We start from the raw sequence: 228007 nt of genomic DNA, 5'->3' as shown, positions 1-228007 counted from the left end.
GAAAGCCGATCAGCAGCACACCCGCCAGCACCAGCGGCACGAAGGCCAGGATGGACAGTAGTGTTTGACTCATTTGTTGGGTCCCTGCGTTTTTTGTTGTGAACCACTTCTATTGTGTCCGGGCGTGCCCGGTGCTTCGCATGAAGCGCAGCCAGGCGGTGCGCTTCCCGACGGCCCGGCCGAAACAGTGCCGCTCATGCTCGAAAGCCCCGGGCGCCGTTGGACGCCTGGGGCTCCTGTCCTCACCGCGGGGGCCGAACCTCCGGCCGCACGCGGTTCCCCCTGTTCATCAGCCCTGGGCGGCCTTGAAGCGCTGGCGCCACTGGTGCAGCAGCGGCTCGGTATAACCGGACGGCTGCTCGCGGCCCTTGAACACCAGATCGGACGCCGCCTGGAAGGCGATCGACTGAGTGTAGTCGCTGGACATGGCGCGATAGAGCGGATCGCCGGCATTCTGCTGGTCGACCACCTTGGCCATGCGCTCCAGGGTTTCCTGCACCTGCTCGCGGCTGACCACGCCGTGGTGCAGCCAGTTGGCGATGTGCTGGCTGGAGATGCGCAGGGTGGCGCGGTCTTCCATCAGGCCGACGTTGTGGATGTCCGGCACCTTGGAACAACCGACGCCCTGCTCGACCCAGCGCACCACGTAGCCGAGGATGCCCTGGCAGTTGTTGTCCAACTCCTGCTGCTTCTCCTCCGCGCTCCACTTGTCTTCGGCGACCACCGGGATGGTCAGCAGATCGTTGAGCAGCTGCTCGCGCTCGGCGGCCAGGTCGACCTTTTCCAGCTCGCTCTGCACGGCCTGCACGTTCACCTGGTGGTAATGCAGCGCATGCAGGGTGGCGCCGGTGGGCGACGGCACCCAGGCGGTGTTGGCGCCGGACTTCGGATGGCCAATCTTCTGCTCGAGCATGGCCGCCATCAGGTCCGGCATGGCCCACATGCCCTTGCCGATCTGCGCCTTGCCGCGCAGGCCGCAGGCCAGGCCGACCAGTACGTTGTTGCGCTCGTAGGACTGTATCCACGGCGTGGTTTTCATGTCGCCCTTGCGCAGCACCGGTCCGGCTTCCATGCAGGTGTGCATCTCGTCGCCGGTACGGTCGAGGAAGCCCGTGTTGATGAAGGCCACGCGGTGCTTGGCCGCGGCGATGCAGGCCTTGAGGTTGGCGCTGGTACGGCGCTCCTCGTCCATGATGCCCATCTTCAGGGTGTAGCGCGGCACACCGATGAGGTCCTCGACGCGACCGAACAATTCGTCGGCGAAGGCGACTTCCTTCGGCCCGTGCATCTTCGGCTTGACGATGTAGACGCTGCCGGTGCGCGAGTTGCCCTTGCGCTTGAGGTCATGCTTGGCGATCAGGCTGGTGAACACGCCGTCCATGATGCCTTCCGGGATCTCGCGGCCGTCTTCCAGCAGAATCGCCGGGTTGGTCATCAGGTGCCCGACATTGCGGATGAACAGCAGCGAGCGGCCGTGCAGCTTCAGCTCGCCGCCGTTGGGCGCGCTGTATTCGCGGTCCGGATTCAGGCGGCGGACGAAGCTCGAGCTGCCCTTGGCCACTTCCTCGCTGAGGGTGCCCTGCACGATGCCCAGCCAGTTGCGGTAGGCCAGCACCTTGTCGTCGGCATCCACCGCGGCGACCGAATCTTCGCAGTCGAGAATGGTGGAAACCGCGGACTCGATCAGCAGGTCCTTCACGCCGGCGGCATCGGTCTGGCCGATCGGGCTGTTCGGGTCGATCTGGATCTCGATGTGCAGGCCGTTGTTCTTCAGCAGCACGGCCTTCGGCTCGACCGCTTCGCCCTGGAAGCCGACGAACTTCTCTGGCTGCTTGAGGCCGGTGACACTGCCGTTCTCCAGGGTGACCTTCAGCTGGCCGTCCTGCACGCGGTAGGCGGTGGCGTCTGCGTGACTGCCTTCGGCCAGCGGCGCGGCCTGATCGAGGAAGGTGCGTGCATAGGCGATGACCTTGGCGCCACGGACTTCGTTGTAGCCCGGGCCCTTCTGCGCACCGCCCTCTTCGGAGATTGCGTCGGTGCCGTAGAGCGCATCGTACAGCGAGCCCCAGCGTGCGTTGGCGGCGTTCAGCGCATAGCGCGCGTTCATGATCGGCACCACCAGCTGCGGGCCGGCCTGGGTGGCGATCTCGCTATCGACGTTGGCCGTCTCGATCTTCACCTCACCCGGCACTGGCAGCAGGTAGCCGATGGACTCGAGGAAGGCGCGGTAGGCGGCCATGTCCTTGATCGGGCCCGGGTTGGCCTTGTGCCAGCTGTCCAGTTCGACCTGCATGCGGTCGCGCTCGGCAAGCAGCTCACGGTTCTTCGGCGCCAGGTCGTGGACCAGGGTGTCCAGCCCCTGCCAGAAGGCGGCGGCTTCGATACCGGTGCCCGGCAGGACTTCGTCTTCGATGAATCGCTGCAGATTGGCCGCGACCTGCAGGCGGCCTAGGGTTACACGCTCGGTCATCTGTCGTTCTCCTTGTCTGTTCAGTTAGCCAGGGCGGCAACGCCGGCCTTAGCGATCTGGGCGTCCTGCGCGGCAGTCACACCGGAGACGCCGACCGAACCGATGACGTGGCCGTCGACCACCACCGGCACGCCACCTTCCAGGGAGCAGACCACCGGCGCGGAGAGGAAGGCAGTGCGGCCGTTGTTGACCATGTCTTCATAGCCCTTGGTTTCGCGGCGACCGAGGGCCGAGCTGCGGGCCTTCTCGGTGGCGATGTAGGAGGCGATCGGCGCGCAGCCGTCCAGACGCTCCAGCGCCAGCGGATGGCCGCCGTCGTCGGCGACGACGATGGTCACGGCCCAGCCGTTGGCCTGCGCTTCGGCACGGGCGGCGGCGAGGATGGTGGCGACTTCGGTCTGGCTCAGTACGGCTTTGCTTTTCATCTCGATTCTCCTGTCTTCGTATTTCGGTTGTTCGTTGGCCGCCCTGTCTGGACGGCCGAACCATGAGGCATTGCTACTGCATCGATTCCTCGACCACTTCGATCCAGTGCTTGACCGGCGTGCGGCCGGCGCCATCGAGGTGGGTCTGGCAACCGATGTTGGCGGTGACGATCACTTCCGGCTTGCCGCTCTCCAGCGCGTTGAGCTTGTTGTCGCGCAGCTGGTGGGAAATCTCCGGCTGGGTGATCGAATAGCTGCCGGCCGAGCCGCAGCACAGGTGCGCATCCGGCACCGCAGTGAGCTGGTAGCCCAGACGGGTGAGCACGTCTTCGACCGCGCCGCCGAGCTTCTGTGCGTGCTGCAAGGTGCACGGGCAGTGGAAGGCCATGCGCTTGTCGGCACGCACGTCGAGTTTTTCCAGTTCGGCGCTGCGCAGCACTTCGACCAAGTCCTTGGCCAGCTCGCTGACACGGGCGGCCTTGGCCGCGTAGGCCGGGTCGTCCTTGAGCAGATGGCCGTACTCCTTGACGAAGGCGCCGCAGCCGCTGGCCGTCTGCACGATGGCTTCGGCACCGGCCTCGATGGCCGGCCACCAGGCGTCGATATTGCGCCGCGCGCGGTCCAGACCGGCCTCCTGGGCGTTGAGGTGGTAGTCCACCGCACCGCAACAGCCGGCCTCACGCGCCGGGCTGACGCTGATGCCCAGGCGGTCGAGCACCCGTGCAGCGGCGGCGTTGGTGTTCGGCGACAGGCTCGGCTGCACGCAGCCTTCGAGCATCAGCACGCGACGCTGGTGCATGACCTGCGGGCGCGGTTTGGCCGGCCGGATCTCGCGCGGCAGGTGATCCTTCAGCGAGGCCGGCATCAACGGCTTCAGCGCATTGCCGGCACCCAGCAGTGCCTTGAACAGGCCCGGTCGCGGGATCACCGTGCGCAGGCCGCCGCGCACGACGCGCTCGCCCAACGGGCGCTGCACCTGCTGCTCGATGAAGTCGCGGCCGATGTCCAGCAGGTTGTGGTACTTCACCCCGGACGGGCAGGTGGTCTCGCAGTTCCGGCAGGTCAGGCAGCGGTCCAGGTGCAGCTGGGTGCTCTCGGTCACCTCACCGCCCTCGAGCATCTGCTTCATCAGGTAGATCCGCCCGCGCGGGCCGTCCAACTCGTCGCCCAGCAGCTGGTAGGTCGGGCAGGTGGCGTTGCAGAAGCCACAGTGCACGCAGGAGCGCAGGATGCTTTCCGCTTCCTCGGCGCGCGGCAGTTTTTTCGCGGCTTCGCTCAGATTCGTTTGCATACGTCGTCAGACCTCGGAATACATGCGGCCGGGGTTGAAGATCCCCTGCGGATCCAGCGCGGCCTTGAGCTGGCGGTGATAGCGCAACAGCGGCGCCGACAGCGGCTGGAACGGATTGCTCGTCGCGCCTGCGGTAAAGCAGGTGGCGTGGCCGCCGACCTCAATGGCGATGCCGCGGATGGTCACCGCATCGGCATCGGACTTCAGCCAGCGCTGGGCACCGGCCCAGTCCACCAGCTGGTCGCCCGGCAACGCCACGGCTGGCGTGTTGTTCGGCAGCGACAGGCGCCATAGCGGGCGCGGGTCGGCGAAGAACGCCAGGCGCTGCTCGCGCAGCTCGTTCCAGTAGCCAGGGTCGAGATCCTCGCCGCCGATGCGTTCGCGCGCGGCATTGACCGACCCTTCGCCACCTTCCAGGCGCAGGTAAAGGGCCTTGCCGTCATGGCTGGCGGCGCTGATCGGTACCGGCTGCTGGCCCCATTCGGCGAGCTTGAGCAGCGCACGTTCGAGATCGATTTCCAGACGCAGGCTGGTGCACAGGCGTGGCTTGGGCAGTACCTTGAGCGAAACTTCGGTGAGCACGCCGAGGCAGCCGAAGCTGCCGGCCATCAGGCGCGACAGGTCGTAACCGGCGACGTTCTTCATCACCTCGCCGCCGAAACGCAGGTGCTTGCCCTGGCCGGTGATGACCCGCGAGCCGAGCACGAAATCGCGCACCGAACCGCTCCACGGCCGACGCGGCCCGGACAGTCCGGCCGCGATCATGCCGCCGACGGTGGCGCCTTCGCCAAAGTGCGGCGGCTCGCAAGGCAACATTTGCCCGGCCTCGTCCAGCGTGGCCTCGAGTTCGGCGAGCGGCGTACCGGCACGCGCTGTCACCACCAGCTCGGTGGGGTCGTAGCTGACGATGCCGCGGTGCTCGCGCACGTCGAGCAGCTGGCCCTCGGCCGCGCGGCCGAGGAAGGCCTTGCTGCCGCTGCCCTGGATGCGCAGCGGGGTCTTGGCGGCGAGCGCCTGGTTGACCTGGTCCAGCAACAGCGCGCTGGCGTCGTTGGCGATTACGGACATCAGAAACGCTCCAGTTCGGGGAAAGGCAGCTGGCCGTTGTGGATGTGCATGCGGCCGAATTCGGCGCAGCGATGCAGGGTCGGAATGTTCTTGCCCGGGTTGAGCAGGCCGCTCGGGTCGAAGGCCGCCTTGACCGCATGGAACAGCGTCAGCTCGTCGGCGTTGAACTGCGAACACATCTGATTGATCTTCTCGCGGCCGACGCCGTGTTCGCCGGTAATGCTGCCGCCCACCTTCACGCAGAGTTCGAGGATCTTGCCGCCCAGGTCTTCGGCGCGTTCCAGCTCACCGGGCTGGTTGGCATCGAACAGGATCAGCGGGTGCATGTTGCCGTCGCCGGCGTGGAACACGTTGGCCACGCGCAGGCCGAACTGCTCGGACAGGTCGGAAATCCCCTTGAGCACGCCCGGCAGCTCGCGGCGCGGAATGGTGCCGTCCATGCAGTAGTAGTCCGGCGAAATACGGCCGACCGCCGGGAAGGCGTTCTTGCGTCCCGCCCAGAAGCGCACGCGCTCGGCTTCGTCCTTGGCCAGGCGCACTTCGGTGGCGCCGGCCAGCTTGAGCACTTCGCTGACGCGCGCGCAGTCGTCGTGCACGTCGGCTTCCACGCCATCCAGCTCGCAGAGCAGGATCGCCTCGGCATCCACCGGGTAGCCAGCGTGGATGAAGTCCTCGGCGGCGCGGATCGACAGGTTGTCCATCATTTCCAGGCCACCGGGGATGATGCCGGCGGCGATGATGTCGCCCACCGCACGACCGGCCTTTTCCACCGAGTCGAAGGCGGCCAGCAGCACCTTGGCCACCTGCGGCTTGGGTAGCAGTTTGACCGTGACTTCGGTGACGATGCCGAGCATGCCTTCGGAGCCGGTGAACAGCGCCAGCAGGTCGAAGCCCGGCGAGTCCAGGGCGTCGGAGCCGAGCGTCATGCGCTCGCCTTCGACGGTGAGGATGTCCACTTTGAGCAGGTTATGCACGGTCAGCCCGTATTTCAGGCAGTGCACGCCACCGGCGTTCTCGGCGACGTTGCCGCCGATGGAACAGGCGATCTGCGACGAGGGGTCCGGTGCGTAATACAGATCGAAGGGAGCCGCGGCGTGGGAGATCGCCAGGTTGCGTACACCGGGCTGGACGCGGGCGAAACGACCGGCCGGGTCCACTTCGAGAATCTTGTTGAAGCGCGCCATCACCAGCAGGATGCCCTGCTCCAGCGGCAGCGCACCGCCGGACAGCCCGGTACCGGCGCCGCGAGCGACTACCGGAACGCCGCGCTGATGGCAGAGCTTGAGCAGCGTCTCGACCTGCTCGATGCGCTCGGGCAGCACCACCAGCAGCGGCGTGGTGCGATAGGCGGACAGCCCATCGCACTCGTAGGGCTTGAGGTCCTCGCTGCGGTGGAGGATGTCCAGATCGGGCAACTGCGCCTGCAGCTCGGCCAGCAGGGCGGCCTTGTCGACCTTGGGCAACGCACCATCGACGCGTTCGTCGTAGAGAATGTTCATGGCAGGTTCCGCTTTCGTGAGTCACCGCCAGCGCGGGCAGCTGCGGTGGAATGACGCATCTTTAGCGCCGATGGCCGCGAGCCGTCCATGCCCGCACCAACTGGTCCTACCAGTTTTTTGTAGTCATCCCGTTCAAAGCACTACCTGAAGCCCTTCCAGGCCGCGCCGCTAGGTGCTTTTCAGCATTCGAGGTAAACTGCCCGTCAACTGGTCCTACCAGCTGGAGAATTGGCATGTCGAACGAACCCAACAATGACCGCCGTCAAGTCGCCGACGTGGTGGCCGAGCGCATCGAACGGCTGATCGTCGACGGCGTGCTCAAGGTCGGCCAGGCGCTGCCCTCCGAGCGCCGCCTGTGCGAGAAGCTCGGCATCTCCCGCTCGGCACTGCGCGAAGGCCTGCGCGTTTTGCGCGGGCGCGGCATCATCGAGACCTCCCAGGGCCGAGGCTCCTTCGTCGCCGAGCTGTCCGGCAACCACGACGCCAGCCCATTGATGCACCTGTTCAACTCGCAGCCGCGCACCCTCTACGACCTGCTGGAAGTGCGCGCGCTGCTGGAAAGCGAATCGGCACGGCTCGCCGCACTGCGCGGCACCGACGCGGATTTCGTCCTGCTGCGTCGGCGCTACGAGGAGATGCTCGCCGCCCACGCCAGCGAGCAGGGTGCCGACCCGCGTGAACACGCGCGCCTGGACCATGCCTTCCACCTGGCCATCTGCGAGGCCTCGCACAACCCGGTACTGGTGCATACGCTGCAGTCGCTGACCGACCTGATGCTCAGCACCGTGTTCGCCTCGGTGAACAACCTCTATCACCGGCCGGCGCAGAAACGACAGATCGACCGCCAGCACTCGCGGCTCTACCACGCGGTGATCGAACGCCTGCCCGAGCAGGCCCAGCGTGCCGCGCGCGACCATATCCACGGCATTCGCGACAATCTCAAGGAGATCGAGCAGGAAGAACAGCGCCTGGTGCGCGCCACCATGCGCCTCGAAGGCTGGACCTGACCCCCTGTAGCGTCCCGCCCGCGCCGCTACAGGCCGCGCGCCGGCACAGGGACGCATGCAGCCGCCCGGCAGCCAGGCGCATGCTAGACTCGCCGCTCTTTCCGTCATGCCCGAATCGCCGTGTCCCCGAATCCAGACTGGCTGAGCCCCGACCGCCTGCCCTTCCCGCTCGACCCCGCCCTGCACGACTGGCTTTACGTCGACAAGGGCTCACTGACCCGCCGCCTGACCGAGCTGGCCGATGGCGCCTTCAGTGTGATTCCCCTGCACCAGGCCTGGCAGCCCCTGCGCGCCGACGAGTGCGCCGCGCTCGGCGTGGCCGAGGCGAGCGAGGGATGGGTGCGCGAGGTCTACCTGTGCGGGCATGAACAACCCTGGGTGTTCGCCCGCAGCGTCGCTGCGCGCGCCCAGTTGGACGCCGCCGGGCTGGACCTGCAAAGCCTGGGCAATCGCTCCCTGGGCGAACTGCTGTTCAGCGACCCGGCCTTCGCCCGCGGGCAGCTCGAAGCCTGTCACTACCCGGCGCAATGGCTGCCGCAAGCACAGCGTGTCGACGGCCTCTGGGCGCGGCGCTCGTGCTTCCGCCAGAATCGACTCGGCGTGCTGGTCGCCGAGGTGTTCCTGCCCGCGCTGTGGCAGGCCGCTGCCGTCACACCCTGAGCGAACCGCTGCATGTCCCCCTTCGCCAAGGAGAGCCGCTGATGTATTTGAAGTTGCTGCAATCGTGCAATCGCCTGCACCCGCGCGCCTGGGATTTCATCCAGCTGATGCGCCTGGACAAGCCCATCGGCACCTATCTGCTGCTGTGGCCGACGCTGTGGGCACTGTGGATCGCCGCCGAAGGCGTGCCCAGCGCGAAGAACCTGTTCATCTTCATCACCGGGGTGATCCTGATGCGCGCCGCCGGCTGCGTGGTCAACGATTTCGCCGATCGCAACTTCGATGGCCACGTGCAGCGCACCCAGGCGCGCCCCATGGCCGCCGGCCGGGTCAGTTCGCGGGAGGCCTGGACGCTGTTCGCCATCCTGGTGGGACTGAGCTTCGTGCTGGTGCTGCTGACCAACGCAACCACTGTCTATCTGTCCTTCGGCGCGCTGGCGCTGGCCGCCTGCTACCCGTTCATGAAGCGCTACACCTTTTACCCTCAGGTGGTGCTCGGCGCGGCATTCTCGTGGGGCATACCCATGGCATTCACCGCCGAGAGCGGCAGCCTGCCGCCGGAAGCCTGGCTGCTGTTCATCGCCAACCTGCTGTGGACCGTGGCCTACGACACCTACTACGCCATGGCCGATCGCGAAGACGACCTGAAGATCGGCATCAAGTCCACCGCCATCCTCTTCGGTGAAGCGGACCGCATCATCATCGTCACCCTGCAGGGGCTGGCGCTGTTCTGCCTGATCCTCGCCGGAGTGCGTTTCGAGCTGGGCCAGTGGTTCCACCTGGGGCTGGTGGTCGCAGCCGGCTGCTTCGCCTGGGAATACTGGAAGACCGCCTCGCGCAAGCCACAGGTCTGCTTCAAGGCGTTCCTGCACAATCACTGGGCGGGCCTGGCGATTCTCGCCGGCATCGTGCTGGATTACGCGACGAAGGCCTGAGCAAAACGCCACTATCGAAGACAATCTTTCTTGCTCCGGCTTGCCGTCTGCCTGTCACATGGCTGCAATATTTCCGTTATCTAATGCCGAGCGACAAGAACGGACCCGAGGCGTGACCATGAATGGCAAGAGCATACTGATCGTCGATGACGAGGCGCCGATTCGGGAGATGATCGTCGTCGCCCTGGAAATGGCCGGCTATGACTGTCTCGAAGCGGAAAACACCCAACAGGCCCACGCGCTGATCATCGACCGCAAACCGGACCTGATCCTGCTCGACTGGATGCTGCCCGGCACATCGGGCATCGAACTGGCGCGACGGCTCAAGCGCGACGAGCTGACCGCCGACACGCCGATCATCATGCTCACCGCCAAAGGCGAAGAGGACAACAAGATCCAGGGCCTGGAGGTCGGCGCCGACGACTACATCACCAAGCCCTTTTCGCCACGCGAACTGGTGGCCCGGCTGAAGGCCGTGCTGCGCCGCGCGACGCCGGTGGACAGCGAGGCGCCCATCGAGATCGGCGGCCTGCTGCTCGACCCGGTCAGCCACCGCGTCACCATCGACGGCAAACCAGCCGAGATGGGCCCGACCGAATACCGCCTGCTGCAGTTCTTCATGACCCACCAGGAACGCGCCTACACCCGCAGCCAGCTGCTCGATCAGGTCTGGGGCGGCAATGTCTACGTCGAGGAGCGCACCGTGGACGTACACATCCGCCGGCTGCGCAAGGCCCTCGGCGAGGCCTACGAGAACCTGGTGCAGACCGTACGCGGCACCGGCTATCGTTTCTCCAGCAAGAGCTGAGCGCGCCGCCTTAGCATGCGTTCCCAACCGCGCACCGTCGCGTTCTCTTCGGAGTACATCGCTTGAATCAGGACTGGCAAGGAGCCCTCGTTCGCCGCCTGCTGCTGTTGCTGGGCGGCTGCCTGCTGCTCGGTCTGATCAGTGGCGAATATGCCTGGGCACTGGTGCTCGGTCTGAGCGGTTACCTCATCTGGACCCTGCGCCAGCTGCTGCGCCTGCAGCGCTGGCTGCACCGCAGCGATCCGGACGAGCCGCCACCCGACTCGGCCGGCATCTGGGGCGATGTGTTCGACAACCTCTACCAGCTGCAGCGCCGCGACCTGCGCCTGCGAGGCGAGCTGCAGGGCATCATCGATCGCGCCCAGGGGTCCACCGCAGCGCTCAAGGATGCGGTGATCATGCTCGACAGCGATGGCAACCTGGAGTGGTGGAACCCAGCCGCCAACCGCCTGCTCGGGCTGAAGAAGCCCCAGGATGCCGGCCATCCGATCGGCAATCTGGTGCGTCACCCGGCGTTCAAGGAGTACTTCGACAGCGGCAACTACGACCAGCCGCTGGAGCTGGCCTCGCCGGTGGACGATCGCATCCGCCTGCAGTTCAACATCACCCGCTACGGCAATCGCGAGCACCTGCTGCTGGTCCGCGATGTCACCCGGCTGCATCAGCTGGAGCAGATGCGCAAGGATTTCGTTGCCAACGTCTCCCATGAGCTGCGCACGCCGCTCACCGTCATCGCGGGTTATCTGGAAACCCTGCTGGAGCATGCCGAGGGGGTGAACCCGCGCTGGCTCCGCGCGCTACAGCAGATGAACCAGCAGGCCGGGCGCATGCAGCACCTGCTCAACGACCTGCTGTTGCTGGCGCGACTGGAGACCAGCAGCCGCCCGACCGACAACCAGCCAGTGGCGGTCGGATTGCTGCTGCAGTCGATCATCAGCGATGCCCGCGCGCTCTCCGGAGCCCGCGCCCACCTGATCAGTCTGGATGCCGATCCGCAGCTGCAGCTCAAGGGCAGCGAGACGGAACTGCGCAGCGCTTTCTCCAACCTGGTCTTCAACGCGGTGAAATACACCCCCGACGGCGGCACCATCCATGTGCGCTGGTGGGGCGACGAGGCCGGTGCGCACCTGAGCGTCGAGGACAGCGGCATCGGCATCGAACAGAAGCACCTGCCGCGCCTGACCGAGCGCTTCTACCGCGTCGACTCGAGCCGCGCCAGCAGCACCGGCGGCACGGGCCTTGGCCTGGCCATCGTCAAGCACGTGCTGCTGCGCCATCAGGGCCGTCTGGACATCACCAGCGCGCCGGGCCGGGGCAGCTGCTTTTCCTGCCACTTCCCCACCGCCCAGGTGCCCGGACGCTGACCGACCAGCCGACGGCGAGGCGGGAATTTCCCGCTTCGTCGCTTGAAAAGCCGCTGCGCCGCCGCCATCCTGTCGCGATCATTGGCCACCCGCCCCCTTCATGGACCCTTCCCCTAGTTACGCCGCCTCCTCCTACTTCGCCGATTTCGGTCTGATTCTATTTGCCCTGTTCCTCGTGCTGCTCAACGGCTTCTTCGTCGCCGCCGAGTTCGCCATGGTCAAGCTGCGCGCCACCAAGGTGGAAGCCATTGCCAGCCGTCACGGCTGGCGCGGACACATCCTGCGCACCGTGCACCAGCAACTGGACGCCTATCTCTCGGCCTGCCAGCTGGGCATCACCCTGGCCTCGCTGGGGCTTGGCTGGGTCGGCGAGCCGGCCTTCGCCCACCTGCTCGAACCCGTGCTGGCCAGCTTCGGCATCCAGTCGCCGGCACTGGTGCACGGCATCGCCTTCTTCACGGCGTTCTTCATCATTTCCTACCTGCACATCGTCATCGGCGAGCTGGCGCCCAAGTCCTGGGCGATCCGCAAGCCCGAGCTGCTGTCGCTATGGACGGCCGTGCCGCTGTACCTGTTCTACTGGCTGATGTACCCGGCGATCTACCTGCTCAACGCCAGCGCCAATGCCATCCTGCGCATCGCCGGCCAGGGCGAGCCAGGCGCACACCACGACCATCACTACAGCCGCGAGGAGCTCAAGCTGATCCTGCACTCCAACCGCGCCCGCGACCCGAGCAACCCGCAGATCCAGGTGCTGGCCTCGGCGGTAGAGATGAGTGAACTGGAGGTCGTCGACTGGGCCAACTCCCGAGAGGACCTGCTGCAGCTGGAGCACGACGCTCCGCTGAGCGAGATTCTGGAAGTCATCCGCCGCCACAAGTACAGCCGCTACCCGGTCTATGACGGCATCAAGGGCGAGTACGTCGGCCTGCTGCACATCAAGGACCTGCTGCTGGCGTTGGCGGCCGACGATCGCCTGGCCGAGCATTTCTGCCTGGACGAGCTGCTGCGTCCGCTGGAGCGGGTGTCCAAGCACATGCCGCTGGCCAGCCTGCTGGAGCAGTTCCGCCAGGGCGGCGCGCATTTCGTGCTGGTGGAAGAAGGCGACCACAAGGTGATCGGCTTCCTGACCATGGAGGATGTGCTGGAAGTGCTGGTCGGCGACATCCAGGACGAGCACCGCAAGACCGAACGCGGGGTTCTCGCCTACCAGCCCGGCAAGCTGCTGGTGCGTGGCGACACGCCGCTGTTCAAGCTGGAGCGCCTGCTGGACATCGACCTCGATCATGTGGAGGCCGAGACCCTGGCCGGACTCGTCTACGAAACGCTCAAGCGCGTTCCCGACGAAGATGAAGTGTTGCAGGTCGAAGGCCTGCAGATCGTCATCAAGAAGATGCGCGGCCCCAAGATCGTACTGGCCAAGGTGCTGAAATATCAGGGCTAGCGTCGCTGGCCCGATATTTACATTCTGCTTTACATGCCGCTCGCTAATACTTGATTTACAAGAATTTACGACCGCTCATCGTGATCTCGAGAATTTTGCCGCCTCGCCCTGCTCCACGGCATAGGCGCCTCGCCCGGGGCGCCATGGCTTTCAAGTGACGATGGAGCAATCTCATGCGCATCAACGGTTTGACCACCACGGCGGCGCTAGCCCTGTGCCTGGCCGGCACGTCCCACGCCTTCGCCCAGTCTGCTACCGGCCCGATCTCCAACATCGGCGTCATCGGCTCGCACAATCAGTACAAGCTGACCATCGATGACGAGAGTGACAAGGAGCGCCTGAACCAGGGCGGCCTGTACTACAACTTCGGCAACAAGCTCACTGGCCTGGAAGGTTTCATCTACCAGGCCGGCATCGAGGGGCAGTACCGCGACAAGGATGATGTCAAGTTCCTCTCCGCTCGCGCCGATCTCGACCTGGGCCTGCGCGCAGCGTTGAGCACCAACAACTACGTGGATGTGATCGTCGGCGGTGGCTACGACTGGGGCCGCATCGAGCAGGACGACGTTCGGGTCGGTCCGTTCGAGGAAGACGTCAAGCTGACCACGCGCTCACCTTTCGCCAAGGCCGGCCTCGGCTACAACTACCTGACGCCCAACTACACCGTGCGCCTGGAGGTCGGAGCCCGCTATTCCATCGAGGCCGACAGCAAGCTCAAGGTCGGCGGTGAAAGCGATACCGTCGACCTGAAGGACAAGGTCAACCCCTACGGCGAGCTGACCGTGCTGTGGAACAAGGGCATCAACAACATGCCGATCAGCACCAGCCTGTACTACACCCAGACCCGCTACGAACTCGACAGCAACAGCGAGCTCGCCGAGAACAGCAAGCTCAAGCAGGAGCAGGTCGGCCTGAAGGTTGGTCTGGCGTTCTAAGCCTCTAGGCGATACCAGCCTGCCGGATCATGCTTTGGGGGGTAGCCAGCGGCTACTCCCCACCCACGGCGAAGTTCGGCAGGCTGTTGACCGGCTGCGAAAAGTCGAAGGGAATCGACTCGATGGCCAGGCCCACGTTGCGCTGCACCACGAAGTGCAGGTGCGGGCCGGTGCTGTTGCCGGTGTTGCCGGAACGCGCGATGCGGGTGCCAGTCTCGACCCGCTGGCCTTCGCGCACGGCCACCGACCCTTTCATCAGGTGCAGATAGACGCCCATGGTGCCGTCGTCGTGCAGGATGCGCACGAAGTTGCCGGCAGGGTTGTTGCCGCGGCCGCTCTGCTCGTTCTCGATCTTCACCACCATGCCACCGCGCGCGGCGACGATCGGCGTGCCCTCGGGCATGGCGATATCCACGGCATAGCGGCCCTTGGGTGTGAAGTGGCTGTACTGGCCGTTGGCGCCCTGGGTCAGGCGGAACGGGCCACCGCGCCAGGGCAGCGGGTACTTGTAGGGCTTGGGTATCAGCCGCGGATCGCCCAGCGCATGACGCAGCTTGGGCGTGTACTTGAGCGGCTTGCTGGCGTCACGCGGCGCCAGGGTCGCCAGGCGGATCTGGCTGCGTGGCGGCAGCACCCAGCGGATCGGCTTGGTCGGTGCGCCCACGGCGTTCTCGACGTTCTCCAGCTTCAGCTCGATATCCACCGGCGCGAACAGGTCGTTGCGCACCAGCAGCGTTTCGCCCGCATCGTGCTTGCGGGTTTCCAGCTTCACCTGAGTGTCGAGCTTTTCCACCATGCGGTCGCGGAAGACGAACACCTGCGCACCAGGCGCGGCCTGGTCGCTATAGGTCACGACTCCATTGGCGTCGGTGTATTTGTAGATGGTCAGGGCCAAGGCCGGCGAGGCCAGCAGCGGCAGCCCGAGCAACAGAAGAATGCGCCCCAGCATAACGGCAGATTTTCTAGTGATTATGGTGTTGGAGCGCAAAGACTAGCAGTGGCGGTTGGCCTGCGCGAGCCACCGACCGTCGGGGTGTGAAGCTTGTCAGCTTGTCGCGTGGACCAGGCGCCGAACGGTCGCCTGGCCCGCATTCAGGCGCCGGGCGTGAAGTGGCGTTGAGCGGTGCCGCGGGCGATCAGGCGCGACAGGTAGTCGAGCTTCTGCGGATCGCGATCGACGAAGCGGAACGAGAGCTGCAGCCAGTCGCTGTCGGGCTTCGGCTCGAACGCCGCGACGGCATGCAGATAGCCGTTGAGCCGCGCGATCTCGCCGCCCTCGCCCTGCTCCAGGTCGAGCACGGCACTTTCCAGCACCTGCGGCAGCGGCTCGCCGCGCTTGACCACCAGCAGCGCCTCCTTGAGGCTCAGCGCCTTGATCACACAGGCAACGCTGCCATGGGCCAGCCGCAGCTGGCCCTGGCCGCGCCCGGACGAGGCGGCACCCGGGGCGGCGGCAGGGGCTGCCGATGAGGGCTGGATCAGTGGCGCAGCCTTCGCTTCCGGAGCAGGAGCGGCAGCGGGACGGACGACCTCCGCCTTGCCGCCGGTCAGTGCGGCCAGCGAGTCATTGGCCACGCCGGTGGACAGGACCCGTGTCGGTGCGCTGGCAGCCAACGCATCCAGCTTGCCGGCACGGCCGAGGGCCTTGCGCACCTTGCTGGTCAGTTGTTCGTTGGAAAAGGGCTTGCCGATGAAGTCGGATACGCCGGCCTGGATGGCCTGTACCACGTTCTCCTTGTCGCCACGACTGGTCACCATGATGAACGGCACGGCCTTCAGCGCGTCCTGAGTGCGGCACCAGGTCAGCAGCTCCAGGCCGGACATCTCCGGCATCTCCCAGTCGCAGAGGATCAGGTCGAAGCGCTCACGGGCGAGCATCTGCTGGGCCTTGCGTCCATTCACTGCATCCTCGGTGCGAATCCCGGGAAATTGGCTGCGCAGCGCCTTCTTTACCAGGTCGCGGATAAAGGGCGCGTCATCCACTACCAGCACACTGACCTTGCTCATCCTTCACTCCTGCTCGAATGCCGGCAAGCATAGCCGCAGGAGCGTATCGACAAAAGCGCGCAAGGGCATGGATGCGCAAGTTGTTGCGCCGGATCAGCCAGAAACCGCCGCGACGCCCCCTCCGCTGCTGGCATGCAGCAGGACAGCCTTGCCGCGGCGCGGCATACTCGCCTCTTCTCCAGCTTCGCGAGGCCAGTCATGTTCCAGCACATTCTCGTCGCTCACGATCTCAGCCCGGACGCCGATCTGGCCCTGCAGCGTGCCGTCCAGCTGGCGCGACAGACAGGCGCACGGCTCAGCCTGCTGCACGTGCTCGACGAGCGCGATCCGTCAGCCGACGAGCACGCGGCACGCGCCTGGCTGCAGAAGCGTCTGCGCGAGCAGCAGCTGGACCAGCTCGAGCCCTGGATTCGCCGCGGCCCGGCGGTGGAGGAAATCCTCACCCAGGCCGAAGGGCTGGAAGCCGACCTGCTGGTCCTGGGCCGCCACCACCGTGGCTCCAGTCAGGGCTTCGCCGGCACCACGCTGGAACGCATCATGCTCGAGAGCACCGCGCCGCTGCTGCTGGTGGTCGCGCCGGCCGAGGCGCCGTACCGTCGCGCGATGGCCGCGCTGGACTTCTCCCGCTGCGCCACCCGCGCCATGCAGTGCGCCTGGCAGCTGCTGGATGGCGACGCCGAGCTGCATGCCCTGCACGTGCATGAGATGGCCGAGGTGCACGGCCCGGACCCCGAGGGTCTGGTGCTGCAGCAGGAGCTGTTCGATCAGCTGGTGGAGGATATCCAGCAGCAACTGCCGCAAACCGGTGCGTTGCTGAGCTACAGCCTGCATCAGGGCGAGCGCAGCAACTGCCTGGACGCCGCCCTGCGCGACTGGCAACCGCAGCTGCTCGCCCTGGGCAGCCACAGCCGTGGCGAGATGAGCAGTGCGCTACTCGGCAGCCTGGCGCGGCAGTTTCTCGACCAGCCGCCCTGCGACATCCTGATCGCCCGCTGATCCCCCGCCCGCCTGCGCCCGTGGCCCCGCTACGGGCGTGAATCTGCGCCGCAGCGCCATCATCGCAGCGGCATCGAGTTGCGTCCCGTCGAAGCCCTGCTACGGTTAGAGCCAGAACAACAATAAGAAGAAGACGCCCATGTGCCCTGCTTCGACTGACTCTTGCCCTACCCTTTCGCTATCCAGCCATTCGACTTCGCAGCATGACGCGACGGCGGCAGCCTGCCTGATGCGCGGATTGCCACGCACCGCCGTCCGCCGGTGCACCACGGCGGCCCTCGCGCGGAGCGAGCCCGGCGTTGCGTTGTTACCCGCCTCCCCAGCTTTCCCCTAACCCGTCCGTACGGCTCGCCTCGCATCGGCGCGCGCCCGTATGCCGAGCAACCCGTGCAAGGAGATACGCATGAAGCTTTCAGCAATCGCAGCGGCAACCCTGACGGCCGCGGTCGCCGTTCCCGCCTCGGCCGAGATTTCCGACGGCAAGGTGAAGATCGGCATCCTCAACGACCAGTCCGGCGTGTACGCGGACTTCGGCGGCAAGTGGTCGTTCGAAGCGGCGAAGATGGCGGCCGAAGACTTCGGCGGCAAGGTACTGGACGCGCCCATCGAGATCGTCACCGCCGATCACCAGAACAAGCCGGACATCGCCTCCAATATCGCGCGGCAGTGGTACGACCGCGAGCAGGTCGACTCGATCATGGAGCTGACCACCTCCTCGGTGGCGCTGGCGGTACAGGGCATTTCCAAGAGCAAGAAGAAGATCAACCTGGTCACCGGCGCTGCCACCACCGAGCTGACCGGCAAGCAGTGCTCGCCCTACGGCTTTCACTGGGCCTACGACACCCATGCGCTGGCGGTCGGCACCGGCGGTGCGCTGGTGTCCCAGGGCGGCGACAGCTGGTATTTCCTGACCGCCGACTACGCCTTCGGCTACTCGCTGGAGGAACAGACCTCCAAGTTCGTCAAGTCCAAGGGCGGCGAGGTCAAGGGCGCGGTGCGCCATCCGCTGGCGAGCACCGATTACTCCTCGTTCCTCCTGCAGGCGCAATCCTCCGGGGCCAAGGTCATCGGCCTCGCCAACGCGGGCCTGGACACAGCCAACAGCATCAAGCAGGCCGCCGAGTTCGGCATCGTCGCCGGCGGTCAGCGCCTCGCCGCGCTGCTCTTCACCCTGGCCGAAGTGCACGGCCTGGGCCTGGACGCCGCCCAGGGCCTGACTCTGACCGAGAGCTTCTACTGGGACGGCGACGACAAGTCCCGCGAGTTCGGCGAGCGCTTCTTCAAGCGCACCGGGCGCATGCCGAACATGGTCCACGCCGGTACCTACTCCGGCGTCATGCAGTACCTCAAGGCGATCGAGAAGGCCGGTACCGACGCCACCGAGCCGGTGGCCAAGGCGATGCACGAGCTGCCGGTGGACGACGTCTTCGCGCGCAACGCCAAGGTCGGCGCCAACGGCCGGCTGATCAGCGACGTCTACCTGATGGAAGTGAAGAAACCCGAGGAAAGCTCGCGGCCTTGGGACTACTACAAGGTGCTGGCCACCGTGCCGGGCGATGAGGCCTACATCAAACCGGCCGACAGCGGCTGCGAGCTGGTCGGGCAATGAGCATGGCCGCCGTTCAGCCCAGCGCGGCTGGCGACGCCGGACGGGATACGCCCGTGATGCTCTCGGCGCGCGGCCTGCGCAAGGAGTTCGGCGGCTTCGTCGCGGTCAACAACGTCGATCTGGACGTGCGCCATGCCCGCGTGCACGCCCTGATCGGGCCCAACGGCGCGGGCAAGACCACGGTGTTCAACCTGCTGACCAAGTTCCTGCAACCCAGCGCCGGGAGCATCCGCCTGCTCGACCAGGACATCACCCGCACCGACCCGGCCAAGGTGGCGCGCATGGGGTTGGTGCGCTCGTTCCAGATCTCCGCGGTGTTCCCGCACCTCTCGGTGCTGGACAACGTGCGCGTCGCCCTGCAGCGCCCGAGCGGGCTGGCCACCCAGTTCTGGCTGCCGATGCGTTCGCTGAACCGGCTGAACGAACGTGCCCTGCAGCTGATCGAGTCCGTCGGCCTGGCCGACAAGCGCCACGAACCGGCCGCCGATCTCTCGTACGGGCGCAAGCGCGTGCTGGAAATCGCCACCACCCTGGCCTTGGAGCCCAAGGTGCTGCTGCTCGACGAACCCATGGCCGGCATCGGCCATGAAGACGTGCACGTGGTGGCCGAGATCATTCGCGAAGTGGCTACCCAGCGTGCCGTGCTGATGGTCGAGCACAACCTCAAGGTGGTCGCCGACCTCTGCCATCAGGTGACCGTGTTGCAGCGCGGCGAAATCCTTACCTCCGGCGACTACCGCACGGTCAGCCAGGACGAGCGCGTACGCGTGGCCTACATGGGGACCGACGATGACTGAACCGCTGCTCAGCGTGCGCGAGCTGAATGCCTGGTATGGCGAAAGCCATGCCCTGCACGGCATCGACCTGGACGTCCATGCGGGCGAGACGGTGACCCTGCTCGGCCGCAACGGGGTGGGCAAGACCACCGCGCTGCGCGCCATCGTCGGCATCATCCGCAAGCGCAGCGGGACGATCCGCTTCGACGGCAAGGACATGCTGCGGGTGCCATTGCACCGCACTGCCCGCCACGGCATCGGCTACGTGCCGGAGGAGCGCGGCATCTTCTCCACGCTTACCGTCGAGGAGAACCTCACCCTGCCGCCGGTGATCGCCAAGGGCGGCATGAGCCTGGCGGAGATCTACCAGCTGTTTCCCAACCTCGAGGAACGCCGCAAGAGCCCGGGCACCAAGCTCTCCGGCGGCGAACAGCAGATGCTCGCCATGGCGCGCATCCTGCGCACCGGCGCCCGGCTGCTACTCCTCGACGAGCCCACCGAAGGCCTGGCGCCGGTGATCATCCAGCGTATCGGCGAGGTGCTGCAGACGCTCAAGCAGCGCGGCATGACCATCCTGCTGGTGGAGCAGAACTTCCGCTTCGCCAGCAAGGTGGCCGACCGCTTCTACGTGGTGGACCACGGCCAGGTCATCGACACCTTCGACGTTGCCGATCTGCCTGGCCGCATGAGCATGCTCAACGAAGCCCTGGGGGTCTGATGACGACGATTTTCGATGTGCCGATCCAGGCGTTTCTCGGCCAGCTTCTGATCGGCCTGATCAATGGCTCGTTCTACGCCATGCTCAGCCTGGGCCTGGCAATCATCTTCGGCATGCTGAAGATCATCAACTTCGCCCACGGTGCGCAGTACATGATCGGCGCCTTCGCCGGCTACCTGCTGCTGGCCACCCTGGGCATCGGCTACTGGCCGGCGCTGATCCTTGCGCCGATCATCGTCGGCCTGTGCAGCGCGGTGATCGAGCGCCTGGCGCTGTCGCGGCTGTACAACCTCGACCATCTCTACAGCCTGCTCTTCACCTTCGGCCTGGCGCTCGCCCTGGAGGGCGCCTTCCGCTACTTCTACGGCTCCTCCGGGCAACCCTATGCGGTGCCCAAGGAGCTGGCCGGCGGCTACAACCTGGGCTTCATGTTCCTGCCCAAGTACCGCGCCTGGGTGGTGCTGGCCTCGCTGGTGATCTGCATCGCCAGCTGGCTGCTGATCGAGAAGACCAAGCTCGGCGCCTACCTGCGTGCCGCCACCGAGAACCCGACGCTGGTGCGCACCTTCGGCATCAACGTGCCGCTGCTGCTGACCTTCACCTACGGCATGGGCGCGGCACTGGCCGGCCTGGCCGGCATGCTTGCCGCGCCGATCTACCAGGTCAGCCCGCTGATGGGCTCGAACCTGATCATCGTGGTGTTCGCCGTGGTGGTGGTCGGCGGCATGGGCTCGATTCTCGGCGCAATCATCACCGGCTACATGCTCGGCATTCTCGAGGGCCTGACCAAGGTGTTCTATCCGGAGGCTTCCAACATCGTGATCTTCGTGATCATGGCGATCGTGCTGCTGGTGCGTCCCGCCGGTCTGATGGGGAGGGACGCCTGATGAACAGCCAGCTGAGCGTCACGCCGACCACCAAACGTCCGCTGCTGCGCCTGGAGACCGTGCTGATCCTGATCGGCGTGGTCGCCCTGGCACTGGCACCGTTCTACTTCTACCCGATCTTCCTGATGAAGGTGCTGTGCTTCGCCCTCTTCGCCTGCGCCTTCAACCTGCTGCTCGGCTATACCGGCATCCTCTCCTTCGGCCACGCGGCGTTCTTCGGCGGCGCGGCGTATTTCACCGCCCACGCGGTCAAGGAATGGGGATTGCCGCCCGAGCTGGGCATTCTCGTCGGCGTTGCCGGCGCGGCGTTTCTTGGGCTGATCATCGGCTTCCTGGCGATCCGCCGGCAGGGCATTTACTCGACGATGATCACCTTGGCGCTGTCGCAGATGTTCTTTTTCTTCTGCCTGCAGGCGCCCTTCACCCATGGCGAAGACGGCATTCAGAACATTCCACGCGGGCACCTGTTCGGCTTCATCGATCTGCAGGAGCCGCTGTATATGTACTTCTTCGTGCTGTCGGTGTTCCTCGCCGGGATGCTGCTGATCTGGCGTGTGATCAACTCGCCGTACGGCATGATCCTGCGCTCGATCCGCGAGAACGAGAACCGCGCCATTTCCCTGGGCTATTCGGTGTCGCGCTACAAGCTCGGCGCCTTCGTCATGTCCGCCGCCTTGGCCGGGCTGGCTGGCGGTCTGAAGGCGCTGGTGTTCCAGTTCGCCACGCTCACCGACGTCAGCTGGCAGATGTCCGGCGAGGTGGTGTTGATGACCCTGCTCGGCGGCATCGGTACGCTGGTCGGGCCGATCTTCGGCGCCGCACTGGTGACCAGCCTGGGCAACTACTTCGCCACCTCGGAGCTGCCGGTAACGCTGGTCACCGGGATCATCTTCATGGTCTGCGTACTGGTGTTCCGCCGCGGGATGATCGGCGAGCTCTATGCCTCGCGGCTGGGCAAGAAGCTGGAGCGGCGCGCCGACGACTAGGGGCCGCCAGGCGCAGCCGGAGACGACTCAGCCGTTCGCTTCAAGCAGGTCATGCAGTTCGACGAACTGCAGGCTCAGCTTGTGCCGAGGATCCAGATAGACCAGCGGCATGCAGGCCTGGTGCGACTCGCGCATCTTTACCGAACTCATCAGGTTGACCGGCAGCACCGGCAGTCCTTCGCTCAGCAGCTCGTCGATCATCTGCTGCGGCAGCGCGGCCCGCGGCTGGAACTGATTGACCACGATGCCCTCGACCTCAAGCGTTTCGTTATGGTCGTCCTTCATGTCTTCGATCTCGTCCAGCAGGCTGTACAGCGCCTGACGGGAAAAGCTGTCGCAGTCGAAGGGGATCAGGCAGCGGTCGGCAGCGATCAGTGCCGACACGGTGTAGAAGTTCAGCGCCGGCGGTGTGTCGAGGTAGATGCGGTCGTAATCCTCGGCAAGGCCGTCGAGCAATTTTCGCAGTTTGTTGATCTTGTGCTTGGCCTCCAGCTTGGGCTGCAGGTCGGCCAGCTCGGCCGTGGCGCTGATCAGGTGCAGGTTGTCGAAGGCCGTTTCGAGGATCGGCGGACGCGCCTTCTTGCCAGCCGTACCGCCAGCGAGGATCTGCTTGAAGAAGTCGGCGATGCCCGTGGGAATGTCATCGCCGGTCAGCCCAGTCAGGTAGTGCGTGGAGTTGGCCTGGGCGTCCAGGTCCACCAGCAGTGTGCGGTAGCCCTGCGATGCGCTGACCGCGGCCAGATTGCAGGCGATGCTCGACTTGCCGACACCACCCTTCTGATTGAACACGACCCTGCGCATGACTCGCCTCCCAAGAACCCTGAGCGGTCGAGTCTATACGGCAAATATGACAGCCGCGTTACCCACGACGGCAAACCCGACCAAAGTCAGACCGCGACGGGCGCCTTGATGTGCGGGTGCGCCTCGTAGCCGACCAGCTCGAAGTCCTCGAAGCGGAAGGCGAACAGGTCCTTCACCTCCGGATTGAGCTTCATGGTCGGCAGCGGCAGCGGCTCACGGGTCAGCTGCAGGTCGGCCTGATCCAGATGATTGGCGTACAGATGGCAGTCGCCGCCACTCCAGATGAACTCGCCCGGCTCAAGGTCGCAGACCTGCGCCACCATCAGCGTCAACAGCGCGTAGCTGGCGATGTTGAACGGCACGCCGAGGAAGATGTCGGCCGAGCGCTGGTACAGCTGGCAGCTGAGCTTGCCGTCGGCGACGTAGAACTGGAACAGGGCGTGGCACGGCGGCAGCGCCATCTGCTCGACCAGCGCCGGGTTCCAGGCCGAGACGATCAGCCGGCGCGAATCCGGATTCTTCTTGATCATCGCCAGCAGGTTGGCAATCTGGTCGATGGACTCGCCGTTCGGCGCCGGCCAGGAGCGCCACTGGTAGCCGTAGACCGGGCCCAGCTCGCCGTCCTCGTCGGCCCACTCGTCCCAGATGCGCACGCCGTTTTCCTTCAGGTACTTGATGTTGGTATCGCCCTGAAGGAACCACAGCAGCTCGTGGATGATGGATTTGAGGTGACACTTCTTGGTGGTCACCAGCGGGAAGCCTTCGGCCAGGTCGAAGCGCATCTGGTAGCCGAACACGCTATAGGTGCCGGTGCCGGTACGGTCGCTCTTGAAGGTGCCGTGTTCGCGCACGTGGCGCATCAGGTCGAGATACTGTTTCATCGATTGACTCGAAGCAGGCGCCAAAGCGCGGTGAAAAAAGGCTGCGCGAATAGTAAAAGGCGACGCCCGGCTTGTCGCGTGTGCGGCGACAAGCCGGGATCAGATTCAGGCCGGTGCCCGGCCGGCTTCGCGCCGGTAACCCCAGGCGATCATCCCGGCGCCCAGCAACACCATGGGAATGCACAGCACCTGGCCCATGGTCAGCCAGCCGAACGCCAGGTAGCCCAGCTGCGCATCCGGCACGCGGACGAACTCGACGATGAAGCGGAAGACGCCGTAGCACACCGCGAACAGTCCGGACACCGCCATGGTCGGCCGCGGCTTGCGCGAGTACAGCCAGAGGATGACGAACAGCGCGACGCCTTCCAGGGCGAACTGATAGAGCTGCGACGGGTGCCGCGCCAGCTGCTGCGGATCGGTCGGGAAGACCATCGCCCAGGGCACATCGGTGGCCTTGCCCCACAGCTCGGCATTGATGAAGTTGCCGATGCGTCCGGCGCCAAGACCAATCGGCACGAACGGCGCGATGAAATCCATAAGTTCGAAGAAGCTCTTGCCGTTGCGCCGGGCGAATATCCAGCTGCACAGCAGCACGCCGATCAGGCCGCCGTGGAACGACATGCCGCCCTTCCACACCTGCAGAATCAGACTCGGCTGATTGATGTAGGCGGCCAGGTCGTAGAACAGCACGTAACCCAGGCGCCCGCCGACGATCACCCCCATGGCCACCCAGAACACCAGGTCGGACAGCTTGTCCTTCGGCCATTCCGGCGCGAAGCGCTGCACCCGCAGCGAGGCCAGCCACCAGGCGCCGCCGATGCCGATCAGGTACATCAGGCCGTACCAGTGAATCTGCAAGGGGCCGATGGCGATGGCCACCGGATCGATCTGCGGATAGGGCAGCATCCGTTACTCCTCAAACCAGAAAGTTGATGCCGACGCTCAGCAGCAGCAGAGCGAACAGCCGTTTCAGAACCTTGGCCGACAGGCGATGCGCCAGCCGCGCGCCGAGCCGTGCGAAGAACATGCTGGTGGCGGCAATGCCCAGCAGGGCTGGCAGGTAGACGAAACCCAGGCTCCACTGTGGCAGGTGCGCCTCGTGCCAGCCTACCGCCATGAAACTCAACGCCCCGGCGACGGCGATCGGCAGCCCGCAGGCTGCCGAGGTCGCCACCGCCTGCTGCATCGGCACGCTGCGCCAGGTCAGGTACGGGACCGATAACGAGCCGCCGCCAATGCCGAAGATCGCGGACGCCCAGCCGATCACCACGCCCACCAGCGACAGTTCGGGTCGTCCCGGTACACGACCGGTGGCCTTTGGACGCAGGTCGAAGCCCATCTGTACCGCCATCGCCAGGGCGAACACGCCGATGATCTTCTGCAGCATCGGCCCCTGGATCGCCGCCGCGGTCAGGCTGCCCAGCGCCGCGCCGAGCAGGATGCCGAAGGTCATCCACAGCACCGTCGGCCAGCGCACCGCACCCAGGCGATGGTGGGTGAGAATCGAGTTGACCGACGTGAAAACGATGGTCGCCAGCGAGGTTCCAACCGCCAGGTGGGTGAGAATGTCCTGGGAAAAGCCCTGCGCGCTGAAGCTGAACACCAGCACCGGCACGATGATCAGCCCGCCACCCACGCCGAACAGACCGGCCAGCACTCCGGCGAAGCCGCCCAGCAGCAGATAAAGCAGAAACTCCATGCGCCCCGTCCCGGCGAAACAAACCGGCATGGTAGCGAAAATGCCCGACTGGCGCTTGCACGCCGACGCGCTGCCGCCGGCAGGCCATGCCCTTTCCGCCGCCGCGCCTGTACCCTTGCAGGTCTGCAACTGCGAAGGTGTCCCATGTGCCTGATCGTTTTCGCCTGGCGCCCCGACCACGCCCAGCCGCTGGTGGTGGCCGCCAACCGCGACGAATTCCACGCCCGCCCCAGCCTGCCACTGGGCTGCTGGGAAGACGCACCCTGGATCATCGGCGGACGTGACCTGCAAGCCGGCGGCACCTGGATGGGCGTCACCGCCCGCGGCCGCTTCGCCGCGCTGACCAATATCCGCGCGCCCGGCCAGGCGATCGGCCCACGTTCGCGCGGCGAGCTGCCGGAACAGTACCTGCGCGGAAACTTGCCGCCAGCCGACTACCTGGCCGAACTGGCCGAGCGCCGCGGCGACTACGCCGGATTCAACCTGCTGGTCGGCGATCGGCAGACGCTGTGGCATCTGAATTCCCATGACGGCGAGCCCAAGGAGTTGCAGCACGGCGTCTACGGCCTGTCCAACGCCGGGCTGGATACGCCCTGGCCCAAGCTGAGAAGAGCGCGCGCAGCACTCACCGCCATCCTGCAGCAACCGGAGCCGGAACGCCTGCTGGCATTGCTCGCCGATGCCGAGCCGGCCGCCGAGCATGAGCTCCCACAGACTGGGGTGCCACTGGAGTGGGAGCGGCGGCTGTCGAGCATCTTCATCGCCAGTCCTGAGTACGGCACTCGCGCCAGTACGGCGCTGATCCGCCATGCAGACGGTTCGCTGGACATCATCGAACGCAGCTTCGGCCCGGCCGGTCCGTTGGGCGAGGTGCGCTACCGCCACCCACCCGCCAGCTGATAGCGCGCGACCGCGGCGGGCTCAGACCGCGGCGGAGGGGTTGATCAGCTTGTTAAGGCCGAGGTTGCGCAACGTCAGCTGCACCGTGCTGTGGATAACCTGCGGGCTGTCCAGCAGCATGACGCGGGCGAGCAGCTGCTGGGCGGTGTCCATGCTGATCTGACGCAGCAGCCATTTCACCTTGGGCAGGTTGGTGGCGTTCATCGACAGGCTGTCGAAGCCCATCGCCAGCAGCAGCATGGCCGCCGCCGGATCGCCAGCCATCTCGCCGCAGATGCTCACCGGCTTGCCCTCGCCGTGGGCCTCCTTGACCACCCGCTGCAGCGCCTCGAGCACGGCCGGATGCAGATAGTCATAGAGATCGGCGACCCGTGGATTGTTGCGGTCCACCGCCAGCAGGTACTGGGTCAGGTCGTTGGAGCCGACCGAGATGAAGTCCACCATGCGCGCCAGCTCGCGGGTCAGGTAGACCGCCGCCGGCACCTCGATCATCACGCCGACCGGCGGCATGATCACGTCCAGCCCCTCGTCGCGCACCTCGCACCAGGCGCGATGGATCAGGTGCAGCGCCTCTTCCAGCTCGCGAATGCCGGAAATCATCGGCAACAGGATGCGCAGGTTGTTCAGCCCGGCGCTGGCCTTGAGCATGGCGCGGGTCTGCAGCAGGAAGATCTCGGGATGATCGAGGGTGACGCGAATGCCGCGCCAGCCGAGGAACGGGTTCTCTTCCTTGATCGGGAAGTACGGCAGGCACTTGTCACCGCCGATATCGAGGCTGCGCATGGTCACCGGCAGCGGATGGAAGGCTTCCAGCTGCTCGCGGTAGATGGCCATCTGCTCCTTCTCGCTGGGGAAGCGCTCCTTGATCATGAAGGGCACTTCGGTGCGATACAGCCCCACGCCTTCGGCGCCACGCTCCTGGGCGCGCACCACATCGGCCAGCAATCCGGTATTGACCCACAGCGGAATGCGGTAGCCATCGGTGGTTTCGCAGGGCAGCTCGCGCAGTACGTCGAGGCCTTCGGAGAGCTGCCGCTCCTGCTCGGCGAGCACCTCGTACTGCTCGCGCAGCACCTTGCCGGGGTTGGTGATGATCTCGCCGCGGTAACCGTCGACGATCAGCTCGATGCCGTCGACCTTCGAGTAGGGCAGGTCGACCGCGCCCATCACCGTCGGAATGCCCATGGCACGGGCCAGGATGGCGACGTGGGAGTTGCTCGAGCCCAGCACCGAGACCATCCCCACCAGCTTGCCTTCGGGTACCTCGCCGAGCATGGCCGGCGACAGTTCCTCGCTGACCAGGATGGTCTTGTCCGGATACACCAAGGCCTGCTGGCGTGCCTCCTGCAGATAGGAGAGCAGGCGCCGGCCGATGTCCTTGACGTCCGAGGCGCGCTCGCGCAGGTAGGCATCGTCCATCATTTCGAAGCGCCGAACGTGCTCGGTGACCACTTGGCGCAGCGCGCCCTGGGCCCACTGGCCGGTGCGGATGACCTTGGTCACCTCGCCACCGAGGGCCGAGTCATCGAGCATCATCAGGTACACATCGAACAGCGCGCGCTCTTCCTTGCGCATCTGCGTGGCGAGCTTTTCCGACAGGTTGCGCATGTCCGCGCGCACCGCCTCCAGCGCCGCCTCGAACAACGTCAGCTCGGCCTCGATATTATCGATGTGCTTGTCCGGCACTACGTCCAGATCGGCCGGCGGCAGCACCACCAGCGCGGTCCCCACCGCGGCGCCCGGGGCGCCGGGAATGCCGATGAAGCGGGTTTCCTGAATGCCCTTGCCCTGGCGGCCGAGGCCGCGGATCGAACCGGTCGCCTCGGCATGGGCGATAACCCCAGCGAGCTGCGCGCTCATGGTCACCAGGAAGGCTTCCTCGCCTTCATCGAACTGACGGCGTTCCTTCTGCTGGATGACCAGTACGCCCATCACCCGACGGTGGTGGATGATCGGTGCACCGAGAAAGGAGGCGTAGCGCTCCTCGCCGGTCTCGGCGAAGTAGCGGTAGCGCGGATGTTCGGAGGCGTGTTCGAGGTTGAGCGGCTCCTCACGGGTGCCCACCAGGCCCACCAGACCCTCGTTGGGCGCCATGCTGACCTTGCCGATGGCGCGCTTGTTGAGACCTTCGGTGGCCATCAGGACGAAGCGTTCGGTTTCCGGATCGAGCAGATAGACCGAGCAGACCTGGCTGCCCATGGCCTCCCTGACTCTCAGCACGATGATGCCCAACGCCGCCTTGAGGTCCTTGGCGGCATTCACTTCCTGGACAATCTTGCGCAGCGTGCCGAGCATGCTCAGAGGCTTTCTCCCCGATTTTTCAGTCCCGCACCGGCAGACGCGGCGCAAGTTCTTTGAGTGCGCGACGATAGACCTCGCGCTTGAAGGTGACCACCTGCCCCAGCGGATACCAGTAACTGACCCAGCGCCAGCCATCGAACTCGGGCTTGCCGGTCAGATCCATGCGTACACGGTCCTCGGCGCCGGTCAGGCGCAGCAGGAACCACTTCTGTTTCTGGCCGATGCACAGCGGCTGGCTGTGGGTTCGCACCAGGCGTTGCGGCAGACGATAACGCAACCAGCCACGGGTGCAGGCGAGGATCTTCACATCCTGCTCTTCCAGGCCCACTTCTTCGTTGAGTTCGCGAAACAACGCCTCTTCCGGCGTTTCACGGGCGTTGATACCGCCCTGGGGGAATTGCCAGGCATCCTGATTGATCCGCCGAGCCCACAGCACCTGACCGACATCATTGGTCAGGATGATGCCGACATTGGGGCGAAAACCATCGGAATCGATCACGGCATACCACCTCGCAGACGCATGTCGCGGCATTGTTCCACAAAACCGCAACAAGCCGAAAGCGCAGCAAGCCGCCGTTCGGCCCGCGCTCCTGACCCGCGCTGCACCGCCTGGCAGATGGGCCGAGACTGCACCGCGGACGATCTAACCGCTATGCTTGGCGCTGCCCTGACCATCCCCGAGGAAATCTTCCGTGCGCCTGGCTCTATTCGATCTCGACAACACCCTGCTGGCCGGTGACAGCGACCATGCCTGGGGCGAATACCTCTGCCAGCGCGGCATCGTCGATGCGAGCCACTACCGGGCCCGTAACGATGCCTTCTATCAGGACTACCTGGCCGGCAACCTCGACGTGCACGCCTACCAGAACTTCTGCCAGGAAATCTTGGGGCGCAGCGAAATGACGCAGCTTCAGGCCTGGCACGAGGAGTTCATGCTCGAGCACATCGAGCCCATCGTGCTGAGCAAGGGCGAAGCGCTGTTGCGCCAGCACCTGGAAGCCGGTGACAAGGTGGCGATCGTCACCGCCACCAACCGTTTCATCACCGGACCGATCGCCGCACGCCTGGGCGTCGACACCCTGCTGGCCACCGAATGCGAGATGCGCGACGGCCGTTACACCGGTCGCCTGACCGACATCCCCTGCTTCCAGGAAGGCAAGGTCCAGCGTATCGAGCGCTGGCTGGCGGAAACCGAGCAAAGCCTGGAAGGCAGCTATTTCTACAGCGACTCGCGCAACGACCTGCCGCTGCTCGAGCGGGTCACTCATCCGGTGGCGGTCGATCCCGACCCGGTGCTGCGGGCGGTCGCCGAGGAGCGCGGCTGGCAGGTCATCTCGCTGCGCCCGTGATCCGACGAATGACGCGCCGTGCTGCGGCGCGGCGCTAATGCGACACCCCAAAGGAACCCGACACCGCGGTCAGCCTTCCCGGGACACCGCTCGCACGCTCACAAGAGGAGCAGCATGCCCGCGTCCCTCGAACAACGCAGTTCCCGACCGATCGTGGTGGTCGCCCTGGCCACCGCACTGTGCCTGACCGGCGATTCCATGCTGTACATCGCCCTGCCGATCTACTGGCACGAAGTCGGCCTCGAGGCGCTCTGGCAGATGGGCGTACTGCTCTCGGTCAACCGCCTGATCCGCCTGCCGTTCAACCCGCTGATCGGCTGGCTGTACCAGCGCATCAGTCTGCGCGCCGGCCTGCTGCTGGCCACCACGCTCGGCACCCTGACCACCCTGGGCTACGGCATCGCCAAGGGGTTCATCGCCTGGCTGCTGTTGCGCGCGCTGTGGGGCATCGGCTGGTCGTTCTTCCGCATCGGCGGCCTATCGGCGGTGGTCTACTGTGCCGCCGGCCAGTCGCGCGGCCAGGCGATGGGCCTGTACAACGGTCTCTATCGACTCGGCAGCCTCGTCGGCATGCTGCTCGGCGGCCTGCTGGTGCCGGTCTACGGCCTGCCGGCACTGGCCCTGAGCTTCGCCGCCATGGCCCTGCTGGGCCTGCCATTGCTGCTGCGCCACTTCCAGCCCCCGGCGGCGCTCGACGAGCGCCAATTGCCGGCGGCGCCCGCCGCCGACACCCCGCGACGGTCCGCACGGCTGAACGGCAAATACCGGGTGATCGTCAGCGGCTTCTGCACCGCCATGCTGATCCAGGGCGTTCTGGCGGCGACCCTGAGCGCACTGATCGAACGCTTCTACGGCAACCGGCTCGACCTGTTCGGCCTGCTGCTCAGCGCGACCGCGCTGTCTGGCATCCTGCAGGCGCTGCGCTGGTCATGGGAGCCTTGGCTGGGTCGGCGCTTCGGTGCCTGGTCCGACGGCCCGCGCGGCCGCTCGCGGCTCTATGGCGGAACGCTGCTGGTGGCGGCGCTGAGTTTCGGCCTGATGGCCAGCGGCCTGCCGCTGCTGCCCTGGCTCGCCGTGACCCTGCTGGTGATGCTGCTGGCGACGGCGCTGACCACCCTTACCGATGCGCTGGCCAGCGACGTCGCCAGCGCCGGCAACGTCGTCGCCTTCATGACGCGCTATTCGATCGCCCAGGACCTGGGCGCCGCCCTCGGGCCGCTGCTCGCCTACCTGCTGATCGGGCTGGCCGACGGCTTCGCCTGGCTGTACTGGGGCGGCTCGGCGATCTACCTGCTGCTGGCCCTGGCCTGGCTGCGCCGCAGGGGCCGTGCGGGCGATTGATCAGACCGGCTTGGCGCCCATCAGCGCCGTGATTGCGATCAGCACCAGCAGTACCAGCACGCCGTAGATGCCGGCATTGCGTGCGGCGGTGGCGTTGCCCGGTGCCTGCCAGGCGGCGAGGCGGCCGGCCAGCAGCGGCACCAGCGCTACCAGCACGACGAACAGCACGGAGCTGGCCAGCAGCCATAGCTGCCCCAGCGGCCATCCGGCCAGATGTGTCATCCACCATCCGGTCAGCGGCAATGACAGGCCGATCACCGCCAACAGCGGCAGGGACAGCCGGCGGGTGCGTTGCAACTTGCGCTGCAGCACGGCCTGGTCGCCGCCGCGGGCCGCCTTCCACAGCATCAGCAGGTGCACGATCACGCCCAGCAGCAAGAGCACTGCGGTGGCGCCATGCACGATGCGGAGGGTCAGGTAGTGTTCCATTGGCTTTCCTTTATCTGCGCTCAGCCGAGAAACAGCTTGTAGGCGGGGTTGTCGCTTTCATCCCAGTAGCGGTAGCCGATCTTGTCCAGCGCCGCGGGTACCAGGTGGCGCTCCTCGGCCGGCACCTGCAGGCCGGCGACCACCCGGCCATCAGCCGCGCCGTGGTTGCGGTAGTGGAACATCGAGATGTTCCAGCGCCCGCCCAGCTTGTTGAGGAAGTTGAACAGCGCGCCGGGCCGTTCCGGGAATTCGAAGCGCAGCACCATCTCGTCGCTGACCCCGGCCGCGTGCCCACCGACCATGTGTCGGGTGTGCAGCTTGGCCAGTTCGTTGTCGGTCAGATCGAGCACCGGGAAGCCCTTGTCACGCAGGCCCTGCACCAGCGCCGCGCGCGGGTCGTTTTCCGGATGGGTCTGCACGCCGACGAAAATGTGCGCCTCGCGGTCGGTGTGGTAGCGGTAATTGAATTCGGTGATCTGGCGCTTGCCGATCGCCTCGCAAAAGGCCTTGAAGCTGCCGGGCTGCTCGGGAATGGTGACGGCGATGATCGCCTCGCGCTTCTCGCCCAGTTCGGCGCGCTCGGCGACATGGCGCAGGCGGTCGAAATTGACGTTGGCGCCCGAGTCGATGCCCACCAGCACCTGACCGCTGACGCCGTCGCGCTCGACGTACTTCTTGATCCCTGCCACGGCCAGGGCACCGGCCGGCTCGGTGATCGAGCGGGTGTCGTCGTAGATGTCCTTGATCGCCGCGCAGATCTCGTCGGTGCTGACGGTGATCACCTCATCGACGTAGTGCTTGCAGACATCGAAGGTGTGCTGGCCGATCTGCGCCACGGCCACGCCGTCGGCGAACAGCCCGACCTGCTCGAGCACCACCCGCTCACCGGCCGCCATGGCTGCCTGCAGGCAGTTGGAGTCGTCCGGCTCGACGCCGATCACGCGGGTCTGCGGATAGAGGTATTTCACGTAGGCGGCGATTCCCGCCACCAGCCCGCCACCGCCCACCGGAACGAAGATCGCATCGATCGGCCCCTGATGCTGACGGAGGATTTCCATCGCCACGGTGCCCTGCCCGGCGATCACGTCGGGATCGTCATAGGGATGGATATAGACGTAGCCCTTCTCCTCCACCAGCTTCAGTGAATAGGCCAGAGCCTCGGGGAAAGCATCGCCATGCAGGACCACCTTGCCGCCACGGGCACGCACGCCCTGGACCTTCAGCTCCGGGGTGGTGCGCGGCATGACGATGGTGGCCTTGATCCCCAGTTGCTTGGCCGCCAGCGCCACACCCTGGGCGTGATTGCCGGCCGATGCGGTAACCACGCCCCGTGCCAGCTCCTCGGGCGAAAGCTGCGCCAGCTTGTTGTAGGCACCGCGAACCTTGAAGGAAAACACCGGCTGCAGATCCTCGCGTTTGAGCAGAATCTGGTTGCCGATTCGCTCGGACAGCTGGCGGGCGGGTTGCAGCGGGGTTTCGATGGCGACGTCGTAGACGCGCGAAGTGAGGATCTTCTTGACGTAATGTTCGAGCATTCTGGCTATCTTGGCGGGCATTGCGGGGAACGCCGAGTCTACCCCCGCGAGCGCCCCGGCTACCACCGGCAATCCGCGAAGGCCTCGGCATTGCCGCAGCACACGAGACCGGTCGCCGGCGCGGGGCTATAATCCGTGCTTCGTCTTTCCCGCCCGGATTCCCCCATGACCCAGGACCAGCTCAAGCAGGCCGTCGCGCAGGCCGCTGTCGACCATATCCTTCCCAAGCTCAACGATCGCAGCATCGTCGGCGTCGGCACCGGCTCCACCGCCAACTTCTTCATCGACCTGCTGGCCAAGCACAAGGGCTTCTTCGACGGTGCCGTGGCCAGCTCCGAAGCCACCGCCGAACGTCTCAAGCAGCACGGCATTCCGGTCTACGACCTGAACTCGGTAAGCGAGCTGGAGTTCTACGTGGATGGCGCCGACGAGGCGAACAAGCACCTGGAGCTGATCAAGGGCGGCGGCGCGGCACTCACCCGCGAAAAGATCGTCGCGGCGGTGGCCAAGACCTTCATCTGCATCGCCGATGGCAGCAAGCTGGTCGAGCAGCTGGGCGCCTTTCCGCTGCCGGTGGAAGTCATCCCGATGGCGCGCAGCCATGTGGCGCGCGAGCTGGTCAAGCTCGGCGGCGACCCGGTCTACCGCGACGGCGTGGTCACCGACAACGGCAACGTCATCCTCGACGTGCACAACCTGATGATCGGCTTCGCCCCCGAGCTGGAAGGCAAGATCAACAACATCGTCGGCGTGGTCACCAATGGCCTGTTCGCCATGCGCCCGGCCGACCTGCTGCTGCTCGGCACCCAGGACGGCGTGCAGACTCTCAAGCGCTGAGCCTCCCGGCGAAGCGTAACGGCGACTACGCTTTGAAGTGCCGCGCCGAACCCGGCGCGGCCCATCACAGGAGGTGTCGCCATGTCCGGCAAATTCCAGCTGAAGCGCGCCAGTAATGGCCAGTTCCACTTCAACCTGCTGGCCAGCAACGGCCAGGTCGTCTTGTCCAGCGAACAGTACAAGGCCCATGCTTCGGCGCTCAATGGCATCGATTCGGTTCGCAAGAACGCGGTGCGCGAGGGCGCGTTCGAGGTGAAGGAATCGAGCACCGGAAAGTTCTACTTCGTGCTCAAAGCGAGCAATGGTCAGATCGTCGGCCAGAGCCAGATGTACGCCAGCCTGCACAGCGCCGAACAGGGCTGCGACTCGGTTCGACGCCATGCACCGAACGCTGCGCTGCAGGACGAAAGCGCTTCGGCGGTCGGCTGACCTGCCGCTGGACCAGGTGGCCGGCGAGACCTAGTCACCTGGTCTTGCGAAACAGGTAGAACAGGTTCGGCTCGCTGACCAGATAGAGCGTGCCGTCCGGCCCCATGGCAATGCCCTCGGCCTGCGGCACGTCCCGCTCCAACCCGTGCCGGCCCGCGCTCAGCGACAGGCTGCTGAGCGGCTGGCCATCGGCGTCCAGCTCGACCACCAGCCGCGACTCGTCGGAAAGCGCCAGCAAGTGGCCGGTCTGCTCGTCGAACTGCAGGCTGGAAAGGTCGCGCACGAACAGTCGCGCCTGGTGCTCACTGATATGCACCGAGGGCGTCGGTTCGGCAAACGGAAAGCCGGATATCTCGTAGATGCGCACCGGGTTGCGCTCCTTGGCGACGTACAGGCGCTGGCCCGCCGTATCGTAGGCGAGCCCCTCGAAGCCCTTGTTGCCGTTGAGGTCGATCCCCAGCGACAGCTGTTGCGCCTGCTCGGCATCGATGACGCTCGTCTGCTCATTGACCTCGACGCGCAGCAACCGCTGCAGGCGTTCATCGCTGATCACGTAGACGCCTTCGGAGATGTACTCGATGGCCTCCGGATCGCCGAAGCCGACCAGCGGAATGGCGCGCAGCAGATCGCCTTCCAGGCTGAGTTCCAGCCAGTGCGGATCGCCGTTGGTGACGGCGATCAGGCTGTTGCGATCCGGATCGAAGGTCAGCGCAGACAGGTCATCGTCGATACCGGCGACGACCTTGCCCTGGATCGCGACCCGGTAGTCCGGCAGCCACAACGAGGCGCTGCCGCTCTGCTCGCCCTGCTGCCACTGGGTGAAGTGGAACCAGCCGCGCTCGAACAGACGGTAGTGAACGCCGGCCGCCACGGCCAGTAACAGGGCAACGCCGAGCAGCGCAGCCAGAAGGATCTTCAACGCACGCATGACACCCACTTTCTTCTAATTCTGAAATCGCGATTGTGTCGGGCCTGGCTTACACCAGGCTTAACGGGCGCAACGTCTCAGCGCTTGCGGCTGAACACGTAGAAGCGGTTCGGCTCGCCTACCACATAGATGTTGCCTTCGCCGTCCATGGCGACGCCCTCCGCCTGCTCGATGCCCTGCACCAGGCCATTCAGACCACCGAACAAGGCGATGAAGCTGCGTGGCTTGCCTTGCAGGTCCAGCTCCACCAGCAGCCGGGACTCGTCCGAGAGCAGCAGCGTATGACCGCTGCGCGGATCAATCGTCACCGATGACAGGTCGCGCACCAGCAGCGGCTGGCTGGGCAATGCCTTCAGCGCGCCGACGGCACCGTCCTCGCCGGGGAATGGCAGCTCGAACAGCCCCTGCGGGTCGCGTTCCTTGGCCAGCAGCAGGCGTTGCGTATGCGGATTCCACGCCAGCCCCTCGAAGCCCTTGTTGCCGGCCTCGGCGAACCCGAGGTCATAGCTGGCGAGGTCGTCCAGCTCCAGGCTTTCCACGCCCGGCTCCAGGCGGAATACCGCGACCAGCCGGCGGCGCTCGTCGACGATCGCCAGGCGGCCATCATCCAGCGCCTCCACCGCTTCCGGATCGGAGAAGCCGGTCAGTGCGATGCGCCGCAATACGACACCGGCCGGGGTGAACTCGATCAGCTGCGGATGTTTGCCGGTAACGGTGAACAGCGTGCCGGTCAGCGGGTTCCAGGTCAGCCCGGAGGTTTCGTCGTCCTCGAGCCCGGCCAGCGTGGTCTCCAGCGCCAGCTCATAGTCTGGCAGCCAGATGCCGGCGGCACGCTGTTCGGCAGTGACCGAGCGCTCGCTCCAGTACAGCCGCAGCTGGTCATCCCAATGCAGCAGCCGACCGGCGATGAGCAGCGCAACGAACAGCAGCAACAGGACGACAGCGACGAGCAGGCGCCAACGGGAATAACGAACGGGCATGAAAAGCGTTCCAGCGGAGGGTGCCGGATTACAACACGAGAACGGTTCGCAAAGAAGCGGCAAACGCGGCGGGTGAATCCCGCCGCGTCGATGGATCAGAGCACGCGGCTCTCGAAGCGGGACAGGCCGACCAGCACCAGCACCAGCTCATCGCCTTGGTTGAGCGGGCCGACACCGGCCGGCGTGCCGGTCAGTACCACGTCACCCGGCTGCAGGCTGAAATGCCCGGCGATGTGCTGCAGCAGCGGCAGGATGGCATTGAGCATCTGGCTGCTGTTGCCGTCCTGGCGGACTTCGCCGTTGATGCTCAGGCGGATGCCGATGTCGCCCAGATCCTCCACCGCGTCGCCCGGCACGAACGGTGCCAGCACGCAGGCGCCGTCGAAGCTCTTGGCGATTTCCCACGGGTGACCCTTTTCCTTGAGCCTGGCCTGCACGTCGCGCAGGGTCAGATCCAGCGCCGGGGCGAAGCCGGAGATGGCATCGCGCACCTCTTCCTCGTTGGGCTTGCGCGACAGCGGCTTGCCGATCAGCACGGCGATTTCCGCTTCGTAATGCACCGCACCACGATCGCTCGGGATGCTGAAGCCGCCTTCCAGCGGCACGGTGCAGCTGCCGGCCTTGATGAACAGCAGCGGCTCGGTGGGCACCGGGTTGTTCAGTTCCTTGGCGTGCTCGGCGTAGTTGCGGCCGATGCAGACCACCTTGCCCAGCGGGTAATGGATCGGCGTGCCGTCGGTGTAGTGGTGCTGGTAGCTCATCGATGACTCCTTGGGTCGGTGGGCGACTCAGGCCGCGAAGATCTTGCCGGGGTTCATGATGCCGTTCGGATCGAACACCGCCTTGACCGCTTTCATGTATTCGATTTCCGCCGGCGAGCGGCTGTACTCGAGGTAGTCACGTTTGGTCATGCCGACGCCGTGTTCGGCAGAGATCGAGCCGTTGTACTTTTGCACGGTCTCGAACACCCATTTGTTCACCGTCGCGCACTTGCCGAAGAACTCGTCCTTGTCCATGGCGTCGGGCTTGAGGATGTTCAGGTGCAGGTTGCCGTCGCCGATATGGCCGAACCAGACGATCTCGAAATCCGGGTAGTGTTCGCCAACGATCGCATCGATTTCCTTGAGGAAGGCCGGCACCTTGCCGACGGTGACCGAGATGTCGTTCTTGTACGGTGTCCAATGACTGATGGTCTCGGAGATGTACTCGCGCAGCTTCCACAGGTTCTGCAGCTGCTGCTCGCTCTGGCTCATCACGCCGTCGAGCACCCAGCCCTGCTCGACGCAATGTTCGAAGGTCGCCAGCGCCTGCTCGGCACGCTCCTCGGTGGTGGCCTCGAATTCCAGCAGCGCGTAGAACGGGCAGTCGGTCTCGAACGGCGCCGGCACGTCACCGCGGCCGAGCACCTTGGCCAGCGCCTTGTCGGAGAAGAATTCGAAGGCGGTCAGGTCCAGCTTGTCCTGGAAGGCGTGCAGCACCGGCATGATCGAATCGAAATCGGGGGTGCCCAGCACCAGCGCGGTGAGGTTGGTCGGCTGACGCTCCAGGCGCATGGTGGCCTCGACAACGAAGCCCAGCGTGCCCTCGGCGCCGATGAACAGCTGGCGCAGGTCGTAGCCGGTGGCGTTCTTGATCAGGTCCTTGTTCAGCTCCAGCAGGTCGCCCTTGCCGGTTACCACCTTCATGCCGGCGACCCAGTTGCGGGTCATGCCGTAGCGGATCACCTTGATGCCACCGGCATTGGTGCCGATGTTGCCGCCGATCTGGCTGGAGCCGGCGGAGGCGAAGTCCACCGGGTAGTACAGGCCCTTGTCCTCGGCGAACTGCTGCAGCTGCGCGGTGACCACGCCGGGCTGGCAGACGGCGGTGCGATCCATCTCGTTGAATTCGATAATCTGGTTCATGTAGTCGAAAGACACCACCACCTCGCCATTGGCCGCTACGGCGGCGGCCGAGAGTCCGGTGCGACCGCCCGACGGCACCAGCGCGACCTTGTGGGCGTTGGCCCAGCGCACGATGGCCTGCACCTGCTCGATGCTCTTGGGGAAGACGATGGCCGACGGCGCGGGAGCGAAATGCTTGGTCCAGTCCTTGCCGTAGGCGTTTAGCGAATCGGCGTCGGTCAGCACTTTGCCGGGCTCGACCAGGGTTTTCAGCTCATCGATCAGGGCGGGGTCGGTCATCACGGGAACTCTCATACGATTCATGGTCACCCTGAGCACGCTTCAGCACAGGGGTGGGGGTGTTTCGAGGGGCTCGTATGCTAGCATACGCACCCCTTTGAAACGTGCCTCGGCAGACTCCCGGCACCGGCATTGCCGGGTCGGCCAGCCTTCGCTGGACACTTCAGTCCTATCCTTCGGCCTTAAGGTTTTAATGCAGATGAGCCAGACCTCTCTCGACAAGAGCAAGATCAAGTTCCTTCTTCTCGAAGGCGTGCACCAGAACGCTGTCGATACCCTGAAGGCGGCCGGCTACACCAACATCGAGTACCTCAAGACCGCGCTGTCCGGCGATGAGCTGAAGGAAAAGATCGCCGACGCCCATTTCATCGGCATCCGCTCGCGTACCCAGCTCACCGAGGAAGTCTTCGACTGCGCCAAGAAGCTGATCGCCGTCGGCTGCTTCTGCATCGGCACCAACCAGGTCGACCTCAATGCCGCCCGCGAGCGCGGCATCGCGGTGTTCAACGCGCCCTATTCCAACACCCGTTCCGTGGCCGAACTGGTGCTGGCCGAAGCCATCCTGCTCCTGCGCGGCATCCCCGAGAAGAACGCTTCCTGCCATCGCGGCGGCTGGATCAAGTCGGCAGCCAACTCCTTCGAGATCCGCGGCAAGAAGCTCGGCATCATCGGCTACGGCTCCATCGGCACGCAGCTGTCGGTACTGGCCGAAGCGCTTGGCATGCAGGTCTTCTTCTATGACGTGGTGACCAAGCTGCCACTGGGCAATGCCACCCAGATCGGCTCGCTGTACGAGCTGCTGGGCATGTGCGACATCGTCTCGCTGCACGTTCCGGAGCTGCCGTCCACCCAGTGGATGATCGGCGAGAAGGAAATCCGCGCCATGAAGAAAGGCGCCATCCTGATCAACGCTGCCCGCGGCACCGTGGTCGAGCTGGATCACCTGGCCGCCGCGATCAAGGACGAGCACCTGATCGGCGCCGCCATCGACGTGTTCCCGGTCGAGCCGAAGTCCAACGACGAGGAATTCGAAAGCCCGCTGCGTGGCCTGGATCGCGTGATCCTGACCCCGCACATCGGTGGTTCCACCGCCGAAGCGCAGGCCAACATCGGCCTGGAAGTCGCCGAGAAGCTGGTCAAGTACAGCGACAACGGCACCTCGGTGTCTTCGGTCAACTTCCCGGAAGTCGCCCTGCCGTCGCACCCGGGCAAGCATCGCCTGCTGCACATCCACCAGAACATTCCGGGCGTGATGAGCGAGATCAACAAGGTCTTCGCCGACAACGGCATCAATATCTGCGGCCAGTTCCTGCAGACCAACGAGAAGGTCGGTTACGTCGTCATCGACGTGGACAAGGAATACTCCGACCTGGCACTGGAAAAGCTGCAGCACGTCAACGGCACCATCCGCAGCCGCGTGCTGTTCTGACGCTGCGAAGCGGTCGAGTGAAAGGGAGGCTTCGGCCTCCCTTTTTCATTCCCGCAGCCTTCGCCAGGCACGCAGCGGCGCGCTAGCTGCGCAGCACGCGCGGGCCGGCCGCGTCCACATCGCTACCGGGCTGCTCGTCCACCGGATCGAGCTGAGGCGGAACATCGGTTTCGATCGGTGACTGGCGCGGTTGCAGCGTCGGCGGCTGATCGAGCTGCTGTTGCTGCCTCGGCTGCTCGGCCGGTTCGTCACGGGGCTCGCTGTTGTCCAGCGGGTGCTGGCGCGCCTTGTCGGGCTGGGTGGGGCCGGTGCCTTCTGCCATCACGCCCGAGGCGAACGCCAGCGAAAGCAGCAGGATGCCGTAGCGCACAAAATTCATCGTCGCACCTCCGATCGTCTCTTGCGCTTTCGGCACATCCGCGCCGCCAAGGTTTCGCCGGCGCCACGGTCTTCGGCCGAGCGGTCACCGGCAGGACGCGAAACGGCCCGGAAGCCAGAGGCTTGCCGGGCCGTCGTGCTGTTCGCGGAATCAGTAAGCGCCGCGCTCGCCGCCCTCGCCGCCGGTACCAGTGGTACCCGGCGCACCGGTGGCGCCATCCGCGCCGGTATCGGCACCGGTGCCCTGGTCACTGCCGGTAGTGGTGGCCGGACGATCTGCCGAACCCGGCATATCGGTCGTGCCTGTGCCTGTGCCCGTACCGGTTCCGCTGTCCATGCCGCCGGTGCCGGTACCGGTACCGGTGCCAGTGCCAGTGCCAGTGCCAGTGCCAGTGCCAGTGCCAGTGCCACCCATGGTGCCCTGCTCATGGGTCCCGTGATCCATGGAGTCGTGAGTGCCGGTGCCGGTGTTGTCCGCCGCGAACGCCGCGCCAGAAAGCAGACCCGCCAGGGTGAATGCCGCGATCTTGTGCATGTTCATGATGCGTCTCCTGCCATTTTTTCAGGGGGTACACAGGTTCCGGCAGCAGGGCTGGCCAGGGGTTTCCTCGCCAGCCTTTACAAAACATGACGTGCCCGCCAGGCGGCGGCACAGAGCGGCCGCTACGACGAACCGTCGGTCACCTGCTCGCGATCACCGAGCAGATCCTCCACGTACAGCATGCGCACCAGCACCATGCCGAGCGCCGCCAGCGGTGTGGCCAGCAGCAGACCGAGGGTGCCGGCGAGCAAGCCGAACAGCAGCTGAACGCCGATGGTCAGCGCCGGAGGGATCGAAACGATGCGTTGCTGCATGAACGGCGTGAAGACGTAGCTCTCCAGCGCCTGGACGAACAGGTAGAGCCCGGCGACATAGAGCACCGTGCGCCCACCCTCCAGCGAAGCCAGCAACAGCGCGGGAATCACGGCCAGTACGGGGCCGATGTTGGGGATGAACGACAGCAATCCGGCGATCAGCCCGAGCACCAGCGCGAGCTCGATGCCCAGCAGCCAGAGGCCGAGGGTGGTCAGCACGCCGATCAGCAGCATCTCCAGCAGCTTGGCCAGCAACCAGGCGCGCAGCGTCGCGCCACTCTCGTCGAGCACCTCGGCGGCACGCGGGCGATAGCCCTGCGGCACCAGCTTGAGCAACCCGCTGCGGTAGATCCGCGGGTCGATCGCCAGGCAGATGCCAATGGCGAAGGCGATGACGAAACTGCTCAGCGCGCCCGCCACCGAGCCCATCACCTTGGTCACCACGCTGAAGGTGCTGGAACCCTCCGGCAACGAATCCGCCAGCCGATCGCTCTGCTGCAGCAGCTCGTTGGCCCAGGGCAGTTGCTCGGCACGCTCACGCAGCCGCTCGACCGCCTCCGGCAGCGAATCGGACAGCGCGTCGGCCTGCTCGGCGATGCTCGGCGCCACCAGCCAGCCCCCGCCGCCCAGGCCCAGCAGCAGGACCACGAAGAATGCGGCCATCGAAGCCTTGTAGGGCAACGGGCTGTGCCTGCTCAGCCAGCAGCTCACGCCGTGGATCAACACGCCGAACAGGATGGACGCGAACAGCAGCAAGAGAAAGTCGAAGGCCAGCCAGGCGACGATGCACAGCAGCACCACAGCGGCCAGGACGGCCGCCTGCACCATGGCGCGGTTGGCGACCTGCTTGTTGTCGTCCGGCGATGTTGGCTTGGTCATGCCTCTCCCCCAGATGAGTACAAGGGGTACGACCGACCACGCGGCGCTTTAATTCAGGCGTTTCGCTAAATCAGCGCAGCAATTGCCAGAGCGATGCACCGACGCCCGCCATGCTTTCGCCGGCCACCAGCCCCGCGGCGGCGACGATCACGAAACGCTCGCCGAGACTGCGCCAGCGCGAGGTGAAGGCCCAGGCGAGCACGGCGCCGAAGGTCATCAGCAGCGAGATCGAAGCGGGAATGATGAACGCCAGGCCGAGCGCTGCCGAACTTGGCAGCCAGCGCAACTGCGCCCCCGGCAACAGACCTTCCAGCGCACCCAGCAGGACCCCGCAGAGCGCGCCGACCAGCATCGCCCAGCGCACATCGACCGCCAGCGCACCCAACCCGCCGGTCAGCGCTTCGGCCACCGCTTTCCAGGTCGCCACCGCCGGCGCCGGCCACTCGGGGGTGATCAGCATCGCCTGCGGGTCCGGGATCAGCAGCTGATAGGCCAGCACACCCACCACACTGCCGAGCAGGATACCGGCGCATTGCGCCACCGCCTGGCGCGCCGGCGTGGCACCGATGGCGTGCCCGACCTTGAAATCATTGAGCAGGTCGGTGCACTGCCCGGCCGCGCCGCCGGCGGTGTTGGCGCTCATCAGGTTGACCGGCACCTGCCCGGGTGCGAACACGCCGAAGCCAAGCTGCGACAGCTGCCCGATTGCGCCAATCGGTGGAATCCCGGTAGCGCCGACCACTCGCGCGGCGACCATCGCCAGCAGCAGCGCCAGCGGGATCGAAAGCAAGGCCAGCGCCGGGGCGATGCCGAACAGGCTGATCTGCAGCGCCACCACCAGCGTGATCGCCAGCGCCAGGCCTGCTGCCGGCCAGCCCTGTGGACGCCACCGGCGTGACCCGCGCCGTGTCGCCGTGCGCGAACGCAGCAGGCGCAGCCCCAGCGAGGTCAGCGTGGCGCAGACCATCAGGCTGCCCCCGGGCCACAGCAGCCACTCGATCAGCGTGGCGAACTGCGGCCCCGTGGCAGCGGCTGGCAGGCGCACCAGACCCTCGGCGAGCAGCCAGGGCGCCAGCCCCCCCCACGCCAGCAGTGCGCCGAGCAGCAACGACAAGCCGACGCGCAGGCCGACGATGCCACCGAAGCCCACCAGCAGCAGCGACGGCTCGAAGGTGAAGGTCAGTCGCTCGAGCTGCGCCGAGGGTGCCCAGCGCGGCAGGCTCCAGAAGAAGGTATCGATCAGTTTGGTGCCGGCGGCGAGCAGCGCAGCACTGCCGAGCACCCACAACCGGCGCCCGGCTTCGGCACCCTGGCTGTAGATCTGCTGCAGGGTGGCCAGCGTCGCCATGCCTTCGGGAAAGCGCAGCCCGGAGCCGGCGATCAGCCCCGGGCGCAGATACCAGGCCACCCAGATGCCGAGAAAGCTCACCGAGAACACCCAGGCCATCAGCGCCAGGCTGTCCAGCTGCTGACCGGTGAGCAGCGTGTAGGCGGGAATCGGCGCCACCAGCCCGCCGGAGATGATCGAGGCACAGGACGAGGCGGTTGTCTGGTTGATGTTGCTCTCCAGCAACGACCAGCGCGGGCGCCCGAATGCCCTGGCGACTCCCTGCCAGAAGGCGAAGCCGACCAGCAGCGCAATGATCGACATATTGAACGACCAGCCGATCTTGAGGCCCGAGTAGACATTCGACGGCGCCAGCAGCGCACCCAGCAACAACCCGGTCGCCAGAGCGCGTGCGCTGAGTTCGCGAGGTGAAACGGCAGCAGAGGTTTGGCTCATGCAGCTACCTTAGCAGCCGTTCCGTGCAAAAACGCGCGGCCTTACCGGCGGCTCGCCCGTCTCTGGGCCAGGTTGCGCACCTGCTGGCCGGATAGTGCCCGTTCGCCATCTCTGGGCTGAACTTCGCTGCAAGGTGCTGGTCGTTTAGTAGCTTTTTAAACGATTACGCCCGACTGACTAGGTACCGAACATGGACGCGGATCTTACGCGGGGCAACACATCCCCAACCGTCACGCTATTAACCGGCAACGAACTGCTTGGCTTGTTCTTCCGCCACTTCCTCGGCGAGCAGGCCCAGGTCGAAGTCTCCCTCGCCGGCCTGGAACCGCCGGCGCAGCATGATGCCGACCTGTTTCTGGTGGACGCCGGCCACAGCGAGGCCGAACAGATTTCCAGCCTGATCGACCAACTGGACGACCACACCCCGGTGGCACTGGTGAACATCGTCCCGGAACAGGCCGAACAGCTGGTGGAGAAACACCCGGTCATCCGCGGGGTGTTCTACAGCCACGCCACCCGCGAACACCTGCTCGAAGGCATTCGCGTCTTGCTCAAGGGCGGCGATTGGCTGCCGCGGGTGCTCACCGAGCGACTACTGGGCCAGTGGCGGCGCATGCGCCAGCTGGCGGAAAGCAAGACCAGCCTGACGCTGCGCGAGCGGGAAATCCTCAGCCTTGCCGGCAAGGGCCTGTCCAACGCCGAGATCGCCGAGCAGCTGTGCCTCAGCCCGCACACGATCAAGAGTCATATCCACAACCTGCTGCGCAAGATCGGCGCCTCCAACCGCGCCGAGGCGGCCTACCTGCTGCGCAGCCACCTGGACTGGGACAAGTCCTGCAGCGTCTGAGCGCGGGCCGCCCCGGCAGCGCACGCCGAGCAGGCGGCACTGCCGGGGCGCGCTCGAGCTGACTGGACCCCCATGGCACCGCCGGGATTAATCCATGGACCGCCTTATTCAGGCGGTCTTTTACATCATCCGATGGATATCCAAGGTTGCGCGCGGCGTTCAAGAATCGCCTCCACTGTCATCCGGTATCTACCAATGACCCTTTGCTCTCCGCCCCGCGCCGCACTGCTGCTGGCCCTGATCCTCAGCCTGATCGGCTCCCCGCTGCTCGCTGCCGACCTGATGGACAACGGCGACCTCGCGCCGGGCGGCATCCCGCTCGGCGCCGCACCGTCCCGACTGACACAGGCGGCAGGTGCGCAGCAGGCCTATCTGCAGCAGCTGGGTCAGGGCAACCTGGCCGAACTGCGGCAGAACGGTCAGGCGCTCAGCGCCCAGGTGCTGCAACAAGGCAGCGACCAGGAAGCCTTTATCCTGCAGCACGGGGAAGACCTGCTGGCCGTCATCGAACAGGTCGGCCACGGCAATTACGCCGAGATCCGCCAGACCGGCAGCGACAACCAGGCCAGCATCAGCCAGTACGGCGCCTACAACGACGCGCGTATCGAACAGGTCGGCGACGGCCTGCGCAGCACCGTCACGCAATATGGCTACGGCCAGCAGATCAATATCGTGCAGGGCCGCTAGAGGCCATGGAGAATCGCATGTTGAAACCCGCAGCAATCGCTACCTTGCTCGCCTTCGGCGCCACCCAGGTCATGGCGCAGAACAGCACCGAGCTGGAGCAGACGGGTACCGGCAATGTCGCCGTGCTCCAGCAGATCGGCCTGGTGCAATCCAGCGACATCGCCGTCAGCCAGGAGGGCGACTTCAACGACGCCAGTGTCACCCAGGTTGGCGAAAGCCATTTCAACGTCGCCAATCTGCAGCAGACCGGCAACCTCAACGTCGCCACCCTGGAGCAGACCTGGCGAGCCAACACCCTGACCGCCAGCAGCACCGGCGACGGCAACCAGCTCAGCGGCAGCCAGACCGGCTTCGCCGTGGCCGAGATCACCCAGCGCGGTGACAACAACTCGCTCAGCTTCAGCCAGCAGACCTACTACGAAGGTTCGCGGCTGAGCGTCAGCCAGGACGGCGTGAGCAACCAGGCCGAGATCGCGCAGGGTGACGGCAATCGCCTGGCGCTCGTGCAGGATGGCAACTACAACGACGCCGACATCCACCAAGGCGACTACCACAACGAACTGAGCTTCACCCAGAGCGGTGACGACAACCGCCTGACCGTCGACCAGAACGGCTATGGCGGCGTCATCAGCGGCTCGTCCACCGGCAACCGCAACAGCGTGGACATCGATCAGCGTTTTGCTTCGAACCGTGCATCGGTGACCCAGAACGGCGACGACAACCTGGCTAGCATCGAGCAGGGCAATTGGGGCCATCAGGCCACCATCACGCAGCTGGGCAGCGCCAACGAGGCGATGATTCGCCAGGGCTTCCCGGCGAACGACAACACGCGCCTGCCGGGCGTCGCGACGATTCATCAGAGCGGCACCGGCAACAGCGCCACCATCATCCAGCAGTAGCACCATCATCCAAGGCCACGGACCGGCTCGCAGGAACCACAAGGATGCTCGTCATGACCCTCGCCCCCTGGCTGCTGGCGGCCGCCGCCGCCGCGACAACCGACGCCCCGGTGCAGGTCCGCCTCGACCTGCAGCCCGCCGCCGCCGAGCAACGACTGACGCTCTCGCTATGCTTCAAGGGCAGCGGCCAGCAGGTCCGCTACCGTCTCAAGGTCCGCTCCAGTGGCACCGCCGGCACGGGCCAGACCACCCAGAGCGGCAGCCTGACTGCCGGCGAAAGCGAACAGTGCCCGCTGCGCAACCGGCTCGGCATCGCCGCCGATACCGCCGTGGAGGCCGAACTGCAGTGGTGGATCGATGATCAGGAGCAGCCGCCGCTGCTCGAGCGCTATCCGCCGCGCGGCGGCGACAGCGACGAAGAGCCCGATCCGGACCAGCCGCAACAGCTGGCCTGAAGGTCGCGACCGACCAATGGCAGCCCATGGGGCATCCGTTCAGCGCAGGTTCAGGCAAGGTTCAGTCTGGGTTCAGTGATACCCGTTCAGGCTAGGGGCCGTCAGTATCCCGCTGCCTGAAAAGGAGTCACCGATGAAAAAACTCAGCACCCTGGCCATCGCCACCACCTTCGGCATCTTCAGCCTCGGCACCCATGCCGCCGAGAACTTCGCCGGTTTCACCTGGGGCGAAAGCACCGTCAATACCGACCGTTCCAGCTCGCTGAAGCAGAACATGGACGGCAAGAACCGCTTCGATGACGTGATCAAGAACAGCGGCACCTGGGGCGTGCGCGCCGGTCAGATGACCGACGAAGGCCGCTACTACATGACCTACGAGAACGTTTCGGACGACTACGGCAGCAGCCTCAAGCTGCGTCAGCAGAACCTGATCGGCAGCTACGACATGTTCGTCCCGCTGGGCGACACCACCCGCCTGTTCGGCGGTGCCAGCGCCGGTCTGACCAAGCTGGAGAACGAGTCCAAGGGCTACAGCCGTGACACCGACATCGGCTACCTGGTCGGCCTGCAGGCCGGTATCCTGCAGAAGCTCGGCGACAACACCTCGGTGGAAGCCGGTTACCGCTACCTGCGCAGCAACGCCGGTACCGAGGTCTCCGAGCGCGGGGTCGGCAAGCTGGGCTCGATCGACGTGCACAGCAGCAAGCAGGCCTACCTGGGTCTGAACTATCACTTCTGATGGCGTTTCGCTGACAGAATGTCGAACGACGGCCGGGACGAACCCGGCCGTTTTTTGCACTGGGAGCACAAAACATGAAAGTGCTGGTGGTGGAAGACGAGGCGCTGCTGCGTCACCACTTGCAGACGCGGCTCGGTGAAAGCGGGCATATCGTCGATGCCGTGCCCAATGCCGAAGAAGCGCTGTATCAGACCCATGAATTCAATCATGACCTTGCCGTCATCGACCTCGGCCTGCCGGGCATCAGCGGGCTGGATCTGATCCGCCAGCTGCGCAGCCGCGGCAAGACCTTTCCGATCCTGATCCTCACGGCCCGCGGCAACTGGCAGGACAAGGTGGAGGGGCTGGCGGCCGGCGCCGATGACTATGTGGTCAAGCCGTTCCAGTTCGAGGAACTGGAAGCCCGGCTGAACGCCCTGCTGCGCCGTTCCAGCGGCTTCACCCAGGCCACCATCGAAGCCGGCCCGCTGCTGCTGGACCTCAACCGCAAACAGGCCACGGCCAACGGCGAGCCGCTGGCGCTGACCGCCTACGAATACCGCATCCTCGAATACCTGATGCGTCATCAGCAGCAGGTGGTGGCCAAGGAGCGGCTGATGGAACAGCTCTACAGCGGCGACGAGGAGCGCGATCCAAACGTGATCGAGGTGCTGGTCGGACGGCTACGTCGCAAGCTCGAGGCGCAGTGCGCGATGAAACCCATCGAAACCGTACGCGGCCTCGGCTATCTGTTCACCGAGCGCTGCCGATGAGCCGACGCTGGCGCCGGCTGCAGGCGCGCGTGCGAACCCGCCTGACCGGCGCCATGTCGCTGCGCCTGCGGCTGATGCTCGGCGCCGCGAGCCTGGCCGCGCTGTTCATGCTGGCACTGCTGCCCGCACTGCAGGGCGCCTTCAGCCTGACCTTCGAGAAGGTCATCGAACAGCGCCTGGCGGCCGATGCCAGCACCCTGATCACCGCCGCCCAGGTCGAAGGCGGCCGGCTGCAGATGCCCGAGCGGCTGCCGGACGAGGAGTTCGACCTGCCGGATGCACAGCTGCTCGGCTTCATCTACGACCGCCGCGGCGAGCTGATCTGGCATTCCCGCTCGGCTGCCGACGAGCGCATCGACTACCGTCCGCGCTATGAGGGCGGCGCCACCGAATTCCTGCGGGTGCGCGATGCCGATGGCGTGGAGTACTTCGTCTACGACGTAGAACTGCACCTGGCCGGCAGCCGCGACAACGCCTTCAGCTTCGTCACCATGCAGCCGACCAGCGAGTACCTCAGCCTGTTCGAGGAATTTCGCCGGCAGCTCTATCTCTGGCTGGGCAGCGGTCTGCTGGTGCTGCTGGCGCTGCTCTGGCTAGGCCTGACCTGGGGCTTTCGCACGCTCAAGCGGGTCAGCGCCGAACTCGACCAGGTCGAAGCCGGGCAGCGCGAGCGTCTGAGCGACGACCACCCGCGCGAACTGCTGCGCCTGACCCGTTCGCTGAACCGCCTGCTGGACAGCGAACGTCGCCAGCGCGAGCAGTACCGCAACTCCCTGGGCGATCTGGCGCACAGCCTGAAAACCCCGCTCAGCGTGCTGCAGGGCGTCGGCGAGACGCTCTCGGCGCAGAGCCAAAGCCGCGAGCAGGCGCAGGTGATGCAGGCGCAGATCGAGCGCATGAGCCAGCAGATCGGCTATCAGCTGCAGCGTGCCAGCCTCGGCAAGAGCGGCCTGGTGCGCCACCGGGTCGAACTGCGACCGTTGCTCGACAGCCTGTGCAGCACGCTGGACAAGGTCTATCGCGACAAGCGCGTGCAGATCGACGTGCAGCTGGTCGAGCCCTGTGTCGTACCGATGGAACAGGGCGCGCTGATGGAGCTGCTCGGCAACCTGCTGGAAAACGCCTACCGGCTGTGCCTTGGGCAGATCCGCATCAGCGCCCGCACGCATGACGGCGACCTGCTGCTGGGCATCGAGGACGACGGCCCCGGCGTGCCGGTGGACCAGCGCGCACGGATTATCCGTCGCGGCGAACGCCTCGACGCCCAGCATCCCGGCCAGGGCATCGGCCTGGCCGTGGTCAAGGACATCCTCGACAGCTACGGCGGCGAACTCAGCCTGGGCGAGTCGCCCCTTGGCGGCGCGGCTTTCCAGGTACGGCTGCGCGCCGACTGAACGAACGGCACTCCCGTTGCGTCCCGGCCGCTGCTAGAGTTCGCTACCGAGCCACCTGCAGCCTCATGGAACGCGCATGTCACTGGATGACCGCAAGAAACTCGTCCGTCAGCACATCGACCTGACCTGGAACCGCGGGCACCTGGCGCTCGCCGAGCATCTGCACAGCAAGGATTTTCTCTACAAGAGCTCCTTTATCGGCCGGCCGCTGGTCAGTGCCGAGTTTCTCGACATGGTCCGGCAGATCCGTCACGCCATGCCGGAGCTGGAAGTGGTGGTCGAAGAATGCATCGCCGAAGGCAACCGGGTGGTCACCTGGAGCACGCTGATCGGCACCATCGAGCATGCGGCGTTCGGCTACCCGCCCAGCGACAAGGTGCTGAGCATCTCCGCCATGGCGTTCTGGACCATCACCCCGACGCAGCAGGTGCAGGAGATCTGCACCATGTTCGACATGGAAAGCTTCCGCGCCCAGCTGGGCCTGGATACCCGCCCCTACGCCGACAAGGCGTTGCCCTGATCACCACCACCAGCCCAGCCAGAGCAACAGCACCAGCAGCCAGGCGCTGAGGGTCAGCGCGCCGCCTTCCCAGCGGCGATTCCAGCGCCGTTCACGCTGTCGCCAGCGGCTCCCATCGAGGCGGACCGACGGCTCGGGCAATGGCGGCTGCCGCAGCAGCCGGGTCAGCGCCAGCGAAGCCGACAGTGCCGGATTCGGCAGCCGGGCCAGGCGCGCCGGCACACGCCAGTGGCGCTGCCAGGCCAGCCCCGCCAGCACGACGGCCAGCAGCAATGGCCACAGCGCTGCCCACAGGCCGGCCGGATACAACCCCGCCAGCAACGGCTCGCGCAGGGCCGACCACAGCCAAGGCAGCGCCACCGACGCCAGGCTGAGCAGCGCCCAGGGCAGCCATTGCCCGGCCGCCGGTGGTGCGCTGGCATGCTGCTGGTCGCGCCACATCAGCCAGAGCGCGCGCAACAGCAACAGCGCGGTGGCGAAGCTGGCCAGCGTCAGCCAGGGCGTCCAGGCGGCGAAAAGGCTGTCGTGCAGGGCGTCCTTGAACAGGTATTTCACCGCCGCCCCGCTGGTCAGCGGCGCCCCCATGATCGCCAGCGCCGGCAGGACCAGCAGCAGCCAGCCCGGGCGTGGCAGGCGCCCCTCGTGCACCATCCCGGCGGCCAGGAACAGCGCACCCTTGGCCAACCCGTGATGTACGCCGAACAGCACCAGCAGCGTGAGCAGCGCGGGGGACGGCGCCTCGAGGCTCCAGGCCAGCGCCAGGACCATCAGCAGCCAGCCCATCTGGCTCACCGACGACCAGGCCAGCACGGCCTTGGACTTGCCGGCACAGAGTCCCAGCGCCGCGGCATAGAGCGCACCGAACAGGCCGATCAGGAGCAACGGCATGCTCCAGGCGGTCAGCGTCGGGTCGGTCTCCGGCACGCAGCGCCAGATGCCGAGGATGCCGGCCTTGAGCATCGCCCCGGAGAGCACTGCGCTGGCCGGCGCCGGCGCCTCGGGGTGGGCCAGCGGCAGCCAGACGTGCAGCGGCCAGAAGCCGGCCTTCAGGCCGAGGCCGAGCAGCAGCAGGGCCAGGGTCAGATGATCGATCGGTTGCGCCTGCCAGCTGGCGAAGTCGAAGGCCTGGTCGGCGGCTTGGGTGCGCAACAGCAGCCCGGCGAGCAGCAGCATTTCGCCGCAGATCGCCAGTTGCAGGTACAGCCGCCCCGCCCGCCGTGGCCCCGGCCCACCGCGATGGACGATCAGCCCGTAGGCGGACAGGCTCATGGCACTGAAGCCGAGGTAGAAACTCAGCGCATCGGTGGCGATGATCAGCAGCAGATTGCCGGCCACGGCCAGCTGCCAGAACATCCAGAAGCGCAATCGCCCCGCCCCGTTGCCCAGGCTGCTGCTGGCGAAGATCGCCGCGCAGGTCCAGAGCACGGCGGAAAACCCCAGCCAGGCGCGCGTCAGGACATCGTCCGCGCCCCAGCGCACCCCCTCCCACAGCCAGGGCAGCTCCAGCGCCACCGGCGGTTGCAGCGCGGCCAGCAGCGCCGGCAGGCCGCTCAGCCACAGCCATGGCAGGGCGCGTTCGCGCAGCCATGGCAGCAGCGCCGCACCCAGCAGCGGAGCGAAGGGCACCAGCAGCCAGAGCCAGGCGCTCATATGGCGAACTCCCGCTCGACGATCAACTGGCTCCAGCCCAGCGGGCTGAGCGCCGTGGCGGCCAGCAACCCGACCAGCAGCGACAGCAGCGCGGTGAGCAGGGGCGGTAGCAGCAGCATCCAGTGAGTCTCGAAGCGCTCGCCGGCCCATCGGTCCTCGTGCCAGTCGGCCGGCTCGGCGAACCAGCCGCGCCACAGCAGCGGCAGGAAGTACGCGGCGTTGAGCAGCGCCGAGCCGAGCAGCACCAGCAGCACCCAGTCCTGTCCGACCTCCAGCGCGCCGAGGCCCAGCGTCCATTTGCTGATGAAGCCGGCGATTGGCGGAATGCCGATCATGCCCAGCGCACCGATGGAGAACGCCGCCATGGTCCAGGGCATGCGTCGGCCAACGCCATCCATCTCGCGGATGCGGTGAATCCCCAGGGTTTCGGCGAAGTTGCCCGCACAATAGAACAGCGTCACCTTCATCAACCCCTGATGCACCAGATGCACCAGGCCGCCCACGGCGGCGATCGGTCCGAGCAGCGCGACGCCGAGGGTCACGTAGGACACCTGGCTGATGGTCGAGTAGGCCAGGCGCTTCTTCAGCTCCTGCTGCTGCAAGGCGCGCAGCGAGCCGTAGAGGATGGTGGCCGCGGCCAGCCAGAGCAGCGGCCTGGTGAGATCCAGCCGGGTCAGCGCTTCGGCACCAAAGACGTCATAGACCACCCGCACGATACCGAACGCCCCCGCCTTCACCACCGCTACCGCATGCAGCAGCGCGCTGACCGGCGCCGGCGCGACCATCGCCTGCGGCAGCCAGCCATGCAGCGGGATCAGCGCGGCCTTCACCCCAAGCCCGAGAATCAGCAGGACGAAGGCCACCTGCAGCGGCACCTCGTGCTCGTCGACCTGCTCCAGCAGATAGCCGGCGGCCTGGAAATCCGGCGTGCCGGCCAGGCTATGCAGCAGCCCCACACCCATCAGCACCAGCGTGCCGCCGCCCACCGTATAGGCCAGGTAGACGCGCCCGGCGGTCAGCGACTCCGGCGTGCCGCGGTGCACCACCAGCGGGAACGTGGCCAGGGTCAGCAGCTCGTAGAACAGCAGAAAGCTGACCAGGTTGCCCGCCAGCGCCAGGCCCACGGTGGCGCTGACGCACAGGCTGAAATAGCCGAAGAAGCGCGAGCGCAGCGGCGAGTTTTCCAGGTAGCCGATGGCGTAGATGGTGGTGGCCGCCCAGAGCAGCGAGGACAGCGCGACGAACAGCAGTGACAACGCATCGGCCTGCAGCACCAGCGGTGCGCCTGGCAGCAGCGGCACACTGAAACGATACTCGCTGCCCTGGCTGACGCCGTAGAGCATGCCGCCGACCAGCAGCAGCTTGAGCGTCACGCCGAGCAGGTTGAGCGTGACCCGCAGGCGCTGCTGGTCCTCGCGCAGGGCGAAGATCACCAGGCCCGGCAGTAGCGAGCTGAGTACGATGCCGAGCGGCAGCAGGCCGTGCCAGTTCATCGTCCGAGCCCTCCGAGCCAGAGCAGCAGCGGCTCGCTGATCAGCGCCAGGCCCCAGACCAGCAACGCCGGCAGCAGCGCCAGCCACTGCGCCAGGCGATCGGGATGGATGCTCGGCGGATTCGGCCGCGCGCGATCGAAGCCATGGGCCACCACACGGAATACGTAGGCGGCCGACATCAGCGTGCCGAACAGCACGCCCAGCGCCCACGGCCAGTGCTGCGGCTGTTCGAACAGCGGCTGCAGCAGCAACCATTTGGCCAGAAAGCCGCCGCTGGGCGGCAGGCCCACCAGGCTGCCGCCGGCCACGGCGAACGCGGCCAGCGCGATCGGCACGTTCTGACTGGCGCCCTTCATGCCCTTGACCCGCTTGCTGCCGAGAATGGTCTGCAACTCGCCGGCGGCGAGAAACATCGACACCTTGGCCAGCCCATGGGCCAGCACGAACAGCCACAGCGCCGCATGCAGCCGCGGCTCGGGCAGATGCAACAGCAGGCCGAGGGCCAGCAGCGCATAGCCCAGCTGGGCAACCGTGGAATAGGCCACCAGCGTCTTCAGCCGCGGCGCGCGCAGCGCCGACCAGCCACCGGCGACCAGCGCCAGCACCCCGGCAGTGCCGAACAGCAGGCCGGCGTCGCGGCCGAATTCAGCCGGGGCAATCTCGCTCCAGATCAGCCAGAGGATGTACAGCGGCCCCTTGACCACCAGCGCCGAAAGCAGCGCGCTGACCGCTGTCGGCGCCGCGGCGTGGGCCGGCGGCAACCACAGGTGCAACGGCCAGAGCGCGGCCTTGAGCATCAGCCCCACGCTCATCAGCAGCAACGCCAGATGGGTCGCGCCGTCGGCCTCGCTCAGGCGCGCCAGCAGGGCCAGATCGAGCAGCCCGTAGCGCCCGTAGAGCAGCGCCACACCGAGCAGGTAGGCCAGCGAGCCGGCCAGCGACAGCAGCAGATAGTTCAGCGCCGGCTTCCAGGCTTTACGCCCGGCCAGCGACACCAGCGCCACGGCCACCAGACTGAGCAGTTCCAGGGTCACGTAGAGGTTGAACAGATCGGCCGACAGCCACAGCGCCGCCAGCGCCGCATGCAGCAGGCAGGACAGCGGCCAGTAGTCCGCCTTGCCGGTGGCATGGGCGATGCGCGCGGCATACAGCGCCACCAGCAGGTGCAGCCCGGCGGTGAACACCAGCAACAGCGCGGCCAGAGGCGTCAGGCGGAAACGAATCGCCAGCCCGGCCTCCCAGCCACCGATGAACAGGCTGCGTTCGCCATGATCGAGCACCACCTGCAGCGCCATGATCGCCGCCAGCAGCGCGCCGAGGCTCAGCGCGATCACCCAGCGCCCGCCGCGGGCCGGGCGCAGCAGGATCAGCAACAGGCCGCCGCCCAGGGGCAGCAGCAGGCTGGCCAGCGCGGCGTTCATCGCTCGTGCTCCTTCGCTGCGGCCAGCGCACTGCTCAGCCGCAGCGCCAGCGCGGTGGCACTCACCGCCACCACCAGCCCGGTGACCACCAGCGCCACCAGCAGCGGGTCGCTCGGGTCATGACGCGCCGCCAGAGCAATCATCACCAGGAACACACCACTGCCCATCAGGTTGATCGCGATGATCCGCCGCAGGGCATGACGCAGCGTCAGCAGACCATGCAGGCCGAGCAGCCAGAGGGCGAAACCGATGGCGATCCAGAACAGCGTGGCGTTCATCGCTCGGTCTCCGTTTCGTCGCCGATCACCAGCAGGCTGAGGCTGGCGGCGATGGACAGCGTTGCCGCGGCTTCGATGACGAGAATCAGCGGCTTGGCCCAGCCGGATGGATACTGCAACCAGCCCGCACCGAACCAGGCGCAGGCCGCCGCCACCGCGACGAACAGCAACAGGCCGACCAGCACCAGCAGCCGCAGCGGCCATTGGCTCCAGCGCAGCACCGGCAACGCGCCGGCCAGGCGCAGCAGGACGATGCCGGAGGCGAGCAAGGCGCCGGCCTGGAAGGCGCCACCCGGTGAGGCCGCGCCGCGCCAGAGCACATAGCCGCCCGCCAGCACCAGCAACGGTGCCAGGGTGCGGCCCCAGGCCTGCAGCAGAGGCCAGGGCTCGCTCAGCTGCATGCGTAGCGGACCGAGCTGGCGCGCGCCGAGCAGCGCCAGCAGCAGCACCGCCAGCTCCAGCAGGGTGTCCCAGGCGCGGAAGTTGAGCAGCACGGCGGTCACCGGATGGTCGACGCCGCTCTGCGCCATGGCCGCATCGATCTGCATCGGCACCCGCGAGGTCTGTTCGGCCAGCGGCGCGAGCTGCGGCAACAGGACGATCAGCAACGGCAGCAGTACCAGCACCGCAGCCAGGCGGCGCCGGCCGGACAGACGAGGTTCGCTGCCTGCCAATGGCTGCCGGGCCAGCGCGGCGAACAGCAGCACACCGGTCAGGCCGGCCCCGATGGCGGCCTCGGCCAGGGCCAGGTCGGCAGCGCCCAGGCGCGCCCATACCAGCGCCAGAACCAGGCCGAACGAGACGAACAGCAGCACGCCGGCATACAGCTGGCGCACGTGCAGGGCGCCGCCGGCCAGGCCGAGCAGCAGCAGGCCGAGCACACCGTCCAGCAGCCAGTCAGTCATCATCACGCTCCCCGGCCGCGCCCTGATCTTCGCGCTGACGTGCCAGCAGCTGGCAGGCGGTGGCGCCGGAGGCCAGCACCAGCAGCCAGATCAGCAGCATTTGCGCGACTTCCAGCAGGCTGCCGGCGCGCAGCGCGAGCCCGGCCACCACGAGGCCAAAACCGAGGGTGTCAGCCTTGGTCAGCGCGTGCAGCCGGCTCAGGGTGTCGGGAAAGCGCAGCAGGCCGATGCTGCCCGCGGCGAAGAACAGCAGGCCGCCGGCCAGCAGCAGCCAGCTGAGCGCGGCGAGCAGCTCATTCATGGCGGCTCCGGCGCAGCAGCTGGACCAGCGCGGCGCTCACCATCGCCGCCAGCAGCGCCAGCACCAGCGCGGCGTCGCGCAGCGCCGGGGCCCCCTGCCACTGCGCCAGTACCAGCAGCAGTGCGGTGCCGGAAGTACCGAAAAGCTGCACGACCAGCAGCCGATCGACCCGCCCCGGTCCCCGCAGCACGCGCCACAGGCCGATGATCAGGGTCAGCAGCAGCAACGCCGCGTACAGGGCCATCAGCGTCGCTCCAGGCCGCCCAGCAGCCGCTCGAGCCGCCGTTCGAGTTCGGCGACCGTGGGTTGCCAGGCCAGGCGCTCGTCGAGCACATGGACCTGCATATGATCGCCTTCGATGCGCGAGGACAGCGTGCCGGGCAGCAGCCCGACCAGCGCCGACAGCAGCAGACGTACCCGTGGCGAGCGGCTGGTGAGCGGATACGGGTGCCATGCCGGCTGCAGCTGGCAGCGCGGCTGCAAGGCACGGCGCGCCACATCCCAGCCGCCGAGCAGCATGTGCCTGAGGAAGAACGTGAGAAACCCTGGCAACGCGCCAAGGCGCATGGCCGGCGGGCGCAGGCCCAGCCACAGGCTCAGGGCAACCGCCAGCGCCACCGTCGGCACGCCCAGCAGCCAGCCCTGGCCAGCGGCGAACAGTGCCCACAGCGCGGTATAGATCAGTGACCAGAAGAGCGCGTCGGTGGCTCCGCGACGCAGTGTGGCCTGAGTCATCACATCCTCCATGGCAGTCCGATCTTTGTAACCAGTCGAGGCCAAGAGTTCGCCGCTGTCCACAGGCGGCGGCGAAAAGCCTTGTATCAGCAGATTGCCGCTGGGCTTGCCCGCGCGCCCGCTCGCGCGCGGGCGGAACGTCCGTGGCGAGCGCTGGTCTGTCCCCTGAGGCCGCGGCGTGGACGCCCGGTCATAACAATCACCCCATGAGGGCCAAACAGGACTGCGTTGTCGCCGGCGAGCGGCACGCCGAGGAATCCCCAGATGAGTGCAATCGCGTTGTTGCTGGTCGGCCTGGGCGCCATGGCGCTGGGCTACGTCTTCTACTCCCAGTTCATCGCCGAACGAATCTACCGGCTCGATCCCAACTATCGGACGCCCGCGCACACCATGCGCGACGGCGTGGACTACGTACCGACCAACAAATTCGTGCTCTGGGGCCACCACTTCACCTCGGTGGCCGGCGCCGCGCCCATCGTCGGCCCGGCCATCGCGGTGATCTGGGGCTGGGGTCCGGCCTTCGCCTGGGTGGTCTTCGGCACCATCTTCTTCGCTGGTGTGCATGACTTCGGTGCGCTCTGGGCCAGCGCCCGCAGCCGCGGCCAGTCGGTGGGCATGCTCAGTGGTCGGCTGATCGGCTCGCGCGGGCGCAGTCTGTTCCTGGTGGTGATCTTCCTCGTGCTGCTGATGGTCAACGGCGCCTTTGCCGCGGTGATCTCCAACCTGCTGGTGTCCACGCCAACCTCGGTGATCCCGGTGTGGGGCGCGATCCTGGTGGCGCTGGTGATCGGCCAGATGATCTACCGCTACAACATGAAGCTGCTCTGGCCTTCGCTGGGCGGGGTGATCGTGCTCTACGCGCTGATCCTGATCGGCAACCAGTACCCCATCGTGCTGCCGGACGAGATCATGGGCCTGTCGGCCAAGTCGCTGTGGATCCTGCTGCTGTTCGTCTACGCCGCCATCGCCTCGCTGCTGCCGGTGTGGGTGCTGCTGCAGCCGCGCGACTACATCAACGGCCTGCAACTGTTCGTCGGCCTCGGCCTGCTCTACCTGGCGGTGCTGTTCGGCGCGCCGGAGCTGGTGGCGCCGGCCTTCAACCAGGAGCTGCCGGCCGATACCCCGAGCATCGTGCCGCTGCTGTTCGTCACCATCGCCTGCGGCGCGATCTCCGGTTTCCACGGCCTGGTGGCCTCCGGCACCACCTCCAAGCAGCTGGACAAGGAAACCGACGCCCGCTTCGTCGGCTACTTCGGCGCCATGGGCGAAGGCATGCTCTCGCTGGCGGCGATCATCTGCTGCACCGCCGGCTTCGCCACCCTGACCGACTGGCAGCAGGTCTACACCGCCTTTGGCAGCGGCGGCGTCACCGCCTTCGTGCAGGGTGGCGGCACGCTGCTGGCCAACGGTCTGGGCCTGCCTGCCGAGCTTGGCGGGACCATTCTCGCAGTGATGGCGATTCTCTTCGCCGGCACCACCATGGACACCGGCCTGCGCCTGCAGCGCTTCGTCATCCAGGAAGCCGGCGAGCTGGCCGGAATGAAGGTCAACACCCTGGTGGGCACGCTGATCGCCGTCGGCGTGTGCATGGCGCTGGCCTTCGGTGCCGGCTCCGATGGCACCGGCGGCATGGTCATCTGGCCGCTGTTCGGTACCACCAACCAGCTGCTGGCCGGCCTGACCCTGGCGGTGATCACCGTCATCCTGATCAAGCTCGGCCGCTCGCCGGTGTACACCCTGGTGCCGCTGGTGTTCCTGCTGGCCATGTCGATCTACGCGCTGCTGGTGCAGATGGGCCAGTTCTACCGCGCCGAAAACTGGCTGCTGCTGGGCATGGACGTGATCATCCTGATCGCCGCACTGTGGGTCACACTCGAGGCGATCATCGCCATGCGCAAGGGCCGCGACCCGGCCGAGCGCGCCTTCGAGGCGCAGCCGTGAGCGAGCCGCTGAGCATTCTCGGCAAGGTTTCCGCGGGGCTGCGCGAGTTCTACGTCGCGCCCTATCGGCGAACCTTCGCCCGGGCCAGGCGCGACGAGGACGACCTGTTCATGCTGCTGGTGTTCAGCGAAACCCTGGGCGTGCCGAACCCGGCCGCCTGGTACACCCTGGAGCTGATGCCGGCGCTGTACGAGCGCTTCCACGACTGGCACCGGCGCATGGGAATGGAGCACTCGCCACTGGACCATATCGCATGCTGCTAGAGCTGGCGGCCGAGCGTCGCGTGCTGTTCTTTGGCGGCAAGGGTGGCGTCGGCAAGACCACCGTGGCCGCCGCCACCGCCCTCGCCCAGGCGCGGGCCGGGCGCCGCGTGCTGCTGGTCTCCACCGATCCGGCACACAACCTCGGGCACCTCTGGCAGCGCCCGGTGGGCCCGCAGAAGGTGCGCCTGGCGGCCGGGCTCGACGGCCTGGAGCTGGACCCGGAACTCACCGTGCAGCAGCACCTCGAGGACGTCGGCGCCGCCCTGCGCAAGCTGATGCCGGCGCACCTGGCCGGCGAAGTGGACAAGCACATGGCGCTGTCGCGCGATGCCCCTGGAATGCACGAGGCGGCGCTGCTCGAACGCATCGCCGAGACGCTGGAGCAGGGCCTGGCGGACTACGACCTGCTGGTGTTCGATACCGCCCCGTCCGGGCACACGGCACGGCTGATGGCGCTGCCGGAAATGATGAGCGCCTGGACCGAAGGCCTGCTGCGCCGGCAGGAGCGCGGCTCGCGCTTCAGCCAGGTGTTGAAGAACCTCGGCCAGGACGATCGCGGCTTCGGCCAGTCCATACTCGGCCAGAACGATGGCGAGGCTGCGCCGGATCGCGACAGTCGTATTCGCCAGATCCTCGACCGTCGCCGCGAGCGCTTCAACCGGCTGCGCGAGGTGCTCGGTGATGCGCAGCAGTGCGCGTTCGTCATCGTGCTCGCCGCCGAGCGGCTGCCGGTGCTGGAAACCATCGAACTGCATGCGCTGCTGCAGCGCGCCGGCACGCCGGTCGGCGCGCTGGTGGTGAACAAGCGCTCGCCGGCCGATGCCGGCGCCTTTCTCGCCGAACGCCACGCCCAGGAAGAACAGCATCTCGCCACCCTGCGCCAGGCGCTGGGCCAGCTACCACTGCTGGAGCTGCCGCTTTTGCCCGGTGATGTGGTCGGCGAAGCGGCGCTGGAAGCCTTCGCCCGCAGGCTGGCCGACTGACCCAGACCGCCCGTCACACCGACTGAACGGCCTCGTCGCGCCCTTTTCCATACGCCATGCCATATCCATTGCAAAGCGCGAGAGGAGGGTTCCATGAAGCTGCATCTCAAACCCCTGAACCAGCAGGTCATCGTCATCACCGGCGGCTCCAGCGGCATCGGTGTGGCCACCGCACGCATGGCCGTCGAGCAGGGCGCCCGCGTGGCGCTGATCTCCCGCAACGAGGAAGCACTAGCGCAGATCGAACAACAGCTGAGCGCCGGCGAACGGGTCATGCACGTGGTGGCCGATGTCGGTGAGCGCGAGCAGCTGCAACATGCTGCCGACCAGGTGATCGAGCGTTTCGGCGGCTTCGACACCTGGATCAACAACGCCGGATCATCGGTCTGGGGTCGCCTCGGCGACGTCAGCGACGAGGATCACCAGCGCGTCATGCAGACCAACTTCTGGGGCACCTTCTATGGCTCCAGCATCGCCGCGGCGCACCTGCGCCCACGTGGCGGCTCGATCATCAACATAGGCAGCCTGGAGTCGGTGGTGGCGCTGCCCTTCCACGCCAGCTACAGCGCCAGCAAGCACGCGGTGAAGGCGCTGACCGACGTGCTGCGGCTGGAGCTGGAACAGGATCGCGCTCCGGTCTCGGTGACGCTGGTGCGGCCGGTGGCGACCGATACGCCGCTCATGGATCACTCGAAGAACGAGCTGGAGAGCGCACCGAACTTCCCGCCGCCGGTGTACGCGCCGGAGGTGGTCGCCCAGGCCATCCTGCATGCGGCCGAACACCCACAGCGCGACGTCTACATCGGCAATGGCAAGCTGCTCAGCCGCCTCGAACAGAACGCGCCGCGCCTGGTGGACTGGCTGCGCCGCCGCTTCATCGCCCCGACAATCGTCAGCGGCCGTCCGGATGCCAACCGTCGCGGCCAACTGCACGAAGCCGACAGCAGCCAGGGCGGCGCCGGGCATGCCCATGGCGCCTATCCCGGGGTGGTGCTGCAGCACAGCCTGTATACCCGCGCCTCGCAACACCCGGTGGCGACCACCGCCGCCCTGGCGCTGGGCGCGCTGACGGTGTTCTCGTTGCTGCGCCGCCGCGGCTGATCGGGCGGTGGCCGGCGTGCGGCTATACCAGGTGCCGCACGAACCAGTCGCCGGCCAGGCGCGCCACCTCTTCCAGCGTGCCGTGCTCCTCGAACAGGTGGCTCGCGCCGGGCACCACCACCAGCTGGTGCTCGCACTGCAGTCGTGCCGCGGCGGCACGATTGAGCTCCAGCACCTCCAGGTCGCGGCTGCCGACGATGAACAGCGAAGCGGCGTGGACTCGTGCCAGCGACGGCTCGGCCAGGTCGACGCGCCCCCCGCGCGAGACCACTGCCGCGATGTCGGCTGGGCGCGAAGCCGCGGTGGTGAGCGCCGCGGCCGCACCGGTGCTGGCACCGAACAGACCGATGCGCAGCTCGCGCAGCTGTGCATCGCTGCTCAGCTGATCGATCACGCCCGTCAGGCGCTGGCTGAGCAAGGGGATGTCGAAGCGCAGCTGGCGGGTGATCTCGTCGATGGGTTGCTCGTGCTTGGTCAGCAGGTCGAACAGCAGGGTGGCCAGGCCCATTTCGTTGAAGCAGCGCGCCACGCTCTGGTTGCGTGGGCTGTGCCGGCTGCTGCCGCTGCCGTGCACGAAGACCACCAGTCCACGCGCCGCAGCCGGCACGCACAGGTCGCCGTGCAGGCGGGCCTTGCCGAGGGTGAAGCGCATCGGGGTCGCGGATGACTGGCTCATGCCGGCTGCCCTCCCCGGCTCCAGGCGCGCTGCAGCAGATCGACCACCAGGCGGTCCGGGGTCTGATCGAAGTTCTGGTACCAGCGGCCGATTGCATAGAGGTCATGGGGCATGTGCAGGCAGATGATGCGGTCGGCCAGCGGCTCCAGTTGCGCGACGCTGTCCGGAGCTGCCACCGGCACCGCCACGGTGATGCTCGACGGCTCCAGCTGGCGCACCGCCTTCACCGCGGCGCGCATGGTGGCGCCCGTGGCCAGTCCGTCATCCACCAGGATCACCGCACGCCCGGCGACCACCGGCCGCGGGCGGTCACCGCGATAAGCCTGTTCGCGGCGCTGCAACTCGTGGCTTTCCTGAGCGATGGTACCGTCGATCTCGGCCCTGGAGGCGTGAACGTAGCGCACGATGTCCTCGTTCATCACCCGCACACCACCGCTGGCGATGGCGCCCATGGCCAGCTCGCGATTGCCGGGCGTGCCGAGCTTGCGTACCACCAGAATGTCCAGCTCCAGGCCCAGGCGTTGCGCCACCTCGAACGCCACCGGCACACCACCGCGCGGCAGCGCCAGCACCAGGGCATCGGTCCAGTCGCCTTCCTGCGCCAACCGCTCGGCCAGTGCCTCGCCTGCATGTATTCGATCGGGGAAAGGGATCATCAGGGTCATGGCCGGTTCCTCGCTACGCTGCCGAATGCATTGGAGTCTGGCTCAAGAATGGGAGGTCCGTCGGCCGCTGCGACAAACAACGCAGAACCGCCGCCGATCGGGGCGTAAGCGGCGGTCGACGAAAGGCATTGCCGTCATATGTCTGGCGCCATTAAAGTGCCAGCACTGCAACCATGCCGGGACGCCGGCTGGTTCGACCTCTGCCAGCGGAAGGATGCCCATGCCGAACAACAAAAAACCCCGGGTCGCCTGGTGCGTACGCAGCGCAGTGCTGATGACCGTCAGCCTGCTGTTTCCCTCTACCTCGCTGCACGCGGCACAAAGCCTGACGCTGCTGACCTGGGAGGAATACCTCAGCGAGGCGGTGATCGAGCGCTGGCAGGCCGAGACCGGGGTCGAGATCCAGCAGATCTTCTTCGACAGCGGCGACAAGCGTGACGAGATCCTCGCCAAACCCGACCACCAGATCGACATCGCCCTCACCGAGCTGATCAGCTCGTCGCGCTTCGGTGCGCGCAAACTGCTGGAGCCGATCGAGCAAGCCCGCCTGCCGGCGCTGCGTCATGTGGCCCGGCGCTGGCGCGACAGCTGCGGCCGTTACGCCGTGCCGTACCTGTGGGGCACGCTGGGCATCGCCTATCGCAGTGACCGCATCGAGCAGGCGCCACGCTCCTGGGCGGACCTGCTCAAACCGGCGCGGCCGGCCGAGCCGCACATCGTGATGATGGAAGACCACGAGGACATCCTCGCCAGCCCGTTGATCCTGCTCGGCCACTCGATCAACACCTCTGACCTCGACCAGCTCAAGGCAGCGTTCGAGCTGCTGCGCAACCAATCCGAGGCAGTGCTCACCTACGAGTACGTGATCACCGCGCTGCGCAGCCAGCGGCATCTCGACCGCGCCGACATGGCGCTGGCCTACAGCGGCGACCAGCAGGTGCTCAACGCGGTCGAGGGCGTGCACGGCGAGCCCTGGCGCTACGTGGTGCCGGAAGAAGGCACACTGCTCTGGGTCGACTGCCTGTCGGTGCCGAGCAACAGCCCGAACCAGGCGCTGGCCTACCGCTTCCTGGACTTCCTCAACCGACCCGAGATCGCCGCGCTGAATGCCGAGGACCTGGGCGTCGCCACGCCGAATGCCGCAGCCCGGGCGCTGCTGCCGGAGGACGTGCGCGCGGATGCGACCATCTACCCGCCAGAGGCGGTCCTGGCCCGCAGCCAGGTCTACGAGGAGCGCCCGCTGGAAGGCACGCAGACCCGGCGGCGCATCATCAGCGCACTGATCAACGCCCATGACGCTCGGTAAACGCGCGCTGCTGGTGATCTTCCCGGTCATTCTGATCATCCAGCTGGTTGCCTCGACCACCGCCTACCTGACCCAGCGCGCCTCGCTGCTGGGTCTGGAGCAGGCGCGTCTGGAGCAGCAGCTGTCGGCGCTGAAGTCGGCCTATCTGGACTACGAGGCGTTCAACCGCAGCGTGCTCTACTCGATCATCGACAGCGAGGCGTTGCTGCACTTCCTGCGCGAGTCGGACACCGCCTTTCGCAACGACACCCTCGGGCTTCGCCTGCAGCAAAGCATTCGCTCGCTGTCGAACACCGAACTGTCGTTCGTTTCCTTCGCCATCGTGCAGCCCGATGGCCAGCCGGCCTACTACTTCGAGAGCAGCCTGTCGCCGTTCGGCTCGATGGATGCCTCGCAGCAACGGATCGTCCAGCAGGCCCGGCAATCGGCTTCCAGCGCGACGATCTACCTCGAACAGGCCGATGGCGCTCCGCTGCTGGTCAACACCGACTTCGTCCTGCCGGCCAGCGGCAGTCGGCCGCTGCCGAGCCAGCGCGGTGAAGCCTTCGCCATCCAGCTGGCGGTACGCCCCGAGCGATTCATCAAGCTCAAGCGGGCACTGGAGAGCGAATACGGTGCGCCGGTGGAGATCGCCGACCAGCAGTTGCCGGTGAACGTCGGCCTGTCCGCCGAGATTCCGCTGTCGCGCTCACTGCACGCCCGCCTGACGCCGGCGCCGGACTACACCGGCGAGCGCCTGCAAAAGCTCGGGCTGGCCTTTCTCGCGGGTGGTTCGCTGATCGGCCTGCTGTCCATCGGGCTGCTGCTATGGCTGATCCGCCGCTACATCACCACGCCCATCAGCCAGCTGGACAACCAGCTCACCGACCTGCTGCTGTGCAAACGCGCGGCCCTCGACGAGCCCAGCGACGGCGGCGAGATCGGCCGTCTGACGGTCAACATGAAGACCCTGCACGATCGCAGCACCGCCGCGCTGCAGCGCATCCAGGAGATCTCCTGGACCGACAGCCTGACGCAGATCAGCAACCGCGCGCACTTCGGCATGCTGGCCAACGTCATGTATGAACAATGCCTGCAGGAAGACAAGCGCCTGTCGCTGCTGTTCATCGAACTGGACAACTTCAAGCAGGTCAACGACCGCCACGGCCACGATGCCGGCGATGCCCTGCTGCGCCTGTTCGCCCAGCGCGCCCAGACGCTGCTGGAACGGCATCGCCAGCAGCATCCGCACACCTATTCGGCGTTCGCCCGGCTGTCCGGCGACGAATTCGCCATCCTCCTGCTGAGCGATGCCGAGCCCGGCCTCGACGCACTGTGCGACGCGCTGCTCGGCCTGTGCCGCGGCGGATTCCGCCTGGAGGAGCGAACCTACCCGGTCAGCCTCAGCATCGGCACCGCCTGCTATCCGGACGATGCCGACTCCATCACCCAGCTGCTCACCCGCGCCGACACCGCCATGTACCAAGCCAAGGCCGAAGGCAAGTGCATGGCGGTGGCATTCAGCAACGAGCTGGAACAGCGCAACGAGCGAATCCGCCTGATCGAGGACCAGCTGCGCGCACTGGACGGCGACGACCAGCTGCGGCTGGTCTACATGCCGGCACTCAACCGCGACGGTGCGGTGGTCAGCTGCGAAGTGCTGCTGCGCTGGCATTCACCGGTGCTGGGCACGGTCTCGCCCGCCGAGTTCATCCCCATTGCCGAGCGTGCCGGGCTGTTCCCGAAGATCGACAGCTGGGTCATCGACCACGCACTGGCCGAGTACCCGCAGCTGGTGCGGCTGTTTGGCGAGCAGGTGATCCTGGCGATCAACGTGTCCTCCGCGCAGCTGGCCGACGACCGCATCTGCCGCTATCTGGCCGAGCGCGCCGCCCATCACAGGGTGGCCCCGGGCAGGATCGAGATCGAGCTGACCGAGACCTACGCGGCCGAGCTGAACAAGGACACCATGGCCGTGGTGCAGGCCATTCGCCGGGCCGGCTTTCGCGTCGCCATCGACGATTTCGGCGTCGGCTACACGTCCATCCAGCAATTGCTGGAGTACCCGGCCGACACCATCAAGCTGGACATGGCGATCATCACGCGGCTGACACGACCGGACATGCAGCACAGCCTCAGCGCCCTGGTCGCCTTCTGCCATGCCCAGGGCAAGCGGGTGAATGCCGAAGGCGTGGATGACATGGAGAAGCAGTCGGCGCTGCTGCAGGCCGGTTGCGACCTGTTCCAGGGCTACCTGATCTCGCCGCCACGGGCATTGCCGGCACTGGAAGACTGGATGGCCGTGCGCAACCGCGCCCAGGGTGCGCTGCGCCTGGAGCAGCTGGCGCCGCGGGTGGTTCCGCAACCCTTATGAGCGAGTCGCGCGAGCCCTTGCGCGACCGATCATCGCAACCGGCGGACGCCACGTCCCGCAGGCGGAAGAGCGCTGTGAGCTGATCTACGCTGCAAAGGCACCCTCCCTATCATTGAGGCCTTTGCCATGGACAAGACGCGCGACAAGCTTCTACAACCCGAACACCACGACCCCTACCTCAAGGCATGGCACCAGCGCAGCGACACCCTCTGCCCACGATGCGGCGCCGCCTACCAGGCCGGACGCTGGACCTGGAACGGCCTGGTCGATGCGAGCAACGCCCAGGAAGCCCTCTGCCCTGCCTGCCAGCGCATCGCCGAAGACGTGCCGGCCGGCACCATCAGCCTGCGCGGCGCGTTCGTCAAAGCGCACACCGACGAACTCAGCGGACTGATCCGCAACACCGAAGAAAAGGAAAAGGGCGAACATCCGCTCGAGCGCCTGATGGCCATCAGCGACGAACCCGATGGATTGCGCGTGACCACCACCGGCCTGCACCTGGCTCAGCGCATCGGCCACGCGCTGGAAGCCGCCTACGACGGCGAACTGAAGATCCTCTACGACGGTGAAGCGTATTACGTCGACGTGCACTGGCTACGCGACTGAGCCTGCGAACCCCGGCTCAGATGGTCTCCTCGCCGGCCGCCCCGGCCGGATTGGCGCGGGTCGGCATGGCGAGGATTTCCGGCACCACCTCGCGGGCGAACACCTCGTGCAACCGACGCAGCTCGGCGAAGGGGTCACGATGATGGTCGACGCGGATATCCCACAGCGGGTATTGCTCCTGGTCGACCACATACACCGTCGCCGAGGATTCGCCATGGCGGTCGCCACCCTCGGCGTCGCCAGCCGCCAGCGCGGCCATCAGGCGCTCCACCAGCGGCAGCTGCACGCTACCGACATAGGCTTCGCAAGCCGCCTCCAATACCTCCCGCCCCTTGAGCCGGTTGCCCTGCACGCAGAACTGCTCGCCGGCGATGGAGCCGGCCCAGGGCAGGCAGCGCTCGCCGGTCCAGCAGGCGGTGCGCCCGCTACTGTCGATGACCGCGCACTGGCGCAGCTCCATGCACGGATCGGTGCGCCGCAGCCGCTCGAGCACTTCGCCGGCCGGACTGAACTCGCGCAGGAAGCGCAGGCCGTCGATGCCCAGGTACGGATTGATCTGCGCCTGGGTCGCCACCGCGCCCACACGTGCCGCCGCGTGGGTCAGCAGCTTGCCCACGGCTGGCATGGCGGTGGCGGCGGCGACACCGATCTGCCCGGTGCGCGGGCAGCGGGCGACGATGGAAAAGGTCATGGGCGTGCTCTCTGGACTGGTCGCACGTTAGGCCGACGCCGAGGGGCAAACGTTCAGGCGGCCCCGTGTTTCATTCCGGCAGCTCGACACTGACCTTGATCGAGGAGTACCAGCGCGTCACCGCGGCGATGTCGTCATCGCCCAGCCCCGCAGCGATCACGCTCATTTGCGGATGCTTGCGCTCGCCGGAGCGGAACGCCTGCAGCTGGCGGGCCAGGTAGAGCTCGCCGTTGCCGGCCAGGTTAGGTGCGTCGGCGACCTTGGCGAGGCCGTCGATGCCATGACAGGCGGCGCACATCTTCGCCTTGGCCTTGTCCGCCGCAAGGTCGGCGGCCTGCAGCGACGGCGCCAGGCACAACAGTAACGGCAGCATGCGGCACAGGCGCCGGTGCGAAACGAGAGCGATGGGCATGCGGTACTCCTCGGATGGGCGCCGGCCCGCGGCGAGGCACGGGCCGGCGCGGCGGCTCACTTGCCCTGGTAGGAGATGCGATAGATGGCGCCAGCGGTGTCGTCGCTGACCAGCAACGAGCCATCCTTGAGCTGGGCGACGTCGACGATGCGGCCGTAGTACTCGCCGGTTTCCTCGTCCAGCCAGCCTTCGGCGAAGGGCACCGTCTCGCCGGACGGACCGCTGCCATCGGCCGCAAACGGCGTGAACATCACCCGCGCACCGGCCGGCACGGTGCGGTTCCAGCTGCCGCGCTGGGCGCTGAAAAGCCCGCCGCGGTACTGCTCGGGAAACTGCTTGCCGGTGTAGAAGGTCAGGCCCATGTCGGCGGCGTGGGCAATGGTTTCCACCACCGGCGGGGTCAGGCCTTCCGGCGGCGTTTCGTCGGCGTACTCGTTGGTACGCACCTGGCCGCCGCCGTACCAGGGCATGCCGAACTTCATTCCGGCCTTGGGTGCACGATTGATCTCGCCTGTCGGCGTGTCGTCGCCCATACCGTCGACCTGGTTGTCGGTGAACCAGAGCTCCTTCGTCGTCGGGTGATAGGTGATGCCCACCGAGTTGCGCACGCCGGTGGCGTAGACCTCGCGCTTGCTGCCGTCGCGCTCCATGCGCACGATGCCGCCGATGCCGTGCCGCTCGTACAGCTCCAGCTTGTCCTTGGGCGGCACGTTGTGCGGCTGGCCGAGGGAGATGGTGAGCTTGTTGTCCGGGCTGATGGCACAGACCCGCGCGCCGTGGTTGTAGCTCTCTTCATCCTTGGGGATCAGCTCGCCGGTCGACACCACGATGTCCGCCGCCACGTCCGGCCCCTCGTAGAAGAACTCGGCGGCCGGGAACACCAGCACGCGGTTGTGCTCGGCGACGAAGAGAAAGCCGTCCGGGCTGAAACAGGGGCCAGGCTGGGTGAAGGAGATCGCCGGGGCGAAGCGCTTCACTTCGTCGGCGGTGCGGTTCTTGGTGCGATCGGTGACCGCCCACAGGTCGGTCTTGCGGGTGCCGACGAACACCACCCCGCTGGAAGGCCCGACTGCCATATGGCGGGCATCGGGCACTACGGCGTAGAGGTCAATGCGAAACCCTTCGGGCAGCTTGATGCGTTTGAGGTTCTCGCGGATGGCATCGGCGGTGGGGCCGTCCTGGGCAATGGTCTTTATGTCCAGGGACTGGCCGGTGGTCTTCATCGAGCGCATGCGCTCCAGGGCTTCGTCACTGGTCGGCGCCGCGATGGCAGCGGCGCAGCTCAGCGCGAGCAGGGCGCTCAGGGTCAGGCGGAAGGTCTTCATGGCACGCACCTCGGGGCACCGCCACAGGGGGCGGTCATCTTGTTGTTATGGCGTTCCCGGCGCCGAGCTGCGCACCGGGCATGCGGCTGCTGCCTGCTTCAGCGTAGCGGCCGCCCGGCCATTTACCACTTGAGGTGCCCTGCGGTGCAGCTCAGCCCTGGCGCAGCGAAAGTCCCTTCAGGAAATTGCGCAGCAGCTGGTCGCCGCAGGGCCGATAGTTGCTGTGCCCGGGCTTGCGGAACAGTGCGCCGAGCTCGGATTTCGACAGCTGCAGATCGGCGGCATGCAGGATCGCCTGCAGGTCTTCGTCGCGCAGCTCGAAGGCCACCCGCAGTTTCTTCAGGATCTGGTTGTTGCTGACCGGCAGTTCCAGCGGCGGTGCCGGGCGGCTTTCATCCTTGCCACGCTTGAAATAGATCAGCCCGTCGAGAAAACGCGCCATCGCCTCGTCCGGGCATTCCTGATAGCCGTCCTCGTCCTCGCGGCTGAGCCAGGCGCGAACCTCGGCCTCGGCAACCGTGCAACCACCCAGGGCCGCGATTTCGGCCATCTGCGCATCGCTGACCTTGAGGGTGTAGCGCAGGCTGCGCAGGACGTCGTTGTTGAGCATGTTCGCTCCTCACTGGGAAAAGGCCGGCAGTGTGCGCCTTCGGGCGCCCTGCGGCGAGCCCGATCAGCCTTCCTCGCGCTCGCCGAGGCGTCTGTACAGCGTGCGCCGTCCGATGCCGAGCAAGGCCGCCGCGCGGCGCTTGTTGCCATCCACCAGCTTGAGCACGTGCTCGATATAACGCAGTTCCAGCTCTTCCAGGGTCGGCAGCAACGGGCCATCGCTGAGCTCGGCGAGCAGCTCGGCCCCGGCGCTGCGGGCCTTGTCGTCACGGTAGCTGGCGATGCGGCTGGGCAGGTGCTCCAGCTCGATGCTGCGCCCGTGGCAGAACGTCACTGCCCGCTCGATGGCGTTCTGCAGCTCGCGCACGTTGCCCGGGAACGGATAGCGGCGTAGCTGCTCCAGCGCCGCCGGCGCGATGCCGCGCACCGGCCGCCCGCCGCGCGCGGCGAAGTGGGCGACGAAGCCGGCGGCCAGCAATTCGAGATCCTCCTCCCGATCACGCAACGGCGGCACCTGCAGGATGAAGGTTTCCAGACGGAAGAACAGGTCTTCGCGGAACGCCTCGCGCCCGGCCTCGGTTTCCAGCGGGCGATTGCTGGCGGCGATGATGCGCACGTCCACGCTGAGTTCGCGCTCGGCACCCACCGGGCGGATCGTGCCTTCCTGCAGCACGCGCAGGAGCTTGGCCTGCAGCGGCAGCGGCATCTCGCCGATCTCGTCGATCTCGTCGAGAAAGAGCGTACCGCCGTCGGCCTGTTGGAACAGCCCCTTGTGCGCGCGATTGGCGCCGGTGAAGGCACCGGCGACATGGCCGAAGAACTCGCTTTCCAGGAGCTCGGCCGGCAACCCGGCGCAGTTGATGGCCAGGAACGGGCCGCCGGCGCGCTCGCTCTCGGCGTGCACCGCCCTGGCCACCAGTTCCTTGCCGGTGCCGCTCTCACCGATCACCAGTACCGGCCCTTCGGCACGGGCGAGCTGGCGGATCTGATCGAACAGCCCGCGCATCACCCGGCTGCGTCCGAGCATGCCGTGGAAGCGATCATCGCTGAGCAGCTGCTGGAAGCGTCGCACTTCGTCGCGCAGGCGCCGCGTCTCCAGCGCGCGGCCGACCGCCAGAGCGAAGTGCTCGAGGTCCAGCGGCTTGGTGAGAAATTCGTCGGCGCCTTCCTTGAGCGCCGCCACCGCCTGCTGAATGCTGCCGAACGCGGTGATCACCAGAAAGGCCGGTGCCGCCTGCATGCTCTTCACCCGCCGCAGCAGCGCCATGCCGTCAGCGCCGGGCAGGCGCAGGTCGCTGACCACCAGCGCCGGCTCCCAGCTTTCCAGGGAACCCACCGCCTCCTCGGCGCTGGCCAGCGCGCGCACCTGCAGCCCGCGATCCTCCAGCTCCTCAACCAGCAGCTGGCGCAGGCTGTCATCGTCCTCGACCAGCAGCACACGCTCCTGCACCGCGTCAGTCATGATTCTCCTCCTCGCTCAATGGCAGCGCGATGCGAAATGCCGCACCCGGCAGCCGGCCGTGGACCAGCTCGATACGCCCGCCGCACTCGCTGACCACCCCATGGGCCACAGCCAGGCCGAGGCCGCTGCCTTCGCCCACCGCCTTGGTGGTGAAGAACGGCTCGAACAGCGCTCCGCGATGGCTTTCAGTAATGCCCGGGCCGTCATCCTCGACCTGCATGAACAACTCGCGACCGTCGCCCCACCAGCTCAGCCGTACCTCGCCTCCCGGGCTGGCCTGGGCGGCGTTGCGCAACAGATTGGTCAGCGCCTGCTCGAAACGCGGCGGGTCGACCCGGCAATGCAGTGTCTGCGGCGGCGCCTGCAGCTGCAGGCGGACTTCGAGCGCGGCCAGCTCGTCGGCCACCGCCGCAGCGGCCGAATGCGCCAGCACCTCGGCCGGCACACGGCGCGGGGGTGAGCCGGCGGCCCGGCCGAAATCCAGCAGCTGACGGACGATCGCGCTAAGCCGCGCCACCTGCTGGCGAATCTGCAACAGCGCGCGGCGATGGCTTTCGGCCAGCTCGTCGTCGCGCAACACCCGCTGCGCCTTGCCATCGATCACGCTCAGCGGGCTGCCCAGCTCGTGGGCCACGCCGGCCGCCAGCCGCCCCACTGCCGCCAGCTGCTGGCTCTGACGCAGGCGCGCCTGCAACTGCTCCTCGCGGGCCTGCTGCTCGGCGACCTGGCGTTCGGCGGCGGCGATGCTGTCGAGCATCTGGTTCAACGCGCCGGACAGCACCATGATCTCCTGCGGCCCGCTGCGCGGCGCACGATGCTCGCGCTCGCCGGCCGCGACGCGCTCCATGCTGCGTGCCAGCTGCTGCAGATGCTTGCCCACCGCGGAGCGGTGACCGAGCAGGATCACCACCAGCGCCACCCCGGCGAGCAAGCCGCCCAGGCCCGGCAGCGATCAGCCGCAGGCGACGGATGTCGCGTTCGAAGTCACCCCAGCGCCGGGTCACCTGCAGCAGGCCATTGATCTGCCCACCGCTCTCTTCCAGCGGAACGAAATAGGAATACACCGGGCGACCGTTGATGCGCTGGTACTCGCCGGTCAGCTCGCCGCCTTCGGTGAGCTGCTGAATCGCCGACGCATCCTGATCCGGCTCCACCGCACCGGCATAGGCAGCCAGCTTGCCGTCACGGTCGTAGACGTAGGCGCCATAGACGCGGCCGACGCCAAGCACCGATTCCAGCACCTGCTGCAGGGTGCGCTCATGGTTCTTCTCCAGGCTGGCGCTCAGCGGCAGGCGCACCGCCCGCGCCACCAGCTCCACCTCGGCCTGCAGCCGCCGCTCGCTGTTGCGCTCCACCGTCCAGAGCACCACCGAACTGAAGCCGAACATGATTGCCATGAGCGGCACGATGACCTTGAGCAAGAGCGCGCCGCGCAGACTGGCTGGCCGCTGCCAGAGTGATACATGTGTCATACCGGCACACTACAGACCGCTGCCCGACAGGTCCACCGCACCCCGACGAAACGAAAAATGCCATTCAAATCAATGACATGAACTTTTATCGAAAGCTGGCACGGCTACTGCACCAGCGAACCCGTCTTTAACCGAAGCAGGAATGAACATGACCCAGCACAACGCTCGTCTCGCCTTCGCCGGTATCTTTTCGCTGTTCCTCGGCCTGGCCGCCCCCCTCGCATCGGCCCAATCAGCCAACCCGGCACCCGCTGCCCAGCCCGCCGCTGGCGCGCAAACGCAGCAGTTCAGTGAAAAGAAACTGGAAAGCTTCGCCGAGTCGCTCGGCGAGATCATGCAGATCCGCGAGGAGTTCACCGGCAAGCTGCAACAGACCGAAGACGCCAACAAGGCCCGCGACCTTCAGCAGCAGGCCAACGAGAAAATGCTTGGTGTGATCGAGGAAAACAACATCAGCATCGAGGAATACAACGCCATCAACGAAGCCGTGCAGACCGACCCGGAGCTGCGCAACCGCGTGATTGCGATGATGCAGTAAGCCGTCCCGGCGCTGCTGCCAGAGCAGCTCGCCCGAACGATCGGAGCCCCGTCCGGCCGATGCCGGCGGGGCTCTTTGGGTTTTGGATAACGACAACCTGATACGCCACGCTTCAACAGCGGCGTGCTTCGAGAAGCGTTGGGCAGAGGTGCGGCAGCGGTCACCGCCCGTGCAGTCCCTGCCTGAAGGCAAAGTAGTGTTCGAGCACCCGCTCTGGCGCCTCGACCTGCGGGTAGTGACCGATGCCCTCCAGCAGCACGGTGTCGGGCGCGGGAATCAGCTCGCGGTAGCGGGCCACCATGTGCGCGCCGGAGATCGGATCGGCCGCGCCGTCGATCACCCGCATCGGCACATCGCCGCGCTGCATGGCCGCCACCCATCGCTCGCGTTGTGCGACCCGCTCCGGCATGTAGCGGATCAGCCGGTGCATCACCGCAGGTCCGTTGCCTTCGGCGATCAGTCGCCAGTAATCGTCCAGTTCGGCATCGCTCGGCTGCGTCTGCGCACCGAACACCCGGCCGAAGGTCGCCCCTAGCGTACGCCGCGAGAACAGCCGGCCGAGCAGAAAGCCGAACGGGCCGAGCAGCAGTTTCTGCACCCGCACCAGATGATGGGTTTCAGGGAACAGCCCGCCATTGAGGAACACGCAGCTGGCCAGTGCGATGCGCCCTTCACAGTGCCGCGTCAGCAGCTCCTGGGCGACGCTGTCGCCATAGTCATGCGCCAGCACATGGATCGCACCGCCGATACCCAGCTCCGCCAGCAGTGCCTGCTGCAGGTCAGCCTGTTCGATCAGGCTGTAGGTGTGCCCGCGCGGCTTGGCCGAATAGCCGAAGCCGAGCATGTCGCAGGCAATCAGCCGGTAACGCGCCGCCAGCGGCTGCCAGACCTTGTGCCAGTCCCAGCTGGCGGTGGGAAAGCCATGGATCAACAGCAGCGGCTCACCTTCGCCGGCCGTCCAGTAGCGAATGCGCTTGCCGCCGAACGAGAATTCGCGAGCGTTCGCGCGCCACGTGTCCAGTGCCATGCCTTCGGTGCTCATACGCGGTAGCTCGCGTCACTACTGCCAGCGCTCCCCGGCACGCCCGCGCCTGCGGCCGTGCCCTTCCAGGTGAAGGCAGTAACCGGCCGAAAACCGGCAGGCAGACCAATACGGGGCTGCCCCTCGATAGGGGTCTTTTCGTTGAGATGAAGCGGATGCAGCGTAAGGGCGACGTTCACGAGGGTCTCTCTTCTTGTTGTTCTGGCGACGGAACAGTCTAGCGGTACGGAATGGCATGCAGACTCGCGCTGCAGGCCAGCTTAGTGGCCCCGCGAGTCAGCCACGCGCGCAGGCGCGACATCGCCTTCACCGCCGATTTGCCCTCAGCCATGCCGAACCCAGCCGAAACAGGACGACTAAAAGGGCGTATGTGACGAGAACCAACCGGTCAGCCGGCAAGCCGCAACCGGGCTGTATCGCCGGTGATAGAGTCGGTGCCACCTATTCGATCACTGGAGAAACCATGCGCCCACTGTTCAACGCCCTGCTGCTGGCCCTGCCGCTCGCATTCTCTTCGCTGGCCTCAGCCGCCGACTCGCCCGCCGGGCGCTGGCAGACCATCGACGACGAAACCGGCAAGCCCAAGTCCATCGTCGAGATCCAGCAGGCGGCCGATGGCAGCCTGACCGGCAAGGTGGTGGAAATCCTGCAGTCGGACCATGGCCCGAACCCGCTGTGCACCGAGTGCGAAGGCGAGCGCAAGGACCAGCCCATCACCGGCATGACCATTCTCTGGGACCTCAAGCCGGACGGCGAGCAGGTCTGGAGCAACGGCACCATCCTCGACCCGGCCAAGGGCAAGACCTACCGCTCCAAGGCCAGGCTGCTGGATGGCGGCAACAAGCTGGAGGTACGCGGCTACATCGGCATCGAGGCGCTGGGTCGCAGCCAGACCTGGGTGCGCCAGTAAAGCCACCGTCGCCCCGGCTGGCCATGCCGCGGGTCAGGCGCCTTCAACGGGCTAGCCGGCTGGCGGGCCACCGTCAGCCCTGTGCCAGCCGCTGCAGCGCAACACGGTCGAGGCAGCGATAGCGGAACGACGGCCGGCCGATCTGCCCGTAGTGGAAGGATTCCTCCAGCAGCTGCGCGTCCGTCAGGTGCTTGAGGTACTTGCGCACCGAGACGCGGGACATCCCGGTGGCGGTCAGCAGGTTTTCGCTGGTGAAACTGTCTTCCTCCAGCGCCAGGATCGCCTGCGCCACTTGGGCCAGCGATGCCGGGGTCAGCCCCTTGGGCAGGTCACCGGGACGACGCACGTCCGCCGCGGCAGGCTGGCCGAACAGCCGGTCGATGTCGCCCTGGCCGAGCTGTTCCGGCAACCGCGATAGCGCATCACGGGCGCGCCGGCAGCTCTCCACGGCATCGCGGAAGCGTTCGAAGCTGAACGGTTTGACCAGGTAATCCCGCGCGCCGAGGCGCTGGGCGGCACGTACCGTCTCGATCTCCGATGCCGCAGTGATCAACACGGCATCGGTGTTGCGATCCTCGGCACGCAGGTAGCACAGCACCTCGAGGCCGGAGCGGTTGCGCAAGTAGACGTCGAGCAGCAGCAGGTCCACCGTCTCGTCCGCCAGCAGTTCGAGTGCCGCCGGCACGCTGGCACACTGGCCGACCAGCTCGATGCCGTCGAGACGGGCCAGATAGTCCACGTTCAGGCGCATGACCATCGGGTCGTCCTCGACGATCAGCACGCGCAGGGCGGTTTTCATGGTGTTCCCTCCGTGGCGGCGGTGCGATAGGGCAGCTCGACCTCGAACAGGCTGCCGCGGCCCGCTTCCGAGTACACCGCCAGGGTACCGCCCCAGGCGTCGACCTGTTCGCGCACCGCGGCCAGACCGATGCCGCGCCGCTCGCCCTTGGTCGATACGCCGCGCTCGAAGATCTGCTCGCGCACCTCGGGCTGGATGCCGCCGCCGCTGTCCTGTACGTGCAGCGAGAGCAGCGCCTCGTCGTAGTCGAGGGTCAGGCTGACACGCTGCTCGGCCTGCTCGGCGACGGCCTCGAAGGCGTTCTCCAGCAGGTTGCCGAGGATGGTCACCAGGCCGTGGATCCGTTCCGGCGCGGCGGCCGGCACCGGATGTTCGACCTCCACCTGGAAAACGATGCCGCGCTCGCGGGCTTCGCTCTGCTTGCCCAGCAGGAAGCCGGCCAGGACCGGTTCGCCGATACCCTCCACCAGCGCCGTGGCGGGCGCCAGCTGGTGATCGGCGAGGTCGCGCAGGTAGGCGCGCAGCGCATCCAGATCACCCATCTGCGCCAGCCCGAGCAGCACGTGCAGCTTGTTCTTGAACTCGTGGGTCGCCGCGCGCAGCGCTTCGGCATAGCGACTGACGCCAGTCAGCTGTTCGGCCAGCGCGTTGACTTCACTCTTGTCGCGGAAGGTGGCGATGGCCCCGATCACCCGGCCCTGGTGACGAATCGGCGCGCGGTTGGCGAGGATGGCCAGGCCGTTGAGGCTGAACTCGCGATCCAGCTGCTCGGTCGCGCTGGCCAGCACTTCTGGCAGACCGCTGGCAGGCAGATACTCGGCGATCGGCCGCCCCAGCGGAGGCTTGCCCAGCCCGGTGCTGACCAGCAGGCGCTCCGCGGCCGGGTTGACCAGGGTGATGCGCGCCTGATCGTCGACCGCCAGCACGCCCTCGCGCACCGAGGCCAGCATCGCCTGGCGCTCTTCCACCAGGCGGGTGATTTCGTAGGGCTCCAGCCCCAACAGCACGCGCTTGATATAGCGCGCCAGCAGGTGCGCGCCGAGCACGGTCAGCAGCATCAGCACGAGCACGCCGACCACCACGTCGCGCCGATGCTCGCTGAGCAGCTCACCAAGTGAGGCCAGGGTCACGCCGACCGATACCGCGCCGAGCACGTCGCCCCGTGCGTCCAGCACCGGAGCAAAGCCGCGGATGCTGGTACCCAGGCTGCCTTCGGCGCGCGAACTGTAGGTTTCGCCGGCCAGCGCCGGGCCTTCATCATCACCGCGAAAGGCCTGGCCGATGCGTGCCGGTTCCGGATGGGTGAGGCGCAGGGCATGCCGATCCATTACCACGATGAAATCGACCCCCAGCCGCTGGCGCAGATCGTCGATATCGCGTTGCAGCGGGTTGTCGGCTGTGAAATCCATGGTCATCCCGACCAGTGCCTGGCGCACGTCGTCACGCGCCGCAACGCTCTGTGCGACGTTGGTCACCCGCGCGGCCTGGCCTTCTTCGAGGGTGTCCTGCAGCTGCACGTTGAACAGCCAGAGCGCAAGGCCGAGGGCCAGCACCAGCATGACGGCGACCAGCAGCGAGATCAGGGTGTTCAGGCGCAGGCGCAAGGTCGTTCTCCAGTGGCTGAGCGGCCGCTCAAGGGCCGCGATAGAGCGCTGGATCGAGCCAGCGGGGCGCCGGCGGGTCAAGCTCGGTGGCGCTTTTTTTAGTTTCGTAATGCTTTTTTAACTTCGCCAAACATTGGCCGCGAAGCATCTCTGCTTAAGGTAGCCCCGCACGGTTGTCCGGCTGTGCACGTCCGCCCGCATCGGGCGCTATCGCAACCATGACCCGTACGCGCGCCGCCTGGCTGCCGCGTTCGAAGGAGTACAACAATGAATCGGACCCCGTTGAGCACTGCCGTGCCTGACTGCAACCCGTCCCTGTCCGTGTTTTCCCAGCGCATCTTCAACCTGCCGCTGCCACTGTTCGCCATCGCCCTGCTCGTCATGGCCGCCGCCATCGCTACCGATACCCTGCCCAGCGGGATGATCGGCGCGTTGCTGGTGATGATGCTGCTAGGCGAATTGCTCGGCTTTGCCGGCGACCGCTTGCCGATCATCAAGACCTACCTGGGCGGCGGCGCGATCCTGGCGCTGTTCGGTGCCGCGGCCATGGTCTATTTCGGCTGGCTGCCCAAGGCGGTGGCGGACGACGTAGCCAGCTTCATGAAGGGCGGCGGCTTTCTCGACTTCTATATCGCCGCGCTGATCACCGGCAGCATCCTCGGCATGGATGCCAAGGTGCTGGTCAAGGTCGGCTCGCGCTATGCGCTGCCGCTGCTCTGCTCGGTGCTGTTCGCGGCGCTGTTCGCCATGGCCGTGGGCGCGCTGCTCGGTTTCTCGCCGCAGGATGCGGTGGTGGTCATCGCCATGCCGATCATGGGCGGCGGCATGGGTGCCGGTGCGGTACCGATGAGCCAGATCTACGAGCAGCTGCTCGGACAGCCGGCCAGCTACTACATCTCGATCCTGGTGCCGGCCCTGGCCCTGGGCAATGTCTTCGCGATCATCATCGCCGGAATGCTCAACGGCCTGGGCAATCGCTACCCGTCACTGACCGGCAACGGCCAGATGATGCCGGGCGTGGATGTCAGCGACAAGGAAGGCCCGATCACCCTACCCGCGCTGGGCATCGGTCTGGTCGCGGCACTGAGCTTCTTCATCGCCGGGCAGATCCTCGGCAAGTTCGTGCCGTTGCATCCCTATGCACTGATGATCGTGCTGGTGGCGCTGCTCAAGATCAGCAACCTGGTGCCCGAGTCGATCAACGACGCCGCCTCCCAGTGGTTCCGCTTCGTCGCACGCAACTGGACCTTCGCCCTGCTGTTCGGCATCGGCGTGGCCTTCACCGACCTCGGCCAGGTGATCGGCGCCATCTCGCTGACCTATGTGCTGATCGTTTTCGCCGTGGTTGCCGGTGCGGCGTTCGGCGCCGGCCTGGTGGGCAAACTGGTGGGCTTCTATCCGATCGAGTCGGCCATCACCGCCGGCCTGTGCATGGCCAACATGGGCGGCACCGGTGACGTCGCGGTGCTCTCCGCCGCCCGACGCATGTCGCTGATGCCCTTCGCGCAGATCTCCTCGCGCCTGGGCGGTGCATTGATCCTGCTGATTTCCAGCGTCGTGGTGCCGCTGTTCTTTACCTGACCGGCATTCCAGATCGTCGGAAAGTGAAAAGCCCCGGCCTTGTGGTCGGGGCTTTTCTGTTCAGCCAACGGGTCATCAACCGCGGAAGTAGTTGACCTTGCGATTCAGCTCCTCGGCGAGCAGGGTCAGGTCCTGGCTGGAAGACGCCACCTGGTTCGAGGCGGCGGAACTGGCGACGGTGGAGTCGTGGATGCGCGTGACACTCTGATTGACCTCTTCCGCCACTGCACCCTGCTCCTCGGAAGCCGTCGCGATCTGCGCGTTCATTTCGTTGATCGAACCCACTTCCTGACGAATCTTGGCCAGCGCATTCTCCGCCTGCAGCGTCTGCTCGACGGTCTGCTGCGCCAGTTGCTTGCTCGACTGCATCACCTCCACCGCTCTGCCGGCGCCAGCCTGCAGCGAGGCGATCATCTCGCTGATTTCGCTGGACGACAGCTGCGTGCGGTTGGCCAGCGAGCGCACCTCGTCGGCCACCACTGCGAAGCCGCGACCATGCTCGCCGGCACGCGCCGCCTCGATCGCCGCATTGAGCGCGAGCAGGTTGGTCTGCTCGGCGATCGCGGTGATGACCTGCAGGATCTTTTCGATATCGCCGCTTTGCGCCGAGACCTGGTTGACGGTTTCGGTCGCGCTTTCCAGCACTTTGGCCAGGTTATGGATGGAGACGGCTGTTTCGCCGACGATTCGCGTACCGGTCTCGACCTGCTCGTCGGCGCTCTTCGCCGCTGCGGCGGCGCGGGCGGCGAAGCTCGCCACCTCGTTCACCGTCGTGGCCATCTGATTGATCGCCGTGGCCACTTGCTCGGCCTCGGCCGACTGATGCTGGATCTGCTGATTGCTGTTCGCAGACGAGGTACGCAGCTCGCCCGAAGCGACACCGACGCCGTCGGCGGCAGCGCGCACCTCGGCAATGATTGCGGTGAGGCGGCTGGCCATCTTGGCGGTCGCCCCCATGACGCTGTCCGGGTACGGGGTGACGATTACCTGGCCGAGATCGCCATTGGCCAGGTTGCCGATCACGCGGGCCACCTCGTCGGGCTCGGCGCCAAGGGTCGAGCGCAGCTTGCGGATGATTACGACGGCAATGGCCACCCCGAGCAGAACCGCCACGCCAGTCACCGCGACGATGAGCGCGAGGAAGCCGCTGGCGGTTTCCCGGACCACGGCCACGTCCTGATTGATGCTCGCTTCCTGGTGATCGATGAATGCATTGATCAATCGCAGCCATTCGGTATAGGCCCCGGCGACATTGTCCAATAGGAATTCGTGGGCACGCGCCGAATCCTCGCTGAAGCGCAGTTCGACCACCTGCTGGGTCAGCGCATTGGTCTTCGCCTCGATGGTCTCGATCTGCTGCATCAGCTGCTTTTCTACGGTATCGGCGGAGGGCTGCGCGAGCATCGTCTTCATCGGCGCCGCCGAGTCAGCATACAGCTGCGCCAGGCGCTCGATCTCCGCCACCTGCCCGCGAGCGAACGCGGGATCAGCAGCACTGACGGCGTCGCGCACGGCAATCGCGCGGTCGTGCACGCTGCCACGGAAGTTGATCGCATAGCGTTGTTTCAGACCAGCCTGCGAGCTGATCTGACTCATGCTCCGGTCGATGACGTCGACTTTGAGCGCGCTGACCACGGCGACCGCCACCATCAACGCCAGAATCACGAAAAATCCCAGGCCCAGACGCATGGAAACCGACATCTGCTTGTTCATCGAACACTCCCTTTGCGAGGCTGCTCGGCAGCCAATCGGTCAGTCATCGAGGACCCGGACACATTTGCACCGAGCCAAAACTTGTACAATATCATGTCATTGTGACATTACTTGTACACGTTTTATTGCCGCCTGGACGGGCGCTGACTGCTGGCGATGAGCCCGGCTGATAGGAATCCGGCTAAGCGATACTGCTGCAAAAGGGTTGTACAACTTTCAATGCAACGTCCTCACAGATCCCGGCGCCGCTGCGCTGGCCGATGTGCGGCGTGCGTGAAAACGCAAAAAGGCGCCCGAAGGCGCCTTTTTGCAGTTTCGCAACGGGGATTACACCTTGCTGCGCTCGTAACGCTTGCGGTCGTTCTCGTTCAGCATCTTCTTGCGCAGACGGATCGATTTCGGCGTCACTTCCACCAGCTCGTCATCAGCGATGAATTCCAGCGCCTGCTCGAGGGTGAACTTGATCGGCGGAACCAGGGCGATGACCTCGTCCTTGCCGGACGCGCGCATGTTGTCGAGCTTCTTGCCCTTGGTGGGGTTGATCACCAGGTCGTTGTCACGGCTGTTGATGCCGCACAGCTGGCCTTCGTAGATGTCCTGGCCGGGCTCGAGGAACAGCTTGCCGCGAGCCTGCAGGGTTTCCAGCGAGTAGGTCAGTGCGGTACCGGTGGCCATGGAGACCAGCACGCCGTTCTGGCGGTTGGTGACTTCGCCGGCCTTGATCGGGCCGTAGTGGCTGAAGGTCGAGGTCAGGATGCCGGTACCCGAGGTCAGGGTCAGGAAGTTGTTGCGGAAACCGATCAGGCCGCGCGCCGGGATGGTGTACTCCAGGCGGATGCGACCCTTGCCGTCGGGGATCATGTTGGTCAGATCGCCCTTGCGCAGGCCCATCTGCTCCATCACCGGCCCCTGGTGTTGCTCCTCGATGTCGATGGTGACGTTCTCGTAGGGCTCCTGCTTTTCGCCGGCCTCGTTCTCGATGATCACCACTTCCGGGCGGCCGACGGCCAGCTCGAAGCCTTCGCGGCGCATGGTTTCGATCAGTACCGACAGGTGCAGCTCACCACGGCCGGAGACCTTGAACTTCTCCGGGCTGTCGCCCTGCTCGACACGCAGCGCCACGTTGTGCAGCAGTTCCTTGTCCAGACGGTCCTTGATGTTGCGGCTGGTGACGAACTTGCCTTCCTTGCCGGCGAAGGGCGAGTCGTTGACCTGGAAGGTCATGGACACGGTCGGCTGGTCGACGGTCAGCGGCGGCAGCGCCTCGACGGTGTTCTGGTCGCAGAGGGTGTCGGAGATGTACAGCTCGTCCATGCCGGATACGCAGACGATATCGCCGGCGGTGGCTTCCTGGACTTCCACGCGCTGCAGACCGGAGTGACCCATGATCTTCAGGATACGGCCGTTACGCTTCTTGCCGTCGGCGCCGATGGCGGTCACCGGGCTGTTGGCCTTGATGGTGCCGCGAGCGATGCGGCCGATACCGATCACACCGAGGAAGCTGTTGTAGTCCAGCTGGGAGATCTGCATCTGGAACGGGCCGTCGACGTCCACCTTGGGCGCCGGAACATGGTCGATGATGGCCTGGAACAGGGCATCCATGTTGTCGTCCATGTTCTCGTGGTCCATGCCGGCGATGCCGTTCAGGGCGCTGGCATAGACGATCGGGAAGTCCAGCTGCTCGTCGCTGGCGCCGAGGTTGTCGAACAGGTCGAAGATCTGGTCGATGACCCAGTCAGGACGCGCGCCCGGACGGTCGATCTTGTTCACCACGACGATCGGACGCAGGCCGGCCTTAAACGCCTTCTGGGTCACGAAGCGGGTCTGCGGCATGGGGCCGTCCTGGGCGTCGACCACCAGCAGTACGGAGTCCACCATGCTCATCACGCGCTCGACTTCACCGCCGAAGTCGGCGTGGCCGGGGGTGTCGACGATGTTGATGTTGTAGCCGTTCCACTTCAGTGCGGTGTTCTTGGCCAGGATGGTGATGCCGCGTTCCTTTTCCTGGTCGTTGGAGTCCATCACGCGCTCGTTTTCCGCTTCTTTGCGGTCCAGGGTGCCGGACAGGCGCAGCAGCTTGTCGACGAGGGTGGTCTTGCCATGGTCGACGTGGGCGATGATGGCGATGTTGCGAAGATTCTCGATCACTGATTCGTTTCTCTGTAGATGGCTTCGAGCTCAGGCTGGAAGCTGGGAATAGTCCGGACGACGTCAGGCTGTCCGATTGGTTACGACTGGGGCCTTGCGATCAGCAGCGGTCGGGAGGGCGGTGGCGAATGCTGCCACCCAATAGCCCCGGCTGTTTCACCGATGCGTCAGGCCGGACGATAGACGCGAACATTTACATGCCCCTCGCTCAGCAGATGGTGAGCATGCAGGCGGCTCATGACACCTTTGTCGCAATACAGCAGGTACTGGCGGTTTTCATCCAGTTCCTTGAAACGGTTGTTCAGCGCGTAGAACGGCAGAGTCTGAACTTCGATGCCGGACAGTTCGAGGGGTTCGTCCTCGGTGGCATCGGGGTGACGAATGTCGAGGATGACCTGACCGGCCATCGCCTCGCTGACCTCCTCGACCTTGATGTCTTCGCCCAGCTCGTCGATCACCCGGTCGATCGGTACCTGACGGGCACTGGCCAGAGCGCGCTCGAGGATGGCCATGTCGAACTGCTTTTCCTCGTGCTCGACGCGATAGCGCTTGGCGCGGGTGGTGGGGTTCTTGGAGATCACGCCGCAGTACTCGGGCATGTTCTTGGCGAACTCGGCGGTGCCGATCTGGAAGGCGGTGTCGATGATGTCCTGCTTGTGGCTGGCGATCAGCGGGCGCAGCACCAGCATGTCGGTGGCCGAATCGATCACCGAGAGGTTCGGCAGGGTCTGGCTGGACACCTGGGAAATCGCCTCGCCTGTGACCAGCGCGTCGATATGCAGGCGCTCGGCGATCTCGGTCGAGGCACGCAGCATCATGCGCTTCAGGACCACGCCCATCTGACTGTTGTCGACCTTCTGCAGGATTTCGCCGACCACTTCCTCGAACGGCACGCTGATGAACAGCACGCGGTGCGAGCTGCCGTACTTCTTCCATAGATAGTGGGCCACTTCCATCACGCCCAGCTCATGGGCGCGGCCGCCGAGGTTGAAGAAGCAGAAATGGGTCATCAGGCCGCGACGCATCATCTGGTAGGCGGCAACGGTGGAGTCGAAACCACCGGACATCAGCACCAGGGTCTGCTCCAGCGCACCCAGCGGATAGCCGCCGATGCCATCGTGCTGCTCATGGACGACGAACAGGCGCTGGTCGCGAATTTCCATGCGCACCTCGATCTCCGGTGCCTTCAGCGAGATGCCGGCGGCACCGCACTGCTGACGCAGCTGGCTGCCGACATGACGCTCGACATCCATGGAGCTGAACGGGTGCTTGCCGGCGCGCTTGCAGCGCACGGCGAAGATCCTGCCCGGCAGGCGCTCGGCGTAGTGCGCCTTGCACTTGGCGACGATGTCGTCGAGATCGCCCAGCGGGTACTCGTGGACCTCCAGGCAATGGGCGATGCCGGGCGTGCAGCGCAGGCGCTCGATCATCTCGCGTAGCGGCTTGGGCTCGCTGAGCGCGGTTTCCACCTCGATGTTGTCCCACACGCCTTCGACCCGCACCTCGGGGTCGAGCTCGCGCAGCACGGTGCGGATGTTCTTCGCCAACTGGCGAATGAAGCCCTTGCGCACCGGCGGGCTCTTGATGGTGATTTCGGGGAAAACCTTGACGATCAGCTTCATGGAAACAGCGCGGGTGCCGGTGTGGCTGGAAAAGAGGGGCGCGGAGTATAGCGGAAACTGCTCAAGATTTAATCGCTTTCTTTGAGGCCGGGCGCAGCGCACCAAAACAATGCGCAGCCACGACCGCTCGCACCATTAGCGCGCACGTTTTCGTACAGGAAGCTAGATTTAGCACGCCCTATCGCCGCGGCAGCGCAGTGGCGGGCCTGCAGTTCCAAGACGGAGCACTGGCATGCAATTTGCTCCCTTGTGAGGCAGGTCGCCTTGGCGGAACATCGCCGCCCGGCTTCACCCTGATTCGGAAGCTCACTGTCACGCTTCCACCACTTGGAGAACACCATGTCGAAGTCGCTTCAACTGATCAAAGATTACGATGTGAAGTGGATTGATCTGCGCTTCACCGATACCAAAGGCAAGCAGCACCACGTCACCGTCCCGGCTCGTGATGCCCAGGATGAAGACTTCTTCGAGCACGGCAAGATGTTCGACGGTTCGTCCATCCATGGCTGGAAAGGCATCGAAGCCTCCGACATGATCCTGATGCCGGTCGACGAGACCGCGGTACTCGATCCGTTCACCGAAGAGCCGACCCTGATCCTGGTCTGCGACATCGTCGAGCCGAGCACCATGCAGGGCTACGACCGCGACCCGCGCTCCATCGCCAAGCGCGCCGAGGAGTTCCTCAAGACCACCGGTATCGGTGACACCGTTTTTGTTGGCCCGGAGCCGGAGTTCTTCATCTTCGACCAGGTCAAGTTCAAGTCGGACATCTCCGGCTCGATGTTCAAGATCTACTCCGAGCAGGGCTCCTGGATGACCGACCAGGACGTCGAAGGCGGCAACAAGGGCCACCGCCCGGCCGTCAAGGGCGGTTACTTCCCGGTTCCGCCGTGCGACCACGACCACGAAATCCGTACCGCCATGTGCAACGCCATGGAAGAGATGGGCCTGGTCGTCGAAGTGCACCACCACGAAGTGGCCACTGCCGGTCAGAACGAAATCGGCGTGAAGTTCAACACCCTGGTGGCCAAGGCTGACGAAGTTCAGACCCTGAAGTACTGCGTGCACAACGTCGCCGACGCCTATGGCAAGACCGCGACCTTCATGCCGAAGCCGCTGTACGGCGACAACGGTTCGGGTATGCACGTACACATGTCCATCTCCAAGGACGGCAAGAACACCTTCGCCGGCGAAGGCTATGCCGGCCTGTCCGAGACCGCTCTGTACTTCATCGGCGGCATCATCAAGCACGGCAAGGCGCTGAACGGCTTCACCAACCCGTCGACCAACTCCTACAAGCGTCTGGTCCCGGGCTTCGAAGCACCGGTCATGCTGGCCTACTCGGCGCGCAACCGCTCGGCCTCGATCCGTATTCCGTACGTTTCCAGCCCGAAAGCCCGTCGTATCGAAGCGCGCTTCCCGGACCCGGCTGCCAACCCGTACCTGTGCTTCGCTGCACTGCTGATGGCTGGCCTGGATGGCATCCAGAACAAGATCCATCCTGGCGATGCCGCCGACAAGAACCTGTACGATCTGCCGCCGGAAGAAGGCAAGCTGATCCCGCAGGTCTGCGGCAGCCTGAAGGAAGCCCTGGAAGAGCTGGACAAGGGCCGCGCGTTCCTGACCAAGGGCGGCGTGTTCTCCGACGAGTTCATCGATGCCTACATCGAGCTGAAGTCCGAGGAAGAGATCAAGGTGCGCACCTTCGTGCACCCGCTGGAATACGACCTGTACTACAGCGTCTGATCCAGTTCGCGTGACAGGAAGGCCACCCTCGGGTGGCCTTCTTCGTTTCTGCCCGGCGACCGTGATCCGTGCAGCTTGTCACGCCTCGCAAATCGCAGCGATCGTGCTTGCCTGAAGGCCGCTGCAGTGCAAGGCTTCGGCAGTCAAACTCCGCGGAGCCTCCCATGCGTAGCGCCCTGTTCAGCCTGCTGTTCATCCTCAGCGTCCCGGCCTTCGCCGAGATCTACAAGTACACCGACGCGCAAGGCAATACGGTGTTCACCAACCAGCCGCCGGAAGGCGTGCAGGCCGACACGGTGGACCTGCCGCCGGCCAACACCGTGAACATCCGCACGCCCGAGCCGCCGCCTCCTCTGCCGGACCGTCAGCAGAACCAGCAGGCGCCCTACCAGACGCTGATGCTGAGCGGCATTCCCGACGCCGAGGCACTGCGCGCCAACAACGGCACCTTCGTCGTCAGCGCCCTGCTGGAACCGCCACTGCAACCGGGGCATACCTTGCGCTTCATGCTCGACGGCATCCCCCAGGCCGCACCCAGCCCGGCGACCTCGCTGCAACTGAACAACGTCGAACGCGGCGACCATCGCCTGCACGTCGAAGTACTGAGCGGCGAGCGCATCATCCAGCGCAGCGAGCCGGTGTTGTTCACCGTGCAGCGGGTCAATACCTCGAGCCCCGCACTGCGTCCGCCGCCACCGAAGCCGAGACCAGCTCCTTGAGCATCCTTCGCAAGGTCACGACCATCCTGCTGCTCGGCACCGCCCTGCCTGCGCTGGGCGGTATCTATTCCTACACGGATGCCGAGGGCAACCGGGTCTTTACCGACCGCCCTAGCGGCCAGGCAGTGGAAGAGGTGCAGCTGAAGCCCTCCAACAGCATGGCAAGCCAGCCGACACCCGCCCCGCGTGCGGTCCAGCCGCCGAAGCAGCAGGCGGCAGCCATCCGCTATCAGCTGCAGATCCTCAGCCCGGCCGCAGACGAGGCGATCCGCAACAACGCCGGCGCGGTCAGCGTCACCGTAGAGGCCGAGCCCGCGCTGCAGCCCGGCCATTTCTACCAGCTGCTGCTCGACGGCGAGCCATTCGGCGCCCCCGGCGAGCAGACCAGCTTCCAGCTGAGCAATGTCGATCGCGGCACCCATCAGCTGGCGGTCGCGGTGGTAGACGCACAGGAGCGGGTCCTGCAACAGTCCGAAAGCCGGTCCTTCCATCTGATTCGCACCTCATTGGCCCAGCGGCGCATGGTCAATCCGTGCAAGAAAGCCGATTACGGCGTGCGCCCGGAATGCCCGCGGAAGGACAAACCGGTAGAAAAACGCGACATTCCCTTCGTGCCCTTTCTATGATCATTGAGTGCACCTGTTTGGTGCGCCCAATGAACGAGCCGATCGTTCGTCACCAAATTGGGTCACCGGACAGCCCGTAGGGCTGCAGCATCACACCGATCCGCGCCGCAATGGCGCGCTTGGTTTGGTTCTTGCATTTCCTGCACGAACCTCCGGATGCAGACCAGCCATGATCAACGAAGCCCTGCAACGCCTGCTGATCGAGAACCTGACCACCGCGACGCTGCTGCTCAACTCGCGCTTGCGCCTGGAGTACATGAACCCGGCGGCCGAAATGCTGCTGGCCGTCAGCGGTCAGCGCAGCCATGGGCAATTCATCAGCGAACTGTTCACCGAATCGCCGGAAGCCTTGGCGGCATTGCGCCAGGCTGTGGAAGAAGCCCACCCGTTCACCAAGCGCGAAGCCACCCTGACCTCCGCCACCGGCCAGTCGCTGACCGTCGACTACGCGGTGACCCCGGTGCTGACGCGCCAGGAGACCTTGCTGTTACTGGAAGTGCTGCCGCGCGACCGGCTGCTGCGCATCACCAAGGAAGAGGCCCAGCTGTCCAAGCAGGAAACCACCAAGATGCTGGTGCGTGGTCTGGCCCACGAGATCAAGAATCCGCTGGGTGGCATCCGCGGTGCGGCACAACTGTTGGCCCGCGAGCTGCCGGAAGAACATCTGAAGGACTACACAGAGGTCATCATCGAGGAGGCCGACCGTCTGCGTAATCTGGTCGACCGCATGCTCGGCTCGAACAAGCTGCCGTCGTTGGCGATGACCAATATCCACGAAGTGCTCGAACATGTGGCCAGCCTGATCGAGGCGGAATGCCAAGGAAGCATCATTTTGGTGCGCGACTATGACCCGAGCATTCCCGAGGTCCTGATGGACCGCGAACAGATGATCCAGGCCGTGCTCAATATCATGCGCAACGCCATGCAGGCGCTGGCCGGGCAGAACGAACTGGGCCTCGGCCGCCTCACCCTGCGCACCCGCACGCTACGCCAGTTCACCATCGGCCATATCCGCCATCGTCTGGTGGCGCGCATCGAGATCATCGACAACGGCCCGGGCATCCCCGCCGAGCTGCAGAACACGCTCTTCTACCCGATGGTCAGCGGTCGCCCGGATGGAACCGGGCTGGGCCTGGCCATCACCCAGAACATCATCAGTCAGCACCAGGGTCTGATCGAATGCGAGAGCCATCCTGGCCACACCGTGTTCTCGATCTTCCTACCGCTGGAACAAGGAGCCACATCAGCATGAGCCGAAGCGAAAACGTCTGGATCGTCGACGACGACCGCTCCATCCGCTGGGTCCTGGAAAAGGCCCTGCAACAGGAAGGCATGGCCACGCAGAGCTTCGACAGCGCTGACAGCGTGCTGGCCCGCCTCGCCCGCCAGCAGCCGGATGTGATCATCTCCGACATCCGCATGCCCGGCCTCAGCGGCCTGGACATGCTCTCGCAGATCCGCGAGCAGTACCCGCGCCTGCCAGTGATCATCATGACCGCGCACTCCGACCTGGATAGCGCGGTGGCTTCCTACCAGGGCGGCGCCTTCGAATACCTGCCCAAGCCGTTCGACGTCGACGACGCCGTGTCGCTGGTCAAGCGCGCCAACCAGCACGCCCAGGAACAGCAGAACCAGCAGCAGCCGGCCAATCGTCATCACACGCCGGAGATCATCGGCGAGGCACCGGCGATGCAGGAGGTGTTCCGCGCCATCGGTCGCCTCAGCCATTCCAACATCACCGTGCTGATCAATGGCGAATCGGGTACCGGCAAGGAGCTGGTGGCCCATGCGCTGCACCGCCACAGCCCACGCTCGGCGTCGCCGTTCATCGCGCTGAACATGGCGGCGATTCCCAAGGACCTGATGGAATCCGAGCTGTTCGGTCACGAGAAAGGTGCCTTCACTGGTGCGGCCAACCAGCGCCGCGGCCGCTTCGAGCAGGCCGACGGCGGCACCCTGTTCCTCGACGAGATCGGCGACATGCCGGCCGATACGCAGACCCGTCTGCTGCGCGTGCTGGCCGACGGTGAGTTCTACCGGGTCGGCGGCCACACGCCGGTGCGGGTCGACGTGCGCATCATCGCCGCGACGCATCAGGACCTGGAAACCCTGGTGCAGGCGGGCAAGTTCCGCGAGGACTTGTTCCACCGCCTGAACGTCATCCGCATCCACATTCCGCGCCTGTCCGATCGCCGCGAGGACATCCCGGCACTCGCCGAGCACTTCCTCGCCAGCGCCGCGCAGGAGCTCTCGGTGGAAACCAAGGTGCTCAAGCCGGAAACCAAGGAATACCTGCAGCACCTGCCCTGGCCGGGCAATGTGCGCCAGCTGGAGAACACCTGCCGCTGGATCACGGTGATGGCCTCCGGCCGCGAAGTGCATGTCGACGACCTGCCACCGGAGCTGCTCAACCAGCAGGCCGAGGCGCAGCCGGCGCACAACTGGGAACAGGCGCTGCGCAACTGGTCCGATCAGGCCCTGGCGCGCGGCCAGAGCAACCTGCTCGACGAGGCGGTGCCAGCCTTCGAACGCATCATGATCGAGACCGCGCTCAAGCACACCGCCGGTCGCCGTCGCGACGCCGCGCTGCTGCTCGGCTGGGGTCGCAACACCCTGACGCGCAAGATCAAGGAGCTGGGCATGCGCGTCGATGGCAGCGATGACGACGACGGCGACGACAGCTGATCAGACGTTGATCCGACCTGCGACAAAGAACCCCGCCACTGGCGGAGTTCTTCTTTCTGACGCACCAGCCATGAGCGAATTCGTCATGGCCGCCAGGGCGACACGCTGACCTGCACCTGCCAGCCGCCGTCGCCGCGCGCGCCCTGCCACTGCCCCTGCAGCCGGCGCGCCGCCACCAGATGCAACAGCAGGCCCTTCTCGGTCTGCTGCACGCGCCAGGCCACCGGCATGCCGTCGATCTGCAGCTGCCCGGATTGCGCCTCGCCCTCGGCCTGGAACAACAGGGCGAACGCCCCCTCCAGATGCTCGTCATAGGTCTCCGGCTTGCGGTCGAAGCGCAGCGACAGCCCCTGTGGCAGCACCTGCACCGCCTCCAGCTGCACCGGCCCGGGCGCGGTGAGCCGGCCGATCATCAGCCCCACCAGCAGCCCGATCAGCACCAGCGAACCGAAAAAGGTCCGGCGTATGCGGCGCATCGGGTCCTTCGCCCCGGTAGAATGCCGCCGGTCTTCAACCTCGGTGCTGCGCATGTTTCACGTGATCCTGTTCCAACCGGAAATACCGCCCAATACCGGCAACATTATCAGGCTCTGCGCCAATACCGGCTGCCACCTGCACCTGATCGAGCCGCTGGGTTACGAGCTGGACGATAAACGCCTGCGCCGCGCCGGCCTGGATTATCACGAATATGCCACGCTGGAGCGCCACGCCGATCTGCCGAGCTGCCTCGCGCGGATCGGCATCGACGCCGCCAACCCGGACGGCCCACGGCTGTTCGCCTTCACCACCAAGGGCTCGCAGCCCTTTCACGAGGTGCGTTACCGGCGCGGTGACGCCCTGCTGTTCGGCCCCGAAAGCCGCGGCCTGCCGCCAGAGATCCGCGATGCCCTGCCCAACGAGCAGCGCTTGCGCCTGCCGATGCGTCCCGACAGCCGCAGCCTGAACCTGTCCAACACCGTGGCCGTCGCGGTGTACGAGGCCTGGCGTCAGCACGGTTTCGCCATGGAGTGAATCGCACAACCTTGTGACAAAGCGCCCTGAACGATCCGGCGCGGGCCCCGTCGTAAACAGACAAGCTCCCTTGCGAAAGGAGGAACGACGTGTCCCAGACCAAGTTCAAACCCTACCGTGCACCGGCCGGTGGCTGGGGATCGGCCTACTCCGTCGCCAACATCCTGCTGCGTGAACGCGTCTCGCCGGCCGGCATCGGCCTGCTGCTCAAGCAGAACAAACCCATCGACGGCTTCGCCTGTGTCAGCTGCGCCTGGGCCAAGCCGCACCCCTCGCGGCCGCTGTCGTTCTGCGAGAACGGCGCCAAGGCCACGGCATGGGAAAACACCTCGTTGCGTTGCGGGCCGGAATTCTTCGCCAGGCACAGCGTCAGCGAGCTGCTCAACTGGAGCGACTTCGACCTGGAACAACAGGGCCGGCTGACCCATCCGCTGCGCTACGATGCCGCCAGCGACCATTACCAGCCGGTCAGTTGGGACAGCGCCTTCGCCGAGATCGGCGCCGAGCTCAAGGCCATGGCCGATCCCGATCAGGTGGTGTTCTACATGTCCGGCCGCGCGGCGCTGGAAACGGCCTATATGTATGGCCTGCTGGCGCGGATGTACGGCACCAACAACCTGCCGGACAGCTCCAACATGTGCCACGAGAGCACCTCGGTGGCGCTGCCGGAGAGCATTGGCGTACCGGTGGCCACGGTCACCCTGAACGACCTCGAGCACACCGACGGACTGTTCTTCTTCGGCCAGAATACCGGCACGTCCAGCCCGCGCATGCTCCATGAACTGCAGGCCGCGCGCGAGCGCGGGGCCGAGATCGTCACCTTCAACCCGCTGCGTGAGCGCGGCCTGGAGCGTTTCGTCAACCCGCAGTCGCCGCGCGAGATGCTGACGCCGGACAGCACGGTGATCAGCACCCAGTATCACCAGCTGGCCATCGGCGGCGACATGGCGGCCATCGCCGGGATGTGCAAGGCGCTGTTCGCCATGGACGACCTGGCCATCGCCGAAGGGCGTCAGAGGGTGCTCGATGTCGCCTTCATCGAGCAGCACACCCATGGCTTCGAGGCCTTCGAAGCACGCATTCGCAGCTACACCTGGGAGCAGCTGGAGCGTCGCTCCGGGCTCACCCGCGCAGCGATGGAAGCGGCGGCCACCGCCTATGCCCGCTGCGAGCGGGTGATCGCCCCCTATGGTATGGGCCTGACCCAGCACCGCCACGGCGTGCAGACCATCCAGATGTTGGTCAACCTGCTCCTGCTGCGCGGCAACATGGGCAAGGAGGGCGCGGGCATCCTGCCGGTGCGCGGCCACTCCAACGTGCAGGGTCAGCGCACCGTCGGCATCACCGAAAAGGCAGCGAAGGTGCCGGTGGACAACCTGCGTCGGCAGTTCGGTTTCGAGCCGCCGAGCGAAGATGGCGTGAATACGGTAGAGGCCTGCGAGGGCATTCTCGACGGCAGCATCCGCGGCTTCATCGGCCTGGGCGGCAACTTCGTCCGCGCCATTCCTGACACCCTGCAGATGGAGCCGGCCTGGCGCAAACTGCGGTTGTCGGTGCAGGTGTCGACCAAGCTCAACCGCAATCACCTGATCACCGGCGAAGTGTCTTATATCTTGCCTTGCCTCGGTCGCACCGAGATCGACCGCCAGGCCACCGGCGAGCAACGCCACACAACCGAGGACAGCACCGGCTGCATCCGGGCCTGGCGCGGCGCCGCCGAGCCGGCTGGCGAACTGCTCTTATCGGAACCGGCGATCATCGCGCGACTGGCCAAGGCCACGCTCGTGCCCAACCCGATGCTGGACTGGGACGCCTGGGTCGCGGACTACAGCCTGATCCGCGACGCCATCGCCGAGAGCTACCCGGAGATCTTCCACGACTTCAATGTGCGCATGATGGAACCCGGCGGCTTCCATCGCCCGCTCGGCGCCAGCCAGCGGCGCTGGGACACCGAGACCGGCAAGGCCAACTTCATCAACCCGCCTTCGCTGAGCATGGACCCGGATACCGAGGAAGGCGGCCACGAACGGCACGACGTGCTGCAGATGATGACGCTGCGCAGCAACGACCAGTTCAACACCACGGTCTACGGGTACGACGACCGCTTCCGCGGCATTCACGGCACCCGCGCGGTGATCCTGATGAACCGCAACGACATCGTCCGCCTGGGCCTGGCCGAGAACGACCGCATCGAGGCGATCACCGTGGTCGATGACGGCGTACACCGCGCGGTCGGCCCGCTGCGGGTGACGCCCTACAGCATTCCGGAGGGCTGCTGCGCAGGCTACTACCCCGAATGCAACGCCCTGCTGCCGGTCTGGCACCATGCCGAACGCAGCAAGGTGCCGGCGGCCAAGTCGATTCCGGTCCGGCTGCGCAAGATGATCGCCGCGGCGGTAGCCGGCGACGTGCCGCGCCAGCCCAGCCGCCCGCAACGCAGCGAACAACCAGGGCCTGCGTAGCGCCTCGTGCAGAACCACGGCTGTCGATGAACCTCACCGACAGCCGTTGAAAAGCCGGAAGCAGTCCCCCATATCAACCGCATTCGGGCATTCATCGCCCCGCAGTGTGGAGATTTTCCTTTGACCACCATCGTTTCAGTGCGCCGCAACGGCAAAGTCGTCATGGGCGGCGACGGCCAGGTTTCCCTCGGCAACACCGTCATGAAAGGCAACGCCAAGAAGGTCCGCCGCCTCTATCACGGCCAGGTCCTGGCCGGCTTCGCCGGCGCCACCGCCGATGCCTTCACCCTCTTCGAGCGCTTCGAAGGTCAGCTGGAGAAGCACCAGGGCCATCTGGTGCGCGCCGCCGTCGAGCTGGCGAAGGACTGGCGCACCGACCGCTCCCTGAGCCGTCTGGAAGCCATGCTCGCTGTGGCCAACAAGGATGCCTCGCTGATCATCACCGGCAACGGCGACGTGGTGCAGCCCGAAGACGACCTGATCGCCATGGGCTCCGGCGGCGGCTTCGCCCAGGCCGCGGCCAAGGCCCTGCTGCTCAAGGCCGGCGCCGACATGTCGGCCCAGGAAATCGCCGAGACGGCGCTGAACATCGCCGGCAGCATCTGCGTGTTCACCAATCAGAACCTGACCATCGAGGAGCTCGACAGCGCGGTCTAATCGCCTGTCGTTCCGGAGTACCGCACCATGTCCATGACGCCCCGCGAGATCGTCCACGAACTCAACCGCCACATCATCGGCCAGGACGACGCCAAGCGCGCCGTGGCCATCGCCCTGCGCAACCGCTGGCGGCGCATGCAGCTGCCCGCCGAGCTGCGCCAGGAAGTCACCCCGAAGAACATTCTGATGATCGGCCCCACCGGCGTCGGCAAGACCGAAATTGCCCGCCGCCTGGCCAAGCTGGCCAACGCGCCGTTCCTGAAAGTGGAAGCCACCAAGTTCACCGAGGTCGGCTATGTCGGCCGTGACGTCGAATCGATCATCCGCGATCTGGCCGACGCGGCGCTGAAGATGCTGCGCGAGCAGGAGGTGCACAAGATGCGCCACCGCGCCGAAGACGCCGCCGAAGAACGCATCCTCGACGCCCTGCTGCCGCCGGCGCGCCCGGTAGGCTTTTCCGAAGAGCCGGTGCAGAGCGGTGATTCCAACACCCGTCAGCTGTTCCGCAAGCGCCTGCGCGAAGGCCAGCTGGACGACAAGGAGATCGACATCGAGGTCGCCGAGAGCCCGGCCGGGGTGGAGATCATGGCCCCGCCCGGCATGGAGGAGATGACCAACCAGCTGCAGAACCTCTTCGCCAACATGGGCAAGGGCAAGAAGAAGAGCCGCAAGCTGAAGATCAAGGAAGCCTTCAAGCTCATCCGCGACGAGGAAGCCGCGCGCCTGGTCAACGAAGAAGACCTCAAGGCCCGCGCCCTGGAGGCGGTGGAGCAGAACGGCATCGTCTTCATCGACGAGATCGACAAGGTTGCCAAGCGCGGCAACACCAGCGGCGCCGACGTTTCCCGCGAGGGCGTGCAGCGCGACCTGCTGCCGCTGATCGAGGGCAGCACGGTCAACACCAAGCTGGGCATGGTCAAGACCGACCATATTCTCTTCATCGCCTCCGGCGCCTTCCACCTGTCCAAGCCCAGCGACCTGGTGCCGGAACTGCAGGGTCGCCTGCCGATCCGCGTGGAGCTCAAGGCGCTGTCACCGCAGGACTTCGAGCGCATCCTCACCGAGCCGCATGCGGCGCTCACCGAGCAGTACCGCGAGCTGCTGAAGACCGAAGGGCTGCACATCGAGTTTCTTGAGGACGGCATCAAGCGCATCGCCGAGATCGCCTGGCAGGTCAACGAGAAGACCGAGAACATCGGTGCCCGGCGCCTGCACACCCTGCTCGAGCGCCTGCTGGAGGAGGTCTCCTTCAGTGCAGCCGACCTGGCCGGCAAGCAGCAGGGCGAACCGATCCGCATCGACGCCGCCTACGTCAACGAGCACCTCGGCGAACTGGCTCAGGACGAAGACCTGTCGCGCTACATCCTCTGACCGTCACGGCCGTGGCGATTGCCACGGCCGATTTTTCCGGAGCGTCGCATGCGCATCCCCACTGCAATCAAACTGCACAAGGCGTCCAGAACGCTGGAACTGGAATACGGCGCCGACGAGCGCTACGTGCTGCCCGCCGAGTTCCTGCGCGTGCATTCGCCATCGGCGGAAGTCCAGGGCCACGGCAACCCGGTGCTGCAGACCGGCAAGCTGAAGGTCGCGCTGGAGCAGATCGAGCCGGCCGGCCAGTACGCCTTGAAGCTGACCTTCAGCGACGGCCACGACAGCGGCCTCTACACCTGGGACTACCTCGAACGCCTGGCGCTGAATCAGCAGGCGCTATGGGACGCCTATCTCGCGGCACTGGCGGCCGCCGGCAAGTCCCGCGACCCCGATGAGTCCGTGGTCAAGCTGATGCTCTGAGCCGCCGCGGCGAGGATTGCACCCTCCCGCTCTTGCGCGCCTGACCGATTCAAAGTCGTAACCGCAGGCGCCTCCCCGCCTGCTTCATGCCTTGCCCCACCGCTTCCAGAGCCGTACGACCACAGCGCGACCCTGCGGTCGAAAAACGGCAGCCGAGCCGCACAAGCGCTTAAGAAACCTCCGAGGCCGGCCGCTAAGTGCAGGGACACTTACTCGCCGCCATTGCGGCGACCCGGCACAAGACGCCTCGCTGCAGTGTTCTTGCGACTGCGCCCGCCTCGACTTTCTGGAGCGTTCACACATGATCTCCCGCTTTTTCACCGACCTGGCCGTCACGCGCAAGCTTGGCCTGGGCTTCGGCTTCATGGTCCTGCTGACACTTCTGGTTGCCGCCATCGCCGTCACCAGCCTGAACGGGTTGCTGGAGCGCAACCAGAAGCAGACCCGCCTGTCCCAGGTCCAGGAAGCCTCCTACGCGGTGGATACCGCACGCACCCTGTTCGAACAAAGCGGCAGCGACGCCCACGCCCAGCAGGTGACCGGCAAGATCGGCGAAGTCCGCAACCACCTGCAGGACATCCGCACCACCCTGACTGCCGCCGATGACCAGCGCGACATCGCCTCCGCACTCCAGTATGCCGAGCGCATCGAACGCAGCTTCCAGGAGCTGAAGCAGGCCCGCGAAAGCCGCGAACAGAGCCGGGGCGTGATGGTCAGCAGCGCCGGCGAGGCCCTCAAGGCGCTCGGCGAACTGGAAGAGCAGATCTACCAGACCCTCGAACAGTCCGCCGACGACCCTCTCGTCGTACAGCAGGCCCGCGCCCTCGCCGAACTAACCCGGCGCGTACTGGAGAGCCGCTACCTGGTGCGCGGCTACATCTTCCAGCACACCGAAGAGTCTGCGCAGCTCGCCTATGCCGGCCTCGATCGCTCCCGTGAACAGGCCGATCTGTTGCGCGGCCTGCTACCCGTCGATCAATACAGCCATCTCGACCGAATGACCAGCGCCCTGCAGCGCTACCGTGCAGCGATCGAGACCTTCAAGGTCGGCATGGATGCGACCATCCAGGCTCGCACGGCGCTGGCCTCCGAAATCGGCGATCTGCTGGAAATCAACGGCAATCTCTACCGCAACCAGCAGACCAAGATGCTCGGCGAAACGCAGCAGGCGCGCATCCAGACGATGCTGACCGCCTTCGCCAGTGCACTGCTCGGCCTGCTCGCGGCCTGGTTCATTGCCCGCCAGATCATTCTGCCGTTGCGCCACACCCTGGCCATGGCCCGGCGCATCGCCGACGGCGACCTCTCCGGCCAGGACAGCGCACAACGCCGCGACGAGCTGGGCCAGCTGGAAAGCGCGATGCAGGACATGCGCCAGAGTCTGCGCAAGCTGATCGGCAGCATCGGCGACAGCTCGACGCAGATCGCCGCCGCTGCCGAGGAGCTGTCTGCCGTCACCGAGCAGACCAGCGCCGGCGTCAACGATCAGCGCCAGGAGACCGATCAGGTGGCCACGGCGGTGAACGAGATGGCCGCCACCGTTCAGGAAGTGGCGCGCAATGCGGTCGATGCCGCACAGGCCACTGCCGAAGCGGACCAGCAGGCGGTACAGGGCGAGAAGCTGGCAGGCGACGCCGTCGCCCAGATCGAGCGCATGGCGATGCAGGTCGCCAATACCGGCGAGGCGATGGAGCACCTACGCCGCGACAGCGATGCCATCGGCAGTGTGCTGGACGTGATCAAGGCAGTCGCCGAGCAGACCAATCTGCTGGCGCTCAATGCCGCCATCGAGGCGGCGCGGGCTGGTGAAGCCGGCCGCGGCTTCGCCGTGGTGGCAGACGAAGTACGCGCCCTGGCGCAACGCACCCAGCAATCGACCGAGGAGATCGAGAAGCTGATCGGCACCCTGCAGAACAGTGCCCAGAGCGCCAGCCAACTGATGCGCGACAATCAGCAGCTGAGTGACAGCACGGTCGAACTGACCCGCCGGGCCGGAGACGCCCTGAGCGTCATCGCCCGTACCGTGTCGACCATCCAGAGCATGAACCAGCAGATCGCGGCGGCGGCCGAGCAGCAGAGCGCCGTGACCGAGGAGATCAACCGCAGCGTGGTCAGCGTGCGTGACATTTCCCTGCAAACCGCCACCGCCAGTGACGAGACGGCGCGCGCCAGCACCGAACTGGCCCAGCTGGGCAACGCGCTCCAGCAGCAGATCGGCCGCTTCCGCCTCTGACTGCCAGGCGCAGGGCCACGTGGCCCTGCGCCGCCGTTCAGGCCAGCGCCTTGTCCAGTGCCCGCTCGATCTGGCCCTGAATGCTGCTGCCCATGGCCGAAAGCAGCAGGCCGAGGTTGAGCAGCACCTTCACGCTGTCCTCGCGCACTTCGATGCGCCCGTCCGCGCCACTGCGCCTGACCGCCAGCACATCACCCTGCCACTGACAGCTCACCCCGAACTCGCGGGCCAGGCGTGCGGCGAGCTCGTCGGCCTTTTCGCGGGCCGCGTCGCGGCCGAGGTTGTGGGAACGTTCGACGATGATCTGCGCCATGACGGCTCCTGGCTGCGCCCGAAAAGGCGCGCACTATAGCAAAGTGGCAAGTCTGCTCCGCGGCACCCCGAGCTCGACCCTGCGACATGTCGCCGCTAGACCTTTTGCCGGCCGCCACCTGCTCGACGCTTATCAGCCGCCTTTTTAGGTTTAGAATGCCGGGCACATTCTTCGGGTGAAAGTGACATGACCGATCCTCGCAAAGCGCATGACGCAGAACCGACCACCCATTTCGGCTACGAGAACGTGCCGGAAAGCCAGAAGGCGCAGAAGGTGGCCGAGGTGTTCCATTCCGTTGCCGCCAAGTACGACCTGATGAACGACCTGATGTCCGGCGGCATCCACCGACTGTGGAAGCGCTTCACCATCGAGCTGTCCGGCGCGCGCCACGGCAATCGGATTCTGGACATCGCCGGCGGCACCGGCGACCTGACCCGCCAGTTCTCCCGCATCGTCGGCCCCACGGGTGAAGTGGTGCTGGCCGACATCAATGCCTCGATGCTCAAGGTCGGCCGCGACAAGCTGCTGGACAAGGGCGTGGCCGGCAACGTCAGGTTCGTCCAGGCCGATGCCGAGAAGCTGCCCTTCCCGGACAACTACTTCGACGTGGTCACCATCGCCTTCGGCCTGCGCAACGTCACCCACAAGGAAGACGCCATCGCCTCGATGCTGCGCGTGCTCAAGCCGGGCGGCCGGCTGCTGGTGCTGGAATTCTCCAAGCCGACCAACCAGCTGTTCTCCAAGGCCTACGATGCCTACTCGTTCAGCCTGCTGCCGATGATGGGCAAGCTGATCACCAACGATGCCGACAGCTACCGTTACCTGGCCGAGTCGATCCGCATGCACCCGGATCAGGAAACCCTCAAGGGCATGATGGAAGCTGCCGGTTTCGAGCGCGTCAGCTACCACAACATGACCGGCGGCATCGTCGCCCTGCACCGCGGCATTAAGCCCTGATGCTGCGCGCTGCCCTGCTGGCCGGCGCCGAGCGCGGCATCAATCGCGTCCTGCGTCTGGACCCGACCGCACTGCCGCGGCTGGCGCGCCTGAGTGGCCGGGTCATCGAGATCGACTGCACGGCCCCGGCCTGGCGCCTGTTTATCCTCGCCGACGATGAAGGGCTGCGTCTGGCCGGCACCTGGGGTAGCGATGCCGACTGCCGGCTGCGCGCGCCGGCGAGCAGCCTGCTGCGCCTGGCCGCCAGCCGCAACAAGACCGCGGTGCTGCATGGTCCGGACGTCGAGATCGAGGGCGACAGCGGCTTGCTGATGAACCTCGCGGAGGTGCTGCAGGACCTGGAGCTGGACTGGGAGTACGAGATTTCCCGCTGGCTCGGTCCGGTCGGTGCACAGCTGCTCGGCTCCAGCCTGCGCAACCCGCTGGACTGGCTGCGCGACAGCGCGGGCTCGCTGCGCCAGGATCTGGCCGACTATCTCAGCGAGGAGTCACGCACGCTGGTCGGCCAGGCCGAGGCCCAAGCGCGCTTCGACGAACTGGATGACATGAAACTCGCCCTCGACCGACTCGAGGCGCGCATCGAGCGCCTCGCCCTCAACCTGAATCCAGATCGCTCCGAATGAAGCTGTTCGCCGCCGCACGCCGCCTGTTCCGCATCCTGCTGGTGGTGATCCGCTACCGCCTCGATGACATCATCCTCGACCTGCCGATGCCCTGGTGGCTGCGCGGCACCAGCTATCTGCTACCCTGGCGCTGGGTTCCGCGGCGGCGCAGCGCGCTGTCGCGGGGCGCGCGCCTGCGCCTGGCGCTGGAAGGGCTGGGGCCGATCTTCATCAAGTTCGGGCAGATTCTCTCGACCCGTCGCGACCTGCTGCCGCCGGATATCGCCGAAGAACTGGCGATGCTGCAGGACCGAGTACCCCCATTCGACTCGGCCGTCGCCACGGCGCTGATCGAGCAGCAGCTGGGTGCCCCGGTCGGCGAACTGTTCGCCCGCTTCGACAGCAAACCGCTGGCCTCCGCGTCCGTGGCCCAGGTGCATGCCGCCAAGCTGCGTTCCGGCGAGGAAGTGGTGGTCAAGGTGGTACGGCCGAACCTCAAGCCGATCATCAGCCAGGACCTGGCCTGGTTGTTCATGCTGGCCAATACCGCCGAACGCATCTCCATCGACGCGCGCCGCCTGCACCTGGTGGAAGTGGTCGACGACTATGCCAAGACCATCTACGACGAACTCGACCTGCTTCGCGAAGCGGCCAACGCCAGCCAGCTCAGGCGTAACTTCGAAGGCTCGGCACTGCTCTACGTGCCGCAGGTGTACTGGGACTATTGCCGGTCGCAAGTGCTCGTCATGGAGCGCATCTATGGCGTACCGGTGACGGACATGGCCGGTCTGGCACGGCAGAACACCGACATGCGCCAGCTGGCCGAACGCGGCGTGGAGATCTTCTTCACCCAGGTGTTCCGCGACAGTTTCTTCCATGCCGACATGCACCCCGGCAACATCTTCGTCAGTACCCACCAGCCCTGGAGCCCGCAGTACATCGCAGTGGACTTCGGCATCGTCGGCAGCCTGACGCCGGAGGACCAGGACTACCTGGCGCGCAACCTGATGGCCTTCTTCAAACGCGACTACCGCAAGGTGGCGCAGCTGCACATCGACTCGGGTTGGGTACCGGCGGAAACAAAGGTCAACGAGTTCGAAGCGGCGATCCGTACCGTCTGCGAGCCGATCTTCGAGAAGCCGCTGAAGGACATCTCCTTCGGTCAGCTGCTGGTGCGTCTGTTCCAGGTGGCGCGGCGCTTCAACATGGAGGTGCAGCCGCAACTGGTGCTGCTGCAGAAGACCCTGCTCAATATCGAGGGCCTTGGCCGCGAGCTGTATCCCGATCTCGACCTCTGGAGCACCGGCCAGCCCTACCTCGAGCGCTGGATGCGCGAGCGCATGGGCCCGCGCCAGCTGCTGAAGAACGCCCAGGCGCAGATCGAACAGCTGCCGCACCTGGCGCACATGACCCGCGAACTGCTCGAACGCATGTCGCATCCCCACGCCAACAACCCGCCGCCACCATGGCGCGAGCGCCGCCACTGGCCGCTGCGACTGGTCGGCGCGATCCTGCTCGGCAGCGGCGCGACGCTCGCCGCCGGCGCCGAGAGCTTTACCGCCCTCAACGCCTGGCCGGCCTGGATCATGCTCGTGGCCGGCACCTTCATCGTGGTGCGCCGATAGCCATCGCTGGTGGGGGCTGGCACACTTGACGCATTGAGCGGAGAATCCGATGAACTGGCTGGACGAAATCAACTGGAACGCCGATGGCCTGGTCCCGGCGATTGCCCAGGACCACAAGACCGGTCGCGTGCTGATGATGGCCTGGATGAATCGCGAGGCGCTGCAGCTGACCGCGCAGGAAAACCGCGCCATCTACTGGTCACGTTCGCGTGGCAAGCTGTGGCGCAAGGGCGAGGAGTCCGGACATGTGCAGCAGCTGCACGAGCTGCGCCTGGACTGTGATGCCGACGTGATCATCCTGATGGTCGAGCAGATCGGCGGCATCGCCTGCCACACCGGTCGCGAAAGCTGCTTCTACCGCGTGTTCGAGAACGGCGCCTGGAAAGTCGTCGAGCCGGTGCTCAAGGACCCGCACGCCATCTACGCGGAGCACAAGCATGAGTGACACCCTCACCCGCCTGGCCGAGGTGCTGGAGGCCCGCAAGGGCGCGGCGCCGGACAGCTCATACGTCGCCAGCCTGTATCACAAGGGCCTGAACAAGATTCTCGAGAAGGTCGGCGAGGAATCGGTGGAAACCATACTCGCCGCCAAGGATGCCGCCGTCAGTGGCGACTCCAGCGACCTGATCTACGAAACCGCCGATCTCTGGTTCCACAGCCTGGTCATGCTCGCTGCCCTCGGCCAGCACCCGCAGGCCGTGCTGGATGAACTGGATCGACGCTTCGGTCTCTCCGGACACGCGGAAAAAGCCGCGCGTCCGCAAACCTGATTCACATCGGAGATATCACCATGGGTTTTGGCGGCATCAGCGTCTGGCAACTACTGATCATCCTGCTCATCGTCATCATGCTGTTCGGCACCAAGCGCCTCAAGGGCCTGGGCTCCGACCTCGGTGATGCGATCAAGGGCTTCCGCAAATCCATGGGCACCGACGAGGAAAAGCCTGGCGTGGAAGACAAGCAGAATCACACCATCGATGCGCAGGCGCGCAAGGTCGAAGAACCGACCAAGAAAGACTAGTCCCTGGCTCGACGCGGGCGCGCAGTTGCTGCGCGACCGCTCTCTCTATTGATGTGAGCACGTCCTGATGTTCGATATCGGTTTCACCGAACTGCTACTGGTCGGCCTGGTGGCGCTGATGGTGCTAGGCCCGGAGCGCCTGCCGGGTGCGGTGCGGACCACCGGGCTTTGGGTTGGCCGGCTGAAGCGCAGCTTCAGCAACATCAAGGCCGAAGTGGAGCGCGAAATCGGCGCCGACGAGATCCGCCGGCAGTTGCACAACGAGCGCATCCTCGACCTGGAGCGGGAGATGAAGCAGAGCATCATGCCGCCGCCCGCCAGCAACCCGGCCGCCACGCCGCCGTCGCCCCCCAGCGAGGGCGCAGGCCAGCCCGCGAATGCCGCGAGCAGCAGTCCCGGCGATACGGTGCCGCCCGCTGCGAACCCGCCCGCGCCGAGCACCGAGACCGCTCAGCCCCTTCGCTCCGACAGACCATCCGAACCATGACCAAGCCCTCCATCGACGACCAGGAAATGCCGCTGGTCGCGCACCTGACCGAGCTGCGCAAGCGCCTGCTGCGCTGCGTGGTGGCCATCGCCCTGCTCTTCGCCGGGCTGTTCTACTTCTCGCAACAGATCTACGCGCTGGTCGCCGCGCCGCTGCGGGCCTACCTGCCCGAAGGCGCGACGATGATCGCCACCGGCGTCGCTTCGCCGTTCCTGACGCCATTCAAGCTGACCCTGATGGTCGCGCTGTTTCTCTCGATGCCGATCATCCTGCACCAGATCTGGGGGTTCATCGCACCCGGCCTGTACAAGCACGAGAAACGCATCGCCGTGCCGCTGCTGGTGTCGAGCATCTTCCTGTTCTACGCCGGCATGGCCTTCGCCTATTTCGTGGTGTTCCCGATCATGTTCGGCTTCTTCGCCAGCGTGACGCCCGAAGGCGTGTCGATGATGACCGATATCGGCCAGTACCTGGATTTCGTCCTCACGCTGTTCTTCGCCTTTGGCGTGGCCTTCGAAATCCCGGTGGCGACCTTCCTGCTGATCTGGGTCGGTATCGTCGACGTTGCCACCCTGCGCAAGAGCCGCCCCTATGTCATCGTTGGCTGCTTTGCCGTCGGTATGGTGCTGACGCCGCCGGATGTGTTCTCACAGTCGCTGCTGGCCGTGCCCATGTGGCTGCTGTTCGAAGCCGGCGTGATCTGCGGCAGCATGATCCGAAAGCGCGAGGAGCATTTCCGCGGCGATGCCGAGGATGACGTCCCGCCATCCGGCGACCAGCCGCCCGCACCACGTCCGTGAACCTGCTGCTGCTCGAGGAAGGCGACTTCGTCGCCGCCGACCGGGTACGGCTGCGCGACCGCCGCCTGACCCACATGCGCGACGTGCACCGCGTCGAAGTCAATGAGAGCCTCAGGGTCGGCCGGCTCGGCGGCCAGATGGGCAGCGGTCGGCTGCTGCGCCTGGACGCCACCGAGGCCGAGCTGCAGGTGAGCTTCGACCAGCCGCCGCCGGCCAAGCTGCCGGTGACCCTGCTGCTGGCACTGCCACGACCGAAGATGCTGCGCCGGGTGCTGCAGACCGTCGCTGCCATGGGCGTGCCACGACTGGTCCTGCTCAACAGCTACCGGGTGGAAAAGAGCTTCTGGCAGACGCCCTTCCTCGAACCGGCCGCCATCCGTGAACAGCTGATCCTCGGCCTCGAACAGGCGCGCGATACCGTGTTGCCCGAGGTCATCATCGAAAAACGCTTCAAGCCCTTCGTCGAGGACCGTCTGCCGCAGCTCGCGGCAGGCACCTGCGGGCTGGTCGGTCATCCCGGCGATTTCCCGACCTGCCCACGCGCGGTCGGGGGGCCGGTCACCCTGGCGATCGGTCCGGAAGGCGGCTGGATTCCCTACGAGGTGGAGAAATTCACCGCCGCCGGACTGCAACCGGTGCAGCTGGGCGAACGCATTCTGCGCGTGGAGACGGCGGTCAGCGCCCTGCTGGCCAGGTTGTTCTAGCGCCGCCTGGAGGCGGTGCGGCGCTGCACCCGCGACGGGCGCGACGACCGACGCAGACGGCACTCCGATGAACGTAGCGCACCCACCCGGTGCGAGAGAGTCAGAGATTGGGACTGCTCACGCTTCGGCGCGTCTGCGCCGCGGCCTAGACATTTCAACGAATCCCTAAAAAGAGCCGTTCTTGCCATGCGACCACTGACCATCGACATGCACCGTCTGGAATTCGCTCTGGACGGGCGCGACATCGCCGAATACTACCTGGACCTGGAAAGTGGCGAGATCCGCGCCATCTTTCCCGGCGATCCGCCCCCCGGAGCCATGGACAAGTACGACGTCAAGGACGATCGCTACCTGCACATCGAACCACTGGACATCGCCCAATCGATCGCCATGCGCGAGGCCTTCCTGTTCACCCAGCACGATCCCATCGCCCATGCGGTCCTGAGCAATGCACTCAAGGGCCGCAAGCCCCTACGTACCTTCGACTTCAAACTGGAAGACTTTCCCGAGGTCAGGGAAGCCTGGCTGCGCTACCAGACGGTGCAGCTGCGCGAATACGCCATCACCTGGTTGCGCGACAACGATCTGGAGCCGGTCCGCCACTGACACTCAGCTTTCGAGGAGGAATGTCACCGGCCCGTCGTTGACGAGGTGCACCTGCATCTCGGCGCCGAAACGCCCACAGGCCACCTCTGGATGCTGGTCGCGGGCACGCGCCAGCAGGTAGTCGTACAGCGCCTCGCCGTGGGCAGGCGGCGCTGCACTGGAGAAGCTCGGGCGCAGGCCGCTGCGGGTGTCCGCGGCAAGGGTGAACTGCGACACCAGCAGCAGGCCGCCGCCGATGTCCTTCAGCGACCGGTTCATCTTGCCCTGCTCGTCGCCGAACACCCGGTAGTTGAGCAGCTTGTGCAGCAGCTTGTCGGCACGCGCCTGGTCGTCCTCGCGCTCGACCCCGACCAGCACCAGCAGACCCTGATCGATGGCACCGACTATCTCGCCGGCCACCTCGACCCGCGCGTGGCGGACCCGCTGGATCAGCCCCTTCATTCGGCATCCGCCGGCGGCAGGTCGAGCAGGCGGTGGGCGATCTCGCCGGTCGCGCGGACCAGCGCATCGGCGATGCCCACCTCCGCAGCCGAGTGTCCGGCATCGCGGATGATCTGCAGCTCACTGTTAGGCCAGGCCTGGTGCAGCGCCCAGGCGTTGTCCAGCGGACAGATGGCATCGTAGCGACCATGCACGATGATCCCTGGCAGATGGGCGATCTTCGGCATGTCGCGCAGCAACTGGTCGGGTTCGAGAAAGGCCTGGTTGACGAAGTAGTGGCACTCGATGCGCGCCATCGACAATGCCCGGTGCGGATCGGCGAAACGCTCGACGACGTTGGGGTTGGGTCGCAGCGTCGACGTGCGACCTTCCCAGCATGACCAGGCCTTGGCCGCATGCATCTGGGCGATCTGGTCGCTGCCGGTGAGCCGGCGGTAGAACGCCTGCATCAGATCGTCGCGCTCCTCGGGCGGAATCGGCGCGACGAAGTCCTGCCAGTAATCCGGGAACAGCCGGCTGGCGCCTTCCTGATAGAACCAGGACAGGTCTTCCGGCCTGCAGAGGAAGATGCCACGCAGGATCAGCGCGTGCACGTGCTCGGGAAAGGCCTGGGCATAGGCCAGTGACAGCGTCGAACCCCAGGAGCCGCCGAACAGCACCCATTTGTCGATGCCCAGATGCTCGCGGATGCGCTGCATGTCGGCGATCAGGTGCGCGGTGGTGTTGTTTTCCAGGCTGGCATGCGGCGTCGAGCGACCGCAGCCCCGCTGGTCGAAGGTGATGATGCGATAGAGGCTCGGATCGAAGAAGCGCCGGCTGATGGCATCGCAGCCACCCCCAGGGCCGCCATGCACGAACAGCACGGGCAGGCCATCCGGCGATCCACTCTCGTCGACGTAGAGCACATGCGGTTCTTCCACCGCCAGCTCGTGCCGGGCGTAGGGTTTGATCTCCGGATACAAGGTCTGCATGGCACACTCCTGATCTGCGGCGGGCCGGCCGGCCCGCATGACGTTTGCGGCATCATAGCGAGGTTCGGGGAGTTGAGCATGTCAGCATGGAAAATAGCGGCGCTGGCGGTATTGCTAGCACTTGTCGGCTGCGGTCGGGACGATCCGCAGGCGGCGTTGCAGCAGGCGGCAGAGCAGCTGCAGGCGAGCCTGGAAAGCAAGCAGACCGGAGAGCTGATGGCACTGCTGCACGCCGATTTCCAGGCCCAGCAGCAGTACGATCGCGACTGGGCCCGGCGCACGGCGACGCTGATGTTCATGCGCCATCGCAACGTCCGGGTGATCGCCCTGAGCCAGCGCAGCTGGATCGATGCAACCTACCCGGACCGCGGTCATACCGAGGCGCAGGTCGCGTTGACCGGTGCCGAGGCCCTGCTGCCGCAGCAGGCCGGACACTATCAGGTCAGGCTGGAATGGCGACAGGAGAACGGCAGCTGGCAACTGGCGCGTCTGCAGTGGCAGTGAGCAGCGCCGGTTGCAGGCCACCTCACTGGCGCCAGATCAGCTCAGAGGTGTCGTAGCCTCTGCGTTCGGCCTCGCTGAGCAGACGGGCGCGCGTCGCCTGGTCGACCTCGGCATCGCGGGCCAGCAGCCAGAGATATCTGCGGTCGGGACTGCCGACCAGGGCGGTGCTGTACCCTTCATCCAGGTAGAGCACCCAGTAATGCCCCTTGGTCAGATCCGGGAACAGACGGCCAAACCAGTTATCGAAGCGCACCCACAGCCGATCGGTGCGACCGGCCTGCTGCGGTACCGCCTCGCCCTTGGCTTCCTGCCATTGGCCATCTTCCGTCTCGCAGCGATTGGTGACCGCTACCTTGCCGTTGGCCTGCAGCTGGTAATGCGCTTCGGAACGCAGGCAGTCGCGCTGGAAGAACATCGGCAGGCGCGCCAGCTCGTACCAGGTGCCCTGGTAGCGCGCCAGATCCACCTCGCCCACGGTTTCCGGCGGCCGCTCACGCCCGCCTCCCACACAGCCGCTCAACAGGATCAGGCACAGCAGGGCGACACTCGCACGCATGGGAATCTCCAGACGGTTTCGGCGTTTACCTCAGCCCCTTGCCGGAAAACATCATCACCTTGTCGCCGGCGAACTGGACGCTGATGAAGCGGTTCTTCTCACCCCAGGTACAGCTGGACATGCCCAGCGCACCGGCGCATTCCGAAGGCTTGCCCAAGAGCTTTTCCACTTCCACCCGCTCCATGCCGGGCTTGAGCTTGGCGAAGTTCTCCTGGGTGATCGGGCTGCAGGCGGCCAGCAGAACCGTGCAGGCGATCAACAATGGGGTACGCAATGACATATCGAGCTCCTTGCTTCTTTTTAAGTTCAGCGCTGCAGAGCGGGTTCTGCGGCGCCAGCCCAACGACGGCGGCGGCGGGGCTAGAACGACGAACCTGGCTGCTGCAGGAACGATTGTTCGGCATCGCTGCTGTCGCGTCCGAGAATGGCGTTGCGATGCGGGAAGCGCCCGAAGCGGGAGATGACCTCCCGATGGCGTTCGGCATAGTCGAGGAAGTCGCGGAACAGCGCCTGTTCGTGCTCGGCGGCAATGTCGCGCAGGGCGGTGAAGTGCGCCACTGCCAGATCCTGCACCGCCAGATTCTCCGCGTGTTCGAGCACCAGATAGATGAATACGCGCTGGATCGGCGAGAGCAGCATGTCGCCGCCATGGGCAAGACCATCGCGAACCAGCTGCTGTGCGCGCTCATCGCCGGCGAAGGCCCGCGGGGTGTCGCGATGGATCATCCGGGGCAACTGGTCAAGCAGCAGCACCAGGGCCAGCCAACCCTCGGGCTGTTCGGCCCAGTCCTGCAGGTCGCCGTTCAGCGCCTGCTCGACCAGCGCGCCGAAGCGCTCGCGCGCCTCGGCATCCTGTTGTGGACGGTAGCCGAACCAGAGCCGCTGTTTTTCAGCCGCGATCTCGGTTGCGCTGGTGCCCTGGCCGAACCACCAGTGGAGCAAGTCCTGCCAGGGCGCCTGCACCGGTCAGCCCTGGTGGTAGCCGGTGACGCGCTCGACTTCTTCCTTCGAGCCGAGGAACACCGGCACGCGCTGGTGCAGCGATTGCGGCTGGATCTCGAGGATACGCTGGGTACCGGTGGTGGCGGCACCACCGGCCTGCTCGATGATCATCGACATCGGGTTGGCTTCATACATCAGGCGCAGCTTGCCGGCCTTGTCCGGCTCGCGGGCGTCACGCGGATACATGAAGATGCCGCCACGGGTGAGGATGCGGTGCACGTCGGCGACCATCGAGGCGATCCAGCGCATGTTGTAGTTCTTGCCCAGCGGGCCTTCCTTGCCGGCCAGCAACTCGCCGACGTAGCGCTGCACCGGGGCTTCCCAGTGGCGCTGATTGGACATGTTGATGGCGAATTCGGCAGTGCTCTGCGGTACGCAGAGGTTCTCGTGGGTGAGCACGAAGCTGCCCAGCTCGCGATCGAGGGTAAAGCCCATCACGCCGTGGCCAAGGGTGAGCACCAGCATGGTCTGCGGGCCGTAGATGGCGTAACCGGCGGCGACCTGCTTGGTGCCCGGCTGCAGGAAGGCTTCCTCGCCGAGGGCGTCGTTCTGGCTGAAGCAGGCATCCGGGCAGCGCAGCACCGAGAAGATGGTGCCGACCGAGACGTTCACGTCGATGTTGCTGGAGCCGTCCAGCGGGTCGAAGACCAGCAGATAGGCGCCCTTCGGGTATTTGCCGGGAATCTGGTACGCGTTGTCCATTTCCTCGGAAGCCATGCCGGCCAGGTGGCCGCCCCACTCGTTGGCTTCCAGCAGGATTTCGTTGGAGAGCACGTCGAGCTTTTTCTGCACTTCGCCCTGCACGTTCTCGCTGCCGGCGCTGCCCAGCACGCCGCCCAGCGCGCCCTTGGAAACCTGGTGGCTGATCGCCTTGCACGCGCGCGCCACGACCTCGATGAGAAAGCGCAGATCCGCCGGGGTGTTGTTGCTGCGAGTCTGCTCGATGAGGTAGCGACTGAGGGTTACGCGTGACATGGAAATGGCTCCGGAGGAAGGATAAACCCGCGCAGTTTAGCAGGCCGTAGGAAAACTAACTCCCCTCAGACCGGTCGGCCCCCCGCAGAGTTCAGCGCAGCGGCGAGCAGATTGCCAGCACGAGCGCGTCACCCCGCAGGTTCTGGCTGACCGCCGGCGGAAAAGCGCCGACGGGCCAGCCACTTACATCACTTTCCAGATCTCCCGGGCGTATTCGCGGATGGTGCGATCGGAGGAGAACCAGCCCGTGCGCGCGGTATTGAGCACCGACGAGCGCCACCAGCGGGCGGGGTCGCGCCAGCGCTCTTCGACCTCCAGCTGGGCCTGCCAGTAGGCCTCGAAGTCGGCGCAGACCATGAAGGTATCGTGCCAGCTGATACCGTCCACCAGGCCGACGTAGCGACCCGGATCGCCCGGTGAGAAACCGCCGCCGCGGATCGCCGACAGCACTTCGCTGAGACGATGCGACCCCGCGATGATGGCCTCGGCGTTGTACTCGTTGCCCTGCTTGCGCGCATTCACCTCCTGCGCGGTAAGGCCGAAGATGAACATGTGTTCCAGGCCGATCTGTTCGCTCATTTCCACGTTGGCGCCGTCCAGGGTGCCGATAGTCAGTGCGCCGTTGAGGGCGAACTTCATGTTGCTGGTGCCGGAGGCTTCGAGCCCGGCGGTGGAAATCTGCTCGGACAGGTCGGCCGCGGGAATGATGTCCTCGGCCAGGCTGACGTTGTAGTTGGGCAGGAACACCACCTTGAGCAGCCCGCGCACGGTCGGGTCGGCGTTGATGGTATTGGCGATGTCGTTGGTCAGCTTGATGATCAGCTTGGCTTGGTGATAGCTGGCCGCCGCCTTGCCGGCGAAAATCTTCACCCGTGGCACCCAGTTGCCACCCGGATCGGAGCGGATGGCCTGGTACAGCGCCACGGTGTGCAGCAGGTTGAGCAGCTGGCGCTTGTACTCGTGGATGCGTTTGACATGCACGTCGAACAGCGCGGTCGGATCGACACTGATGCCCAGCCGCTCCTGGATCACATTGGCCAGATGGCGCTTGTTGGCCAGCCGCTGTTCGGCGAAGCGCTGGCGGAAGGCCGCCTGTTCGGCATAGGGCTCGAGCTGGCGCAGACGGGTTTCCGGCTCGTCGAGGACTTCCTCACCGAGATGCTCCACCAGCAACTGGGTCAGCTGCGGATTGGCCTGATAGAGCCAGCGGCGGAAGGTGATGCCATTGGTCTTGCTGTTGATCCGCTGCGGATAGAGACGATGCAGGTCGGTGAACACGGTCTTGCGCATCAGCTGAGTGTGCAGCCCCGACACGCCGTTGGTGCTGTGCGAACCGAGGAAGGCCAGGTTGCCCATGCGTACCCGGCGGCCATGGTCCTCCTCGATCAGCGATACCGAACGCAGCAGCTCGGCGTCGTGGATGCCGCGCTCGCGCAGGTTGTCCAGATGGTAGGCGTTGATCAGGTAGATGATCTGCATGTGCCGTGGCAGCAGCCGCTCCATCAGCCCCACCGGCCAGGTCTCCAGCGCCTCGGGCAGCAGGGTGTGGTTGGTGTAGGACAGGGTGGCGGTGGTCAGCCTCCAGGCGTGCTGCCATTCGTAGCTGTGCACATCGACCAGCAGCCGCATCAGCTCGGCCACGGCGATGGCCGGGTGGGTATCGTTGAGCTGAATCGAGGTGTACTCGGGCAGGCTGTCCAGCGAGCCGCGTTGCTTGAGATGGCGGCGCAGCAGGTCCTGCAGCGAAGCGGCGACGAAGAAGTACTCCTGGCGCAGACGCAGCTCCTGCCCCGCCTCGGTGCTGTCGGCCGGATAGAGCACCCGCGAGATGCTCTCGGCACGCGCCTCTTCCGCCGCAGCGCCGATGTGATCGCCAGCGTTGAAGCGCGCCAGGTGGAAGTCCGCTTGCGGCCGCGCGCGCCACAGGCGCAGCGTGTTCACCCCGGCACCGCGCCAGCCGACGATGGGCGTGTCATAGGCGATCGCGCGCACGCCTTCGGCCCAGTGCCAGAAATGCTGAACCTCACCCTGCTCGTTGGTGGTCGCCGTGACACTGCCGCCGAAGCCGATCAGGTACTTGACCTCGGAGCGCTCGAACTCCCAGGGGTTGCCAAGATCCAGCCAGGTCTCGGTCTGTTCGTGCTGCCAGCCATCGACGATCGCCTGGCGGAACAGGCCATGGTCATAACGGATGCCGTAGCCATGGGACACCACGCCAAGGGTGGCCATGCTTTCCATGAAGCAGGCCGCGAGCCGCCCGAGGCCGCCATTGCCGAGCGCCGCGTCCGGCTCCAGCAGGCGGATGCGATCGATGTCCACGTCCAGTCCGGCCAGCGCCTCGCGCGCCACCTCGAACAGGCCCAGGTTGCTCAGGCTGTCCACCAGCAGACGGCCGATCAGGAACTCTAGGGAGAGGTAGTAGACCCGCTTCTGCCCGCCGGTATAGGCCTCGCGCGTGCAATCCATCCAGCGATCGATGGTGCTGTCGCGGGTCGCCAGGGCGACCGCATGGAACCAGTCATAGTCGGAGGCGTTCTCCGGATCCTTGCCCACCGAGTAGGTGAGCTTGCGCAAAACCCGCTCACGGAAAGCGGCGACTTCTTGGGCAGTGGCGTTGGCTGATTCCTGCGTCATGGACAGACCTCGGTTAGCGAAGACACACAAGAGGGACTCGCGGCAGCCGCGCCCGTTCACCTCCGTTCGGCGTTCCTGAAAAAGGGTTGCAGGTTTCCTTTACATCTGCGCTACCGCCTGTCCGGTCACCGGCGCCGGAAGGCACTGGTAATCGGCGCGCGAGCCGCTATGATCCGCGCGCCCAACCGCACCTGAAGACATCCCGTGAAGACAAGACTGATCGCCTCCGCCGACCCGGAACGCCTGGAAACCTGGGTACGCTACAGCGCCGGCCTGTGCCGTGACTGCCACGCGACCTGCTGCACCCTGCCGGTGGAAGTGCGCATCGACGACCTGATCCGCCTGGAACTGGTCGATGCCTTCGAGCGCGACGAGCCGGCGAAGAACATCGCCAAGCGCCTGAGCAAGGCGGGCATCGTCGAGCACTTCAATCACAAGCACGAAATCTACACGCTGACGCGCCTGACCAACGGCGACTGCGTCTATCTGGACCGCAAAACCAGGCTGTGCACGGTCTATGCCAAGCGGCCGGACACCTGCCGCAACCATCCGCGCATCGGGCCACGCCCCGGCTACTGCGCCTATCGCAGCAAGAGCGGTGGCTGAGCGGCGCACCAGCGAACGCCGCCGATAGCACGCCGGGCACCGATCCGGAACACCGCCGCACAGCGACCTCTACCGGGCCGGGCAAATGCCGTGAACGGACTGGCCAAACCGTGACTCAGGAGTCATGCTTGGCGTCTGTCTGTATCTTCGTAACATTTAGGAACCTGCCCGGCATGAGCCGCGATAGCCGCTACCTGGAAGCCATCCTTCACCACGACATTCCGCTGACCCGCTCGCTTGGGTTGCGTGTCGAGCAGTGGGAAAACCACGAGCTGCGCCTGCAGGTCCCGCTGCAGCCGAACATCAACCACAAGAGCAGCATGTTCGGCGGCAGCCTCTACTGCGCCGCCGTACTGGCAGGCTGGGGCTGGCTGCATCTGCGCCTGCGCGAAGCCGGCATCGAAGACGGCCACATCGTCATCCACGAAGGCAAGATCGAATACCCGCTGCCGGTGGTCGACGACGCCATGGCCATCTGTTCGGCACCGAGCCCCGAGGCCTGGGAACGTTTCGAGTCGATCTACCGCCGGCGCGGGCGCTCGCGCCTCGAGCTGCACAGCCGCATCCTCGCCTCCGACGGTCGCGACGCCGTGCGCTTCACCGGGCAGTTCGTGCTGCACAAGTAACTGCTCGGCTGCGCCCGAGCGGCGCAGCCCTGCTTATCCTGCCTCGGGCGTAGCGCGGTCAGCTGCGGTTGGCCAGCTCGATCAGCAGCTCGCGCCAGTCCACCCCGGCCGGAAGCGCCAGGAACGATGGATTGAGATACGTCTCCCGCGCCTCGTAGCGTAGCGGCGCACCTGCCACCTCCAGCACCTCGCCACCGGCACCTTCCAGCACCCCCTGTGCCGCCGCTGTGTCCCATTGCGACGTCGGCGCCAGCCGCGGATAGCAGTCCGCCGAGCCCTCGGCGAGCAGACAGAACTTCAGCGAGCTGCCGACATTGGCCAGCGCCAGCTCACCGAAGCGTCCGCGCAGGCTGTCCAGCAGCCGCTCCTGCGCCGGGCTGCTGTGGCGCCGGCTGGCCACCACGGTAAAGCTTCCGGCGGGATGCGGCCGCACGCGCAAGGGCTGCGTCGCGCCATCGGCCTCGCTGCGCCAGGCGCCGAAATCCTTGCCGCCGTAATAGCAGCGCCCGGACGCCGGAATGCCAACCACACCGAAGCGAACCTCGCCCTGCTCGATCAGCGCCACGTTGACGGTGAATTCCTCGCTGCCGGCGATGAATTCCTTGGTGCCGTCCAGCGGGTCGACCAACCACCAGCGCGTCCAGCCGGCGCGCTCGGCCAGCGGCACCGCGCAATCTTCCTCGGAAAGCACCGGGATGCTGCCGTCCAAGGCCTGCAGGCCGTCCAGCAACACATGATGAGCCGCCATGTCCGCCGCCGTCACCGGCGAGGCATCGGCCTTGGCCTGCACCTCCAGTTCGCTGCGCCAGTGCGGCAGGATCGCCTCGCCAGCCTGACGCACCAGATCGATCACTGCCGACAGGTAGGGATGACTCATTGGCCGAACTCCCCACGCTGGGTGAGAAGATCCCGCGCCAGGTACAGCGCGGCGAGCGCGCGCCCCTCGCTGAACTGCGGATGCTGCACCAGGCTCGACAGCTCATGCAGGCTGACCTGCTCCAGGCGCATCGGCTCCGGCTCGTCGCCGGGCAGCTGCTCCGGGTAGAGATCGCGCGCCAGTACCACCTGGATCTTCTGGCTCATGTAGCCGGGCGACAGCGACAGCTCGGTGAGCAGCTCCAGACGCCGGGCGCCGAAACCGGCCTCCTCCTTCAGCTCGCGGTTGGCCGCTTCCAGCACATCCTCGCCCGGCTCGATCAGCCCCTTGGGCAGCGACAGCTCGTAGCTGTCGGTACCGCCGCAGTACTCCTCGACCAGCAACGCATTCTCGGCGTCGGCCAGCGCCACGATCATCACCGCTCCGTAGCCGCTGCCCTTGCCGACCAGGCGCTCGTAGGTGCGTTCCACACCGTTGGAGAAGCGCAACTGCAATTCCTCGACGCGGAACAGGCGGCTGCTGGCGACGATTTCACGGGCGAGCACGGTGGGTTTCTGGCGCATGGGGAACTCCTGGAAACGCGAGCGGCTATCATAACCCGTGTTCCTGCACTGGCCGTGAGCGCTTTGCGACCAGCTGAACGCCCTGCCCGCCCTCACTAGGTCACTTGAGCCGCCCATGATCGCCACCCTGCCCTGGCCCGACATCGATACCGTCCTGCTCGACATGGACGGCACCCTGCTGGATCTCCACTTCGACAATCACTTCTGGCTCGAGCTGCTGCCGCAGCGCTACGCCGAACTGCACGGCATCAGCCGCGCCATGGCCGAACTGGAGCTCGCGCCGCTGTTCAACGAACACGTCGGCAAGCTCACCTGGTATTGCCTGGACTACTGGACACGCGAACTGAACCTGCCGATCCGCGAGATGAAGCGTGAGATAGCCGAGTTGATCGCCCTCAGACCCAGCGCCGACGAGTTCCTCTCGTCGCTGCGCCAGGCTGGCAAGCGCGTGGTGCTGATCACCAACGCCCACCGCGACTCGTTGTCGCTCAAGCTGGAGAAGATCGAACTGGCGCCCTGGTTCGATCGCCTGATCAGCTCCCACGACTATGGCTATCCGAAGGAGGCGGCGCAGTTCTGGTACGCGCTGCGCCAGGATCTGGCGTTCGACCCATCTCGTACGCTGTTCATCGACGATAGCCTGCCGATCCTGCGCAGTGCCCGGCATTTCGGCGTTGCCCATCTGCTCGCGGTGCGTGAGCCTGACAGCCGACGCGCGCCCAAGGACACCGAGGAGTTCGCCGCCGTCGAGGATTATCGCGACCTGGCAGGCAGCCTGACCGGCCCGCTGGCGTGACGGCTGGCTCTGCCGTGGGTCGGCCAGAAGCCTTACACTACGCAACAATTGCCGCCGGCAGAACCGACTCAGGATGGGTTAGGGCCGAGCAACATCGAAACAGCGAACGCCGGTCGTCGAGACCCGGCATTCGCGGTTCAAAGCCACGGATGATCGATAGGAAGTGACATGGCAGCAGTAGGCGCCGAGTTCTGGCCCCACAGTCAAAGCGAGATGAGCGAGCGCATTCGCCGGCATGCCTGGAGCGAAAGCGTGCTCGGCCCGCTCGATAGCTGGCCGCAGACGCTGCGGTTGCTGCTCGACACCATCCTCGAAGCGCCGCTGCCCATGTGCATCCTCTGGGGCGACCAGGCGCTGCAGTTGTACAACGACGCCCATGCCCGGCTTATCGGCGACCGCCACCCGGCCGAACTGGGCATGCCGGCCTGCCGGCGCTGGGGCGCGACCTGGGAGCTGCTCGCCCCGGCATGCGACAGAGCCCGTCGCGGCGAGCCGCGAACGCTGCGCAACCAGCAGCTGGCGGTCGAGCGCGACGGCCAGCGGGTCGAGGCCTGGTTCGACCTGGCACTGAGCCCGATCCGCAACGAGCCGCACGGCATTGGCGGATTGCTGCTGTGCCTGAGCGAAACCAGCGAACGCGTGCGCACCGAAACCCGGCTGTCGCAAACCGCCCTGCACTACAAGCTCAGTGCCGAAGTACACCGGATCAGCGAGCACCGCCTGCAGCTGGCGCTGGAGGCCAGTGACCTGGTCGGGATCTGGGATTGGGACATCCGTAGCGGTGGCATTCCGGACCATGCCGAGCTGCTGCGCATTGCGCCGGTCGAGCGCTCGGGACCGACCGGGCTGCGTCATCAGGCATTCTTCGAGCACGTTCATCCGGACGACATACCGCGCCTGCAGGCCGCGCTGTCGCGATGCATCGACGGCCGCGAAGAACTCGAGGTGCGCTATCGCCTGCGCAGCCCCGACGGCACCGTGCGCTGGGCCCTCGCGCGCGGTCGTCGGCATTGCGACGAGCACGGCCAACCGCAGCGCTTTCCCGGCGCCGTAATGGACATCACCCGGCAACAGGCCAGCGAGGACGCACTGCGCCAGAGCGAAGCCGAGCTGAAGATGATTACCGACGCCCTCCCGGTGCTGATCGGCTATATCGACGAGGACGAGCGCTTCCGCTTCAACAATCGCTATTACACCGAGTGGTTCGGCCACCCACTGAGCTGGCTGCGCGGCAGAGCTGTGCGTGACGTGCTCGGTGAGAAAGCCTATGCCGAGCGACGTGACTGCATCCGTGCCGCACTGGCCGGCCAGCACGTGACCTTCGAGGCTTCCAGTCCGCATCGCGACGGGCAGCCGCGACGAATGCTGGTGCACTATCTGCCGCGTCGAGACAGCCAGGACAAGGTGCTAGGTTTTTTCGTCATGGCGCTGGATGTCACCGAAAGATGGCGCGCCGAGCAGGCCCTGCGCGAACTGAACGAGACTCTGGAAAGCCGCATTCAAGAGCGCACCCAGGCGCTGGCCGAAGTCTATGAGCGGTTGCTCAAGGAAATGGCCAGCCGCGAACAGGCTCAGGAAGCGCTGCGTCAGGCGCAGAAGATGGAAGCGGTCGGCCAGCTGACCGGCGGCATCGCCCACGACTTCAATAACATGCTGACCGGGATCATCGGCGGCCTCGACCTGATCCAGCGCTATATCCAGTCCGGCCGCCATGATGAAACCCAGCGTTTCATCGACGCCGCGGTGACCTCGGCCAACCGCGCCGCGGCACTGACCCATCGTCTGCTGGCCTTCGCGCGTCGGCAGCCGCTGAATCTCAAGTGCGTCGAACTCAACCAGCTGATCGAGTCGATGCACGACCTGCTCAGCCGCACGCTGGGCCGCCATATCCAGATCCGCAACCAGCTGCAAGCCGGTCTGTGGCCGGTCTCGAGTGACGAGAATCAGCTGGAGAGCGCGCTGCTCAACCTGGTCATCAATGCCCGCGACGCGATGCCCGACGGCGGCTCCCTGCTGCTCGAGACGCGCAACGTCGAGCTTCGACAGCAGAGCGAGGTAGGTGAACTGGCGCCGGGACGCTACGTCATCCTGAGCCTGACCGACAGCGGCTGCGGCATGAGCGCCAAGGTCCTGGCCAGCGTCTTCGAGCCTTTCTTCACCACCAAGCCGATCGGCCAGGGCACCGGGCTGGGCCTGTCCATGGTCTACGGCTTCACCCGCCAGGCAGGCGGGCACGTTCAGATCGCCAGCGAACCGGGCAAGGGAACCCAGGTGAGCCTCTATCTGCCGGTCTTCGACAGCCAGCCCGAGGCGATACCACTGACCAGCGAGGTGCATGGCCCGCTGCGCGCCCGGCAGGGCGAGACGGTGCTGGTGGTCGAAGACGATCCCGCCGTGCGTCTGCTGGTTCTCGACGTGTTGCAGATGCTCGGCTACCAGGCCCTGGAAGCGGCGGATGGCAACGCCGCGGTGCGCATCCTGGAAAACACGCCCGACATCGACCTGCTGGTGACCGATGTCGGCCTGCCGGGAATGAACGGGCGCCAACTGGCGGATATCGCACGGCAGCAACGCGCCGGCCTGCCGGTCCTGTTCATGACCGGTTATGCCAGGCAGGCGGCCAGTTCGGACTTCCTCGAACCAGGAATGGACATGATCAGCAAGCCCTTCAACCTGGACGCGCTGGCCAAGCGCGTGCGCGACATGCTGGCGAAGGCCGACCAACGGTGAATCGTCTTCGGCCGGGCGGGGTCATAACCCTACCGGCTGCCGGCAACCTGATCGGCGCTCGCAGCGCAGTTGCCCGACCCCGGCCCTGAAACCGACCCTTACGAGCCTGCCGATGAACGCGCCTTCCCGTCTGCCCGCCGGTATCGCAACGGCCACGCCAACGCCCAGCGGTGCCAGCCAGCGCTATCACTATCAGCCGATCGACGAGGCCGAACGGTGCGTCGTCGACCTCGCCGAGGAATGCGCGCTGGCGATCGCCTATAACGGGCTCAATCAGGCCGTGATGATGATTTCTCCGGCAGACCTCGAGGATTTCGTCGTCGGCTTCAGCCTGGCGAACGGCTTCGTCGAGTCGCCGAACGACATCTACGACATTCACCTGCACGGCCAGGGCAGCGCCCGGCGGGCGGAAGTCGAGATATCCAGCCGCAGCTTCTGGCAACTCAAGCGGCAGCGCCGCCAGCTCCCCGGCAACAGCAGTTGCGGCCTGTGTGGCGTCGAAGCGCTGGAACAGGCCCTGCCGCAGCTGCCGATCATGCCTCTAGCGGCGCTGCCGCCGGCACACTGGCTGCACGACCTGCGCGAGCGCATCTCCGCTTATCAGCCGCTGGGACGCGACTGCGGCGCGGTACATGCTGCTCTGTTCATGGACAACCAGGGGACGATACGTCTGGGGCGTGAAGATATCGGTCGTCACAACGCGCTGGACAAGCTGATCGGCGCCATGGCGCGCGACGGATTGGAGGCTGCCGGCGGCCTGGCTATCGTCACCAGTCGCTGCAGCCTGGAGCTGGTGCACAAGGTTCAGCGCGCAGGCATCCCGACCCTGGTCAGCCTGTCCTCCCCCACCGGTCTCGCGACACGCTGGGCGCAGCGACACAACCTGAACCTGATTCATCTGCCGCATCGCAGCCGGCCGCGCGTCTACAGCCCGGCGGCAAGCGCCGCCCGCGACTGAGTTGCGGACGCCGCACAAGCGGCTTAAGACCTCCGCCCGCAAAGCAAGTTCCGACCGAAAATCAAAGAGTTAGCAAACAGGAACTGCTTCACGCATTTCATCGGAAAGCCCTTGCCGGAAGCGAAGCGGCACGTGAGGATCGCGGCGCAATTCCACATACGGGATCACACCATGAAGTACGCCTCGATTTTCCTGTTGTCCACCAGCCTGCTCAGCGCCGCCGCCTTTGCCGGCAGCAACACCGAAGCCGCCGTTGGCGGTGCCCTCGGTGGCGCGCTCGGTTCCGTGGTGGGTGAGCATCTGGGTGGCTCGACTGGCGCGACCATTGGCGCCGGCGTCGGCGGTGCGGCAGGTGGCATGGTCGGCGCCGACAAGCGCAGCCGCACCGAAGCGGCCATCGGCGGTGGCCTTGGTGCGGCCGGCGGCAACGTCATCGGCCAGCAGGTCGGCGGCAGCACCGGCGGTCTGATCGGTGCAGCCGTCGGCGGCGGTGCCGGCGGCGCGATCGGCAACGCCTACGGCGACGATGACGACGACCGTTATCGGGGCGACCGCCGCTACCGGGACGATCGCCGCTACTACGGCCATCCAGGCAAAGCCAAAGGCCATTACAAGCACAAACACAAGCACCACTGAGTGCCGCAGACAGCGCCGTTGCCGTCTCGTAGCAACCACCGCATCGCCCGGATCGGCCCAGCCGCTCCGGGCGATCTCGTTTACGGCTTCAGCTTTCCGCGCCGAGCGGATTAGCTCAAGGCCTCCAGCGCGGCGCGCAGGCGCCCGGGAATGGCAGTGGGACGATTGCTTGCGCGTTCGACGAAAACATGCACGAAGCGGCCCGCCGCGCAGGCCTCCTGCTCGCCCTCGCGGAAGATCGCCAGCTCGTACTGCACCGACGAGTTGCCCAACCTGGCCACCCGCAGACCCACCTCGATCAGGTCCGGATAGGCGATCGAGGCGAAGTAGTCGCAAGCCGAACTGACCACGAAGCCGACGATGTCGCCATCCTGGATATCCAGCCCGCCCTGCTGGATCAGATAGTTGTTCACCGCCGTGTCGAAAAACCCGTAATAGACGACGTTGTTCACATGACCGTAGATGTCATTGTCGTGCCAGCGCGTGGTGATGGGCTGAAAGTGCTTGTAGTCGCGGCGCAGGTGTTTGGGTTGCTCGGGCATGGTCGTTCTCGCGGTACGCAATGAAGAGGAAGACTGGCTCAGTAGGCAGCCTGATAGATCGCCAGCGCATCGGCCTCGCTGACCTCGCGCGGATTGTTGACCAGCAGCCGCTGCTGCAGCATCGCCTCCTTGGCCAGCTGCGGCAGCATCTCTTCCGGCACGCCGGCGTCGCGCAGGCGGGTCGGCAGGCCGACGCGGGCACTCATCTGCTCGAACTCCTCGATCAGCTGCTCGGCGTAGGTGGAGGGATCATCCGTGCGCAGGCGCTCGCCGAGAATGATCGGTGCCAGTTCGCCGTAGTGCGTGGCCGCCGCGCTGACGTTGAAACGCAGCACCTGCGGCAGTACCAGGGCGTTGGACAGGCCGTGGGGAATGTGAAAATTGCCTCCCAGCGGATAGGCCAGCGCGTGCACGGCAGCGACCGGCGCATTGGCGAACGCCTGTCCGGCCAGGCAGGCGCCCAGCAGCATGGCCTGGCGTGCCTCGCGGTTGCTGCCGTTGTGCACCGCCTCGTCCAGATTGGCCGCCAAGAGGCGCAGCGCCTCGCGGGCCAGCAGATCAGACATGGGGTTCTTCTTCAGCGCGCTGGTGTAAGCCTCGATGGCATGCACCATGGCGTCGATGCCGGTGGCCGCGGTCACCGCCGGTGGCAGGCCGAGGGTGAGATCGGCGTCGAGCAACGCCAGGTCCGGCAGCAACAGGGGCGAGACCACGCCCATCTTGGTCGTCTCACCGGTGGTGATGATGGCGATCTGCGTGAATTCCGAGCCGGTGCCGGCGGTGGTCGGCACCTGGATCAGCGGCAGGCGCTGGCCCTTGGCGTTGCCGACACCATAGATATCCTGCAGCGACTGCGCGCAATCAGGATGTGCCAGCAGCGCAACCAGCTTGGCCACGTCCATGGAGCTGCCGCCGCCGAAGCCGATGATCAGATCGACCCGGGACGCCTTGGCCTGCGCCACCGCCGCCAGGACGATGTGCTCGGGCGGGTCGGCAACGACCTGATCGTAAACCGCGACCTGCAGCCCTTCCGTCTCGAAGCCCGGCAGGACTTCGTCGAGCAGGCCGAAACGGGTGATGCCCGGGTCGGTCACCACCAGCACCGAGCGCGCCCCACGCTCCTTGCAGAGGCTGGCCAGCCGGCGCGACGAGCCAGGCTCGCAGATCAATTGAGCGGTTGTGGCAAAGCTGAACGGATGCATCGGTGCCTCCTGTGATCGATTAGCTCAAAACGCGAAGTCGCTTTCCGGCAGCGCCATCAGACAATCCGCGCCACCCTGAATGGCTTCCCGATGCGCACTCGCCCGCGGTAACACACGGCGCAGATAGAAATCCGCACTGGCCAGCTTGGCCTGATAGAAAGCCTCCTCACCGGCGCCCTGCTCCAACGCATCCTGTGCACGCGCCGCGGCCTGCAGCCAGAGACCGGCCAACAACACATAGGCCGAGTACTGCAGGAAATCCACCGACACCGCGCCGATCTCCTGGGGATCGCGACCGGTGGCAGCGATGATCTCGGCCGTCAGCTCGCGCCACTCACCGAGACGCATCTGCACCTTGCTGGCCAGAGCGTGCAGCGCCGGGCGATCGATCTGCCGGTCGCAAATCTCGCTGAATTCCGCCTGCAGCGCCGACAGTTCCGCGCCGCCGTCACCGAGCAGCTTGCGGCGGATGTAATCCAGCGCCTGGATGCCGTTGGTGCCCTCGTAGAGCTGGGTGATGCGGCTGTCGCGCATCAGCTGTTCCATGCCCCATTCGCGGATATAGCCGTGGCCGCCGTAGACCTGCACGCCGAGGCTCGCCACCTCCTGACCCATGTCGGTGAAGAACGCCTTGACGATGGGGATCAGCAGCGCTGCACGCTTGCTCGCCGCCTTGCGGTAGCTCGGCTCCGGATGGCCGTGTTCGAGGTCCAGCTGGCGGGCGCAGTAGGCCGCCAGCATGCGGCTGCCTTCGACCAGCGTCTTTTGCGTCAGCAGCATGCGGCGCACGTCGGGGTGCACGATGATCGGGTCGGCTGGCTTGTCCGGATGCTGCGCGCCGGCCAACCCACGAGACTGCAAGCGCTCACGGGCATAGGCCAGCGAGCCCTGATAAGCCTGTTCGGCAATGCCAAGTCCCTGCAAGCCGACCTGGAAGCGCGCGTCGTTCATCATGGTGAACATGCACGCCAGGCCCTGGTTGGGCTCGCCGACGATCCAGCCGGTGGCGCCATCGAAGTTCATCACGCAGGTCGCCGCGCCCTTGATGCCCATCTTGTGCTCGATGGCGCCGCAGCTCAGCGCGTTTCGCTCGCCCGGCGTGCCGTCGGCATTGGCGATGAACTTGGGCACCAAGAGCAGGCTGATGCCTTTCACCCCAGCCGGCGCATCCGGCAGGCGCGCCAGCACCAGATGCACGATGTTCTCGCTCATGTCGTGCTCGCCGCCGGAGATGAAGATCTTGCTGCCGCTGACCTTGTAGCTGCCGTCCGCCTGCGGCTCGGCGCGGGTGCGCAGCAGCGCGAGGTCGGTGCCGGCCTGCGGCTCGGTGAGGAACATGGTGCCGCTCCAGCGGCCGCTGACCAGCTTCTCAAGATAGGCATTCTTCAGTTCATCGCTGCCGTGCTTGTACAGCGCCAGCACCGCGCCCTCGGTCAGGCCGGAATAGATGCGAAAGGACAGCGACGCGCCCATCAGCATCTCGTGGAAGTTGCAGGCCACCAGCTGCGGGAAGCCCTGACCGCCGTATTCGGTCGGCCCGGTCATGCTCGCCCAGCCGTTGTCGACGTACTGCTTGTAGGCCTCGACGAAGCCCTGCGGCGTGCGCACTTCGCCGTTTTCCAGGGTCACGCCTTCTTCGTCGCTGTTGCGATTGAGCGGCGCGATCTCGCCGCCGGTGTAGCGCGCAGCTTCTTCCAGCACGCCGTCGATCAGCTCGCGGTCCAGGCCGTTGCCGAGCAATTCGCAATGGCCGGTGGCATCGAACAGCTCGTGCAGTACGAAGCGCATGTCACGCAGGGGCGCCTTGTATTCCATGCTCATGCCTCCTTCTTGTAGTCGGCGAAGCGGCCGCCGAGCGTGGCCAGACTGTCGATCAGTCCGGCCGGCTGCCAGTGCTCGCCGTGGCGCTCGGCCAATGCGTTGAGGCGCTCACGAATGGCCGGCAGACCCTGACGGTCGGCCCAGGTCATCGGCCCGCCGACTTCGGCGGGGAAGCCGTAACCGTAGAGGTAGACGGTGTCGATATCGGCGCTGGACTCGGCCATGCCCTCCTCGAGAATCTTGGCGCCCTCATTGACCAGCGCCAGCAGGCAGCGCTCGAGAATCTCCTCCGGACCGATCTCGCGGCGCTGATAGCCGAGGCGCTCGGACTCGCGCTGCACCAGGGCGTCCACTTCCGGGTCGTGCTCGGCCTGGCGGCTGCCCTCGGCGTAGCGGTAGTAGCCCATGCGCGACTTCTGGCCGAAGCGGCCCAGCTCGCAGAGACGGTTATCCACCTGCACCTCGGGCTCGTCCTGGCCCTTGCCGGCCAGCTCGCGGGCGCGCCATTCGAGGTCGATGCCGACCACGTCATACATGCGGAACGGGCCCATGGCGAAGCCGAAGCCCTGCAGCGCGGCGTCCACCTGATGGGGATAGGCGCCTTCGAGCAGCATCATCCGCGCCTCGCGCACGTAGGTGGCGAGCATGCGGTTGCCGATGAAGCCCGGGCAGTTGCCGGCGATCACGCTGACCTTGCCCATGCGCTTGCCGAGAGCCGTGGCAGCCTCGAGCACTGCTGGCGCAGTCTTCGCCCCGCGGACGATTTCCAGCAGCTTCATGATGTGCGCCGGGCTGAAGAAGTGCAGGCCGACCACCTGCTCCGGGCGCTTGGTGACAGCGGCGATGGCATCGATATCCAGCGCCGAGGTGTTGCTGGCGAGGATGCCGGCCGGCTGCACGATGTCGTCCAGCTCGCGGAAGATCTTCTGCTTGAGTTCGAGATTCTCGTAGACCGCCTCGATCACCAGATCCACGTCGGCCAGCGCCGGGTAATCCGCCGCCTTGGCGATGCGGGCCCGGCGCGCCGCCGCTTCGGCCTCGTCGATCCGCCCCTGACGCACATTGTGTGCGTAGGTGTCGGCCACCACGCCCAGCGCCTGCTCGAGCATCTCTGGATTGTTGTCCAGCCACAGCACCTGCACACCGGCATTGGCCAGGCTCATGACGATGCCGCGGCCCATGGTGCCGGCACCAATCACGGCGGCGGTCTGGATATCGAAGCGGGGTTGGCTCATGTGAACGGTCCTCGTCGCAGGCGGAAAAAGTGGAGACCAACCATAGACGATGACGCTACTATTTTTGAAATTTAGTCTTGTGATGTTTCGGATTCATCAAGTGAATATCTACAACTTCGACCTCAACCTGCTCCGCGTGCTCGACGCCCTGCTGCGTGAGCGCAACGTCTCGCGTGCCGCCGAGCGCCTGTCACTCAGCCAGCCGGCGGTGAGCAACGCGCTGGGTCGCCTGCGCGAACTGCTCGACGACCCGCTGCTGGTGCGCGTCGGCCGGGCCATGCAACCGACGCCGCGAGCCCTGGCGCTGGAGGCGCCAATCCGTCTTGCGCTGCAGCAGATCGAACACAGCCTGATCGCCGGCGAGGCCTTCGATCCGGCGCGCAGCCAGCAGCGTTTCCGCATCGCGGTGACCGACTATGTCGAGCTGGTCTGCATGCCGGCGCTGATGCGGCGCCTGGCCGAGCGGGCGCCGGGCATTCGGCTGGCGATCCAGCACCTGACACCCAGCTTGCCCACCGAGGCGCTGGACAATGGCGAAGTCGACTTGGTGCTGGGACGCTTCCTCGACGTGCCATCGCGCTTCCATGTGCGCCACTGGGCCAGCGAAACGCTGCAGGTGGCGGTGCGCCGCGGCCATCCGCTGGTGACGGACGGCCTCGACCTGCCAGCCTTCCTGCGCCTGCGCCATCTCTGGGTGCATGGCGGCCAGACCCGCGGCATGGTCGATCAGTGGCTGGAGGGTCAAGGCCAAGCCCGCGAGGTCGTCTACACCACACCGAACTACCTGCAGGCCGCGCACATCGTCGCCAGCAGCGACCTTGCTGCGGTGCTGCCGACGCAGCTGGCGCGCCATTTCGCCGACCTGCTGCCGCTGCGACTGTTCGACCTGCCGTTCGAGCTCGGCCCCTTCGAGCTGGACATCGTCAGCGTGGCGCAACGGCAGAATGACGCGGCGCTGCAATGGCTGATCGAACAGATCGACGGCGTAGCGCCTGCCTAACGGCGCTTAAGCGGAACGACCTGCCTGCCGCCAATATCTATTTGCTACCATCCGGCCCACTTCCATCGGTAACGCTCGGAAAAGTTTTCACGTTCCGCTGCGATTCGCGGAACATCGACGCAAGGCCGAAATCTATCCCTGATACTTCGCCATGGTGACATGGACGACCCAGACAACTCCGGAGCTATTACCCTATGGCGGCCCTGCTACAACGCACCATCGACACCATTGCACGCAACCAGACCGAGCTGCTCGGCAGCTGGAAAAGCGACCTGCAGGAGATGGGCGGATTCCATAACGTAAAACCCGAAGAACTGACCCAGCAGACCGCCGAATTCATCCGCCTGCTGATCAGCGGCACCGCCGACGGCTCGGCCGACATCGCCGGCCCGGCCTGGGACGCCATGCGTTCCTACCTGGAGCGCCTGTCGCGCAGCCGCGCCCTGCTGGGTTTCGACTCGCAGCAGACCGCCGGCTTCATCTTCGCCGCCAAGCGCCCGCTGATGTCCCTGCTGCAGAGCGAATACGCCAACGAACCCGCAGTATTCGCCGAGCAGCTGTGGGCCGTGTCCGAGCTGCTCGACCATCTGGGCCTGCACACCGTACGCACCTTCCAGCAGTCGCGTGAAGACGTGATCAAGCGCCAGCAGGAAGAGCTGCTGGAGCTTTCGACCCCGGTGGTCAAGCTGTGGGATGGCGTTCTCGCCCTGCCGATGATCGGCACCCTCGACTCGCAGCGCACCCAGGTGGTGATGGAATCGCTGCTGCAACGCATCGTCGACACCGGCTCGGAAATCGCCATCATCGACATCACCGGCGTGCCCACCGTCGACACCCTCGTTGCCCAGCACCTGCTCAAGACCGTCACTGCCATTCGCCTGATGGGCGCCGACTGCATCATCAGTGGCGTGCGTCCGCAGATCGCGCAGACCATCGTCCACCTCGGGCTCGACCTGCAGGGCATCGTCACCAAGGCCAGCCTGGCCGATGCCCTCGCGCTCGCCCTGCGCCGTTCCGGCCTCACCGTCACCAGGACCGCCTGATGGATCGAATTCCTATTCTGCGGATGGGCGAGTTCCTGCTCGTCACCATCCAGGTCGACATGCACGACCAACTGGCGCTGACCCTGCAGGACGATTTGGCCGAGCGCATCAGCGAAACCTCGGCGCGCGCCGTGCTGATGGACATCTCCGCACTGGACATGGTCGATTCCTTCATTGGCCGGATGATCGCCAACATTTCCGGCCTCGCGCGAATCATGGATGCCGAAACGGTGGTGGTGGGCATGCAGCCCGCCGTGGCGATCACCCTGGTGGAGCTGGGCCTCGAGCTGCCCGGCGTCAGCACCGCCCTGAACGTCGAGCGCGGCATGCAGCTGCTGCGCGAACGTGTGGCCGCGCGATGATCGTGCGCAGCAGCGGCAGCCAGCCGGTGCGCGTCGAGCAGGATGTCGTCTTGGCGCGGCAGACCGTACGTAAACTGACCCAGGACTGCGCGATGCGCCTGATCGATCAGACCAAGCTGGTCACCGCCGTCAGCGAGCTGGCGCGCAACACCGTGGTGTACGGAGGCGGTGGCGACATGGATTGGCAGATCGTCGAGGAAGGCACGCGCGTCGGCGTGCGGCTGACCTTCCGTGACGAAGGCCCGGGCATTCCCGACATCAAGCTGGCCATGACCGATGGCTGGACCTCCGGCGGCGGCCTCGGCCTTGGGCTGACGGGCGCCAAGCGCCTGGTCGACGACTTCGAACTGGAGAGCACCGTCGGCGTCGGCACGCGCATCACCATCACGCGGTGGACATGAACATACCGGGCAGCATGACCCAGGTCCTGCCACTGGAAGATTCCAGCCAGGTGGGCCATGCGCGCCGCGTCACGCAGCGCCTGGCCGAGCAGCATGGTTTCGACGCCACCGATGCCGGTCGCGTCGCGCTGCTGACCACCGAACTGTGCACCAATGTTCTCAAGCACGCCGGCATCGGCGAGCTGCACCTGCGGATCATCCCGGGGCAAGACAAGCCCGGCGTGGAAATCATCGCCGTGGACCGTGGCCCCGGCTTCCAGCTCGATCAGTGCCTGACCGATGGCTACTCCACCGGCGGCACCACGGGCATCGGTCTGGGCGCGCTGGCGCGGCTGGCACAGGTCTTCGATGCCTACTCGGACCGCCGAGGTTCGGTGGTGCTGGCACAGCTGTTTCCCCGCGGCTCACGGCCCTGTGCCTGGCGCTTCGGGGTCAGCCAGCACCCCCATCCCGGAGAAACGGCCTGTGGCGACGTCTGGCAACTGGCGCTCGATGGCTCACGCTGCAGTGTGCTGGTCATCGACGGGCTCGGCCACGGCGAAAGCGCCCAGCAGGCCGCACGTGCCGGCGCCGAGGCCTTCGGCGAAGCACCGTTCGACGCCGCCACCAGCGTATTCGCGCGCATGCATCAGGCGATGAACGGCAGCCGTGGCGGCGCTGCGGCCATAGCCCAGTACGATGGCGAACGGCGGACCCTGGCCTTCGCTGGCATCGGCAACATCGGCGCCAGCCTGATCGGCAGCGAGGGCTCGCGCGGCCTGGCTTCGCACCCTGGCATCGTCGGCGTGCGTTTTCGCAAGGCCCATGTGTTCGACTACCCGCAGGGCGAGGCGCAGCTTCTGTTGCTCTTCAGCGATGGTTTGCAGTCGCGCTGGAGCCTGCGCGACTATCCTGGTCTGATCCAGCGCCATCCGGCCATCATCGCCACGCTGCTGCATCGGGACTTCTGCCGCGGCCGCGACGACGTCACCGTGCTTGCGCTCAACCTGGAGGCCCCCCGTGGCTGACCCCATCGCTACAACCGGCGAAGCCGAGCTGCTGGAGCAGCTGCGCCGTGAGAACGAATCACTGCGCGCCGAGCTCGAGGAAACCAACCAGGGGGTACTGGCCCTCTATGCGGAACTCGACACCCAGGCCGAGCAACTACGCCAGGCATCGGAACTGAAAAGCCGTTTCCTCTCGTACATGAGCCACGAGTTCCGCACGCCACTGGGTTCGATACTCAGCATCACCCGTCTGCTCAGCGACGAACTGGATGGCCCCCTGAGCCCGGAGCAGCACAAGCAGGTGCGCTTCGTCAGCTCGGCCGCCAGCGAGCTGAGCGAGATGGTCGACGATCTGCTCGATCTGGCGAAGATCGAGGCCGGCCGCGTGAGCATCTCGCCGGCCTGGTTCGACATGCTCGACCTGTTCTCGGCATTGCGCGGCATGTTCCGGCCCATCGTCGAGGGCTCGCCCGTGGACCTCATCTTCGAGGAGCCGGTAGGCCTGCCGCGCTTCTACACCGACGACAAGAAGCTTGCGCAGATCTTGCGTAACTTCATCTCCAATGCGCTGAAATTCACACCGCAGGGCGAGGTGCGCGTCTCGGCACGGATGGAGAATCCCCAGCAGGTGCGCTTCGCGGTCACCGACACCGGCATCGGCATCGCACCGCAGCTGCATGATCGCCTGTTCGAGGACTTCGCCCAGGTCGATTCCCCGCTGCAGAAGCGCCTGCGTGGCACCGGCCTTGGCCTCGCGCTATGCAAACGCTTCGCCGAATTGCTCGGCGGTCGGGTCGGTGTGGAAAGCGCGCCGGGCAAGGGCTCCGAGTTCTATGTAATCATCCCGTTTGCGATCCAGGCGGAGGAGCCCGATGGAGCGTGACAGCCGTCTGCTGATCGTCGACGACAACGCCACTACCCGCTACGCGATGCGCCGGGTGCTGGAGCGCCATGGCTACCAGGTACTGGAGGCGGGTACCGGCAGCGATGGGCTGGCGCTGGTGGCCGGCGCCATGCCTGACGCCCTGATTCTCGATGTCAACCTGCCGGACATGAGCGGCTTCGACATCGCGCGCCAGCTTCGCACCGACCCGAATACCGCGCTGCTGCCACTGATCCATGTGTCCGCAGCCTCCATCGAGACCGGCGACATCATCACCGGCCTCGATGCCGGCGGCGATGCCTACCTGATTCACCCGGTCGACCCGGATGTGCTGCTGGCGACCCTGCGCACGCTGCTGCGGGTGCGTGACACCGAGCGCGCCCTGCGCGAAAGCGAGGCGCGCTTTCGCGAGATATTCATTCACGTTGCGGCACCCATCGCGGTGCTCGATGCCCAGCTGCAGCTGCATGAATGCAACCATGCCTTCGAGCGCCTGGTCGGCGCCGAGGACCGTTCAGCTCCGCTGGCCGACTGCGTCCTCCCCGGGCAGGACGCCGTGCTGGACGAGCTGCGCACCCAGCTTCAGGCCGGCAACCGCTGGCGCACCTCCCTGGCGATGCGCGTCAACGGCGAAACGCGGGAGACCGAATGGCAGATCTCGCCCTATCGCACTCAGGGGCTGGGCCTGGTGTTCGTCGAGGACGTCACCGAGCAGCGTCACCGTGAGCGCGCCCAGCGGCAGGAAATCGCCACCACCACCAGCCAGCTGGCCCATGAGGTGGCCGAGCGCGCGCGTACCGAAGAGCAGCTGCTGCAGGCGCAGAAGATGGATGCCCTGGGCAAGCTGACCGGGGGCATCGCCCATGACTTCAACAACCTGCTCACCGGCATCATCACCGGCATCGAGCTGATGAAGCAGCGCATCATCGAAGGCCGCGCCGACAGCGTGCTGCGCTTCGCCGACGCCGCACTGAGTTCGGCGCGCAGTGCCGCATCGCTGACCAACCGCCTGCTGGCCTTTGCTCGCAAGCAGCCGCTGGACGCCCGCGCGCTGGACATCAACGAGCGCATCCGCTCGCTGGAGGATTTGTTGCGGCGCACCATCGGCGAGCGCATCACCCTGAGCGTCGACTTCACCGAGGGGCCGGCCGTGGCACGGGTGGATGTCAGCCAGTTCGAAAGCGCGCTGCTCAACCTGGTGATCAATGCCCGCGACGCCCTGCCCGAAGGGGCCACATCGGCATCCGGACCTTTTCCACCGATGCCAGCCAGCACCCTGAACTGGCCGCCGGCCGTTACATCGGTCTGTGCGTCAGCGACGATGGCACGGGCATCGATCCCACCGTCCTCGACAAGGTGTTCGACCCCTTCTTCACCACCAAGCCTCAGGGCCGCGGCACCGGCCTGGGACTGTCGAGCCTCTACGGTTTCGCCCTGCAGTCGGGCGGCGACGCGCACATTCGCAGCACCCTGGGCGTCGGTACCGACGTGACCCTGCTGCTGCCGGCCGCCGCCGGCGAAACGAGCCTGGCACCCAGCGCGGCGCCCGAAGATTCGGCGCGTCTGGCCGGCCATGAGCACGTGCTGGTGGTGGAAGACATGCCCAGCGTGCGCATGCTGATCGCCGAGACCCTCATCGAGGCGGGGTATCGCTGCAGCCAGGCCGGCGATGTGGAAACCGCCCAGGCACTGCTGGAGGCCGACCCGTCCATCGATCTGCTGCTGACCGACGTCGGCCTGCCACGCCTGTCCGGTCGACAGCTGGCCGAATGGGTCCGGCGCTCGCGACCGGCGCTGCCCGTGGTGCTGATGACCGGTTACGCCGAAAAGGCCTCCAGCCGGGAGGGATTCGTCGACGAGCGCATGGAGCTGGTACTCAAGCCGTTCGAGGGTGCCGACCTGCTCGGCAAGATCCGCGCATTGCTGGACAACGGCTGAGGCAGCAGCGCGCCACTTGCCGTCGAATGCGTGGCGGCCGCTTTTCCTGCAGGCAACAAAAAACCCGCCGAAGCGGGTTTTTGTGACCATTCCGAATCCTTCGGCGCGCCTCCTGGCAGTGGTCGATCATCCATGATCCCGAGCGCGTCCTGCGCTGCAGAGATGGGCATAGAATACGCAGCCGCCTAAGACGTTAGAACAGCCAAAAACTTCGATCCGTGTAAGCCTTTTGCCATAGATGGAACCGGCACAGCATTTCGTTGTCTTGCATCGCCCGCGTGTTCCGCTGAAAAAGCAAAAACCCGCCGAGGCGGGTTTTTTCTGACCGGTCCGAATTCCCTTCGAATGCCTTCCTGGCTTAGGTCGATCATCCTGATCCTGAGCGCGTCCTGCGCATCAGAGTGGGTGTAGATTAATTACCCGGCAGAGCGGGCAGAAGTGGAAAACGGCGCGGGTATTTGTAAGCCATTTGCCATAGCGACGAACGGTTATATCTGCACGCAGACAACGAAGCGGCCTGAACCCTGCCGGAGCCGACCATGGCCGCCTAGTCCTTGCTTAGGTCGACCAGCGGCTGCTCGCGCACCTCGGTTTCCCGTCCTGCCTGCAATGCCTCGATTCGCTGGCGCACGCGTTCCACCGCAGCACTGTCGGCCAGCAGCTCGTAGCTCACCCGGAAATGTTTCTGCTCGCCCGGCTCGATCTTCGGTACCAGGCCGAGGGCACGCTGATAGCGGCGGTTGTAGGAATAGCTGGTGCCCGGCTCCAATCCGGTGACGTAACCCTGCTGTTCGGTATCGGTGTTCTTCCACAGCGAGAAAACCGGCAGCTCGCCGGTATTGAAGCCCACGCTGACCCCCAGGCTGCCGGCACGGTTGTGCAGCATGGTGAGGGTTTCGCCTTGCTCGTCGGCATACGGCACCAGGTTGAATACCGTCTCGTCGTAGTCCCTGGTGGGCCCGCGGTAGCGCTGCCAGTCGTTCAGTTCCTTCACCGCGCGCGGGTTGAACGGCGATACCTGCTTGACCGGCGCAACGAAGCGCGCCCCTTCCTCCAGCAGCGGTGTGCCGAAGTTGGTGTGGTACAGCGCCTGATATTCCTTGGCATAGTCGCCCTGGTTGGTCAGGGTGTCGTGCAGCGAGAAGCCGGCGCGCCCCGGCTCGGTGCTGAGTTCAGTGTGAATGGCGAAGTCGAGCTTCTTGAAAGCCTTTTCCTGCAACTCGCCGCGCAGGCGGATGGCGTACGGCGGCTTTTCGTCAATGGTCAGCACAACGCGCGAAGCCGGAATGTTGGCTGCACGGCCATGCAGCGTAAGCAGCTCACCGTTGTCCTCGCCCGGATGCCCGACCCATTCGAAGCCACAGCGGGTCACCAGCTCGTTGAAGCCCTCGAGCCATCCCAGACCGCCGCGCCCGTTGAGTTCGATGAAGGCCGGATTGACCACCTCCTGCACCGGCGAATCCCAACCCAGCCGGACGTCACCGGCAACCGCTTCGAGCACGTTCATGCCACGCGTGGGGACGACTGTCATGCGCATGGTGCCATTGTCGATCTCGATCAGGCTTACCCCTTCCTGCCGCCCGCCGTGCAGCGTGCGCATGCTGACCGAAAACGGCTTTGCCGAATCGATGCCCAGTTCCTCGCTGGTGACGCGCCAGTTCTTCGCGGGCTTGTCGTGGTCGATCAGAACCTGTTCCCAGGCCATGGCTGGAGTCGCCAGGCAGATGCTCAGGCCGAGCAGGCGTTGCAAACGTGTCATGAGTGTTCCCTTTGTTGTTATGCCTCCCGCACACGTTAGATGAAACGTTTCATCTGGCAAGCCAAAGCGGCTCTCGCCGCCTAGCGGCTGTGAAGGGGCCATCGACCTGCTGATGTTTTTCTGAGCTATGCCCGGGTGTAACGGCTCGGCTGCCAGTAGCCCGAAAGCAGCGGAAACATGGGGCCCTTCCAGCCCCGTCGGCGCAGCTCGCGAGCGATCAGCGCGTTCATGATCTTGTGGCCCATCAGCAGCACGCTGCTATGTTCCTCAGCGAGTGCGATCAGCCGATCCGCCGCCGCACGGGCTCGTTCGGTTGATTCGCCGACAGGCTCGGTGTGGCTGGAGAAGCCGAGAAACCAGGCGCCACGGAATACCAGTCGCCAGAACCGCGAGGGAAGCAATGGCAGGCCCCAGTCCGGATAGGGCAGATGGGCCTCGGCAAACAGCGGGTCGGGCTCCTGGCAACAATCGCAGGCCAGCTGGGAGCGCGATTCGACGCAGCGCTGCAACGAACTGCACACCACGATGCCCACCGACCCGGCCAGCTCCACCAGGCTATCCGGACGCTCGCCCGTGGCCACCGCCGCGGCGTTGTAGCGCGCAACCCAGGCTTTCATCCCGATCGGCGTGCTCCAGCGTGCCGCGCCATGGTCGGGTCTGCCGTGCCGCACGAGGATGATCTGCATGTCGGTAAACCGGGACGGATCGAGTGATATCGCCTGCTGCATCATCGCGATGCGAGACGCGGGAAGATTTGAGCAGTGCGAGTCGCCCCGGCCGCAGCCGGGGCGGCGTGCTCACTTGTCGAGCTCGCTCTGCTTCTCCAGGAACTCCTCTTCCAGCATCGCGTCCTTGACGGATTGCGGCGGCTCGTCCAGCAGCGGATCGTTCAGTTCGCCGCTGGATTGCACGCGAGTGTCCAACTTGCCCATCAGGCTCTCCAACGCGTGCTGCATCTTGTCGGCCGCGCCATCGACCGCCAGCTGCAGCGATTCGGCCTTGTGCGTGACCGACACCGCCTGATGCCCCTTCGGCCGCGCCTCGATCTGGCAGCGCTTGTCGTCGGCACCCGCCTTCTGCGCATTCTCGTCGCTGATATGCACTTCCACACGGGTGAGAAAATCGTCGAAGCGCTCGAGCCGATCCTCTACCGTCGTGCCGACCCACTCATGCAATTCGACACTGCCGGGAATGTGGTTGCTGTTGACCTGAACATGCATACGAGTACTCCTGATAGATGACGTACCTACTAGAGTTCGAGGCGTACGCGGGGTCGAGGTTCAGCGGCTTCGTCCGGGAGCAGACTGTACCGCCGCTTTACGATCGGCCTGGCCGCCGATAAACCAGCCCACCACGCCCCGGATCGCGGCGCAGACGGCGCCCACCACGGCCACCAGCCAGGCGCCGTGGCCGAGGCTGTCGAGCAGGCTCTTGGCCCAGCCGCTCAGCGCATCGCCGCCGCGATAGACCACGGTGTCGATGAAGTTCTTCGCCTTGTACTTGCTCTGCGCATCCAGCGGCGCGAAAAGCATCTCACGCCCCGGGCGGACGAAGGCGTACTCGCCGATCCGGCGCACGATCATCACCGCCGCCAGCACGGCGAAGGTCGGCGCCAGCGCCAACCCGACGAAGCCCAAACAGACCAGCGCCGGCACGGCGGCAAGCAGCACGCGCACGCCCAGACGCTGGGCAATGCGCCCGGTGATGAACAACTGCGACAGCAGCGCCCCGGCCTGCACCACGAAATCGATGGCGCCGAACACCCGCACCTGCTCGACACGGTCGGGAAACAGCTCGGCAACCAGGCGCGCCTGCTCGAAATAGAGGAAGGTGCTGGCCGTGGTCAGCAACAGCACGAACACCGCGACGCCGAGCAGATAGCGCGATCTCAGCACCCGCGTCAGGCCGCTGAACGGGTTGCCGGCCACCGGCCGCTTCGGGCTTTCCGCGTGCTCGGCACCGGGCCGACCGGCGCCGTTTACCTCGCGCCAGGACATCAGGAAGTGCTTGAGCGCCACCGCGGCTAGCAGGAGCAGCGCCGCCAGCAGCATCAGCCCGAACTGCCCGAGCACGCCGACCAACAGCGCGCTTGCCGCGGGGCCGACGAGGCCGCCCACGCTGGCCCCGGCAGCGATGAAGGCGAACAGCCGGCGTGCCTGCGGCGCATCGAACACATCAGCCATCAGGCTCCAGGCCACCGAGACCACGAACAGGTTGTAGACCGAGATCCACACGTAGAACACCCGCGCCAGCCAGACGCTGTCACTCAACGCGAAGAACAGCGCGGCAAACAGCAGCAGGTTGACGCAGAAGAAGCCGTACACCCAATCGATGTAATGGATGCGCGCCACCCGCGAGTTGAGCCAGGCGAACAGCGGCACCGCCACCAGCATGGCGACGAAGGTCGCGGTGAACAGCCACTGCAGATTCTCCACGCCGCCCTGGATGCCCATGGACTCGCGGATCGGGCGCAGCATGAAGTAGCCGGCGAACAGGCAGAAGAACAGGCCGAAGCCGGCCAGCGCCGCGCGCAGTTCGCCGGGGCGGGCGTTGATCAGCGCGGCGGAGGCGACGGGCATGCGGCCCGGCTCAGCGGAAGGCGTCGACGATCATCTGCCGCTGCCGCGCGTCGGGCAGACGGCCCTGGCCGGCGAGCAGGTTGTCGGCCATGTAGCGCGGATTGGAGGTGGCCGGAATGACCGCCGTCACCGCCGGCTCGGCGAGGATGAACTTGAGCAGCAGCTGCGCCCAGGAGCTGGCGTCGATCTCGGCGGCCCAGTCCGGCAACGGCTTGTCCCGGACCTTCGACAGCAGGTTGCCGCGGGTAAAGGGTCGGTTGATCAGGGTGGCGATGCCGTTGTCGGCACAGTAGGGCAGCAGCTGCTTCTCGGCGTTGCGCTCGCTGACCGAATAGTTGAACTGCACGAAGTCGACCTGCTCCTGTTTCAGCGTGTCCAGCAGGCGATCGTGGGCCGACTCCACATAGTGCGTCACGCCGATGTAACGCACCCGCCCCTCCTGCTTGAGCTCGCGCAGCAGGCCGAGCTGGGTGCGGGTGTCCTGCAGGTTGTGCACCTGGATCAGGTCGATGGTGTCGGTCTGCAGTGCCCCGAAACTCGCCTCGATCTGCGCCAGGCCGCGCTCGCGTCCGGTCAAGGACACCTTGCTGGCGAGAAAGACCTTGTCGCGCTGGCCCAGGCGCTTGACCAGTTCGCCGACGACGCGCTCGGCATTGCCGTAGCTCGGCGCGGTGTCGATCAGCGAGGCACCGCCTTCCACCATCACCCGCAGCACCTCCAGCAGGCGGTCCATCTGTGGGTCATCGAGGCTCACGTTATGCGTAATGGAGGTACCGAGACCGATCACGGGCAGCGTTTCACCGGTGGCAGGAATGGCTCGCCGCAGCACGCCCTGCGCGGCGAAGCTCAGCGCAGGCAGCAGCGGGCCGAGGGCAGCGAGCGTGGCGATCAGGGCAGAACGTTGCAGCAGCTGACGGCGCGTGAACATGAGCAAATCCTCCAAATTTGGCAAGCTGACCTGCATGACCCGGCCCATGAGTATGGTCGAGCCATGCAGGCTCGCGAGCCAGCCGGCGTACCGGAGCTTTTCTCGATGTTTCAGTCACGCTGGGTAGCTACACCCAACCCAGACACTCGCGACGAGTAGTGGCAATGCGCCTCCATTTAGGTTCTACTGCGCCGCTCGATGTCCGCAGCAGAACAGCGGGCACAATAGACGAGGCCGCCATGTCCTTTTCGCTTCGCCAGCCACGCGAACAGAACACCGTAACAAGCTCGCAGTCACCTCTTCGCGCAAAACAGACGAACCCTGCCGTCGGGTTAGGCGCCCTCAGCTACGCGGTCGGACTGCTGCTGGTGCTTGTCCTGAGCCTACTCCTGCTGCCTGCGGACAGCGGCTTGGGCAGGTTGTTGTGGGGGTCGTTGTAGTACGACGCGATCACGTACGGAACCGCCCGACCAGGTCAGCCAGCGTCTTAGCCAAGCCGGAAAGCTGTTGGCTGGCGAGCTTGCCCTGGGATGAATAGGTCGCCGCCTCATTCGACAGATCGCGGATGTCAGTGATGTTGCGGGCAATCTCCTCCGTGACGCAGCTCTGCTCCTCACATGCAGTAGCGATCTGCGCGGCCATGTCGTTGATGCGCTGTACCGACGCCTCTGCCAGCACCTGATCGACCCCCTCGGCCCGTTCGACACTGTCGCGCGCCTTGCTGCTGCCGGTATGCATCGCCTGCACCGCATTGTCGACGCCGCTCTGCAGCCGCTCGATGCGGGACTGGATATCCTTGGTCGAGTCCTGCGTCCGCGCCGCCAGCGCCCTCACCTCATCGGCCACGACAGCAAAGCCGCGGCCCTGCTCGCCAGCGCGCGCCGCCTCGATGGCAGCATTGAGCGCGAGCAGATTAGTCTGCTCGGCAATACCACGGATCACCTCGAGAACCGCTCCGATGCTGGCGGTCTCGTCGGCCAGCGCGCCGATGGTCTGCGACGCGCCTTCGACATCCTGCGCCAGTTGGCGGATCGATTGAATGGTGCTGCCGACCACCGCCGCGCCTTGGTTGGACTGCATATGTGCCGCATGCGCGGCGTCCGAAGCATGCTGCGCGTTGAGCGCAACCTCATGCACCGCCGCGCTCATTTCGGTCGCTGCCGTAGTCACCTGATCGACGGCGGCGTGTTCGCTGCTGATCAGGCGGTCATTGGTCTCAGCCATGCTGGCCATGCCACGAGCAGCGGTTTCGACCTCGGCAGTGACGCGTCCAACCTCCGCGATCAACGGCTGTAGCTTGTCGAGAAAGCGGTTAAAGGCTGTGCCGAGCTGGCCCAGTTCATCGGCAGAGCGCACCTCAAGGCGAGCCCGCAGGTCGCCATCGCCTTCGGCGATCTGCTGCAGGCGGTCAAGCAGCCGCCGCATCGGCCGCAGCACCACCAACGGGAGGCCAAGAACCAGCACAACGCAGCCTAGCAGGCCGATCAGCAACACCACCCCTTGCTGGGTCGCGGTGGCCGCGCCCTCGGCCAACGCGGCCTGGCCCTCGGCATCGGCTGCAGCCTCTTCCAGTTCGCCGAGCTTGTCGATGGCATCGCGCATGGCGTCGAAGCGCGATTCGCTGTCGCCAAAGCTCAATGCACTGGCAGCCTGAGGATTCTGTTCGACCTGCTCTATTACACGCTTGGACACCGTCGACCATTGCTCGAAACCGCGGTTGAACTGCTCGACCAGGGCCAGCGCGTCGCGGCCGGGCTGCATGGCAGCATATTTCTGCACCCGATCGTAGGCCTGCTTGAGGTTCTCCGCGTGGCTGGCTTTGAGCGCCTGGACGTGTGCGCCGGCATCGCTGTCCAGCAAACTGCGCTCGGCGACGAAAGCCTGATAGAGATCGCGGTCGGCATTGAGCAGCAAGCCGATCGCTGGTAGATGCCGAGTAGCCAGCAACTCGCTGGAATCTGCGACTCGCTCAATGCCACGCATACCGACGGCGCCCATCAGCACCAGCAGAATGGCAAGCGCAGAGATAGGCAGAGTGATTTTCCAACGGAATCCGAGATCACTGAACAGGCGAGTCATGGCATCGCTCCTTGGGAGGCTTGTCCTTGGCTATCGGCCGCAACGTCTGCGGCAAGAGGTCGCTGGTCGACAATTGCATAACCACAGCAACCGGCAGTTGAGCCATATCAAACGCCGTCACTGACAAAAGCGTGGCCAGGTTGCCCATTCAGTACTTCCGGATGAAGACCATGGTGGTATGGCGATCCCCGGCTCGGCGGCCGATAACCTGGCTGTCAGCGACGCCACCGCACGGCCTACAGAGCGCCGTTCCGGCTGCCGATAACGATGAACAGCCTGCGATGGCTAGTGCGGGAGCGGCCGAGTTTCCCGCTCCGTCCCTCAAGCGTGAGTACTGCCCATGATTTCGTTCTCCCGTTTCAAGCCTGGCCATACGCAATCCAGCGGTACGGCGAGCCTGCTCTGCACGGCGTCGCAACTGAGTCAGCAGTTAACGGCCCTGCGCTTCGAGCCGACATACATCGCCGGTTTCGTCTCGCCGCACGTCGACCTGGACGCTGTCGCGCGGCAGGTATCGCAGCGCTTTCCACGGGCGACGATCAGCCTGTGCACCACTGCCGGCGAGCTGTCCAGCGAGGGCCAGCGGCTCTACTGCGCCGCCGGCGCGCAATGGGATCGGGTGGTATTGCAGCTGTTCGACGCCAGCGTCATCGCGGCCGCGGAGATCGTCCGGGTACCGCTGGAGTGCGAGGATATCCGCGGCCAGGGCCAGCGCCTGCCCATGAGCGAGCGCATCGCCCGGCTCACGGCATCGATCAAGCGCGTTCAGGTATCGATGAAGATCGACTACCGCGACACCCTGGCCAACATCTTCTTCGACGGCCTGTCCGCCTCGGAGTCGTTCTTCATGGAAGCGCTGTACGAGTCCGGGCGCTTCCCCTGTCTGTTCGTCGGCGGTTCGGCGGGCGGCAAGCTGGATTTCCAGCGCACGCAGTTGCACGACGGCCAGCGCAGCTACCAGAACCACGCACTGATCGTCTTTCTCAAGTGCGCCCGTAACGTCCGCTTCGGGGTGTTCAAGAGCCAGAACTTCGAGCCCACGCCGCTCAGCCTGAGCGTGCTCAGCGCCTCCCTGGAGGATCGCTACATCAGCCAGGTGGTCGATGCCCGCGGCAACATCCGCAGCATGGTCCAGGCGCTGTGCGAGGCGCTGCGGTGCGCGCCGCAGGAGCTGGAACAGCGGCTCGCCGACTATTCCTTCGCCATCCGCGTCGGCGAGGAGGTGTTCGTTCGTTCGATTTCGCAGATCGACTTCGCCAACGAACGGGTCCACCTGTTCTGCGACGTGGCCCCGGGTGAGGAGCTGATCATGGTCAAGCGTACGCCGCTGGCCGAAACCACCCGCCGCGACTATCAGCAATTCATGCGCAACAAGCCCGGCAAGCCGCTGGTGGGCATCCTCAACGACTGCATCTTGCGCCGGCTGAACAACGAGCAGGCACTCGGCGGCATGGACCCGGTGTTCGATGACGTACCGGTAGCCGGTTACTCGACCTTCGGCGAGATCCTCGGTCTCAATCTCAACCAGACGCTGACCGCGGTGTTCTTCTTCCGCACCAACGGCAAGGACGACTTCCACGACGAATACACCGACAACTTCATCGCCTATCACGGTGAATTCAAGGCGTTCTTCCTGCGTCGGCAGATCAAGAAGCTCACCGGCCTGAGCCAGGTGGTGGTCAAGCAGATCGAGCAGTTCAAGCGCCAGGACTACAGCAGCGCGGTGGACATCAACGGCCTCGACGAACACATCCGCCCGGTGTTCCGTGGCCTGGCCGACCTTGGTCAGGTGCTGTCCCAGGCCGATCATGAGCGGCAATCCATGTCCGAACAGCTGAGCCAGTGCGCCACCGAGCTGCACGGTTCGATGGATGACCTGACGCTGAACATCAACCAGCAGGGCACCGTCATCGAGCAGGCCGGCAGCTCGGTCAAGCAGATGGTTCACCAGGCCGACGAGGTGGTCAGCAGCGCCCGCGACCTGGCGCAGTCGAGCCAGCGAATCCAATCGGTGGTGCAGACCATCCAGCAGATCGCCGGGCAGACCAACCTGCTGGCGCTCAATGCGGCGATCGAGGCAGCGCGTGCCGGCGACATGGGGCGCGGTTTCGCGGTGGTGGCCGACGAGGTGCGCAAGCTCGCCGAAATCACCGGCAGGAACGCCGAGGAGATCGGTACGGATATCGACCGTCTGGCCAGCGAAATCCGCGCGGTGGCGCAGCACATCGAGGCGCAATCGGCGGGCGTCGGCTCGCTTACCGGCCTGCTCGACGCGCTGGAGAACTCCAGCAACCTGACGGCGGACACCTCGCGGCAGACCAAGGGCGTGGCCGACCGGCTGATCGGCCTGACCGCGCGCTAACCCGCCAAGCGCGCACGAACCTCGGCGTAGGGATAGGCCTCCAGCGAGGCGAAGCCGGGGAGCTGGCGCGCCTTGAGCTTGGTGAACACCGGTACGCTGATGCCGCAGAGAAAGCGCGTCAGGCACTCGGCGCTCGGCACACCGCCCTTGAGCTGCGTGTAGCGCTGACTGAATTCGGCGCAGCGGGCGGCCAGGTCGATCTGGTCCAGCGGCGCCAGTGTCGGCGGTTCCGGCAGCTTCGCGACCTGTCCGCGGCAGACAGAGCAATGCCCGCAGTGCAGCGGCGCCTGGTGGTCGCCGAAATAGGCCGCCAGCCGCTGGCTCAGGCATTCGCGGGACTCGAACAGGGCCAGCATGTTGTCGATGCGAGCGATCTCGCTGGCTTCGTGCTCCTTGAAGTAGGCGTGCAGCTCGCCGCTCAGAGCCTCGGCATCGAAGCGCGTGTCGAGCAGCGCGTAGACCTCGGTCATCTGCTTGCTCTCCAGCTCGATCCAGCCCTTCTCCTGGAAATATTCCAGCGCCTTGACCACCCGCGCGCGGTCGGCGCCGTGCTGCCCGTAAAGCGCTTCGAAATCCAGCGTGCACCAGGTCCGCGCCCGCGCCGAGGTGTGCACGATGGCTTCGACGAACTGTCGCCGCTCGCCTTCGAACTTCGCTACCAGCGCCTCGGGCTCGAGCAGGTACTTGAAGCGGTACTCGGCGAAGTAGGCAAAACGCGGTGCGATGATGCCGCGCAGCTCCAGCTGCACCAGCAGGGTTTTCAGCGGCAGCTGGCGGATGTTGCTCTGCTCCGACAGCTGGTTGAGCATCAGCTCCCATTGCCCGCCGGCACCGGCCTGCAGCAGCTCGTCGAGCACGCAGCGGATGCCCTCGCGTTCCGGCGTATCGCCGTAGACGAAGTTCTGCAACACGCTGAGGCTGTCGCGATTGGCCAGCACCAGGCAATCCGAAGCGTTGCCGTCGCGCCCTGCCCGACCAATTTCCTGACTGTAATTTTCCACCGACTTGGGCAGGTCGTAGTGCACCACATTGCGGATATCGGCCTTGTCGATGCCCATGCCGAACGCGATGGTGGCGACGATGCAGTTCAGTTCACCTGCCATGAAGCGCCGCTGGATCGATTCACGCAGCTCGTGCGCCATGCCCGCGTGGTAGGCGCTGGCCGGAAAGCCCCGTTGCGCCAGGTGTTCAGCGATCTGCTCGGCGGTCTTCTGCTGGGTGACGTAGACGATGGTCGGTTGCCCCGCCCTGTCCGTCAGCCATTCCACCAGCCGGCGCTGCTTGTTGAAGCCGCTGACCGGCTCCACCAGCAGATTGAGATTGGGTCGGTAGAAACCGGTGGTCACCACGTCATCCGCTGCAATCGAGAATTTGGCCTGCATGTCGGCGATCACCGGGGGCGTCGCCGTGGCAGTCAGCAGCAGCGCCTGGGGAATGTTGAACTGGCGCTGGTAGTCGGGGAGCTTCAGATAGTCCGGGCGAAAGTTGTGGCCCCACTCGGAGATGCAGTGCGCCTCGTCCACCACCAGCAGGGAGATCGGCACCTGGCTGATGAAGTGGCGGAAGCGCTCGTTCTTCAGCCGTTCCACCGAGATCATCAGGATCTTCAGCTCGCCGGACTTGGCGCGGGCCATGGTCTCGCTCGTCTGCTCGCGGCTCTGCGCCGAGTCGATGCTGGCGGCGGCAATGCCATGGCGGTGAAGGAACGCCAGCTGGTCCTGCATCAGCGCCAGCAAGGGTGAGACCACCAGGGTCAGGTGCGGCAACAGCAGCGCCGGCAGCTGGTAGCACAGGGATTTGCCCGAGCCGGTAGGAAAGATCGCCGCTGCCGAGCGCCCCGCCACTACGGCGCGAATGGCCTGTTCCTGGCCCGGACGCAGGCTGTCGTAGCCAAACGTCTGCCTGAGGGTCTGTTCGATCATGCGGCGTCGCTCCTGTGACGGGAGGCAGGAGGGTAGCAAAAGACAGCAGAGGGCACTGCGCATCGACCCGCCTCGTCGGCCGGGTGCGACGCCGAGGCTTCTTGGGGACGGTGCAGCAGCGGAACGGCCAGGCATTTCCATCAATCGAGCGGATTGGAAACCGCAATTACCGTTAGGCGCCTATCTACTTCTACGATGCCTGAGCTCCTGACAACAAGCACAAGCGACGCCGGGTCAGGTGATCCGGCAGGCAAAAACAGGACGGACCTATGAACCAGAACAGGATGCCCCGCCATGCGTGCAACCCTTATTGCCACTGCCCTGCTGTTTACCTCGCTGGCCCAGGCTGATGATGCCAAGGCTCAGCCCTACACCTACGGCACCCGACTGGATGTCGCCTCGGTGCTGTCGGTGAAGATCAAGCCGACCCCCTACTGCGAGGTGACCGACGCGGAGATGACCTATCGCGATTCCACCGGTACCGAACGCAAGCTGGCCTACCGGACGCTATCCGAGGCCTGCAGGAATCAGAACTGAGCGCCACGAACAGGGACGCTGGGGCCGGGCGGGAGCACGCAACGCGCCGTCCCGCCGGGTCTTGATGAGCGCGATCAGAAGCGGTCGCGAATCACCACCTCGTCGAACGGCAGCTTGCCGACACGCGGCTTCGGCTCGGCGGCGCGCTTGCCCACCGCGACCATCAGCGCGATGACATGGTTGTCCGGCAGGTTGATCAGCTTGCCGACCGCATCGAAATCGAAGCCATCCATGGGGCAGGAATCCAGGCCCTTGGCCCGTGCCGCGAGCATCAGCGTCTGCGCCATCAGACCGCAGCTGCGCATGGCCTCGTCACGCTGCACCTGCGGCTTGCCGCGGTAATAGGCATCGATGGCGCCGGCCATGTAGTCCTGCACCTCGCTCGGTGCGCCTTCCCAGACGCGGCGGACATTCTTTTCCCAGCTGTCGACCTGGGCGCAGATCACCACCAGCATCGAGGCGTCGGTCATCTGCGCCTGATTCCAGCCCACCTCGCGGATCTGCGCGCGCAGCGCCGGGTCGCTGACCTCGACGAACCGCACATGCTGCAGATTGAAGGCAGAAGGCGCCAGAAGCGCCAGTTGCAGCAGCTCGTCCTTTTCTTCACGGCTCAGCTGGAAGCTGGGGTCGTAGGCCTTAACGGCGCGGCGGGTGCGAATGGCTTCTTCGGTATGCATGGCGAGTCCTCACAGGAGAAAGGTGGCGCCATGCTAAGGGTGTCGACCGATCGAATCCACGGGACTTCACCGATCACAATCATCGAGCCGCTCGATGCGTTTCCGGTGCTGCATAAACGAAAAGCCGCCCGAAGGCGGCTTTTCGATGACTCGGCAGGCAGCTTAGAGCTGCGGACCGGCGTTGCGGATGGCGTCGGAAACATCGAACTTCTTGAAGTTCTCGATGAACTTGCCTGCCAGCTCCTTCGCGGCCTGGTCGTAGGCGCTCTTGTCGACCCAGGTGTTGCGCGGGTTCAGCAGCTGGGTATCGACACCGGCAACGGTCTTCGGCACATCCAGGTTGATGATCGGCAGGTGCTCGGTTTCGGCACCGATCAGCGCGCCGCTCTGGATCGCGGCGATCACCGCACGGGTGGTCGGAATGTTGAAGCGCTTGCCGACACCGTAGCCACCACCGGTCCAACCGGTGTTGACCAGATAGACCTTGGAGCCGAAGCCGTTGATGCGCTTGATCAGCAGCTCGGCATATTCACCGGCCGGACGCGGGAAGAACGGCGCACCGAAGCAGGTGGAGAAGGTCGACTTGATGCCGCTACCCGAACCCATTTCGGTGGAACCGACCAGCGCGGTGTAGCCGGACAGGAAGTGGTAGGCAGCCTGCTCGTTGTTCAGGATCGACACGGGCGGCAGTACGCCGGTCAGGTCGCAGGTCAGGAAGATCACCGCATTCGGCTCGCCGCCGAGGTTCTTCTCGGAACGCTTCTCGACATGCTGCAGCGGGTAGGCCGCGCGGCTGTTCTGGGTCAGGCTGGCATCGGCGTAGTCCGGCAGACGGGTGCGCTCGTCGAGCACCACGTTCTCCAGTACGGCACCGAACTTGATGGCCTTCCAGATCACCGGCTCGTTCTTCTCGGACAGGTCGATGCACTTGGCGTAGCAACCGCCTTCGATGTTGAACACGCGGCCAACGCCCCAGCCGTGTTCGTCGTCACCGATCAGGTAGCGGCTCTCGTCGGCCGACAGGGTGGTCTTGCCGGTACCGGACAGACCGAAGAACAGGGTGGTGTCGCCGTCTTCGCCGATGTTGGCGGCGCAGTGCATCGGCAGCACGTCGACGTCCGGCAGCAGGAAGTTCTGCACGGAGAACATGGCTTTCTTCATTTCACCGGCGTACTGCATGCCGGCGATCAGCACCTTCTTCTCGGCGAAGTTGATGATCACGCAGCCATCGGAATTGGTGCCGTCACGCTCGGGTACGCACTGGAAGAACGGGGCGTTGAGGATGCGCCACTCGCTCAGACCGGCCGGGTTGAACTGCTCGGGGGTGATGAACAGGCAGCGGCCGAACAGGTTGTGCCAGGCGGTCTCGGTGGTCATCTTGACCGGCAGGTAGTGCTCGGGATCGGCACCGACATGGACATGGGACACGAAGCTGTCACGCTCGCCGATATAGGCTTCGACGCGGCTCCACAGGGCTTCGAAGTTGCCCGCCGGGAACGGACGGTTGATCGGGCCCCAGGCGATCTTGTGCTGGGTGCTCGGCTCTTCGACGATGAAGCGGTCAGCCGGAGAACGACCCGTGCGGTGCCCGGTCTTCACCACCAGAGAGCCATTGGCGGACAGTTCGCCCTCTCCGCGCTTGACGGCTTCTTCAATCAGTTGAGCGGTGCTGATGTCGGTGTACACGGCGTTGGTGGCTTGCGTCATGAGTGTTCCCGTCGGCCCTGGGCCGATTCCTCCATGCTGTTGTAGCCCGCCAAAGAGCGAACTACATCGAAAAAGTGCGCGCGATTATGCCAGATAATGCGCCGCGCTGGGTATGAGGCCGTGATGGCCAAATAGTTCACTGCCCGAGTGCAGGTCCATCCCTGCCTCATTCCCGGCCGCCGCGGCAGCAGGCAGACGACCGGAACGTCGCACGTCGATCAGTGCCGGGTATCCGACGGCGCGTCGCTGCCACCACCGGCGAAAAGCTGAGCCACATCCGCCGCGTCGTAGGTGTATTTCTCGTTGCAGAACTGGCAATCGATGCTGACCGAACCGCCCTGCTCCGCCACCAGCTGCAGGGCGTCTTCCTCGCCCAGGCTGACCAGCGCGCGGGCCGAGCGCTCGCGCGAGCAGCTGCAGCGGAAGCGGATCGGCAGTGCATCGAACAGGCGCAGTTGCTCCTGGTGATAGAGCCGATGCAGCAGCGTCTCGCTGTCCAGCCCCAGCAGTTCCTCGGCGGTCAGGGTGTCGGCCAGGGTACGCAGGTGCTCCCAGCTGGCGTCACGCTCCTCCGGATCCTTGAGCCGGTCGGCCGGCAGCTGTTGCAGCAGCAGGCCGCAGGCGCGGCGGCTGTCGGCATTGAGCCAGAAGCGCGTCGGCAACTGTTCCGAGGCCGCGAAGTAGTTGGTCAGGCATTCGGCGAGCGTGGCCCCTTCAAGATCGACGATGCCCTGGTAGCGCTGGCCATTGGCCGGGTCGATGGTGATCGCCAGCATGCCTTCGGGCATCAGCTCGGTCAGGGTGGCGTCCGGCTGGATCTGCTCGGCGTGATAGCGGGCGATGCCACGCACCTCGCGGGCGCTGGAGCACTCGACCATCAGCAGCGGCACGGCGCCACTGGAGCGGGCCTGGAGAATCAGCAGCCCGTCGAACTTGAGCGTGCCGACCAATAGCGCGGCCGCGGCCAGCAGCTCGCCGAGCAACTGGGCCACAGGCTCTGGATAAGTGTGTTTGGCCAGCACGTGCTGGTAGCTTTCCTCGAGCGTGGCGATCTCGCCGCGAACATCGGAATCATCGAAGAGAAAACGCTGGGTTTGATCGGGCATAGCCGGAAAGCTCACAGGTACGGCGGAGGAAGCGGCAATTTTAGGCGCAAAGCCGGCCCGGACCAAGGGCGGGCGCCGGACGGGCTGCCAGACAGCCGCAAGCTGAACGCTGGCTGAACGGCTCGCAGGTAGTCAGGACAGCCGCAACGGCAGGCTCTAGCATCGCGCGCCATCGCAACCCCACGGACGATCCTCATGCCCGTGACCACGCCCCAGGCGCGCTGGCGCCCACTGTCTTGGTTCATCAGCCATCTGCTCGCCGGGCTGCTGCTGCTCAGCTGGCTCTCGCCCATCAGCCGCCCGTTCTGGGATGCCTTCGACGAGTCGGCCTTTCATCTGCTCAACGGCTCGCTGGGCCACCAGGCCTGGTGGGACTGGCTGTGGGCACTGGCCAGCGTTCGCGTGTTCGACATCCTCGTCGGCGCACTGCTGCTGACCCTGCTGATCCGCCGCGACTGGCTGTTCGCTCAGCACCAGCTGCGCCCGGCGCTGTTCACCTTTGTCGCCCTGCTGCTGGTGTTGCTGGTAATTCGCGTGCTGGTGACCAAGCTTGCCGGCCACTTCGGCTGGCAGCACGCCAGTCCATCGCTCGAGATCGCTGGCGCCTATCACCTGAGCGACCACTTTCCGCTGCTGGAGCGGGTGTTCGAACTAAAGGATCGTTCCAGCCGCAGCTTCCCCGGCGATCACGCCTCGGTGCTGCTGATCTGGGGACTGTTCATGGCGCTGTTCGCCCGCGGCGGCCGTCTGGCACTGGTGCTCGGCATCACCGTACTGTTCATGCTGCCGCGGCTGGTGGCCGGCGCCCACTGGGTCAGCGATGACTTCGTCGGCGGACTGCTGATCGCCTTGCTGGCCATCGGCTGGGGCTATTGCACACCACTGGGCGCGCACCTCGCTGCCCTGCTGCAGTGGCTGGCCCGTGCGCCCATGCAGCTGGCCGCCAGGCTGCCACTGCTGCGCCAGCTGGCGGTGCTGCGTGACTAACCGGGCTTGAAGTCACGCAGCAGCTGGATCTGCCGGCGCTGCTTCTTGCTCGGCCGGCCGTCGGTCTGCATGCCGAGGGCACCCGCCTTGCGCAGCGCAGCCGCCTCCTCGCGCGCCGCCAGGCTCTGTGCGTTTTCTTCGTAGAGCGTCTGCGCCTCGGGAGCACCACGGCGCACCGCCGACAACGCGCGGATGACCACCGTGCGCTCGTCGAAGCCGCTGCGGATCACCAGTTCATCGCCCACCTTTGGTTCCTTGCTCGGCTTGCAGCGCTCGCCCCGGCAGTGCACCTTGCCACCTTCGATGGCCGCCTTGGCCAGTGCACGAGTCTTGAAGAAGCGTGCGGCCCATAGCCACTTGTCCAGGCGTACCTTGTCGTCGTCTTTTTCGGCCATCGTCCAACTCAGTCTCGTATCGGTCGTTCCAGGGTGTTACAGACGGATGCAGTTGTCATTCACGCCGACTAGAATGCCGGCAAATTCTTCGGACTCTCCCCTTGAAGAAACTCGACCCCCATACCGTGATCGGTCTGCGTGAATGGATCGCCCTGCCGGATCTCGGCGTGGTGGGCCTGCGCGCCAAGGTCGATACCGGGGCCAGCACCTCGGCGCTGCACGCCACCGACATCAGCGAATTCGAACGCGATGGGCAGCGCTGGGTTCGCTTCACTGCGCACCTGGGCACGCTGGTGCAGCGCCGCCATCGCTGCGAGGCGCCGCTGGTCACCCGCAAGCTCATCAAGAGTTCCAATGGCCAGGTCCAGACCCGCTACGTGGTGCGCACCCTGCTGGCGCTGGGCAGCCATGTCTGGCCGGTGGAATTCACCCTGACCTGCCGCAAGACCATGCGCTACCGCCTGCTGCTCGGCTCCAAGGCGCTGGTCGACGGCCAATGGCTGATCGATCCGTCGCGAACCTATATCCAGGACAAACCCCAGATCCTCACTTCTTCCGGTGCTCAATGAAAATCGCCGTGCTGTCGCGCAATCCGCGCCTGTATTCCACCCGTCGTCTGGTCGAAGCCGGCGAGCAGCGTGGCCATGAAGTGGTGGTGATCGATACGCTGCGCGCGTACATGAACATTGCCAGTCACAAGCCGCAGATCCACTACCGCGGCAAGCCGCTGGAGGGCTTCGACGCGGTGATCCCGCGCATCGGCGCCTCGGTGACGTTCTATGGCTGCGCGGTGCTGCGCCAGTTCGAGATGCAGGGGGTGTTCCCGCTCAACGAGTCGGTGGCCATCGCCCGCTCGCGCGACAAGCTGCGCGCCCTGCAACTGCTGTCGCGCCGCGGTGTCGGCCTGCCGGTGACCGGCTTCGCCCACTCGCCGGACGACATCCCCGACCTGATCCGCATGGTCAACGGCGCCCCGCTGGTGATCAAGGTGCTGGAAGGCACCCAGGGCATCGGCGTGGTGCTCTGCGAAACCGAGAAGGCCGCCGAGTCGGTGATCGAGGCCTTCATGGGCCTCAAGCAGGACATCATGGTGCAGGAGTACATCAAGGAAGCCGGCGGCGCCGATATCCGCTGCTTCGTGGTTGGCGACAAGGTCATCGCCGCGATGAAGCGTCAGGCCAAGCCTGGGGAATTCCGCTCCAACTTGCATCGCGGTGGCTCCGCCAGCCTGATCAAGATCACCCCGGAAGAGCGCATGACCGCCATTCGCGCCGCCAAGGTGATGGGCCTGAACGTCGCCGGCGTCGACATCCTGCGCTCCAACCACGGTCCGTTGGTGATGGAGGTGAACTCTTCGCCGGGCCTGGCCGGGATCGAGGAAACCACCGGCAAGGACGTCGCCGGGCTGATCATCCAGTACCTGGAAAAGAACGGCGGCCCGCACCTGACTCGCACCAAGGGCAAGGGCTAATCCCACCGCGCTGCGAGCCGGCTTATTCGGCCGGCTTGCCCTGCACCGCATCGCGCGGCAGCAGCAGCCCCAGCGGCAGGCTGACCCGCGCTTCCAGACCACCGCCCTCGCGATTGCGCAACTCGACCACCCCGCCATGCTGCGAGGCGATGCGCTTGACGATCGCCAGGCCCAGCCCGGCGCCCTGCCCGCCACGGGCACGATCGCCGCGAATGAACGGATTGAAGATGCCTTCCAGCTCGGCCGGATCGACCCCCGGGCCACGGTCCAGCACGCTGAGCACCACGTAGGGCGCGTGCTGGTCGCCGGAGACATAGGCAGCCACTTCGACGCCGCCGCCTGCGTAACGCAGGGCGTTCTCGATCAGGTTCACCAGCAGGCGCTTGATGGACACCCGGCGCAGGGCGAACGGCGGCATCGGCTCGACGCACAGGCGCACGGTTTCCTGCTGCTGGTTATAGGGTGCTACCACCTCGCGGATCAGCTCGGCAAGGTCGGTGGTTTCCACCGGCTCGTCACTGCCATCGCGGACAAAGGCGAGAAACTGGTCGAGGATGGCGTTCATGTCCTCGACGTCGCGGATCATGTCCTCGGTCAGCTCGTCATCACTGTCCATCAGCTCCAGCGACAGGCGCAGGCGCGTCAGCGGCGTGCGCAAATCGTGGGACACCCCGGCCAGCATCAGCTCGCGCTCGCGACCGGCCTGCTCGACATCTTCGGCCATCTGGTTGAAGGCACGGTAGACCTCGGTCATCTCGCTCGGCGTGTCGCTGATCGGCAGGCGGACGCGCCGGCCCTTGCCGATCTGCCGCGCGGCGAACACCAGCCGCTTGAGCGGCAGGTTGAGCTGACTGACGAAGATCCAGGCCGCGCCGGTGGACAGCAGGCCGATGCCCAGGAACCAGCCGAGCACGCTCCAGATGCGCTGGCCGCGCAGCGGATAGGCATAGAGCGGCACCTGCACCCAGTCCGGCCCCAGATTCGGCGCGCGCACCCAGATCGCCGTGGACGGCTGGATGCGCACGCGCACCTCGGTGTCGTCGCCCAGTTCGTCGCGCATCTGGCGCTGGAAGATCTCGGTGTAGGGCCAGTGATACTCGCTGCGCGGCACGTTCTGCTCGGCCACCAGTTGCAGGCCGGCGGCTCGGCCGATGCGGTCGCGGTCCTCCAGGTCGGCAGCCCAGTAGGCGCGCAGGGTCAGCGCCGCCCCGTGGCTATACTGGCGGTCCACCAGCACGTCCTCGTTGGTCATCAGATAGACCAGGGTGAGGACCTTGGAGAACAGCACCACGATCAGCACCATCCACAGGGTGCGGGCGAAGAAGCTTTGCGGGAACCAGAGCGGGGTCTTCATGAAAAAGCGGCGGCACGCCTCGGGCTGCGGGTAACGAGGCTATCGCGCCCGCAGCCGGTGGCACGCCGTGGTCGACTCACTTGTTGCCGTCCGGCACGAACACGTAACCCACACCCCAGACGGTCTGGATGTAGCGCGGCTTGGACGGGTCCGGCTCGATCAGCCGGCGCAGGCGGGATATCTGCACGTCGATGGAGCGCTCCAGCGCATCCCACTCGCGGCCGCGGGCGAGGTTCATCAGCTTGTCCCGGGTCAGCGGCTCGCGAGCGTGCTGCACCAGCGCCTTGAGCACCGCGAACTCACCGGTGGTGAGCATGTGCACCTCGTTGCCCTTCTTCAGCTCGCGGGTCGCCAGCGACAGCTCGTATTCGCCGAAGGTGACGGTCTCGTCCTCGCTGGCCGGGGCGCCGGGCACCTGCGGCGCCTGCCGGCGCAGCACCGCACGGATGCGCGCGAGCAGTTCGCGAGGGTTGAACGGCTTGGCCAGGTAGTCGTCGGCGCCCTGCTCCAGGCCCTGGATGCGGCTGGCCTCGTCGCCCTTGGCGGTGAGCATGATGATCGGGATCTGGTTGTTCGCCTCACGCAGCCGGCGGCAGGCGGACAGCCCGTCCTCGCCCGGCATCATCAGGTCCAGCACCACCAGCTGAAACAGCTCGCGACTGAGCAGGCGGTCCATCTGCTCGGTGTTTTCCACGGTACGGACGCGGTAGCCCTGCTCGTCGAGAAAGCGCTCGAGCAGACGCCGCAGACGGGCATCGTCATCGACGATAAGGATCTTTTCGCCTTTGTTGGCTTGCGCAGTGCTGCTCATGGAAACTCCCAGATGGTCGACGGCGCATTATTGCGCAGTGTGGTTCGGCCCTACTGACAGCCATTGTTAGCAGATTTTTCGCGCAACCGTCTTGCCCCGCGCGCCTCGGAGGCTTCAGAGCAGGACGGCGAGCCAGACGACGGCAATGGAAATGAGCCCGAGCAGCTGAGCCGCACTTCCCAGATCCTTCGCGCGCTTGGACAACGGATGGATTTCCAGCGACACCCGATCGACCACTGCCTCGATGGCTGAATTCACCAGTTCGATGGCGAGCGACATCAGCACCGGCAGGACCAGCAGGGCGCGCTCCACGGGGGTGCTGCCGACCATGAAGGCGACAGGAATGAGCACGCAGGCAAGCAGGGCCAGCTGACGAAAGGCCGCCTCATGCCGCCAGGCTGCGGCGAGGCCGGCAAAGGAATAGCCGGCCGCCTTGGCGATGCGCCCAAGCCCCGGTTTGCTCTTGAAGGCAGACGCCTCGTTGGTCGTTTCGACTTTCATCTCTCACCCGCTCGTTCGTGACTGCTCATTCGACTCGTGACCGGCCATCGACCCCCACTGTCGTACGCCGAAGCCACTTGATATCATATTGGCATCAATCAAGGACGATTCAGTTTCCGACGAACAGTCTGGTGACGGTTTAAAGCGCTTCAGCGCCTGGCCGACACGCTGTTCAGGACGCTACAGGTCGCGCCCGAAACCGCCGCAGGTGACTTCTTGCTTCTCTTCCGCCAAAACCAGCAGTTTCCGGCCCCGCTCGGACTGGACGGTATCGAATGGCCGATTTTTGCGCTCAATGACGGACGCCTGCATTGGATCATGGCGGAAAAAGCGAGCGATGCGGCGCTGCTGACCCGGCAGGTCATCGGGAACATGGCGGCCGGTCAGCGGGCGGCGATGATAGCGGACGCAGCCCGCCAGCGGCACGCACTGGCCGACCTGCCGGCTGACGCGGGCCCTGGTGAACTGCTGGCCCTGACTCTGACGCCGGACCATTTCGAAGCGATGCTGCAGCGCCTGGATTCCGAACTGGATCGCTCGGGCAACATGCGCACCCGGTACATCCTGCTCAACCTCCCCACTCAGGCCTGGGAACGCCTTGCAGGGCCGCGCCTCTCAAGCTGGCTGACGCGGATCGGCGCCTGGCTGCTCGAGCGCCGCGCGACCCTGCTGATCATCAGTGACGGTGTCAGCGACGCCCTGAGCGAGGGTCTGCTCCGACTCAGCCATTGCCTGGCCGGGTTCGCCTCGCTCACTCAAACCCCGTCCGGCACCCGCCTGTATCTGCATCACTGGCAGAACGAGCGCGGCATGACCAGCGCCCGCCAATTCGCCCTGCGCCACCAGGCCGACGGGTTCCAGCTGACGGCTTGCGGAGAACTCGGCGAGGTGCTCGAGCACCCCGATCAGGGGCGTTTCTACGCGGAGCGCAGCGTGCTGGAAGGGGTGCACAACCTGTCCACGCAGTGGCGCCTGTTCGAGAGCAGAGCGGCCCTACTGGCGCATGCCGAAACCGCCAGGGCTGCGAGCATCCTCTTCGCGATCACCGATAACGAGCAGGTCGACGAGCTGGCCCATCAGCTCAATGGCTTGCGCCGCACCTGTGGCAACCAGCTGAAGCTGATCATCCGGGAAACGGCGCCCTGCCTGCGCTATCGGGACGAACAGCTGCTGCTGGCCGGTGGCGCGTCGCTGGTCGTGCCTTTCGGCACCTCGCTGCCACGCTTCCTGACGATGGTCGAGAGCGCTCAGGGGCATATCTGGCAGCGTCAGTTGAGCGACATCGATGCCAGCCTCGACAAGCTCAAACCGCTTCCCCTGCGTGGCCAGCTGAGCCCGCGCCGCTTTGCCGAAGCCGCCCAGGAAATGTGGGCCGGCAGCACAACGGGTGAGATCGTTCATCAGCTGGTTCGGCTGCAACCGGTACCCGGACTGAGCCTGGAGCAGGTGCTTGGTCAGGCTCATCTGCGGCGTAACGGCGACATAGCCTGCATCGTCGACAAGGCGCTGTATCTTTTTCTTTTCGCCTGCCGCGCGGAATCGCTCGAGGCGGCTCTGGACAACATCTTTGGCGTCACCTGGCAGGAGCTGTTCCTCGGCCTCGAACAGCTGGCGGATCTCGAGCCCCTGTCCGGCCCCGGCTTCCACGGCGAAACCTTGTCACTGCCCGGCAACGAAACGCTCGTCAACGAGCCGGCACCGGGTCGACAGCTTCAACCCCGCCCCCTGACCCTTTCGCTGGTGACGCAACCATGACGCTCGAGCAACTCCTCGAGGTCGCCAGCCTGTTCCTGGCGATCGGCATCGGTATCGGCTGGTTGCTGACCCGGTACGGCCACACGGCGCTGCGTGCATTCGATCGAATGCTCCCGCCCCGCTACCTGAAAAGGACAGCGATACGCCGTCGTTCCATTGGATCGGGAGACACGCCATGAATGCGCCGGAGCGGCTGATCGTACCCGCGCCCCCGGTTACGCGCTGGCCGGGCCTGGGTGTGTGGAATCTGTATTTTCTGCTGAAGTTCCTGTTGCTGGGCCTTGGCCTGCTGAACTTCCAGGCTCTGCCGAACCTGGTGTTCGCGGCGTTTCTCGTGGTGCCCCTTCCGGGCGCCCCGTGGCGCATCGTACGGCAGCTGATCGCGATTCCCGTGGGTATCGCGCTGCTGTACCACGACACCTGGCTGCCCCCGTTCGACCGGTTGCTGGCACAACCGGGGGTGCTGGATTTTTCCCCAGCCTATCTCGTGGAACCAGCCGGACGCTTCGTCGACTGGACCGTGCTTGGCCTCTGCGCCTTGCTGGTGATTGGCTACAGCTACATGGCGAACTGGATTCGCCTGTCCACGATCTGCCTGGGCGGTCTGATCTGGCTGAACCTGGGCAGCATCCCTCTGCTGGCATCACCACCGCGTGCAGATGCCGCCCCCGTCGTGGCGTCCGCACAGGGCAACGACGCGCCGGCCCTTCAGGACAATGTGGCGCTGGATACCTGGCTCGAGAATTTCTTCCGCACCGAGGCCACGCGCCAGACGCAGTTCCCCCTGCGCAGCGAGCAAACCGCGGCGTTCGACGTGCTGTTCATCAATGTCTGCTCGTTGGCCTGGGACGATCTGGACGCGGTCGAGTTACGCGACAACGCTCTGCTCAAACGCATGGACGTCATCTTCGATCGTTTCAACTCCGCCACTTCCTACAGCGGGCCGGCGGCAATCCGGCTGCTGCGAGCCAGCTGCGGTCAGCCCCGTCATCAGGCCCTGTACGAACCCGCGCCGGAACAATGCCTGCTGTTCCAGAATCTGGCCAACCTGGGCTTCCACGCCGAAACCCTGATGAACCACAACGGCAAGTTCGACGGCTTCGCCGGTGAAATCGAAGCCCAGGGCATGCCCCTGCCGGTGCTGGCGAGCCAGAAGTTCGCGCGTGCGCTGGCAGGCTTCGACGGCTCGCCGATCGCCAGGGATTTCGACGTGCTCAACGGCTGGTGGCAGCGTCGTCAGGCATTGCCGGAGCCACAGGTCAGCCTTTTCTACAACAGCATCAGCCTGCACGACGGGAACCGCATCGTCGGAGCGGATGGCAATGCCCAATCGGCGGCATATAGGCCTCGCGCGCAGCGCCTGCTGGATGACCTCAACCGTTTCATCGACGAGCTGGAGCGCAGCGGTCGGCCGGTCGCCTTGCTGCTGGTACCCGAGCACGGAGCGGCGTTGCATGGTGACCGCATGCAGATCGCCGGCATGCGCGAGATTCCCCGGCCATCGATCACCCAGGTGCCCGTCGGCCTGAAACTGATCGGGATGGACGCCTCTCACGGCACGCAGCCCGTGCACATCCAGCAGCCAACGAGCTTCCTGGCGCTTTCCGAGCTGGTTTCCCGGCTCTACGCCGCCCGTCAGCAGGGCAGCACCCCGAACCTGGAGGCGCTGGTCGCTGACCTGCCGCAGACCGAGCTGGTCTCCGAAACGGCCGGCGCGCAGGTGATCGAGCGCGCAGGAAAACCGTATGTACGTCTCAGCGGCCAGACCATCTGGCTTCCTTATCCAAACCGGTTCGAGTAGCACGCCTATGGAATCGCTGGTCCTGCCGTCGCCACAAGACGATGTCGACAACCTGAAACGCCATCTGGGCATGCCGAAGCTCGGCTATCAGGACATCTCCGCGTCGCTGGCACTGGACAAGGCAGTTCAGCGCTGGCCGCTGCTGAGCGAGCTTTCCGTCGTCGCCCACCTGAACAGCGCGCTCGAGAGCGTCTCGCTCGAGAACGCCAGTGTGGCCGTGGCCAGCAGGCCTCCGGCATGAAGCAGCTCGTGCTGCGCGGCCTGCGCGGCGGAATCGGCGCCACCTCGCTGCTGGCCGGCCTCGGCATCGCGCTGCATGAACAGGGTGAGCGGGTACTGTTGATCGATCTCAGCCCGGACAACATGCTGCGCCTGCATTTCAGTGTCGACGTTGCGTATGCCTCCGGCTGGGCGCGCGCGCAGCTGGATGCTGCACCATGGCATGAGAGTGCCCTGGAACTGCTCCCGGGCCTGCACCTGCTGCCGTACGGCGAGCTTGGCGGGGCGGAGATTTCCCAGATCGAAGGCCAGCTCTGCGCGGATTCGAGCTGCTGGGCGCAGCGCTGTGACTTGATCGGACACAACTACGACTGGGTGCTGTTCGACCTGCCGCAGCGGTTGCCGGGCCATCGCGCCGTTGTGTCGGAAGCGAATCGGGCCGACGTGCTGATCGATCTGGCTACACCCGACCCCGGGTGCCATGTGCTGCTACAGCAGCGCCCACGCCCGGATGCGGATCTCCTGCTGATCAATCGCTTCAATCCGGCCAGCCAGCTGCAGCGCGATCTGCTGCTGCTCTGGCGCAGCCAGCCGAGGAGCAACCGGCAACCGCAACTGATCCACGAGGACGAAGCGCTGCCGGAAGCCCTGGCGCACAAGCTGCCGATAGGTCATTACGCACCGAAGAGCCAGGCCGCCAGCGACCTGCGCAGCCTGGCGCTCTGGTGCCTGGCCCAGCGAGCGAAGTGCTGATATGCCCAACCCACTGAGCTACTACCAGTACATCCGCTATCGGCGCGGTGCCAGCCCGATTGCTGCGCTGAGCTGGCTGATCGCCTACATGACAGCCTGGCTGCTGCTGCGCCTGGATGCTCCTGGCTGGCAGTGGGTCATGGCCGAGCGCCGCAGGCTGTATCCGCACGTCGCGGGCAAAAGGCCCACCGCCGGCGACCCGCTGCGGATCGTCATCCAGAGCATCTGGCTGCTCGTCGCACGCGCGCCCGGGTCCGCGCCGGCGCGCTCGCTGGGCGATCGACTCCGCTCGACCTGGCAGCGACTGCGCAGCGTCGCGCAGCAGCTGCCCAGGCCGCCGCGCCTGCGGCACAGGCGGACGTTCGACCTGCCTGGCTTGCGCAATGCCGAAGCGCGCGTCGGAAAGGCCGAACGCTGGCTTTCCAGCCTATCGAGACCCGTCCGCTACGCGTTCAACATCGCCATCGGCGCGCTGGCCATACTGCTTGGCATTCTCTGTATCACCGAACCGTTCGGCTATACCGCGCAGGTCACCTTCGTGCTCCTGCTCTGGGGCCTGGCCCTGCTGGTCCGGCGCGTTCCCGGGCGCTTCGCGGTGCTGATGCTGATCGTGCTGTCGGCCATCATTTCCTGCCGCTACCTGTGGTGGCGCTACACCGCCACGCTGCATTGGGATTCCTATTTCGACCTGGCGTGCGGCATCACCCTGCTGGTGGCGGAGACCTACTCCTGGATCGTCCTGATCCTCGGCTATGTACAGACCTGCTGGCCGCTGGATCGCAAACCCGCCCCGCTGCCGGAAGACAGCAGCAGCTGGCCGTCGGTCGACCTTTTCATCCCGACCTATAACGAAGATCTCTCGGTCGTGCGCACCACGGTGCTCGCGGCGCTGGGCCTGGACTGGCCACGCGACAAGCTGAACGTGTACATCTGCGATGACGGCCGCCGGGACAGTTTCAAGCAGTTCGCCGAGCAAGTCGGCGTGGGCTACATCGTCCGCCCGGACAACAAGCACGCCAAGGCAGGCAACCTCAACCATGCGCTGACCGTGACCCACAGCGAGCTGATCGCCATCTTCGACTGCGACCACATACCCGTGCGTTCCTTTCTCCAGGTCACCACGGGATGGTTCCTGCGCGACCCGAAACTGGCGCTGGTGCAGACGCCGCACCACTTCTTCTCGCCCGACCCGTTCGAACGCAACCTGGGATCCTTCCGCCGCAAGCCCAACGAAGGCGAGCTGTTCTACGGCCTGGTGCAGAACGGCAACGACATGTGGAACGCCTCGTTCTTCTGCGGATCCTGCGCCGTGCTGCGCCGCGACGCAGTGGAAAGCATCGGTGGATTCGCCGTGGAAACCGTCACCGAAGATGCTCACACGGCGCTGCGCCTGCATCGTGCCGGTTGGAATTCGGCCTACCTGGGCACGCCGCAGGCGGCGGGTCTGGCCACCGAGAGCCTTTCGGCGCATATCGGCCAGCGGATACGCTGGGCACGCGGCATGGCGCAGATCTTCCGCACCGACAACCCGCTGCTCGGTCCGGGCCTGACGATCTTCCAGCGCCTCTGCTACGCCAATGCGATGCTGCATTTTCTCGCGGGCCTGCCCCGCCTGATCTACCTGACGGCACCGCTCGCGTTTCTCCTGCTGCACGCCTACATCATCTACGCGCCGGCGCTGATGATCGTGCTCTACGTGCTGCCGCACATGATTCACGCCAGCCTGACCAACGCCAGGATGCAGGGCGAGTACCGGCATTCGTTCTGGGGCGAGGTGTACGAGACGGTACTGGCCTGGTACATCGCGCGGCCCACCACGGTGGCGCTGTTCAACCCGGGCAAGGGCAAGTTCAACGTCACGGCCAAAGGCGGGCTGATCGATCACGATCAGTTCGACTGGCGCATCGCGCGCCCCTACCTGGTTCTGGCGGCCTTGAACGTGGCCGGTCTCGGATTCGCCGTCTGGCGCCTGTTCACCGGTCCGGTCAGTGAAATCGGCACGGTTCTGGTCAGCTCCGCCTGGGTCATCTACAACCTGCTCATCATCGGCGCCGCGGTGGCCGTCGCATCCGAAGTCCGGCAGATACGTCGCGCCCACCGTGTCATGGCCCAGCTGCCGGCCTCGCTCAAGCTCGCCGACGGTCACGCCTACCCCTGCACGCTGCTGGACTTCGCCGAAGGCGGTGCGGGCCTGCAGATCCCGCCGGGGCTGAAGGTGGACATGGATCAGCCGGTCTCCCTGATCCTTCAGCGCGGGGATCGCTCGTTCATGTTTCCTGGTCAAGCCTCCCGGCAGATCGGCGAGCGCCTGGGTATCCGCCTCGACAACCTCGACCTCGCGCAGCAGATCGACCTGGTCCAGTGCACCTTCGCCCGGGCCGACGTCTGGCTGAACCGCCATCAGGATTTCGAGACGGACCGGCCGCTGCACAGCTTCATCGAAGTGCTGCGTATCGGCGGACGCGGCTACCACCGCCTCTACGAACAACTGCCGAGCGTCCTGAGCAGACCCCTTCGCCCGCTTCTTCGGTTAGCCGCCTGGCTACTGAGCTATTGCCCTCGTACTCCAGCCTCTAAATCCCTGGTAACCCCGTCATGATCACCCAAACCTATTCCCGGACGCTGCTCACCGCCTTGCTGTGGGCATTCAGCGCTGCCGCCTTCGCTGAGCCGAGCCTCGACGCCGACAGCACGCCGCCGAGCTGGAACTCCAGTCGCAGCTTCAGCGACCTGGGCCGTCCCCGCGACCAGTTGCTGCTTGGCATACGCAACGCGGAGCAGGTCGAGTTCCGCCTGCGTCATGACCGGATCGCCACCGCCGCCACCCTGCACCTGGACTACACGCCATCGCCGGCGCTGATCCCGGTGCTGTCGCACCTGCGCGTGTACCTGAACGATGAGCTGATGGGCACGCTGCCCATCACCCAGGAGCAGATCGGCCAGCGTGTTCGTCAAGAGCTGGCCCTGGACCCGCGCCTGCTGGGCGATTTCAACCGGGTGCGAATCGAATTCGTCGGCCACTACAGCGATGTCTGCGAAGACCCCGCGCACAGCGGCCTGTGGCTGAACCTGGGTCGTCAGAGCCGGGTCAGCCTGCATGAGCAGGCGTTGGACGTCACCGGCGACCTGGCCTGGTTCCCGCTGCCCTTCTTCGACGAGCGAGACACCCAGCAGCTCAATCTGCCGGTCGTCTTCACCGGCACGCCGACCCTTGGCGAGCAGCGGGCCGCAGGCATTCTCTCGTCCTATTTCGGCAGCCTGGCCGCCTGGCGAAGCGCGACCTTCCCGGTGTTGTTCGATGCCCTGCCGTCGACGCAGGAGCGTCCGCAACCTGCGCTGGTGTTCGCCACCAACGACCGTCGTCCGTCGTTCCTCGCCGAGCATCCAGCGGCGGAAGGGCCGACCGTCGAACTGATCGACCATCCCCAGGACCGCTACAGCAAGCTGCTGCTGATTAGCGGCCGTAACGACGACGATCTGGTGGTCGCGGCGACGGCGCTGGCACTTGATCGCGGCCAGCTGCGCGGAAATCGGGTTCGCCTGGAACAGGTCGAACCGCCGGCACGCAAGCCTTACGACGCCCCCAACTGGATCCGCACGGACCGCGCCGTACAGCTCGCCGAGCTGATCGACTACCCGCAGCAACTGCAGGTAAGCGGCCTTCAGCCCTATCCCATCACACTGGATGTCAACCTGCCGCCGGACCTGTTCGTCTGGCGCAACCAGGGCATCCCGCTGCAGACGCGCTATCGCTATACGCCGCCGGTGACGACGGACGAGTCCCGCCTGAACATCAGCGTCAACGACCAATACATCAGCAGCATCCCCCTGCAGGGCAGCGACAGCCGCAGCAGCGTGGAAAACCTGCGCCTGACCGTTCTTGCCTCGGACTCCACTGCCGAAAGCGAAAAGCTGCTGGTGCCTGCGCTGAAGATGGGTATGCGCAACAAGGTGCGCTTCGAATTCAACTTCGCCAGCAAACTGGGCAATGCCCAGCGCGATCGCTGCCAGACCTACCTGCCGACCAACATCCAGGCCGCCATCGACGAGCAATCGACGATCGACCTGTCGGGCTATCACCACTACATGGCCATGCCCGACCTGAAGGCCTTCTCGCGCAGCGGCTTCCCCTTCAGCCGGATGGCTGATCTTTCCGAGACCCTGGTGCTGACCTCGGCCCAGCCCGACGAGGCGCAGGTCGGCACCCTGCTCGATACCCTTGCGTTGATCGGCTCTCATACCGGCTACCCGGCATTCGGCGTGCGCATCACCGACAACTGGAAGTCCGCGGCGCAGGCCGACGCCGACCTGTTGCTGCTGGGCCCTCTGCCCAATGAGCTGGTCAACGATGCCTCCCTGCCGTTCCTGCTCGAGTCGCCACGCAGCTGGTTGCAGCACGGCGCGGCCGGCACGGACGAACGGTCCGCCGGCGGCAAGCTGGGCATGAGCGCCAACGGTCCTCTGGCGGCGGTCGTCGGTCAGCAGTCACCCTTCCACGCACAGCGCAGTCTCGTCGCCCTGCTTGCCTCGACGCCGACGGATTATGGTCTGTTGCGCGATGCGCTGACCGATTCGGGCAAGCAGGAAGCCTTCGCCGGCGCCGTTACCCTGATTCGCACCAGCGGCGTCAGCAGCCATGTCGTGGGCGAACCCTATTACGTGGGCAAGCTGCCCTGGTGGCTGCTGTTGTGGTTCCACCTTTCCGCACACCCCGTGCTGCTGGCGTTTCTGGCCGCAGCCAGTGTCGTGCTGTTCGCCATCGTGCTGTGGCGGGCCTTGCGCTGGGCCGCCGGGCGCCGCCTGAGCGATGCCGGGTAATCCGCCATGCGCAAGCCCCCGCTTCTTCTGCTCGCGGCATTGCTGCCGATCTGGAGCCATGCCGAGATCCCGGCCGATCGCGCCGAGCAGGCCCAGTGGTTGCTGGCACAGGTACGTGCCGCCGAAGCCGTCAACCGTGACGAGCTGGTTCGTGACGCCCTGACACGGCTGCAACGTGTCGCGCCCGGCCATGCTCAGGCAACGCTGGCGCAGATGCGGCTTGCCTTGCGTCAGCGTGACCTGCAGCAGCTCGAGGCGCTGCAGCAGAACCTGCAGCGTACCGCCGCCGGCAGCGAGGCCGAGCACACCGGGCGGATGCTCGTGGAGCTGAGCAGTGAAGCAGGTCAACAGCGCCTGCAGCAGGCCCGTCTGGCAGCCCTGGCCGGCCGGCCGGATGACGCGCTGCAGGGCTTCAAAGCCCTCTATGGCGACCAGCCACCGACACTGGAGCTGGCCGTCGAATACTGGCGCCTGCGCAGCGCCCAGCCGGGGCAGCGCACGTCGGCGATCGGTGCGTTGCGCCGCCTGGACGACGAATACCCAGGCAACCCCCAGCTACGCCAGTTGCTGGCGAATCTGCTGTTTGCCGATGGGCAGGACAAGGCGGCGCTGGCATTGCTGGCCGAGTTGGGCCGAAACCCGGTGGCGACCGATGCCGCGGCACAGCGAGAGTTCGAGTACCTGGCTACCAGGCGGATCGACGATAACGGACCCAAGGCCTGGAAGGCCTTTCTCGAGCGTTATCCGAACGGGCGCTTCGCTGGTGACGCCCGGCAACACCTGGAGCGGCAGCAGCGGCTGCTCGCCGACCCGCTCTGGCGGGCTGGCCAAGAGGGCCTGCGCTTGCTCGATCAGGGCCAGGACGAAGCCGCGGAAGCCAAACTCCGCCAGGCCTTGCGCGGCTACCCGAAGGACCCCGAACTGCTCGGCGGCCTGGGCCTTGCCCTCATGCGCCCCGGTCACCGCCCGGAAGCCCTGGTGTACTTCCAGCGCGCCAAGGACAACGAGGCGGACATCGACAACCTGAGCAAGTGGAGCGACCTGATCGACTCGACCCGCTACTGGCTCGCCCTCGAGCAGGCCGACCAGGCACTGGAACAACAGCGGCCCCGCGAAGCGGCGGCGCTGTATACCCGTGCGCTCAGGCAACAACCCGATAGCCTCTTCGCCGCGCTCGGTCTGGCCCAGGTCGCCGAAGCCGAAGGCCGCACCGACGAAGCCGAAGCCGCCTATCGCCGCCTGCTTGCGCGTGACCCGGCCAACGGCGGCGCGATCCGCGGGCTGGTGCGCCTCTATCGAGCAGAATCCGCGGAGCGTGCGCTGGCATTTATCGAAACCCTTGCTGCGCCCCAGCGCCAGGAATTCAACGAACTGCGCAATGCTTTGCTCCTGGCTCGCTATCAGCTCCAGGCCGACCAGGCACTGGAGCGCGGCGACCAGGCTGCAGCGAGCGAGGCACTGCGCCAGGCTCGCCGGCTCGACCCGAACGACCCCTGGCTGACCTACCGCCTGGCCAATTCGCTACGTACGCAGGGCGCCTTCTACGAGGCGGACAGCACCTTCGATGACTTGCTCGCGCGCAAGCCCGCTGATCCGACCACACGCTATGCACATGCGCTCTATCTCGCCGCGGCCGAACGCGACGCCCAGGCCCTGACCAGCCTGCAACAGATCCCCGCGAGCGACTGGAACGATGACATCCGCACGCTTGCGACGCGTGTCGAGCGGCGCGAATTCATGTCGCGTGTAGCCAAGCTGCGCGCGGCGGGGCGAGAACCCGCGGCGGCAGAACTGATGCAGCAGCGCCTGCGCAGCCATGGAGACTCGGTGGACGACCTCCTGCTGTTGGCCGACTGGGCGGTGGAGCGCGGCGAGCCAGCCGCAGCACAGTCCTATCTGGCACGCGCGCTGCGCATCGATCCGGAACACGCCGCGGCACGACTCGCCCAGATCGAGCTGCTGCTCGCCGCGGGACAGGTGAACGAAGCCAGCCAGGCCCTGCATGACGCACCGCCACAGTTCAGCAACGATGAGTCGAACGCCATTCGGCGCCTGGCCAACAGCTGGGCGGCGGTCGGCGAAGTGGCAAAGGCCCGGCAGATGCTCGAGCAGCTGGAGGCTCAGGTCGAGGCGCCGGACCCGCTGCTGCGCCGCGATACGGCACGCCTGCTGGCCAGGACCGAGCCGGACCGTGCGATGGCTTACTACCGCAAGGCCATGGTCGATGCCGAACTGGTGTCGGAAGGCGCGAGCGACGCCGATCTGACCCAGGCTACCCGTGAGAACGAGACGGACGACTGGCTGATCCGCAGCCTGCGCAGCGATGTGGCGAACCTGCACCAGCAGCAGGATGTCACCGTGACGCTGCTGCATGACCACGGCTGGCGCAACGACGACGGCACCCCGGGCATCTCCGAACTGCTGACCGACACGACGCTGCTGCACGTGGAATGGCCGGCAGCCAATGGGCGCAGCTTTGTCCGCGCCGAGCGGCTGGCGCTGGATGCCGGCAAGCTGGAGGTAGATCGAAGTACACCTACGGAACCGAGCCGTCCCACCTTCGGTACCTGCGCCTTGGAAACAACCGAAGCGTCACCCTGCGATGGCAAAAGCCAGCAGGCCGAAGCCGCAGTACTGGCCGGCGGTTGGCGCGACGAGCGTTGGGAAGCCGATCTGGGCCTGACCCAGGGGTTCGAGATCAATAATGTCTATGGCGGTATCACCGGCCGCGGCGACGCCGGGCCCTTCGGCCTGTCGCTCACTGCGTCGCGCCGACCGATGAGCAATTCCCTGCTGTCCTATGGCGGCAGTCGCGATCCGGTGACAGGCGAGCAGTGGGGCGCCGTGACCGCGAACGGCAGCAGCCTTGGCTTGAGCTGGGACCAGGGCGGCGCACATGGCGTATGGGCCTCGCTGGGCTATCACTGGCTGCTTGGTGACAATGTCGCGCGCAACAATCGCACCACGGCGATGACCGGCTACTACTACAAGCTGGTCGACAGCCCCAGCGAGCGCGTGCGTACCGGCCTGACGTTCATCCATTTCGGCTACGACAAGGACCTGAGCGGCTACACCCTGGGCCAGGGCGGCTACTGGAGCCCGCAGAACTACAATTCCATCAGCGTGCCGGTGAGCTACGCCTGGCGTAACGAAGACTGGTCCGTGCTGCTGGAAAGCAGCGTCGGCTGGTCGGCATCGCAGAGCGATGGCGGCCCTGACTATCCGCTGCGTTCGCTGTTGAGCAGCGAGCAGAGAGCAGCTGCCGCAGCAAATGGCGAAAGCGAAGGCTCCACCAATCGCGGCATCAGCTATCGTCTGCAGGGCTTGTTCGAACGGCGCCTGAGCGATCATTTCGTCCTGGGCGGCGGCGTCAGCCTGCTGCACAGCGACGATTACGCACCCAGCCGCGCGCTGCTCTACCTGCGTTACAACCTGATGCCCTGGCGCGGAAACCTACCTCTGCCGGTCGAGCCTCTGACGCCATACGCGGATTTCCGCTGACGAAGCGGTTGTCCTGACCGACCCAGTTCAAGCGGGCGCAGTTATACTTGCCCGCTTTTCTGGCCGGCCGGCCGTCATTCCGCCCGCAGGACACCACATGGACAGCATCAATTCCCGTATCGCCAACGAGCTGGGCGTACGCCCGCAACAGGTCGCCGCCGCCGTGGCGCTGCTCGACGAAGGCTCCACCGTTCCCTTCATCGCCCGCTATCGCAAGGAAGTCACCGGCAGCCTCGACGATACCCAGCTGCGTAACCTGGAAGAGCGCCTGCGCTACCTGCGCGAGCTGGACGAGCGCCGCATCTCGATCCTTGCCAGCATCGAGGAACAGGGCAAGCTGACCCCCGAGCTCAAGCGCGAGATCGACCTCGCCGACACCAAGACCCGCCTCGAAGACCTCTACCTGCCCTACAAGCAGAAGCGCCGCACCAAGGGCCAGATCGCCCTGGAAGCCGGTCTCGGCGAGCTGGCCGATGCGTTGTTCGGCAATCCCGAGTTGAATCCTGAAAGCGAAGCCACCCGTTTTATCGACGCTGAGAAGGGCTTCGCCGATGTGAAGGCCGTGCTCGAAGGCGCCAAGTACATCCTCATGGAGCGCTTCGCCGAGGACGCCGATCTGCTGGCCAAGCTGCGGGACTTCCTCAAGCACAACGCCACCCTCAGTGCCCGCGTCGTACCGGGCAAGGAAACCGAAGGCGCCAAGTTCAGCGACTACTTCGAACACGACGAGGTGCTGAAGAACACCCCCTCGCACCGGGCACTGGCGATCTTCCGCGGGCGCAACGAGGGCATCCTCAGCGTCAGCCTCAAGGTCGGCGACGAGACCCCGGGCAGCATGCACCCGGGCGAAGGCATGATCGGCGAGCGCTTCGGCATCGCCAACCGGGGCCGCGCCGCCGACAAGTGGCTGGCCGAGGTGGTGCGCTGGACCTGGAAGGTCAAGCTCTACACCAGCCTGGAAACCGACCTGCTCGGCGAGCTGCGCGACAAGGCCGAAGACGAGGCGATCTCGGTGTTCGCCCGTAACCTGCATGACCTGCTGCTGGCTGCGCCGGCCGGCCCGCGCGCGACCCTGGCGCTGGACCCGGGCCTGCGCACCGGCTGCAAGGTCGCAGTGGTCGACGCCACCGGCAAGCTGCTGGAAACCGCCACCGTCTACCCGCACGCCCCGCGCAACGACTGGGACGGCACCCTGGCAATCCTCGCCAAGCTGTGCGCCAAGCATGCCGTCGACCTGATCGCCATCGGCAACGGCACTGCCAGCCGCGAGACCGACAAGCTGGCGGGCGAGCTGATCAAGAAGGTACCGGGTCTGAAGCTCACCAAGATCATGGTCAGCGAAGCCGGCGCCTCGGTGTATTCGGCCTCGGAGCTCGCCGCCCGCGAATTCCCGGATCTGGACGTCTCCCTGCGCGGTGCCGTCTCCATCGCCCGCCGCCTGCAGGACCCGCTGGCCGAGCTGGTGAAGATCGACCCGAAGTCCATCGGCGTCGGCCAGTACCAGCACGACGTGTCCCAGCTCAAGCTGGCGCGTTCGCTGGATGCCGTGGTCGAGGACTGCGTGAACGCCGTCGGCGTCGACGTCAACACCGCTTCCGCCGCGCTGCTGGCGCGCATCTCCGGCCTCAACGCGACGCTGGCGCAGAACATCGTGCAGTTCCGCGATGCCAACGGTGCGTTCAAGTCCCGCAGCGAGCTGAAAAAGGTCCCGCGCCTGGGCGAGAAGACCTTCGAACAGGCCGCCGGCTTTCTTCGCGTGATGAACGGCGACAACCCGTTGGACGCCTCTGCCGTTCACCCGGAAACCTATCCGCTGGTGCAACGCATCGCCCAGGACACCGGCCGCGACATCCGCTCGCTGATCGGCGACTCGGCCTTCCTCAAGCGCCTGGACCCCAAGCAGTTCACCGACGAGACCTTCGGCCTGCCCACCGTCACCGACATTCTCTGCGAGCTGGACAAGCCCGGCCGCGACCCGCGTCCGGAGTTCAAGACCGCCGAGTTCCAGGACGGCGTGGAGAAGCTCAGCGATCTGGAGCCGGGCATGGTGCTCGAAGGCGTGGTGACCAACGTCACCAACTTCGGCGCCTTCGTCGACATCGGCGTGCACCAGGATGGCCTGGTACACATCAGCGCGCTCTCGGAGAAGTTCGTCAAGGATCCCTACGAGGTGGTCAAGGCCGGCGACATCGTCAAGGTCAAGGTCATGGAAGTGGATATCCCACGCAACCGCGTCGGCCTGTCCATGCGCATGAGCGACACGCCCGGTGCCAAGACCGACGGCCCGCAGCGCAGCGGTGGCAAGCCACGAGGCAATGCGCCGCGTAGCGAGCGCCACGCCAGGGAGGACAAGCCGGCACCGGCCAATGCCGCCATGGCCGCGTTGTTCGCCAACGCCAAGCAGCTGAGGAAATAAGCATGAGCATTCAAGTCGAGGCGGTGGGCAGCTCCAGCGCCTTCGGCCGTCTGCTCGGCCTGGAGATCCACCAGGTCGGCAACGGCGAGGCCGTGCTCGGCCTGTCCATGCACGACGGCCTGCGCAACCTGCACGGCAAGCTGCATGGCGGCGCGCTGTTCTCGCTGATCGACACCGCCATGGGCCAGGCCAGCCACAGCCTGGGCGATGGCTCGCCGAACAGCGTCACGCTCGAATGCAAGGTCAACTACATCCGCCCGGTGACCGATGGCGAGCTGCGTTGTCGCGCCTGGGTGGTGCACGGTGGCCGGCGGACCCAGGTGCTCGAAGCCGAGGTCCATCAGGGCGACAAGCTGATCGCCAAGGCCCAGGCGACCTTCGCCTGCCTCTAGCGGCCTGTGCCACCAGCCGCTCGCGGAGTCGGCACGCCTGGCCTGTGGTCGAAGCAACGCTGCCTCTTGTGAAGCGGCGTTTCCATCCCCATATTGGGGCGACTGTCGCGTGAAGGAATCCACAAGTTGAGCGCTCTTCTCACCCACCGCCTGGCATTGCTGGCCAAGGCTCCACACCTGCCGCTGCTCAACCAATGCCTGCACGGAATCGAGCGCGAATGCCTGCGCGTCGATGCCCACGGCCATCTGGCCATGACGCCGCACCCCGTCGCGCTGGGCTCGGCGCTGACCCACCCGCAGATCACCACCGATTATTCCGAGGCGCTGCTGGAGTTCATCACCGGCACCGACCAGGACCCTCGCAGTACCCTGGCCGAGCTTGAAGCGATCCATCGCTTCACCTACGCCAAGCTCGGTGATGAATACCTGTGGAGCCCGTCGATGCCCTGTCCGCTGCCGAGCGAAGCGGACATCCCCATCGCCGAATACGGCAGCTCCAACATCGGGCGGCTCAAGCATGTCTATCGCCAGGGCCTGGCGCTGCGCTACGGCAAGACCATGCAGTGCATCGCCGGCATCCACTACAACTTCTCGCTGCCGGAGGCGCTGTGGCCGGTGCTGCAGGCCGATGATGGCGATACCCGCACCGAGCGGGACTACCGCTCCGCGCGCTACATCGGACTGATCCGCAACTTCCGCCGCTACAGCTGGCTGCTGATGTACCTGTTCGGCGCCTCGCCGGCACTGGACGCCGGCTTCCTGCGCGGGCGCCCGCATCAGCTCGAAGCGCTCGACGCCGACACCCTGTACCTGCCCTACGCCACCAGCCTGCGCATGAGCGACCTGGGCTACCAGAACAACGCCCAGGCCGGCCTCACGCCCTGCTACGACGACCTGTCGAGTTATACCGAAAGCCTGTTCCGTGCAGTCTCCACGCCGTATGCCCCCTACGAGGCGATGGGCATCAAGGACGCCGCCGGCAACTGGCAGCAGCTCAACACCAACGTGCTGCAGATCGAGAACGAGTACTACTCGAACATTCGCCCGAAACGCGTCACCGCCACCGGCGAACGCCCCCTGCAGGCCCTGCGCGCCCGCGGCATCCAATACATCGAAGTGCGCTGCCTGGATATCAACCCGTTCCTGCCGCTGGGCATCGACCTCAACGAAGCACGCTTCCTCGACGCCTTCCTGCTGTTCTGCGCGCTGGCCGACAGCCCTTGCCTGGCCGATGGCGAGTGCGGCGCGGCCACCGACAACTTCCTCAAGGTGGTCAAGGAGGGCCGACGCCCCGGGTTGCAGCTGCAGCGCTGCGGCGAGGCCGTGCCGCTCGGCGAGTGGGCCGGCCAGCTGCTCGACGAGATCGCCGAAGTCGCCGCCCTGCTCGACCGCAGCCATGGCGACAGCCGGCATGCCGAAGCACTGGCCGAACAGCGCGCCAAGGTCGCCGACAGCAGCCTGACGCCCTCGGCGCGCGTGCTCGAGCAGTTGCGCACGAACGGCGAGAGTTTCAGCCAGTTCGCCATGCGCCAGACGCTTGCCCACGCCGACTACTTCCGCAGCCAGGCGCCAAGCGCCGATGAACTGCAGCAGTTCGAAACGGCGGCGCGGCAGTCGCTGGAGCGCCAGGCGGCGATGGAAGCTGCGGACGAGCCGGACTTCGACAGTTTCGTCGCCGATTACCAGCGCAGCCTGACGCTCTAACCGGCCGGCGGGCGCAACGCCCGCCAGCCGGCTTCAGAGCGGCTTTTCGAAGATCTTCGAATTCCGCTGGAAGTTGTACAGCGAGGCCCGCGCGGCCGGCAGACGATCGACGCTGATGGGCTCGAAGCCGCGCTCCTGGAACCAGTGCGCGGTACGCGTGGTGAGCACGATCAGCTTCTTCAGCCCCAGCGCCCGGGCACGTTCCTCGATGCGTTCGAGCAACTCGTCGCCGCGCCCGCCATGACGGTATTCCGGATTGACCGCCAGGCAGGCCAGCTCGCCGGCATCCGAGTCGGCGATCGGATAGAGCGCTGCGCAGGCGATGATCAACCCGTCGCGCTCGACGATGCTGAACTGCTCGACCTCGCGTTCCAGCACCTCGCGTGAGCGCCGCACCAGAATGCCCTGCTCTTCCAACGGGGTGATCAGATCGATCAGCCCGCCGACATCCTCGATGGTCGCCTCGCGCAGTTGCTCGAACTGCTCCTGGGTCACCAGCGTGCCCGCGCCGTCGCGGGTGAACAGTTCGTTCAGCAGCGCACCGTCGTCGACATAGCTGACCACGTGGCTACGCCGCACGCCGCCGCGGCAGGCCTGCGCCGCCGCATCCAGCAGCTCGGCCTGATACTGGCTGCCGAGGCGCTCGACATAGGCCGGGATCTGCTGCGGACGCAGCTCACGCACCAGCTTGCCGCTTTCGTCGAGCAGGCCGGTCTCGGCGCCGTAGAGCACCAGTTTGTCGGCCTGCAGATCGATGGCGGCGCGGGTGGCGACGTCCTCGCACGCCAGGTTGAAAATCTCTCCGGTGGGGGAGTAGCCCAGCGGCGAGAGCAGCACGATGGTGCGCTCGTCCAGCAGTCGACCGATGCCCTTGCGATCGATGCGCCGCACCTCGCCGGTGTGGTGCAGGTCAACGCCATCGAGCACGCCGATCGGTCGCGCGGTGACGAAGTTGCCGCTGGCCACCCGCAGGCGTGCGCCCTGCATGGGCGAAGCGGCCTTATCCATGGAAAGCCGCGCCTCCAGGGCGATGCGCAGCTGGCCGACGGCATCGATCACGCATTCCATGGTCGGACCGTCGGTGATGCGCAGGTCGCGGTGGAAGCGCGGCGTGATACCGCGCGCCGCCAGCCGCGCCTCGATCTGCGGCCGCGAACCGAACACCAGCACCAGGCGCACGCCAAGGCTGTGCAGCAGCACTAGGTCGTGGACGATATTGGCGAAGTTGGCATGCTCCACGCCGTCGCCCGGCAGCATGACGACGAAGGTGCGATCACGGTGCGAGTTGATGTAGGGCGAGGAATCGCGGAGCCAGGTGACGTAGTCGTGCATGGAAAAGCCTTTGTGGCAGGTCTTGTTCGTCGGGTGGGCGGCCGGTCAGGCCTGGGGTTGCAGGCAGTAGTGCTCAATCATCCGACGCAGCAGCTGCACGGTCGGTTCGATGCGCTCGAGCTGCAGGTACTCGTCGGGCTGGTGCGCGCAGGCGATGTCGCCGGGGCCGAGCACCAGGGTCTCGCAGCCGAGCTGCTGAAGATAAGGCGCTTCGGTGGCAAACGCCACCGCCTCGGCACGGTGCCCGGTGAGGCGCTCGGCCAGGCGCACCAGCTCGCTTTCGGCCGGCTGTTCGAAGGGTGGCACCGCCGGAAACAGCGGCGCCAGGTCGATCTTCACCTGGTGCTGCTCGGCCAGCGGCTGCAGGCGCTGGCGAATGATCCCGCGCAGCTGCTGCGGGTCCATGCCCGGCAGCGGGCGCAGGTCGAACTCCAGCGCGCATTGCCCGCAGATGCGGTTGGGGTTGTCGCCGCCGTGGATGCAGCCGAAGTTGAGGGTCGGCTTGGGCACGTCGAACAGCGGATTGTCGTACTCGGCCTGCCACTGTCGACGCAGCGTCATCATCTCGCCGATCACGCCGTGCATGGCTTCCAGCGCGCTGTGGCCGTAGGCGGGATTGGAAGAATGTCCGCTCTGCCCGAGGATGTCGATGCGCTCCATCATGATGCCCTTGTGCAGACGCACCGGCCGCAGCCCCGTGGGCTCGCCGATCAGCGCCGCGCGGCCGAGCGGCTGGCCGGCTGCGGCCAGGGCGCGGGCACCGGACATCGAGCTTTCTTCGTCGCAGGTGGCGAGGATCAGCAGCGGACGACGGAACGGCTGCTCCAGCAAAGGCCGCACCGCCTCGATGATCAGCGCAAAGAAGCCCTTCATGTCGCAACTGCCGAGCCCGTACCAGCGGTCATCGGCCTCGCGAAGGCGCAGCGGATCGGCCGTCCACAGTTCACCATCGAACGGCACGGTGTCGCTGTGTCCGGCCAGCACCAGGCCACCGGGACCGCTGCCGTAGCTGGCCAGCAGATTGAATTTGCCGGGCGCGACCTCCGGCGTCTCGCAGGCGAAGCCCAACTCGCCGAGCCAGGCGGCCAGCAGCTCGATCACCGGACGGTTGCTCTGATCCCAGCCAGGCTGCGTGCAACTGACGGAGGGCGCGGCAATGAGCGCGGCGAACTGCTCCTTGAGCGAAGGAATGGGCACCGGTGACCTCCCGTGATGCGATCAGAACGAAGGTGCAGTGAAGCACGAAACGCGCGACGGCGGGACCCGCAAACGAAAACGCCCCGCCGAGGCGGGGCGTCGATCGCGTCGGCTCGACTCAGGTAAAGATGAACTTGAGCACGGTGAAGAAGACGATCGCGAGGAAGGCGCCGGCCGGCAGGGTGATCAGCCAGGACATGAAGATCGAACCGACCACGCCCAGGTTCAGCGCACCGATACCGCGGGCGATACCAATGCCAAGCACGGCACCCACCAGCGTATGGGTGGTGGAAACCGGCAGGCCGATGGCCGAGGCGCCGACCACGGTGGTCGCGGTGGCCAGTTCGGCGGCGAAGCCACGGCTCGGGGTCAGCTCGGTGATTTCCTTGCCGATGGTGGCGATCACCTTGTAGCCGTAGGTGGCCAGACCGATGACGATACCGAGCGCGCCCAGCAGCAGCACCCAGCCCGGCACTGCGGACTTGGCGGCGATGTCGGCAGCACCACCGGATTCGATCACACCGACGATGGCGGCCAGCGGGCCGACGGCGTTGGCGACGTCGTTGGCACCATGGGCGAAGGCCATCGAACAGGCGGTGAAGATCATCAGCACGGCGAAGACCTTCTCCACGCTGGCGAAGTGGAAGGTCTTGTCCGCCTCCACGTCCAGCTTGATACGGCTGAGCAGTGCCACGCCGAGCAGCGCTACCAGCAGGCCGATGCCAAAGGCGATGACCACGCCCTGCTGGCTGCTCAGGTGCAGGCCGACATGCTTGAGACCTTTGGTCACCGTCATCAGGGCGACCATGAAACCGGTGAGAAACATGTACAGCGGGACGAAGCGTTTGGCGTTCTCGAAGGGATGATCAGTGTTGATGATCAGTTTCTGCACGCTCATGAACAGGCCGAAGGCCACGATCCCTGAAAGCATTGGCGTGACCACCCAGCTGGCGACGATCGGCCCGATGGCCTCCCAGTGCACCGCATCGGTGGATACGCCTACGGCCGCGAAGCCGATGACGGCGCCGATGATCGAATGCGTGGTGGAGACCGGCCAGCCCTTCATCGTCGCGATCATCAGCCAGGTACCGGCCGCCAGCAGCGCCGACATCATGCCCAGCACCATCAGATCGGGCGGGATGACCTCGGCATCGACGATGCCGTTCTTGATCGTCTCGGTAACCTCGCCACCGGCCAGGTAGGCGCCGCAGAACTCGAAGATCATCGCCACGATGATCGCCTGCTTGATGGTCAGCGCACGGGAACCGACCGAAGTGCCCATGGCGTTGGCGACGTCGTTGGCACCGACACCCCAGGCCATGAAGAAACCGAATGCGCAGGCGAGAATCAGGAGTACGAAGCCGTAATCCGCAATAAGAGACATAAGGAAAACTACCTGTTGAACCCAGAAAGGACGCTGGCGCCTCAGCGCGCCAGCAATTGTTCCAGACGGTTGCCGACGCGCTCGGCGCGGTCGGCTACATCACCGATCCATTCGATGATCTTGTAGAGGAAGATCACGTCGACTGCTGGCAGGTCCTTTTCCAGATTGAACAGCGCACGGCGTACCGTGATCTGCATGCGGTCGGTTTCGCGCTCGATCTCCTCGAGCTCCTCGACCATATTTTCGACGAGTGTGGCTTCACGGCCGCTGAAGCCGGTTTCCAGCAGCGAATCCAGTTCCTTCAGCGCCTTCAGCGCCTGGGCGCTGGCGTCGACGCTGCGTTGCACGTAGGCCAGCATCTGCGGCTGCAGCGCCTGCGGGATGGTCATGCAGCGGCCCAGCATCAGACCGGCGATGTCCTTGGCGCGGTTGGCGATCTTGTCCTGTACACTCAGCAGATCAAGCAGATCGGAGCGCGGCACCGGCAGGAACAGGCTCTTGGGCAGGTGCTGGCGTACGCTCTTCTTCAGTTTGTCGGCCTCGTTCTCCAGCTGCGCCATCTGCTGCTGGATCTGCTCGACCTTTTCCCAGTCCTCGGCCATTACCGCCTGGAACAGCGGCACCAAGTTCGCTGCACATTCATGCGACTTGGCCATATGCTGCTGCATCGGGCCGATTGGCGAGCGTCCAAACAAGCTGACGAAAGGATTGACTGGCATAGGGTATGGCCCCGGCTTGAAAGAGGCGGCAAGTATACGGACAGGCCATCACGCCTGCTACCGTGCGTCATCAGGCTGCAACATCAACACATCATAGGCACCCAGTCGGCACCATGCAGAAAGAAACCGAAATCAAGCTACGCGCCAGCCGCGAGACTCTCCTCGCCCTGCGCGAACATCCGCTGCTGAAGAAGTGCAACAAGAGCGGCTGGTCGCGCCATGAGCTGTTCAACCAGTATTACGACACCGCCGAGCGCGAACTGGCTCATGCCCGCGTGGCGTTGCGCCTGCGGCGCGACGGCGAGCAGTTCATCCAGACCCTGAAAAGCCGCGGCCAGAGCGTCGCCGGCCTGTCCGAACGCAACGAGTGGGACTGGTACCTGGACAAGGCCAAGCTGGACATCAAGAAGCTTGGCGATGACTGCTGGCCGGCCAGCCTCGCCAACCTGGACAAGAAGACCCTGAAACCGATCTTCACCACCGATTTCGTCCGCGAGAAGGCCGAGATCGCCTGGGGCCGCGGAAAGACCAGGGTCGTCATCGAAGCCGCACTGGACCTGGGCCAGGTCAAGGCCGGCAAGCAGTCCGAGGAGATCTGCGAGCTGGAGCTGGAACTGCGCCAGGGCGAGCCCGAAGCGCTGCTGGAACTGGCCGCCGAACTGGCCGCCGACCTGCCGCTGATGCCCTGCGACATCAGCAAGGCCGAACGCGGCTACCGCCTGTATGACGCCGATGGCTACAGCCTGCAGCTGCCCGCACCCGAACTGGTGGCGAGCATGCCGCTGGACGATGCCGTCGTCGCGCTTGGCTGGCAGCTGCTCGGCAATAGCCAGCGACTGGCCGAGCAGTACCGCTTCAATGGCCGCTGGAAACTGCTGGGCGAATGGCTGCAGCAGCTCGTCGAACTGCGCGCCCTGCTCGGCAGCCTCGGCCAGGCCGCCCCACGTGCCAGCAGCCGAGAGCTGCGCGAACTGCTCGATATGCTGATCCACGACTGGCGTCCACGAGTCGAAGCCGGTCAGGACGATGAGGGGGTGCGCAAGGCCGCACCAACGCAGTTCACCGAGGAACTGGGTCAGACCCGCTGGGGCCTGCTGTCGCTCAAGGCGTCCCTCTGGCTGCTGCAACGCAGCTGGACCCAAGGCCGCAACGCCCGTGGCGATCGCCAGGGTGCCGCCGAGCTGGGCAAATGGCTGCCGCACCTGCTGGCCGAAGAAGCCAAGGCTCTGCAGTTGCCGCGCTACCAGCAGCAGCCGGAAGACCTGGCCGAGCAGAGCCCGCGCATGGAGCGCATGCTGGTATGGCTGCACCTGGCGCGCGGCGTGCTGGAGCTGCCGGAAACCGACCGTCTCTATGGCGAACTGGCCAAGCTCCACGAAATGGCCCGTCAGCCGCTGGACGAAGCAGCGCGCGAGCAACGCGTCGAGCAGGCCCATCGGGTATGGACGCTCAAGGCCTGGAAACTGCTGGAAAAATAACGGCATAACGCTGCGCAAAGTTGAACCCCGGCGGCAGACAACGCCGGGTGTTTAACGGCAAGCTTGGATTTTTGCGCGCCACGTCGAAGGAACACCATGTCCGTGCTGAACTCGCCCACCCAGGACCGCCCTCTCGATCTTGCCGACCTGTTGCGCGAGCTGGTTGCCCAGGGGCGGGTCGCGCAGGACAGCGCCGAGCAGTGCCTGACGGTACGCCGCAGCGCGGTGGCCAACCAGCAGCATCCGCTGGAATTCCTCGCCGCCCAGCAGCTTGACGACCTGCAGCGGCCGGGCAAGAAGCTCGATCTGGAAACCCTCACCGTCTGGCTGGCCGAACGTGCCGGCCAGCCTTACCTGCGCATCGATCCGCTGAAGATCGACGTCGCCGCCGTCACTCCACTGATGTCCTACGCCTTCGCCCAGCGCCACAGCATTCTGGCCGTGGCGGTGGATGCCAGCGCCGTGACCATCGCCAGCAGCCAGCCTTTCGTGCACGGTTGGGAAGCCAACCTGACCCACGTGCTCAAGCGGCCGATCAAGCGTGTGGTGGCCAACCCGACGGACATTCAACGCTTCACCGTCGAGTTCTACCGCCTGGCCAAGTCGGTCAGCGGTGCCAGCAGCACGGATCAGAAGATCAGCGGCGTCGGCAACTTCGAGCAGCTGCTCAACCTCGGCGCCAGCGATCAGGAGCCGGACGCCAACGACTCGCACATCGTCAATATCGTCGACTGGCTGTTCCAGTACGCCTTCCAGCAGCGCGCCAGCGACATTCACATCGAACCGCGCCGCGAGCAGGGCACCGTGCGCTTTCGCATCGATGGCGTGCTGCACAACGTCTATCAGTTCCCACCGCAGGTAACGATGGCGGTGGTCAGCCGGCTGAAATCCCTCGGCCGCATGAACGTGGCCGAGAAGCGCAAGCCGCAGGATGGCCGGGTCAAGACCAAGACGCCGGATGGCGGCGAGGTGGAGCTGCGCCTGTCGACACTGCCGACCGCCTTCGGCGAGAAGATGGTGATGCGCATCTTCGACCCCGAGGTGCTGCTCAAGGGCTTCGACCAGCTGGGCTTTTCCGCCGATGATCTGCGTCGCTGGCAAAGCATGACCAGCCAGCCCAACGGCATCATCCTGGTCACCGGGCCGACCGGTTCGGGCAAGACCACCACCCTCTACACCACGCTCAAGCAGCTGGCGACGCCGGAGGTGAACGTCTGCACCATCGAGGACCCGATCGAGATGATCGAAGGCGCCTTCAACCAGATGCAGGTGCAGCACAACATCGACCTGACCTTCGCCAGCGGCGTGCGCGCGCTGATGCGTCAGGACCCGGACATCATCATGGTCGGCGAGATTCGCGACCTGGAAACCGCGGAGATGGCCATCCAGGCCGCGCTGACCGGCCACCTGGTGCTCTCCACGCTGCATACCAACGACGCGCCCAGTGCCATCACCCGCCTGCTGGAGCTGGGCGTGCCGCATTACCTGCTCAAGGCCACCCTGCTCGGCGTCATGGCGCAGCGCCTGGTGCGCACGCTGTGCCCGCACTGCAAGGCGCCGATGCAGCTCGATGCAGACGACTGGAGTGCATTGACTAAACCCTGGAACGCCCCGCTACCGAGCACCGCGCAACGGGCGGTCGGCTGCCTGGAATGCCGGGACACCGGTTATCGCGGGCGTGCCGGTGTCTACGAGATCATGCTGCTCAATGACGCGATCAAGCCGCTGATCACCGCCGATACCGATATCGTCGCCCTGCGTCGCCAGGCGTTCAAGGACGGTATGCGCAGCCTGCGCCTGTCCGGCGCGCAGAAGATCGCTGCCGGCCTGACTACCGTCGAGGAAGTGTTGCGGGTGACGCCGCAGAGCGAGCAGAAGTAGCCCATTCAAGCGGGCGCTGTAAGAGCGGCCTCGGCCGCGAACCGCTCAGCGCAGCACCGAACGATCTGAGGCGCCTGCCTGCATGCGGAACGACGATTCAGCCGTCCGATCGCGCCGCGAGGATGCTCGCCACCTGATTGGGCTTGCAGTTGAGGTAGGCCGAGGACTGCAACCACTGCTGGTCCGGGTACCAGGAGAACATGAACTGGCCACCCTTGAGGCTGTCGACCACAATCCGTGCCACCTCGGGCCGAACCGCCGGACAGCCCTGGCTGCGGCCGATGCGGCCTTGGGTAGCGATCCAGGAGGGGTTCACGTAGTCGGCAGGGTGAATGACGATGGCGCGCTCACGGGCGCGGTCGTTGATGCCCGGCTCCAGCCCGTCCATGCGCAGCGAGTAGCCGTGCTTGCCGCTGTAGCTTTCGGCAGTGCGAAACAGGCCGATGCTGGACTGGTGGCTGCCCACCGCATTGGAGAAACGCGTGGCGTGGTTATCGCCGGATTTCTGCCCGTGAGCGACCAGGTCCTCGAGCAACAGCTGCTCCCTCTCCAGGTCGAAGATCCACAGGCGTTTCTCGCTGGAAGGCAGTGAATAATCGATCACCGCCAGACGCTGCGCGGCTCCGGCGCCATTGTTGACCGCGCACTGCATCGCTGCGACCGCGTGGGTCAGAACCTGCCGGTCCAGCTTGGGCGCCAGCCGCGCCAGGCTGTCGACCATCGGCTGATAGGTGGCGGTGGCCGCCCAGAGCGGCGCGGCGAAGATGAGAAGGCCCGCCGCCAGGCAGGCACGTCGAAGCACTGAAATCATTACAAGCAACCCCACGGGCACGACCTGACGACTTCCTGTCTGGTCGGCGCCTTATACTCGCTACTCAATGCAGCAGCGCGACGAAGCCGGGCGGGACGGGCGAAGCCCACATGTCCGGCACGATATGTTCTTATGGTCCGAACGGTCACCGGTCGATGCCGGAGCCGCAGCCCTATAGCGGCGCAGTCTAGCAGCCACCGCAGCGGTCTGGAGCGAAACGTTGTTCAGAAAATGTGCATCCCGTCTGGCCATCTAGCTATGCCTCGCCTCCGGCCTGGCCCTCGCCACGTCTGCCTCTGCCCAGCAGGCGACATTGCAAAGCGTGCTGGAAGGCCTGCCGCAGAGCTGCCCGCAGCTGCCGGTCAGGTCCGCGATTAGCGAACACCTGAACGCGTTCTACCAGGCCCGCCAGTTCCAGCCCGCCTGGACCTCCCGCTCCCTGCTCGAAGGCCTGCTGCAGCAGCTCGCGCAGCTGGCCGACGACGGCCTGGACCCTGCCTACTACCAGCCGGAGCGGATACGCGAGCAGCTCTACCCGGTCGCGTCTTCCCCACGCCGGCCCGAATGCGACGACCTGCTTGCCAGCCAGGCCTACCTCCAAGCGCTGCACCACCTGGCCCGCGGACGGCTGCGACAGGCGGACATCGAACCCATCTGGCGCAGCCCGGATGCGCCGGAGGCGGATGATCGCCAGCGGCTTCTGCAGATCGCCGTGCAGGGCCTAGCCGATCTGCCTGGGGCATTCGATCGCGCGCGCCCGCCGCACGCCCTGTACCGCGACCTGCGTGCGGCCTATGCCAGGCAGCGCCAGGCAGCCCTGCCGGCCTGGCGCCCGTTGCCGAGCGGCCCGACGCTGCGCCCCGGAATGCGTGACGAGCGCAGCCCGCTGCTGCGCGAACTGCTGCTCGCCGGTGCCGGCAGCGCGCCCGCGCTGGACCTGCGCTACGACGACGAACTGGTCGAGGCCGTACGTGGCTTCCAGCTGCAGCACGGGCTGGAGGCCGATGGCGTCGTCGGCGCCGCCACCCTGGCGGCGCTCAATGTCAGCCCGGCCAGCCGCCTCGATCAGTTGCGCATCAACCTCGAGCGCCTGCGCTGGATCAGCCGCGACCTCGAGCCGCAATCGCTGCTGGTGGACATCGCCGGGGCACGGCTGATCTATTTCCGCGACAGCTGTCCGTTCTGGCAGACGCGCACCCAGGTCGGCCGCGAGGCGCGGCAGACTCCGCCGCTGAAATCGCGGATCTCACGCCTCACCCTGAACCCCACCTGGACCGTGCCGCCAACCATCCTCAAGCAAGACAAGCTGCCGCTGATTCGCGAGGACATCGCCTACCTGGCGCGCCACCAGATGCGCGTGATCGACGCCCAGGGCAATGCCGTGGACCCCTACGCCGTGGACTGGGCCAACCCGCGCGGCATCCTGCTGCGCCAGGACGCCGGCCCGGCCAACCCTCTCGGCCAGGTGGCGATCCGCTTCGCCAATCCGTTTTCGGTGTACCTGCACGACACGCCGAGCAAGCCGCTGTTCGAACGTGCCGCCCGCGCGGTCAGCTCCGGCTGCGTACGGGTCGAGTCCGCCCTGCAGCTGGTCGATCTGCTGCTCGAGGCTGACGAGCGGGACACCGTCGCCAGGCTGTTGCAAAGCGGCGAGACCCACGAATACCGGCTCGCCCGGCAGACACCGATCCTGATGGCCTACTGGACGGCGGATGCCGACGACAGCGGCCTGCCCCGCTACCGCCCCGACATCTACAAGCGCGATGCAGCCTTGCTGCGGGCCCTGGACGCGGCCCGCTGAATGCGCGATTCGAGTAGCTTCGACGTGCTCCGTTCGTCGGGAGTTTTGTTACCCGCCGTCTGAACCTCGCGACCTCGGCGTAGTCTTTTGCTGACCACTCGACAACGACCGCCGCTGCCGGGTGCTTAACTACCGAAACCGTCTGAATTACTCAGTGCCATGGATAGCCGAGCAGGACACTTTGAACGCCGAACACTGCGCTCCCGCAGCGACCTGGAATGAAGCTGAACGGCTGATCGCATTGGCTCGCTACACCGCGCTCGACGCTCTGTGCATAACGGACCTCGAGGCGCTGGCCGCCATGGCTGCAGATCTCTGCGCCTGTCCGGCGGCAGCGATTCATTTCGTCGACGACCAGTACCAGCATTGCATGGCTGCGTTCGCACTGGAGCGCGAAGCTGTCGTGCGCGAACGGTCACCGTCGGCCTGGGCGATCCGTCAGGAAGGCGCGCTGGTTCTCCCCCATACCGACACCCTCGCCCAGTTCGAACTGCCGCGGCTGGCCGACGGCCAGACCACCGGTTTCTACGCCGCGGTGATCCTGCGCAGCAGTGACGGCCTGCCACTGGGCACCTTGAGCGTCTTTGACCACCAGCCCCGCGAACTCACGCCGCGCCAGGGCACTCAGCTGCTGGCGGTGGCGCGCCAGGTCATGGCCCTGCTGGAGCTCAGCAGACTGCGCGGCGAGCAGGAACGCAGCCGGCAGATCATCGACAGCGCCCAGGATTACGCCATTCTCGCCACCGACCTGCAGGGCCGCATCACCAGCTGGAACAGCGGTGCGCAGCGGCTGCTCGGCTGGTCGTCGGAGGAAGCCATCGGCCGTGACGTGGCGTGCATCTTCAGCGAAGCCGATCGCAGCGCACAGGTCCCCCAGGCCGAAATGCGCACGGCGCTGGAGCAGGGGCGTGCCGGCGACGAACGCTGGCATCTGCGCAAGGACGGCTCGCGCTTCTGGGCCAGCGGCATCCTCACGCCACTGCTGCACGACGGCCAGACGCAGGGCTTCGTCAAGATCCTGCGCGACCTGACCGAATCCCGTCAGCAGCAGGCGGCGGCGCGCGAAACCGAGGAGCGCTACCGCGCCCTGGTCGACCTCAGCCCGCAGATCATCTGGCAATGCGATGCCGCGGGTGGCCTCACCTTTTGCAACAGCTACTGGTGCGAGTTCACCGGGCTCGGCGAGGCGAACTCCACCGGCGAAGGCTGGCTGGCCGCTGTGTCGACCAGCGATCGCCAGCGCGTCGCCGAGCAATGGCAAACCGCATTGCGCCGGGAGCTGCCCTTCAAGCTGGAGCTGCCGCTGCGCGATGTCGACGGCAACCTGCGCTGGTTCCAGGCCAACGCGGCGCCTACCTACGACGCCGACGGACAGCTGCTGCGCTGGGTCTGTGTCGCCCAGGACATCGACAGCCGCCGGCGTTCGGAAATGCAGCGACTGGAGAGCGAGGCCTTTACCCGCCTGCTGCTGGATTCGGCCAACGAAGGCTTCTACTCCATCGACCGCAACGGCGCCGTTACCCTGTGCAACGACGCCTTTCTCAAGATTCTCGGCTTCGCCAGCCGTGAAGAGGTACTGGGCAGGCACCTGCACCATGTGATCCACCACAGTCGCCCCGATGGCAGCCCCTATCCGGTGCAGGAGTGTCCGATCCAGCATACGGCGGTCACCGGTCAGCCGCGGCATGTGGAACACGAGCTGTTCTTCCGCGTCGATGGCAGCAGCCTGCCCGTCGAATACCGGGTCGCACCGATCTTCCGTGACGGCGAACTGCAGGGGGCGATCTGCACCTTCAGCGACATCAGCGAGCGCACCCAGCACCAGGCCCTGCAGGCGTTCCTGCTGGAACTGAGCGACTGCCTGCAGGCCAACAGCGAACAGGTGGACCTCTGCTGCGTACTGGATGAACGCCTGGCACGTCTGACACGCAGCGACTGCATCGCCTGGGCCTGCCTGGAACAGGATGCACTGGTGGTACAGCAACAATGGCTGGCGCCAGGCACACCGAGCCGGCTCGGCCGGCACGCCCTGGCGGACGGCGCGACGCTGACCGAGCGCCTGCGCCGCGAGCATCTGGTCGTACTCGACCGGGATGAGTCGCAACCTGGGCTGCACGAGCGGCTGGCCAGCATGGGGCTGCTGATGGCCGAGTTACCGACGATCGGCACCCAGCCGCTGGTGTTGCTGTTCATGCGAGGCCAGGCGCAAGCCTGGACCGGCGATGACGTCACCCTGGTGCGTGAAGTTCTCGAACGGCTGCGCAGCAGTGCCGAGCGCATCCGCGCCAACAAGGCGTTGCGCGAGGCGGAACAGCGCATCAGCCTGGCCAACGAGATCGCCTCAATCGGCGTGTGGGAGTACCGCGACCATCAGCATTCCCTGCACTGGGACGCCCAGCTCAAGGCGATGGCCGGCATACCACCCGAGCAGCCGGGGCTGGATGTGCATGAGGTGCTGGCACGGGTGCATCCGGACGATCGCGGCAAGCTGATCCGGGCGCTGGGTGAAACCCTCGCCGGTGAGGGCGACGGCGAGTTCCAGCTCGACTACCGAATCTACGACACCCGCATCGACGACTTTGTCTGGCTGGCCAACCGCGGCCGCCGGCTGCTCGACCCCAGCGGCGAGGTCCGCATCCTCGGTACGGCGCGCAACATCACTGCCGAACGCAACGCCGCCGAGCGCATGTTGCGCATGAACGAGATGCTCGAAGAGCAGATCAAGGATCGTCAGCAGGCCGAGCAGCGGCAGACGGCGCTGATCGAGCTGGGCGACCTGCTGCGCGAACAGCACGACAGCCAGACCATCGCCCATGCCGCCGTCAGCGTGATCGGCCGGACCATCGGCGTATCGCGGGTGCTGTTCGCCAGTGTCGACGCCTCCAGCCAGAGCGCCACCATCGAGCGCTACTGGAGCGACGGCGGTTCCGACAGCAGCAATGAGATGGTCTATTTCGCCGATTACGGGGACTTCTTCTACGACCTGCAGGAAAACGAGCTGGTGGTCATCGAGGACGTGCTGCACGACGCCCGCACCGCCAGCCACGCCGAGAACTTCGCCGAAAGCCTGATCCGCAGCATCGTCTGCGTGCCACTGTTCGAGCAGGGCCGCATCTCTGCCGTGATGATGCTGCTCGAGGAGCAGCCGCGCGCCTGGCTCGACGAGGACATTTCCTTCATCCGCGAAGTGGCCGACCGCGCCTGGACCGCCGACGAACGCATGCGCGCCGAACGCGCATTGCGCGAGAGCGAAGAGCAGTTCCGCACCCTGGCCGACAACATGAGCCAGTTCGCCTGGATGGCCGACCCCGCCGGGCGCATCTACTGGTACAACAAGCGCTGGTACGACTACACCGGCACCACCAGCGAGGCCATGCGCGCGCTGGGTTGGCGCGCGGTCAACCATCCCGATCATCACGAGCGGGTCAGCGCCTCGATGAAGCGTGCCTTCGCCATCGGCTCCATCTGGGAGGAGACCTTCCCGTTGCGCGGCAAGGACGGCAAGTACCGCTGGTTCCTCTCCCGGGCGCTGCCCATTCGCGACGACTTCGGCCAGGTTACCCACTGGTTCGGAACCAACACCGACGTGACGGCCCAGGTTGCCGCCGAAGAAGCCCTGCGCGAACTCAACGAAAGCCTGGAACGGCGCGTGGCCGAACGTACCCGCGAGCTGGCGGCGATCAACAGCCGCCTGCATATCGAGATGGCCGAACGCGAACGCGCCGAGGAAGCACTGCGCCATGCGCAGAAGATGGAAGCCATCGGCCAGCTGACCGGCGGCCTGGCCCATGACTTCAACAACATGCTGACCGGCGTGCTCGGCTCGCTGGACCTCATCCAGCGCCGCGTTGCCAGCGGCAGCACCGGCGACCTGGACCGCTACATCGACGCCGCCACCACCTCGGCCAACCGCGCCGCGGCGCTGACCCATCGCCTGCTGGCCTTTGCCCGGCGCCAGTCGCTGGACCCCAAACCGGTGGACGTGAACATGCTGGTGGTGTCGATGGAAGACATGCTGCGCCGCACCATGGGCGAGCACATCCAGCTGGAAGTGGACCTGCAGGCCGATGCCTGGCTCGCCTACACCGACGGTCATCAGCTGGAGAACGCCCTGCTCAATCTGGTGATCAATGCCCGCGATGCCATGCCCAACGGCGGCCGCCTCGGCGTGCACACCGAAAACCAGCGCATCGAGCAGCACCAGCCCGACGCGCCGGAGCCCGGCGACTACGTGGTGCTCTGGGTCACCGACAACGGTGCCGGCATGTCGGCGCAGACCATCGCCAAGGCGTTCGATCCGTTCTTCACCACCAAGCCGATCGGCCAGGGCACCGGCCTTGGCCTGTCGATGGTCTACGGCTTCGCCAAGCAGACCGGCGGCCATGTACGCATCGACAGCGCCCTCGGCGAGGGCACCCGGGTCACGCTCTATCTGCCACGCAATCTAAGCGACGACCAGGCCCAGCCCGGGCCGGCGCAAGCGACCGACATGCCAGGTGCCAGAAGTGGCGAGATCGTACTGGTGGTGGAGGACGAAGCGGCGGTGCGCATGCTGGTGGTGGAAGTACTGCAGGAGCTCGGCTACCAGGTGCTGGAAGCCTGCGATGCGACCAGTGCACTGCCCTACCTGCACGGTGATCAGCGCCTCGATCTGCTGGTCAGCGACTTCGGTCTGCCCGGGCTCAACGGTCGGCAGCTGGTGGAAAGCGCCAGGCAGCATCGCCCGGAACTGAAGGTGCTGTTCATCACCGGTTACGTGCCGGACGAGGAAATGCGCAACGACTTCATCGGCCCCGGCATGGATATCCTCGCCAAGCCGTTCAGCATCGACATCCTCGCGGCGCGCATCCGCAGCCTCATCGACACGGGCGTCTGAGCGGCAACCGGAACTCTGCGCAACGGCTCGCACTCTCAACAGAGGACGATAGCAAGGAGGTTTCCGCTCATGCGCAAGACATTTATCGCCGCATTCGCCCTGGCCCTGGCGCCGCTCGGCAGTGCCATGGCCGATGGCCTGGTACGTGACATCCTGTCCTCGGGCGCGACCACGGCGTCCACCTACCTGACGTTCAAGGACAACAAGCTGGTGATTCCGGCCCGTGAGGATGCCGGCACCTTCGTTGCCAGCAATGGCGAGATCCGTGGTCCGTATCTGGAAGCGATGCTGCAGCAACTGCGTAGCGAACAGCCGCAGCTGCAGGCGACCGACATGGAGCTGGCCAGCGCGATTCTGGCGGCGGAACAGCCTCGCTGAGCGGTGCGCTGACCATCCACCCACCCACGCGAGGACCGAACATGAAGAAGAGCGCTTCCGCCGTCTGGCAAGGCGGCCTGAAAGATGGAAAGGGCACCATCAGCACCGAAAGCGGTGCCTTGAAGGACAACCCCTATGGCTTCAACACCCGTTTCGAAGGCGCACCCGGAACCAATCCGGAAGAACTGATCGGTGCCGCCCATGCCGGCTGCTTCTCCATGGCCCTGTCGATGATGCTCGGCCAGGCCGGCCTCACCGCCGAGCGCATCGAGACCCGCGCCGAGGTGACCCTGGACAAGGACGGCGAGGGCTTCAGCATCACGGCGATCGATCTGACCCTCAAGGCCCGCATTCCGGGTGCGGACGATGCGCAGTTCCAGCAGATCGCCAACCAGGCGAAGGAAGGCTGCCCGGTGTCCAAGGTACTCAACGCACGCATCAGCCTGAACGCGACGCTGGAAGGCTGACCGACACGGCGACGTTCCGCCCCGCCCCAAAAAAAAACGCCACCCTGTTGCCAGGGTGGCGTTCTTGCATCCGCCGTGATCAGCCGCGATCAGCCGCGGATGTTGTAAATGTCCTTCTCGTTCAGCTCGGCGTACTCATACAGCCGCTTGAGATAGGCGCTCTGCTGCTCCCACACCTTGGCGGCCACCGGGTCGGCCTTGGCGGAAGCATCGACCACTTCCGCGGCGACTTCCTTCAGGCGAGCCAGCACTTCGTCCGGCAGACGACGGACTTCCACGCCCTGCTCGCGCAGCTGCTCCAGCGCTTCCATGTTCTTGGCGTTGTAGTCGTCGAGCATGTCGCCGTTGACGTCGCGTGCCGCGGCACGAACGATCGCCTTCAGGTCTTCTGGCAGGGTTTCCCAGGCCTTGAGGTTGACGTCCAGTTCGAAGGTGACGTTCGGCTCCTGCCAGCCCGGGGTGTAGTAGTACTTGGACGCCTTGTGCAGGCCCAGCGCCAGGTCGTTGTACGGACCGATCCACTCGGTGGCGTCGATCGCACCGGTCTGCAGCGCGGTGAAGATTTCGCCGGCCGGCATGTTGACTACGGTACCGCCCATCTTGGTCAGCACTTCGCCACCCAGGCCCGGGGTGCGCATCTTCAGGCCCTTGAAGTCGTCCACCGAGTTGATTTCCTTGTTGAACCAACCCGCGGTCTGCACGCCGGTGGCGCCGCAGGCCATCGGCAGCACGCCGAACGGCTTGTAGACCTCTTCCCACAGCTGCATGCCGCCGCCGCGGTGCAGCCAGGCGTTCATTTCCTGGGCGTTCGGGCCGAACGGCAGTGCGCAGAAGAATTGCGCGGCCGGAACCTTGCCCTTCCAGTAGTAAGGCGCGCCGTGGCCCATTTCCGCCGTGCCGCGCGACACCGCATCGAACACTTCCAGTGCCGGAACCAGCTCACCCGCCGCGTAGACCTTGACCTTCAGGCGGCCGCCGCTCATCTCGTTGACCAGCTGCGCGAAACGCTCGGCACCGACGCCCACGCCCGGGAAGTTCTTCGGCCAGGACGTGACCATTTTCCAATTGAAGGTTTGCTGCTCGCTCGCCTGCTTGCTCTCGCCCGCGGCTGGTTTTTCGCTCTTGTCATTGCAACCGGCCAGAGCGGTAGCCGCCAGGCCCACGCCAGCGGCGGTGAGAATGTCACGACGTTTCATGAGGGTAACTCCTTGTTATTTGTTCTTATTGCGCATTGGCAAGGCCACGCGTTGTTGCCGGACCGCCTGCGCTTCTCGATCCGTGTGCGCCCACCAGCCTGACTGGCAGCGGGCTCATGCGGCGAAACCTGCGCCGGAGGTGCAGACACCACTCCGGGCTCGACTAACATTAGAGCCTTCGGCGTCTCAAGCCTAGCGCATAAGCTAAAAGTCGTAGGCCGATTGCTGCAAAGCGCCAGTACTGCAAGAATCGCCGTCTCCCGCCAACCTTGCGTCTACCTAAGAAGGACTAAAAATGTCCCAGAGCCCCCCGCCCCTGCTGCGCGTGGCTGGCCTCATCGATGCGTTCAACATGCGCCTCGGCCAGCTCTGTGCCTGGATCACCCTGTTTCTCGTCATCGGCACCGCCATTGTGGTGGTGCTGCGCTACGGTTTCGGCATCGGCGCCATCGCCCTGCAGGAAGCGGTGATGTACGGCCATGCGCTGGTGTTCATGGGCGCCGCGGCCTGGACCCTGCAGCGCAACGGCCACGTGCGCGTCGACATCTTCTACCAGAAGTTCAGCAGCCGCCGGCAGGCGACGGTCGACGGCCTCGGCCATCTGCTGTTCCTGCTGCCGGTATGTCTGTTCATCGGCTGGAACAGCTGGGACTACGTCAGCAACTCCTGGGCGACGCGCGAGGGCTCGAACGAGTCCGGCGGGCTGAAGTTCGTCTACCTGCAGAAGAGCATCATCCTCCTGCTGGTCGGCAGCCTGACGCTGCAGGCACTCTCGGATCTGGTCAAGGTGGCCTATCGCATCGCGGGCCGCCTGCCGGAGCCGGAGGTGAAGCATGGCTGAGTTCATGGCTATCGCGCTGTTCATCAGCATCTGCCTGGCGCTGATGTCGGGCTACCCCGTGGCCTTCACCCTGGGCGGCATGGCGCTACTGTTCGCCGGCATCGGCGTGGTCACTGGCTCATTCGACGTCGGCTACCTGCATGCGCTGCCGAACCGCATCTTCGGCATCATGAACAACCAGACGATGCTGGCCGTGCCACTGTTCGTCTTCATGGGCGTGATGCTGGAGAAATCCAGGGTTGCCGAGGACCTGCTGGAGTCGATGTCGCGCCTGTTCGGCACCATGCGCGGCGGTCTGGCGATCTCGGTCTGCGTGGTCGGTGCGCTGCTCGCCGCGAGCACCGGCATCGTCGGCGCCACCGTGGTCACCATGGGCCTGCTGGCGCTACCGACCATGCTGCGTCGCGGCTATGACCCGGCCATCGCCACCGGCACCCTGGCCGCCACCGGCACCCTCGGCCAGATCATCCCGCCATCGATCATCCTGGTCCTGCTGGGCGACGTGATGTCCAGCGCCTTCCAGCAGGCACAGCTGAAGATGGGCATCTTCTCGCCGAAGACCGTCTCGGTCGGCGACCTGTTCGTTGGTGCGCTGATCCCCGGCCTGGTGCTGGTGGGCCTGTACATCCTCTACCTCGTCGCGGTGGCGATCTTCCAGCCGAAGAAGCTGCCAGCGCTGCCGCAGGAAGAGCTGGGGCCGATCGAGTGGGGCAAGCTGATCGGTGCGTTGCTGCCACCGCTGGCGCTGATCACCGCAGTGCTCGGCTCGATTCTCGCCGGCTACGCCACGCCGACCGAGGCCGCCGCCATCGGCGCGCTGGGCGCGACGCTGCTGTCGATCGCCAAGGGTCAGCTGAATTTCGCCCAGCTCAAGCAGGTCGCCTTCGGCACCACCGAGATCACCTCGATGGTGTTCCTCATCCTCATCGGCGCCTCGCTGTTCTCCCTGGTCTTCCGTGGCTTCGGCGGTGAAGCGCTGATCGAGGATGCCCTGCACTCGCTGCCCGGCGGCGTGCTCGGCGCCTTCCTGGTGGTGATGCTGGTCATCTTCCTGCTGGGCTTCATCCTCGACTTCATCGAGATCATCTTCGTGGTGGTGCCCATCGTCGGCCCGATCCTGCTCGCCATGGGCCTGGACCCGGTCTGGCTCGGTGTGATGTTCGCCATCAATCTGCAGACCTCGTTCCTCACCCCACCCTTCGGCTTCTCGCTGTTCTACCTGCGCGGCGTCACGCCACGCAGCGTGCCCACCAGCGTGATGTACAAGGGTGTGCTGCCTTTCATCATGATCCAGATCGGCATGCTGGTGGTGGCGTACATGTGGCCGGGCCTGGTGACCTGGCTGCCGGAACAGGTCTACGGCAAGTAGCCCGACACAACGCCCGTCCTCGACGGGCGTTGTGCTTTATGGCAGGCGCTCCCGCTACAATCGGCGCCTGTTCATATACCCGCCCCGCCGATGTCCGCCGCCCCCAACCTGCTCGAGCGCTTCCAGGCACTGGACCGCTTCCTCACTGCGCACCAGTCGCTCTGGCGGCCGCGGCCGTTCGTCTGCCAAACGCTGCCATGGGAAGCCGAGCACCCCGAACTGGCCGCCTGGCTGCGAAGCCGCTCGCTGGCCGATGCCGAGGCCGCGCACAACCAGCCGACGACGCTCGGCGCACCCGCACCTTTTCCTGAGCTGGCTCACCTCGCCGACCGACTGAGCCATCTCGACGCGTTGCCCGCCGGCGAATCGCCAGCCATGGACCATCGCCACGCGGTGGACGTGCCAGGCCGCAAGGCCCTGCAGATTCAGGCCTTCGGCGCCCGCCTACGGTTCGCCGAAGCACCGACGCACTGGCTGGACTGGTGTGCCGGCAAGGGCCATCTCGGTCGCTATCTCGCCCGCGATGGCGCCGCGCTGACCTGCCTGGAATGGGATGAAATGCTGGTGCAGGCAGGTGCGCATATGAGCGAGCGGCTCGGCATCCCGGCCCGACACCGCTGCCAGGACGTGCTCGCAGCCGATGCCGGCGAGCAGCTACAGGCCACGCACACCCCCGTCGCGCTGCACGCCTGCGGTGATCTGCATGTACGCCTGCTGCGCCTGAGCGTTGCCAAGGGCTGTCGCCAGCTCGCCATCGCCCCCTGCTGTTACAACCGCACCCAGGACGAAATCTACGTGCCGCTCTCCGAAGCCGGCCGGGCCACGGCGCTGCAACTCAGCCGCGACGACCTCGGCTTGCCGCTGAGCGAGACGGTCACCGCCGGCGCGCGCGAACGGCGCAATCGCGACCAGTCGATGGCCTGGCGGCTGGGCTTCGATCTGCTGCAGCGGCGCCTGCGCCAGCAGGACGACTATCTGCCGACGCCCTCGCTGCCCAGCGCCTGGCTGAAAAAGGGCTTCGCCGACTACTGCCGCGATCTGGCCGCCCTCAAGCAACTGCCCGCCCCGGGAGGACAGGACTGGGCTGCTCAGGAGCGGGCCGGCTGGCAACGCCTCGCCGAAGTGCGCAACCTCGAACTGGTGCGCGGCCTGTTCCGCCGCCCGCTGGAACTCTGGCTACTGCTCGATCGCGCCCTGCTGCTGGAGGAACAGGGCTACCGCGTGCACCTCGGCACCTTCTGCCCCAGCGAGCTGACACCGCGCAACATCCTTCTGCTGGCCGAGCGCAGCCACAGCGCACAAAATGTGAAGCGGCCTGAATAAGCCAGCGCAAGTGACCGTCAGCTAACGGTTTACTCGCCGCCCGCAATGGATATAATGGCGACCCTCACTTGCCGGTATAGCTCAGCTGGTAGAGCAACTGACTTGTAATCAGTAGGTCCCGGGTTCGACTCCTGGTGCCGGCACCACGATTTGAAGGCTCGCAGAAATGCGGGCCTTTTTCGTTTCTGCCGAGCTTAAGCTAGCCTCGAAGCAGTGCAGATCCCGGCCCCGGTTCAACCTCCGTGCCTGCTCTGGCATCATCCATTGACGAATAGCCGATCCAGGATGGCTGGGATGGATGATTTCAAGGGATGGACCATGGCCGAGAGCAGTAACTTCGACTTTCTCAAGGAACACGACCCGGTCTTCCTTCAGCTAGCCAGCAGCGCCGAGCGCGTCTTCGCAAGCGACCCCAATACCACGCTGATCAAGCTGCGCCAGCTCGGCGAGGCACTGGCGCAGGATCTGGCGGCGCGGGCGGGCATCGAGCTGGACGCCACCATCTCCCAATCCGACCTGCTCTACCGGCTAGGCCGCGAGATCCAGCTCGACGGCAACATCCGCAGCCTGTTCCACACGCTGCGCATCGAGGGCAACAAGGCCACTCATGAATTCCGCACTCGGCATCGCGAAGCTCTGGATGGGCTGAAGGTCGCCCGGGCGCTCGCCATCTGGTATCACCAGTCGTTCGGCAACGCCGGCAACAGCTTCAAACCGGGCCCTTTCATCACCCCTGCCGACCCCAGTGCTCCGCTGCGCGAGTTGCAAGCGCAGATCGAGAAGCTGCGTGCCGAGCTGGGCGATAGTCGTCAGCAGTTGGAGAGCAACCACCAGCTGGCAGAACTGCTGGCACGGGAAAAGGCGGAGCAAGCCAGCCTCGCCGGTGAGATGAATGAGGAAGCGCGCGTCTACGAGCAGATCGCCCGGGAGCGTGAAGCGGAACTGGCCAGCGCCCGCGCCGAGTTCGAGGTGCGCCTGCAGACGCTGCAGAAGCAACTGGAGAATCAGCCACAAGCCGCCGAGCAAGTCACCCGCAAGACGCAGCAAGCCAGCAGCCAGTTCGACCTCAACGAAGACCTCACCCGCATCCTCATCGACCAGCAGCTCAACGATGCCGGATGGCAGGCCGACTCGCTCGACCTCACCTATAGCAAGGGCGCTCGCCCGGAGAAGGGCAAGAACAGGGCCATCGCCGAATGGCCAACCAGCAAGCCGAAAGAAAACGCCGACTACGTGCTGTTCGCCGGGCTCACTCCGGTCGCCATCGTCGAAGCCAAGCGCAAGCGCATCAACATTGCCGACCGCATCCCACAGGCCGAGCGCTATTCGCGCCAGCTGATCATCACCGCTGACCTGCAACCCGCCGGACAAGAGCCGGGCTGGACCGACGGCCAGGGTGGATATTTCCAAGTGCCGTTCGCCTTCGCCTGCAATGGCAGGCCCTACATCAAGCAGCTCGCCGAGCTATCCGGCATCTGGTTCCGCGACCTGCGCAGCCCCGCGAACCTGCGCCGCCCACTGCAGGACTTCCATCGGCCGGATGGGTTGCTCGATCTGCTCAAACGCAGCCGTGAAGCGGCCGAGGCGATGCTTCAACAGGAAGGCTTCGCCTATCTCAAGCTGCGCGACTATCAGGAAAACGCCATTCGCGCAGTCGAGCAGGCGCTCGCCGACAACCGCCGCCAATGCCTGCTGGCCATGGCCACCGGCACCGGCAAGACGCGCACCATCATCGGCCTGATGTATCGCCTGCTGAAGGCCGAACGCTTCCACCGTATCCTCTTTCTGGTCGACCGCAGCGCCCTGGGTCAGCAGGCCATCGAGGCGTTCAACGAAGCAACGCTCGAGCAGAACCATACGCTCGCGCAGATCTACGACATCAAGGAGCTGGGCGACATGGCCGCCGAGGCCGAAACGCGCGTTCAGGTCGCCACCGTGCAGGCCATGGTCCGGCGCATCTTCCAGTCAGACAACCCGCCGTCCATCGACGCTTTCGACTGCATCATCGTCGACGAAGCCCACCGCGGTTACACCCTCGACCAGGAGATGACCGAAGGTGAGCTGGCGGTGCGCGACCACAGCCAGTACCTCTCGCAGTACCGCCGTGTGCTCGATTACTTCGACGCCTGCCGCATCGGCCTTACCGCCACGCCGGCCAAGCACACCAGCGAAGTGTTCGGCGCGCCGATCTTCACCTACAGCTATCGCGAAGCGGTGGCCGACGACTGGCTGATCGATCACGAACCGCCGATCCGCTACCAGACCCTACTCAGCCAGAACGGCATTCACTTCGCCAAGGGCGAGAGCGTCAGCATCATCGATACTGCCACTGGCGAGGTGGACGTGGCGGAACTGGAGGACGAGCTCGACTTCGAGATCGAGTCCTTCAACCGCCGCGTGATTACAGCCGGTTTCGACAAGGTGATCTGCGCGCAGCTGGCCCAGGAGCTGGACCCTTCAGGCGATGAGAAAGCCATGATCTTCTGCGTCAACCAGGCCCACGCCGAGCGCGTGAAGAACCTGCTCGACGAAGCCTTCAAAGACGTTCACGGCGATGACTACAACCAGGCCGCCGTGCAGATCATCACCGGCCAGAGCGACAAGGTCGAACAGCTGATCCGCCAGTACAAGAACGAGCGCTACCCGAGCATCGCCATCACCGTCGACCTGCTCACCACCGGCATCGATGTGCCACGCATCTGCCACCTGGTGTTCATGCGCCGGGTGCGCTCGCGCATCCTCTATGAACAGATGAAGGGCCGCGCCACGCGTCGCTGCGACGAGATCGGCAAGACCGTGTTCAGGATTTACGACCCGGTCGACCTGTACGCCAGCCTCGAACCGGTGGACACCATGAAGCCGCTGGTGAAAGACCCGAGCATCAGCCTGGAACAGCTGGTCAGCGAGCTGACCAATCCCGCCAGCCTCGACGCGCCCGGCAGCCAGCCCGACAGCAGTCATGCCCATGATGTGCTCGACCAGCTCAGCCAGCGGGTGATGCGCATCCTGCGCAAGGCCAGCCACAAGGCCGAGAGCAAACCGACCCTCAAGAGCAAACTCGACGAGCTGGAAGACACCTGGGGAGTGGCACCAGACAAACTGCACCAGCACCTGCACGGGCTCGGCCCGCAGCAGGCCGCGCAGTTCATCCGTCAGCACAGCCAGCTGCTCGACCAGCTCGCCACCGTCAATGCCCTGCTCGGCTCGGAAAACTACCCGGTGATCTCCACCCACACGGACGAGCTAATGGTCCGCGAGCAGAACTACGGCGCCAACCAGAAGCCCGCCGACTATTTGGAAAGCTTCAACGACTTCATCCGGAACCAGCTCAACCAGTCGGTGGCCCTCGGCGTGGTGGTCAACCGCCCGCAGGACCTGACCCGCGAACAGCTGCGCGAAGTGCGCCTGCTGCTCGATGGGCACGGCTACAGCGAAGTGAACCTGCAGAGCGCATGGCGCAACCAGACCAACCAGGAAATCGCCGCCAGCATCGTCGGCTTCATCCGCCGCGCCGCGCTTGGCGAAGCCCTGCTGCCGTTCGAGCAACGCGTGGCCAAGGCCATGGAGAAGATCTACGCCCTGCAGCAATGGACACCAGTTCAGCGCAAGTGGCTGGAGCGCCTGGCCAAGCAGCTGGTGCATGAGGTGGTGATCGACGAAAAGCAGATCGGCGAGGCGTTCCGGAACGACGGCGGCAGCACTCGGTTGGACAAGATGCTTGGTGGGCACCTCGCTGTGGTTCTGGAGGCGTTGAATGACAACCTTTGGCCGCAGGTGGGGTGAAAGGCGTAATCGGTGCTCGGGTGGCTGAACACCATGCCGTCTTTGGTGGAGGGAGTGTCCGCAATTCCAGGACCGCGGACACTGAAAGCATGATTAGCCCGATAGCACAAGCGCTCTGGCATGACTACATGCCAGCGACTGCCCTGCGTAAATTCAGCTTGCAAGAAGCAGCACATACGCCAAGAATCAACAAAATTTTGTTGAAGTACAGAAAATATGATCAAGTCCCTGCGGTTCTCCAACTTCTACAGCTTCGCCGAGGAAGCACAGGTCGACTTCTCTCTCGGCAAGAAGCCCACCCCTTCCGGCTTTGATATCGAGCTGGCGGACTGCCGCCTGAACAAGGTGATCGCCGTGGTGGGCGCCAACGGCTCGGGCAAGACACAGCTCATCAAGCCGCTGGCCTTCCTCAAATGGTTCATCTGTGACTCCTTCCTGCAGGGCGATCCAGATGCCGGCATCGTCTATTCTCCTCATCTGCTGCGCGCGGACGAGGACACCCGCTTGGAAGTCGACTTCCTCTTGCAAGGGGTCGAACACCGCTATCAGTTGACGATGAATGCCGGGCGAGTGGTGAGCGAGATTCTACTGGCCAGAACCAGCAGCCAGTTCAGCTACCTGTTCCGCCGCGAGCGCTCGGGGGATGGCTTCACCTTCAAGCAGAAGGGCTTTCCCTTCCCGAAATCCCAGGCCCAGGGGCTGCGCAGCAATGCCTCGTTGCTGGCGGCAGCGTACAGCTACGACATCAAGGAAGCCCGCCCCTTCATCGAGTACTTCCGTCGTGTGGTGAGCAACGTCGCCAGCACGGGCCGCCATCACTTCCAGCAGGGGGCGCTGTTCAGTACGGCAGAGAACTACGAACGCTCTCCGGTCATCAAGGCCCGCATGGTCGCGGCCATGCCCGGACTGGATCTAGGACTGTCCGGTGTCGATATCCGCCCGCTGGATATCACTACGGAGGAAGGCAAGAGCGCCCAGATCTACATGCCCTTCGGCCAGCACCGCAGCAGTGATGGGCGAACCTTCGAGCTGAGCTTCTTCGAGGAGTCCAGCGGCACCCAGTCGGCCTTCGTACTGCTCGAGCGGCTGCTGACCGCGCTGGAGTATGGCGGCCTCGCCGTGATCGACGAAATCGACAACGACCTGCACCCGCACCTGATGCCACGGATTCTCGACTGGTTCCGCTTCGAACACAGCAATCCGCACCAGGCCCAGTTGATCTTCACCTGCCACACCCCGGAGTTGCTCAATCACCTGCAGAAGCACCAGCTCTATCTGTGCGAAAAGCGTGACCAGTGCTCCGAAGCCTGGCGGCTGGATGAAGTACAGGGGCTGCGAGCTGACGATAATTTGTACGCCAAATATATGGCCGGTGCGCTGGGTGGGGTTCCTGAGCTATGAGCAGGACAGCGCGCAAGGGACGGCGCAGCGTCATGCGCAGCACCCTATTGGTGGTGGGAGAAGGGGCCGACGACTGGGCTTTCATCAGCCATATGAAGGAGCTGTACTGCCCGCGCAACAGTGGCCTGAGCGTCAAGGTCGAGCCCGGTGATGGAGGCTCGCCCGGCAATGTGATCACCCATGCCATCCGTGCGCACAAGAACAAGGATTACGACCGACGCCTCTTCCTGCTGGATGCCGATCTGCCGCTCAGCGATGCCGAGCGCAAGCGGGCAGCAGCGGCTGGTTATGAAATCATCCTATGGCAACCGCAGTGCCTGGAAGGAGCCCTGCTGGAGACGCTGGGCGAGCCGGTGCGCGGCCACGAAACCAGCCGGCAGCTCAAGGCCCGCCTGCATCCCCGCCTGGCCGGCCGGCACACTGACGCGGCCGCCTATGCTGTGCCGTTTCCCCGCCCGGTGCTGGATGCCACCGGCAATCTTTCGATTGTCTCGTTGCGCACGGCGTTGCTGAGCCCCTAAGCCAGGGCACTCACGTCGGAGCCATGCTGCACCGACCCGCAACTTGCCAAACCTCCTACCGGGCAATACCCTCGCCAGCACATACCCGCCATGCCTCTGACTGCCCCGGCAGCCACGCACAAATCGTGCGGGTTTTTTATTTCTGGCCAGGAAAGCCCCATGACCAACTCCGATATCGTCCAGAAGCTCTGGAACCTCTGCGACGTCCTGCGCGACGACGGCATCAACTACAGCGACTACGTCACCGAGCTGGTGCTGCTGCTGTTCATCAAGATGGAATACGAGCAGGTCCAGAACAACGACAGCTTCGGCCACAAGCTGCCCGAGGGCGCGCGCTGGCCGGACCTGGCTGGCAAGTCCGGGCTCAACCTGCTCAAGCACTACCGGCAGATGCTGCTGGACCTGGGCCAAAGTCACGATCCGCTGATCGCCGCCATCTATGCCGATGCCCAGACCCGCCTGAAGGAGCCGCGCCACCTCGAGCAGCTGATCAAGAGCCTCGACGGCATCGACTGGTTCAGCGCCCGCGAGGATGGCCTCGGCGATCTCTATGAAGGCCTGCTGGAAAAGAACGCCAGCGAGACCAAATCCGGCGCCGGCCAGTACTTCACCCCGCGCCCGCTGATCGACAGCATCATCCGCTGCATCAAACCGCAGCCGGGCGAAACCATTCAGGACCCGGCCGCCGGCACCGCAGGCTTTCTCATCGCCGCCGACGCCTACATCAAGCAGCACACCGACGACCTCTACGACCTCGACGACAAGGCCCGCCGCTTCCAGCGCACCGAGGCCTACGTGGGCGTCGAGCTGGTGCCCGGCACCCGCCGCCTGGCGCTGATGAACTGCCTGCTGCACGGCATGGAAGGCGACGCCGAGGGCGTGGTGCACCTGGGCAACGCCCTCGGCCAGACCGGTGCAGGGCTGCCGAAGGTGGACATCATCCTCTCCAACCCGCCATTCGGCACCGCCAAGGGCGGCGGCGGGCCGACCCGCGACGACCTCACCTACCGCACCAGCAACAAGCAGCTGGCCTTTCTCCAGCACATCTACCGCGGCCTCAAGCCCGGCGGGCGGGCCGCCGTGGTGCTGCCGGACAACGTACTGTTCGAGGCCGGCGTCGGCACCGACGTGCGCCGCGACCTGATGGACAAGTGCAACCTGCACACCATCCTGCGCCTGCCCACCGGCATCTTCTACGCCCAGGGCGTGAAGACCAATGTGCTGTTCTTCCAGAAGGGCACGGCCGACAACCCGCGCCAGGAAGAGCGCTGCACCAGCCGCGTATGGATCTATGACCTGCGCAGCAACATGCCCAGCTTCGGCAAGCGCACCCCGTTCGGCCCCACCCACCTCAAGCCGTTCGAGGACGCCTATGGCGAGGACCCGAATGGCGGGAGCCCCCGGGCCGAAAACGTCGAGGGCATCGGCGAGGCCAGCCGCTTCCGCTGCTTCACACGCGAGCAGATCCGCGAACGCGGCGACTCGCTGGATATCAGCTGGCTCAAGGACGAAAGCAGCCTCGACGCCGCCGACCTCCCCGCCCCGGAAGTGCTGGCGGGCGAAGCCATGGCCGAACTGACCGAGGCGCTGCATGAGTTGGAAGAACTGATGAAGGCGCTGGGGGCTGGGGACGAAGTGGTGGCGCAGAAGCAGTTGATGGCGGAGGTGATGGGGTTAGAAGTGGGGACTGGAGATGAGTGAGCTGCCGATTGGGTGGACCCTTGCGTCCATAGGAGATATTTGCGGCCAGCCAGCTCAGCGAGCGCCCAGCGCCGAGGAGGAGTTCACCTACATTGATATCGCAAGCGTTGACCGACATTTAAAAACTGTGTCGGAACCACAGCGGCTTCTCGGAGCTGACGCACCAAGCCGCGCACGTAAGCTTGTTGATAAAGGCGATGTCATCGTTTCAATGACTCGGCCCAACTTGAATGCTGTTGCGTTAATTGGCGAGCAGCATAGCGGCTGCGTCGCATCGACTGGCTTCGATGTGTTGAAACCCATCGAAGTAGAACCGCGCTGGATATTTTCCGCTGTGAGATCAGCTCGTTTTGTCGATGCCATGTGTGAGAAGGTTCAGGGGGCGCTCTACCCAGCGGTCAAGTCAGCAGACATTCGCGATTACGAAATCCCGTTGCCACCGCTCGCCGAACAAACCCGCATCGCCGCCAAGCTCGACGAACTGCTGGCCCAGGTCGATACCCTGAAAGCCCGCATCGACGGCATCCCCGCGCTGCTCAAGCGCTTCCGCCAATCCGTCCTCACCGCCGCCGTTTCCGGGCGGTTGACGGAGGAGTGGCGAGCCTCAAGTCCTGTAAGCGACAGCGCAGAAGAATACCTCGCAAGAGTGATCCAAAACCGTCGCCAGAAGCCTGTCGTGAAGTTCAAGGAGCCAGTCTCTCCTGACCTTGAAAAGCGGGAGATTGAAGTCCCTCAAGGATGGATCGTTGCCAGCGTGTCCAGTTTCGCCGAGTGCTTGGACAGCATGCGCGTCCCCGTGAAAAAAGAACTGCGCAAAAGTGGTGAAGGTAAATACCCATATTTTGGAGCAAACGGCGAAGTCGATCGTGTAGATGAGTACATCTTTGATGATGACTTGGTTTTGGTGACGGAGGATGAAACGTTCTACGGGCGTGAAAAGCCGATTGCTTATAAGTATTCGGGGAAGTGCTGGGTCAACAATCATGTTCATGCGCTCAGGGCGCATGATTCTGTGGCTCGCGACTACTTGTGCTATGCGCTAATGCATTACGACGTCATTCCTTGGCTGACCGGTACGACAGGCCGGGCAAAGCTGACTCAGGGAGCCCTGCTGTCGCTTCCAATACAAGTGCCCCCACCAGCGGAGCAAACCGAAATCGTCCGCCGCGTCGAGCAACTGTTCGCCTTCGCCGACCAGCTGGAAGCCAAGGTCAACGAGGCCAGAACACGCATCGACCGCCTGACCCAGAGCATCCTCGCCAAGGCCTTCCGCGGCGAACTGGTGCCGCAGGACCCGAACGACGAACCGGCCAGCGTGCTGCTGGAGCGCATCAAGGCCCAACGCGCTGCCGCGCCCAAGGCAAAGCGCGGCAGAAAGGCCTCTGCATGAACCGGCCGCAAACCGAAATGCTCGGCGCATCCATGCGCCTCGGCCTACGGCCCGCCCTGCGGGCGTCCAAAATCGTTCCTGACGATTTTGTCGTCCGCCGCGTCGAACAGCTCTTCGCCTTCGCCGACCAACTGGAAGCCCGCGTCAAAGCCGCCCAGGCACGCATCGACCGCCTGACCCAAAGCATCCTTGCCAAGGCCTTCCGCGGCGAACTGGTGCCGCAGGACCCGAATGACGAACCGGCCAGCGTGCTGCTGGAGCGCATCAAGGCCCAACGCGCCGCTGCGCCCAAGGCCAAACGCGGTCGCCGGGCCGCTACGCTGAGCTAAGCCACTTCATCAGGAAGAGAACGAACCATGTCCGTGCCGACCTACGACCAGTTCATCGAACCCATCCTGCGTTTTCTCGCCGCCCACCCGGAGGGCGCCACGGCGAGCGAGGCCCACGAAGCGGCTGCCCAGGCATTGGGCCTGAGCGAGGCGCAGCGGCAGGAAACCACCAACAGCGGCCAGGCCACCTACAAGAACCGTGCAGGCTGGGCGCATGACCGCCTCAAGCGCGCCGGCTTTTCCAACAGCGCCAAGCATGGCTACTGGAAACTGACGGGCGACGGACTTGCCTTCGCGCAAAGCAACCCGCCACCGCTGAGCCCAGAGCAGGTCAAGCATCTGGCGATGAGCTACATGAGCGTGAAGCTGAAGCCGGCGCCGGACGCCGCCTCGCTGGATGAGAGCAGCGACACACAAGCGCTGATCACCCAGGCAGAAATTGCCACCAGCAGCCCACAGGAGCGGCTGGATCAGGCGCTGCTCGAGCTGCGCACCAGCGTCGCCGGTGATCTGCTGGATAGTCTGCTGCAGGCCAGCCCGACGCGCTTCGAGCATATCGTGCTCGACGTGCTGCATAGCCTGGGCTACGGCGCCAACCGCCAGGCGCTGCAGCAGGTGGGCGGCAGCGGTGACGGCGGCATCGACGGGGTGATCTCGCTCGATGCGCTGGGGCTGGAAAAGGTCTACGTGCAGGCCAAGCGCTGGCAGAGCACGGTCGGCCGCCCCGAATTGCAGGCCTTTTACGGTGCGCTGGCCGGGCAGAAAGCGCGGCGCGGCGTGTTCATCACAACCTCGGGCTTCACCGCCCAGGCCATCGACTTTGCACGCTCGGTCGAAGGCCTGGTGCTGGTCGACGGCAAGCGCCTGGTCAACCTGATGCTTGATCATGAGGTTGGCGTTAGCTCGCAGCTCTACAGGGTGCCGAGGCTTGACAGCGACTACTTCGACGAATCGCTCGGCTGATAGATACCGCACCGGGTTGTAGGCCGGGGGAAGTGAAAGGCTCGCAGAAATGCGGGCCTTTTTCGTTACTGGGCCGCGCACTGGCATGGGCGCCCAGCTGTAAGTTTCGCCCGCCGCGTTGCCTCCTGGACATGAGCGTGTAGAATCCCGCGCCCCAAAATCAGGAGACAGAACGTTGGTGATTCATTACTCCGCCTCCAATGGCAATGTCGCATGTGGGCGCACGGGATCGAGCCTGAACAGTTCGGCGGACGCCACTCAGGTTTCCTGCAAGCTGTGCCTGCGCAGCGTGGAAAAGGCGGTAAGCGAGCCTGTACGCAAGACACCGAGCCTCGCCGAACTGCGGGCTGCCGCAAAGGCGGCGAAGACAGTGGCGGTTGCACCCGCGGCGGTCGCGACGACTGCAACCACTGCGGCGGTGAAGCCGGCGAGCACGCGAACACCCGCAGCGGCAATCAAGGCCGCTCCGACTGCGCGCGACGCGGCAGCGAAGCCGGTTGCCGTTCAGTCCGTGCGTGCCGAATGGCACAAGCGCCTCGAGCAGCTGCCGGGACGCAACCGCCAGCCACGTGGCGTCGCGCGGCAGGCCTTCATCTAGAACGTCAAGCGTCGCGGCGCTCAGCCTTGCACGATGCGCAGGTCCGGCCAGGTTTCGGACCAGCGCTTCGCGGCCAGGCGATCGAGATAGACCTGCCGTTTACGGCCACGAAAGGCCGCGGTGGGACGGACGATCAGCGCGAAAAGGTCGTCCAGACCCAGGGGGGCGGCGACCTCGATCTCGCCTTCCTCGCTCAGCCTGACCCCGATGGCCGTGGCCGTTTCCGGCCAATGGCACATCGCGTCTGCTGCGGTCCTATAGGGCCGATCGCCATTGTGCAGATGCATGCGCGCCTGGTTCTTCACCGACCATTCGAGCGAGGCGTCGGCACGGCGCAATGTCGCTTCGATCTCGGCGTCCACCGCCGCGTCGCAGCGCCCCCGGTCGAACCAGATGACGTCGATGTCCGCCTGCAAGGCGCTGCGGCCACGCCGATGCAGGTGATCCCATACCGCGCTGCGCACGAATCCGGCGGCCACCCAGCAATCCGGCAAGCCGAGCGCCCTGACGTGGACAAGGCAGCGCATGCGCAGCGGATCGGCGGCGATGACGGCGCGCAACTGGGCGTGTGTCGGCATGAGTTCGGTCCTGGCGGCTGGAAGCGGCCAGGCTAGCAGTTGGCGCACGACGGCGCTGCGGTGCCCCGTCTTAGCGAACCCCTGTTCTGTCCAGCACTCTAAACCGCAACCCACAGCGGAGGACTCATGCATGGACAACTACCACATCAATGTCACCGATTCGGGCTGGGAACTGCGCAAGCAAGGGGCGACCCGCGCCTCGAAGACCGCTGCCACCAAGGACGAGATGCTGCAGGTGACCGCGGCCTTTCTCGAAGGCAGGACGGCTTCAGTGAAGATCCACAAGAAGGACGGCACCATCCAGGAAGAGCGCACCTATCCGCGCAGTGCTGACCCCCGTCGCAGCGAGGGCTGACCAAGACTTAACCGCCCAGCCGGGATCCTGTCTCAGCGATTGGGCTGCGGCGTCAGACGCAGGTACGGCTTGACCGCCCGATAGCCCTTGGGAAAGCGCTGCTTGATTTCCTCCTCGTCCTTGAGCGAGGGCACGATCACCACTTCGTCGCCGTCCTGCCAGTTGGCCGGGGTCGCGACCTTGTGGTTGTCGGTCAGCTGCAACGAATCGATCACCCGCAGGATCTCGTGGAAGTTGCGCCCGGTGCTCGCAGGGTAGGTGATGGTCAGACGCACCTTCTTGTTCGGGTCGATGACGAACAATGAGCGCACCGTCAGGGTGTCGTTGGCGTTGGGATGAATCAGGTCGTACAGCTCGGAGACCTTGCGGTCGGCGTCAGCCAGGATCGGGAAGTTGACGCGGGTGTTCTGCGTCTCGTTGATGTCGTCGATCCACTTGATGTGCGAATCCACCGGGTCCACGGACAGGGCGATGGCCTTGACGTTGCGCTTGGCGAACTCGTCCTTCAGCTTGGCGGTGAAGCCCAGTTCGGTGGTGCACACCGGGGTGAAGTCAGCCGGGTGCGAGAACAGCACACCCCAGCTGTCACCCAGCCACTCGTGGAAGCGGATGCGGCCTTCGCTGGAATCCTGTTCGAAATCGGGGGCGATGTCGCCGAGGCGGATGCTCATTTTCGTTCTCCTCTTTGCGTGGGTTGCGGCATTGGTTGATAGCGATTCAGGCGCGCCGTTGCGCCTGTCGCTCGATCCGGCTCTGCAAGCGGTACAGGCTGGCGAAGCCCTGCTCCCAGCGCCGATGTCCGGAGGCCACGTTGATATGCCCGGCGCCGGCCAGGATCGTGGTCTCGCTGCCCCAGGCGTGGCCCATCTCGACGGCACGCGCGGCACTGGCGGCAGTGTCGTTGTCCGAGCCGATCAGCAGGCTGGCGAATGGCAAAGGCTGGCGAGGGATCGGGGCGAAGTTGCGCAAGGGTTCCGGGCAGCCGCTGCGTTCGACATCCGCGGGGGCCACCAGCAGGGCGCCGCGCACCCGTTGCAGCAGCTGCGCAGGTGCCTGAGCCGCCCAGTGCGCAACCGTGATGCAGCCCAGGCTGTGCGCCACCAGAATGACCGGTTCGGCATGGGCGGCAATGCTGCGCTGCAGCTCGGCGACCCAGTCTTCACGACGCGGAAGGAGCCAGTCCTGCTGCTCTACTCGGGCGCTACCCGGCAGGGTGCGTTGCCAATGGCTCTGCCAATGCTCATCGGGCGAGCCGTGCCAGCCCGGCACGATCAGATATCGGATGCTGCGCATATCGGCGCCTCCTGTGATTCATGGCGGCCAGTCTAGACAGCAGATCGATTCACTTAAAAAGAATAAAGAATTCTTTATTTATATTTTTTTCATCTATAAGACCACCTGATAACGAGCCGCTTCCTTATTCCATAAGGATCTATAAATGTTCTTAAACAATATTTTTAAGAATATTTCGGCCGAACTTATCATCCGCTCCACGCCTTGCTGGCTACGGCCGTTCCGGTCGTCACGAAAGGCTTTCACGGAGAACAGCAATGACCGCGACCATTCGCAACCTCGAGGGGCAGGACGAAGCCAGCATCCTGCGCGAGATCCACAGTGCCCTGAGCGGCCTCAAGTTCGGCTCGGTTGAAATCACCGTGCACAACGGCCAGGTCGTGCAGATCGAGCGCAAGGAGAAGTTCCGCCTGCAGCCGACCGGCAAGAACGCCTGACCCCGACTACCCCATCCATCAGCCCGACTGGACCACCGGAGGGCGTGACCATGAAACGAGCCGAGACCATGAACACGCACCGGTACTGCAGCTGTCGCCCGCGAATGCGGAGCTAATCGAGTCACTGAAAACCACCTGACACCGCTAGACCAGGTTGCAACCCGCCGGGCTGCTTCTGCCTCGCCCTGCCTGTCTTCCAGCGTCATTTCAGCGACCGCCCCTGAAGCGCCAACACATACCAAATTAGTTTTTTCAGGAGCTGCACCATGTCCATTCGTCGCTTCGCCCTCGCCGCCCTGGCGAGCGCGCTGATCGCCGGCCCCGCACTGGCCGCCGATACCCTGCTCAACGTGTCCTACGATCCGACGCGCGAGCTCTATGTGGAATTCAACGACGCCTTCAACAAGCACTGGCAGGCCCAGGGCCATGAGCCGATCAAGATCCAGCAGTCCCATGGCGGCTCCGGCAAGCAGGCCCGCGCGGTGATCGACGGCCTGCGCGCCGATGTGGTGACCCTGGCCCTGGCGGGCGATATCGACGAGCTGCATCGCCTCGGCAAACTGATCCCCGAGGATTGGCAGACCCGCCTGCCGGACGCCAGCACGCCCTATACCTCGACCATCGTGTTCCTCGTTCGCAAGGGCAATCCGAAGGGCATCAAGGACTGGGACGACCTGGTCAAGCCGGGCGTCGAGGTGATCACGCCGAACCCGAAGACCTCCGGCGGTGCGCGCTGGAATTTCCTCGCCGCCTGGGCCTACGCCCAGCAGAAATTCGGCGACGAGCAGCAGGCCCAGGCCTTTGTCGAGAAGCTCTACAAGAATGTGCCGGTGCTCGATACCGGCGCCCGCGGCTCGACCGTCACCTTCGTCAACAACGGCATCGGCGACGTGCTGCTGGCCTGGGAGAACGAGGCCTTCCTGGCCCTGAAGGAACAGGGCGGTGAAGATTTCGAGATCATCGCGCCTTCGCTGTCGATCCTTGCCGAGCCACCGGTGGCAGTGGTGGACAAGAACGTCGAGCGCAAGGGCACGCGGGCGCTGGCCGAAGCCTATCTGAACTACCTGTACAGCGAGGAAGGCCAGCGCATCGCGGCGAAGAACTTCTACCGGCCACGCAACGAGGCCATAGCGGCCGAATTCAAGGATCAGTTCCCGGCGCTGAAGCTGGTCACCATCGACGGGGATTTTGGTGGCTGGAAGGCCGCACAACCGAAGTTCTTCAATGATGGCGGCGTTTTCGACCAGATCTATCAGGCGCAGTAGGCCTTGGCTTCGCAGGGTGGACCAGGCTTCACCGGTCCACCGCTGCCTTCCGTGAGGAAAGCGGTGGTGGGCGTCCTCCCTGCACGCTGCGCTCGTGACACTTCAGCCGCCAGACGCTCGAATAAAAGGCAACGTCCATGTCCCGATCTACCTCCGTCATACCCGGCTTCGGGCTGACGCTGGGCTACACCCTGGTGTACCTCAGCCTGTTGGTGCTGATTCCCCTGGGTGCGCTGTTTCTCAAGACCACCGAACTCTCGTGGGCGCAGTTCATCGCCATCGTCAGCGCGCCGCGCGTGCTGGCGGCGCTCAAGCTGAGCTTTGGCACCGCCTTCGCTGCCGCCATGCTCAATGGCGTGATCGGCACGCTGCTGGCCTGGGTGCTGGTGCGCTATCGCTTCCCCGGCCGCAAGATCATCGAGGCGATGATCGACCTGCCCTTCGCCCTGCCGACCGCGGTGGCAGGCATTGCCCTCACCGCGCTGTACGCGCCGAACGGACCGATCGGCCAGTTCGCTACCGAGCTGGGCTTCAAGATCGCCTACAGTCCGCTGGGCATCACCCTGGCACTGACCTTCGTGACCCTGCCCTTCGTGGTGCGCACCCTCCAGCCGGTGCTCGCCGATATCCCGCGTGAAGTGGAAGAAGCCGCGGCCTGCCTTGGCGCGCGTCCGCTGCAGATCGTTCGCCATGTGCTGCTGCCAGCGCTGCTGCCCGCCTGGCTGACCGGCTTCGCCCTGGCCTTTGCCCGCGGCGTCGGCGAGTACGGCTCGGTGATCTTCATCGCCGGCAACATGCCGATGAAGACCGAGATCCTGCCGCTGCTGATCATGGTCAAGCTGGACCAGTACGACTACGCCGGCGCCACGGCCATCGGCGTGCTGATGCTGGTGGTGTCTTTCATCCTGCTGCTGGCGATCAACCTGCTGCAGCGCCGCATTGCCCACGGCTGAGGAGGCCAGCATGACTACCGCTCCCCTGCCCGTGTCGGCGAATGCCCGCGCCACCACTACCCGTCGCGGCAAGCAAACGGCCCGCCGCCTGTTGATCGGCGCGGCCTGGTTGACCTTCGCGCTGTTCCTTCTGCTGCCGCTGTTGATCGTCCTCGGCGAAGCCTTCAAGCAAGGGGTCGGCGCCTTCTTCACGGCGATCCTCGAGCCCGATGCCCTGGCCGCGCTCAAGCTCACCCTGCTTGCCGTGGGCATCTCGGTGCCGCTCAATCTGGTGTTCGGTGTCGCCGCCGCCTGGTGCGTGAGTAAGTACGAGTTCCGCGGCAAGAGCCTGCTGGTGCCCCTGATAGACCTGCCGTTCTCGGTCTCCCCGGTCATTGCCGGCCTGATCTACGTGCTCTTGTTTGGCGCCCAGGGCTATTTCGGCGAGTGGCTGAGTGATCGCGATATCCAGATCGTCTTCGCCGTGCCGGGCATCGTCCTGGCGACGCTGTTCGTCACCGTGCCCTTCGTCGCCCGCGAGCTGATCCCGCTGATGCAGGAGCAGGGCAGTACCGAAGAGGAAGCCGCGCGGCTGCTCGGCGCCAGCGGCTGGCAGATGTTCTGGCACATCACCCTGCCGAACATCAAATGGGGCCTGATCTACGGCGTGGTGCTCTGCACCGCGCGGGCAATGGGCGAGTTCGGCGCGGTGTCGGTGGTCTCCGGGCATATCCGCGGGCTGACCAACACCCTGCCGCTGCACGTCGAGATTCTCTACAACGAATACAACCACGTCGCCGCGTTCAGCGGGGCCAGCCTGCTGCTGGCCCTGGCGCTGGTGATCCTGCTGCTCAAGCAGTGGAGCGAATCGCGCATCGCGCGCCTGAAAACCGGAGCACAGCCATGAGTATCGAAGTCCGTGACGTCAACAAGCGCTTCGGCCAGTTCCAGGCGCTGCAGGCGATCGACCTGCACATCCAGAGCGGCGAACTGGTCGCCCTGCTCGGCCCGTCCGGCTGCGGCAAGACCAGCCTGCTGCGCATCATCGCCGGACTGGAAACGCCGGACAGCGGCAGCATCGTGTTCCATGGCGAGGATGTCTCCAGCCGCGACGTGCGCGACCGCAACGTCGGCTTCGTCTTCCAGCATTACGCACTGTTCCGCCACATGACGGTGTTCGACAATGTGGCCTTCGGCCTGCGCATGAAGCCGAAGAAGCTGCGCCCGAGCGAAGCGGTGATCGCCGCCAAGGTGCACGAGCTGCTGAATCTGGTGCAGTTGGACTGGCTCGCGGACCGTTACCCCGAACAGCTCTCCGGTGGCCAGCGCCAGCGCATTGCCCTGGCCCGCGCGCTGGCAGTGGAGCCCAAGGTGTTGCTGCTCGATGAGCCGTTCGGCGCGCTGGACGCCAAGGTGCGCAAGGAGCTGCGCCGCTGGCTGGCGCGGCTGCACGAGGACGTGCACCTGACCTCCGTGTTCGTTACCCACGACCAGGAGGAGGCGATGGAGGTCGCCGATCGCATCGTGGTGATGAACAAGGGTGTGATCGAGCAGATCGGCACACCGGCGGAGGTGTATGCCAACCCCGCCAGCGAGTTCGTCTACCACTTCCTCGGCGACGCCAATCGCCTGCAGCTGGACGAACAGCGCAGTGTGCTGTTCCGCCCGCATGAGGTTTCCCTGAGCCGTGAAGCGCTGGCCGAGCACCTGGCCGGCGAGGTGCGCGACATCCGCCCGCTCGGCGCGCTGACCCGCGTCACGCTGAACGTCGCAGGGCAAGCCGAGCCGATCGAAGCGGAGGTCGGCAACGACCACGCCAGCCTGGTGGGCGTGCAACGCGGCAGCACGCTGTACTTCCAGCCCAAGGGGCAGGCACTGCGCGCAGGCTGATGCGTGCCGCCGGTCATATCGGGCGACAGAAGCGACTTGGCCGCGGCGGGCAACTGTCGCACCCTGTCGGCAGTCGCCCCTTATCGCGAGGCTCCCATGCGCATCACCCTGTTCAGCAGCAAGCCCTATGACCGTGACAGCTTCCAGGCCGCCAACCGCTCCCACGGCTTCGAGCTGCACTTTCTCGAGACCCGCCTGGACCCTGACACCGCGGCCCTGGCGACGGGCGCCGAAGTGGTCTGCCCGTTCGTCAACGACGTGCTCTCCGCCCCCGTGCTGGAGCAGCTCGCGACCGGCGGCACGCAGCTGATCGCACTGCGCTCGGCCGGCTACAACCATGTCGATCTGCCCTGCGCCAGGCGTCTCGGTCTGCCGGTGGTGCGGGTGCCGGCCTACTCGCCGCATGCCGTGGCCGAGCACACCGTGGCACTGATCCTGGCGCTCAACCGCCGTCTGCCGCGTGCCTACAACCGCACCCGCGAAGGCAACTTCTCGCTGCAGGGGCTGACCGGCTTCGATCTGGTCGGCAAGCGCGTCGGTGTGGTCGGCAGTGGGCAGATCGGCGCGGTGTTCGCGCGGATCATGCAGGGCTTCGGCTGCGAGGTGCAGCTCTATGACCCCTACCCCAACCCGGAGCTGGAGCGCCTCGGCATGCGTTACGTGGCGATCGACGAGCTACTGGCCGGCAGCGATATCGTCAGCCTGCACTGCCCGCTCACCGAAGAGACCCGTCACCTGATCAACCAGCAGAGCCTGGCGACCATGAAACCGCACGCCATGCTGATCAACACCGGCCGCGGCGCGCTGATCGACACGCCGGCGCTGATCGGCGCGCTGAAGAGCGGCCAGCTCGGCTATCTGGGGCTGGATGTCTACGAGGAAGAAGCCGGGCTGTTCTTCGAGGATCACTCCGGCCTGCCGCTGCAGGACGATGTGCTGGCGCGGCTGTTGTCGTTCCCCAACGTGATCGTCACCGCCCACCAGGCCTTCCTCACCGAGGAGGCGCTGGCAGCCATCGCCGGCACCACCCTGGGCAACGTCGCTGCCTGGCAGGCCGGGCAGCTCGCCAATCAGGTCAGCGACTAGCGTCGAGTTGGCGCAGGCGCGCTTCCAGCAACGCGGGGAAGCGTTTGAACCAGGTCTGGTTCAGCGGTGAGGGGTGCGGCAGCGGGTGCAGGGTGAAGGTTCGTGCATGGCCTTGCGCGTCCTGCAGGTCGATATCGAGGTTGGCCATAAAGCGATCCTCACGCTGCCAGAACGCCTCCAGGCGCTGGCGCGCTTCGCGCGGCTGGCCGATGGCGAACCAGAGAAAGGCCTCGCGACCGAGAGTGACGATATGCCGGCCATGCCAGCTGTCGATCAGCAACTGGCGCATCAGCGGCTGGAAGCGGCGCTTCACCGCCATGGACCAGGCCTTGTTGCCGATGGGCTTGTACGGCACGGTGTTGATCCAGAAGTAGTGCCGGCCCAGCGCCCGTCCCGCCTCGAAGTCCGGCATCTCTGCGCCGTGCAGGTGGCGATAGAGCACGCGCCGGACGATTTGCCCGCCGGCGCCGATGAAGGGCTCGCCGTGACGCACTTCCTCGCGGCCCGGGTCGCGGCCGAAGAAGCAGAGCGGCGCATCGGCATCACCGAGGCCGATGATCGGCTCCAGCGGATCACGTTCGAATGCCTGGTAGACCGGCAGATCGATGCCTTCGGTGTGCGCAGCCAGCTCACGTAGCGCCTGGCGGAGTTCGGTGGGCAGCGCCATGACCTGCGGCTCAGAGGTCGCTTTCGTCGACCAGCTCGACCGCCGCCGCTTCCAGCACATAGGCGGCATCGGCCAGGTCGTTGCTGACCGGCTCGATCTGCAGGCGACCGTCGACCCACAGCGGCGCGTAGATGTCCTCCAGGGCGATGCCCCTGGGGTAACGCACCAGCACGATCTGGTTCGGCGGCGGCGGCGGCACGTGGATGCAGGCACCGGGATAAGGAACGAGGAAAAACTCGGTGCTGCGTCCGCGGGCGTCGCTTTCCAGCGGCACCGGGTAACCACCGAGGCGGATCTCGCGGCCGTTCAGCTCGGCGACCGTCTTGGCCGAGTACATCACCGCCGGCAGTCCGGCCTCCTGCTTGAGCCCGCCCTGATCGCTGAAGCCCAGGTCCTCGGGCGTCGCATGGTCGATCTCCGGCATCTCCTCCAGCGCCTGGCGATCCTCGGGCGGCATCAGTTCCAGCCAGTCGAGTTCCGGCGGTGCGGCATGCAGGGTGGATGCGAAGGCGAAGCAGCAGAACAGCGAGGCGAGAGATGAACGCATGAGGCCACTACGTGAGAAGGGAACGGGGCCGCAGGGCGCGGCCCCGCGGAGGATCAATGCTTGCGGCTGGTGACCATGCCGTAGATCACCAGCAGGATGATCGCACCGACCACGGCGCCGATAAAGCCTGCGCCCTCGCCCGCCTGGTACAGGCCGAGCGCCTGGCCGCCGTAGGTCGCCAGCAGCGAGCCGCCGATACCCAGCAGGATGGTCATGATCCAGCCCATGCTGTCGTCGCCCGGCTTCAGGAAACGCGCAACGAGGCCGACGATCAGGCCGATGATGATGGTGCCGATGATGCCCATGGTTGTGCTCCTCAGGTCCGAAAGGTGGGTAACCAATGGACCGGAGGGCGCCGTCACCGTTCGCCGGCGCCGGACGGTCGGCCGTCAGGAATGCGGGATCAGGCTTTCCACGGCGGTGATCTGCCGGTCGAGGGTGGCGCGATCCGGGCAGCGCAGCGTGGCGTGGCCGACCTTGCGCCCGGCCTTGAAGGCCTTGCCGTAGTGGTGCAGGTGGCAATCCTCGATGGCGATCACCTTGTCCACCGGCGGCACTTCGCCGATGAAGTTGAGCATGGCGCTCTCGCCCAGCTTGGCGGTCGAGCCCAGCGGCAGGCCGGCGACGGCACGCAGGTGGTTCTCGAACTGGCTGCACTCGGCACCTTCGATGGTCCAGTGGCCGGAGTTGTGCACGCGCGGAGCGATTTCGTTGGCCTTCAGGCCGCCGTCCACCTCGAAGAATTCGAAGGCCAGCACGCCGACGTAGTCGAGCTTCGCGAGCACGCGACCGACATAGTCCTCGGCCAGCGCCTGCAACGGATGGTTGCTGCTGGCCACCGACAACCGCAGGATGCCGCTCTCGTGGCTGTTGTGCACCAGCGGGTAGAAGCAGGTTTCGCCATCGCGGCCACGCACGGCGATCAGCGAGACTTCGCCGGTGAACGGCACGAAACCTTCCAGGATGCACGGGACGCTGCCCAGCTCGGCGAACGCACCGGCAACATCGGCCGGCTTGCGCAGCAGCTTCTGGCCCTTGCCGTCATAGCCCAGGGTGCGGGTCTTGAGCACGGCGGGCAGGCCGATGCCCGCTACCGCGGCGTCGAGATCGGCCTGCGACTGGATGTCGGCGAACGCCGGGGTGGGAATGCCGAGGTCCTTGAACATGGATTTTTCGAACCAGCGATCGCGGGCGATGCGCAGCGATTCGGCGCTCGGGTAGACCGGCACGAACTGCGAGAGAAAGGCCACCGTCTCGGCCGGCACGCTCTCGAACTCGAAAGTGACCAGGTCCACTTCGTCGGCCAGCCGGCGCAGGTGGTCCTTGTCATCGTAGTCGGCGCGGATGTGCTCGCCGAGGGCCTGGGCGCAGGCGTCCGGCGCGGGGTCGAGGAAGGCGAAGCTCATGCCCAGCGGAGTGCCCGCCAGGGCCAGCATGCGGCCCAGCTGGCCGCCACCGATCACACCAATTTTCATATCAACGGCCCTTCTAGGCGGCAGATTCAGCGCGCGACGGGCGCGTCGCTGGGAAGCAGAGTTTAGTCCCGGCTCAACCGCGCGGGTCCGGATTGTCGAGCACGGTCTGGGTCTGCTCGTCACGGAATTTCTTCAGCGCCTGGTGATACTCGGGGAATTCGTGGCCGAGGATGCTCGCCGAGAGCAGCGCGGCGTTGATCGCGCCAGCCTTGCCGATAGCCAGGGTGGCGACCGGCACGCCGGCCGGCATCTGCACGATGGACAGCAGCGAATCGACCCCGGAGAGCATCGACGACTGCACCGGCACGCCGAGCACCGGCAGATGGGTCTTGGCGGCGCACATGCCCGGCAGGTGGGCGGCACCGCCGGCACCGGCGATGATCACGCGCAGGCCGCGCGCTTCGGCCTGTTCGGCGTACTGGAAGAGCAGATCCGGGGTGCGGTGGGCGGACACCACCGTCACTTCATGGGGAATGCCCAGCTTTTCCAGCATGTCGGCGGTGTGGCTCAGGGTGGACCAGTCGGACTTGGAGCCCATGATCACGCCTACCAGTGCGCTCATCGTCGTGCCTCCCGTCGGGCGCCCGCGGGCGCGTCAATAACAACAAACCACGCAAAAGAGCGTGGCCTGGATGGGCGCGAACCGGCCAAAGGCCGCCCGCGCGAAAGCCGCGCAGTATAGCGCAAGGCGTGACCGGCCAGTACCCCGCATGGTCGGGCCGCTAGCTCGATGCAGCCGGCGCCAGCCGTGGCAGCTCGATCCAGAAACGGCTGCCGACGCCCGGCTCGCTGTGCAGACCCATCTGGCCGTTCATCAGCCTGGCGAACTCCAGGCACAGCGACAGGCCGATACCGGTGCCCTGGATCATGCTGTTCTCCCGTCCCAGCCGCTGGAAGGGCTCGAACACCTGCGCCTGCTGCGCGGGGTCGATGCCCAGACCGGTGTCCTCCACCAGCAGACGTACATGGCTCGGGCTGGTCTCGGCACGCAGGCTGATGTGCCCCTCGGGCACGTTGTACTTCATGGCGTTGGACAACAGATTCAACAGCACCTGGCGCAGCCGCCGCGGCTCGGCGAGCACCAGCAGGCGCTCGTCCGGCAGGCTCAGGTCGAGCCGCAGCCCACGCTGCTGGATGTCCAGCGAGACCAGCTCGGCGCATTCGCGCATCAGCTCGCAGACGTTCACCGGCTGCAGCTCGAGCTGCGCCGGCTCGTTCTGCAGGCTCGACCATTCGAGGATTTCCCCCAGCAGCTGATTGAGGTGCCGGCTGGCCAGCAGGATCTCGTCGAGGTACTCGGCCGCCTCGGCCTGGCTTTCATCGTCGCAGTCCATGCGCATCAGCTGGGCGAAGCCGAGGATGGCGTTGAGCGGCGTGCGCAGCTCATGGCTGATGCCCGACAGCAGCCGGCCCTTGGCTTCGCTGGCAGCCTGGGCCTGCAGCGTTGCCTCGCGCAGCTCCTCCTCGACCCGCTTGAGTGCATCGATGTCCACATGGGTGCCGGCCAGCACGCGCGCCGCGCCGGTGTCCGGATCATGCTCGAGCACGCGCCCGCGACTGAGCAGCCAGTGGTATCCGCCCATGCTGTCGGCGAAGCGGTACTTGGCCTCGTAGCGCTGCTGCAGCCCCTCGCGCACCCGCTCGATCTGCGCCAGCGCCTGGGGCAGGTCGTCCGGGTGGATGCGCTGACGGAAATCGCTGTCGCTGAGCTGCCCGGACGGAAGGCCGAAGCGCGCCACCATCGCGCCACGTACGCGCAGCGAATGGTTCGCCATGTCGTACTCCCAGAGGCTCTCGGTGGCGCTTTCCAGCACCAGTTCCAGGCGCCGCTGCGCTTCCCAGCGCTCGGACTCGCTGTAGGCCAGGCGGCTGCCGATCTCCTGGGTGTGCCGCGACATCTCGTCGAGTTCACGGATCTGCGCCTGCAGCGGCTCAGGCCGCCAGCGACCCAGGCCGATCTCGCCGAGCATCCGCGAGATGCCGGCGATGGGCGTCAGCAGCGCCTGGCTGAGCTGGCGCGCACGCAGCCACATGAGGGCAAAGAAGCCGATGTAGAACAGCACCAGGCCGGCGATCAGCAGGTAGCCGATCTGCCGATAGCGGCTGGCCAGGGCATTGGTCTGACGGAACACCGCGGCCTCGTCGACCACCGTCAGCAGATGCCAGCCGGTCTGCTCCACGGTGGTCCAGGCCACCAGCTGCGGCCTGCCGCCGAGCATCACCTGCTGCACGCCGCTGGCGGCGCCGGATATCGCCGCGGCCAGCTCGGCCGTTTCGGGACGTCGATCGAGGCGAAAGTCCTCGGGCTTGAACATCTCGCTGCGGATCGCATCCAGGTAGGAATGGTTGGTCAGCTCGGCCAGGCCGAAATCCGTCTCCCCGGGCTCCGGCAGGGCCATGATCGTGAGGTCGTCGCTGACCAGCATGGCATAGCCGCCCCAAGGCACCTGCAGCTGGCCGATCTGTTCGAGAATGCCGCTGACGGTGATGTCGATGCCCACCACGCCTTCGAGGAAATCGTCGCGGTAGACCGGTGCGATCGCCGACATCATCCAGCCATGTCCGGCCGGGTCGAGGTACACATCGGTCCAGACCACGCCGCGCTCCGGGTTGTGCTCGGCATCGGCGAGGTAATAGAAGTTGTACTTGGGGATATCCATGTCCGCCGGGTACTGGTCGAGGGTGAAGAACCACGGGTAGATATGGTTGAAGCTGTCCCAGCTGTTGAAGTAGAGGCTGGCGATCAGCGGATTGCGCGCCTCGATCTCCTTCATCAGCGGCTCGAGCTGTCGCAGCCGCGCGATCTTCTCCAGATCGTGGCGCTCGGCGGGCGTCGCTCCGGAGTAGAAGACCGCGGCACCGCCATTGTTTTCCGGGCTGTAGCGCACGCCATCGGCGCTCAGCGCCAGCTCTGGCAGTGCCGCTGGCTCGCCGCTGTGCAGCGCCTGGGCCGTGAGGTTGCGATACACCTGAGTGAGCGCGCCGATCTGGCTGAGCTGCTCGCTGACCAGGCGCGATTCGAGGCTGACCGCTGCCTGCAGATCATTGAGCGCGGTGTCGCGCAGGTACTCGATCTGCGCATCGCGAATCGCGTTGTTGGTCAGCAGATAGATCGCGATCAGCGCGGTTTCCACCAGAACCAGCGGAATCAGGGCGCTGCGGACGAAGGCCCGCCAGATCCACTGACGCAGGCCGATTGGGTTAGCGGTGGGCACGACTGGGCTCCAGCGGCCGCGCAGGGCAGGCAATCAGCAGAGGGGCGGCCGGCGGCGATCATAACATCGCCACCGCAGCGGCGGACTACGGCCTTGGCCGCATGCCCGGCGCGGCGATCAGGACGCGCTGGCCAGACTCGCGGCCGGGCTCGCGCTGCGTCGACACTGCTTGGCCATCGCCGCCAGCCGCACCGCCACGTTGGCCGTACCGTAGCCGGCGTAACCATTGCAGCGCTGCAGGATTTCGAAGAAGAAGCGTCCCTCGAAGGGCTCGGTGTAGACGTGGAACAGCTCGCCGCCCTCGGCGTCGCGGTCGTACAGCACGTTGTAGCGCGCCAGTTCGGCGAGCAGCCGATCGTCGAAGTCGAAACGGGCGGCCAGGTCGTCGTAGTAGTTGCGCGGAATCTCCAGCAGCGGCACCCCGGCCGCCTGCGCCCGAGCCACCTCGGCGAAGATGTCGTCACAGGCGAAGGCCACATGATGCACGCCGGCACCGCGGTAACTGGACAGCGCCTGGGCGATCACCGTGTCGCGGTCCTGCGAGGTGTTGAGCGGCAGCCGCACCCGTCCGCAGGGGCTGCGCACGGCACGGCAGCGCATCAGCCCGTAGGGGTCGGGCAGCAGCAGCTCATCATCGGCCTCGAAGTCGAACAGGCTGCGGTAGAACAGGACCCAGCTGGCCAGGCTCTCGGCCGGTAGCGCCGTGGCCATGTGGTCGATGCGTTGCAGGCCCGCGCCCACTGGCGCCACGGCATGCAGACGGAAATCGATGTCGTAGTTGCTCTGGCCCGGCGCGCCGGATTCGAGCAGGTAGATCAGGCTGCCATCCGGCGCACGCACGGCCGGAATCTGCCGCTCGTTCGGCCCGATCAGCCCACGATAGGGCTGACCACCGAAGGCGCAGGCGCGCGCCAGGGCAGAGGCCTCGTCATCGATCTTCAGCGCCATGGCGCACACCGAGGGGCCGTGCGCCTCGAAGTAATTGTGCGCGAAGGAGTACGGCTCGGCGTTGAGCACGATGTTGATCTCGCCCTGGCGGTACAGCTGCACCTCCTTCGAGCGGTGCTGGCCGACGTGGGCGAAGCCCAGCTGCTGCAGCCAGTTGCCCAGGCGCGCGGCATGAGGCTCGTCGACGGCGAACTCGAGAAAGTCGATGCCCTCGTAACGGGGCGCGGGTGGCGGTGCGAACAGCGCCTGGGCGGCTGGCGCCGAGCTGGCGCTGGTCGCCAGACGCTGGCCGGTCAGCTCCTCCAGGTGCAACAGCGCACGCAGACCATCGGCGGCGATGCCCCTGGGCGGCGCGGCGCGAAACCCGTCGTTGAACACCTCCAGCGACAGCGGCCCGCTGTAGCCGGCCTGCAGCACCGGCGCGAGGAACCCTGCCAGGTCGAATTCGCCCTGACCGGGGAAACAGCGGAAGTGCCGGCTCCACTCCAGCACGTCCATGGCCAGCACGGGCGCATCGGCCAGCTGCACGAAGAAGATCCGCTCGCCGGGAATCTCGACGATGCCGCTCGGATCGTCGCCCAGGGCCAGGGTATGGAAACTGTCGAGAATCACCCCCAGCGCCGGATGATCGACCTGCCGCACCAGCGTCCAGACATCGCGCCAGGTCTTCACGTGGCGGCCCCAGGCCAGCGCTTCGTAGCCGACCCGCAGCCCGCGAGCGCCGGCGCGCTCGGCGATGAGGGCGAGGTCGCCGAGTAGCGTTTCGCGGTCGCCCAGCGCGTCGGCCTGCACGTTGCTGCACAGCAGCATGAGTTCGGCGCCGAGCTCCTGCATCAGATCGAACTTGCGCTCGGCGCGGTCGAGGTTGCGCTGCAGGCGCTCGCGCGGGCAGCCCTCGAAGTCGCGGAACGGCTGGAACAGCGTGACCGCCAGGCCCAGATCCTCGCAGCGCCGGCGGATGTCCTGCGGGCTGCCGGAGTGGTAGAGCAGGTCGTTCTCGAACAGTTCGATGCCGTCGAAGCCGGCGGCCGCCGCGGCCTCGAGCTTCTCCGGCAGGGTCCCGCTGAGGGATACGGTGGCGATCGAGCGCTTCATGCGGTTACTCCTGTTACCGGGGTGTCGGGGCCCTGCCGGCCACCGGCCTGTGATTGCCGCGACCATGCTCAGGGCGCCATGCCATCACGCTTGGCCGGCTCGGTCAGCGGCAGGATCAGGCCGCTCTGGCCGGGCATCGCGGCGGCCGAGTCTTCCAGCAGCGCCCGCAATGGCGTGGCGATGGAGGCGGTGTAGTCCTTCACGCAGCGGTGGTGGCCGCCGAGCACGTCGTAGCTCTCGAAGCTGGTGCCCATGTTGCGCCAGGCGCGGCTGGTGTAATCGGCGGAGAAGTACACCACCGGTGCGTCGATGCGCTCGGGCAGGTAGCGCGCCATCACCAGCGAGTAGCGCAGGAAGCGCGCGCGCACCTCGCGGTCACGCGCGGTGGGCGGCGTCGGCACATGGCCGGCCAGGCGCTCGCGCACCATGCGCACGCTGCGCCGCGCGACCTTCCAGGCCAGGTTGGCGATGCGCTTGGGATAGGGCCACTTGCTGGTTTCACCGAAGCGGCTGAGGGCCTCGTAGGCCCGCGCCAGGTACATGTCCGGCAGGACGCGATCGAGGCTGCGCAGGATCACCCGCGACCAGGGCCGCACGTTGGCCGTCGGCGGATCGATCAGCGCGACGATCTCCACGCTGTGGCCGGCCTCGCGAAGCATGCGCGCGGCCTCGAAGGCCACCAGCGCGCCGTTGCAGTAGCCACCGATGCGATATGGCCCCTGCGGTTGGCGTTCGAGGATCAGTGGCAGGCGCTCGCGGGCCATCTGCTGCACCGACTCGGGGATCGCCTCGTCGCCCATGCCATGCGGCGCGATGGCGGTCAGCGGCTGCTGCGGCCCGAGCAGGCGAGCCAGGCGCCGGATGTAATAGCCACCGTGGGCGAAATCGCCATGGAACCAGAACAGCGACTGCCGTCCGGCCTGGGCGTTGAAGTCGATCACCGGGATGACGTGCGAAGCCAGGTTTTCCAGGCGCAGCGCCAGCTCGCGGGCCGTCTCGGCTTCCACCAGCACCGACTCGGGAATCACCCGACCGAGCATCTGTTCCAGTTCGGTGAGCATCTCGGTGGCCAGCAGCGAATCACCGCCGCTGTCGAGAAAGTTGTCCTCAGGGCCGACCGCATCGGTCTTCAGCAGGCGCCTCCAGATGGCCAGCACGTCCTGTTCCAGCTGCGAAGCCGCGACCGCGCCGGTCGCCAGCCGGGCACGCTCGCTGCGCTGCTGGACGTAGTCGTCGGCCAGGCGATGGCGCAGCACCTTGCCGGTCAGCCCGCGCGGCAATGCCTCGACGATCTGCACACGCCTCGGCACCTTGAAGTAGACCAGCTCGTCGCGCAGGAAACGCTGCAGCTCGGCGCCCGTCACCGCCATTGCCGGACGCAGTACCACGGCCGCGGCGACGTCCTGGCCGAGGCGCTGATGGGGTACGCCGAACGCCGCGGCTTCGGCCACGGCCGGATGGCGCAGCAGCGCGGCATCGACTTCCGAGAGGCTGACCTTCTCGCCACCGCGGTTGATCACCTCGCGCAGACGCCCGTGCAGGTGCAGGAAGCCTTCTTCATCGAGGCTGCCGATGTCGCCGGTGTGGAACCAGCCGTCGCGCAGCGCCTCGTGGTTGAGTGTCTCGTCGCCGAGGTAGCCAGGCATCACCGTGGCGCCGCGCACGCGGATCTCGCCGCGCTCGCCAGGGGCGACCGGCTGACCGTCCTCGCCGACGATGCTCAGGGTCTCCGGCCAGGGACGCCCGACCGTGCCGGGCTTGCGCGCGTCCGGGGTGTTGGCGGCGATCTGCGCGGCCTCGCTGGAGCCGTAGTGTTCCAGCAGCGGGAAGCCCAGGGTGCGCTCGAAGCTGTCGATGATCTCCTGCCCCAGCGGGGCGCCGCCGGAAGAAGCGAAACGCGGCCGCTGCCGCCCCAGGCCCTCGGGATGCGCGCGGGCCGCCTCGAGGATCGCCAGGTGCAACGCCGGCCCGGCGGAATACCAGCTCGGCCGCAGCGTCTCGAACCATTCATGCACGTCCACCACCGCCGGACTGAGCGGAAAGGCCACGCTACCGCCGCCGAGCAGCGGCGTGAGGATGGTGACCTTCAGGCCGTGGGAGTAGTAAGGCGCCGAAACGCACAGGCAACGATCGCCGTCATTCAGGCCGAACCAGCGCTGCCACTTGCGCGCGGCGGTCAGCATGTTGCGATGGGTGAAGGGAATCAGCTTGGGCAGCGCGGTGGTGCCCGAGCTGCGCAGGATGAACGCCGGGGCGTCCGGTTCCGGCAGCTCATCCGGTGCAGGCTGTGCCGCGACCGGCATCGCGATTTGCAGCGCCGGCGAGCCGTCTTCCGCCGCCTCGGCGCTGATCAATGGCAGGCCGTGGCGTTCGGCGGCGCGTCGCCCTTGCTGGTCGCCATCGCTGGCAATCAGCAGCGCATCGAGCGGAAGCTGCTGGAGGAACTGGTCCAGCTCGGCCGTGCCGAGGCGCGGATCGAGCGGTACGGCGACCGCCGAACAGGCGACGGCGATGATGGCGACCGCGGCCTGCGGCGCTTCCGGCAGCATTACACCGATGCGCGCATCGCGGCCGAAACCGGCCTGGCGCAGCTGCCGGCGGGTCTGCTCGATCACCTGTTGCAGGCCGCGGTGATCCAGCGCTGCGTAGCGCGTGGAGAGCACGGCGGGCTGCTCCGGTACGCGGCTCGCCAGCTGGGCGAACGCCGCGTACAGGGTGGTGGGCTCGGCGCTGACAGAGTCGGAGTCGGGCGCAGGGAAAGCCGACCCCGATTGGGGCACGGCGGCGTCGAAGTCGTGGTTCACGGCTGTCTTTCCTTGGCTAGGGTCCGGCCTGGCCATGGCGCGGATTGCAGACCTAAGACAGCACCCCTCAAAAAAGTTGCCGCTTGTTAAGCAACAAAACTTTGCCGTTGGCTGCACAATTCGCCAATTTACCGTCAGCCCCGATCCCGACGGCGCCACCGAAGGGCTTTAGCCTGCGCTCCGGCGGCAGCTCACTCGGTAGCGATGGCGCGGCTCTCCAGTCGTCGCCAAAGCAGGCGCACCGCCCCCTTGCGCATCAGCGAGCAGCGATACAGGCGAATTTCCAGCGGCACTCGCCACTGCTCGCCGCCACAGATCGCCAGCTCGCCGCGCTCGAGTTCCGGCTCCACGCTCAACCGCGGCACCCAGGCGATCCCCAGCCCCTGCAGCGCCATGCTTTTCAGGCTGTCGGCCATGGCTGTCTCGTAGACGGTGGTCGAGCGCAACGCGCGCTGGCGCAGCAGCAGGTTCACCGAACGGCCGAGAAAGGCACCAGCGCTGTAGGCCAGCAAGGGCACGGTCTGGCCACTGTCGACGTCATGCAGTGGCGTGCCGTCCGGCCCCACCGCGCACACCGGCAGCATCTCGGTGCGCCCCAGGTGCAGCGAGGGAAACAGTTCCGGGTCGAGCTGCAGCGCGGCATCCGGATCATAGTAGGCCAGGATCAGGTCGCAACCGCCCTCGCGCAGCACATGCACCGCCTCGCCGACGTTGGTGGCGATGAGCCGGGTGGCCAGGTTCAGGCCCTCGTGGCGCAGCCCGGCGATCCACGCCGGGAAGAAGCCCAGCGCCAGCGAGTGCGCCGCGGAAATCTGCAGCACCTCGCCCTGCTGGCCTTCGACATGGTGCAGGTGACGCACCACCTCGCCGAGCTGCTCGACCATGTTGCGCGCACTGACCAGAAACAGCTGACCGGCCTCGGTCAGTTCGATGGGCGTGCGCGAACGGTTGATCAGTTGCAGGCCCAGGGCCTCTTCCAGCGAACGGATGCGCCGACTGAACGCCGGCTGGGTGACGAAGCGGCGCTGCGCCGCCTGGGAGAAGCTGCGGGTTGCCGCGAGGGCGACGAAGTCTTCCAGCCACTTGGTTTCCAGATTCAATCCGAAGCTCCTCGATACGATGGCGACGAACGGGAAGTCACACGCTCATTATGCCGTTTCGGCATGGGACAGCCAGCAACGGCATTGGCTGCACACACCCCGCAGGCCTTATTTTAGGGCCACTGCAGCACTGCCTGCGCCTATCCGAGCCACGTTACCATCATGTCCGAAGTTGCATCATCGCGAATCGAAAAAGACCTGCTTGGCACCCTCCCCGTTCCCTCCGAGGCCTATTACGGCATCCAGACCCTGCGCGCACTGCACAACTTCCGCCTGTCCGGCGTGCCGCTGTCGCACTACCCGAAGCTGATCGTCGCCCTGGCGATGGTCAAGCAGGCGGCGGCGGATGCCAACCGTGAGCTGGGCTACCTGCCCGAAGCCAAGCACGTGGCCATCAGCCAGGGCTGTGCGCGACTGATTCGTGGCGAGTTTCACGAGCAGTTCGTGGTGGACATGATCCAGGGCGGCGCCGGCACCTCGACCAACATGAATGCCAACGAGGTGATCGCCAACCTGGGTCTTGAGGCCATGGGCCACGCCAAGGGTGAATACCAGTACCTGCACCCGAACAACGACGTGAACATGGCGCAGTCCACCAACGACGCCTATCCCACCGCCATTCGCCTGGGCCTGTTGCTCGGCCATGACACGCTGCTGGCCAGCCTGGAGAGCCTTTGCGAGGCGCTGACCGGCAAGGGCCACGCCTTTGCCCATGTGCTGAAGATGGGCCGCACCCAGCTGCAGGACGCGGTGCCGATGACCCTCGGTCAGGAATTCCATGCCTTCGCCACCACCCTGGGCGAAGACCTGCAGCACCTGCGCCGCTTCGCCCCGGAGCTGCTGCTGGAAGTGAACCTCGGCGGCACCGCCATCGGCACCGGCATCAATGCCGACCCGCGCTACCAGGCCATCGCTGTGCAGCGCCTGGCCCAGATCAGCGGCCAGCCGCTGCGCCAGGCCGCCGACCTGATCGAGGCCACCTCGGACATGGGTTCGTTCGTGCTGTTCTCCGGCATGCTCAAGCGCCTGGCGGTGAAGCTGTCGAAGATCTGCAACGACCTGCGCCTGCTCTCCAGCGGCCCGCGCACCGGCTTCAACGAAATCAACCTGCCACCGCGCCAGCCGGGCAGCTCGATCATGCCGGGCAAGGTCAACCCGGTGATCCCCGAGGCGGTCAACCAGGTCGCCTTCGAAGTGATCGGCAACGACCTGGCGCTGACCATGGCCGCCGAAGGCGGACAGCTGCAGCTCAACGTCATGGAGCCGCTGATCGCCTACAAGCTGTTCGATTCGATCCGCCTGCTGCAGCGCGCCATGGACATGCTGCGCGAGCATTGCATCGAAGGCATCACCGCCAACGAGGCGCGCTGCCGCGAGCTGATGGAAAGCTCCATCGGCCTGATCACCGCGCTGAACCCCTACATCGGCTACGACAACAGCACCCGCCTGGCCCGCGAGGCGCTGCTCGGCGGCCGCAGCGTGCTGGAGCTGGTGCGCGAGGAACGGCTACTGGACGAGGCCATGCTGGCCGAGATCCTGCGCCCTGAAAACATGATCGCGCCACGCCTGGCCCCGCTGGCGGTGTGATCGCTCCCTGCGCCCGGCATATAGCCGGGCGCTTGCTTTACGGGCCGCCAGCCCGGCCCGTTCGCACAATAAAAACAACAGGAAGACCCATGACTCAGAGTACGACCCTCTCCGCTCCCCTGCGCCTGCTCGTCCGCCTGCCGCTCTGGCAGCAGATCCTCATCGGCCTGGCCCTCGGCGTCGCCGCCGGCATGGCCTTCGGCGCGGATGCGCAGCTGCTGGCCCCCGTCGGCACGCTGTTTCTCAACGCGATCAAGATGCTCATCGTGCCGCTGGTGTTCGTTTCGCTGGTGGCTGGCATCACCTCGATGCAGGACAGCGCCAAGCTCGGGCGCATCAGCCTCAAGACCATCGCCATCTATCTGGTGACCACCGCCTTTGCGGTGAGCATCGGCCTGCTGTTCGGCGCGCTGTTCAGCCCCGGCGAAGGGATGAACATGGTCGCCAGCGGCACCCGGGAGGCCAAGCAGGCGCCCTCACTGGTGTCGATCCTGGTCGGCCTGGTGCCATCCAACCCGGTCACCGCCTTTGCCGAAGGCAACATTCTGCAGATCATCGTTTTCGCCATCGCTCTGGGTGTGAGCATCAACCTGATCGGCGAGCGCGGCGCGCCGGCGGTGCGCCTGTTCGATGCGCTGGCCGAGACCTTCTACAAGCTCACCGACCTGGTGATGCGCGTCGCGCCGATCGGCGTCTTCGCCCTGACCGCCGGCGTGGTCGGCAGCCATGGCGCCGAAGTGCTGCTGCCGCTGGCGGGCGTGATCGGCGTGATCTACCTGGCCAGCATCGCTCATGTGCTGCTGGTCTACGGCGGGCTGCTCGGCCTGCTGGGGCGGCTCAATCCGCTGCGCTTCTTCTAGGGTATCGCCCCGGCGCTGGCAGTGGCGTTCAAGTACGTCCAGCAGCTCCGGCACGCTGCCGGTATCCATCGAATGCGCACGCAAGAACCTCGGCGTGTCCGAGGGTGTGGCCGGTTTCGTACTGCCGGTGGGCGCGACCATCAACATGGACGGCACGGCGATCTACCAGGGCGTGCTCGCACTGTTCATCGCCCAGGCCTTCGGCATCGACCTCAGTGCCGGGCAGTACGCGATGATCATCCTCACCGCGACGCTGGCCTCCATCGGAACCGCCGGCATTCCCGGCGCCGGGCTGATCATGCTCGGGCTGGTGCTCACCGCCGCCGGCCTGCCGCTCGAAGGCGTGGCGCTGATCGCCGGCATCGACCGCATCCTCGACATGGCGCGCACCACGGTGAACGTCGCCGGCGACCTGATGACCACCACCCTGGTCGGGCGCAGCGAGGCCGAGCTCGACCGCGCGGTATACGACAGCAGCAACAAGGAGTGAGGACATACGACTCACTCGATGCCGAACAGCCCGTTCTCCACACGCGGCGTCGCCAGACGCTCGCGGATGTCCGGGTCGATACGCGGGTCGTCCGGGCTGTAGAGCATCACCTGGCGGTAGGCACTGACGCGGTTGATCTCGCTGCCCAGATATTCCCACACCACCGGCGTGCTGGCCGGGGTACGGCGGTCACCGGAGGAGACGCCGGTCTTCAGCCCATTAAGGCGGGTGATGCGGCTCTTGAAGCTGGGAATGAGGATGGTCTGGCTCATCTCGTTGAGCGTCAGCGACTCGTAATCGATCAGGAACAGGCGGTCCTGCAGGCCGAACGCAGCACCCAGGTAGCGACAGCGAACCCAGTCCTCGGCCTGGCCGAGCGTCGGGCTGGCGCGTTCCTGGCGCTCCTGGCGCTCGAACAGGTACAGGCCGTCTTCCTCGCGCAGATGCACCAGGGAGATCAGCACGCTGCCCGGTACCGACATGCAGTTGGCGTATTCGAAGTAGTAGCCGCAGTAGCGCGACAGGCTGGAGGCGTGCTCGCGCAACGGCTGTAGCAGGCTCAGCAGCGGGTCGCTGCGCGGCATTGCCTGGGCTTCCGGATGGCGGGCGCCGACCAGCCGGGCGAACTGTTCCGGCGGCATCTCCAGCTCGTAGCCTTCGACGCCGAAGAAATCGCCGATGCGCTTGAGGTTGAACGGCGTCGGCCGGCTCTGCCCGCCCAGGTACTTGTTGAACTGGGCGCGATTGATGGCGAGCTTGCGGCACACCTCGGCGATGGACCGGTAGTGGCTGCACAGCAGCTTGAGATTTTCAGCAAGGTGGGAGGTCACAGGAGATGGCCCTGATCTGGCGCGAGTGTCGCCATTGTAGCATCAAGTCGCGCCACATCGCGGCCAGCCGCGAAATTGCTCCGCTCGCCCTGCTGTTGAAACATCCCCCGCTTGCACGGCGCAGCGGCGCGCGCCGGACGCCCTAACAACGACAACAAGGTGAACATCGCCATGCTCGACCTTCTCAACGACCTTATCTGGAGCAAACTGCTGATCGTCATGCTGATCGGCCTGGGTCTGCTCTTCACCATCCGCTCCGGCTTCGTCCAGTTCCGCTATTTCGGCAACATGTTCACGATCTTCGGCCACGCCTTCGAGCGGCAGCCGGGGCAGCTCTCCTCCTTCCAGGCGCTGATGCTCTCGGTGGCCGGCCGGGTCGGCGCCGGCAACATCGCCGGCGTGTCCGTGGCGATCATGCTCGGCGGCCCGGGCGCGATCTTCTGGATGCGGGTGGTGGCGCTGGTGGGCATGGCCACCAGCTATTTCGAATGCTCGCTGGCCCAGCTGTACAAGCGCCGCGAACCCGACGGCACCTACCGCGGCGGCCCGGCGTTCTACATCCAGCACGGCCTCGGCCAGCGCTGGCTGGGCATCCTGGTGTCGATCCTGCTGCTGATGACCTTCGGCTTCGGCTTCAACGCCGTGCAGTCGTTCACCGTCGCCAGCTCGCTGCACGACACCTTCGGCGTACCCACCGTGGCCAGCGGCATCGCCCTGACCCTGGTGATCGGCGGCATCATCTTCGGCGGCATCCGTCGCATCGCCAAGTGGGCCGACGTGCTGGTGCCGGTCATGGCGTTTTCCTACCTGGGCATGGCGCTGTTCGTCATCGGCAGTAACTTCAGCGCGATTCCGGAAACCTTCGGCCTGATCTTCCGTAGCGCCTTCGGCCTCGAGCAGGCCTTCGCCGGCGGCATCGGCGCGGCCATTCTGATGGGCGTCAAGCGCGGCCTGTTCTCCAACGAGGCGGGCCTGGGCAGTGCGCCGAACGTCGCTGCGGTGGCCGAGGTCAAGCACCCGGTGGCGCAGGGTATCGTGCAGTCGCTGTCGGTGTTCATCGACACCATCATCCTGTGCAGCTGCACCGCGCTGATCATCCTGCTCTCCGGCGTCTACGAGCCGGGCATGGACCAGGCCGGCGTGGTGCTGACCCAGACCGCCGTCGCTGCCGTCGTTGGCGAGTGGGGCCGGGTGTTTGTCAGCGTCGCACTGCTGCTGTTCGTGTTCACCACGCTGATCTACAACTACTACCTGGGCGAAAACGCGCTGGGCTTCTTCACCGAGAAGCGCACCCCGGTAGTGATCTACCGCGTGCTGGTGATCATCCTCGTGCTCTGGGGGTCGGTGCAGGACCTGGGCACCGTGTTCGCCTTCGCCGACGTCACCATGGGCCTGCTGGCCATCGCCAACCTGATCGCCGTGGCCCTGCTGTTCAAGGTCGGCCTGCGCCTGATGCGCGACTACGACAGCCAGATCCGCGCCGGCATCGAGCAGCCCGTGCTCGATCCGAAGAACTACGCCGATCTGGACCTCGATCCGGCCGTGTGGCAGGCCAATGCCTCTGCCACGACGGACGCCTCCGCGCGGCGCTGACCGCGACGCGACAGGCCGGTCACCCGCCGCTCCGTTAACATGCGACGGCGGGTGGCCAGCCCACCCGCCCGATTTCCCGACGACCTGCGCCGATCAGCGAGGAGCGCGCGTGAACCCATCTATCCAACGCCTGCTGGTCCTCTACACCGGCGGCACCATCGGCATGCAGCAAAGCGCCGCCGGGCTGATGCCGGCCTCCGGCTTCGAAGCCCGCATGCGCGAACAGCAGGCGCACGAGGCCGGGCCGCTGCCGGACTGGACCTTCCACGAGCTGCAGCCGCTGCTGGACAGCGCCAACATGCATCCACGCCACTGGCAGCAGATGGCCGAGCGCATCCGCAGCGCGGTGACGGCGGGGGGCTGCGATGCCGTCCTGCTGCTGCATGGCACCGACACCCTGGCCTACAGTGCCGCCGCGCTGTCGTTCCTGCTGCTCGATCTGCCCGTACCGGTACTGCTCACCGGCGCCATGCTGCCGGCCGGCAGCGAGGGCAGTGATGCCTGGCCCAATCTGTTCGGCGCCATGCGCGCCCTGCAGGCCGGCCGGGTGAGCGGTGTGCAGCTGTATTTCAACGGTGCGCTGCTGCACGGCGCGCGGGTCAGCAAGCTGCGCAGCGACGCCTTTGATGCCTTCGCCGAAGCGCCGCGCCA

General features: G+C 65.8%; 208 protein-coding genes, 1 tRNA gene and 3 pseudogenes (2 of these 212 only partly in view). 117 read left to right on the top strand and 95 right to left on the bottom strand.

What is annotated here, in order from left to right:
* The 6 genes from PSTAB_RS02330 to glcD all read right to left on the bottom strand — a co-directional run.
* Positions 1 to 73: the start of an L-lactate permease gene (locus PSTAB_RS02330; protein WP_013981569.1), read on the bottom strand. It extends 1631 nt beyond the left edge of the window; only the first 73 of its 1704 coding nucleotides appear in the window; the start codon lies at positions 71 to 73; its stop codon lies beyond the left edge, outside the window.
* Positions 74 to 289: 216 nt separating this feature from the next.
* A complete protein-coding gene (locus PSTAB_RS02325) occupies positions 290 to 2470 on the bottom strand; it encodes a malate synthase G (RefSeq protein ID WP_013981568.1) in 2181 nt (726 codons plus the stop codon).
* Positions 2471 to 2490: 20 nt separating this feature from the next.
* Complete coding sequence (locus tag PSTAB_RS02320; RefSeq protein WP_011911670.1) at positions 2491 to 2895, bottom strand: heme-binding protein; 405 nt, start codon at positions 2893 to 2895, stop codon at positions 2491 to 2493.
* A gap of 73 nt (positions 2896 to 2968) precedes the next feature.
* On the bottom strand, positions 2969 to 4186 hold the full coding sequence (gene glcF / locus PSTAB_RS02315) for a glycolate oxidase subunit GlcF (RefSeq protein ID WP_013981567.1): 1218 nt from the start codon (positions 4184 to 4186) through the stop codon (positions 2969 to 2971).
* Between the two features lie 6 nt (positions 4187 to 4192).
* On the bottom strand, positions 4193 to 5254 hold the full coding sequence (gene glcE, locus PSTAB_RS02310) for a glycolate oxidase subunit GlcE (protein ID WP_013981566.1): 1062 nt from the start codon (positions 5252 to 5254) through the stop codon (positions 4193 to 4195).
* Positions 5254 to 6753: a glycolate oxidase subunit GlcD gene (gene glcD / locus PSTAB_RS02305; RefSeq protein WP_013981565.1), complete on the bottom strand. Its 1500-nt coding sequence runs from the start codon at positions 6751 to 6753 to the stop codon at positions 5254 to 5256. Before glcD ends, glcE begins: the two co-directional genes overlap by 1 nt.
* Positions 6754 to 6986: 233 nt before the next feature.
* Between glcD and glcC the strand changes: the two genes are divergently transcribed.
* From glcC to PSTAB_RS02270, 7 genes are all read left to right on the top strand, one after another.
* Positions 6987 to 7760, top strand: coding sequence for a transcriptional regulator GlcC (gene glcC / locus PSTAB_RS02300; RefSeq protein ID WP_011911666.1), 774 nt, complete (start codon positions 6987 to 6989; stop codon positions 7758 to 7760).
* A 120-nt stretch (positions 7761 to 7880) separates the two neighbouring features.
* Complete coding sequence (locus tag PSTAB_RS02295; protein WP_013981564.1) at positions 7881 to 8420, top strand: chorismate--pyruvate lyase family protein; 540 nt, start codon at positions 7881 to 7883, stop codon at positions 8418 to 8420.
* A gap of 41 nt (positions 8421 to 8461) precedes the next feature.
* Positions 8462 to 9355: a 4-hydroxybenzoate octaprenyltransferase gene (gene ubiA / locus PSTAB_RS02290; RefSeq protein ID WP_013981563.1), complete on the top strand. Its 894-nt coding sequence runs from the start codon at positions 8462 to 8464 to the stop codon at positions 9353 to 9355.
* A gap of 118 nt (positions 9356 to 9473) precedes the next feature.
* Positions 9474 to 10163, top strand: coding sequence for a phosphate regulon transcriptional regulator PhoB (phoB, locus tag PSTAB_RS02285; RefSeq protein WP_011911663.1), 690 nt, complete (start codon positions 9474 to 9476; stop codon positions 10161 to 10163).
* 62 nt (positions 10164 to 10225) lie between these two features.
* Positions 10226 to 11527: a phosphate regulon sensor histidine kinase PhoR gene (gene phoR / locus PSTAB_RS02280; protein WP_013981562.1), complete on the top strand. Its 1302-nt coding sequence runs from the start codon at positions 10226 to 10228 to the stop codon at positions 11525 to 11527.
* Between the two features lie 100 nt (positions 11528 to 11627).
* On the top strand, positions 11628 to 12971 hold the full coding sequence (locus PSTAB_RS02275; protein WP_013981561.1) for a hemolysin family protein: 1344 nt from the start codon (positions 11628 to 11630) through the stop codon (positions 12969 to 12971).
* A gap of 173 nt (positions 12972 to 13144) precedes the next feature.
* A complete protein-coding gene (locus PSTAB_RS02270) occupies positions 13145 to 13906 on the top strand; it encodes an outer membrane protein (protein WP_013981560.1) in 762 nt (253 codons plus the stop codon).
* Between the two features lie 52 nt (positions 13907 to 13958).
* Here PSTAB_RS02270 and PSTAB_RS02265 read toward each other — a convergent pair whose 3' ends face one another.
* Both PSTAB_RS02265 and PSTAB_RS02260 read right to left on the bottom strand, forming a co-directional pair.
* Positions 13959 to 14855 (bottom strand): peptidoglycan DD-metalloendopeptidase family protein, encoded by an 897-nt coding sequence (locus PSTAB_RS02265; RefSeq protein ID WP_013981559.1) that lies wholly within the window; start codon positions 14853 to 14855, stop codon positions 13959 to 13961.
* Between the two features lie 143 nt (positions 14856 to 14998).
* On the bottom strand, positions 14999 to 15913 hold the full coding sequence (locus tag PSTAB_RS02260; RefSeq protein WP_011911658.1) for a response regulator: 915 nt from the start codon (positions 15911 to 15913) through the stop codon (positions 14999 to 15001).
* A 198-nt stretch (positions 15914 to 16111) separates the two neighbouring features.
* Here PSTAB_RS02260 and PSTAB_RS02255 point away from each other — a divergent pair, with 198 nt between their 5' ends.
* The 6 genes from PSTAB_RS02255 to PSTAB_RS02230 all read left to right on the top strand — a co-directional run bounded on the left by PSTAB_RS02255 (position 16112) and on the right by PSTAB_RS02230 (position 21885).
* Complete coding sequence (locus PSTAB_RS02255; RefSeq protein ID WP_013981558.1) at positions 16112 to 16909, top strand: universal stress protein; 798 nt, start codon at positions 16112 to 16114, stop codon at positions 16907 to 16909.
* Positions 16910 to 17312: 403 nt separating this feature from the next.
* Complete coding sequence (locus tag PSTAB_RS02250) at positions 17313 to 18518, top strand: ABC transporter substrate-binding protein (protein WP_013981557.1); 1206 nt, start codon at positions 17313 to 17315, stop codon at positions 18516 to 18518.
* Complete coding sequence (locus tag PSTAB_RS02245) at positions 18515 to 19315, top strand: ABC transporter ATP-binding protein (protein WP_041771625.1); 801 nt, start codon at positions 18515 to 18517, stop codon at positions 19313 to 19315. Before PSTAB_RS02250 ends, PSTAB_RS02245 begins: the two co-directional genes overlap by 4 nt.
* On the top strand, positions 19308 to 20012 hold the full coding sequence (locus tag PSTAB_RS02240) for an ABC transporter ATP-binding protein (RefSeq protein WP_011911654.1): 705 nt from the start codon (positions 19308 to 19310) through the stop codon (positions 20010 to 20012). The genes PSTAB_RS02245 and PSTAB_RS02240 overlap by 8 nt, the downstream gene beginning before the upstream one ends.
* Complete coding sequence (locus PSTAB_RS02235; protein ID WP_013981555.1) at positions 20012 to 20899, top strand: branched-chain amino acid ABC transporter permease; 888 nt, start codon at positions 20012 to 20014, stop codon at positions 20897 to 20899. The genes PSTAB_RS02240 and PSTAB_RS02235 overlap by 1 nt, the downstream gene beginning before the upstream one ends.
* Entirely contained in the window at positions 20899 to 21885 is a 987-nt protein-coding gene (locus PSTAB_RS02230; protein ID WP_013981554.1) for a branched-chain amino acid ABC transporter permease, read from the top strand. Before PSTAB_RS02235 ends, PSTAB_RS02230 begins: the two co-directional genes overlap by 1 nt.
* 27 nt (positions 21886 to 21912) lie before the next feature.
* On the opposite strand, the gene PSTAB_RS02225 is transcribed toward PSTAB_RS02230, so the two are convergent.
* The 4 genes from PSTAB_RS02225 to PSTAB_RS02210 all read right to left on the bottom strand — a co-directional run bounded on the left by PSTAB_RS02225 (position 21913) and on the right by PSTAB_RS02210 (position 25266).
* Positions 21913 to 22686 carry a ParA family protein gene (locus PSTAB_RS02225; protein WP_013981553.1) on the bottom strand — a complete coding sequence of 258 codons (774 nt, stop codon included), beginning with the start codon at positions 22684 to 22686 and terminating at the stop codon, positions 21913 to 21915.
* An 86-nt stretch (positions 22687 to 22772) separates the two neighbouring features.
* Positions 22773 to 23567 (bottom strand): thymidylate synthase, encoded by a 795-nt coding sequence (locus PSTAB_RS02220; protein ID WP_013981552.1) that lies wholly within the window; start codon positions 23565 to 23567, stop codon positions 22773 to 22775.
* Positions 23568 to 23672: 105 nt separating this feature from the next.
* On the bottom strand, positions 23673 to 24473 hold the full coding sequence (gene lgt, locus PSTAB_RS02215) for a prolipoprotein diacylglyceryl transferase (protein WP_013981551.1): 801 nt from the start codon (positions 24471 to 24473) through the stop codon (positions 23673 to 23675).
* A gap of 10 nt (positions 24474 to 24483) precedes the next feature.
* The gene (locus PSTAB_RS02210) at positions 24484 to 25266 is read right to left on the bottom strand and encodes a sulfite exporter TauE/SafE family protein (protein WP_013981550.1); all 783 of its coding nucleotides are present in this window, start codon (positions 25264 to 25266) and stop codon (positions 24484 to 24486) included.
* A 144-nt stretch (positions 25267 to 25410) separates the two neighbouring features.
* Here PSTAB_RS02210 and PSTAB_RS02205 point away from each other — a divergent pair, with 144 nt between their 5' ends.
* On the top strand, positions 25411 to 26166 hold the full coding sequence (locus tag PSTAB_RS02205; RefSeq protein WP_013981549.1) for an NRDE family protein: 756 nt from the start codon (positions 25411 to 25413) through the stop codon (positions 26164 to 26166).
* Positions 26167 to 26187: 21 nt separating this feature from the next.
* Here PSTAB_RS02205 and ptsP read toward each other — a convergent pair whose 3' ends face one another.
* Positions 26188 to 28461, bottom strand: coding sequence for a phosphoenolpyruvate--protein phosphotransferase (gene ptsP / locus PSTAB_RS02200; protein WP_013981548.1), 2274 nt, complete (start codon positions 28459 to 28461; stop codon positions 26188 to 26190).
* A gap of 25 nt (positions 28462 to 28486) precedes the next feature.
* On the bottom strand, positions 28487 to 28966 hold the full coding sequence (locus PSTAB_RS02195; RefSeq protein WP_011911645.1) for an RNA pyrophosphohydrolase: 480 nt from the start codon (positions 28964 to 28966) through the stop codon (positions 28487 to 28489).
* 193 nt (positions 28967 to 29159) lie between these two features.
* Between PSTAB_RS02195 and PSTAB_RS02190 the strand changes: the two genes are divergently transcribed.
* Both PSTAB_RS02190 and PSTAB_RS02185 read left to right on the top strand, forming a co-directional pair.
* Positions 29160 to 29816: a histidinol-phosphatase gene (locus PSTAB_RS02190; RefSeq protein ID WP_013981547.1), complete on the top strand. Its 657-nt coding sequence runs from the start codon at positions 29160 to 29162 to the stop codon at positions 29814 to 29816.
* Positions 29817 to 29930: 114 nt separating this feature from the next.
* A complete protein-coding gene (locus tag PSTAB_RS02185) occupies positions 29931 to 31157 on the top strand; it encodes an MFS transporter (protein WP_013981546.1) in 1227 nt (408 codons plus the stop codon).
* Here PSTAB_RS02185 and PSTAB_RS02180 read toward each other — a convergent pair whose 3' ends face one another.
* Entirely contained in the window at positions 31158 to 31586 is a 429-nt protein-coding gene (locus PSTAB_RS02180) for a DUF2269 family protein (RefSeq protein ID WP_013981545.1), read from the bottom strand.
* Positions 31587 to 31606: 20 nt separating this feature from the next.
* Complete coding sequence (gene ilvA / locus PSTAB_RS02175; RefSeq protein WP_080564966.1) at positions 31607 to 33142, bottom strand: threonine ammonia-lyase, biosynthetic; 1536 nt, start codon at positions 33140 to 33142, stop codon at positions 31607 to 31609.
* A gap of 144 nt (positions 33143 to 33286) precedes the next feature.
* On the opposite strand from ilvA, the gene rpiA reads away from it, so the two are divergent.
* Positions 33287 to 33958, top strand: coding sequence for a ribose-5-phosphate isomerase RpiA (gene rpiA, locus PSTAB_RS02170; RefSeq protein WP_013981543.1), 672 nt, complete (start codon positions 33287 to 33289; stop codon positions 33956 to 33958).
* An 81-nt stretch (positions 33959 to 34039) separates the two neighbouring features.
* Positions 34040 to 34387 carry a YegP family protein gene (locus tag PSTAB_RS02165; protein ID WP_013981542.1) on the top strand — a complete coding sequence of 116 codons (348 nt, stop codon included), beginning with the start codon at positions 34040 to 34042 and terminating at the stop codon, positions 34385 to 34387.
* A gap of 34 nt (positions 34388 to 34421) precedes the next feature.
* Here the strand turns inward: PSTAB_RS02165 and PSTAB_RS02160 are convergent, their stop codons facing one another.
* The 4 genes from PSTAB_RS02160 to PSTAB_RS02145 form a co-directional block, all read right to left on the bottom strand.
* The gene (locus PSTAB_RS02160) at positions 34422 to 35315 is read right to left on the bottom strand and encodes an SdiA-regulated domain-containing protein (protein ID WP_013981541.1); all 894 of its coding nucleotides are present in this window, start codon (positions 35313 to 35315) and stop codon (positions 34422 to 34424) included.
* A gap of 77 nt (positions 35316 to 35392) precedes the next feature.
* Positions 35393 to 36295, bottom strand: coding sequence for an SdiA-regulated domain-containing protein (locus tag PSTAB_RS02155; RefSeq protein ID WP_013981540.1), 903 nt, complete (start codon positions 36293 to 36295; stop codon positions 35393 to 35395).
* A 95-nt stretch (positions 36296 to 36390) separates the two neighbouring features.
* Positions 36391 to 37056 carry a fumarylacetoacetate hydrolase family protein gene (locus PSTAB_RS02150; RefSeq protein ID WP_013981539.1) on the bottom strand — a complete coding sequence of 222 codons (666 nt, stop codon included), beginning with the start codon at positions 37054 to 37056 and terminating at the stop codon, positions 36391 to 36393.
* Between the two features lie 27 nt (positions 37057 to 37083).
* Positions 37084 to 38478 (bottom strand): FAD-binding oxidoreductase, encoded by a 1395-nt coding sequence (locus tag PSTAB_RS02145; RefSeq protein ID WP_013981538.1) that lies wholly within the window; start codon positions 38476 to 38478, stop codon positions 37084 to 37086.
* 199 nt (positions 38479 to 38677) lie between these two features.
* On the opposite strand from PSTAB_RS02145, the gene serA reads away from it, so the two are divergent.
* Complete coding sequence (gene serA, locus PSTAB_RS02140; RefSeq protein ID WP_020306786.1) at positions 38678 to 39907, top strand: phosphoglycerate dehydrogenase; 1230 nt, start codon at positions 38678 to 38680, stop codon at positions 39905 to 39907.
* An 82-nt stretch (positions 39908 to 39989) separates the two neighbouring features.
* Here the strand turns inward: serA and PSTAB_RS02135 are convergent, their stop codons facing one another.
* The 4 genes from PSTAB_RS02135 to PSTAB_RS02120 all read right to left on the bottom strand — a co-directional run bounded on the left by PSTAB_RS02135 (position 39990) and on the right by PSTAB_RS02120 (position 43802).
* Positions 39990 to 40286 (bottom strand): hypothetical protein, encoded by a 297-nt coding sequence (locus PSTAB_RS02135; protein WP_013981536.1) that lies wholly within the window; start codon positions 40284 to 40286, stop codon positions 39990 to 39992.
* A 150-nt stretch (positions 40287 to 40436) separates the two neighbouring features.
* A complete protein-coding gene (locus tag PSTAB_RS02130; RefSeq protein WP_041771624.1) occupies positions 40437 to 40826 on the bottom strand; it encodes a hypothetical protein in 390 nt (129 codons plus the stop codon).
* Positions 40827 to 40948: 122 nt separating this feature from the next.
* On the bottom strand, positions 40949 to 42019 hold the full coding sequence (locus tag PSTAB_RS02125; protein WP_013981534.1) for an AI-2E family transporter: 1071 nt from the start codon (positions 42017 to 42019) through the stop codon (positions 40949 to 40951).
* A 70-nt stretch (positions 42020 to 42089) separates the two neighbouring features.
* The gene (locus PSTAB_RS02120; RefSeq protein WP_013981533.1) at positions 42090 to 43802 is read right to left on the bottom strand and encodes an OPT/YSL family transporter; all 1713 of its coding nucleotides are present in this window, start codon (positions 43800 to 43802) and stop codon (positions 42090 to 42092) included.
* Positions 43803 to 44064: 262 nt separating this feature from the next.
* On the opposite strand from PSTAB_RS02120, the gene PSTAB_RS02115 reads away from it, so the two are divergent.
* The 8 genes from PSTAB_RS02115 (at position 44065) to PSTAB_RS02080 (ending at position 50095) form a co-directional block, all read left to right on the top strand.
* A complete protein-coding gene (locus PSTAB_RS02115; RefSeq protein ID WP_013981532.1) occupies positions 44065 to 44649 on the top strand; it encodes a helix-turn-helix transcriptional regulator in 585 nt (194 codons plus the stop codon).
* 195 nt (positions 44650 to 44844) lie between these two features.
* Positions 44845 to 45336, top strand: coding sequence for a curli production assembly protein CsgB (locus PSTAB_RS02110; protein WP_013981531.1), 492 nt, complete (start codon positions 44845 to 44847; stop codon positions 45334 to 45336).
* A 17-nt stretch (positions 45337 to 45353) separates the two neighbouring features.
* On the top strand, positions 45354 to 46235 hold the full coding sequence (locus PSTAB_RS02105) for a hypothetical protein (RefSeq protein ID WP_013981530.1): 882 nt from the start codon (positions 45354 to 45356) through the stop codon (positions 46233 to 46235).
* 44 nt (positions 46236 to 46279) lie between these two features.
* Positions 46280 to 46690 (top strand): hypothetical protein, encoded by a 411-nt coding sequence (locus PSTAB_RS02100; RefSeq protein ID WP_013981529.1) that lies wholly within the window; start codon positions 46280 to 46282, stop codon positions 46688 to 46690.
* Positions 46691 to 46823: 133 nt separating this feature from the next.
* On the top strand, positions 46824 to 47429 hold the full coding sequence (locus PSTAB_RS02095; RefSeq protein ID WP_013981528.1) for an outer membrane beta-barrel protein: 606 nt from the start codon (positions 46824 to 46826) through the stop codon (positions 47427 to 47429).
* A gap of 74 nt (positions 47430 to 47503) precedes the next feature.
* Complete coding sequence (locus PSTAB_RS02090; RefSeq protein ID WP_011911625.1) at positions 47504 to 48181, top strand: response regulator; 678 nt, start codon at positions 47504 to 47506, stop codon at positions 48179 to 48181.
* Positions 48178 to 49575, top strand: a complete 1398-nt coding sequence (locus tag PSTAB_RS02085; RefSeq protein ID WP_013981527.1) for an ATP-binding protein — start codon at positions 48178 to 48180, stop codon at positions 49573 to 49575. The genes PSTAB_RS02090 and PSTAB_RS02085 overlap by 4 nt, the downstream gene beginning before the upstream one ends.
* A gap of 76 nt (positions 49576 to 49651) precedes the next feature.
* The gene (locus PSTAB_RS02080) at positions 49652 to 50095 is read left to right on the top strand and encodes a ketosteroid isomerase-related protein (protein WP_013981526.1); all 444 of its coding nucleotides are present in this window, start codon (positions 49652 to 49654) and stop codon (positions 50093 to 50095) included.
* Here the strand turns inward: PSTAB_RS02080 and PSTAB_RS02075 are convergent, their stop codons facing one another.
* Genes PSTAB_RS02075 through PSTAB_RS02040 form a run of 8 tightly spaced genes read right to left on the bottom strand, consistent with a single transcriptional unit; the run spans position 50096 to position 56890 of the window.
* Positions 50096 to 51745, bottom strand: coding sequence for a complex I subunit 5 family protein (locus PSTAB_RS02075; protein WP_013981525.1), 1650 nt, complete (start codon positions 51743 to 51745; stop codon positions 50096 to 50098).
* Complete coding sequence (locus tag PSTAB_RS02070; RefSeq protein ID WP_011911620.1) at positions 51742 to 53238, bottom strand: complex I subunit 5 family protein; 1497 nt, start codon at positions 53236 to 53238, stop codon at positions 51742 to 51744. Before PSTAB_RS02070 ends, PSTAB_RS02075 begins: the two co-directional genes overlap by 4 nt.
* Positions 53235 to 54659, bottom strand: coding sequence for a complex I subunit 5 family protein (locus PSTAB_RS02065; RefSeq protein ID WP_011911619.1), 1425 nt, complete (start codon positions 54657 to 54659; stop codon positions 53235 to 53237). Before PSTAB_RS02065 ends, PSTAB_RS02070 begins: the two co-directional genes overlap by 4 nt.
* A complete protein-coding gene (locus PSTAB_RS02060; RefSeq protein WP_013981524.1) occupies positions 54656 to 54937 on the bottom strand; it encodes an NADH-quinone oxidoreductase subunit K in 282 nt (93 codons plus the stop codon). Before PSTAB_RS02060 ends, PSTAB_RS02065 begins: the two co-directional genes overlap by 4 nt.
* Positions 54934 to 55842, bottom strand: a complete 909-nt coding sequence (locus tag PSTAB_RS02055; protein WP_041771623.1) for an MnhB domain-containing protein — start codon at positions 55840 to 55842, stop codon at positions 54934 to 54936. The genes PSTAB_RS02060 and PSTAB_RS02055 overlap by 4 nt, the downstream gene beginning before the upstream one ends.
* Complete coding sequence (locus PSTAB_RS02050) at positions 55835 to 56143, bottom strand: cation:proton antiporter (RefSeq protein WP_013981522.1); 309 nt, start codon at positions 56141 to 56143, stop codon at positions 55835 to 55837. Before PSTAB_RS02050 ends, PSTAB_RS02055 begins: the two co-directional genes overlap by 8 nt.
* On the bottom strand, positions 56136 to 56387 hold the full coding sequence (locus PSTAB_RS02045; RefSeq protein ID WP_013981521.1) for an MrpF/PhaF family protein: 252 nt from the start codon (positions 56385 to 56387) through the stop codon (positions 56136 to 56138). Before PSTAB_RS02045 ends, PSTAB_RS02050 begins: the two co-directional genes overlap by 8 nt.
* Positions 56387 to 56890, bottom strand: coding sequence for a Na+/H+ antiporter subunit E (locus PSTAB_RS02040; protein WP_013981520.1), 504 nt, complete (start codon positions 56888 to 56890; stop codon positions 56387 to 56389). The genes PSTAB_RS02045 and PSTAB_RS02040 overlap by 1 nt, the downstream gene beginning before the upstream one ends.
* A 252-nt stretch (positions 56891 to 57142) precedes the next feature.
* On the opposite strand from PSTAB_RS02040, the gene PSTAB_RS02035 reads away from it, so the two are divergent.
* The 4 genes from PSTAB_RS02035 to PSTAB_RS02020 all read left to right on the top strand — a co-directional run bounded on the left by PSTAB_RS02035 (position 57143) and on the right by PSTAB_RS02020 (position 61166).
* Positions 57143 to 58819: a carbon starvation CstA family protein gene (locus PSTAB_RS02035; protein WP_013981519.1), complete on the top strand. Its 1677-nt coding sequence runs from the start codon at positions 57143 to 57145 to the stop codon at positions 58817 to 58819.
* A complete protein-coding gene (locus PSTAB_RS02030; RefSeq protein WP_013981518.1) occupies positions 58816 to 59082 on the top strand; it encodes a cory-CC-star protein in 267 nt (88 codons plus the stop codon). Before PSTAB_RS02035 ends, PSTAB_RS02030 begins: the two co-directional genes overlap by 4 nt.
* Entirely contained in the window at positions 59073 to 60065 is a 993-nt protein-coding gene (locus tag PSTAB_RS02025; protein WP_013981517.1) for an ArsA family ATPase, read from the top strand. The genes PSTAB_RS02030 and PSTAB_RS02025 overlap by 10 nt, the downstream gene beginning before the upstream one ends.
* Positions 60066 to 60158: 93 nt before the next feature.
* Positions 60159 to 61166, top strand: coding sequence for an SDR family oxidoreductase (locus PSTAB_RS02020; protein ID WP_013981516.1), 1008 nt, complete (start codon positions 60159 to 60161; stop codon positions 61164 to 61166).
* A 22-nt stretch (positions 61167 to 61188) separates the two neighbouring features.
* On the opposite strand, the gene PSTAB_RS21500 is transcribed toward PSTAB_RS02020, so the two are convergent.
* Together PSTAB_RS21500 and PSTAB_RS21495 are read right to left on the bottom strand one after the other, a co-directional pair.
* The gene (locus tag PSTAB_RS21500; protein ID WP_013981515.1) at positions 61189 to 61842 is read right to left on the bottom strand and encodes a dienelactone hydrolase family protein; all 654 of its coding nucleotides are present in this window, start codon (positions 61840 to 61842) and stop codon (positions 61189 to 61191) included.
* Positions 61839 to 62507, bottom strand: coding sequence for a phosphoribosyltransferase (locus tag PSTAB_RS21495; protein ID WP_013981514.1), 669 nt, complete (start codon positions 62505 to 62507; stop codon positions 61839 to 61841). The genes PSTAB_RS21500 and PSTAB_RS21495 overlap by 4 nt, the downstream gene beginning before the upstream one ends.
* Positions 62508 to 62727: 220 nt before the next feature.
* Between PSTAB_RS21495 and PSTAB_RS02005 the strand changes: the two genes are divergently transcribed.
* From PSTAB_RS02005 to PSTAB_RS01995, 3 genes are all read left to right on the top strand, one after another.
* Positions 62728 to 63813: a polyamine ABC transporter substrate-binding protein gene (locus tag PSTAB_RS02005; RefSeq protein WP_013981513.1), complete on the top strand. Its 1086-nt coding sequence runs from the start codon at positions 62728 to 62730 to the stop codon at positions 63811 to 63813.
* Positions 63800 to 66166, top strand: coding sequence for a putative bifunctional diguanylate cyclase/phosphodiesterase (locus tag PSTAB_RS02000; protein ID WP_013981512.1), 2367 nt, complete (start codon positions 63800 to 63802; stop codon positions 66164 to 66166). The genes PSTAB_RS02005 and PSTAB_RS02000 overlap by 14 nt, the downstream gene beginning before the upstream one ends.
* A gap of 126 nt (positions 66167 to 66292) precedes the next feature.
* Complete coding sequence (locus tag PSTAB_RS01995) at positions 66293 to 66772, top strand: BCAM0308 family protein (RefSeq protein WP_013981511.1); 480 nt, start codon at positions 66293 to 66295, stop codon at positions 66770 to 66772.
* A 16-nt stretch (positions 66773 to 66788) separates the two neighbouring features.
* Here the strand turns inward: PSTAB_RS01995 and PSTAB_RS01990 are convergent, their stop codons facing one another.
* The 6 genes and pseudogenes from PSTAB_RS01990 to PSTAB_RS22080 all read right to left on the bottom strand — a co-directional run bounded on the left by PSTAB_RS01990 (position 66789) and on the right by PSTAB_RS22080 (position 72743).
* Entirely contained in the window at positions 66789 to 67463 is a 675-nt protein-coding gene (locus PSTAB_RS01990; protein ID WP_013981510.1) for a DUF1028 domain-containing protein, read from the bottom strand.
* Between the two features lie 70 nt (positions 67464 to 67533).
* Positions 67534 to 67875, bottom strand: coding sequence for a c-type cytochrome (locus tag PSTAB_RS01985; protein ID WP_013981509.1), 342 nt, complete (start codon positions 67873 to 67875; stop codon positions 67534 to 67536).
* 56 nt (positions 67876 to 67931) lie between these two features.
* Complete coding sequence (locus PSTAB_RS01980; protein WP_013981508.1) at positions 67932 to 69200, bottom strand: PQQ-dependent sugar dehydrogenase; 1269 nt, start codon at positions 69198 to 69200, stop codon at positions 67932 to 67934.
* 151 nt (positions 69201 to 69351) lie between these two features.
* Complete coding sequence (locus PSTAB_RS01975) at positions 69352 to 69810, bottom strand: YehS family protein (RefSeq protein WP_011911603.1); 459 nt, start codon at positions 69808 to 69810, stop codon at positions 69352 to 69354.
* A 63-nt stretch (positions 69811 to 69873) separates the two neighbouring features.
* Complete coding sequence (locus tag PSTAB_RS01970) at positions 69874 to 71271, bottom strand: sigma-54-dependent transcriptional regulator (protein ID WP_013981507.1); 1398 nt, start codon at positions 71269 to 71271, stop codon at positions 69874 to 69876.
* Positions 71264 to 72743: pseudogene (locus tag PSTAB_RS22080) on the bottom strand (sensor histidine kinase). Before PSTAB_RS22080 ends, PSTAB_RS01970 begins: the two are co-directional and overlap by 8 nt.
* 148 nt (positions 72744 to 72891) lie before the next feature.
* Between PSTAB_RS22080 and PSTAB_RS01960 the strand changes: the two are divergent.
* Complete coding sequence (locus PSTAB_RS01960; protein WP_013981505.1) at positions 72892 to 73281, top strand: DUF4168 domain-containing protein; 390 nt, start codon at positions 72892 to 72894, stop codon at positions 73279 to 73281.
* Positions 73282 to 73441: 160 nt separating this feature from the next.
* Here PSTAB_RS01960 and PSTAB_RS01955 read toward each other — a convergent pair whose 3' ends face one another.
* Positions 73442 to 74323, bottom strand: a complete 882-nt coding sequence (locus tag PSTAB_RS01955) for an alpha/beta fold hydrolase (protein WP_013981504.1) — start codon at positions 74321 to 74323, stop codon at positions 73442 to 73444.
* Positions 74324 to 74786: 463 nt separating this feature from the next.
* Between PSTAB_RS01955 and PSTAB_RS01950 the strand changes: the two genes are divergently transcribed.
* Positions 74787 to 75233, top strand: a complete 447-nt coding sequence (locus PSTAB_RS01950; protein WP_013981503.1) for a DUF2147 domain-containing protein — start codon at positions 74787 to 74789, stop codon at positions 75231 to 75233.
* 73 nt (positions 75234 to 75306) lie between these two features.
* Here the strand turns inward: PSTAB_RS01950 and PSTAB_RS01945 are convergent, their stop codons facing one another.
* Together PSTAB_RS01945 and dcuS are read right to left on the bottom strand one after the other, a co-directional pair.
* Positions 75307 to 76032: a response regulator gene (locus PSTAB_RS01945; RefSeq protein ID WP_013981502.1), complete on the bottom strand. Its 726-nt coding sequence runs from the start codon at positions 76030 to 76032 to the stop codon at positions 75307 to 75309.
* Entirely contained in the window at positions 76029 to 77636 is a 1608-nt protein-coding gene (gene dcuS, locus PSTAB_RS01940; protein ID WP_013981501.1) for a DcuS/MalK family sensor histidine kinase, read from the bottom strand. The genes PSTAB_RS01945 and dcuS overlap by 4 nt, the downstream gene beginning before the upstream one ends.
* A gap of 267 nt (positions 77637 to 77903) precedes the next feature.
* On the opposite strand from dcuS, the gene PSTAB_RS01935 reads away from it, so the two are divergent.
* On the top strand, positions 77904 to 79217 hold the full coding sequence (locus tag PSTAB_RS01935; protein ID WP_013981500.1) for a 2-hydroxycarboxylate transporter family protein: 1314 nt from the start codon (positions 77904 to 77906) through the stop codon (positions 79215 to 79217).
* A 75-nt stretch (positions 79218 to 79292) separates the two neighbouring features.
* Here PSTAB_RS01935 and PSTAB_RS01930 read toward each other — a convergent pair whose 3' ends face one another.
* The 3 genes from PSTAB_RS01930 to thiI all read right to left on the bottom strand — a co-directional run bounded on the left by PSTAB_RS01930 (position 79293) and on the right by thiI (position 84700).
* Positions 79293 to 80930 carry a methyl-accepting chemotaxis protein gene (locus tag PSTAB_RS01930; protein WP_013981499.1) on the bottom strand — a complete coding sequence of 546 codons (1638 nt, stop codon included), beginning with the start codon at positions 80928 to 80930 and terminating at the stop codon, positions 79293 to 79295.
* A gap of 327 nt (positions 80931 to 81257) precedes the next feature.
* Positions 81258 to 83078, bottom strand: a complete 1821-nt coding sequence (gene typA / locus PSTAB_RS01925; protein ID WP_011911593.1) for a translational GTPase TypA — start codon at positions 83076 to 83078, stop codon at positions 81258 to 81260.
* Positions 83079 to 83245: 167 nt separating this feature from the next.
* Complete coding sequence (thiI, locus tag PSTAB_RS01920) at positions 83246 to 84700, bottom strand: tRNA uracil 4-sulfurtransferase ThiI (protein WP_013981498.1); 1455 nt, start codon at positions 84698 to 84700, stop codon at positions 83246 to 83248.
* A 339-nt stretch (positions 84701 to 85039) separates the two neighbouring features.
* Here thiI and glnA point away from each other — a divergent pair, with 339 nt between their 5' ends.
* From glnA to ntrC, 5 genes are all read left to right on the top strand, one after another.
* Positions 85040 to 86446, top strand: coding sequence for a glutamate--ammonia ligase (gene glnA, locus PSTAB_RS01915; RefSeq protein WP_011911591.1), 1407 nt, complete (start codon positions 85040 to 85042; stop codon positions 86444 to 86446).
* A gap of 164 nt (positions 86447 to 86610) precedes the next feature.
* Complete coding sequence (locus tag PSTAB_RS01910; RefSeq protein ID WP_011911590.1) at positions 86611 to 87165, top strand: DUF4124 domain-containing protein; 555 nt, start codon at positions 86611 to 86613, stop codon at positions 87163 to 87165.
* On the top strand, positions 87162 to 87791 hold the full coding sequence (locus PSTAB_RS01905) for a DUF4124 domain-containing protein (protein WP_013981497.1): 630 nt from the start codon (positions 87162 to 87164) through the stop codon (positions 87789 to 87791). Before PSTAB_RS01910 ends, PSTAB_RS01905 begins: the two co-directional genes overlap by 4 nt.
* A gap of 169 nt (positions 87792 to 87960) precedes the next feature.
* The gene (glnL, locus tag PSTAB_RS01900; protein ID WP_013981496.1) at positions 87961 to 89043 is read left to right on the top strand and encodes a nitrogen regulation protein NR(II); all 1083 of its coding nucleotides are present in this window, start codon (positions 87961 to 87963) and stop codon (positions 89041 to 89043) included.
* Positions 89040 to 90476, top strand: coding sequence for a nitrogen regulation protein NR(I) (gene ntrC, locus PSTAB_RS01895; protein ID WP_013981495.1), 1437 nt, complete (start codon positions 89040 to 89042; stop codon positions 90474 to 90476). Before glnL ends, ntrC begins: the two co-directional genes overlap by 4 nt.
* Before the next feature lie 83 nt (positions 90477 to 90559).
* Here ntrC and PSTAB_RS01890 read toward each other — a convergent pair whose 3' ends face one another.
* Entirely contained in the window at positions 90560 to 91006 is a 447-nt protein-coding gene (locus PSTAB_RS01890; protein WP_013981494.1) for a hypothetical protein, read from the bottom strand.
* Between PSTAB_RS01890 and PSTAB_RS01885 the strand changes: the two genes are divergently transcribed.
* The 6 genes from PSTAB_RS01885 to PSTAB_RS01860 all read left to right on the top strand — a co-directional run bounded on the left by PSTAB_RS01885 (position 91005) and on the right by PSTAB_RS01860 (position 98633).
* Complete coding sequence (locus PSTAB_RS01885) at positions 91005 to 91487, top strand: tRNA (cytidine(34)-2'-O)-methyltransferase (protein WP_013981493.1); 483 nt, start codon at positions 91005 to 91007, stop codon at positions 91485 to 91487. The two genes, PSTAB_RS01890 and PSTAB_RS01885, sit on opposite strands and share 2 nt — an antisense overlap.
* An 89-nt stretch (positions 91488 to 91576) precedes the next feature.
* Positions 91577 to 93949 carry an FdhF/YdeP family oxidoreductase gene (locus PSTAB_RS01880; RefSeq protein ID WP_013981492.1) on the top strand — a complete coding sequence of 791 codons (2373 nt, stop codon included), beginning with the start codon at positions 91577 to 91579 and terminating at the stop codon, positions 93947 to 93949.
* 120 nt (positions 93950 to 94069) lie between these two features.
* On the top strand, positions 94070 to 94606 hold the full coding sequence (hslV, locus tag PSTAB_RS01875) for an ATP-dependent protease subunit HslV (protein ID WP_011911583.1): 537 nt from the start codon (positions 94070 to 94072) through the stop codon (positions 94604 to 94606).
* Positions 94607 to 94633: 27 nt separating this feature from the next.
* Positions 94634 to 95977, top strand: a complete 1344-nt coding sequence (gene hslU, locus PSTAB_RS01870; RefSeq protein WP_011911582.1) for an ATP-dependent protease ATPase subunit HslU — start codon at positions 94634 to 94636, stop codon at positions 95975 to 95977.
* Positions 95978 to 96025: 48 nt separating this feature from the next.
* Complete coding sequence (locus tag PSTAB_RS01865) at positions 96026 to 96400, top strand: gamma-butyrobetaine hydroxylase family protein (protein WP_011911581.1); 375 nt, start codon at positions 96026 to 96028, stop codon at positions 96398 to 96400.
* A gap of 301 nt (positions 96401 to 96701) precedes the next feature.
* Positions 96702 to 98633, top strand: coding sequence for a methyl-accepting chemotaxis protein (locus PSTAB_RS01860; RefSeq protein ID WP_013981491.1), 1932 nt, complete (start codon positions 96702 to 96704; stop codon positions 98631 to 98633).
* A gap of 37 nt (positions 98634 to 98670) precedes the next feature.
* On the opposite strand, the gene PSTAB_RS01855 is transcribed toward PSTAB_RS01860, so the two are convergent.
* Positions 98671 to 98946 carry a polyhydroxyalkanoic acid system family protein gene (locus PSTAB_RS01855; RefSeq protein ID WP_013981490.1) on the bottom strand — a complete coding sequence of 92 codons (276 nt, stop codon included), beginning with the start codon at positions 98944 to 98946 and terminating at the stop codon, positions 98671 to 98673.
* A gap of 186 nt (positions 98947 to 99132) precedes the next feature.
* Here PSTAB_RS01855 and ubiE point away from each other — a divergent pair, with 186 nt between their 5' ends.
* The 10 genes from ubiE to PSTAB_RS01805 all read left to right on the top strand — a co-directional run bounded on the left by ubiE (position 99133) and on the right by PSTAB_RS01805 (position 105748).
* On the top strand, positions 99133 to 99903 hold the full coding sequence (gene ubiE, locus PSTAB_RS01850; RefSeq protein WP_013981489.1) for a bifunctional demethylmenaquinone methyltransferase/2-methoxy-6-polyprenyl-1,4-benzoquinol methylase UbiE: 771 nt from the start codon (positions 99133 to 99135) through the stop codon (positions 99901 to 99903).
* Complete coding sequence (locus PSTAB_RS01845) at positions 99903 to 100526, top strand: ubiquinone biosynthesis accessory factor UbiJ (RefSeq protein ID WP_013981488.1); 624 nt, start codon at positions 99903 to 99905, stop codon at positions 100524 to 100526. Before ubiE ends, PSTAB_RS01845 begins: the two co-directional genes overlap by 1 nt.
* Positions 100523 to 102130 (top strand): ubiquinone biosynthesis regulatory protein kinase UbiB, encoded by a 1608-nt coding sequence (gene ubiB / locus PSTAB_RS01840; protein WP_011911576.1) that lies wholly within the window; start codon positions 100523 to 100525, stop codon positions 102128 to 102130. Before PSTAB_RS01845 ends, ubiB begins: the two co-directional genes overlap by 4 nt.
* 49 nt (positions 102131 to 102179) lie before the next feature.
* Complete coding sequence (gene hisI, locus PSTAB_RS01835; RefSeq protein WP_011911575.1) at positions 102180 to 102575, top strand: phosphoribosyl-AMP cyclohydrolase; 396 nt, start codon at positions 102180 to 102182, stop codon at positions 102573 to 102575.
* Entirely contained in the window at positions 102568 to 102900 is a 333-nt protein-coding gene (locus PSTAB_RS01830) for a phosphoribosyl-ATP diphosphatase (protein ID WP_011911574.1), read from the top strand. The genes hisI and PSTAB_RS01830 overlap by 8 nt, the downstream gene beginning before the upstream one ends.
* Positions 102901 to 102920: 20 nt before the next feature.
* A complete protein-coding gene (gene tatA, locus PSTAB_RS01825) occupies positions 102921 to 103151 on the top strand; it encodes a twin-arginine translocase TatA/TatE family subunit (RefSeq protein WP_011911573.1) in 231 nt (76 codons plus the stop codon).
* 67 nt (positions 103152 to 103218) lie between these two features.
* The gene (gene tatB / locus PSTAB_RS01820) at positions 103219 to 103638 is read left to right on the top strand and encodes a Sec-independent protein translocase protein TatB (RefSeq protein ID WP_013981487.1); all 420 of its coding nucleotides are present in this window, start codon (positions 103219 to 103221) and stop codon (positions 103636 to 103638) included.
* Positions 103635 to 104438: a twin-arginine translocase subunit TatC gene (tatC, locus tag PSTAB_RS01815; RefSeq protein ID WP_013981486.1), complete on the top strand. Its 804-nt coding sequence runs from the start codon at positions 103635 to 103637 to the stop codon at positions 104436 to 104438. The genes tatB and tatC overlap by 4 nt, the downstream gene beginning before the upstream one ends.
* Positions 104435 to 105142, top strand: coding sequence for a 16S rRNA (uracil(1498)-N(3))-methyltransferase (locus PSTAB_RS01810; protein ID WP_013981485.1), 708 nt, complete (start codon positions 104435 to 104437; stop codon positions 105140 to 105142). Before tatC ends, PSTAB_RS01810 begins: the two co-directional genes overlap by 4 nt.
* Positions 105143 to 105328: 186 nt before the next feature.
* Positions 105329 to 105748, top strand: coding sequence for a UPF0158 family protein (locus PSTAB_RS01805; RefSeq protein WP_013981484.1), 420 nt, complete (start codon positions 105329 to 105331; stop codon positions 105746 to 105748).
* Between the two features lie 3 nt (positions 105749 to 105751).
* Here the strand turns inward: PSTAB_RS01805 and dtd are convergent, their stop codons facing one another.
* Together dtd and pip are read right to left on the bottom strand one after the other, a co-directional pair.
* Complete coding sequence (gene dtd, locus PSTAB_RS01800) at positions 105752 to 106189, bottom strand: D-aminoacyl-tRNA deacylase (protein WP_011911568.1); 438 nt, start codon at positions 106187 to 106189, stop codon at positions 105752 to 105754.
* Positions 106186 to 107160 carry a prolyl aminopeptidase gene (pip, locus tag PSTAB_RS01795; RefSeq protein ID WP_013981483.1) on the bottom strand — a complete coding sequence of 325 codons (975 nt, stop codon included), beginning with the start codon at positions 107158 to 107160 and terminating at the stop codon, positions 106186 to 106188. Before pip ends, dtd begins: the two co-directional genes overlap by 4 nt.
* 78 nt (positions 107161 to 107238) lie before the next feature.
* Between pip and PSTAB_RS01790 the strand changes: the two genes are divergently transcribed.
* The gene (locus PSTAB_RS01790; protein WP_011911566.1) at positions 107239 to 107664 is read left to right on the top strand and encodes a hypothetical protein; all 426 of its coding nucleotides are present in this window, start codon (positions 107239 to 107241) and stop codon (positions 107662 to 107664) included.
* A 22-nt stretch (positions 107665 to 107686) separates the two neighbouring features.
* On the opposite strand, the gene PSTAB_RS01785 is transcribed toward PSTAB_RS01790, so the two are convergent.
* From PSTAB_RS01785 to PSTAB_RS01765, 5 genes are all read right to left on the bottom strand, one after another.
* Complete coding sequence (locus tag PSTAB_RS01785) at positions 107687 to 108220, bottom strand: lipocalin family protein (RefSeq protein WP_013981482.1); 534 nt, start codon at positions 108218 to 108220, stop codon at positions 107687 to 107689.
* Positions 108221 to 108245: 25 nt separating this feature from the next.
* Positions 108246 to 108500: an outer membrane protein assembly factor BamE domain-containing protein gene (bamE, locus tag PSTAB_RS01780; protein WP_013981481.1), complete on the bottom strand. Its 255-nt coding sequence runs from the start codon at positions 108498 to 108500 to the stop codon at positions 108246 to 108248.
* Between the two features lie 80 nt (positions 108501 to 108580).
* A complete protein-coding gene (locus PSTAB_RS01775; RefSeq protein ID WP_013981480.1) occupies positions 108581 to 109183 on the bottom strand; it encodes a DUF924 family protein in 603 nt (200 codons plus the stop codon).
* Positions 109184 to 109186: 3 nt separating this feature from the next.
* Positions 109187 to 110197: a class 1 fructose-bisphosphatase gene (locus PSTAB_RS01770; protein ID WP_011911562.1), complete on the bottom strand. Its 1011-nt coding sequence runs from the start codon at positions 110195 to 110197 to the stop codon at positions 109187 to 109189.
* A 183-nt stretch (positions 110198 to 110380) separates the two neighbouring features.
* Positions 110381 to 112831, bottom strand: a complete 2451-nt coding sequence (locus tag PSTAB_RS01765) for a glycogen/starch/alpha-glucan phosphorylase (RefSeq protein ID WP_013981479.1) — start codon at positions 112829 to 112831, stop codon at positions 110381 to 110383.
* 204 nt (positions 112832 to 113035) lie between these two features.
* On the opposite strand from PSTAB_RS01765, the gene PSTAB_RS01760 reads away from it, so the two are divergent.
* Both PSTAB_RS01760 and PSTAB_RS01755 read left to right on the top strand, forming a co-directional pair.
* Positions 113036 to 113437 carry a YkgJ family cysteine cluster protein gene (locus tag PSTAB_RS01760; RefSeq protein WP_013981478.1) on the top strand — a complete coding sequence of 134 codons (402 nt, stop codon included), beginning with the start codon at positions 113036 to 113038 and terminating at the stop codon, positions 113435 to 113437.
* A gap of 173 nt (positions 113438 to 113610) precedes the next feature.
* A complete protein-coding gene (locus tag PSTAB_RS01755; protein ID WP_013981477.1) occupies positions 113611 to 114063 on the top strand; it encodes a thioesterase domain-containing protein in 453 nt (150 codons plus the stop codon).
* A gap of 58 nt (positions 114064 to 114121) precedes the next feature.
* Here the strand turns inward: PSTAB_RS01755 and cysQ are convergent, their stop codons facing one another.
* Together cysQ and nudE are read right to left on the bottom strand one after the other, a co-directional pair.
* Complete coding sequence (cysQ, locus tag PSTAB_RS01750) at positions 114122 to 114940, bottom strand: 3'(2'),5'-bisphosphate nucleotidase CysQ (RefSeq protein ID WP_013981476.1); 819 nt, start codon at positions 114938 to 114940, stop codon at positions 114122 to 114124.
* Positions 114937 to 115503 (bottom strand): ADP compounds hydrolase NudE, encoded by a 567-nt coding sequence (gene nudE, locus PSTAB_RS01745; protein ID WP_011911556.1) that lies wholly within the window; start codon positions 115501 to 115503, stop codon positions 114937 to 114939. The genes cysQ and nudE overlap by 4 nt, the downstream gene beginning before the upstream one ends.
* Positions 115504 to 115618: 115 nt before the next feature.
* Here nudE and yrfG point away from each other — a divergent pair, with 115 nt between their 5' ends.
* The 4 genes from yrfG (at position 115619) to PSTAB_RS01725 (ending at position 120623) form a co-directional block, all read left to right on the top strand.
* Entirely contained in the window at positions 115619 to 116299 is a 681-nt protein-coding gene (yrfG, locus tag PSTAB_RS01740) for a GMP/IMP nucleotidase (RefSeq protein ID WP_013981475.1), read from the top strand.
* Positions 116300 to 116467: 168 nt separating this feature from the next.
* Positions 116468 to 119029, top strand: a complete 2562-nt coding sequence (locus PSTAB_RS01735) for a hybrid sensor histidine kinase/response regulator (protein ID WP_013981474.1) — start codon at positions 116468 to 116470, stop codon at positions 119027 to 119029.
* Between the two features lie 112 nt (positions 119030 to 119141).
* On the top strand, positions 119142 to 119987 hold the full coding sequence (fdhD, locus tag PSTAB_RS01730; RefSeq protein WP_013981473.1) for a formate dehydrogenase accessory sulfurtransferase FdhD: 846 nt from the start codon (positions 119142 to 119144) through the stop codon (positions 119985 to 119987).
* A gap of 171 nt (positions 119988 to 120158) precedes the next feature.
* Entirely contained in the window at positions 120159 to 120623 is a 465-nt protein-coding gene (locus tag PSTAB_RS01725) for a glycine zipper domain-containing protein (RefSeq protein ID WP_013981472.1), read from the top strand.
* Positions 120624 to 120733: 110 nt separating this feature from the next.
* Here the strand turns inward: PSTAB_RS01725 and PSTAB_RS01720 are convergent, their stop codons facing one another.
* From PSTAB_RS01720 to PSTAB_RS01705, 4 genes are read right to left on the bottom strand one after another with little or no spacing between them, the layout of a single operon-like run.
* Positions 120734 to 121165 carry an acyl-CoA thioesterase gene (locus PSTAB_RS01720; RefSeq protein ID WP_013981471.1) on the bottom strand — a complete coding sequence of 144 codons (432 nt, stop codon included), beginning with the start codon at positions 121163 to 121165 and terminating at the stop codon, positions 120734 to 120736.
* A gap of 38 nt (positions 121166 to 121203) precedes the next feature.
* A complete protein-coding gene (locus PSTAB_RS01715; protein WP_013981470.1) occupies positions 121204 to 122367 on the bottom strand; it encodes an iron-containing alcohol dehydrogenase in 1164 nt (387 codons plus the stop codon).
* Between the two features lie 24 nt (positions 122368 to 122391).
* Positions 122392 to 124182 (bottom strand): acyl-CoA dehydrogenase C-terminal domain-containing protein, encoded by a 1791-nt coding sequence (locus PSTAB_RS01710; protein ID WP_013981469.1) that lies wholly within the window; start codon positions 124180 to 124182, stop codon positions 122392 to 122394.
* Between the two features lie 2 nt (positions 124183 to 124184).
* Positions 124185 to 125423, bottom strand: coding sequence for a 3-hydroxyacyl-CoA dehydrogenase (locus tag PSTAB_RS01705; protein WP_013981468.1), 1239 nt, complete (start codon positions 125421 to 125423; stop codon positions 124185 to 124187).
* Positions 125424 to 125523: 100 nt separating this feature from the next.
* Here PSTAB_RS01705 and PSTAB_RS01700 point away from each other — a divergent pair, with 100 nt between their 5' ends.
* From PSTAB_RS01700 to PSTAB_RS01670, 7 genes and pseudogenes are all read left to right on the top strand, one after another.
* Positions 125524 to 126423: a LysR family transcriptional regulator gene (locus PSTAB_RS01700; protein WP_013981467.1), complete on the top strand. Its 900-nt coding sequence runs from the start codon at positions 125524 to 125526 to the stop codon at positions 126421 to 126423.
* 194 nt (positions 126424 to 126617) lie between these two features.
* Positions 126618 to 127466: an STAS domain-containing protein gene (locus PSTAB_RS01695; protein ID WP_013981466.1), complete on the top strand. Its 849-nt coding sequence runs from the start codon at positions 126618 to 126620 to the stop codon at positions 127464 to 127466.
* The gene (locus PSTAB_RS01690) at positions 127466 to 127828 is read left to right on the top strand and encodes an STAS domain-containing protein (RefSeq protein ID WP_013981465.1); all 363 of its coding nucleotides are present in this window, start codon (positions 127466 to 127468) and stop codon (positions 127826 to 127828) included. The genes PSTAB_RS01695 and PSTAB_RS01690 overlap by 1 nt, the downstream gene beginning before the upstream one ends.
* A complete protein-coding gene (locus PSTAB_RS01685; RefSeq protein WP_013981464.1) occupies positions 127825 to 128229 on the top strand; it encodes an anti-sigma regulatory factor in 405 nt (134 codons plus the stop codon). Before PSTAB_RS01690 ends, PSTAB_RS01685 begins: the two co-directional genes overlap by 4 nt.
* The gene (locus PSTAB_RS01680; RefSeq protein WP_013981463.1) at positions 128226 to 129236 is read left to right on the top strand and encodes an ATP-binding protein; all 1011 of its coding nucleotides are present in this window, start codon (positions 128226 to 128228) and stop codon (positions 129234 to 129236) included. The genes PSTAB_RS01685 and PSTAB_RS01680 overlap by 4 nt, the downstream gene beginning before the upstream one ends.
* Complete coding sequence (locus tag PSTAB_RS01675; RefSeq protein WP_013981462.1) at positions 129229 to 130098, top strand: sensor histidine kinase; 870 nt, start codon at positions 129229 to 129231, stop codon at positions 130096 to 130098. Before PSTAB_RS01680 ends, PSTAB_RS01675 begins: the two co-directional genes overlap by 8 nt.
* Positions 130088 to 132036 (top strand): annotated as a pseudogene (locus tag PSTAB_RS01670) (response regulator). Before PSTAB_RS01675 ends, PSTAB_RS01670 begins: the two are co-directional and overlap by 11 nt.
* Before the next feature lie 547 nt (positions 132037 to 132583).
* Here PSTAB_RS01670 and PSTAB_RS01665 read toward each other — a convergent pair.
* The 7 genes from PSTAB_RS01665 to PSTAB_RS21750 all read right to left on the bottom strand — a co-directional run bounded on the left by PSTAB_RS01665 (position 132584) and on the right by PSTAB_RS21750 (position 139529).
* On the bottom strand, positions 132584 to 133795 hold the full coding sequence (locus tag PSTAB_RS01665) for an aldose 1-epimerase family protein (protein ID WP_013981461.1): 1212 nt from the start codon (positions 133793 to 133795) through the stop codon (positions 132584 to 132586).
* 125 nt (positions 133796 to 133920) lie between these two features.
* Positions 133921 to 134481, bottom strand: coding sequence for a histidine phosphatase family protein (locus tag PSTAB_RS01660; protein WP_041771622.1), 561 nt, complete (start codon positions 134479 to 134481; stop codon positions 133921 to 133923).
* 111 nt (positions 134482 to 134592) lie between these two features.
* Positions 134593 to 135015, bottom strand: a complete 423-nt coding sequence (locus tag PSTAB_RS01655; protein WP_013981459.1) for an HPF/RaiA family ribosome-associated protein — start codon at positions 135013 to 135015, stop codon at positions 134593 to 134595.
* 60 nt (positions 135016 to 135075) lie between these two features.
* A complete protein-coding gene (locus tag PSTAB_RS01650) occupies positions 135076 to 136374 on the bottom strand; it encodes an NTP/NDP exchange transporter (RefSeq protein ID WP_013981458.1) in 1299 nt (432 codons plus the stop codon).
* A gap of 10 nt (positions 136375 to 136384) precedes the next feature.
* A complete protein-coding gene (locus PSTAB_RS01645) occupies positions 136385 to 137302 on the bottom strand; it encodes an aldo/keto reductase (protein WP_013981457.1) in 918 nt (305 codons plus the stop codon).
* A 450-nt stretch (positions 137303 to 137752) separates the two neighbouring features.
* A complete protein-coding gene (locus tag PSTAB_RS01635; RefSeq protein ID WP_013981456.1) occupies positions 137753 to 139381 on the bottom strand; it encodes a methyl-accepting chemotaxis protein in 1629 nt (542 codons plus the stop codon).
* Positions 139362 to 139529 carry a hypothetical protein gene (locus PSTAB_RS21750; RefSeq protein ID WP_013981455.1) on the bottom strand — a complete coding sequence of 56 codons (168 nt, stop codon included), beginning with the start codon at positions 139527 to 139529 and terminating at the stop codon, positions 139362 to 139364. The genes PSTAB_RS01635 and PSTAB_RS21750 overlap by 20 nt, the downstream gene beginning before the upstream one ends.
* A gap of 192 nt (positions 139530 to 139721) precedes the next feature.
* On the opposite strand from PSTAB_RS21750, the gene PSTAB_RS01630 reads away from it, so the two are divergent.
* Positions 139722 to 141743, top strand: a complete 2022-nt coding sequence (locus tag PSTAB_RS01630; protein WP_013981454.1) for an FIST N-terminal domain-containing protein — start codon at positions 139722 to 139724, stop codon at positions 141741 to 141743.
* Here PSTAB_RS01630 and PSTAB_RS01625 read toward each other — a convergent pair.
* Positions 141740 to 143665: a RecQ family ATP-dependent DNA helicase gene (locus PSTAB_RS01625; protein ID WP_013981453.1), complete on the bottom strand. Its 1926-nt coding sequence runs from the start codon at positions 143663 to 143665 to the stop codon at positions 141740 to 141742. The genes PSTAB_RS01630 and PSTAB_RS01625 overlap by 4 nt on opposite strands.
* Positions 143666 to 143959: 294 nt before the next feature.
* On the opposite strand from PSTAB_RS01625, the gene PSTAB_RS01620 reads away from it, so the two are divergent.
* Positions 143960 to 144202 (top strand): DUF2790 domain-containing protein, encoded by a 243-nt coding sequence (locus tag PSTAB_RS01620; RefSeq protein WP_013981452.1) that lies wholly within the window; start codon positions 143960 to 143962, stop codon positions 144200 to 144202.
* A 74-nt stretch (positions 144203 to 144276) separates the two neighbouring features.
* Here the strand turns inward: PSTAB_RS01620 and PSTAB_RS01615 are convergent, their stop codons facing one another.
* The 3 genes from PSTAB_RS01615 to hslO form a co-directional block, all read right to left on the bottom strand.
* Positions 144277 to 144879, bottom strand: a complete 603-nt coding sequence (locus tag PSTAB_RS01615) for a nitroreductase family protein (RefSeq protein ID WP_013981451.1) — start codon at positions 144877 to 144879, stop codon at positions 144277 to 144279.
* A gap of 162 nt (positions 144880 to 145041) precedes the next feature.
* Positions 145042 to 146586, bottom strand: a complete 1545-nt coding sequence (locus tag PSTAB_RS01610) for a phosphoenolpyruvate carboxykinase (RefSeq protein ID WP_013981450.1) — start codon at positions 146584 to 146586, stop codon at positions 145042 to 145044.
* Between the two features lie 218 nt (positions 146587 to 146804).
* The gene (gene hslO, locus PSTAB_RS01605; RefSeq protein ID WP_013981449.1) at positions 146805 to 147692 is read right to left on the bottom strand and encodes an Hsp33 family molecular chaperone HslO; all 888 of its coding nucleotides are present in this window, start codon (positions 147690 to 147692) and stop codon (positions 146805 to 146807) included.
* Between the two features lie 195 nt (positions 147693 to 147887).
* Between hslO and PSTAB_RS01600 the strand changes: the two genes are divergently transcribed.
* The gene (locus PSTAB_RS01600; protein ID WP_013981448.1) at positions 147888 to 148679 is read left to right on the top strand and encodes a phosphatase PAP2 family protein; all 792 of its coding nucleotides are present in this window, start codon (positions 147888 to 147890) and stop codon (positions 148677 to 148679) included.
* Here the strand turns inward: PSTAB_RS01600 and PSTAB_RS01595 are convergent.
* Positions 148676 to 149074, bottom strand: a complete 399-nt coding sequence (locus PSTAB_RS01595; RefSeq protein WP_013981447.1) for an RNA-binding S4 domain-containing protein — start codon at positions 149072 to 149074, stop codon at positions 148676 to 148678. The two genes, PSTAB_RS01600 and PSTAB_RS01595, sit on opposite strands and share 4 nt — an antisense overlap.
* A 101-nt stretch (positions 149075 to 149175) precedes the next feature.
* Here PSTAB_RS01595 and rimB point away from each other — a divergent pair, with 101 nt between their 5' ends.
* A complete protein-coding gene (rimB, locus tag PSTAB_RS01590) occupies positions 149176 to 149643 on the top strand; it encodes a retropepsin-like aspartic endopeptidase RimB (protein ID WP_011911527.1) in 468 nt (155 codons plus the stop codon).
* A complete protein-coding gene (gene rimK / locus PSTAB_RS01585; protein WP_011911526.1) occupies positions 149640 to 150545 on the top strand; it encodes a 30S ribosomal protein S6--L-glutamate ligase in 906 nt (301 codons plus the stop codon). Before rimB ends, rimK begins: the two co-directional genes overlap by 4 nt.
* Positions 150546 to 150567: 22 nt before the next feature.
* On the opposite strand, the gene PSTAB_RS01580 is transcribed toward rimK, so the two are convergent.
* The 3 genes from PSTAB_RS01580 to PSTAB_RS01570 form a co-directional block, all read right to left on the bottom strand.
* Positions 150568 to 151899, bottom strand: a complete 1332-nt coding sequence (locus tag PSTAB_RS01580; RefSeq protein ID WP_013981446.1) for an ATP-binding protein — start codon at positions 151897 to 151899, stop codon at positions 150568 to 150570.
* A 76-nt stretch (positions 151900 to 151975) separates the two neighbouring features.
* Positions 151976 to 152710 carry an osmolarity response regulator transcription factor OmpR gene (gene ompR / locus PSTAB_RS01575; protein ID WP_013981445.1) on the bottom strand — a complete coding sequence of 245 codons (735 nt, stop codon included), beginning with the start codon at positions 152708 to 152710 and terminating at the stop codon, positions 151976 to 151978.
* 114 nt (positions 152711 to 152824) lie between these two features.
* Positions 152825 to 153211 carry a diacylglycerol kinase gene (locus tag PSTAB_RS01570; RefSeq protein WP_013981444.1) on the bottom strand — a complete coding sequence of 129 codons (387 nt, stop codon included), beginning with the start codon at positions 153209 to 153211 and terminating at the stop codon, positions 152825 to 152827.
* 216 nt (positions 153212 to 153427) lie between these two features.
* Between PSTAB_RS01570 and bcsE the strand changes: the two genes are divergently transcribed.
* The 11 genes from bcsE to gshA all read left to right on the top strand — a co-directional run bounded on the left by bcsE (position 153428) and on the right by gshA (position 170570).
* Complete coding sequence (gene bcsE, locus PSTAB_RS01565) at positions 153428 to 154966, top strand: cellulose biosynthesis protein BcsE (protein ID WP_013981443.1); 1539 nt, start codon at positions 153428 to 153430, stop codon at positions 154964 to 154966.
* Positions 154963 to 155145: a cellulose biosynthesis protein BcsF gene (gene bcsF / locus PSTAB_RS01560; protein ID WP_013981442.1), complete on the top strand. Its 183-nt coding sequence runs from the start codon at positions 154963 to 154965 to the stop codon at positions 155143 to 155145. Before bcsE ends, bcsF begins: the two co-directional genes overlap by 4 nt.
* Positions 155142 to 156767 (top strand): cellulose biosynthesis protein BcsG, encoded by a 1626-nt coding sequence (gene bcsG / locus PSTAB_RS01555; RefSeq protein ID WP_013981441.1) that lies wholly within the window; start codon positions 155142 to 155144, stop codon positions 156765 to 156767. The genes bcsF and bcsG overlap by 4 nt, the downstream gene beginning before the upstream one ends.
* Positions 156768 to 156774: 7 nt before the next feature.
* Entirely contained in the window at positions 156775 to 157008 is a 234-nt protein-coding gene (gene bcsR, locus PSTAB_RS01550) for a cellulose biosynthesis protein BcsR (RefSeq protein ID WP_013981440.1), read from the top strand.
* Positions 157005 to 157739, top strand: a complete 735-nt coding sequence (bcsQ, locus tag PSTAB_RS01545; RefSeq protein WP_013981439.1) for a cellulose biosynthesis protein BcsQ — start codon at positions 157005 to 157007, stop codon at positions 157737 to 157739. The genes bcsR and bcsQ overlap by 4 nt, the downstream gene beginning before the upstream one ends.
* 1 nt (position 157740) lies before the next feature.
* Positions 157741 to 160338 (top strand): UDP-forming cellulose synthase catalytic subunit, encoded by a 2598-nt coding sequence (gene bcsA, locus PSTAB_RS01540; protein ID WP_013981438.1) that lies wholly within the window; start codon positions 157741 to 157743, stop codon positions 160336 to 160338.
* A complete protein-coding gene (gene bcsB / locus PSTAB_RS01535; RefSeq protein WP_013981437.1) occupies positions 160335 to 162557 on the top strand; it encodes a cellulose biosynthesis cyclic di-GMP-binding regulatory protein BcsB in 2223 nt (740 codons plus the stop codon). The genes bcsA and bcsB overlap by 4 nt, the downstream gene beginning before the upstream one ends.
* 6 nt (positions 162558 to 162563) lie before the next feature.
* Complete coding sequence (gene bcsC / locus PSTAB_RS01530; RefSeq protein ID WP_013981436.1) at positions 162564 to 166058, top strand: cellulose synthase complex outer membrane protein BcsC; 3495 nt, start codon at positions 162564 to 162566, stop codon at positions 166056 to 166058.
* Between the two features lie 97 nt (positions 166059 to 166155).
* Positions 166156 to 168474, top strand: a complete 2319-nt coding sequence (locus PSTAB_RS01525) for a Tex family protein (protein WP_013981435.1) — start codon at positions 166156 to 166158, stop codon at positions 168472 to 168474.
* 2 nt (positions 168475 to 168476) lie between these two features.
* Complete coding sequence (locus PSTAB_RS01520) at positions 168477 to 168866, top strand: PaaI family thioesterase (RefSeq protein ID WP_013981434.1); 390 nt, start codon at positions 168477 to 168479, stop codon at positions 168864 to 168866.
* A 126-nt stretch (positions 168867 to 168992) separates the two neighbouring features.
* Positions 168993 to 170570 (top strand): glutamate--cysteine ligase, encoded by a 1578-nt coding sequence (gene gshA / locus PSTAB_RS01515; RefSeq protein ID WP_013981433.1) that lies wholly within the window; start codon positions 168993 to 168995, stop codon positions 170568 to 170570.
* A 33-nt stretch (positions 170571 to 170603) separates the two neighbouring features.
* On the opposite strand, the gene argA is transcribed toward gshA, so the two are convergent.
* The 4 genes from argA to PSTAB_RS01495 form a co-directional block, all read right to left on the bottom strand.
* Positions 170604 to 171902, bottom strand: coding sequence for an amino-acid N-acetyltransferase (gene argA / locus PSTAB_RS01510; RefSeq protein WP_013981432.1), 1299 nt, complete (start codon positions 171900 to 171902; stop codon positions 170604 to 170606).
* A 45-nt stretch (positions 171903 to 171947) separates the two neighbouring features.
* The gene (gene argE / locus PSTAB_RS01505) at positions 171948 to 173099 is read right to left on the bottom strand and encodes an acetylornithine deacetylase (protein ID WP_011911512.1); all 1152 of its coding nucleotides are present in this window, start codon (positions 173097 to 173099) and stop codon (positions 171948 to 171950) included.
* Positions 173100 to 173217: 118 nt separating this feature from the next.
* Positions 173218 to 174483: an inorganic phosphate transporter gene (locus PSTAB_RS01500; RefSeq protein ID WP_013981431.1), complete on the bottom strand. Its 1266-nt coding sequence runs from the start codon at positions 174481 to 174483 to the stop codon at positions 173218 to 173220.
* 41 nt (positions 174484 to 174524) lie between these two features.
* Positions 174525 to 175202, bottom strand: a complete 678-nt coding sequence (locus tag PSTAB_RS01495) for a TIGR00153 family protein (RefSeq protein WP_041771621.1) — start codon at positions 175200 to 175202, stop codon at positions 174525 to 174527.
* A 113-nt stretch (positions 175203 to 175315) separates the two neighbouring features.
* Between PSTAB_RS01495 and PSTAB_RS01490 the strand changes: the two genes are divergently transcribed.
* Positions 175316 to 176680: a CYTH domain-containing protein gene (locus PSTAB_RS01490; RefSeq protein ID WP_013981429.1), complete on the top strand. Its 1365-nt coding sequence runs from the start codon at positions 175316 to 175318 to the stop codon at positions 176678 to 176680.
* 96 nt (positions 176681 to 176776) lie between these two features.
* Positions 176777 to 178561 (top strand): type IV pilus assembly ATPase TfpB, encoded by a 1785-nt coding sequence (gene tfpB, locus PSTAB_RS01485; protein ID WP_013981428.1) that lies wholly within the window; start codon positions 176777 to 176779, stop codon positions 178559 to 178561.
* 97 nt (positions 178562 to 178658) lie between these two features.
* Here the strand turns inward: tfpB and PSTAB_RS01480 are convergent, their stop codons facing one another.
* Entirely contained in the window at positions 178659 to 179372 is a 714-nt protein-coding gene (locus tag PSTAB_RS01480) for a murein L,D-transpeptidase catalytic domain family protein (RefSeq protein WP_041771620.1), read from the bottom strand.
* 274 nt (positions 179373 to 179646) lie between these two features.
* Between PSTAB_RS01480 and PSTAB_RS01475 the strand changes: the two genes are divergently transcribed.
* The 4 genes from PSTAB_RS01475 (at position 179647) to PSTAB_RS01460 (ending at position 186894) form a co-directional block, all read left to right on the top strand.
* A complete protein-coding gene (locus PSTAB_RS01475) occupies positions 179647 to 181173 on the top strand; it encodes a L,D-transpeptidase family protein (protein WP_193384070.1) in 1527 nt (508 codons plus the stop codon).
* 181 nt (positions 181174 to 181354) lie between these two features.
* A complete protein-coding gene (locus PSTAB_RS01470) occupies positions 181355 to 186049 on the top strand; it encodes a PAS domain S-box protein (protein ID WP_013981425.1) in 4695 nt (1564 codons plus the stop codon).
* 69 nt (positions 186050 to 186118) lie between these two features.
* Positions 186119 to 186427 carry a DUF2388 domain-containing protein gene (locus tag PSTAB_RS01465; protein WP_011911504.1) on the top strand — a complete coding sequence of 103 codons (309 nt, stop codon included), beginning with the start codon at positions 186119 to 186121 and terminating at the stop codon, positions 186425 to 186427.
* 41 nt (positions 186428 to 186468) lie between these two features.
* Positions 186469 to 186894, top strand: coding sequence for an OsmC family protein (locus PSTAB_RS01460; RefSeq protein ID WP_013981424.1), 426 nt, complete (start codon positions 186469 to 186471; stop codon positions 186892 to 186894).
* Between the two features lie 89 nt (positions 186895 to 186983).
* Here the strand turns inward: PSTAB_RS01460 and PSTAB_RS01455 are convergent, their stop codons facing one another.
* On the bottom strand, positions 186984 to 188090 hold the full coding sequence (locus PSTAB_RS01455; protein ID WP_013981423.1) for a TRAP transporter substrate-binding protein: 1107 nt from the start codon (positions 188088 to 188090) through the stop codon (positions 186984 to 186986).
* A 295-nt stretch (positions 188091 to 188385) separates the two neighbouring features.
* Here PSTAB_RS01455 and PSTAB_RS01450 point away from each other — a divergent pair, with 295 nt between their 5' ends.
* From PSTAB_RS01450 to PSTAB_RS01395, 12 genes are all read left to right on the top strand, one after another.
* A complete protein-coding gene (locus tag PSTAB_RS01450; protein WP_013981422.1) occupies positions 188386 to 188931 on the top strand; it encodes a TRAP transporter small permease subunit in 546 nt (181 codons plus the stop codon).
* The gene (locus PSTAB_RS01445) at positions 188924 to 190300 is read left to right on the top strand and encodes a TRAP transporter large permease (RefSeq protein WP_013981421.1); all 1377 of its coding nucleotides are present in this window, start codon (positions 188924 to 188926) and stop codon (positions 190298 to 190300) included. The genes PSTAB_RS01450 and PSTAB_RS01445 overlap by 8 nt, the downstream gene beginning before the upstream one ends.
* 90 nt (positions 190301 to 190390) lie before the next feature.
* Positions 190391 to 191623 (top strand): methyltransferase, encoded by a 1233-nt coding sequence (locus PSTAB_RS01440; RefSeq protein WP_013981420.1) that lies wholly within the window; start codon positions 190391 to 190393, stop codon positions 191621 to 191623.
* A gap of 70 nt (positions 191624 to 191693) precedes the next feature.
* Positions 191694 to 191769: transfer RNA gene (locus PSTAB_RS01435), tRNA-Thr, on the top strand.
* A gap of 172 nt (positions 191770 to 191941) precedes the next feature.
* A complete protein-coding gene (gene hsdR / locus PSTAB_RS01430; RefSeq protein ID WP_041771910.1) occupies positions 191942 to 195406 on the top strand; it encodes a type I restriction-modification system endonuclease in 3465 nt (1154 codons plus the stop codon).
* A gap of 216 nt (positions 195407 to 195622) precedes the next feature.
* The gene (locus PSTAB_RS01425) at positions 195623 to 196807 is read left to right on the top strand and encodes an AAA family ATPase (protein WP_013981418.1); all 1185 of its coding nucleotides are present in this window, start codon (positions 195623 to 195625) and stop codon (positions 196805 to 196807) included.
* Between the two features lie 32 nt (positions 196808 to 196839).
* Entirely contained in the window at positions 196840 to 197328 is a 489-nt protein-coding gene (locus tag PSTAB_RS01420) for a hypothetical protein (protein ID WP_013981417.1), read from the top strand.
* A gap of 159 nt (positions 197329 to 197487) precedes the next feature.
* Positions 197488 to 199029 (top strand): class I SAM-dependent DNA methyltransferase, encoded by a 1542-nt coding sequence (locus tag PSTAB_RS01415; protein ID WP_013981416.1) that lies wholly within the window; start codon positions 197488 to 197490, stop codon positions 199027 to 199029.
* A complete protein-coding gene (locus PSTAB_RS01410) occupies positions 199022 to 200419 on the top strand; it encodes a restriction endonuclease subunit S (protein WP_041771618.1) in 1398 nt (465 codons plus the stop codon). Before PSTAB_RS01415 ends, PSTAB_RS01410 begins: the two co-directional genes overlap by 8 nt.
* Positions 200416 to 200748 (top strand): hypothetical protein, encoded by a 333-nt coding sequence (locus tag PSTAB_RS01405; protein ID WP_003284015.1) that lies wholly within the window; start codon positions 200416 to 200418, stop codon positions 200746 to 200748. The genes PSTAB_RS01410 and PSTAB_RS01405 overlap by 4 nt, the downstream gene beginning before the upstream one ends.
* A 27-nt stretch (positions 200749 to 200775) precedes the next feature.
* On the top strand, positions 200776 to 201711 hold the full coding sequence (locus tag PSTAB_RS01400; RefSeq protein WP_013981414.1) for a restriction endonuclease: 936 nt from the start codon (positions 200776 to 200778) through the stop codon (positions 201709 to 201711).
* A gap of 175 nt (positions 201712 to 201886) precedes the next feature.
* A complete protein-coding gene (locus PSTAB_RS01395) occupies positions 201887 to 202309 on the top strand; it encodes a hypothetical protein (protein ID WP_013981413.1) in 423 nt (140 codons plus the stop codon).
* 20 nt (positions 202310 to 202329) lie between these two features.
* Here the strand turns inward: PSTAB_RS01395 and PSTAB_RS01390 are convergent, their stop codons facing one another.
* Positions 202330 to 202887 (bottom strand): nucleotidyltransferase family protein, encoded by a 558-nt coding sequence (locus PSTAB_RS01390; protein WP_013981412.1) that lies wholly within the window; start codon positions 202885 to 202887, stop codon positions 202330 to 202332.
* Positions 202888 to 203017: 130 nt separating this feature from the next.
* Here PSTAB_RS01390 and PSTAB_RS01385 point away from each other — a divergent pair, with 130 nt between their 5' ends.
* On the top strand, positions 203018 to 203242 hold the full coding sequence (locus tag PSTAB_RS01385) for a DUF2188 domain-containing protein (RefSeq protein ID WP_003284021.1): 225 nt from the start codon (positions 203018 to 203020) through the stop codon (positions 203240 to 203242).
* Positions 203243 to 203274: 32 nt separating this feature from the next.
* Here the strand turns inward: PSTAB_RS01385 and PSTAB_RS01380 are convergent, their stop codons facing one another.
* Together PSTAB_RS01380 and PSTAB_RS01375 are read right to left on the bottom strand one after the other, a co-directional pair.
* Positions 203275 to 203913, bottom strand: coding sequence for a peroxiredoxin (locus tag PSTAB_RS01380; RefSeq protein WP_003284022.1), 639 nt, complete (start codon positions 203911 to 203913; stop codon positions 203275 to 203277).
* 46 nt (positions 203914 to 203959) lie between these two features.
* Complete coding sequence (locus PSTAB_RS01375) at positions 203960 to 204535, bottom strand: RBBP9/YdeN family alpha/beta hydrolase (protein WP_011911458.1); 576 nt, start codon at positions 204533 to 204535, stop codon at positions 203960 to 203962.
* Positions 204536 to 204792: 257 nt separating this feature from the next.
* Between PSTAB_RS01375 and oscA the strand changes: the two genes are divergently transcribed.
* The 6 genes from oscA (at position 204793) to PSTAB_RS01345 (ending at position 210145) form a co-directional block, all read left to right on the top strand.
* Positions 204793 to 204972 carry a sulfur starvation response protein OscA gene (gene oscA / locus PSTAB_RS01370; RefSeq protein WP_011911457.1) on the top strand — a complete coding sequence of 60 codons (180 nt, stop codon included), beginning with the start codon at positions 204793 to 204795 and terminating at the stop codon, positions 204970 to 204972.
* Between the two features lie 266 nt (positions 204973 to 205238).
* Positions 205239 to 206237, top strand: coding sequence for a sulfate ABC transporter substrate-binding protein (locus PSTAB_RS01365; RefSeq protein WP_013981410.1), 999 nt, complete (start codon positions 205239 to 205241; stop codon positions 206235 to 206237).
* Between the two features lie 137 nt (positions 206238 to 206374).
* Positions 206375 to 207190, top strand: a complete 816-nt coding sequence (cysT, locus tag PSTAB_RS01360; RefSeq protein WP_013981408.1) for a sulfate ABC transporter permease subunit CysT — start codon at positions 206375 to 206377, stop codon at positions 207188 to 207190.
* 10 nt (positions 207191 to 207200) lie between these two features.
* Positions 207201 to 208076 (top strand): sulfate ABC transporter permease subunit CysW, encoded by an 876-nt coding sequence (gene cysW / locus PSTAB_RS01355; protein ID WP_013981407.1) that lies wholly within the window; start codon positions 207201 to 207203, stop codon positions 208074 to 208076.
* Positions 208073 to 209059 (top strand): sulfate/molybdate ABC transporter ATP-binding protein, encoded by a 987-nt coding sequence (locus tag PSTAB_RS01350; protein WP_013981406.1) that lies wholly within the window; start codon positions 208073 to 208075, stop codon positions 209057 to 209059. Before cysW ends, PSTAB_RS01350 begins: the two co-directional genes overlap by 4 nt.
* 96 nt (positions 209060 to 209155) lie before the next feature.
* Positions 209156 to 210145 carry a 2-hydroxyacid dehydrogenase gene (locus tag PSTAB_RS01345; RefSeq protein ID WP_013981405.1) on the top strand — a complete coding sequence of 330 codons (990 nt, stop codon included), beginning with the start codon at positions 209156 to 209158 and terminating at the stop codon, positions 210143 to 210145.
* Here the strand turns inward: PSTAB_RS01345 and PSTAB_RS01340 are convergent.
* The 9 genes from PSTAB_RS01340 to PSTAB_RS01300 all read right to left on the bottom strand — a co-directional run bounded on the left by PSTAB_RS01340 (position 210135) and on the right by PSTAB_RS01300 (position 221996).
* Positions 210135 to 210812 (bottom strand): uracil-DNA glycosylase family protein, encoded by a 678-nt coding sequence (locus PSTAB_RS01340; protein ID WP_013981404.1) that lies wholly within the window; start codon positions 210810 to 210812, stop codon positions 210135 to 210137. The genes PSTAB_RS01345 and PSTAB_RS01340 overlap by 11 nt on opposite strands.
* Positions 210813 to 210822: 10 nt before the next feature.
* A complete protein-coding gene (locus PSTAB_RS01335; RefSeq protein ID WP_013981403.1) occupies positions 210823 to 211359 on the bottom strand; it encodes a DUF3299 domain-containing protein in 537 nt (178 codons plus the stop codon).
* A gap of 53 nt (positions 211360 to 211412) precedes the next feature.
* Positions 211413 to 211664: a GlsB/YeaQ/YmgE family stress response membrane protein gene (locus PSTAB_RS01330; protein WP_013981402.1), complete on the bottom strand. Its 252-nt coding sequence runs from the start codon at positions 211662 to 211664 to the stop codon at positions 211413 to 211415.
* Positions 211665 to 211748: 84 nt separating this feature from the next.
* The gene (locus tag PSTAB_RS01325) at positions 211749 to 212834 is read right to left on the bottom strand and encodes a 5-(carboxyamino)imidazole ribonucleotide synthase (RefSeq protein ID WP_013981401.1); all 1086 of its coding nucleotides are present in this window, start codon (positions 212832 to 212834) and stop codon (positions 211749 to 211751) included.
* Between the two features lie 73 nt (positions 212835 to 212907).
* The gene (purE, locus tag PSTAB_RS01320) at positions 212908 to 213396 is read right to left on the bottom strand and encodes a 5-(carboxyamino)imidazole ribonucleotide mutase (protein WP_013981400.1); all 489 of its coding nucleotides are present in this window, start codon (positions 213394 to 213396) and stop codon (positions 212908 to 212910) included.
* A gap of 160 nt (positions 213397 to 213556) precedes the next feature.
* Positions 213557 to 216049, bottom strand: coding sequence for a PAS domain-containing sensor histidine kinase (locus tag PSTAB_RS01315; RefSeq protein WP_013981399.1), 2493 nt, complete (start codon positions 216047 to 216049; stop codon positions 213557 to 213559).
* Between the two features lie 117 nt (positions 216050 to 216166).
* Complete coding sequence (locus PSTAB_RS01310) at positions 216167 to 218092, bottom strand: bifunctional sugar phosphate isomerase/epimerase/4-hydroxyphenylpyruvate dioxygenase family protein (protein ID WP_013981398.1); 1926 nt, start codon at positions 218090 to 218092, stop codon at positions 216167 to 216169.
* 68 nt (positions 218093 to 218160) lie between these two features.
* On the bottom strand, positions 218161 to 220896 hold the full coding sequence (locus PSTAB_RS01305) for an AMP-binding protein (protein ID WP_013981397.1): 2736 nt from the start codon (positions 220894 to 220896) through the stop codon (positions 218161 to 218163).
* A 191-nt stretch (positions 220897 to 221087) separates the two neighbouring features.
* The gene (locus PSTAB_RS01300; protein WP_013981396.1) at positions 221088 to 221996 is read right to left on the bottom strand and encodes a LysR substrate-binding domain-containing protein; all 909 of its coding nucleotides are present in this window, start codon (positions 221994 to 221996) and stop codon (positions 221088 to 221090) included.
* Positions 221997 to 222158: 162 nt separating this feature from the next.
* Here PSTAB_RS01300 and PSTAB_RS01295 point away from each other — a divergent pair, with 162 nt between their 5' ends.
* Positions 222159 to 223583, top strand: a complete 1425-nt coding sequence (locus PSTAB_RS01295) for an aspartate ammonia-lyase (protein WP_013981395.1) — start codon at positions 222159 to 222161, stop codon at positions 223581 to 223583.
* An 89-nt stretch (positions 223584 to 223672) separates the two neighbouring features.
* Positions 223673 to 224933 (top strand): annotated as a pseudogene (locus PSTAB_RS01290) (dicarboxylate/amino acid:cation symporter).
* Positions 224934 to 224944: 11 nt separating this feature from the next.
* Here the strand turns inward: PSTAB_RS01290 and PSTAB_RS01285 are convergent.
* The gene (locus tag PSTAB_RS01285) at positions 224945 to 225763 is read right to left on the bottom strand and encodes a helix-turn-helix domain-containing protein (protein WP_013981394.1); all 819 of its coding nucleotides are present in this window, start codon (positions 225761 to 225763) and stop codon (positions 224945 to 224947) included.
* Between the two features lie 171 nt (positions 225764 to 225934).
* Here PSTAB_RS01285 and PSTAB_RS01280 point away from each other — a divergent pair, with 171 nt between their 5' ends.
* Positions 225935 to 227356, top strand: a complete 1422-nt coding sequence (locus PSTAB_RS01280; RefSeq protein WP_041771909.1) for an alanine/glycine:cation symporter family protein — start codon at positions 225935 to 225937, stop codon at positions 227354 to 227356.
* A 109-nt stretch (positions 227357 to 227465) separates the two neighbouring features.
* Positions 227466 to 228007, top strand: partial view of an asparaginase gene (locus tag PSTAB_RS01275; protein ID WP_013981392.1) — the 5' portion only. It continues 442 nt past the right edge of the window; the window shows 542 of its 984 coding nt (coding positions 1–542); it begins with the start codon at positions 227466 to 227468; its stop codon lies beyond the right edge, outside the window.

The sequence above is a fragment of the Stutzerimonas stutzeri genome, assembly GCF_000219605.1.
Taxonomy (GTDB): Bacteria; Pseudomonadota; Gammaproteobacteria; order Pseudomonadales; family Pseudomonadaceae; genus Stutzerimonas; species Stutzerimonas stutzeri.
This window is presented reverse-complemented; position numbering and strand designations above follow the sequence as displayed.

Bases quoted from the DNA above. Each gene is read 5' to 3' on its own strand.
- PSTAB_RS02145 (WP_013981538.1), bottom strand. From the start codon at position 38,478: ATGACCGACCCCGCCCTGATCGATGAGCTGAAAACCCTGGTCGAGCCC.
- PSTAB_RS01335 (WP_013981403.1), bottom strand. From the start codon at position 211,359: ATGCGTTCATCTCTCGCCTCGCTGTTCTGCTGCTTCGCCTTCGCATCC.
- PSTAB_RS01455 (WP_013981423.1), bottom strand. From the start codon at position 188,090: ATGAAACGTCGTGACATTCTCACCGCCGCTGGCGTGGGCCTGGCGGCT.
- PSTAB_RS01855 (WP_013981490.1), bottom strand. From the start codon at position 98,946: ATGGCGCAGATCATCGTCGAACGTTCCCACAACCTCGGCCGCGACGCG.
- PSTAB_RS01980 (WP_013981508.1), bottom strand. From the start codon at position 69,200: ATGAAGACCTTCCGCCTGACCCTGAGCGCCCTGCTCGCGCTGAGCTGC.
- PSTAB_RS01690 (WP_013981465.1), top strand. From the start codon at position 127,466: ATGGATCGAATTCCTATTCTGCGGATGGGCGAGTTCCTGCTCGTCACC.
- PSTAB_RS01490 (WP_013981429.1), top strand. From the start codon at position 175,316: ATGCAGAAAGAAACCGAAATCAAGCTACGCGCCAGCCGCGAGACTCTC.
- PSTAB_RS02235 (WP_013981555.1), top strand. From the start codon at position 20,012: ATGACGACGATTTTCGATGTGCCGATCCAGGCGTTTCTCGGCCAGCTT.
- PSTAB_RS01595 (WP_013981447.1), bottom strand. From the start codon at position 149,074: ATGGCCGAAAAAGACGACGACAAGGTACGCCTGGACAAGTGGCTATGG.
- PSTAB_RS01465 (WP_011911504.1), top strand. From the start codon at position 186,119: ATGCGCAAGACATTTATCGCCGCATTCGCCCTGGCCCTGGCGCCGCTC.
- PSTAB_RS01445 (WP_013981421.1), top strand. From the start codon at position 188,924: ATGGCTGAGTTCATGGCTATCGCGCTGTTCATCAGCATCTGCCTGGCG.
- PSTAB_RS01620 (WP_013981452.1), top strand. From the start codon at position 143,960: ATGCGTGCAACCCTTATTGCCACTGCCCTGCTGTTTACCTCGCTGGCC.
- PSTAB_RS01325 (WP_013981401.1), bottom strand. From the start codon at position 212,834: ATGAAAATTGGTGTGATCGGTGGCGGCCAGCTGGGCCGCATGCTGGCC.
- dtd (WP_011911568.1), bottom strand. From the start codon at position 106,189: ATGAAGGGGCTGATCCAGCGGGTCCGCCACGCGCGGGTCGAGGTGGCC.
- PSTAB_RS01460 (WP_013981424.1), top strand. From the start codon at position 186,469: ATGAAGAAGAGCGCTTCCGCCGTCTGGCAAGGCGGCCTGAAAGATGGA.
- rpiA (WP_013981543.1), top strand. From the start codon at position 33,287: ATGACCCAGGACCAGCTCAAGCAGGCCGTCGCGCAGGCCGCTGTCGAC.
- PSTAB_RS01845 (WP_013981488.1), top strand. From the start codon at position 99,903: ATGCTGCGCGCTGCCCTGCTGGCCGGCGCCGAGCGCGGCATCAATCGC.
- PSTAB_RS01680 (WP_013981463.1), top strand. From the start codon at position 128,226: ATGAACATACCGGGCAGCATGACCCAGGTCCTGCCACTGGAAGATTCC.
- PSTAB_RS01975 (WP_011911603.1), bottom strand. From the start codon at position 69,810: ATGCTCAACAACGACGTCCTGCGCAGCCTGCGCTACACCCTCAAGGTC.
- PSTAB_RS01685 (WP_013981464.1), top strand. From the start codon at position 127,825: ATGATCGTGCGCAGCAGCGGCAGCCAGCCGGTGCGCGTCGAGCAGGAT.
- hslU (WP_011911582.1), top strand. From the start codon at position 94,634: ATGTCCATGACGCCCCGCGAGATCGTCCACGAACTCAACCGCCACATC.
- PSTAB_RS02150 (WP_013981539.1), bottom strand. From the start codon at position 37,056: ATGAGCTACCAGCACCACTACACCGACGGCACGCCGATCCATTACCCG.
- PSTAB_RS02050 (WP_013981522.1), bottom strand. From the start codon at position 56,143: ATGAATGAGCTGCTCGCCGCGCTCAGCTGGCTGCTGCTGGCCGGCGGC.
- ntrC (WP_013981495.1), top strand. From the start codon at position 89,040: ATGAGCCGAAGCGAAAACGTCTGGATCGTCGACGACGACCGCTCCATC.
- PSTAB_RS01450 (WP_013981422.1), top strand. From the start codon at position 188,386: ATGTCCCAGAGCCCCCCGCCCCTGCTGCGCGTGGCTGGCCTCATCGAT.
- PSTAB_RS02070 (WP_011911620.1), bottom strand. From the start codon at position 53,238: ATGAACTGGCACGGCCTGCTGCCGCTCGGCATCGTACTCAGCTCGCTA.
- PSTAB_RS01385 (WP_003284021.1), top strand. From the start codon at position 203,018: ATGGACAACTACCACATCAATGTCACCGATTCGGGCTGGGAACTGCGC.
- ubiB (WP_011911576.1), top strand. From the start codon at position 100,523: ATGAAGCTGTTCGCCGCCGCACGCCGCCTGTTCCGCATCCTGCTGGTG.
- PSTAB_RS02110 (WP_013981531.1), top strand. From the start codon at position 44,845: ATGACCCTTTGCTCTCCGCCCCGCGCCGCACTGCTGCTGGCCCTGATC.
- PSTAB_RS02325 (WP_013981568.1), bottom strand. From the start codon at position 2,470: ATGACCGAGCGTGTAACCCTAGGCCGCCTGCAGGTCGCGGCCAATCTG.
- hslO (WP_013981449.1), bottom strand. From the start codon at position 147,692: ATGCCCGATCAAACCCAGCGTTTTCTCTTCGATGATTCCGATGTTCGC.
- pip (WP_013981483.1), bottom strand. From the start codon at position 107,160: ATGCAGACCTTGTATCCGGAGATCAAACCCTACGCCCGGCACGAGCTG.
- PSTAB_RS01930 (WP_013981499.1), bottom strand. From the start codon at position 80,930: ATGAACAAGCAGATGTCGGTTTCCATGCGTCTGGGCCTGGGATTTTTC.
- PSTAB_RS02045 (WP_013981521.1), bottom strand. From the start codon at position 56,387: ATGGCCCTGTACGCGGCGTTGCTGCTGCTGACCCTGATCATCGGCCTG.
- bamE (WP_013981481.1), bottom strand. From the start codon at position 108,500: ATGTCATTGCGTACCCCATTGTTGATCGCCTGCACGGTTCTGCTGGCC.
- PSTAB_RS01710 (WP_013981469.1), bottom strand. From the start codon at position 124,182: ATGGAATACAAGGCGCCCCTGCGTGACATGCGCTTCGTACTGCACGAG.
- PSTAB_RS02060 (WP_013981524.1), bottom strand. From the start codon at position 54,937: ATGAACGCCACGCTGTTCTGGATCGCCATCGGTTTCGCCCTCTGGCTG.
- PSTAB_RS01805 (WP_013981484.1), top strand. From the start codon at position 105,329: ATGCGACCACTGACCATCGACATGCACCGTCTGGAATTCGCTCTGGAC.
- PSTAB_RS01350 (WP_013981406.1), top strand. From the start codon at position 208,073: ATGAGTATCGAAGTCCGTGACGTCAACAAGCGCTTCGGCCAGTTCCAG.
- bcsA (WP_013981438.1), top strand. From the start codon at position 157,741: ATGCCCAACCCACTGAGCTACTACCAGTACATCCGCTATCGGCGCGGT.
- bcsR (WP_013981440.1), top strand. From the start codon at position 156,775: ATGGAATCGCTGGTCCTGCCGTCGCCACAAGACGATGTCGACAACCTG.
- PSTAB_RS01765 (WP_013981479.1), bottom strand. From the start codon at position 112,831: ATGACGCAGGAATCAGCCAACGCCACTGCCCAAGAAGTCGCCGCTTTC.
- PSTAB_RS02020 (WP_013981516.1), top strand. From the start codon at position 60,159: ATGAAGCTGCATCTCAAACCCCTGAACCAGCAGGTCATCGTCATCACC.
- PSTAB_RS01960 (WP_013981505.1), top strand. From the start codon at position 72,892: ATGACCCAGCACAACGCTCGTCTCGCCTTCGCCGGTATCTTTTCGCTG.
- PSTAB_RS02210 (WP_013981550.1), bottom strand. From the start codon at position 25,266: ATGGAGTTTCTGCTTTATCTGCTGCTGGGCGGCTTCGCCGGAGTGCTG.
- PSTAB_RS01345 (WP_013981405.1), top strand. From the start codon at position 209,156: ATGCGCATCACCCTGTTCAGCAGCAAGCCCTATGACCGTGACAGCTTC.
- PSTAB_RS01715 (WP_013981470.1), bottom strand. From the start codon at position 122,367: ATGCATCCGTTCAGCTTTGCCACAACCGCTCAATTGATCTGCGAGCCT.
- glnA (WP_011911591.1), top strand. From the start codon at position 85,040: ATGTCGAAGTCGCTTCAACTGATCAAAGATTACGATGTGAAGTGGATT.
- PSTAB_RS21495 (WP_013981514.1), bottom strand. From the start codon at position 62,507: ATGACCCTGATGATCCCTTTCCCCGATCGAATACATGCAGGCGAGGCA.
- PSTAB_RS01910 (WP_011911590.1), top strand. From the start codon at position 86,611: ATGCGTAGCGCCCTGTTCAGCCTGCTGTTCATCCTCAGCGTCCCGGCC.
- PSTAB_RS01415 (WP_013981416.1), top strand. From the start codon at position 197,488: ATGACCAACTCCGATATCGTCCAGAAGCTCTGGAACCTCTGCGACGTC.
- PSTAB_RS01625 (WP_013981453.1), bottom strand. From the start codon at position 143,665: ATGATCGAACAGACCCTCAGGCAGACGTTTGGCTACGACAGCCTGCGT.
- PSTAB_RS02085 (WP_013981527.1), top strand. From the start codon at position 48,178: ATGAGCCGACGCTGGCGCCGGCTGCAGGCGCGCGTGCGAACCCGCCTG.
- PSTAB_RS01480 (WP_041771620.1), bottom strand. From the start codon at position 179,372: ATGATTTCAGTGCTTCGACGTGCCTGCCTGGCGGCGGGCCTTCTCATC.
- PSTAB_RS02135 (WP_013981536.1), bottom strand. From the start codon at position 40,286: ATGAATTTTGTGCGCTACGGCATCCTGCTGCTTTCGCTGGCGTTCGCC.
- PSTAB_RS01330 (WP_013981402.1), bottom strand. From the start codon at position 211,664: ATGGGCATCATCGGCACCATCATCATCGGCCTGATCGTCGGCCTCGTT.
- PSTAB_RS21750 (WP_013981455.1), bottom strand. From the start codon at position 139,529: ATGGGCAACCTGGCCACGCTTTTGTCAGTGACGGCGTTTGATATGGCT.
- PSTAB_RS01280 (WP_041771909.1), top strand. From the start codon at position 225,935: ATGCTCGACCTTCTCAACGACCTTATCTGGAGCAAACTGCTGATCGTC.
- PSTAB_RS01790 (WP_011911566.1), top strand. From the start codon at position 107,239: ATGTCAGCATGGAAAATAGCGGCGCTGGCGGTATTGCTAGCACTTGTC.
- PSTAB_RS01655 (WP_013981459.1), bottom strand. From the start codon at position 135,015: ATGCATGTTCAGGTCAACAGCAACCACATTCCCGGCAGTGTCGAATTG.
- ilvA (WP_080564966.1), bottom strand. From the start codon at position 33,142: ATGCCCGCCAAGATAGCCAGAATGCTCGAACATTACGTCAAGAAGATC.
- PSTAB_RS01420 (WP_013981417.1), top strand. From the start codon at position 196,840: ATGCGCAGCACCCTATTGGTGGTGGGAGAAGGGGCCGACGACTGGGCT.
- PSTAB_RS01995 (WP_013981511.1), top strand. From the start codon at position 66,293: ATGGACAAGACGCGCGACAAGCTTCTACAACCCGAACACCACGACCCC.
- glnL (WP_013981496.1), top strand. From the start codon at position 87,961: ATGATCAACGAAGCCCTGCAACGCCTGCTGATCGAGAACCTGACCACC.
- ptsP (WP_013981548.1), bottom strand. From the start codon at position 28,461: ATGCTCGGCACGCTGCGCAAGATTGTCCAGGAAGTGAATGCCGCCAAG.
- tatB (WP_013981487.1), top strand. From the start codon at position 103,219: ATGTTCGATATCGGTTTCACCGAACTGCTACTGGTCGGCCTGGTGGCG.
- PSTAB_RS01725 (WP_013981472.1), top strand. From the start codon at position 120,159: ATGAAGTACGCCTCGATTTTCCTGTTGTCCACCAGCCTGCTCAGCGCC.
- PSTAB_RS01365 (WP_013981410.1), top strand. From the start codon at position 205,239: ATGTCCATTCGTCGCTTCGCCCTCGCCGCCCTGGCGAGCGCGCTGATC.
- hsdR (WP_041771910.1), top strand. From the start codon at position 191,942: ATGGCCGAGAGCAGTAACTTCGACTTTCTCAAGGAACACGACCCGGTC.
- PSTAB_RS02250 (WP_013981557.1), top strand. From the start codon at position 17,313: ATGAAGCTTTCAGCAATCGCAGCGGCAACCCTGACGGCCGCGGTCGCC.
- PSTAB_RS01495 (WP_041771621.1), bottom strand. From the start codon at position 175,202: ATGCCAGTCAATCCTTTCGTCAGCTTGTTTGGACGCTCGCCAATCGGC.
- yrfG (WP_013981475.1), top strand. From the start codon at position 115,619: ATGATCGCCACCCTGCCCTGGCCCGACATCGATACCGTCCTGCTCGAC.
- PSTAB_RS01635 (WP_013981456.1), bottom strand. From the start codon at position 139,381: ATGACTCGCCTGTTCAGTGATCTCGGATTCCGTTGGAAAATCACTCTG.
- PSTAB_RS01610 (WP_013981450.1), bottom strand. From the start codon at position 146,586: ATGACGCAAGCCACCAACGCCGTGTACACCGACATCAGCACCGCTCAA.
- PSTAB_RS02255 (WP_013981558.1), top strand. From the start codon at position 16,112: ATGTTCCAGCACATTCTCGTCGCTCACGATCTCAGCCCGGACGCCGAT.
- purE (WP_013981400.1), bottom strand. From the start codon at position 213,396: ATGAGCGCACTGGTAGGCGTGATCATGGGCTCCAAGTCCGACTGGTCC.
- PSTAB_RS02230 (WP_013981554.1), top strand. From the start codon at position 20,899: ATGAACAGCCAGCTGAGCGTCACGCCGACCACCAAACGTCCGCTGCTG.
- PSTAB_RS02000 (WP_013981512.1), top strand. From the start codon at position 63,800: ATGACGCTCGGTAAACGCGCGCTGCTGGTGATCTTCCCGGTCATTCTG.
- cysT (WP_013981408.1), top strand. From the start codon at position 206,375: ATGTCCCGATCTACCTCCGTCATACCCGGCTTCGGGCTGACGCTGGGC.
- PSTAB_RS02065 (WP_011911619.1), bottom strand. From the start codon at position 54,659: ATGAACGCCGCGCTGGCCAGCCTGCTGCTGCCCCTGGGCGGCGGCCTG.
- PSTAB_RS02105 (WP_013981530.1), top strand. From the start codon at position 45,354: ATGTTGAAACCCGCAGCAATCGCTACCTTGCTCGCCTTCGGCGCCACC.
- PSTAB_RS01630 (WP_013981454.1), top strand. From the start codon at position 139,722: ATGATTTCGTTCTCCCGTTTCAAGCCTGGCCATACGCAATCCAGCGGT.
- PSTAB_RS01720 (WP_013981471.1), bottom strand. From the start codon at position 121,165: ATGCCCGAGCAACCCAAACACCTGCGCCGCGACTACAAGCACTTTCAG.
- PSTAB_RS01735 (WP_013981474.1), top strand. From the start codon at position 116,468: ATGGCAGCAGTAGGCGCCGAGTTCTGGCCCCACAGTCAAAGCGAGATG.
- cysW (WP_013981407.1), top strand. From the start codon at position 207,201: ATGACTACCGCTCCCCTGCCCGTGTCGGCGAATGCCCGCGCCACCACT.
- PSTAB_RS01425 (WP_013981418.1), top strand. From the start codon at position 195,623: ATGATCAAGTCCCTGCGGTTCTCCAACTTCTACAGCTTCGCCGAGGAA.
- PSTAB_RS02225 (WP_013981553.1), bottom strand. From the start codon at position 22,686: ATGCGCAGGGTCGTGTTCAATCAGAAGGGTGGTGTCGGCAAGTCGAGC.
- PSTAB_RS02075 (WP_013981525.1), bottom strand. From the start codon at position 51,745: ATGAGCGCCTGGCTCTGGCTGCTGGTGCCCTTCGCTCCGCTGCTGGGT.
- thiI (WP_013981498.1), bottom strand. From the start codon at position 84,700: ATGAAGCTGATCGTCAAGGTTTTCCCCGAAATCACCATCAAGAGCCCG.
- bcsB (WP_013981437.1), top strand. From the start codon at position 160,335: ATGATCACCCAAACCTATTCCCGGACGCTGCTCACCGCCTTGCTGTGG.
- PSTAB_RS01400 (WP_013981414.1), top strand. From the start codon at position 200,776: ATGTCCGTGCCGACCTACGACCAGTTCATCGAACCCATCCTGCGTTTT.
- PSTAB_RS02205 (WP_013981549.1), top strand. From the start codon at position 25,411: ATGTGCCTGATCGTTTTCGCCTGGCGCCCCGACCACGCCCAGCCGCTG.
- PSTAB_RS01890 (WP_013981494.1), bottom strand. From the start codon at position 91,006: ATGCGCAGCACCGAGGTTGAAGACCGGCGGCATTCTACCGGGGCGAAG.
- PSTAB_RS01660 (WP_041771622.1), bottom strand. From the start codon at position 134,481: ATGCAGATCATCCTCGTGCGGCACGGCAGACCCGACCATGGCGCGGCA.
- glcF (WP_013981567.1), bottom strand. From the start codon at position 4,186: ATGCAAACGAATCTGAGCGAAGCCGCGAAAAAACTGCCGCGCGCCGAG.
- PSTAB_RS01950 (WP_013981503.1), top strand. From the start codon at position 74,787: ATGCGCCCACTGTTCAACGCCCTGCTGCTGGCCCTGCCGCTCGCATTC.
- PSTAB_RS02265 (WP_013981559.1), bottom strand. From the start codon at position 14,855: ATGCTGGGGCGCATTCTTCTGTTGCTCGGGCTGCCGCTGCTGGCCTCG.
- PSTAB_RS01570 (WP_013981444.1), bottom strand. From the start codon at position 153,211: ATGAAAGTCGAAACGACCAACGAGGCGTCTGCCTTCAAGAGCAAACCG.
- PSTAB_RS01310 (WP_013981398.1), bottom strand. From the start codon at position 218,092: ATGAAGCGCTCGATCGCCACCGTATCCCTCAGCGGGACCCTGCCGGAG.
- PSTAB_RS01500 (WP_013981431.1), bottom strand. From the start codon at position 174,483: ATGTCTCTTATTGCGGATTACGGCTTCGTACTCCTGATTCTCGCCTGC.
- PSTAB_RS02260 (WP_011911658.1), bottom strand. From the start codon at position 15,913: ATGAGCAAGGTCAGTGTGCTGGTAGTGGATGACGCGCCCTTTATCCGC.
- PSTAB_RS01695 (WP_013981466.1), top strand. From the start codon at position 126,618: ATGGCGGCCCTGCTACAACGCACCATCGACACCATTGCACGCAACCAG.
- PSTAB_RS01885 (WP_013981493.1), top strand. From the start codon at position 91,005: ATGTTTCACGTGATCCTGTTCCAACCGGAAATACCGCCCAATACCGGC.
- PSTAB_RS21500 (WP_013981515.1), bottom strand. From the start codon at position 61,842: ATGAGCCAGTCATCCGCGACCCCGATGCGCTTCACCCTCGGCAAGGCC.
- PSTAB_RS02125 (WP_013981534.1), bottom strand. From the start codon at position 42,019: ATGACCAAGCCAACATCGCCGGACGACAACAAGCAGGTCGCCAACCGC.
- bcsF (WP_013981442.1), top strand. From the start codon at position 154,963: ATGACGCTCGAGCAACTCCTCGAGGTCGCCAGCCTGTTCCTGGCGATC.
- fdhD (WP_013981473.1), top strand. From the start codon at position 119,142: ATGAACGCGCCTTCCCGTCTGCCCGCCGGTATCGCAACGGCCACGCCA.
- bcsG (WP_013981441.1), top strand. From the start codon at position 155,142: ATGAATGCGCCGGAGCGGCTGATCGTACCCGCGCCCCCGGTTACGCGC.
- serA (WP_020306786.1), top strand. From the start codon at position 38,678: ATGAGCCAGACCTCTCTCGACAAGAGCAAGATCAAGTTCCTTCTTCTC.
- PSTAB_RS01830 (WP_011911574.1), top strand. From the start codon at position 102,568: ATGAGTGACACCCTCACCCGCCTGGCCGAGGTGCTGGAGGCCCGCAAG.
- PSTAB_RS01615 (WP_013981451.1), bottom strand. From the start codon at position 144,879: ATGCATACCGAAGAAGCCATTCGCACCCGCCGCGCCGTTAAGGCCTAC.
- glcD (WP_013981565.1), bottom strand. From the start codon at position 6,753: ATGAACATTCTCTACGACGAACGCGTCGATGGTGCGTTGCCCAAGGTC.
- PSTAB_RS01440 (WP_013981420.1), top strand. From the start codon at position 190,391: ATGTCCGCCGCCCCCAACCTGCTCGAGCGCTTCCAGGCACTGGACCGC.
- ubiA (WP_013981563.1), top strand. From the start codon at position 8,462: ATGTATTTGAAGTTGCTGCAATCGTGCAATCGCCTGCACCCGCGCGCC.
- PSTAB_RS01645 (WP_013981457.1), bottom strand. From the start codon at position 137,302: ATGTTCACGCGCCGTCAGCTGCTGCAACGTTCTGCCCTGATCGCCACG.
- ubiE (WP_013981489.1), top strand. From the start codon at position 99,133: ATGACCGATCCTCGCAAAGCGCATGACGCAGAACCGACCACCCATTTC.
- PSTAB_RS02240 (WP_011911654.1), top strand. From the start codon at position 19,308: ATGACTGAACCGCTGCTCAGCGTGCGCGAGCTGAATGCCTGGTATGGC.
- oscA (WP_011911457.1), top strand. From the start codon at position 204,793: ATGACCGCGACCATTCGCAACCTCGAGGGGCAGGACGAAGCCAGCATC.
- PSTAB_RS01755 (WP_013981477.1), top strand. From the start codon at position 113,611: ATGAGCCGCGATAGCCGCTACCTGGAAGCCATCCTTCACCACGACATT.
- PSTAB_RS01935 (WP_013981500.1), top strand. From the start codon at position 77,904: ATGAATCGGACCCCGTTGAGCACTGCCGTGCCTGACTGCAACCCGTCC.
- bcsQ (WP_013981439.1), top strand. From the start codon at position 157,005: ATGAAGCAGCTCGTGCTGCGCGGCCTGCGCGGCGGAATCGGCGCCACC.
- PSTAB_RS02080 (WP_013981526.1), top strand. From the start codon at position 49,652: ATGTCACTGGATGACCGCAAGAAACTCGTCCGTCAGCACATCGACCTG.
- PSTAB_RS01520 (WP_013981434.1), top strand. From the start codon at position 168,477: ATGAGCATTCAAGTCGAGGCGGTGGGCAGCTCCAGCGCCTTCGGCCGT.
- PSTAB_RS02160 (WP_013981541.1), bottom strand. From the start codon at position 35,315: ATGCGTGCGTTGAAGATCCTTCTGGCTGCGCTGCTCGGCGTTGCCCTG.
- PSTAB_RS01665 (WP_013981461.1), bottom strand. From the start codon at position 133,795: ATGACACGTTTGCAACGCCTGCTCGGCCTGAGCATCTGCCTGGCGACT.
- PSTAB_RS02100 (WP_013981529.1), top strand. From the start codon at position 46,280: ATGCTCGTCATGACCCTCGCCCCCTGGCTGCTGGCGGCCGCCGCCGCC.
- cysQ (WP_013981476.1), bottom strand. From the start codon at position 114,940: ATGAGTCATCCCTACCTGTCGGCAGTGATCGATCTGGTGCGTCAGGCT.
- PSTAB_RS01860 (WP_013981491.1), top strand. From the start codon at position 96,702: ATGATCTCCCGCTTTTTCACCGACCTGGCCGTCACGCGCAAGCTTGGC.
- PSTAB_RS01985 (WP_013981509.1), bottom strand. From the start codon at position 67,875: ATGCCCATCGCTCTCGTTTCGCACCGGCGCCTGTGCCGCATGCTGCCG.
- PSTAB_RS01390 (WP_013981412.1), bottom strand. From the start codon at position 202,887: ATGCCGACACACGCCCAGTTGCGCGCCGTCATCGCCGCCGATCCGCTG.
- PSTAB_RS02130 (WP_041771624.1), bottom strand. From the start codon at position 40,826: ATGAACATGCACAAGATCGCGGCATTCACCCTGGCGGGTCTGCTTTCT.
- PSTAB_RS01295 (WP_013981395.1), top strand. From the start codon at position 222,159: ATGTCCGAAGTTGCATCATCGCGAATCGAAAAAGACCTGCTTGGCACC.
- PSTAB_RS01580 (WP_013981446.1), bottom strand. From the start codon at position 151,899: ATGAAGACCCCGCTCTGGTTCCCGCAAAGCTTCTTCGCCCGCACCCTG.
- PSTAB_RS02220 (WP_013981552.1), bottom strand. From the start codon at position 23,567: ATGAAACAGTATCTCGACCTGATGCGCCACGTGCGCGAACACGGCACC.
- PSTAB_RS02320 (WP_011911670.1), bottom strand. From the start codon at position 2,895: ATGAAAAGCAAAGCCGTACTGAGCCAGACCGAAGTCGCCACCATCCTC.
- PSTAB_RS01970 (WP_013981507.1), bottom strand. From the start codon at position 71,271: ATGACTGACGCGGTGCAGGAGCGTGTGCTGCTGGTCGAGGACGATGAC.
- PSTAB_RS02055 (WP_041771623.1), bottom strand. From the start codon at position 55,842: ATGACTGACTGGCTGCTGGACGGTGTGCTCGGCCTGCTGCTGCTCGGC.
- PSTAB_RS01785 (WP_013981482.1), bottom strand. From the start codon at position 108,220: ATGCGTGCGAGTGTCGCCCTGCTGTGCCTGATCCTGTTGAGCGGCTGT.
- PSTAB_RS01955 (WP_013981504.1), bottom strand. From the start codon at position 74,323: ATGAGCACCGAAGGCATGGCACTGGACACGTGGCGCGCGAACGCTCGC.
- PSTAB_RS02165 (WP_013981542.1), top strand. From the start codon at position 34,040: ATGTCCGGCAAATTCCAGCTGAAGCGCGCCAGTAATGGCCAGTTCCAC.
- PSTAB_RS02275 (WP_013981561.1), top strand. From the start codon at position 11,628: ATGGACCCTTCCCCTAGTTACGCCGCCTCCTCCTACTTCGCCGATTTC.
- PSTAB_RS02120 (WP_013981533.1), bottom strand. From the start codon at position 43,802: ATGAGCCAAACCTCTGCTGCCGTTTCACCTCGCGAACTCAGCGCACGC.
- PSTAB_RS02025 (WP_013981517.1), top strand. From the start codon at position 59,073: ATGCTGCTAGAGCTGGCGGCCGAGCGTCGCGTGCTGTTCTTTGGCGGC.
- PSTAB_RS01990 (WP_013981510.1), bottom strand. From the start codon at position 67,463: ATGACCTTTTCCATCGTCGCCCGCTGCCCGCGCACCGGGCAGATCGGT.
- phoB (WP_011911663.1), top strand. From the start codon at position 9,474: ATGAATGGCAAGAGCATACTGATCGTCGATGACGAGGCGCCGATTCGG.
- bcsC (WP_013981436.1), top strand. From the start codon at position 162,564: ATGCGCAAGCCCCCGCTTCTTCTGCTCGCGGCATTGCTGCCGATCTGG.
- PSTAB_RS02035 (WP_013981519.1), top strand. From the start codon at position 57,143: ATGAGTGCAATCGCGTTGTTGCTGGTCGGCCTGGGCGCCATGGCGCTG.
- tatA (WP_011911573.1), top strand. From the start codon at position 102,921: ATGGGTTTTGGCGGCATCAGCGTCTGGCAACTACTGATCATCCTGCTC.
- rimK (WP_011911526.1), top strand. From the start codon at position 149,640: ATGAAAATCGCCGTGCTGTCGCGCAATCCGCGCCTGTATTCCACCCGT.
- hisI (WP_011911575.1), top strand. From the start codon at position 102,180: ATGAACTGGCTGGACGAAATCAACTGGAACGCCGATGGCCTGGTCCCG.
- PSTAB_RS01650 (WP_013981458.1), bottom strand. From the start codon at position 136,374: ATGCCCGTCGCCTCCGCCGCGCTGATCAACGCCCGCCCCGGCGAACTG.
- PSTAB_RS02185 (WP_013981546.1), top strand. From the start codon at position 29,931: ATGCCCGCGTCCCTCGAACAACGCAGTTCCCGACCGATCGTGGTGGTC.
- PSTAB_RS02180 (WP_013981545.1), bottom strand. From the start codon at position 31,586: ATGGAACACTACCTGACCCTCCGCATCGTGCATGGCGCCACCGCAGTG.
- ompR (WP_013981445.1), bottom strand. From the start codon at position 152,710: ATGAGCAGCACTGCGCAAGCCAACAAAGGCGAAAAGATCCTTATCGTC.
- PSTAB_RS02095 (WP_013981528.1), top strand. From the start codon at position 46,824: ATGAAAAAACTCAGCACCCTGGCCATCGCCACCACCTTCGGCATCTTC.
- lgt (WP_013981551.1), bottom strand. From the start codon at position 24,473: ATGCTGCCCTATCCGCAGATCGATCCGGTGGCCATCGCCATCGGCCCC.
- PSTAB_RS01865 (WP_011911581.1), top strand. From the start codon at position 96,026: ATGCGCATCCCCACTGCAATCAAACTGCACAAGGCGTCCAGAACGCTG.
- PSTAB_RS01770 (WP_011911562.1), bottom strand. From the start codon at position 110,197: ATGTCACGCGTAACCCTCAGTCGCTACCTCATCGAGCAGACTCGCAGC.
- argA (WP_013981432.1), bottom strand. From the start codon at position 171,902: ATGCACGACTACGTCACCTGGCTCCGCGATTCCTCGCCCTACATCAAC.
- PSTAB_RS01375 (WP_011911458.1), bottom strand. From the start codon at position 204,535: ATGCGCAGCATCCGATATCTGATCGTGCCGGGCTGGCACGGCTCGCCC.
- PSTAB_RS01405 (WP_003284015.1), top strand. From the start codon at position 200,416: ATGAACCGGCCGCAAACCGAAATGCTCGGCGCATCCATGCGCCTCGGC.
- PSTAB_RS02245 (WP_041771625.1), top strand. From the start codon at position 18,515: ATGAGCATGGCCGCCGTTCAGCCCAGCGCGGCTGGCGACGCCGGACGG.
- tatC (WP_013981486.1), top strand. From the start codon at position 103,635: ATGACCAAGCCCTCCATCGACGACCAGGAAATGCCGCTGGTCGCGCAC.
- tfpB (WP_013981428.1), top strand. From the start codon at position 176,777: ATGTCCGTGCTGAACTCGCCCACCCAGGACCGCCCTCTCGATCTTGCC.
- PSTAB_RS01410 (WP_041771618.1), top strand. From the start codon at position 199,022: ATGAGTGAGCTGCCGATTGGGTGGACCCTTGCGTCCATAGGAGATATT.
- PSTAB_RS01340 (WP_013981404.1), bottom strand. From the start codon at position 210,812: ATGGCGCTGCCCACCGAACTCCGCCAGGCGCTACGTGAGCTGGCTGCG.
- nudE (WP_011911556.1), bottom strand. From the start codon at position 115,503: ATGCGCCAGAAACCCACCGTGCTCGCCCGTGAAATCGTCGCCAGCAGC.
- PSTAB_RS01945 (WP_013981502.1), bottom strand. From the start codon at position 76,032: ATGAAAACCGCCCTGCGCGTGCTGATCGTCGAGGACGACCCGATGGTC.
- PSTAB_RS02040 (WP_013981520.1), bottom strand. From the start codon at position 56,890: ATGGAGGATGTGATGACTCAGGCCACACTGCGTCGCGGAGCCACCGAC.
- PSTAB_RS02155 (WP_013981540.1), bottom strand. From the start codon at position 36,295: ATGCCCGTTCGTTATTCCCGTTGGCGCCTGCTCGTCGCTGTCGTCCTG.
- PSTAB_RS01525 (WP_013981435.1), top strand. From the start codon at position 166,156: ATGGACAGCATCAATTCCCGTATCGCCAACGAGCTGGGCGTACGCCCG.
- glcE (WP_013981566.1), bottom strand. From the start codon at position 5,254: ATGTCCGTAATCGCCAACGACGCCAGCGCGCTGTTGCTGGACCAGGTC.
- PSTAB_RS01705 (WP_013981468.1), bottom strand. From the start codon at position 125,423: ATGAGCCAACCCCGCTTCGATATCCAGACCGCCGCCGTGATTGGTGCC.
- PSTAB_RS02270 (WP_013981560.1), top strand. From the start codon at position 13,145: ATGCGCATCAACGGTTTGACCACCACGGCGGCGCTAGCCCTGTGCCTG.
- PSTAB_RS02005 (WP_013981513.1), top strand. From the start codon at position 62,728: ATGCCGAACAACAAAAAACCCCGGGTCGCCTGGTGCGTACGCAGCGCA.
- PSTAB_RS01600 (WP_013981448.1), top strand. From the start codon at position 147,888: ATGCCCGTGACCACGCCCCAGGCGCGCTGGCGCCCACTGTCTTGGTTC.
- PSTAB_RS02090 (WP_011911625.1), top strand. From the start codon at position 47,504: ATGAAAGTGCTGGTGGTGGAAGACGAGGCGCTGCTGCGTCACCACTTG.
- PSTAB_RS01380 (WP_003284022.1), bottom strand. From the start codon at position 203,913: ATGAGCATCCGCCTCGGCGACATCGCCCCCGATTTCGAACAGGATTCC.
- glcC (WP_011911666.1), top strand. From the start codon at position 6,987: ATGTCGAACGAACCCAACAATGACCGCCGTCAAGTCGCCGACGTGGTG.